This is a genomic window from Rhizobium sp. BK379 (genome assembly GCF_014193955.1).
GTDB lineage: Bacteria > Pseudomonadota > Alphaproteobacteria > Rhizobiales > Rhizobiaceae > Rhizobium.
On the sequence record NZ_JACIAD010000009.1, the window covers coordinates 113,308 to 339,552 of the forward strand.

The 226,245-nt window shown below is 60.4% G+C and carries 224 protein-coding genes, 2 tRNA genes and 3 pseudogenes (2 of these 229 cut by a window edge); 127 read left to right on the plus strand and 102 right to left on the minus strand.

Translation table 11 applies throughout. The features are described 5' to 3' along the window. On the minus strand, positions 1-466 hold the start of the coding sequence (locus FHT93_RS30605; protein WP_183850975.1) for a Wzz/FepE/Etk N-terminal domain-containing protein. Its footprint begins 1,715 nt before the window's first position; the window shows 466 of its 2,181 coding nt (coding positions 1-466); the start codon lies at positions 464-466; its stop codon lies beyond the left edge, outside the window. Positions 467-653: 187 nt separating this feature from the next. Between FHT93_RS30605 and FHT93_RS30610 the strand changes: the two genes are divergently transcribed. The 6 genes from FHT93_RS30610 (at position 654) to FHT93_RS30635 (ending at position 5,793) form a co-directional block, all read left to right on the plus strand. Beyond that, positions 654-1,229, plus strand: coding sequence for a polysaccharide biosynthesis/export family protein (locus tag FHT93_RS30610; protein ID WP_029869137.1), 576 nt, complete (start codon positions 654-656; stop codon positions 1,227-1,229). Positions 1,230-1,232: 3 nt separating this feature from the next. Then, positions 1,233-2,402 (plus strand): glycosyltransferase, encoded by a 1,170-nt coding sequence (locus tag FHT93_RS30615; protein WP_112544610.1) that lies wholly within the window; start codon positions 1,233-1,235, stop codon positions 2,400-2,402. A 55-nt stretch (positions 2,403-2,457) separates the two neighbouring features. Further along, entirely contained in the window at positions 2,458-4,020 is a 1,563-nt protein-coding gene (locus tag FHT93_RS30620; RefSeq protein WP_183850982.1) for an undecaprenyl-phosphate glucose phosphotransferase, read from the plus strand. After that, the gene (locus FHT93_RS30625) at positions 4,017-5,291 is read left to right on the plus strand and encodes an O-antigen ligase family protein (protein ID WP_183850984.1); all 1,275 of its coding nucleotides are present in this window, start codon (positions 4,017-4,019) and stop codon (positions 5,289-5,291) included. Before FHT93_RS30620 ends, FHT93_RS30625 begins: the two co-directional genes overlap by 4 nt. Next, complete coding sequence (locus FHT93_RS30630) at positions 5,288-5,581, plus strand: helix-turn-helix domain-containing protein (protein WP_029869180.1); 294 nt, start codon at positions 5,288-5,290, stop codon at positions 5,579-5,581. The genes FHT93_RS30625 and FHT93_RS30630 overlap by 4 nt, the downstream gene beginning before the upstream one ends. Before the next feature lie 62 nt (positions 5,582-5,643). After that, entirely contained in the window at positions 5,644-5,793 is a 150-nt protein-coding gene (locus FHT93_RS30635) for a hypothetical protein (protein WP_183850986.1), read from the plus strand. 46 nt (positions 5,794-5,839) lie between these two features. On the opposite strand, the gene FHT93_RS30640 is transcribed toward FHT93_RS30635, so the two are convergent. Beyond that, a complete protein-coding gene (locus tag FHT93_RS30640) occupies positions 5,840-6,052 on the minus strand; it encodes a hypothetical protein (RefSeq protein ID WP_029869178.1) in 213 nt (70 codons plus the stop codon). Between the two features lie 186 nt (positions 6,053-6,238). On the opposite strand from FHT93_RS30640, the gene FHT93_RS30645 reads away from it, so the two are divergent. Continuing rightward, positions 6,239-6,472, plus strand: coding sequence for a DUF982 domain-containing protein (locus tag FHT93_RS30645; protein ID WP_029869177.1), 234 nt, complete (start codon positions 6,239-6,241; stop codon positions 6,470-6,472). A gap of 22 nt (positions 6,473-6,494) precedes the next feature. Here the strand turns inward: FHT93_RS30645 and FHT93_RS30650 are convergent, their stop codons facing one another. Next, complete coding sequence (locus FHT93_RS30650; RefSeq protein WP_112544616.1) at positions 6,495-6,722, minus strand: hypothetical protein; 228 nt, start codon at positions 6,720-6,722, stop codon at positions 6,495-6,497. 523 nt (positions 6,723-7,245) lie between these two features. Between FHT93_RS30650 and FHT93_RS30655 the strand changes: the two genes are divergently transcribed. Next, positions 7,246-7,322: transfer RNA gene (locus FHT93_RS30655), tRNA-Pro, on the plus strand. A 197-nt stretch (positions 7,323-7,519) separates the two neighbouring features. Here the strand turns inward: FHT93_RS30655 and FHT93_RS30660 are convergent. Together FHT93_RS30660 and FHT93_RS30665 are read right to left on the minus strand one after the other, a co-directional pair. Beyond that, positions 7,520-7,837: a hypothetical protein gene (locus tag FHT93_RS30660; protein WP_112544618.1), complete on the minus strand. Its 318-nt coding sequence runs from the start codon at positions 7,835-7,837 to the stop codon at positions 7,520-7,522. A gap of 106 nt (positions 7,838-7,943) precedes the next feature. Then, the gene (locus FHT93_RS30665) at positions 7,944-8,186 is read right to left on the minus strand and encodes a hypothetical protein (protein ID WP_162729903.1); all 243 of its coding nucleotides are present in this window, start codon (positions 8,184-8,186) and stop codon (positions 7,944-7,946) included. 45 nt (positions 8,187-8,231) lie between these two features. Between FHT93_RS30665 and FHT93_RS30670 the strand changes: the two genes are divergently transcribed. Both FHT93_RS30670 and FHT93_RS30675 read left to right on the plus strand, forming a co-directional pair. Then, positions 8,232-8,543 carry a hypothetical protein gene (locus FHT93_RS30670; protein WP_112544622.1) on the plus strand — a complete coding sequence of 104 codons (312 nt, stop codon included), beginning with the start codon at positions 8,232-8,234 and terminating at the stop codon, positions 8,541-8,543. A gap of 187 nt (positions 8,544-8,730) precedes the next feature. Then, complete coding sequence (locus FHT93_RS30675; RefSeq protein WP_112544623.1) at positions 8,731-9,360, plus strand: outer membrane protein; 630 nt, start codon at positions 8,731-8,733, stop codon at positions 9,358-9,360. A gap of 32 nt (positions 9,361-9,392) precedes the next feature. Here FHT93_RS30675 and FHT93_RS30680 read toward each other — a convergent pair whose 3' ends face one another. The 6 genes from FHT93_RS30680 to bcsN all read right to left on the minus strand — a co-directional run bounded on the left by FHT93_RS30680 (position 9,393) and on the right by bcsN (position 19,516). After that, on the minus strand, positions 9,393-10,061 hold the full coding sequence (locus FHT93_RS30680) for an HAD family hydrolase (protein ID WP_113014006.1): 669 nt from the start codon (positions 10,059-10,061) through the stop codon (positions 9,393-9,395). Between the two features lie 155 nt (positions 10,062-10,216). Further along, a complete protein-coding gene (locus FHT93_RS30685) occupies positions 10,217-12,697 on the minus strand; it encodes a cellulose synthase (RefSeq protein WP_183850988.1) in 2,481 nt (826 codons plus the stop codon). Then, a complete protein-coding gene (locus tag FHT93_RS30690; protein WP_183850991.1) occupies positions 12,694-13,740 on the minus strand; it encodes a glycosyl hydrolase family 8 in 1,047 nt (348 codons plus the stop codon). The genes FHT93_RS30685 and FHT93_RS30690 overlap by 4 nt, the downstream gene beginning before the upstream one ends. Then, on the minus strand, positions 13,737-16,283 hold the full coding sequence (locus FHT93_RS30695) for a cellulose biosynthesis cyclic di-GMP-binding regulatory protein BcsB (protein ID WP_183850993.1): 2,547 nt from the start codon (positions 16,281-16,283) through the stop codon (positions 13,737-13,739). Before FHT93_RS30695 ends, FHT93_RS30690 begins: the two co-directional genes overlap by 4 nt. Then, on the minus strand, positions 16,280-18,478 hold the full coding sequence (bcsA, locus tag FHT93_RS30700) for a UDP-forming cellulose synthase catalytic subunit (protein ID WP_112544796.1): 2,199 nt from the start codon (positions 18,476-18,478) through the stop codon (positions 16,280-16,282). The genes FHT93_RS30695 and bcsA overlap by 4 nt, the downstream gene beginning before the upstream one ends. Before the next feature lie 54 nt (positions 18,479-18,532). Then, positions 18,533-19,516: a cellulose biosynthesis protein BcsN gene (gene bcsN, locus FHT93_RS30705; RefSeq protein WP_113014000.1), complete on the minus strand. Its 984-nt coding sequence runs from the start codon at positions 19,514-19,516 to the stop codon at positions 18,533-18,535. Positions 19,517-19,820: 304 nt separating this feature from the next. On the opposite strand from bcsN, the gene FHT93_RS30710 reads away from it, so the two are divergent. Then, positions 19,821-20,141, plus strand: a complete 321-nt coding sequence (locus FHT93_RS30710) for a DUF1236 domain-containing protein (RefSeq protein WP_183850995.1) — start codon at positions 19,821-19,823, stop codon at positions 20,139-20,141. Positions 20,142-20,173: 32 nt separating this feature from the next. Here FHT93_RS30710 and FHT93_RS30715 read toward each other — a convergent pair whose 3' ends face one another. Further along, positions 20,174-21,811 (minus strand): response regulator, encoded by a 1,638-nt coding sequence (locus FHT93_RS30715; protein ID WP_183850997.1) that lies wholly within the window; start codon positions 21,809-21,811, stop codon positions 20,174-20,176. Positions 21,812-21,996: 185 nt separating this feature from the next. On the opposite strand from FHT93_RS30715, the gene FHT93_RS30720 reads away from it, so the two are divergent. Continuing rightward, on the plus strand, positions 21,997-22,338 hold the full coding sequence (locus tag FHT93_RS30720) for a response regulator (protein WP_112968034.1): 342 nt from the start codon (positions 21,997-21,999) through the stop codon (positions 22,336-22,338). A 5-nt stretch (positions 22,339-22,343) separates the two neighbouring features. Here FHT93_RS30720 and FHT93_RS30725 read toward each other — a convergent pair whose 3' ends face one another. The 6 genes and pseudogenes from FHT93_RS30725 to FHT93_RS30750 all read right to left on the minus strand — a co-directional run bounded on the left by FHT93_RS30725 (position 22,344) and on the right by FHT93_RS30750 (position 26,778). After that, a complete protein-coding gene (locus tag FHT93_RS30725) occupies positions 22,344-22,886 on the minus strand; it encodes a MerR family transcriptional regulator (RefSeq protein ID WP_112544640.1) in 543 nt (180 codons plus the stop codon). 149 nt (positions 22,887-23,035) lie between these two features. Continuing rightward, positions 23,036-23,374, minus strand: a complete 339-nt coding sequence (locus FHT93_RS30730) for an integration host factor subunit alpha (RefSeq protein WP_007819963.1) — start codon at positions 23,372-23,374, stop codon at positions 23,036-23,038. Positions 23,375-23,480: 106 nt separating this feature from the next. Next, positions 23,481-24,452 carry a beta-ketoacyl-ACP synthase III gene (locus FHT93_RS30735; RefSeq protein ID WP_112544642.1) on the minus strand — a complete coding sequence of 324 codons (972 nt, stop codon included), beginning with the start codon at positions 24,450-24,452 and terminating at the stop codon, positions 23,481-23,483. 19 nt (positions 24,453-24,471) lie between these two features. After that, a complete protein-coding gene (plsX, locus tag FHT93_RS30740; RefSeq protein WP_112544644.1) occupies positions 24,472-25,518 on the minus strand; it encodes a phosphate acyltransferase PlsX in 1,047 nt (348 codons plus the stop codon). 102 nt (positions 25,519-25,620) lie between these two features. After that, a complete protein-coding gene (locus tag FHT93_RS30745; protein ID WP_112544646.1) occupies positions 25,621-26,175 on the minus strand; it encodes a DUF177 domain-containing protein in 555 nt (184 codons plus the stop codon). 11 nt (positions 26,176-26,186) lie between these two features. Continuing rightward, positions 26,187-26,778, minus strand: a pseudogene (locus FHT93_RS30750) (ubiquinol-cytochrome C chaperone family protein). A 189-nt stretch (positions 26,779-26,967) separates the two neighbouring features. Between FHT93_RS30750 and FHT93_RS30755 the strand changes: the two are divergent. Beyond that, entirely contained in the window at positions 26,968-27,501 is a 534-nt protein-coding gene (locus FHT93_RS30755; RefSeq protein WP_112544650.1) for an outer membrane protein assembly factor BamE, read from the plus strand. Positions 27,502-27,573: 72 nt separating this feature from the next. On the opposite strand, the gene FHT93_RS30760 is transcribed toward FHT93_RS30755, so the two are convergent. The 3 genes from FHT93_RS30760 to FHT93_RS30770 form a co-directional block, all read right to left on the minus strand. After that, positions 27,574-29,712, minus strand: a complete 2,139-nt coding sequence (locus FHT93_RS30760; RefSeq protein WP_112544652.1) for a sodium-translocating pyrophosphatase — start codon at positions 29,710-29,712, stop codon at positions 27,574-27,576. Positions 29,713-29,907: 195 nt separating this feature from the next. Next, complete coding sequence (gene nusB / locus FHT93_RS30765; protein WP_007819976.1) at positions 29,908-30,390, minus strand: transcription antitermination factor NusB; 483 nt, start codon at positions 30,388-30,390, stop codon at positions 29,908-29,910. A 3-nt stretch (positions 30,391-30,393) separates the two neighbouring features. After that, entirely contained in the window at positions 30,394-30,849 is a 456-nt protein-coding gene (locus tag FHT93_RS30770; RefSeq protein WP_112544653.1) for a 6,7-dimethyl-8-ribityllumazine synthase, read from the minus strand. Positions 30,850-31,191: 342 nt separating this feature from the next. Between FHT93_RS30770 and FHT93_RS30775 the strand changes: the two genes are divergently transcribed. The 3 genes from FHT93_RS30775 to FHT93_RS30785 all read left to right on the plus strand — a co-directional run bounded on the left by FHT93_RS30775 (position 31,192) and on the right by FHT93_RS30785 (position 32,727). After that, positions 31,192-31,551: a hypothetical protein gene (locus FHT93_RS30775; protein WP_112544657.1), complete on the plus strand. Its 360-nt coding sequence runs from the start codon at positions 31,192-31,194 to the stop codon at positions 31,549-31,551. A 122-nt stretch (positions 31,552-31,673) separates the two neighbouring features. Next, the gene (locus FHT93_RS30780; RefSeq protein WP_112544659.1) at positions 31,674-32,168 is read left to right on the plus strand and encodes a cupin domain-containing protein; all 495 of its coding nucleotides are present in this window, start codon (positions 31,674-31,676) and stop codon (positions 32,166-32,168) included. 43 nt (positions 32,169-32,211) lie between these two features. Then, positions 32,212-32,727 carry a GNAT family N-acetyltransferase gene (locus FHT93_RS30785; protein WP_183850999.1) on the plus strand — a complete coding sequence of 172 codons (516 nt, stop codon included), beginning with the start codon at positions 32,212-32,214 and terminating at the stop codon, positions 32,725-32,727. Here the strand turns inward: FHT93_RS30785 and FHT93_RS30790 are convergent. From FHT93_RS30790 to FHT93_RS30810, 5 genes are all read right to left on the minus strand, one after another. Next, the gene (locus FHT93_RS30790) at positions 32,708-33,328 is read right to left on the minus strand and encodes a riboflavin synthase (RefSeq protein ID WP_183851001.1); all 621 of its coding nucleotides are present in this window, start codon (positions 33,326-33,328) and stop codon (positions 32,708-32,710) included. The two genes, FHT93_RS30785 and FHT93_RS30790, sit on opposite strands and share 20 nt — an antisense overlap. Further along, a complete protein-coding gene (gene ribD, locus FHT93_RS30795) occupies positions 33,328-34,524 on the minus strand; it encodes a bifunctional diaminohydroxyphosphoribosylaminopyrimidine deaminase/5-amino-6-(5-phosphoribosylamino)uracil reductase RibD (protein ID WP_183851003.1) in 1,197 nt (398 codons plus the stop codon). Before ribD ends, FHT93_RS30790 begins: the two co-directional genes overlap by 1 nt. Positions 34,525-34,526: 2 nt before the next feature. Next, positions 34,527-35,003 (minus strand): transcriptional regulator NrdR, encoded by a 477-nt coding sequence (gene nrdR, locus FHT93_RS30800; protein ID WP_112544665.1) that lies wholly within the window; start codon positions 35,001-35,003, stop codon positions 34,527-34,529. Between the two features lie 111 nt (positions 35,004-35,114). Continuing rightward, positions 35,115-36,413, minus strand: a complete 1,299-nt coding sequence (gene glyA / locus FHT93_RS30805) for a serine hydroxymethyltransferase (RefSeq protein ID WP_112544667.1) — start codon at positions 36,411-36,413, stop codon at positions 35,115-35,117. A gap of 181 nt (positions 36,414-36,594) precedes the next feature. Further along, the gene (locus FHT93_RS30810) at positions 36,595-37,896 is read right to left on the minus strand and encodes a L,D-transpeptidase family protein (protein ID WP_112544668.1); all 1,302 of its coding nucleotides are present in this window, start codon (positions 37,894-37,896) and stop codon (positions 36,595-36,597) included. Between the two features lie 812 nt (positions 37,897-38,708). Between FHT93_RS30810 and FHT93_RS30815 the strand changes: the two genes are divergently transcribed. Genes FHT93_RS30815 through FHT93_RS30825 form a run of 3 tightly spaced genes read left to right on the plus strand, consistent with a single transcriptional unit; the run spans position 38,709 to position 40,099 of the window. Beyond that, complete coding sequence (locus FHT93_RS30815) at positions 38,709-39,050, plus strand: hypothetical protein (protein ID WP_183851005.1); 342 nt, start codon at positions 38,709-38,711, stop codon at positions 39,048-39,050. A 24-nt stretch (positions 39,051-39,074) separates the two neighbouring features. Continuing rightward, on the plus strand, positions 39,075-39,551 hold the full coding sequence (locus FHT93_RS30820) for a hypothetical protein (RefSeq protein WP_183851006.1): 477 nt from the start codon (positions 39,075-39,077) through the stop codon (positions 39,549-39,551). Between the two features lie 5 nt (positions 39,552-39,556). After that, on the plus strand, positions 39,557-40,099 hold the full coding sequence (locus FHT93_RS30825) for a hypothetical protein (RefSeq protein ID WP_183851008.1): 543 nt from the start codon (positions 39,557-39,559) through the stop codon (positions 40,097-40,099). Between the two features lie 246 nt (positions 40,100-40,345). Here FHT93_RS30825 and FHT93_RS30830 read toward each other — a convergent pair whose 3' ends face one another. The 5 genes from FHT93_RS30830 to FHT93_RS30850 form a co-directional block, all read right to left on the minus strand. Beyond that, complete coding sequence (locus FHT93_RS30830; protein ID WP_246781765.1) at positions 40,346-41,011, minus strand: DUF4145 domain-containing protein; 666 nt, start codon at positions 41,009-41,011, stop codon at positions 40,346-40,348. Positions 41,012-41,181: 170 nt separating this feature from the next. Continuing rightward, complete coding sequence (locus FHT93_RS30835; protein ID WP_183851010.1) at positions 41,182-41,370, minus strand: hypothetical protein; 189 nt, start codon at positions 41,368-41,370, stop codon at positions 41,182-41,184. Positions 41,371-41,597: 227 nt separating this feature from the next. Further along, entirely contained in the window at positions 41,598-42,056 is a 459-nt protein-coding gene (locus FHT93_RS30840; RefSeq protein ID WP_183851012.1) for a hypothetical protein, read from the minus strand. 213 nt (positions 42,057-42,269) lie between these two features. After that, positions 42,270-42,782, minus strand: a complete 513-nt coding sequence (locus FHT93_RS30845; RefSeq protein ID WP_112544669.1) for a MarR family winged helix-turn-helix transcriptional regulator — start codon at positions 42,780-42,782, stop codon at positions 42,270-42,272. A gap of 128 nt (positions 42,783-42,910) precedes the next feature. Then, complete coding sequence (locus FHT93_RS30850; protein WP_112544670.1) at positions 42,911-43,348, minus strand: DUF6163 family protein; 438 nt, start codon at positions 43,346-43,348, stop codon at positions 42,911-42,913. 135 nt (positions 43,349-43,483) lie between these two features. On the opposite strand from FHT93_RS30850, the gene hemB reads away from it, so the two are divergent. The 4 genes from hemB to FHT93_RS30870 all read left to right on the plus strand — a co-directional run bounded on the left by hemB (position 43,484) and on the right by FHT93_RS30870 (position 46,866). After that, a complete protein-coding gene (hemB, locus tag FHT93_RS30855; protein ID WP_112968025.1) occupies positions 43,484-44,497 on the plus strand; it encodes a porphobilinogen synthase in 1,014 nt (337 codons plus the stop codon). Between the two features lie 73 nt (positions 44,498-44,570). Beyond that, on the plus strand, positions 44,571-45,029 hold the full coding sequence (locus FHT93_RS30860; protein ID WP_112544671.1) for an RDD family protein: 459 nt from the start codon (positions 44,571-44,573) through the stop codon (positions 45,027-45,029). Positions 45,030-45,211: 182 nt separating this feature from the next. After that, positions 45,212-45,988 (plus strand): arginyltransferase, encoded by a 777-nt coding sequence (locus FHT93_RS30865; RefSeq protein ID WP_183851014.1) that lies wholly within the window; start codon positions 45,212-45,214, stop codon positions 45,986-45,988. Continuing rightward, positions 45,988-46,866, plus strand: a complete 879-nt coding sequence (locus FHT93_RS30870) for a DMT family transporter (RefSeq protein WP_183851015.1) — start codon at positions 45,988-45,990, stop codon at positions 46,864-46,866. Before FHT93_RS30865 ends, FHT93_RS30870 begins: the two co-directional genes overlap by 1 nt. A 72-nt stretch (positions 46,867-46,938) precedes the next feature. Here FHT93_RS30870 and FHT93_RS30875 read toward each other — a convergent pair whose 3' ends face one another. Together FHT93_RS30875 and parC are read right to left on the minus strand one after the other, a co-directional pair. Then, positions 46,939-47,442: an SRPBCC domain-containing protein gene (locus FHT93_RS30875; RefSeq protein ID WP_246781766.1), complete on the minus strand. Its 504-nt coding sequence runs from the start codon at positions 47,440-47,442 to the stop codon at positions 46,939-46,941. A 161-nt stretch (positions 47,443-47,603) separates the two neighbouring features. Beyond that, a complete protein-coding gene (parC, locus tag FHT93_RS30880; RefSeq protein ID WP_183851017.1) occupies positions 47,604-49,859 on the minus strand; it encodes a DNA topoisomerase IV subunit A in 2,256 nt (751 codons plus the stop codon). Positions 49,860-50,088: 229 nt separating this feature from the next. On the opposite strand from parC, the gene FHT93_RS30885 reads away from it, so the two are divergent. Further along, positions 50,089-51,276 carry a hypothetical protein gene (locus FHT93_RS30885; RefSeq protein ID WP_112544677.1) on the plus strand — a complete coding sequence of 396 codons (1,188 nt, stop codon included), beginning with the start codon at positions 50,089-50,091 and terminating at the stop codon, positions 51,274-51,276. Positions 51,277-51,345: 69 nt separating this feature from the next. On the opposite strand, the gene aspS is transcribed toward FHT93_RS30885, so the two are convergent. Continuing rightward, complete coding sequence (gene aspS, locus FHT93_RS30890) at positions 51,346-53,136, minus strand: aspartate--tRNA ligase (RefSeq protein WP_183851019.1); 1,791 nt, start codon at positions 53,134-53,136, stop codon at positions 51,346-51,348. A gap of 252 nt (positions 53,137-53,388) precedes the next feature. Between aspS and FHT93_RS30895 the strand changes: the two genes are divergently transcribed. From FHT93_RS30895 to FHT93_RS30910, 4 genes are all read left to right on the plus strand, one after another. After that, a complete protein-coding gene (locus FHT93_RS30895) occupies positions 53,389-54,780 on the plus strand; it encodes a multicopper oxidase family protein (protein WP_183851021.1) in 1,392 nt (463 codons plus the stop codon). Positions 54,781-54,945: 165 nt separating this feature from the next. After that, positions 54,946-56,097, plus strand: a complete 1,152-nt coding sequence (gene rnd / locus FHT93_RS30900; protein ID WP_183851023.1) for a ribonuclease D — start codon at positions 54,946-54,948, stop codon at positions 56,095-56,097. Between the two features lie 175 nt (positions 56,098-56,272). Then, the gene (locus FHT93_RS35455) at positions 56,273-57,334 is read left to right on the plus strand and encodes an adenylate/guanylate cyclase domain-containing protein (RefSeq protein WP_113204704.1); all 1,062 of its coding nucleotides are present in this window, start codon (positions 56,273-56,275) and stop codon (positions 57,332-57,334) included. 109 nt (positions 57,335-57,443) lie between these two features. Further along, the gene (locus FHT93_RS30910; protein ID WP_183851024.1) at positions 57,444-58,799 is read left to right on the plus strand and encodes an esterase-like activity of phytase family protein; all 1,356 of its coding nucleotides are present in this window, start codon (positions 57,444-57,446) and stop codon (positions 58,797-58,799) included. A 103-nt stretch (positions 58,800-58,902) separates the two neighbouring features. Here FHT93_RS30910 and ppx read toward each other — a convergent pair whose 3' ends face one another. The 4 genes from ppx to FHT93_RS30930 form a co-directional block, all read right to left on the minus strand. Further along, positions 58,903-60,423, minus strand: a complete 1,521-nt coding sequence (ppx, locus tag FHT93_RS30915; RefSeq protein WP_112968016.1) for an exopolyphosphatase — start codon at positions 60,421-60,423, stop codon at positions 58,903-58,905. Positions 60,424-60,433: 10 nt separating this feature from the next. Further along, the gene (locus FHT93_RS30920; protein ID WP_112544684.1) at positions 60,434-62,638 is read right to left on the minus strand and encodes an RNA degradosome polyphosphate kinase; all 2,205 of its coding nucleotides are present in this window, start codon (positions 62,636-62,638) and stop codon (positions 60,434-60,436) included. Between the two features lie 65 nt (positions 62,639-62,703). Then, complete coding sequence (gene hdaA / locus FHT93_RS30925) at positions 62,704-63,417, minus strand: DnaA regulatory inactivator HdaA (RefSeq protein ID WP_112968015.1); 714 nt, start codon at positions 63,415-63,417, stop codon at positions 62,704-62,706. Beyond that, positions 63,410-64,534: an AI-2E family transporter gene (locus tag FHT93_RS30930; RefSeq protein WP_112544686.1), complete on the minus strand. Its 1,125-nt coding sequence runs from the start codon at positions 64,532-64,534 to the stop codon at positions 63,410-63,412. Before FHT93_RS30930 ends, hdaA begins: the two co-directional genes overlap by 8 nt. 244 nt (positions 64,535-64,778) lie before the next feature. Between FHT93_RS30930 and purM the strand changes: the two genes are divergently transcribed. From purM to FHT93_RS30950, 4 genes are all read left to right on the plus strand, one after another. Further along, entirely contained in the window at positions 64,779-65,852 is a 1,074-nt protein-coding gene (gene purM, locus FHT93_RS30935; RefSeq protein ID WP_113013965.1) for a phosphoribosylformylglycinamidine cyclo-ligase, read from the plus strand. Further along, entirely contained in the window at positions 65,849-66,514 is a 666-nt protein-coding gene (purN, locus tag FHT93_RS30940) for a phosphoribosylglycinamide formyltransferase (protein WP_112968014.1), read from the plus strand. The genes purM and purN overlap by 4 nt, the downstream gene beginning before the upstream one ends. A gap of 391 nt (positions 66,515-66,905) precedes the next feature. Continuing rightward, positions 66,906-67,526: a PadR family transcriptional regulator gene (locus FHT93_RS30945; protein ID WP_183851131.1), complete on the plus strand. Its 621-nt coding sequence runs from the start codon at positions 66,906-66,908 to the stop codon at positions 67,524-67,526. Positions 67,527-67,530: 4 nt separating this feature from the next. Then, on the plus strand, positions 67,531-68,829 hold the full coding sequence (locus FHT93_RS30950; RefSeq protein WP_183851026.1) for an NAD(P)/FAD-dependent oxidoreductase: 1,299 nt from the start codon (positions 67,531-67,533) through the stop codon (positions 68,827-68,829). Between the two features lie 69 nt (positions 68,830-68,898). On the opposite strand, the gene FHT93_RS30955 is transcribed toward FHT93_RS30950, so the two are convergent. Next, positions 68,899-69,489, minus strand: coding sequence for an NUDIX domain-containing protein (locus FHT93_RS30955; RefSeq protein WP_113013960.1), 591 nt, complete (start codon positions 69,487-69,489; stop codon positions 68,899-68,901). Continuing rightward, positions 69,486-71,675 carry a molybdopterin oxidoreductase family protein gene (locus tag FHT93_RS30960; RefSeq protein WP_183851028.1) on the minus strand — a complete coding sequence of 730 codons (2,190 nt, stop codon included), beginning with the start codon at positions 71,673-71,675 and terminating at the stop codon, positions 69,486-69,488. Before FHT93_RS30960 ends, FHT93_RS30955 begins: the two co-directional genes overlap by 4 nt. Before the next feature lie 17 nt (positions 71,676-71,692). Between FHT93_RS30960 and FHT93_RS30965 the strand changes: the two genes are divergently transcribed. Both FHT93_RS30965 and FHT93_RS30970 read left to right on the plus strand, forming a co-directional pair. Further along, entirely contained in the window at positions 71,693-72,562 is an 870-nt protein-coding gene (locus FHT93_RS30965; protein ID WP_183851029.1) for a 23S rRNA (adenine(2030)-N(6))-methyltransferase RlmJ, read from the plus strand. A 57-nt stretch (positions 72,563-72,619) separates the two neighbouring features. Then, the gene (locus FHT93_RS30970; RefSeq protein ID WP_112968009.1) at positions 72,620-73,216 is read left to right on the plus strand and encodes a glutathione S-transferase; all 597 of its coding nucleotides are present in this window, start codon (positions 72,620-72,622) and stop codon (positions 73,214-73,216) included. A gap of 92 nt (positions 73,217-73,308) precedes the next feature. On the opposite strand, the gene FHT93_RS30975 is transcribed toward FHT93_RS30970, so the two are convergent. Next, positions 73,309-73,941 carry an outer membrane protein gene (locus FHT93_RS30975; RefSeq protein ID WP_018114166.1) on the minus strand — a complete coding sequence of 211 codons (633 nt, stop codon included), beginning with the start codon at positions 73,939-73,941 and terminating at the stop codon, positions 73,309-73,311. A gap of 363 nt (positions 73,942-74,304) precedes the next feature. Between FHT93_RS30975 and FHT93_RS30980 the strand changes: the two genes are divergently transcribed. From FHT93_RS30980 to FHT93_RS31000, 5 genes are all read left to right on the plus strand, one after another. Beyond that, positions 74,305-75,072 (plus strand): SDR family oxidoreductase, encoded by a 768-nt coding sequence (locus tag FHT93_RS30980; RefSeq protein WP_112544694.1) that lies wholly within the window; start codon positions 74,305-74,307, stop codon positions 75,070-75,072. After that, a complete protein-coding gene (gene uvrC / locus FHT93_RS30985) occupies positions 75,069-77,111 on the plus strand; it encodes an excinuclease ABC subunit UvrC (protein ID WP_112544695.1) in 2,043 nt (680 codons plus the stop codon). The genes FHT93_RS30980 and uvrC overlap by 4 nt, the downstream gene beginning before the upstream one ends. A 110-nt stretch (positions 77,112-77,221) precedes the next feature. Continuing rightward, positions 77,222-77,812 (plus strand): CDP-diacylglycerol--glycerol-3-phosphate 3-phosphatidyltransferase, encoded by a 591-nt coding sequence (gene pgsA, locus FHT93_RS30990; protein WP_112544696.1) that lies wholly within the window; start codon positions 77,222-77,224, stop codon positions 77,810-77,812. Next, the gene (moaD, locus tag FHT93_RS30995; RefSeq protein ID WP_112544697.1) at positions 77,809-78,063 is read left to right on the plus strand and encodes a molybdopterin converting factor subunit 1; all 255 of its coding nucleotides are present in this window, start codon (positions 77,809-77,811) and stop codon (positions 78,061-78,063) included. The genes pgsA and moaD overlap by 4 nt, the downstream gene beginning before the upstream one ends. 33 nt (positions 78,064-78,096) lie before the next feature. Next, positions 78,097-78,558: a molybdenum cofactor biosynthesis protein MoaE gene (locus FHT93_RS31000; protein ID WP_183851031.1), complete on the plus strand. Its 462-nt coding sequence runs from the start codon at positions 78,097-78,099 to the stop codon at positions 78,556-78,558. On the opposite strand, the gene FHT93_RS31005 is transcribed toward FHT93_RS31000, so the two are convergent. Then, a complete protein-coding gene (locus FHT93_RS31005; protein WP_113013955.1) occupies positions 78,559-79,455 on the minus strand; it encodes a branched-chain amino acid ABC transporter permease in 897 nt (298 codons plus the stop codon). Between the two features lie 66 nt (positions 79,456-79,521). On the opposite strand from FHT93_RS31005, the gene FHT93_RS31010 reads away from it, so the two are divergent. Then, complete coding sequence (locus tag FHT93_RS31010) at positions 79,522-80,070, plus strand: CGNR zinc finger domain-containing protein (RefSeq protein ID WP_112544700.1); 549 nt, start codon at positions 79,522-79,524, stop codon at positions 80,068-80,070. After that, a complete protein-coding gene (locus FHT93_RS31015) occupies positions 80,067-80,573 on the plus strand; it encodes a hypothetical protein (protein ID WP_183851033.1) in 507 nt (168 codons plus the stop codon). The genes FHT93_RS31010 and FHT93_RS31015 overlap by 4 nt, the downstream gene beginning before the upstream one ends. A 72-nt stretch (positions 80,574-80,645) precedes the next feature. Here FHT93_RS31015 and ndk read toward each other — a convergent pair whose 3' ends face one another. Both ndk and FHT93_RS31025 read right to left on the minus strand, forming a co-directional pair. Further along, positions 80,646-81,068: a nucleoside-diphosphate kinase gene (gene ndk / locus FHT93_RS31020; RefSeq protein WP_018115524.1), complete on the minus strand. Its 423-nt coding sequence runs from the start codon at positions 81,066-81,068 to the stop codon at positions 80,646-80,648. A gap of 82 nt (positions 81,069-81,150) precedes the next feature. Then, positions 81,151-81,840 (minus strand): glutathione S-transferase family protein, encoded by a 690-nt coding sequence (locus tag FHT93_RS31025; protein WP_183851035.1) that lies wholly within the window; start codon positions 81,838-81,840, stop codon positions 81,151-81,153. 264 nt (positions 81,841-82,104) lie between these two features. On the opposite strand from FHT93_RS31025, the gene FHT93_RS31030 reads away from it, so the two are divergent. From FHT93_RS31030 to FHT93_RS31045, 4 genes are all read left to right on the plus strand, one after another. Further along, a complete protein-coding gene (locus FHT93_RS31030) occupies positions 82,105-83,154 on the plus strand; it encodes a GGDEF domain-containing protein (RefSeq protein WP_113212530.1) in 1,050 nt (349 codons plus the stop codon). A gap of 93 nt (positions 83,155-83,247) precedes the next feature. Continuing rightward, the gene (locus FHT93_RS31035; RefSeq protein WP_113114988.1) at positions 83,248-85,134 is read left to right on the plus strand and encodes an ABC-F family ATP-binding cassette domain-containing protein; all 1,887 of its coding nucleotides are present in this window, start codon (positions 83,248-83,250) and stop codon (positions 85,132-85,134) included. A 324-nt stretch (positions 85,135-85,458) separates the two neighbouring features. Next, positions 85,459-86,385 carry a Gfo/Idh/MocA family oxidoreductase gene (locus FHT93_RS31040; protein WP_183851037.1) on the plus strand — a complete coding sequence of 309 codons (927 nt, stop codon included), beginning with the start codon at positions 85,459-85,461 and terminating at the stop codon, positions 86,383-86,385. A gap of 76 nt (positions 86,386-86,461) precedes the next feature. After that, entirely contained in the window at positions 86,462-87,013 is a 552-nt protein-coding gene (locus FHT93_RS31045; RefSeq protein ID WP_112968000.1) for a GrpB family protein, read from the plus strand. A 9-nt stretch (positions 87,014-87,022) separates the two neighbouring features. Here the strand turns inward: FHT93_RS31045 and FHT93_RS31050 are convergent, their stop codons facing one another. Both FHT93_RS31050 and FHT93_RS31055 read right to left on the minus strand, forming a co-directional pair. Continuing rightward, positions 87,023-87,472: a DNA polymerase III subunit chi gene (locus FHT93_RS31050; RefSeq protein ID WP_018115531.1), complete on the minus strand. Its 450-nt coding sequence runs from the start codon at positions 87,470-87,472 to the stop codon at positions 87,023-87,025. Then, positions 87,469-88,962: a leucyl aminopeptidase gene (locus FHT93_RS31055; RefSeq protein ID WP_183851039.1), complete on the minus strand. Its 1,494-nt coding sequence runs from the start codon at positions 88,960-88,962 to the stop codon at positions 87,469-87,471. Before FHT93_RS31055 ends, FHT93_RS31050 begins: the two co-directional genes overlap by 4 nt. Positions 88,963-89,102: 140 nt before the next feature. Between FHT93_RS31055 and FHT93_RS31060 the strand changes: the two genes are divergently transcribed. The 7 genes from FHT93_RS31060 (at position 89,103) to rsmA (ending at position 97,589) form a co-directional block, all read left to right on the plus strand. Next, the gene (locus FHT93_RS31060) at positions 89,103-89,876 is read left to right on the plus strand and encodes a phosphatase PAP2 family protein (RefSeq protein WP_183851041.1); all 774 of its coding nucleotides are present in this window, start codon (positions 89,103-89,105) and stop codon (positions 89,874-89,876) included. A 99-nt stretch (positions 89,877-89,975) separates the two neighbouring features. Next, a complete protein-coding gene (locus FHT93_RS31065) occupies positions 89,976-91,157 on the plus strand; it encodes an LptF/LptG family permease (RefSeq protein ID WP_029616522.1) in 1,182 nt (393 codons plus the stop codon). Beyond that, positions 91,154-92,242, plus strand: a complete 1,089-nt coding sequence (gene lptG / locus FHT93_RS31070) for an LPS export ABC transporter permease LptG (protein ID WP_029616523.1) — start codon at positions 91,154-91,156, stop codon at positions 92,240-92,242. The genes FHT93_RS31065 and lptG overlap by 4 nt, the downstream gene beginning before the upstream one ends. Next, the gene (locus FHT93_RS31075) at positions 92,242-94,596 is read left to right on the plus strand and encodes an LPS-assembly protein LptD (RefSeq protein ID WP_113013946.1); all 2,355 of its coding nucleotides are present in this window, start codon (positions 92,242-92,244) and stop codon (positions 94,594-94,596) included. Before lptG ends, FHT93_RS31075 begins: the two co-directional genes overlap by 1 nt. Before the next feature lie 189 nt (positions 94,597-94,785). Continuing rightward, complete coding sequence (locus tag FHT93_RS31080; RefSeq protein WP_113013945.1) at positions 94,786-95,727, plus strand: peptidylprolyl isomerase; 942 nt, start codon at positions 94,786-94,788, stop codon at positions 95,725-95,727. Between the two features lie 6 nt (positions 95,728-95,733). Beyond that, on the plus strand, positions 95,734-96,762 hold the full coding sequence (gene pdxA, locus FHT93_RS31085) for a 4-hydroxythreonine-4-phosphate dehydrogenase PdxA (protein WP_183851042.1): 1,029 nt from the start codon (positions 95,734-95,736) through the stop codon (positions 96,760-96,762). Then, positions 96,762-97,589: a 16S rRNA (adenine(1518)-N(6)/adenine(1519)-N(6))-dimethyltransferase RsmA gene (gene rsmA / locus FHT93_RS31090; protein ID WP_113146164.1), complete on the plus strand. Its 828-nt coding sequence runs from the start codon at positions 96,762-96,764 to the stop codon at positions 97,587-97,589. Before pdxA ends, rsmA begins: the two co-directional genes overlap by 1 nt. A gap of 58 nt (positions 97,590-97,647) precedes the next feature. On the opposite strand, the gene gmk is transcribed toward rsmA, so the two are convergent. The 7 genes from gmk to fabD form a co-directional block, all read right to left on the minus strand. Next, positions 97,648-98,310: a guanylate kinase gene (gene gmk / locus FHT93_RS31095; protein ID WP_112544714.1), complete on the minus strand. Its 663-nt coding sequence runs from the start codon at positions 98,308-98,310 to the stop codon at positions 97,648-97,650. Positions 98,311-98,313: 3 nt separating this feature from the next. Then, positions 98,314-99,201 carry a YicC/YloC family endoribonuclease gene (locus FHT93_RS31100; protein WP_183851044.1) on the minus strand — a complete coding sequence of 296 codons (888 nt, stop codon included), beginning with the start codon at positions 99,199-99,201 and terminating at the stop codon, positions 98,314-98,316. A 16-nt stretch (positions 99,202-99,217) separates the two neighbouring features. Further along, positions 99,218-100,438: an endolytic transglycosylase MltG gene (gene mltG, locus FHT93_RS31105; RefSeq protein ID WP_018115542.1), complete on the minus strand. Its 1,221-nt coding sequence runs from the start codon at positions 100,436-100,438 to the stop codon at positions 99,218-99,220. A 116-nt stretch (positions 100,439-100,554) separates the two neighbouring features. Next, positions 100,555-101,817: a beta-ketoacyl-ACP synthase II gene (fabF, locus tag FHT93_RS31110; protein ID WP_112544716.1), complete on the minus strand. Its 1,263-nt coding sequence runs from the start codon at positions 101,815-101,817 to the stop codon at positions 100,555-100,557. A gap of 93 nt (positions 101,818-101,910) precedes the next feature. Further along, the gene (locus tag FHT93_RS31115; RefSeq protein ID WP_003547058.1) at positions 101,911-102,147 is read right to left on the minus strand and encodes an acyl carrier protein; all 237 of its coding nucleotides are present in this window, start codon (positions 102,145-102,147) and stop codon (positions 101,911-101,913) included. Between the two features lie 285 nt (positions 102,148-102,432). Further along, a complete protein-coding gene (gene fabG, locus FHT93_RS31120; protein ID WP_018115544.1) occupies positions 102,433-103,170 on the minus strand; it encodes a 3-oxoacyl-[acyl-carrier-protein] reductase in 738 nt (245 codons plus the stop codon). A gap of 29 nt (positions 103,171-103,199) precedes the next feature. After that, on the minus strand, positions 103,200-104,144 hold the full coding sequence (gene fabD, locus FHT93_RS31125) for an ACP S-malonyltransferase (protein ID WP_112544717.1): 945 nt from the start codon (positions 104,142-104,144) through the stop codon (positions 103,200-103,202). 208 nt (positions 104,145-104,352) lie between these two features. On the opposite strand from fabD, the gene FHT93_RS31130 reads away from it, so the two are divergent. From FHT93_RS31130 to FHT93_RS31155, 6 genes are all read left to right on the plus strand, one after another. Further along, on the plus strand, positions 104,353-105,396 hold the full coding sequence (locus FHT93_RS31130; RefSeq protein ID WP_113146160.1) for an aldo/keto reductase: 1,044 nt from the start codon (positions 104,353-104,355) through the stop codon (positions 105,394-105,396). Positions 105,397-105,747: 351 nt separating this feature from the next. Then, the gene (gene rpsF / locus FHT93_RS31135; RefSeq protein ID WP_029616526.1) at positions 105,748-106,206 is read left to right on the plus strand and encodes a 30S ribosomal protein S6; all 459 of its coding nucleotides are present in this window, start codon (positions 105,748-105,750) and stop codon (positions 106,204-106,206) included. Between the two features lie 12 nt (positions 106,207-106,218). Continuing rightward, positions 106,219-106,467 carry a 30S ribosomal protein S18 gene (gene rpsR, locus FHT93_RS31140; protein WP_007531286.1) on the plus strand — a complete coding sequence of 83 codons (249 nt, stop codon included), beginning with the start codon at positions 106,219-106,221 and terminating at the stop codon, positions 106,465-106,467. Positions 106,468-106,613: 146 nt separating this feature from the next. Further along, on the plus strand, positions 106,614-107,594 hold the full coding sequence (locus FHT93_RS31145; RefSeq protein ID WP_029616527.1) for a DUF2232 domain-containing protein: 981 nt from the start codon (positions 106,614-106,616) through the stop codon (positions 107,592-107,594). Between the two features lie 20 nt (positions 107,595-107,614). Next, the gene (rplI, locus tag FHT93_RS31150) at positions 107,615-108,193 is read left to right on the plus strand and encodes a 50S ribosomal protein L9 (protein WP_018115549.1); all 579 of its coding nucleotides are present in this window, start codon (positions 107,615-107,617) and stop codon (positions 108,191-108,193) included. A 334-nt stretch (positions 108,194-108,527) separates the two neighbouring features. Continuing rightward, complete coding sequence (locus FHT93_RS31155; RefSeq protein ID WP_007820234.1) at positions 108,528-110,024, plus strand: replicative DNA helicase; 1,497 nt, start codon at positions 108,528-108,530, stop codon at positions 110,022-110,024. Positions 110,025-110,086: 62 nt separating this feature from the next. Here the strand turns inward: FHT93_RS31155 and FHT93_RS31160 are convergent, their stop codons facing one another. From FHT93_RS31160 to FHT93_RS31170, 3 genes are all read right to left on the minus strand, one after another. Then, positions 110,087-110,389 (minus strand): AzlD domain-containing protein, encoded by a 303-nt coding sequence (locus FHT93_RS31160; RefSeq protein WP_113114936.1) that lies wholly within the window; start codon positions 110,387-110,389, stop codon positions 110,087-110,089. Further along, positions 110,386-111,105 (minus strand): AzlC family ABC transporter permease, encoded by a 720-nt coding sequence (locus FHT93_RS31165; RefSeq protein ID WP_183851046.1) that lies wholly within the window; start codon positions 111,103-111,105, stop codon positions 110,386-110,388. The genes FHT93_RS31160 and FHT93_RS31165 overlap by 4 nt, the downstream gene beginning before the upstream one ends. A 69-nt stretch (positions 111,106-111,174) precedes the next feature. Then, on the minus strand, positions 111,175-111,996 hold the full coding sequence (locus FHT93_RS31170) for an AraC family transcriptional regulator (protein ID WP_113146316.1): 822 nt from the start codon (positions 111,994-111,996) through the stop codon (positions 111,175-111,177). 188 nt (positions 111,997-112,184) lie between these two features. Between FHT93_RS31170 and alr the strand changes: the two genes are divergently transcribed. Further along, positions 112,185-113,351 (plus strand): alanine racemase, encoded by a 1,167-nt coding sequence (gene alr, locus FHT93_RS31175; protein ID WP_183851048.1) that lies wholly within the window; start codon positions 112,185-112,187, stop codon positions 113,349-113,351. A gap of 3 nt (positions 113,352-113,354) precedes the next feature. Here alr and FHT93_RS31180 read toward each other — a convergent pair whose 3' ends face one another. Further along, positions 113,355-113,990 carry a LysE family translocator gene (locus FHT93_RS31180; RefSeq protein ID WP_183851050.1) on the minus strand — a complete coding sequence of 212 codons (636 nt, stop codon included), beginning with the start codon at positions 113,988-113,990 and terminating at the stop codon, positions 113,355-113,357. 141 nt (positions 113,991-114,131) lie between these two features. Here FHT93_RS31180 and radA point away from each other — a divergent pair, with 141 nt between their 5' ends. From radA to FHT93_RS31200, 4 genes are all read left to right on the plus strand, one after another. Then, complete coding sequence (radA, locus tag FHT93_RS31185) at positions 114,132-115,532, plus strand: DNA repair protein RadA (RefSeq protein ID WP_018115556.1); 1,401 nt, start codon at positions 114,132-114,134, stop codon at positions 115,530-115,532. A gap of 89 nt (positions 115,533-115,621) precedes the next feature. Beyond that, positions 115,622-116,242: a CvpA family protein gene (locus FHT93_RS31190; RefSeq protein ID WP_183851052.1), complete on the plus strand. Its 621-nt coding sequence runs from the start codon at positions 115,622-115,624 to the stop codon at positions 116,240-116,242. A gap of 230 nt (positions 116,243-116,472) precedes the next feature. After that, the gene (gene purF / locus FHT93_RS31195; RefSeq protein WP_029616529.1) at positions 116,473-117,963 is read left to right on the plus strand and encodes an amidophosphoribosyltransferase; all 1,491 of its coding nucleotides are present in this window, start codon (positions 116,473-116,475) and stop codon (positions 117,961-117,963) included. A gap of 79 nt (positions 117,964-118,042) precedes the next feature. Beyond that, a complete protein-coding gene (locus FHT93_RS31200) occupies positions 118,043-118,783 on the plus strand; it encodes an SDR family NAD(P)-dependent oxidoreductase (protein ID WP_113013932.1) in 741 nt (246 codons plus the stop codon). Positions 118,784-118,806: 23 nt separating this feature from the next. Here the strand turns inward: FHT93_RS31200 and FHT93_RS31205 are convergent, their stop codons facing one another. Next, complete coding sequence (locus FHT93_RS31205; protein WP_113202848.1) at positions 118,807-119,388, minus strand: hypothetical protein; 582 nt, start codon at positions 119,386-119,388, stop codon at positions 118,807-118,809. Between the two features lie 306 nt (positions 119,389-119,694). Between FHT93_RS31205 and cysS the strand changes: the two genes are divergently transcribed. From cysS to cimA, 6 genes are read left to right on the plus strand one after another with little or no spacing between them, the layout of a single operon-like run. Further along, positions 119,695-121,071 carry a cysteine--tRNA ligase gene (gene cysS, locus FHT93_RS31210; RefSeq protein ID WP_113202847.1) on the plus strand — a complete coding sequence of 459 codons (1,377 nt, stop codon included), beginning with the start codon at positions 119,695-119,697 and terminating at the stop codon, positions 121,069-121,071. Next, positions 121,068-121,544, plus strand: a complete 477-nt coding sequence (locus FHT93_RS31215; protein WP_113013927.1) for a GFA family protein — start codon at positions 121,068-121,070, stop codon at positions 121,542-121,544. The genes cysS and FHT93_RS31215 overlap by 4 nt, the downstream gene beginning before the upstream one ends. After that, positions 121,541-122,029 (plus strand): GFA family protein, encoded by a 489-nt coding sequence (locus FHT93_RS31220; protein WP_183851054.1) that lies wholly within the window; start codon positions 121,541-121,543, stop codon positions 122,027-122,029. Before FHT93_RS31215 ends, FHT93_RS31220 begins: the two co-directional genes overlap by 4 nt. Further along, on the plus strand, positions 122,026-122,502 hold the full coding sequence (locus tag FHT93_RS31225) for a GFA family protein (protein ID WP_018115565.1): 477 nt from the start codon (positions 122,026-122,028) through the stop codon (positions 122,500-122,502). The genes FHT93_RS31220 and FHT93_RS31225 overlap by 4 nt, the downstream gene beginning before the upstream one ends. Next, a complete protein-coding gene (gene pip / locus FHT93_RS31230) occupies positions 122,499-123,458 on the plus strand; it encodes a prolyl aminopeptidase (protein ID WP_183851056.1) in 960 nt (319 codons plus the stop codon). Before FHT93_RS31225 ends, pip begins: the two co-directional genes overlap by 4 nt. A gap of 29 nt (positions 123,459-123,487) precedes the next feature. Continuing rightward, entirely contained in the window at positions 123,488-125,104 is a 1,617-nt protein-coding gene (gene cimA, locus FHT93_RS31235; protein WP_018115567.1) for a citramalate synthase, read from the plus strand. Between the two features lie 101 nt (positions 125,105-125,205). On the opposite strand, the gene FHT93_RS31240 is transcribed toward cimA, so the two are convergent. Beyond that, the gene (locus FHT93_RS31240) at positions 125,206-126,066 is read right to left on the minus strand and encodes a methyltransferase domain-containing protein (protein WP_183851058.1); all 861 of its coding nucleotides are present in this window, start codon (positions 126,064-126,066) and stop codon (positions 125,206-125,208) included. Positions 126,067-126,180: 114 nt separating this feature from the next. Here FHT93_RS31240 and rarD point away from each other — a divergent pair, with 114 nt between their 5' ends. Next, positions 126,181-127,095 carry an EamA family transporter RarD gene (gene rarD, locus FHT93_RS31245; protein ID WP_112967978.1) on the plus strand — a complete coding sequence of 305 codons (915 nt, stop codon included), beginning with the start codon at positions 126,181-126,183 and terminating at the stop codon, positions 127,093-127,095. 72 nt (positions 127,096-127,167) lie between these two features. Here rarD and FHT93_RS31250 read toward each other — a convergent pair whose 3' ends face one another. Beyond that, the gene (locus FHT93_RS31250; protein WP_029616531.1) at positions 127,168-127,791 is read right to left on the minus strand and encodes a TIGR00730 family Rossman fold protein; all 624 of its coding nucleotides are present in this window, start codon (positions 127,789-127,791) and stop codon (positions 127,168-127,170) included. A 156-nt stretch (positions 127,792-127,947) separates the two neighbouring features. Here FHT93_RS31250 and FHT93_RS31255 point away from each other — a divergent pair, with 156 nt between their 5' ends. From FHT93_RS31255 to FHT93_RS35965, 5 genes and pseudogenes are all read left to right on the plus strand, one after another. Continuing rightward, a complete protein-coding gene (locus FHT93_RS31255) occupies positions 127,948-130,020 on the plus strand; it encodes a LysM peptidoglycan-binding domain-containing protein (RefSeq protein WP_183851060.1) in 2,073 nt (690 codons plus the stop codon). Positions 130,021-130,182: 162 nt separating this feature from the next. Beyond that, positions 130,183-132,060: an ABC transporter ATP-binding protein/permease gene (locus FHT93_RS31260; protein WP_018115571.1), complete on the plus strand. Its 1,878-nt coding sequence runs from the start codon at positions 130,183-130,185 to the stop codon at positions 132,058-132,060. Positions 132,061-132,191: 131 nt separating this feature from the next. After that, a pseudogene (locus FHT93_RS31265) lies at positions 132,192-132,893 on the plus strand (phosphatidylserine decarboxylase); the annotation flags it as partial. A gap of 18 nt (positions 132,894-132,911) precedes the next feature. Then, positions 132,912-133,757, plus strand: coding sequence for a CDP-diacylglycerol--serine O-phosphatidyltransferase (pssA, locus tag FHT93_RS31270; RefSeq protein ID WP_018115573.1), 846 nt, complete (start codon positions 132,912-132,914; stop codon positions 133,755-133,757). A 166-nt stretch (positions 133,758-133,923) separates the two neighbouring features. Further along, entirely contained in the window at positions 133,924-134,058 is a 135-nt protein-coding gene (locus tag FHT93_RS35965; RefSeq protein ID WP_018115574.1) for a hypothetical protein, read from the plus strand. Between the two features lie 183 nt (positions 134,059-134,241). Here the strand turns inward: FHT93_RS35965 and FHT93_RS31275 are convergent, their stop codons facing one another. Further along, entirely contained in the window at positions 134,242-135,006 is a 765-nt protein-coding gene (locus tag FHT93_RS31275) for an SOS response-associated peptidase (RefSeq protein WP_183851062.1), read from the minus strand. A 95-nt stretch (positions 135,007-135,101) separates the two neighbouring features. Further along, the gene (locus FHT93_RS31280) at positions 135,102-135,422 is read right to left on the minus strand and encodes a YnfA family protein (protein ID WP_183851064.1); all 321 of its coding nucleotides are present in this window, start codon (positions 135,420-135,422) and stop codon (positions 135,102-135,104) included. Positions 135,423-135,528: 106 nt separating this feature from the next. On the opposite strand from FHT93_RS31280, the gene FHT93_RS31285 reads away from it, so the two are divergent. The 8 genes from FHT93_RS31285 (at position 135,529) to FHT93_RS31320 (ending at position 140,722) form a co-directional block, all read left to right on the plus strand. Further along, the gene (locus tag FHT93_RS31285) at positions 135,529-135,945 is read left to right on the plus strand and encodes an NUDIX domain-containing protein (RefSeq protein WP_007820182.1); all 417 of its coding nucleotides are present in this window, start codon (positions 135,529-135,531) and stop codon (positions 135,943-135,945) included. Positions 135,946-136,022: 77 nt separating this feature from the next. Then, positions 136,023-136,481: a TIGR02301 family protein gene (locus FHT93_RS31290; RefSeq protein ID WP_113114945.1), complete on the plus strand. Its 459-nt coding sequence runs from the start codon at positions 136,023-136,025 to the stop codon at positions 136,479-136,481. Between the two features lie 103 nt (positions 136,482-136,584). Beyond that, the gene (locus tag FHT93_RS31295) at positions 136,585-136,842 is read left to right on the plus strand and encodes a hypothetical protein (protein WP_018115578.1); all 258 of its coding nucleotides are present in this window, start codon (positions 136,585-136,587) and stop codon (positions 136,840-136,842) included. Between the two features lie 19 nt (positions 136,843-136,861). Beyond that, the gene (locus FHT93_RS31300; protein ID WP_183851066.1) at positions 136,862-137,614 is read left to right on the plus strand and encodes a hypothetical protein; all 753 of its coding nucleotides are present in this window, start codon (positions 136,862-136,864) and stop codon (positions 137,612-137,614) included. Positions 137,615-137,775: 161 nt separating this feature from the next. Further along, complete coding sequence (locus tag FHT93_RS31305; protein WP_183851068.1) at positions 137,776-138,615, plus strand: folate-binding protein YgfZ; 840 nt, start codon at positions 137,776-137,778, stop codon at positions 138,613-138,615. Beyond that, positions 138,612-139,220 (plus strand): HD family hydrolase, encoded by a 609-nt coding sequence (locus tag FHT93_RS31310; RefSeq protein ID WP_018115581.1) that lies wholly within the window; start codon positions 138,612-138,614, stop codon positions 139,218-139,220. The genes FHT93_RS31305 and FHT93_RS31310 overlap by 4 nt, the downstream gene beginning before the upstream one ends. Next, complete coding sequence (locus tag FHT93_RS31315) at positions 139,217-139,747, plus strand: tyrosine phosphatase family protein (protein ID WP_183851070.1); 531 nt, start codon at positions 139,217-139,219, stop codon at positions 139,745-139,747. The genes FHT93_RS31310 and FHT93_RS31315 overlap by 4 nt, the downstream gene beginning before the upstream one ends. Before the next feature lie 54 nt (positions 139,748-139,801). Further along, positions 139,802-140,722: a mechanosensitive ion channel domain-containing protein gene (locus FHT93_RS31320; protein WP_183851072.1), complete on the plus strand. Its 921-nt coding sequence runs from the start codon at positions 139,802-139,804 to the stop codon at positions 140,720-140,722. 1 nt (position 140,723) lies between these two features. Here FHT93_RS31320 and FHT93_RS31325 read toward each other — a convergent pair whose 3' ends face one another. Further along, complete coding sequence (locus FHT93_RS31325) at positions 140,724-141,239, minus strand: superoxide dismutase family protein (RefSeq protein ID WP_113013909.1); 516 nt, start codon at positions 141,237-141,239, stop codon at positions 140,724-140,726. Between the two features lie 125 nt (positions 141,240-141,364). Next, positions 141,365-141,694: a hypothetical protein gene (locus FHT93_RS31330; protein WP_183851074.1), complete on the minus strand. Its 330-nt coding sequence runs from the start codon at positions 141,692-141,694 to the stop codon at positions 141,365-141,367. A gap of 470 nt (positions 141,695-142,164) precedes the next feature. On the opposite strand from FHT93_RS31330, the gene FHT93_RS31335 reads away from it, so the two are divergent. The 3 genes from FHT93_RS31335 to FHT93_RS31345 all read left to right on the plus strand — a co-directional run bounded on the left by FHT93_RS31335 (position 142,165) and on the right by FHT93_RS31345 (position 145,654). Further along, a complete protein-coding gene (locus tag FHT93_RS31335) occupies positions 142,165-144,069 on the plus strand; it encodes an EAL domain-containing protein (protein ID WP_113014100.1) in 1,905 nt (634 codons plus the stop codon). Between the two features lie 73 nt (positions 144,070-144,142). Beyond that, on the plus strand, positions 144,143-144,787 hold the full coding sequence (locus FHT93_RS31340; RefSeq protein ID WP_112544745.1) for an HD domain-containing protein: 645 nt from the start codon (positions 144,143-144,145) through the stop codon (positions 144,785-144,787). A 9-nt stretch (positions 144,788-144,796) separates the two neighbouring features. Next, complete coding sequence (locus FHT93_RS31345) at positions 144,797-145,654, plus strand: MOSC domain-containing protein (RefSeq protein WP_113014098.1); 858 nt, start codon at positions 144,797-144,799, stop codon at positions 145,652-145,654. A gap of 108 nt (positions 145,655-145,762) precedes the next feature. Here the strand turns inward: FHT93_RS31345 and FHT93_RS31350 are convergent, their stop codons facing one another. The 12 genes and pseudogenes from FHT93_RS31350 to rpoZ all read right to left on the minus strand — a co-directional run bounded on the left by FHT93_RS31350 (position 145,763) and on the right by rpoZ (position 156,325). Then, complete coding sequence (locus tag FHT93_RS31350; RefSeq protein ID WP_183851076.1) at positions 145,763-146,758, minus strand: aldo/keto reductase; 996 nt, start codon at positions 146,756-146,758, stop codon at positions 145,763-145,765. 112 nt (positions 146,759-146,870) lie between these two features. After that, the gene (gene recO / locus FHT93_RS31355; RefSeq protein ID WP_018115591.1) at positions 146,871-147,641 is read right to left on the minus strand and encodes a DNA repair protein RecO; all 771 of its coding nucleotides are present in this window, start codon (positions 147,639-147,641) and stop codon (positions 146,871-146,873) included. A 54-nt stretch (positions 147,642-147,695) separates the two neighbouring features. Beyond that, positions 147,696-148,187: pseudogene (locus FHT93_RS31360) on the minus strand (chemotaxis protein CheY). Between the two features lie 221 nt (positions 148,188-148,408). Beyond that, complete coding sequence (locus tag FHT93_RS31365) at positions 148,409-149,161, minus strand: Crp/Fnr family transcriptional regulator (protein ID WP_018115593.1); 753 nt, start codon at positions 149,159-149,161, stop codon at positions 148,409-148,411. Between the two features lie 327 nt (positions 149,162-149,488). Then, positions 149,489-150,427: a GTPase Era gene (era, locus tag FHT93_RS31370; protein WP_112544749.1), complete on the minus strand. Its 939-nt coding sequence runs from the start codon at positions 150,425-150,427 to the stop codon at positions 149,489-149,491. 8 nt (positions 150,428-150,435) lie between these two features. Continuing rightward, positions 150,436-151,152 carry a ribonuclease III gene (gene rnc, locus FHT93_RS31375; RefSeq protein ID WP_018115595.1) on the minus strand — a complete coding sequence of 239 codons (717 nt, stop codon included), beginning with the start codon at positions 151,150-151,152 and terminating at the stop codon, positions 150,436-150,438. Continuing rightward, positions 151,149-151,892, minus strand: coding sequence for a signal peptidase I (gene lepB / locus FHT93_RS31380; protein WP_018115596.1), 744 nt, complete (start codon positions 151,890-151,892; stop codon positions 151,149-151,151). The genes rnc and lepB overlap by 4 nt, the downstream gene beginning before the upstream one ends. A 114-nt stretch (positions 151,893-152,006) precedes the next feature. Next, positions 152,007-152,411 carry a holo-ACP synthase gene (gene acpS, locus FHT93_RS31385; RefSeq protein WP_113013905.1) on the minus strand — a complete coding sequence of 135 codons (405 nt, stop codon included), beginning with the start codon at positions 152,409-152,411 and terminating at the stop codon, positions 152,007-152,009. Positions 152,412-152,445: 34 nt separating this feature from the next. Then, positions 152,446-153,036, minus strand: coding sequence for a DUF2062 domain-containing protein (locus FHT93_RS31390; protein ID WP_029616537.1), 591 nt, complete (start codon positions 153,034-153,036; stop codon positions 152,446-152,448). A 145-nt stretch (positions 153,037-153,181) separates the two neighbouring features. Then, positions 153,182-153,331 (minus strand): DUF3563 family protein, encoded by a 150-nt coding sequence (locus FHT93_RS31395; RefSeq protein ID WP_018115599.1) that lies wholly within the window; start codon positions 153,329-153,331, stop codon positions 153,182-153,184. A 195-nt stretch (positions 153,332-153,526) separates the two neighbouring features. After that, positions 153,527-155,761, minus strand: a complete 2,235-nt coding sequence (locus FHT93_RS31400; protein ID WP_113208474.1) for a bifunctional (p)ppGpp synthetase/guanosine-3',5'-bis(diphosphate) 3'-pyrophosphohydrolase — start codon at positions 155,759-155,761, stop codon at positions 153,527-153,529. A 159-nt stretch (positions 155,762-155,920) separates the two neighbouring features. Then, the gene (gene rpoZ, locus FHT93_RS31405; RefSeq protein WP_018115601.1) at positions 155,921-156,325 is read right to left on the minus strand and encodes a DNA-directed RNA polymerase subunit omega; all 405 of its coding nucleotides are present in this window, start codon (positions 156,323-156,325) and stop codon (positions 155,921-155,923) included. 297 nt (positions 156,326-156,622) lie between these two features. Between rpoZ and FHT93_RS31410 the strand changes: the two genes are divergently transcribed. Further along, positions 156,623-157,204, plus strand: a complete 582-nt coding sequence (locus tag FHT93_RS31410) for an NYN domain-containing protein (protein WP_007820126.1) — start codon at positions 156,623-156,625, stop codon at positions 157,202-157,204. Positions 157,205-157,343: 139 nt separating this feature from the next. Here the strand turns inward: FHT93_RS31410 and smpB are convergent, their stop codons facing one another. Next, on the minus strand, positions 157,344-157,823 hold the full coding sequence (gene smpB, locus FHT93_RS31415) for an SsrA-binding protein SmpB (RefSeq protein ID WP_018115602.1): 480 nt from the start codon (positions 157,821-157,823) through the stop codon (positions 157,344-157,346). 101 nt (positions 157,824-157,924) lie between these two features. Further along, positions 157,925-158,809 carry a 4-hydroxy-tetrahydrodipicolinate synthase gene (dapA, locus tag FHT93_RS31420; protein ID WP_018115603.1) on the minus strand — a complete coding sequence of 295 codons (885 nt, stop codon included), beginning with the start codon at positions 158,807-158,809 and terminating at the stop codon, positions 157,925-157,927. A 216-nt stretch (positions 158,810-159,025) separates the two neighbouring features. Here dapA and FHT93_RS31425 point away from each other — a divergent pair, with 216 nt between their 5' ends. Beyond that, positions 159,026-161,104: a lytic transglycosylase domain-containing protein gene (locus tag FHT93_RS31425; protein ID WP_183851080.1), complete on the plus strand. Its 2,079-nt coding sequence runs from the start codon at positions 159,026-159,028 to the stop codon at positions 161,102-161,104. A 63-nt stretch (positions 161,105-161,167) separates the two neighbouring features. Further along, complete coding sequence (locus FHT93_RS31430; protein ID WP_183851082.1) at positions 161,168-162,061, plus strand: alpha/beta hydrolase; 894 nt, start codon at positions 161,168-161,170, stop codon at positions 162,059-162,061. A 129-nt stretch (positions 162,062-162,190) separates the two neighbouring features. Here the strand turns inward: FHT93_RS31430 and FHT93_RS31435 are convergent, their stop codons facing one another. Next, complete coding sequence (locus FHT93_RS31435; protein ID WP_112967967.1) at positions 162,191-163,234, minus strand: porin; 1,044 nt, start codon at positions 163,232-163,234, stop codon at positions 162,191-162,193. A gap of 718 nt (positions 163,235-163,952) precedes the next feature. Between FHT93_RS31435 and FHT93_RS35740 the strand changes: the two genes are divergently transcribed. Then, on the plus strand, positions 163,953-164,288 hold the full coding sequence (locus tag FHT93_RS35740; protein WP_112544754.1) for a hypothetical protein: 336 nt from the start codon (positions 163,953-163,955) through the stop codon (positions 164,286-164,288). Between the two features lie 145 nt (positions 164,289-164,433). Here the strand turns inward: FHT93_RS35740 and FHT93_RS31440 are convergent. From FHT93_RS31440 to FHT93_RS31450, 3 genes are all read right to left on the minus strand, one after another. After that, positions 164,434-164,523 (minus strand) — tRNA-Ser (locus FHT93_RS31440). Positions 164,524-164,664: 141 nt separating this feature from the next. Then, on the minus strand, positions 164,665-165,882 hold the full coding sequence (locus tag FHT93_RS31445; RefSeq protein ID WP_183851084.1) for an FAD-dependent oxidoreductase: 1,218 nt from the start codon (positions 165,880-165,882) through the stop codon (positions 164,665-164,667). Between the two features lie 85 nt (positions 165,883-165,967). Continuing rightward, positions 165,968-167,083, minus strand: coding sequence for a Gfo/Idh/MocA family oxidoreductase (locus FHT93_RS31450; protein ID WP_183851085.1), 1,116 nt, complete (start codon positions 167,081-167,083; stop codon positions 165,968-165,970). A gap of 208 nt (positions 167,084-167,291) precedes the next feature. Here FHT93_RS31450 and FHT93_RS31455 point away from each other — a divergent pair, with 208 nt between their 5' ends. The 8 genes from FHT93_RS31455 (at position 167,292) to FHT93_RS31490 (ending at position 175,491) form a co-directional block, all read left to right on the plus strand. Continuing rightward, positions 167,292-168,164 (plus strand): MurR/RpiR family transcriptional regulator, encoded by an 873-nt coding sequence (locus FHT93_RS31455; RefSeq protein WP_112967940.1) that lies wholly within the window; start codon positions 167,292-167,294, stop codon positions 168,162-168,164. Between the two features lie 93 nt (positions 168,165-168,257). Continuing rightward, positions 168,258-170,192 carry a 5-dehydro-2-deoxygluconokinase gene (gene iolC / locus FHT93_RS31460; protein ID WP_183851087.1) on the plus strand — a complete coding sequence of 645 codons (1,935 nt, stop codon included), beginning with the start codon at positions 168,258-168,260 and terminating at the stop codon, positions 170,190-170,192. 25 nt (positions 170,193-170,217) lie between these two features. Next, complete coding sequence (iolD, locus tag FHT93_RS31465) at positions 170,218-172,068, plus strand: 3D-(3,5/4)-trihydroxycyclohexane-1,2-dione acylhydrolase (decyclizing) (protein WP_112967938.1); 1,851 nt, start codon at positions 170,218-170,220, stop codon at positions 172,066-172,068. Between the two features lie 66 nt (positions 172,069-172,134). Next, positions 172,135-173,052, plus strand: a complete 918-nt coding sequence (gene iolE, locus FHT93_RS31470) for a myo-inosose-2 dehydratase (RefSeq protein WP_112967937.1) — start codon at positions 172,135-172,137, stop codon at positions 173,050-173,052. 170 nt (positions 173,053-173,222) lie between these two features. Continuing rightward, entirely contained in the window at positions 173,223-174,020 is a 798-nt protein-coding gene (gene iolB, locus FHT93_RS31475) for a 5-deoxy-glucuronate isomerase (RefSeq protein ID WP_183851089.1), read from the plus strand. Between the two features lie 91 nt (positions 174,021-174,111). After that, positions 174,112-174,357, plus strand: a complete 246-nt coding sequence (locus FHT93_RS31480) for a DUF1127 domain-containing protein (protein ID WP_113013890.1) — start codon at positions 174,112-174,114, stop codon at positions 174,355-174,357. A 50-nt stretch (positions 174,358-174,407) separates the two neighbouring features. Further along, positions 174,408-175,241 carry an AraC family transcriptional regulator gene (locus tag FHT93_RS31485; protein ID WP_112967933.1) on the plus strand — a complete coding sequence of 278 codons (834 nt, stop codon included), beginning with the start codon at positions 174,408-174,410 and terminating at the stop codon, positions 175,239-175,241. Positions 175,242-175,326: 85 nt separating this feature from the next. Continuing rightward, a complete protein-coding gene (locus FHT93_RS31490) occupies positions 175,327-175,491 on the plus strand; it encodes a hypothetical protein (protein ID WP_183851091.1) in 165 nt (54 codons plus the stop codon). 52 nt (positions 175,492-175,543) lie between these two features. Here FHT93_RS31490 and FHT93_RS31495 read toward each other — a convergent pair whose 3' ends face one another. Both FHT93_RS31495 and FHT93_RS31500 read right to left on the minus strand, forming a co-directional pair. Further along, complete coding sequence (locus tag FHT93_RS31495) at positions 175,544-176,911, minus strand: MATE family efflux transporter (RefSeq protein WP_183851093.1); 1,368 nt, start codon at positions 176,909-176,911, stop codon at positions 175,544-175,546. Positions 176,912-176,948: 37 nt separating this feature from the next. Further along, entirely contained in the window at positions 176,949-177,389 is a 441-nt protein-coding gene (locus FHT93_RS31500; RefSeq protein ID WP_113013887.1) for a glyoxalase superfamily protein, read from the minus strand. Positions 177,390-177,758: 369 nt separating this feature from the next. Between FHT93_RS31500 and FHT93_RS31505 the strand changes: the two genes are divergently transcribed. After that, positions 177,759-178,097: a hypothetical protein gene (locus FHT93_RS31505; RefSeq protein WP_113212526.1), complete on the plus strand. Its 339-nt coding sequence runs from the start codon at positions 177,759-177,761 to the stop codon at positions 178,095-178,097. Between the two features lie 69 nt (positions 178,098-178,166). On the opposite strand, the gene FHT93_RS31510 is transcribed toward FHT93_RS31505, so the two are convergent. After that, positions 178,167-178,613: a host attachment family protein gene (locus tag FHT93_RS31510; protein ID WP_112544766.1), complete on the minus strand. Its 447-nt coding sequence runs from the start codon at positions 178,611-178,613 to the stop codon at positions 178,167-178,169. A gap of 155 nt (positions 178,614-178,768) precedes the next feature. On the opposite strand from FHT93_RS31510, the gene FHT93_RS31515 reads away from it, so the two are divergent. The 3 genes from FHT93_RS31515 to FHT93_RS31525 all read left to right on the plus strand — a co-directional run bounded on the left by FHT93_RS31515 (position 178,769) and on the right by FHT93_RS31525 (position 180,958). Next, positions 178,769-179,170: a DUF2177 family protein gene (locus FHT93_RS31515; protein WP_113212425.1), complete on the plus strand. Its 402-nt coding sequence runs from the start codon at positions 178,769-178,771 to the stop codon at positions 179,168-179,170. 182 nt (positions 179,171-179,352) lie between these two features. Further along, the gene (locus FHT93_RS31520; RefSeq protein WP_112544768.1) at positions 179,353-179,751 is read left to right on the plus strand and encodes a PilZ domain-containing protein; all 399 of its coding nucleotides are present in this window, start codon (positions 179,353-179,355) and stop codon (positions 179,749-179,751) included. Positions 179,752-179,845: 94 nt separating this feature from the next. Further along, the gene (locus tag FHT93_RS31525) at positions 179,846-180,958 is read left to right on the plus strand and encodes a pyridoxal phosphate-dependent aminotransferase (RefSeq protein WP_183851095.1); all 1,113 of its coding nucleotides are present in this window, start codon (positions 179,846-179,848) and stop codon (positions 180,956-180,958) included. A gap of 180 nt (positions 180,959-181,138) precedes the next feature. On the opposite strand, the gene FHT93_RS31530 is transcribed toward FHT93_RS31525, so the two are convergent. Next, positions 181,139-181,408: a sel1 repeat family protein gene (locus FHT93_RS31530; protein ID WP_112544770.1), complete on the minus strand. Its 270-nt coding sequence runs from the start codon at positions 181,406-181,408 to the stop codon at positions 181,139-181,141. Positions 181,409-181,839: 431 nt separating this feature from the next. On the opposite strand from FHT93_RS31530, the gene FHT93_RS31535 reads away from it, so the two are divergent. The 3 genes from FHT93_RS31535 (at position 181,840) to amn (ending at position 184,063) form a co-directional block, all read left to right on the plus strand. After that, positions 181,840-182,178: a DUF2147 domain-containing protein gene (locus tag FHT93_RS31535; RefSeq protein ID WP_112544771.1), complete on the plus strand. Its 339-nt coding sequence runs from the start codon at positions 181,840-181,842 to the stop codon at positions 182,176-182,178. Positions 182,179-182,305: 127 nt separating this feature from the next. Beyond that, positions 182,306-182,488, plus strand: a complete 183-nt coding sequence (locus FHT93_RS31540; RefSeq protein WP_183851097.1) for a hypothetical protein — start codon at positions 182,306-182,308, stop codon at positions 182,486-182,488. A gap of 72 nt (positions 182,489-182,560) precedes the next feature. Continuing rightward, the gene (gene amn, locus FHT93_RS31545) at positions 182,561-184,063 is read left to right on the plus strand and encodes an AMP nucleosidase (RefSeq protein ID WP_112544773.1); all 1,503 of its coding nucleotides are present in this window, start codon (positions 182,561-182,563) and stop codon (positions 184,061-184,063) included. A gap of 45 nt (positions 184,064-184,108) precedes the next feature. Here the strand turns inward: amn and FHT93_RS31550 are convergent, their stop codons facing one another. Further along, a complete protein-coding gene (locus FHT93_RS31550) occupies positions 184,109-184,276 on the minus strand; it encodes a hypothetical protein (protein ID WP_183851099.1) in 168 nt (55 codons plus the stop codon). A 259-nt stretch (positions 184,277-184,535) separates the two neighbouring features. Between FHT93_RS31550 and FHT93_RS31555 the strand changes: the two genes are divergently transcribed. Genes FHT93_RS31555 through FHT93_RS31570 form a run of 4 tightly spaced genes read left to right on the plus strand, consistent with a single transcriptional unit; the run spans position 184,536 to position 186,875 of the window. Continuing rightward, positions 184,536-184,886 carry a YciI family protein gene (locus tag FHT93_RS31555; protein WP_112967925.1) on the plus strand — a complete coding sequence of 117 codons (351 nt, stop codon included), beginning with the start codon at positions 184,536-184,538 and terminating at the stop codon, positions 184,884-184,886. Positions 184,887-184,898: 12 nt separating this feature from the next. Further along, complete coding sequence (locus FHT93_RS31560) at positions 184,899-185,258, plus strand: YciI family protein (protein WP_112967924.1); 360 nt, start codon at positions 184,899-184,901, stop codon at positions 185,256-185,258. A gap of 2 nt (positions 185,259-185,260) precedes the next feature. Continuing rightward, positions 185,261-185,620: a YciI family protein gene (locus FHT93_RS31565; protein WP_112967923.1), complete on the plus strand. Its 360-nt coding sequence runs from the start codon at positions 185,261-185,263 to the stop codon at positions 185,618-185,620. A 19-nt stretch (positions 185,621-185,639) separates the two neighbouring features. Then, positions 185,640-186,875: an RNA polymerase sigma factor gene (locus tag FHT93_RS31570; protein WP_113014094.1), complete on the plus strand. Its 1,236-nt coding sequence runs from the start codon at positions 185,640-185,642 to the stop codon at positions 186,873-186,875. Here the strand turns inward: FHT93_RS31570 and FHT93_RS31575 are convergent. Further along, on the minus strand, positions 186,865-187,830 hold the full coding sequence (locus FHT93_RS31575; RefSeq protein WP_113013883.1) for a lysylphosphatidylglycerol synthase domain-containing protein: 966 nt from the start codon (positions 187,828-187,830) through the stop codon (positions 186,865-186,867). The two genes, FHT93_RS31570 and FHT93_RS31575, sit on opposite strands and share 11 nt — an antisense overlap. 81 nt (positions 187,831-187,911) lie before the next feature. Between FHT93_RS31575 and FHT93_RS31580 the strand changes: the two genes are divergently transcribed. Continuing rightward, the gene (locus tag FHT93_RS31580) at positions 187,912-188,922 is read left to right on the plus strand and encodes a glycosyltransferase family 2 protein (protein ID WP_112544778.1); all 1,011 of its coding nucleotides are present in this window, start codon (positions 187,912-187,914) and stop codon (positions 188,920-188,922) included. A 1-nt stretch (position 188,923) separates the two neighbouring features. After that, a complete protein-coding gene (locus FHT93_RS31585; protein ID WP_183851101.1) occupies positions 188,924-190,414 on the plus strand; it encodes a glycosyltransferase family 39 protein in 1,491 nt (496 codons plus the stop codon). A gap of 97 nt (positions 190,415-190,511) precedes the next feature. Here FHT93_RS31585 and FHT93_RS31590 read toward each other — a convergent pair whose 3' ends face one another. Continuing rightward, the gene (locus FHT93_RS31590; RefSeq protein ID WP_183851103.1) at positions 190,512-191,879 is read right to left on the minus strand and encodes an aspartate aminotransferase family protein; all 1,368 of its coding nucleotides are present in this window, start codon (positions 191,877-191,879) and stop codon (positions 190,512-190,514) included. Between the two features lie 75 nt (positions 191,880-191,954). Here FHT93_RS31590 and FHT93_RS31595 point away from each other — a divergent pair, with 75 nt between their 5' ends. Together FHT93_RS31595 and FHT93_RS31600 are read left to right on the plus strand one after the other, a co-directional pair. Further along, the gene (locus FHT93_RS31595) at positions 191,955-193,301 is read left to right on the plus strand and encodes a glutamine synthetase family protein (protein ID WP_183851105.1); all 1,347 of its coding nucleotides are present in this window, start codon (positions 191,955-191,957) and stop codon (positions 193,299-193,301) included. Positions 193,302-193,464: 163 nt separating this feature from the next. Further along, positions 193,465-195,243 carry a diguanylate cyclase gene (locus FHT93_RS31600; protein ID WP_183851106.1) on the plus strand — a complete coding sequence of 593 codons (1,779 nt, stop codon included), beginning with the start codon at positions 193,465-193,467 and terminating at the stop codon, positions 195,241-195,243. A 3-nt stretch (positions 195,244-195,246) separates the two neighbouring features. Here the strand turns inward: FHT93_RS31600 and FHT93_RS31605 are convergent, their stop codons facing one another. Next, positions 195,247-196,191 carry a diacylglycerol kinase family protein gene (locus FHT93_RS31605; protein ID WP_112967918.1) on the minus strand — a complete coding sequence of 315 codons (945 nt, stop codon included), beginning with the start codon at positions 196,189-196,191 and terminating at the stop codon, positions 195,247-195,249. A gap of 295 nt (positions 196,192-196,486) precedes the next feature. Here FHT93_RS31605 and FHT93_RS31610 point away from each other — a divergent pair, with 295 nt between their 5' ends. After that, on the plus strand, positions 196,487-197,734 hold the full coding sequence (locus FHT93_RS31610) for an MFS transporter (protein ID WP_113146122.1): 1,248 nt from the start codon (positions 196,487-196,489) through the stop codon (positions 197,732-197,734). Here the strand turns inward: FHT93_RS31610 and FHT93_RS31615 are convergent. Then, on the minus strand, positions 197,702-198,103 hold the full coding sequence (locus FHT93_RS31615; protein ID WP_112544784.1) for a helix-turn-helix domain-containing protein: 402 nt from the start codon (positions 198,101-198,103) through the stop codon (positions 197,702-197,704). The two genes, FHT93_RS31610 and FHT93_RS31615, sit on opposite strands and share 33 nt — an antisense overlap. 105 nt (positions 198,104-198,208) lie before the next feature. Between FHT93_RS31615 and FHT93_RS31620 the strand changes: the two genes are divergently transcribed. Continuing rightward, a complete protein-coding gene (locus tag FHT93_RS31620; protein WP_183851107.1) occupies positions 198,209-199,222 on the plus strand; it encodes a zinc-binding alcohol dehydrogenase family protein in 1,014 nt (337 codons plus the stop codon). A 316-nt stretch (positions 199,223-199,538) separates the two neighbouring features. Then, positions 199,539-200,912, plus strand: coding sequence for a magnesium transporter (gene mgtE, locus FHT93_RS31625; protein WP_112544786.1), 1,374 nt, complete (start codon positions 199,539-199,541; stop codon positions 200,910-200,912). Here mgtE and FHT93_RS31630 read toward each other — a convergent pair. From FHT93_RS31630 to FHT93_RS31650, 5 genes are all read right to left on the minus strand, one after another. Continuing rightward, the gene (locus FHT93_RS31630) at positions 200,909-201,721 is read right to left on the minus strand and encodes an ABC transporter ATP-binding protein (RefSeq protein ID WP_112544787.1); all 813 of its coding nucleotides are present in this window, start codon (positions 201,719-201,721) and stop codon (positions 200,909-200,911) included. The two genes, mgtE and FHT93_RS31630, sit on opposite strands and share 4 nt — an antisense overlap. After that, positions 201,714-202,721 carry an iron ABC transporter permease gene (locus FHT93_RS31635; RefSeq protein WP_113114968.1) on the minus strand — a complete coding sequence of 336 codons (1,008 nt, stop codon included), beginning with the start codon at positions 202,719-202,721 and terminating at the stop codon, positions 201,714-201,716. Before FHT93_RS31635 ends, FHT93_RS31630 begins: the two co-directional genes overlap by 8 nt. Beyond that, on the minus strand, positions 202,718-203,731 hold the full coding sequence (locus FHT93_RS31640; protein WP_183851108.1) for an iron ABC transporter permease: 1,014 nt from the start codon (positions 203,729-203,731) through the stop codon (positions 202,718-202,720). The genes FHT93_RS31635 and FHT93_RS31640 overlap by 4 nt, the downstream gene beginning before the upstream one ends. A 6-nt stretch (positions 203,732-203,737) precedes the next feature. Beyond that, the gene (locus FHT93_RS31645; RefSeq protein WP_183851109.1) at positions 203,738-204,670 is read right to left on the minus strand and encodes an ABC transporter substrate-binding protein; all 933 of its coding nucleotides are present in this window, start codon (positions 204,668-204,670) and stop codon (positions 203,738-203,740) included. Positions 204,671-204,794: 124 nt separating this feature from the next. Next, complete coding sequence (locus FHT93_RS31650; protein ID WP_113014089.1) at positions 204,795-205,268, minus strand: Lrp/AsnC family transcriptional regulator; 474 nt, start codon at positions 205,266-205,268, stop codon at positions 204,795-204,797. A gap of 143 nt (positions 205,269-205,411) precedes the next feature. Between FHT93_RS31650 and FHT93_RS31655 the strand changes: the two genes are divergently transcribed. Beyond that, positions 205,412-206,317, plus strand: a complete 906-nt coding sequence (locus FHT93_RS31655; RefSeq protein ID WP_183851110.1) for a DMT family transporter — start codon at positions 205,412-205,414, stop codon at positions 206,315-206,317. Between the two features lie 77 nt (positions 206,318-206,394). Here FHT93_RS31655 and FHT93_RS31660 read toward each other — a convergent pair whose 3' ends face one another. After that, positions 206,395-207,015 (minus strand): L,D-transpeptidase, encoded by a 621-nt coding sequence (locus FHT93_RS31660; protein WP_183851111.1) that lies wholly within the window; start codon positions 207,013-207,015, stop codon positions 206,395-206,397. Positions 207,016-207,241: 226 nt separating this feature from the next. Further along, entirely contained in the window at positions 207,242-208,906 is a 1,665-nt protein-coding gene (locus FHT93_RS31665) for an electron transfer flavoprotein-ubiquinone oxidoreductase (protein ID WP_112967911.1), read from the minus strand. 254 nt (positions 208,907-209,160) lie between these two features. Here FHT93_RS31665 and FHT93_RS31670 point away from each other — a divergent pair, with 254 nt between their 5' ends. Beyond that, positions 209,161-209,949: an SDR family oxidoreductase gene (locus tag FHT93_RS31670; protein WP_112547808.1), complete on the plus strand. Its 789-nt coding sequence runs from the start codon at positions 209,161-209,163 to the stop codon at positions 209,947-209,949. A gap of 6 nt (positions 209,950-209,955) precedes the next feature. Here the strand turns inward: FHT93_RS31670 and FHT93_RS31675 are convergent, their stop codons facing one another. Further along, a complete protein-coding gene (locus FHT93_RS31675) occupies positions 209,956-210,834 on the minus strand; it encodes an aminoglycoside phosphotransferase family protein (RefSeq protein WP_113013863.1) in 879 nt (292 codons plus the stop codon). A gap of 296 nt (positions 210,835-211,130) precedes the next feature. Here FHT93_RS31675 and FHT93_RS31680 point away from each other — a divergent pair, with 296 nt between their 5' ends. Together FHT93_RS31680 and FHT93_RS31685 are read left to right on the plus strand one after the other, a co-directional pair. Beyond that, positions 211,131-212,444 carry an efflux RND transporter periplasmic adaptor subunit gene (locus FHT93_RS31680; RefSeq protein ID WP_113202806.1) on the plus strand — a complete coding sequence of 438 codons (1,314 nt, stop codon included), beginning with the start codon at positions 211,131-211,133 and terminating at the stop codon, positions 212,442-212,444. Beyond that, on the plus strand, positions 212,441-215,557 hold the full coding sequence (locus FHT93_RS31685; protein ID WP_183851112.1) for an efflux RND transporter permease subunit: 3,117 nt from the start codon (positions 212,441-212,443) through the stop codon (positions 215,555-215,557). The genes FHT93_RS31680 and FHT93_RS31685 overlap by 4 nt, the downstream gene beginning before the upstream one ends. Before the next feature lie 37 nt (positions 215,558-215,594). Here the strand turns inward: FHT93_RS31685 and blaOXA are convergent, their stop codons facing one another. Continuing rightward, a complete protein-coding gene (blaOXA, locus tag FHT93_RS31690; protein ID WP_183851113.1) occupies positions 215,595-216,419 on the minus strand; it encodes a class D beta-lactamase in 825 nt (274 codons plus the stop codon). 104 nt (positions 216,420-216,523) lie between these two features. Here blaOXA and FHT93_RS31695 point away from each other — a divergent pair, with 104 nt between their 5' ends. The 5 genes from FHT93_RS31695 (at position 216,524) to FHT93_RS31715 (ending at position 220,353) form a co-directional block, all read left to right on the plus strand. Beyond that, the gene (locus FHT93_RS31695; protein ID WP_183851114.1) at positions 216,524-217,414 is read left to right on the plus strand and encodes a LysR family transcriptional regulator; all 891 of its coding nucleotides are present in this window, start codon (positions 216,524-216,526) and stop codon (positions 217,412-217,414) included. Positions 217,415-217,559: 145 nt separating this feature from the next. After that, on the plus strand, positions 217,560-218,855 hold the full coding sequence (locus FHT93_RS31700) for an Hsp70 family protein (RefSeq protein ID WP_018114301.1): 1,296 nt from the start codon (positions 217,560-217,562) through the stop codon (positions 218,853-218,855). 68 nt (positions 218,856-218,923) lie between these two features. Then, positions 218,924-219,814, plus strand: coding sequence for a uracil-DNA glycosylase (locus FHT93_RS31705; protein WP_113013857.1), 891 nt, complete (start codon positions 218,924-218,926; stop codon positions 219,812-219,814). Positions 219,815-219,948: 134 nt separating this feature from the next. After that, entirely contained in the window at positions 219,949-220,140 is a 192-nt protein-coding gene (locus tag FHT93_RS31710; RefSeq protein WP_183851115.1) for a hypothetical protein, read from the plus strand. A gap of 66 nt (positions 220,141-220,206) precedes the next feature. Continuing rightward, complete coding sequence (locus FHT93_RS31715) at positions 220,207-220,353, plus strand: hypothetical protein (RefSeq protein ID WP_183851116.1); 147 nt, start codon at positions 220,207-220,209, stop codon at positions 220,351-220,353. 23 nt (positions 220,354-220,376) lie between these two features. Here FHT93_RS31715 and FHT93_RS31720 read toward each other — a convergent pair whose 3' ends face one another. Together FHT93_RS31720 and FHT93_RS31725 are read right to left on the minus strand one after the other, a co-directional pair. Continuing rightward, positions 220,377-221,249: a hypothetical protein gene (locus tag FHT93_RS31720; protein ID WP_112967903.1), complete on the minus strand. Its 873-nt coding sequence runs from the start codon at positions 221,247-221,249 to the stop codon at positions 220,377-220,379. 247 nt (positions 221,250-221,496) lie between these two features. Then, positions 221,497-222,435, minus strand: coding sequence for a DMT family transporter (locus FHT93_RS31725; protein WP_029616336.1), 939 nt, complete (start codon positions 222,433-222,435; stop codon positions 221,497-221,499). A 438-nt stretch (positions 222,436-222,873) separates the two neighbouring features. Here FHT93_RS31725 and FHT93_RS35970 point away from each other — a divergent pair, with 438 nt between their 5' ends. After that, positions 222,874-223,980 (plus strand): methyl-accepting chemotaxis protein, encoded by a 1,107-nt coding sequence (locus FHT93_RS35970; protein ID WP_113013849.1) that lies wholly within the window; start codon positions 222,874-222,876, stop codon positions 223,978-223,980. Between the two features lie 184 nt (positions 223,981-224,164). Next, positions 224,165-226,245, plus strand: partial view of an aminopeptidase N gene (gene pepN / locus FHT93_RS31735; protein ID WP_113202799.1) — the 5' portion only. 568 nt of this gene lie beyond the right edge of the window; the window shows 2,081 of its 2,649 coding nt (coding positions 1-2,081); it begins with the start codon at positions 224,165-224,167; its stop codon lies beyond the right edge, outside the window.

Consider the following 226,245-nt stretch of genomic DNA (forward strand, 5'->3'; position numbering starts at 1 on the left):
CCTGATAGACCTGCAGGCGCTGCGTGAAGGCGTCGATGACGCGCTCTTCCGGCGGGTTTTCCAGCGGGTTTTTCTTCAGGTGCAGCGCCACGAGTATATCAGTGAGCGCGGACCCGTTCGCAGCCGCATCGAATTCCGGCAGATTATAGAGCTTCAGATTGTTGATGACCTGCTTGATGAGGTCCGCCGACTGCAGGATCTGAACCTGGCTCGAGATATTCAACTCGTCGAGCAGTGGTCCGGCACTGGCGTCGTTGGTCTGTGTATTGGCGAATGCGGGAGCGCGCGGCTCGATAAGGACGCGCGTCTCGCTGCGATATTGCGGCGAAACTATCTTGGCGCCGGCAAATGCTACACCCGCACCCAATGCGGTGATCGTCAATATCTTCAGGCGACGGGCCCAGACCGCGCGCACAAGCTGGCCGAGGTCGATGTCCACATCCTGATCACTCGCTACGCGGGACATACTCATTACTCCAATACAAACTGCCGCAAGCGTAAACGACCATGGTAACTCAACGGTTAATGGGAAATCCCTCGCAGATGAGACGGGTCTGATAAAGGATTTGCGGAAATCGGCGGATTTTTTACCGGGCATTAACCCTAATAGATCGATAACGGCTCGACCGATTTATCTTCCTGTGAGCAAGCGGATGCCCTTCGTCCAGCCCAAGACCTTGATGGCTATGAGCCTCGCCGCCATGACGGCTGCATTGGGCGGTTGCACCACCTATCGTCCGGCGCCGAAGGCCTTCAACCAGGCGACGATCCAGCCCTATTCGCTCGATAGTGGCGACCGCCTGCGCATCACCGTCTTCGATCAAGCGACGCTGACCAACACCTATACGGTGGATCAGGCCGGCTATATCGCCTTCCCGCTTATCGGCCAGGTCCCTGCCCGTGGCCGCACCCTGCAGCAGCTTTCCGGCCAGATCGCGCAGAAGCTGCAGCAGGGATATCTTCGCGACCCCGATGTCACCATCGATGTCGACCGCTATCGCTCCGTCTACATCATGGGCGAAGTCGGCCAGCCCGGCCAATATGCCTATGTTCCCGGCATGACCGTGCAGAACGCCATCGCCGTTGCCGGCGGCTTTTCCAGCCGTGCCAACCAGAGCATGGTCGACGTCACGCGCAAGATCAACGGACAGGTACTGACGGGCCGCGTCAATATTTCCGGCCCGATCATCGCCGGCGACACGATCTATGTTCGTGAACGGCTCTTCTAGCCGATGGCAGAACAGAGGCCCCTCCGCATTCTTCACTGCTTCCGGTCGCCGGTCGGCGGAATTTTCCGCCATGTCCGCGATCTGGTCGAAGAACACAGCCGGGCGGGGCACGAAATCGGCATCATCTGCGACAGTTCGACCGGCGGCGAATATGAGGATCGTCTCTTCGACGATATCCGCCCCTATCTCTCGCTCGGCCTGACACGTATTCCGATCAGGCGGTCCATCAGCCCGTCGGACATGATGGTTCTCTGGAACACGTTCAAGGAAATCAGGAGTTTGCGGCCGGATGTGCTGCATGGGCACGGCGCCAAGGGCGGTGTGCTTGCGCGGCTTGCCGGCTCAGCCTTGCGGGTCAACAGGTATCGCGTAGCCCGCCTCTATACTGCGCATGGCGGAAGCCTGCATTATTCCCGCGCCTCCATGCTCGGTCAGTTCGTGCTGCGCATGGAGCGGCTGCAGGAATATTTTACCGATGCACTGGTCTTCATCTGCGACTACGAACGCCAGACCTATGCGACCAAGGTGGGCCGCCCGCGGGTCACCAACCGTCTGATCTATAACGGTATCGGCGCGCGGGATTTTTCCGACATTCCGACCCGTTCGGATGCCGTGCACTTCATTTATGTCGGCATGCTGCGCGACCTCAAGGGACCGGATCTCTTCATCGATGCCTTCGCCAAGACCGAGCGCCTGCTCGGCCGGCCGCTTTCGGCACTGATGATCGGTGACGGACCGGAACGCGACCGCTATCGCGAGATGATGGTGGAGCGCGGTCTCGGCAAGCGCATCGGCATGCTGCCCGCCATGCGCGTGAAGGATGCCTTCTCCATGGCGCAGAACCTCGTCGTTCCCTCCCGCGCCGAAGCCATGCCCTATATCGTGCTGGAAGGGCTCGGCGCCGGCAAGACCGTCATCGCCTCGCGCGTTGGCGGCATTCCGGAGGTGCTCGGGGCGAATAGTCCCGCACTGGTGACACCGGGAGATTCCGACGATCTCGCGCGGGTGATGGCGGAAGCTCTGACGGTGCCTGGTTGGCACGACAAGGTCATGCCCTCTCCTGATGCGGTCAAATCGATCTTCTCCGCGCCGGTCATGGCCCGCGAGGTGCTGAAACTCTACGGCGAACTCGTCAATCCCGCTGCGGCACAGGCAAGTCCGGCCGCCTCGTAAATGTTTCTTAGGGGCTTTCTGTTATCCCGCTCACATCAACGAGCGATGAAGCCCCATGAACAAGCTGGAAAAGAGCGGACAGTTCGACGTCGAAGCCCTGCGCAAGCAGGTCTCGGACATGGAGACGCGCAGCGGCACCTCCGCGCACGCGGCCGGTGAGACACCTGGCATCAATCCCTACGCACGCCAGATTGCCGAGCAGTTCCGTGACGGAACCTATTCGCCGACAATCATTATCGGCCAGTTGCGACTGCTGGAATTCCTCACGCAATTCGTCATCGGCCTCGTCGCCTTCTATTTTGCCCCCGGCGACGGCAGCGACGGTATCCTGATGCGGGCCGGCATGGCGGCGATCGTTTCGGCATTGACCGTGGTAGCGCTTCAGCTTGCCGATACCTATTCCATTCCGGCTCTCAGAGCCCGCGTGCGATATCTGCCGCGTGCATTCGCGGCATTTGCCGTCGTCTTCGTGCTGACGGCAGGCGCTTTCTCGCTCATTCGCGGGCTTAGCGCCGCAACTGCGGAATCCTACGCCATCTGGCTCGCTGCAGGAGCGCTCTTCCTGGTTGTCGAGCGCTTCCTCGTGGCACAGGGTGTACGCAACTGGGCGCGCAACGGTATCATGGAGCGCCGTGCCGTCATCGTCGGCGGCGGCGAGCCGGCCAAGGAACTGATCCGCATGCTGGAGCAGCAGGCGGACAACGATATTCGTATCTGCGGCATCTTCGACGACCGCGGCGAGAAGCGCTCGCCGATCATGGTCGCCGGCTATCCGAAGCTCGGCACGGTCAGCGAACTCGTGGAGTTCGTGCGGATGACGCGTATCGACATGCTGATCATTGCACTGCCGCTCTCTGCCGAAGCGCGCATCTTCGAGCTCCTGAAGAAACTCTGGGTGCTGCCGGTCGATATCCGCCTTGCGGCTCACGCCAATCGCCTGCGTTTCCGTCCGCGCGCCTATTCGCATGTCGGTGACGTGCCGATGCTCGACATCTTCAAGAAGCCGATCCGCGACTGGGATTCCGTTGCAAAGCGCGCTTTCGATATCTTCTTCACCATCATCGCCCTCTGCCTGCTGTGGCCGATCATGGTGGCAACGGCGATTGCCGTGAAGATGACGTCGGAAGGACCTGTCTTCTTCATGCAGAAGCGCCATGGCTTCAACAATGAAGTCATCAACGTCTTCAAGTTTCGCTCCATGTACACCAGCATGAGCGACCCGAGCGCGAAGGCTGCCGTGACCAAGGGTGATCCACGCGTCACCCGCGTCGGGCGCTTCATTCGCAAAACCTCGATCGACGAATTGCCGCAGCTCTTCAACGTGCTGAAGGGCGAGCTTTCGCTGGTCGGCCCGCGCCCGCATGCCGTGCTCGCCCAGGCGCACGACCGTGCCTTTGCCGATATCGTCGACGGCTATTTTGCCCGTCACCGCGTCAAGCCAGGCGTCACCGGCTGGGCGCAGATCAATGGCTGGCGCGGCGAGGTGGACAATGACGACAAGATCAAGTTCCGCACGGCCTACGACCTCTATTACATCGAGAACTGGTCGCTCTGGTTCGACCTCAAGATCCTGTTCCTGACGCCTATCCGGCTGCTCAACACGGAAAATGCCTATTGAGCACGATCGACGCCTCCCTTGTGCGCGTAGCGCAGCCGCAACGGCTGACGCTGCGCCTCATCGGCTCGGCGGCGGTCGCTTTCGGCGTCTTCCTTTCGGGCTTCGTCATCGACGAGCCGGCACCTTATGAACTCTGGATGGCAGGATTGGTCGGTCTGTGGTTCATCCTCGGCCTGAAGATATCCCGCACCACCGCTCCGCTCCTGGCACTACTGCTCACTTTCAACATCGGCGGCATGCTGTCGCTCACCCAGATGCGGGACCTGGCGACCGGCCCGATGTATATTGCCGTCTCCACCTTCCTGGCGCTGACCTCGATCTTTTATGCCGCCATCATCGAGGATAGCCACAAGCGGCTGCCGCTGATCTTCAACGCCTGGAGCTTTGCGGCGGTGATCACCTCCATGCTCGGCATCCTCGGCTATTTCCACGCCTTTCCGGGCTCGGAAGTCTTCACGCTTTACGACCGCGCCAAGGGCGCTTTCCAGGATCCGAACGTTTTCGGTCCCTTTCTCGTGCCACCGGCGCTCTACCTCGTCCACGGCATTCTCGCCGGGAATCTCAGAACCTTGCCGATCAAGGCGGGAGCGCTGCTCATCCTGGCGCTCGGCATCTTCCTCTCCTTCTCGCGTGCGGCCTGGGGTCTTTTCGCCGTCACCGTGTTGATACTGATCTTCATCATGCTGCTGAAGGAGCGCAGCGGCGCTTTCCGGCTCAGGGTGCTGATCCTGTCACTTGGCGCCATCATCCTGATGGCCGCCTCGCTGGTGGTGGCGCTGCAGGTCCCCAAGATCAGCGAGCTCTTCTCCGCCCGCGCCCAGCTCGTACAGCAATATGACGGCGAGCATCTCGGCCGTTTCGACCGCCATCGCATCGGTTTCCAGATGATGATGGAGCGGCCGCTCGGTATCGGGCCGCTTGTCTTCGGCACGATGTTTCCGGAAGACGAGCACAATATCTGGCTGAAATCGCTGACCACTTACGGCTGGCTGGGCTTCGTCAGCTATGTCGGCATGCTGTGCTGGACGCTCACTCTCGGCTTCCGCAACATGCTGCTCGACCGGCCATGGCAGCCTTTCCTCATGGTCGCGTGGATCTCCGTCCTTGGCCACGCGACAATCGGCAACGTCATCGACATCGACCACTGGCGGCACGTCTACCTGCTGTTCGGAATCGTCTGGGGCTGTGCCGCGCTGGAAGTTCGCCACAGGCGTTCAGCCCGCTCGCAACCACTTGAGAAGTTCGGCAAAGGCGCTAAGTTTCGGGCATGATTACAGGAACACAGATACGCGGCGCTCGCGCCATGATCGGCATGAGCATCGAGGACCTCGCTGCACATGCAGGACTTTCCGTCGAAACGGTTACAGCGCTGGAAAACGGCGAATGGGCAGGAGAGACGCGCGCCATGATCGATGTGCGCAATGCGCTGGAGGCCCGCGGCATCATCTTCATCGCCAGCGGCAATCAGGACGAGGGAGGCCCTGGCATACGCCTGCGCGCCCGGACATCCAACGATGACGGCATCCGACCGGAAAACCTCAACGCAGCCAACGACGACTGACGGAACCAAGCGCTCTCTCGGGCGTTTCGGCTGTCCTGTCAACGTGTTGGGGGTAGCCTGTCTTGAATCGCAACAGCGGTCTTTATCTTGTCATCGGTGCGCTCGTCGTCGTGGTCGTCGGCCTCGGCGCCTACATCTATCACGAGGAGAGCAAGCCTCAGGGCATCGAGATGAACATCGGCAAGGACGGGGTCTCGATCGAGCAGAACTGAGCGTGGAGCCCTGCTGCTCAGCTTGAGGCATTCTGACCAGGACGCCTTAGAGATAGGTCTTGGCGAGGATGGTCAGCTTGCCGCTGTCCTTCACGCCTTGCTTGTAGAGCTGGATGAGGGCAGCGCCGATCCTGTCGGCTTCCGGTGTGCGGGGAGTAATGCCGCTGTCATCGCAAACCTGATTCAGAACCTGCGACAACAGGTCTATATCTTCCGAAAAGAGCGGTAAATCCTGGGGATGAACTGACGATTTCAACATCGCGCCGCATTTCCCTCAGAGGGCATGACGCATCATCCTGCGCAGCCGACGCCCTCCCTGCCAGCCTTATTTTTATTATGCGCGCGGCCCAAAACTTTAGCAACTATGCAAATTAAGATCGTCGGGAACAATCTCTTGTCTCGCGCGTTACCGGGCCGTTTGGAATTCAAATGGAATGAGAAAGCCGTGAGCGAAAAACGCTTCCCCTCGCCCGTCAGGGTCATATCTCCGAGCAACAGCTTGATCGTTTCAACCGCGTGGGAAGCCGTCGAATATCTCAAGCGCTGGCCGGCCAAGCGAGGTCGCGAATACCGCATAGCACTCCAGCACTGCCTTGATGCAATGGATGGGCTGCGAAGCCCTCGCGCAGCGCAGGCGTCTTTCATGTCGGCGGCCAGGATAGCCGGCCTGCTGCTGTGAGATTTCAAAGGCCGCTCAGGATTCAGCGCGGAATTTTAGCCGTCTGCTCGCGGCATAGAGCCTGCGACTGGTAAAAGCCTTCGACGATCACCTTGGCGCCGACCTCGGCCACGTGGGCTTCGGCAAGTTCGGCAAGCGCAAGAGCAACATCCTCTTCCGGCCAGCCCGCTTTCACGGCCTCGTCGGAGAGGGTTTTAAATGCAGCGGCAAGGGTCTGCCGGCAATCGTGTCTATTACTGTCGATCGTCATAAGCCCAGAACTATGCTTTTCCACGATTTCTCTTCTTTACACGCTCAGCAACAAAATTGCGAACAAATTTCATTTTCAAATAATCTAAAATTGGAAATATCACGCGCGCCAGCCTCAATCATAGGTAGATTCTGCTGCAAGTGAAATAAATCACCTCTGTTAAGTAGGGATATTGGGCAGAAATATTAAGGAAATATTTTACCGCCAATTTAGCGCCTTAAAAACTACAACCGAAAATCTATAATATTTCGGCAGAGTGCTGGCCCGGCTTGGTGCCGCATTGCTCACGAGCCGAAGGATTTCCATGCTGCGCCGGCGTATGCAAGGGTTATTGCCGCATTTGCGCAGACTTTTTTCGGCAGTCATCGGCGGATTGCGAGCATGCCGTCCAGCACCGAAGGGCAGGAAAGAAGCTCGACAGCAGACATTCTCTTGGACAAGTTCCGTTTTATGATCACGGCGGCATTTTTCCCTTGCGTCCAAAAACCGAAAAGTCTAACAGAAGCAAGCCGTTTCGGCAGGTCGGGGCGTAGCGCAGCCCGGTAGCGCACTTGACTGGGGGTCAAGGGGTCGCTGGTTCGAGTCCAGTCGCCCCGACCATTTAATCCCTTGAAATCTCAGTCAAAAAACCAACAGAACTTGAAAGCCGGACGGACGGCGCAAGCTGGCGGTTATTGCCGCTCGTGCACTAGCGGTGCCCCGCTCAAATCTTTTAGGGCAACAAACCGCTCCACCTCCTGCTTGCGCCCGACAACCAATACATCATCGTCCAAGCAGAATGTGTGAGCGCTAATCTCTCAGTGAATCGTACGGGGTAGCCCGTCCCAGGAGGACGTCAGGTCTTCGAGCAAGGCGAGAAGTTTTTCGAATTCGGAAAGAACGGAGTGAAATTCCTCGTTGCTCAATGAGGCGATCTGCGGGGCCTTGACCGAAAGCGATCCGATAAGTCGCTCGATCCACATGCACCGGTCTGCGGGCACATGCCCGAGAATATCGTCCCGGTATTCCTGCAGGTAGCTGTGGATGCGCGCCACAATCACACGGCGGTCGGTTGCTCCAAGCGTTGCAACATTGCTTCGCGCGGTCTGCAGTTCAGCGATGATCGATGTCTGCATCTCTTCTCCCTTGGTTCTCCAACCACTCCTGCTGCGGCGAATACCATAGTCGCTGAACTCCCGACACGGACCAAGGTCTGAAGTCGCTGACGGGTGCCTTGTGCCCTCAGCGCGATTCATCCGTCCATATGCGGCGCTCGCCGCGGTAGATGTATTGGCCGGAGCCCTGGCGGGTGTTGTCGCGGTAATAGTCGCGGCGATTGCGGTTGCGGTCGTCGCCGGCGCAGCGCTCGGGAAGGCGTCGGCAATCCTGGGAGTTCTGCCGGCTGACCCGCGGATTTGTCGGATCAACGGCCATTGCATTGCCGGCGAGCATTGCTAAAGCTAAGGCAAGAACAACCCTGATCATTTCACTCTCTTCCATTTCCTGTCGACCATGCCCGGAGTTTATCACATGCTGCCAAGCCGCTCACTTCTCATCGGCATGATCATAACATTGGCCTCTTCGCATGTTGCATTGGCAGAAAAAGCCCGGTTTCGAAACGCCAGGGAAAACGAAATCCGTCAGCTTCTGAAGGGTGCCAGCGACTTGCGGAAAGCCTCGAATGGCTATGAATACCGTCGGGGCAACAAGAACGGCTATAAAATTTCAGACGGTCAGATCTGCATACTTTTCCCCAACAAGCAGACCGACTGCGTCTCGATCAAGACGGATGGTCAGGTATTGCAGATGCTCGACAACAAGGGCAATCGCGTCAAGCTCTGAGCCCTGCCGGTTGCTGTCTGTCGTCACGCCCGGCGCCTCCCCGGAACCTTTCCCCAAAGATCGCGTTAGAAACGCATGATTTTGCAGGTCGCTCGCCTGCAGCCGAGATGCGCCATGCGCCGGTTTCATCCGGGCAACCGGATCTTGAACGAGCTTTCAGCCGGGCTCTTCCCGGCAGGGGGAAATCATGAAACTCCGCTTCGTATCCGCCACAGTTGCCGGCTTCCTTGTTACCGGCCTCGCCGGCTCGGCCATGGCGGCTGATGCCATCGACGCTATTCCGGCCGCACCGGCAGCCGAGATCACACCGGTTTTCACATGGTCAGGTTTCTATGCCGGTGTCGGCGGCGGGCCGACCTGGGCCAACGGCGATTTCGACGTCTTTTCCGAAGACATGAACGGTGGGCTGATCACCGGCTTCGTCGGCTATAACTGGCAGTTCGACAATAATTTCGTCGTCGGCATCGAAGGCGACATTTCGTACAACTGGAACAAGTCCGATGTCGGCCCGTTCGAAGTCGGCCTCGAAACTGCCGGCTCCGTCCGCGCCCGGCTCGGTTATGCGATCGATCGCGCGCTGATCTATGGTGCAGCAGGCTGGACGGGTGCGCAGGCCCATATCGATGGTCCTGCCGGCAGCGACAGGGATACGCTGTCCGGCTGGACGATCGGCGCCGGCGTCGACTATGCCTTCACCAACAACGTCTTCGGCCGGCTGGAATATCGCTACAATGACTACGGCAGCGCCGACCTGCTCGGGCTCGACGGCGACTTCGACCAGCATGTCGTGATGATCGGGGTCGGCTACAAATTTTGACGCCCTGCCCTCAGAGCATTCTGGCCGCCGGATTATATTGCCGAGAGCGTGAGCTTGCCGTCGTTCGTCACACGAGATTGCCAGCCGGTATAGTTGGCGATCGTGAAATGCGGCGTCTCGAAAGGCGTCGCATGAGTCTCAGTGATGACGGCGACGTCAGCTCCGGCTGCCTCGCCGGCGAGAATACCTGCAACCGCATCCTCGAATACCAGGCAACGGGCGGGATCGACCCCGAGACGGCTCGCGCCCAGCAGATAACATTCCGGGCTCGGCTTGCCTGACGAGACTTCTTCGCCGCTGACGATCATCTTCGGCATGGGAATACCCGCTGCCGCCATGCGGCGGAGGGCGAGTTCGATCGGCGCCGACGTGACAATCCCCCAGCGATCCGAGGGCAGTGCATTCAGGAAACGGATGGAGCCCGGGATCTCGATGATGCCCTCGAAATCCTCCATCTCCTCTTTCAAAAGCAGTTTTGCCTCGGCGATCGGATCGACGCCGGGAAGACCGAGTTGGCGGATGACGTCGGACGCGCGAACACCATGGATGGTCTTCAAAAGGACCTCAGGTTCGAAACCGTGGCGAAGCGCCCACTCGCCCCAGACGCGCTCGACGACGGCGATGGAGTTCAGCAACGTGCCGTCCATATCAAAAAGGAAGGCATCGTAAGTCTTTTCGAGAACGCGATGGGAAGCGGACAAAGGGAGGTTCCTTGCGAAGCGGAAAGCCGGCGGCCCTCCGCGACTAGCCGAGCGCATGAGCGACGTCAACCGAAAGCATGTCGCGCAAAACTCTGCAACGGTGCATCAGACAAGGACCTGAAGCGTCGCAAGCGATCTGAATGACCGCGTACGCTTTAGTCGTTGACCTCGGGATGGGTGATGCTCCTCACATCCGCGAGGCCGCGTGCAGCATCGCGATTGCCGGTGGCAGCCGCAGCCTCAAAAACTCGCGTGGCGTCACCGTACATTTTCAGATTCATGTAGCTGTAGCCACGCAGAACCATGAGATCGACCCGCTCCTGCTGCAGTTGGGCACGCTGGTCGAGAAAAATGAGTGCCTCGCGATAGCGGCCGCCCTGGAAGGCGGCAAGGGCACGATCGGCAAGGATCGCTACCTGCAGTTCGGACGCGCGGTCGCGATTCTGCGGCGCCTTGGTAGCCGCGACTGCGGCACTATTGGAAAGGCCGGCGCGCAGGTAGGCAAGGCTCTGGCCGTAGGCGGCATCCTCACGATCCTTGCGCACTGGACTTGCCAGCGCCGCCTCGAAAGCCTTCACCGCTTCCATCGGCCTGTTGATATCCATCAGGCACCAGCCGCGTGCCAATGCATCGCCGGGCCGGAGGCGGGCGGGATCAATGGTGGTGGAGCATCCGCGAAGCTGACGCGGACCGCGCTCGACTGCAACCGTCTGCATGGCCCGCGTGGGCCTCGCGGGCATAACGGGCTGGGGCTGCACTTGCGGCTGCTGGGATTGAAATTGCGCCGGCGGCTGAGGCTCCGGCTGGAAGGCGGCACTGCGTTCGGTCGGCGCAGACTGGATCTGAGGGGCGGCAGGCTGAACAGCCGGCTGCGACCCAGCCGCAGAACCGGGGGCCGGCAACGGAGCGTTGCTGCGGGAAACGGCGGCTGTATCGTTCAACGTGGCAATGCGGGCCGAACGATCCGCCCAGAGACGCTGGATCTCGGCAACTCCGGCCCGGTCGTTCAATTGCTGGCGGGTGACGGCAAGGCCATAGGCGGACGGTTCGTCATCCGGCTTCCAACGCAGTCCCGTCTCGAACCACCGGGCAGCCGTCTGGAACTGGTTTAACGATCGAGCGTACCAGCCGAACTGCTGGGCCGTCGGCACGTATTTCTGTTCGATGATAGCAGCGGCGATACGACCGAGCACGTCCTCGCTCAGATCGGCCGGCGGCTGCAAGGCCATCAGATTGGCGGTCGCGGCAAGATAGGTGGCGGTCGCATCCTTGGAATCGTCACGCCATTTGTACATGACGTCTTCGGCTTCCTGCGGCGACTTGCGGGCAATCAACGCCAATGCCAGCCCCTGGGAGGCTACAGCGGAATCCTGCTTGTCGTGGGCGATGCGGAACCACTTTTCGGCAGCCGCATCATTGTTGCGGCGAAGCTGATACCAGCCAAGCAGCAGCGCGTCCGAAGGCAGCCCCTGCTCTTCGGCAAGCTTCTCAACGCGGGAGATATAATTGGCAGCGACCTCGAGCTTGGGATCGTCATTGCCGTCGGCAACGAAGCGGCGGGCCAGATCGTCGCGCAGGCTGTCGAATTCTCTGACACCATTGGCATCGGCAGGTTTTTCAAGGGACAGCAGCGACTGCATCGCACCATAGGGCAGAAGAGCGGCTGCCTTCTGGATCGTCGCCACGCGCTCGGCCGGCTCGGTGCAGTTCTTCAGGATATAGGTATATGCATCCTGCCCTCGCTGCTGCCTGTTCGTATCGACGAATGCTTCGGCAACGCGCCAGAGCACATCTATTTCGGCGCAGGTCAGCAGACTCGGGGTTTCGGCTGCAATATCGACGACCGTCGCATATTGCTTGAGATCAGAAGCATTGACCAGCCGGGCACGGGATTCGGCGACATCGAGACGGTCGAGCAGGTCGGCTGGCGGCTGCCAACTTTCGGCGGCCTGACGATCGGCGATCGCCTTGCGCAATTCGGCATAGCGGCCCTCCGAATAAAGCCGCCACATATTTTCGAGCTGCCGGTCGCCGTTTTGTGGAATGGCGAGCGGATCAGCAGGTGGTACCCAGTTCGGATAAAGCGCCTGAAGGCGCGAGATTTCCGCCTGCAGGCGAAGCTTGTCGCCGCGGCTCGCAAAATAACGAAGGGCGCTTTCGTCGACAACCGGCTGCTGGCTTGCCGCCGTCCCTGAGGGCGGCGGATTGGCCGGCGCGGTGGCGGCACCCGAGGGAGCCGAGGGTGGTGCGGTCTGCGGGACGACCGGAACCGGAGCCGGCTGCTGGGCCTGATTTGTCTGTGGCTGATTTGCCGGGGCTTGGGTTGGCTGAGCTTGGCCCGGCTGCAATTGGCTTGTCTGCGCTTGGCTTATCTGGGGCAGGTCCGTCTGAGCCGCGCTTTGGGCCTGACCGACAGAGTTATCCTGCGTCGCGGCCTGGATCCGCTCCGTCACGGTCTGCACATCGATCGGCTCACCAGAGGGGGTATCCGGCCCCTTGATACGGCCCATCATCATGAGTTCGGGAGTCTTGCCTCCGAAGCCGAAACGTTCCTGCAATGCGTCGCGGTCCTTCAGCCCGGCGATGAGAGTCGCCACAAGGACCGCTGCCGTGACCGCCACGAAAGAAGATTTCACAGACACTCCGGATGCTTCTCCCCGACATAGGCCAGCCCCAGAAGCTGAAGCGTTGAAGGATAATAATACGCGGGCGCAAATTGCAGCGCTTCGGCAGGTAGTTTGGTTCCGTCCAATACACAGGCCACAACGTGGTTAACAATTTCATAACCAGGGTCGGAAAGCGGCGTCTTCGACCGCCCGGTGGTGAGGTCGATTATAGCCGGCACCCCGTTTTCGGTCATGCCTTCCTTGAGGCGCGTCAGCAACGCCCTGTCGGTCACGCCGCCTCGCGCCAGATAGAGCGGGATACGGATCGCGTTGTAGCCGAACTCTGCCTCGAAACCGTCGGCCGGCTGCGGCTGTCGCTTCAGGCTCACCCATTCGGCGGGAAGCTTGCGCGGGCCAAATTGCATGGCCTTGAGCAGCGACAGCCCGTCATCGGCCAGTTTCTGCCACTGATCGGACGGTGCAAGTGCGGCCATGACCGGAAGCGCTTCATAGACCCAGTAGGATGGGTTGATAACGGGGCCATCGTCGCGATCCGTGCCGGAGAAGCCTTCCGCGCCAGGCATCAGCAGGGTGCGGCCGGAAAAATCGGCCACGGTCTCCGATAATGTCGACTGCGCCATGCGGGTGGCCGCGGTAATATAATCGGTACGGTTCCAGGCAGAGCCCGCCAGCGCAAGCGCATAGGCAATCAGTATATCGCCGTCGGACGCGTTGTTGGTGTCGGTCACATGCGGGCTGGCAGACGGATCCCATTTCCACACGGCAAGACCGTCATTGCGCAGCAGCAATTCGGTGCGGGTGAAATACCAGATCTGCTCGAAATCGGAGGGGCTCGCGGCAAGATAGGCGAGCAGCAGGCCGTAGCCCTGGCCCTCGCTATGGCTGATGTTGCCATTGCCGTTATCGATGATGCGGCCGCTCGGGTCGAGGAATTTCGCCTTGTAAGCTGCCCATGCCTCGCCGCTGATTCGCGGCTGCTGCGCCAAGGCCGGCTCGCTGGCGAGAGCCAGCATCATCGTGCCTGCCAGCAACGTCGCGATCCAGCCCTTCATTTCGACCTGCCTAGCCTTGAGAGCATTCTGGACGTGACCAGACCGATCAGCAGCGAAAGCACGACCAAAAGGAAAGAATAAGAGAGAATATTCGTCGACAGCCAGTTGGCAGCGATCAGGCGATAGTTGGCGATCGACAGGCCTCCGGTAGGTACGAAATCGAAACGGGTGACCGGCACGCTCTCGATCTTGCCGGTGCGGCTGGAATAGGTGGTGACATGGCCAGCAATCTGCGGCCAGTTCATCTGGGCGGTCAGGGAACTCAGCCCTTCGCGCAGGTCCTTGGCCGAGGGCGCGGTCACGACAGTCCACGTACCACCACCATCCGGGCTCTTGCCCTGAGCGACCATCAGAGATGCCACATTCGACGGCGTGAACACCTGCTCTGCAGTGGGAACGAATTGCAGCGAGGCGCCGGTAATATCGAAGTTTCGGTGCAGCCATTCGCGGAACGCGGCAATGCGGCCCTGCAGCGCGCCACCGCTGATGCGCGAGCGCCACTCTTCCAGCGCCTTGCCATTGTCGATCTCGGTCGGCTGGGAATCCGACACCGGACGCCAGGAAGCCTGGCTGGCTGTTGAGACATTGACCTGCGTGAGCGCCGTTGCCGGCATCTGCGAAATCGAGCCGATGAAAATCGCGTTGCGGTCACCGATCACGCCCGGCGAGGCGACCGTTTCGATCGCGATCGGGTGGCCCGCCATGATCGCGAGCTGGCCAAGCAGGGTCGCAGTGGCAGACAGCGTGTCGGCATCGGTGCGATCGATGAACAGCGGCGTCGGATCTGGACTGCGCCCATAGGGGTAGGATGTGCCGGCCATGGCCGCGAGGTTCGGTCGCTGCCCGACGCGTGCGAAATCCGGCATATGGAATTCGGACGTATCGAAAAGCGCAAAACGCGGCGTCGACGAGGCTGTCGCCCCGGGCACGCAAGCTGCATCATCATCCGTCATCAGAACTGCTTCGATCGCAATCGAATTCAGCCCTGGCTTGAAATGCCGCATGGTCACGCGGATAGGAAGCTGGCGGAAAATCCCGCCATTGGTCGTTGCAATCGGCACAGTGGAGGCAATGTTGCCGTTCACGTAGACATCGATATGACTGCCGGGAAGCACTTTGCTGGAATAGGCAGCATCGAGCAGGATTTTCGCCTCGCCATAGGCATTGGCGTAAAAGTCAGCCGGCACGGCGATATTGAAGCCGGTGCGAAAGCGACGGCCGGAAAAGTCGATGGTCTTCAAGCCGAGCTGCGAGAGCGGAATACTCGTATCAGAAAAGAGAAGCGGCGCGTCAGGCGCGCTCCAGCGCTGCGTGGTCAGCACGTCGCGACGGACTTCAGGGGCGCGGTCGGTCGGAGACACGATGGTATCGATCGCCGTCGAAACCGCCTGCCAGGATGGACCGCTGATCAACAGGACGGGCGAACCACTGCGGGGGTCGATGACAAAGGCCGCAAGCGGCGCGCTTTCAGCGCCTTGGGGAAGATTGGGGAAGATCGGACGCAGCTCGGTGGCGGTACCGACGAAAACCGCCATCTTGCCGGGACCACCTGCTGGCAGAGTGTCGGCACTAAAGGCAAAGACCTGGTTCGGCATGCCGCTCAAAAGCGACAGGCCCTGCGCCAGACGCAGGAGTGGCTTGGTGGTGCCGGGCTGTTCCATCGCCGGAACGACCAGATCGAATTCCGTCTTGCCTGCGCCATCGACACCGATGGCGCGGATCGCATCCGTGCCGGAAAGCTGACTGGCGTCGCGGCCGGCAAAGCTCAGATAGGTGCCGGCCGGATCGATGTTCGACCAGAGCTCATAGGTGGAGTCGATGCTGCAATCGGTGCGGTGGCGCTGATTGGCCTCGAAAGTGATGAGATTGGCACCGGGTTGGAGCAGACCCGGAGGAACATCGAAGCTGACTGCCGAAGGACTGTCGGGCGAACCGACCTGCTGCTGACCGATAATACGGTTGTTGATGAACACGGTCAGCTGCGATGCTTCGGGAGCGACGACGATGGCGTTCTGATAGGTGAAGGTGAACCGCGCCTTCGCCGCCGCCTGCTCCGTCGTCAGATAGATCGACCATGACCTGCGGTCGTATTCACCACCAAGGCCGAGCTCGGAGAAAGGCACGATATAGCGCCTGAAATCGCCGGTCTGTGGAGCGGCCGCGGCAGGACGGATGACAGGGGTGGCCGGCTGCGGCTGGGCCTGAACAGGGGTGGAGGGCGTCGCCGGCGCAGATGGAGGTGCAGGCGCTGGTGCGGGGGTTGCGGGAATGACGCTAACCGGTGGCGCTGCGGGCGTGGATGCCTGGCTCTGCGCAGGCGCGGAAGGCTGTACCGGCTGCGGAGCAACAGCCTGTGGAACGACGGGAACAGGGGCCGGTGCGGGCTGGGAAGGCTGCGCGGGCTGGGCCGGAAGCGTCAGCCGCGGCTTGACCGGCGGCGCACCCGCCGGGCGCTCACCGGACATGTCGAAGGGAGCGGTCTGCGCATAAGCGAGAACCGATGTGCCGATCAGAAGAACGGAGGCGGCGAAGAATTTTTTCATCCGGCGTTCGCCTTTGCCGCCTGCTGCTGTCGATGCTCCTCACGTTCCGGGCGCATGCTGCGGAAGAAATAAACCAGGCCACGGCTCGTCTGATAGAGCGAGAGGCCGAGGAACCAGATGGTGCCTCTGATGAGGCCGGGATTACGCCGGCGCGAGGCCTGGAACTGCGTCCATTGATCCGAATTGGCGAAGATCAGATCGGCGATGAGGCGATGATCCAACGCGCTCTTCGGTTGATACTGGCAGCCGACATTGGTGATATCGCCAGACGGTTCGATGTTGCGGACGATGAGCGGCAAGGTTTCGAGATCGGCGCCGCTATAGGGGCGGAAGCGGATCTCGCCGAGCGCTCCAACCTGCACCGCATCAAAATGCTTGCTGAAGATGTGCAGGCGCGCGCCGTGGACGGAGACGTCCTCGATCGAGGCGGTGTACCACTGGTCGCCGACGCCGAATTCGCAGCGCCGGTTGACGCGCACGCGGCGGGAGGACGCCCTCTCCCCGCGCTCCGAGACCACGCCGAGCGCGCAGCCGGCAAGGATGAGATTGATGATGTTCCAGCCGCCGACGACGAGCGTGACATCCGCCTTATAGGGCTCCGCATAAATCTTGTAGATGGTGATCGCAACGGCGATGATCTGCACCGCGAAGATGACGAAAAAGGGCCTGCTGATTTCCGACAAGCGGCTGACGGCGATGGATTCGTCCTTGGCGGTGACCTTGAAGGTCGGCTTGCGCGGATTGAGCATGACCGAGACGACAGCCGGCAACAGGTGAACCGTCTGCACATATTCATAGAGTTCGGAAATCCACGGCCAACGGAACGACCCGTAGAGGTAGTTCTGCATCATCAGGTTCACGATCATGTAGGCGAGCGTATAGGCCAGGAACTCGCCGCCGGAGGCCGTGAAGATCTCGAGATCGAAAAAGAGATAGAAGAGCGGCGCGAACAGGAAGATCGTGCGCGGGAACGGGAACAGCCAGAACAGCGATGAGGACATGTAGCAGAAGCGCTGCGGCAGCGTGAGGCCGCGCTTGAGCAGCGGAAAGCGGAAGCGCAGGATCTGCATCATGCCTTGCGCCCAGCGGCTGCGCTGACCGATGAAACTTGCGAAGGTGGCGGGCTGCAGCCCGGCGATCAAAGGCTTGTCGAGATAGAGGCTGTTCCAGCCGGAGCCGTGCAGGGCAAGCGCGGTCTCGCAATCCTCGGTGATGCTGATGCCGCTGAAACCGTTGGTGGACTGCAGCGCGCGGCGGCTCAGCACCGCCGCCGAGCCGCAGAAGAAGGCGGCGTTCCACTTGTCGAGACCGCGCTGGATGATGCCGTAGAACATTTCGTTCTCGCTCGGCATCTTTTCAAAGGTGCGAAGGTTACGCTCCAGCGGATCCGGATTGATGAAGAAGTGTGGCGTCTGGACAAGGAAGAGCTTCGGGTCGTCGTCGAAATAGCCGACCGTTTCCAGAAGGAAGTCACGCGCCGGCGCATGGTCGGCGTCGAAAACGGCAATCAATTCGCCGCTTGAATGCTGCATGCCGTTGTTGAGGTTGCCGGCCTTGGCGTGTTCGTTACGGTCACGCGTGAGGTAATTGACGTCAAGATCGACGCAGAGCTGCTTGAGCTCGGCGTGGCGGGCCGCGGCTGTCTGCGCTTCGATCAGCTTGCCGGAATTGCGCTTCTGTAGCGTGCCGCCATCATCCAGCAGCCACACATGCAGCTTGTCGGCCGGATAATCCATCGCCTTTGCGGCGGCAAGCGTATTGGCTAGCAGGCCGGCATCTTCGTTGTAGGACGGCACGAAGACATCGACGTGGGGGAAACGCTCGAGCTTGCCGGCGCGCGAGGGACGCGGCGGCAGCGGGGTGGCGACAATGAAGAGCGACAGCGCCAGCATCATCACGCTATACATTTCAGCGAGATAGAGGAGCAGGCCGGGAATGAAGTTTGCGAGCTGGTTGACCGGCGGCAGCGTATTGGTCGTGCGCCAGTAGACATAGCGCAGCACGATGGCCGTACCGAAGGCGAGCGCCACGAGACGCCATGTGCCCTCTCCCTTCAGCACCTTGATGAGCGCCATGACCGTGACGACGGTAATGCTGGCGATGAGCTGGGTCTGCAGATTGACGGGCAGCGTGATCAGAGCAATCACGCAAAGCGACACCATAGCCCATATGAGAACACTGCCGGCCTTACGCATGAACGTTCCTTCGAAATGGCTCAACCGCTGCGCTCGGCGCATTGGGCGTATTTGCTATTTCCGGCAGGCGGCCGTCATGGCCGCATCGCCAATGCAATCAGGCGAAGGCACGGTCACACCGATCGGCCTTGCCGTTTGTTCGACTGCCGCCGGCGCCTCTGCCGGTGGCTCTATCGCATTCGTCTGCGTGTCGTCGTTCGGCAGCGGCACGCGAGGGCCGACAGGCGGCTGCAGGACCGGTGCAGCAGGTGCCGGTTGCGCCTGCACGCGGCGCACGGCCACGGCCCTTGTCTGGCGAACTGCGGCCGGAGCAGGTTCGTAACCGATCGGCATCGTGGTCGGGCGATAGCCGCCCTCGTCGGGATAGATCGGCGCGCCGGTCTGGCCGAGCGCCGGATCGGCCGGCGGCGGAGCGCCATAGGGATTCCAGATATCGCCGTCGAAAGTGCCCGTGACGGTGTAACCGTAGACGATGCCGAGGAGCTGGCGCTCGCTAGCCCGGGCATCGCAAAGGCGCAAGCGGATCTGGATCATGCCAAAGTTGCGCGCCTGTGTGTGCGCCGACTGGCTGGAGCGGACCTGCTGCCAGGCGTAAAGACAGGTATCGCCAGCGCGGCTGTGGCCAGAGGCATAACCGAAGGGACCGTAGCTGTTCTGCAGGAACGTGGCTGAGGTCGCCATCGGAACGCCGGGAACCGATCGTGCCATCTCGCGCGCGATATCCCCTTCCCGGATCATCCTGTAGGAAGCGTTGCCGGCGCCGGGATTGGCCCCGGACGCGCCAAGAAACTGAACTTTGAGGAAATTCTGGCCTTGAACAGATGAGGACGTGAAGAGCGATATTGTCTGCTCCACACCGTTTCCACGCTTTTGCTCGACGACGCTGACGATCGACGGACCACCGGGGGGCGGCAGGACCAGCGCTTTTTCCGGCTCTACACTGTCAGGCCCAACAGGCTGACGCACTCCCCCTGTCGACGTACAGCCGGCTATCATGGCCGCGAGAGCCGCCATCGATATCGTCTTCGGAAAATGCATGTCCTGGCCGTTGCTATCGTATTTTTAATCTTTGTCTGAAGGGACAAAGCGCGGCGAATTTCCGAATCAACAACCCCTATGTCGTTCTTTAGGAATAAACGATGCTCATGGTTAACAAATGGTCAACACTTTTCTACAGGTGTGCCGGGTAAAATCGGCAGGGGCTCCACTTTCACGGGCGCAGCAAAGCGAGAGGAAATCAAGGGCATCCGGCAAGAATGACCCGGAGTAGCAGAGCCACCGGCGGAACCATGAAGGACGGCTGACGTTTTCTCGATGGCTGGGTAGGAAAAGGAGAATATCCATGCGCAAGACCATGCTGGCCGCGGCCGCCCTCATGCTGACCGTAAGCTCCGCCGCCTTCGCGCAGAGCAGCGTCATCGTAACCGATCCGGCGCCGACCGCTTCGACCGTCGTGCTTCCAGGGGAAGTCCGCACCTATGTGATGGAGCAGAGCGTTCCCTCCGTCGTCTATGACGGCGACATTGCCGTCGGCACGACGCTTCCCGACACGGTAGAGATTCATACCGTTCCCAACGTGGACGGCTATGGCTACACCGTCGTCAACGAGCGCCGCGTAATCGTCGAGCCGCAGACACACCGCGTCATCCAGGTTCTGGAATAAGCTCCGGCACGGCGTGAGGCTTTACGCGGGCCTCACGCCTGTTCCGCGGACGGCTTGCCGTTCAGCACTTCACGGACCTTGTGGGCGAGCTGTTCCAGGCTGAAGGGCTTGGCAAGCAGCGAGACGCCGTGGTCCAGCACACCATTATGAACAATAGCATTGCGGGTGTAGCCGGTCGTGTAGAGGATGCGGATTTCCGGCCACTTCTCCGTGACGGCATCAGCAAGCTGGCGACCGTTCATCTGCGGCATGACGATATCGGTGAAGATGAGATCGACCCGCTCATTCCGCAGCACATCCAGCGCCTCCGGACCACTCGCGGCCTGCAGGACACTGTAGCCGAGTTCACGCAGGCTCTCCGCCGTCATCTCGCGTACACTCTGGTCATCCTCGACCACAAGGATAGTGTCGTCGACGCTCCCTTGCGGGATCGGCATCATCGACGGCGCCGAAAACCGCGTCTCACCGGAACCGACGCGGCGCGGGAGATAGATCTTCACCGTCGTGCCGCGATCGATCTCCGAATAGATCTTGATGTGTCCCCTGCTCTGCTTGACGTAACCGTAAACCTGACTGAGGCCGAGACCGGTGCCCTTGCCGGCACCTTTCGTAGTGTAGAAAGGATCGAAGGCGCGTTCCAGAACCTCGGGCGACATGCCGATGCCGGTATCGGTGATACTGATCATCACGTACTGGCCGGCCTCCACCTCCTGGTGCATGCGCGCATACCGGTCGTCGAGTTCGGTATTGGCCGTTTCGATGGTCAGATGCCCGCCATCGGGCATGGCGTCGCGGGCATTGACCGAGAGATTGAGGATGGCGTTTTCAAGCTGGCTCAAATCGGCAAAGGTCGGCCACAGGCCACCGGCCAGAACCGTTTCGATCCTGATCTGCTCGCCGAGCGTCCGGCGCAGCAGTTCCGACATGCCGCCGACAAGCTTGTTTAGGTCTATGGTTTCCGGCGCCAGCGGCTGCTGGCGTGAAAAGGCGAGCAGCCGCGCGGTCAATACCGCTGCACGCTGCGCCCCGTCCCTGGCGCTCTGGATCGAATTCAGAAGGCGTGGATCCTCCTTGCCGTTCAGCCGTCTCTGGGCGAGATCGAGGCTGCCGATAATGATGGCCAGCATATTGTTGAAGTCATGAGCGACGCCGCCGGTCAACTGGCCGATGGTTTCCATTTTCTGCAACTGGCGCACCTGGGCCTGGGCGCTCGCATGTTCCGCCATCTCGCGCTTGAGCTCGCCAGTGCGCTGGGCGACCGTCTCTTCCAGTTTCCTGTTGAAATCGTTCAGCTCTCCGCGCAGGCGCAGCTGCCGGCCGTGGGAGACGACAATCGCCTGCATCAGTCCGACAATGATGAGTGCATTGGCAATGAACGTCGAAAGGCCGAGCCACTGGATGAATGTGACGGGCCAGAAGATATCGTGCGGCTCGACGAAGAACTGCTGGACGAGGAAGCCCGACAGAATGGCGGCCACCACGCCCGGCCCGGCACCGCCGATAAAACTTGCGATCAGTACGGCGGGCAAGAAGCTCAGAAACGGAAAGCCGGAGAGATAGTCGCCAGCAGCAGTGCGCAACAGGAATGTAAATGCAACAGCGGCGACAGCGAGCGGATAGGTCAAACCCGGCCTATGACGCAGCCAGTCCGTGGCGCTCAACAAATCCATTTCCCAGCCTCGTCCTTCCGTTACGAAAACGGCCCTCCAGCTTTTGCATATCGAATCCGGTCGGGCAATATGCCGTTTTTCGCACTACCGCGATCCAACCTTGACGAGCAGCCTGCTCGGCGCAGATAAGCCATGTACCCGACAGGCCTGCCATAGGCCCGTGCGGGCAGAGAGTGGACGGAACCATGAAAGACATTTTCATCGTCGAAGACGATGCGCTGATCGCCATGCTGCTTGAAGAGATGCTTGAGGATCTCGGCTACCATATCAGTGCCAGCGCTCCGGATCTGGAGCAGGCCCTCGATGCGGCTCAGAACAAGGAATTCGACGCGGCTATCCTCGACGTATCCTTGGCCGGAAAGAGTTCACTGCCGGTCGCTAAGCTGCTCGAGGCGCGCGGCAAGCCTTATGTCTTTGCAACAGGGTATGGCAGCGCGCCGGAAGGCAGCAATTCAGGCCAGCCTATCCTCAGAAAACCGTTCCAGCTTTCCGATCTCGAGAGAGCGCTGAAAGGCATGGAGGCCTAAACGCGCTAACGCACCTGATCGAGCAGGCGCTTGCATTCCAGAAGATCGTAGAGCGCTTCCTGGAGAAGCGCACGATCCTCCTTGCCGACACTGGACTTGCCGACCGAGATTTCCGGCTGATCATCGTCGCCGCTGACGAAGTTGAAAAAGCGGCGCGTGATCGGCGGCTTGGCGCGGCCAACGATCTGATCCTCTTCCGCCATTGCGACGCGCGGTTCGCCTGCGACCGTATCGTGCACGTTCGCAGAGAGTGCTTCAACGCTTGCGAGATCGCCATGGCCGACCGCGACGACAAACTTGTTGCCGTTGGTTTTCAAGAGCTTCTGCACACCCTTGATCGTATAGCCGTGGTCATAGAGCAGATGGCGGATGCCTTTCAAAAGATCGACATCCTCAGGCCGGTAATAGCGCCGTCCACCGCCTCGCTTCATCGGCTTTATCTGCGGAAAGCGGGTTTCCCAGAAGCGCAGCACATGCTGCGGCAGGTCGAGATCATCAGCAACTTCGCTGATGGTGCGAAAGGCATCCGGGCTCTTGTCCAACGTCATACTGCTACGCGACCTCGCGGATCGATCCAAACGGCGACTCATCATATTTCAACGGTTTGGAGCCGCGAATTCAAGTCACGTCTTCGCGTTGCGCACAGCCGGAGGCACGACGCAGCAAAAAACCTTTGCGTTCGGCGGGAAAAAGATGATCAGGCAGCCGGATTTTGCGGCTTGGTCTTGCCCTTCCGGGCAACATGGGACTTCAGAATGCGCGTCTTGAGCACATTCGACGCCTTGAAGGTCATGACGCGGCGGGGGGAGATCGGAACTTCCTCGCCGGTCTTCGGATTGCGGCCGATACGCTCGTTCTTGTCGCGCACCTGGAAGGTTGCGAAAGAGGAAAGCTTGACGGTCTCGCCGCGCACGATCGCGTTGCAGATCTCGTCGATGACCGTTTCGACAAGCTCAGCAGATTCTGTCCGGGAGAGACCGACCTTCCGAAAAACGGATTCCGCCAGGTCTGCTCGCGTAACTGTCTTTCCGGTCATGGTTTCCCCGCCCAATAGAAAATATTTTGTGAAAGTGGACGAAGATTATTTGTCTTGTGCCTCACGGTCAAGCTCTTGTTCGCCGCCAGTTTTTTAGGATTTATGCCTACCAGCGCAGCAAAACCGCGCCCCAGGTGAAACCGCCGCCCATGGCCTCCAGCATCACAAGGTCGCCCTTCTTGATGCGTCCGTCGCCTGCAGCCGTCGCAAGTGCCAGCGGAATGGAGGCAGCAGACGTATTGCCATGCAGATCGACGGTAATGACGACCTTTTCCGGGGCAATGTTCAGCTTCTTGGCCGAGCCGTCGATGATGCGGCGATTGGCCTGGTGGGGGACCAGCCAGTCGAGATCCTCGGAGGTTGTTCCGGTTGAATCGAAAGCGGCCTGAATCACGTCAGTAATCATGCCCACGGCATATTTGAAGACCTCGCGGCCTTCCATGCGCAGCTTGCCGACCGTACCCGTCGAGGACGGACCGCCGTCGACGTAAAGCTTGTCCTTGTGCGAACCGTCCGAACGCAGATGCGCCGTCAAGACACCGCGGTCTGCCGTCGTCCCCTCGCCTTCGACTGCTTCCAGCACGATCGCGCCGGCGCCGTCGCCGAAAAGCACGCACGTGGTGCGGTCATTCCAGTCGAGGATGCGGGAGAAGGTCTCGGCACCGATGACAAGCACGCGCTTGGCAAGACCGCCACGAATATAGGCGTCAGCCGTCGTCACCGCATAGACGAAACCCGTGCAGACGGCCTGAACGTCGAAGGCGAAGCCATGCGTCATTCCGAGACGGTTCTGGATGTTGACGGATGTCGCCGGAAAAGTGTTGTCGGGCGTCGAGGTGGCACAGATGATCATATCGATATCATCAGGCGTCAGCCCGCCATTTGCGAGCGCGGCCCGCGCTGCAGCTTCACCGAGCGACGACGTCGTTTCGTCATCGCCGGCAATGTAACGCTGGCGGATGCCGGTACGCTGGACGATCCACTCGTCCGACGTGTCGACGACACCTTCCATTTCGCGGTTGGTCATCACGCGTTTCGGCAGTGCTGCCCCGAAACCACGAACCACTGATCGGATCATATTGCTTGAACCCCGTCGCTCACGCGGCCTCAGGCCCTATCGGGGGCAGCCGCTTGGCATGATATTTTTTGAGATCGTTTTCTATTTTCTGGGTCAGGCCATTCTTGGCCATGTCATAGCCGACTTCGATGGCCGCGGCTATGCCTTCGGCATTCGCCCCGCCATGGCTTTTGATCACGATGCCGTTCAGGCCGAGGAATACGCCGCCATTGACCTTGCTCGGATCGAGCTTCTCGCGCAGCATGTCGAAAGCGCTCTTGGCGAAGAGATAGCCGATGCGGGCAAGCAGCGTGCGCGACATGGCGGCACGCAGATAGGTGCCGATCTGCCGGGCGGTGCCCTCGGCCGCCTTCAGCGCGATATTGCCGGAAAAGCCTTCCACGACCACGACATCGACGGTACCCTTGCCGAGATCGTCGCCTTCGACGAAGCCGGAATATTCGAGCGAATCAAGATTGGCTTCGCGCAACAGGCGACCAGCCTCCTTGACCTCTTCCTGGCCCTTGATTTCCTCGACGCCGACATTCAGCAGGCCGACCGTCGGGCGCTCAAGCTCGAAAAGTGCGCGCGCCATGGCGCCGCCCATGAGAGCGAAATCCATAAGTTGCTGCGAATCGGCCCCGATCGTGGCGCCGACATCGAGCACGATGCTTTCGCCCTTCACCGTCGGCCAGATGGCGGCAATCGCCGGGCGTTCGATGTTGGCCATCGTGCGCAGGCAAAACTTTGCCATGGCCATGAGTGCGCCGGTGTTGCCGGCGGAAACGGCGACATCGGCCTCGCCCGACTTCACCGCTTCGATGGTGCGCCACATGGTGGAGACATAACGTCCGCGGCGAAGCGCCTGGCTCGGCTTTTCTTCCATGCTGACTGCGAGCTCGCAATCATGAAAGACAGACTTTTCCCTGACCTTGGGAAACTTCGCCAGAACCGGCTCGCACTGTTCCTTGATACCGTAGAAGACGAAGGAAATATCCGGATGCCTGTCCAGCGCCTTGGCAGCGCCGGGGATGACAACCTGGGGACCAAAGTCGCCACCCATGAGGTCGAGAGATATTTTGATCACGTGTCCCTGATCCTTTTTTTCGCCTGAGGGGGGCGAAATTTGGGCCAAAATACCGGTTTTGGCGTCGCTTACAACTGAATTATGTCAAATGCCGGAGTGGCTTCAGTCCTTTTTCCAGTCCTTGAGCGCTGCGAATGCAGAGGGCTTTCGGTCATTTTCGCCCGTGTCTTCGATGTGGCCTTCGAACTCCACACCTTGCTTGCGTGGATAGGGATCGATGGCGAGCGCTGCGAATTCCGCGACGATCTCACCGGCATCGATCGTATCACCGGTAAAGGTTTCCGGCAGGTCGGGACCGTCGGGGTCCAGCACCATCTCGCCGGCATCATTGGCGGGATGGCGGGCGAGCCTGGAATTTTCCGGCACGAAGATCTGTTCGAAGTTCTCGTCGATTGCAGATTCGACCGGCTCGAGGGTGACCACGCAGGCCTGTACGATCTTCGCCTGCACGCGTCCCTTGACACGTATGCCGTCACGCTTCCACCTGTTGATCTGCAGGTCGGCGCGGAGACTGTCCACCGACACGACGTTCCAGCTTTCGGCCAGCGCCTTCAACTCGTCCTTGTCGGCAGTCACGCGCACTTCGACGGGATTGGCGGAGATGTGGCCAACCTTGACCGGATAGGAAAATGGAACCTCGCTCAGATCTTTCTTCATGATTCTGCTCCTCAAGCGAACCCAGGAATCGTTGCCGAACCGGTGGCGATCGCCTCCTCGGGAATGGCAGACAGATGGGCTTCCGCCGCCATCATCCAGTGCGCCAGCCCACTCATGTCGGCAGGTTCGGCAGCTTCGGGATAGATATTGCGCTGAAGTGCTGCGGAAAGAGCGGCGGCATCGCCTGCATCCATAGTTTTCGAATAGGCTTCGAGCCGGCCATAGAACATGCCTGCGAGCTTCTTCATGCGCTTTGGAACGCTGTTGTCGCCGATGCCGAGTTCCCGGATCGAATAGTCGATATCCTGAAAGAAGGCATCGACGATTTCCTGGGCAATCTCCTGGCCGCTCGTGTTGGACGTGCGGGTGCGACGGAAAAACAGGATCATGGCAATCGACAGCATCTCGAAGCGGCCCATGACGGTATCGGGGACATTCAGCCGCTCATAGAGCTCCGGCATGCGGGCAGCAGCCGTAAGAGCCGCGTACTGCCGCTCGACGATAGCCTGGTTACTGTTTCTCTTACCGAAGAGCCCGAGGATCATTTGTTTTTTCCGGAAATGCCGCATTCTTGGCGCCCAGCGGCACCGGGCCTTGTTGCATGATTTCGAAAGCTGGTTTACCGAAGCAGGCGCGAATTGCAATGCTGTTCGTGACCGGTTTCGGGACAGGGGCGCTCCGGCGCACAAAGAGGCGGGATCGAATGAATTCCACCCCGGAATGGCCACAATGGTTTTGCAGGAGGAAGCACGCAGTGTCCGGAATGGCTGCTATCGATACTCAAGGGAGTAGATGTCGTTGAAGAAACGGTATTTCAAGTCAGACATGAAATTCTTCAGTAATGCAGCCATTGCCGTCATAATCGCCTCCACCACCGCCCTATCGGGTTGCCAGACGAGCACAGTGCTTAACGGTGGCTATATCGTCGACCAGCAGTCGCTGGCGCTGGTTCCGGAGGGTTCGAGCCGCGAACAGGTGCTTCTGTCACTTGGCACACCGTCGACGACAGCAACCTTCGACGGGGAAGTCTTCTATTACATCTCCCAGCGCCGCCAGCGCTCGATGGCGTACCAGAAGCTGCGCGTCACCGAGCAGAGTATTCTTGCCATCTATTTCGACAAGGACGGCGTCGTTTCCCGCCGCGCCAATTACACCCTGCAGGACGGCAAGGTGTTCGACACGATTTCGCGCGTTACGCCGACCGGCGGTCGCGAACTCACCTTCCTGCAGCAGATGCTGTCCGGCGGCAGCGCGGCGAATGCGGCCAAGAGCCTGTTCGGTGGCGGCGCCGGCGGTACGCCGCAGAACCCGTCCAGCCTGCGATAAGACAAGCTGTCTTCCATATGAAAAACCCGCCGGAGCGATCCGGCGGGTTTTTGTTTTGTTGGCTTACGCGTCTTAGTGCGCAAGAATCGCCAGCAGCAGCAACGCCACGATGTTGGTGATCTTGATCGCAGGGTTGACGGCGGGACCGGCCGTATCCTTGTAGGGGTCGCCGACGGTATCACCCGTCACCGATGCCTTGTGCGCATCCGAGCCCTTCATGTGACGGACACCATCCTTGTCGACAAAGCCGTCTTCGAAGCTCTTCTTGGCATTGTCCCATGCGCCGCCGCCCGAGGTCATCGAGATTGCGACGAAAAGGCCATTGATGATGACGCCGAGCAGCGATGCGCCAAGTGCTGCAAAGGCAGACGCCTTGGAACCGGAGATGATGAGCACGCCGAAATAGACGACGACGGGCGCCAGCACCGGCAGCAGCGACGGAATGATCATTTCGCGGATCGCGGCCTTGGTCAGAAGATCGACGGCGCGGCCGTAATCCGGCTTTTCCGTGCCTTGCATGATGCCCGGCTTTTCACGGAACTGCTTGCGCACTTCCTCGACGATCGCGCCGGCGGCACGGCCGACAGCGGTCATGGCGATGCCGCCGAAAAGATAGGGAATCAGGCCGCCGAACAGGAGACCGGCGACGACATAGGGGTTCGACAGATCGAAGGAGATCGGACCGATATTCTGGAAATACGGGTACTGATCCGGATGCGCGGCAAAATACTGCAGGTCGTTCGCATAGGCCGCGAAGAGCACCAGCGCACCGAGGCCGGCCGAGCCGATCGCATAACCCTTGGTGACGGCCTTCGTCGTGTTGCCGACGGCATCGAGCGCGTCGGTGGACTTGCGCACTTCCGGCGGCAGATGGGACATTTCGGCGATGCCGCCGGCATTGTCCGTAACCGGGCCGAAGGCATCGAGCGCCACGATCATGCCGGCGAGGCCGAGCATGGCGGTAACCGCGATGCCGGTGCCGAACAGGCCTCCGAGCTGATAGGTGGCAAGAATGCCGCCGACGATGACGATTGCCGGCAGCGCCGTCGATTCCAGGGATACTGCGAGGCCCTGAATGACGTTGGTACCGTGGCCGGTTACCGATGCCTGGGCGATTGAGACGACCGGGCGCTTGCCTGTGCCGGTATAAAATTCGGTGATCACGACGATCAGCGCGGTAACCACGAGACCGACGAGACCGCACACGAAGAGCCTTGTGCCCGTCACGTCAAAGCCGGCGACCTGGCCGAGCGAACCCCAGCCAACGGTCAGCGAAGTCGCGGCACCGAGACCGATGATCGACAGAAGCCCTGTCACGATCAGGCCCTTGTACAGCGCGCCCATGATCGAGCCGTTCGGGCCGAGCTTGACGAAGAAGGTGCCGATGATCGAGGTGATGATGCAAGCGCCGCAGATTGCCAGCGGATAAATCATCGCCGACGGCAGGATGGGCGCACCGGCAAAGAAGATTGCCGCCAGAACCATCGTTGCGACGACGGAGACTGCGTAGGTTTCAAAGAGGTCGGCTGCCATGCCGGCGCAATCGCCGACATTGTCGCCGACGTTGTCGGCAATGGTTGCCGGGTTGCGCGGATCGTCTTCCGGAATGCCGGCCTCTACCTTGCCGACGAGATCGCCGCCGACATCGGCGCCCTTCGTAAAGATGCCGCCGCCGAGACGGGCGAAGATCGAGATCAGCGACGCGCCGAAGCCGAGCGCCACGAGCGAGTCGATCACCTCACGCGAGCCGGGCTCGTGTCCGAGCACGATTGTCAGCACGTAATAATAAATGGAGACGCCGAGCAGCGCGAGGCCGGCGACCAGCATGCCGGTGATCGCACCCGACTTGAAGGCAATGTCCAGGCCTGCCTTGAGGCTTGCGGATGCTGCCTGGGCGGTGCGCACATTGGCGCGGACGGAGACGTGCATACCGATGAAGCCGGCAGCACCCGAGAGGACGGCGCCGATCAGGAACCCGATCGCGGCCGTGGCGGAAAGGAGCAGCCATGCTGCAATGAAAACAACAATGCCTACGATGGCAATGGTTCTATACTGACGCGTCAGATAGGCCTGGGCGCCCTCGCGGATATAGCCCGCGATCTCCTGCATGCGGCTGTTGCCCTGATCGGCAGCAAGCACCGACCGGGTTGCCCAGATGGCATAAACCACCGAGAGCAGGCCACATGCGATTACCAATAAAAGAATGGTCATTCGCTCTTTCCTCCCATAAGCCGGAGCTCACTCCTTCTCCGGCGACGAATGCTGCTGAATCGACTCCTCTCCATAGAAACGCTCAACAGGCGAGCGGAGATTGCGTGGTCGATAACGTCGCGTCAAGACTGCAAAACTTCAAAAGCCTTGCAGTACCGCAGAAAGGATGGGAGGGGTTGTTTGGCGGCTAAGTGCCTACTTCTTCTGGTCGCCGCGCACTTGCTTGGCGATGCGGTCCAGAACGGCATTGACGAGCTTCGGCTCATCGTCGTCGAAGAAGGCACGGGCGATCTCGACATACTCGGTGACGATGACGGCGACCGGCACGTCCTTGCGGTCGACGAGTTCGAAAACGCCGGCGCGCAGGATGGCGCGGACGGTGCTGTCGAGACGTGACAGCGCCCAATCGTCCTGCAGGGCAGACGCGATCAGCGGGTCGAGGCGAAGCTGGTCGCGCACGACGCCTGAGACGATCGAGCGAAACCAGCCGGCATCGGCCTTCAGATAGGTTTCGCCGTCAAGTTCCTGGCCGAGACGATGCGCCTCGTATTCCGCCACGATTTCCAGAACGCCGGTGCCGCCGATATCCATCTGATAAAGCGCCTGCACAGCCGCGAGGCGCGCGGCGCCCCGCTGGTTGGCTGCCTTGACCGGTCGTTCGGTATTTTCGTCAGTCATTCTTTATGCACCCAGCTTCTTCTTCAGCTCGATCATCGTGAGAGCTGCACGGGCGGCAAAACCGCCCTTGTCCTTATCTGAACGGCGCGCACGCGCCCATGCTTGTTCATCATTCTCGACGGTCAGGATGCCGTTGCCGATGGCCAGAGACTCGCTCACGGCGAGATCCATCAGGGCACGCGAGGACTCGTTCGAGACGATGTCGAAATGGTAGGTCTCGCCGCGGATGACCATGCCGAGTGCGACGAAACCATCGTACTGCGTGCCGTCATTATCCGCGCCATCGAGCGCCATGGCAATCGCCGCCGGAATTTCCAGCGCGCCGGGCACGGTGACAACGTTGTAAGTGGCGCCCGCCTCTTCCAACGCGAAGGTCGCGCCTTCCAGAAGAGCATCGGCCATGTCGTCATAGAAGCGTGCTTCGACGATCAAAATATGGGGAGCGGTCTCTTTCGGCATGGGTCACCTTCAGTTGGCGGGGCATTTTCCACTCAGGCAGGCCGCGGTCAAAACATGCCTTCGAGCGAATGGCAAGCAAATTCGGGCGGCGCTCTCGGAGGAAAGACAAAATATCTGCAATGGGATAGCCGGACCCGTCTTTATCAGACGCTACGGTGCCAAACCCATGCGTAGCCAGGCAGCTGAAAAGTGGCAAAACCAAGGCAGGTTTCGTGAACAATTTGTAATTGCTTTTCAGTGGCTTAAGTCATTGAAAGATCAATGCTGCAACGCCAAATCTTAGTCGTAACCAGACGATCCCTGTAGACAGCCGACCGTCGCGGTAGACGAAAGGATACCATCATGAACCGCGTTGCTAAAATCGCCATTGCCGCAGCTTTCTCGTCCCTTGCATTCGCCGGCGTTAGCCGGGCTGAAAGCCTAGGCATGAATACTGCAGCGGGTATCGAGCAGACGCTTCGCAGCTTCCACGGCAATGACTTCAACGTCGAGCCCGTCTATAACTGGCACCACCTCGACGACGAAATGACCGGCCCGCGATCTGCCCCTCAGCGCTCGCAAAGCGCTGTCCACGCCATTCAGGCTTCCATCGACGCCAACAAGTCGCTGGCACACCAGCTCAACAATGATGGTGTCAATATCCGCAATGTCGTGAACGCCGAACAGGCAGCCGACGGCAGCATTACGTTCTACGTTCGCTGAGGCTGCCGACTTGGCAGGCGAGTATGGGCGGTTATCTCCTCGCCGCCCATACCGTCATTGACGAAATCACTGTTGCATTTTCCGCCGGATAGGATTGTCTTCTCGCCAAAGCGGAGGACTCTATGGCGACGAATGCAAAACCGGTCATCAACACGGCCGATCTGTCCCTCGAACACTGGACGAGGGGAAGCCTCTTCGAAAGCCGCGATACGTCTTTCGGAAAGGATCTTGGGCTTGCCAATCTCGGCATAAGCTACAGTGAAGTACCATCAGGCAAATCCGGCTGCCCTTTCCACAACCACCATGTGGAAGACGAACTTTTCTACATCATCGAGGGCACAGGCGAATATCGCTTCGGCGACCAGCGCCACCCAATCAAAAAGGGCGATGTACTGGGCGCTCCCTCGGGCGGGCCGGAAACTGCCCATCAGATCATCAATACCGGATCAACGCCGCTTATCTATCTCGGCCTGTCGACCAAGGCGAAGACCGAGATCTGCGAATATCCCGATTCCGGCAAGTTCCTCGCCAAGACCAACCGCGACGGCAGCTCCTTCGACCATATCGGCAGGGGAGAGAACGCTCTGGACTACTGGGATGGAGAGCCCGGATTCTGATATCAGCTCCGTCATCACAACTTCATTTCAGAGCAGCAATTTCATGACTGATATTCCGACACTTGAAACCGGGCGGCTCATTCTGCGCCCGCATCGCCGCGACGATTTCGACGCGCATTTCGAACTCTGGCGCGACGAGGATGTGGTGCGGTTCATCAGCGGCGTGCCCTCCACTCGCGAGCAGAGCTGGGCACGGCTGCTGCGGATTGCCGGCATGTGGCACTACATGGGATTCGGTTTCTTCGCGATCGAGGAAAAGGAAAGCAGCCGCTTCATCGGCGAAGCGGGTTTTCTGGAGGCCAAGCGAGACATGCAGCCCTCGATCGAAGGGACGATGGAGGTGGGCTGGGCACTGATGCCCTCAGTCCACGGCAAGGGCTACGCCACCGAAGCTCTGAAGGCGATCATCAGCTGGGGCGAAGCACAATTTCCGGCACGGCCGATGACCTGCATCATCAGCCCGGACAATATATCATCGCTGAAGGTCGCCGAAAAACTCGGCTTCAAGGAAATGGCGCGGGCGGACTATAACGGCCCGATCATTCAGTTTTCGCGCTAGGAAACTCGGCAAGTCGGGCCGCATAACGCGCCATCGTATCGACCTCGAAATTGACGAAGTCACCAGCCCTGCGTTCGCCCCAGGTCGTAACTTCCAGCGTATGGCGGATCAGCAGCACATCAAAATCCGTGCCGTCGACGGCATTGACAGTCAGTGATGTGCCGTCGAGTGCAATCGAGCCCTTGGGCGCCACAAATTTCGCGAGATGGGCCGGCGCACGCAGGCGGAAGCGCGTCGCATCGCCCTCCTCCGTCACCGAAAGGATTTCAGCTTTGCCATCGACATGGCCTGACACGATATGGCCGCCAAGCTCGTCGCCGATCTTCAGCGAACGCTCGAGATTGATATGGCTGCCCGCCTGCCAGCTGGATACGGTGGTCAGGCGCAGTGCCTCTTCCCATGCCTCCACCTCGAACCAACGGCCGTTGCTGCCTTCCTGCGGCAGGCCCGTTACCGTGAGGCAGATGCCCGAATGCGAGATCGATGCGCCCATATCGATGGTCGTCGGATCGTAATTCGTCGCGACACGCAGCTTAATGCCTTCCTTCAACGGCGAAACAGATTCGATCGTGCCGACATCAGTGACAATTCCGGTGAACATCAATTCTCTCTTTCGTATTCGTCCAGGCGGTCCGCGCCGAATATATAAGTGCCCCTGTGGGCGAAACCGGATGGTATGTCGGTTGCCTGCAGCGGGGATTCAATACCGCCCTCGCCGATGACGACAGGCGCCTGATAGAGCTGGATGCGATCAACGAGACCGGTTTGGAGGAAAAGCTTCGCGGTCTTAGCGCCGCCTTCCACCAGAAGCGAGGAGATGCCGCGGGTGGCGAGGGCCGGCAAGAGGACTTCCGGATGGTAAGGATTGCAGTAGAGAATCTCGACACCGGCTGCCTCCAGCGCACTACGGCGAGCGTCCATGTCGGCGGCATCAGCGCTGTCGCCCTCTGGCTCGCCGGGCATGAGAAGAGCGGCGATCGCTTGGGGCGTAGGGGGAATTCCCTCCGCATCCGCCTGCAGCGGCGACATGACTTCATTCGCTACCACAATGACCGGCACGTCGCGCGCCGTCTCGACCAGCTTGCTATCCAGCGGCAGCGCCAGAGTGGGATCGAGCACGATGCGGATAGGCGAATGTGCCTCAAGGCCCGGTGTGCGCACAGTCAGCAAGGGATCGTCAGCGACCGCCGTGCCGATACCGACGAGGATGGCATCGGTCTCGGCGCGCAGCGCCTGTACCTGGGCGCGCGCCTCCGGCCCGGTGATCGCCACCTGCCCTACCCCCTCACGGCCGATCATGCCATCGGCGGAAACCGCAAGTTTGAGAGTCACATAGGGGCGGTTCTTCGTCTGGCGGGTGAGATATCCAGCGAGCGATTGCCTTCCTTCTGCCTGCAGCACGCCTGTCGTCACCTCGATACCGGCATCGCGCAGCATGGAAATGCCGCGGCCGGATACCCTGATATCGGGATCGGTCACGCTGATGACGACGCGCCCGACGCCATAGGCGATCAGCGCGTTGGCGCAAGGCGGCGTCTTGCCGTGATGCGAGCAGGGTTCGAGCGTGACATAGGCGGTTGCACCGCGGGCAAGTTCACCGGCTTCGGCGAGTGCCTGGGGCTCGGCATGCGGGCGACCGCCAAGTGCCGTCACGGCGCGGCCGACGATCGCGCCGTCGCGAACGATGACACAGCCGACGGATGGATTGGTGGACGTCTGGCCCGTGTGCCATCGCGACAGCCGGATTGCGGCTGCCATGAAGCGTTCGTCCTCAGGCCGCGCGATCCCCTCGCCCATGGTCATGCGTCCAGCGGATCGCGGGCGATCTTGGCGTTGAGCTCTGCGATCAGCTTTTCGAAATCCTCAGCATGCGAGAAATCACGATAGACCGAGGCGTAGCGCACGAAGCCGACATCATCGAGGCCCTTCAAGGCTTCCAGAACCTGCAGGCCGATCTGTTCGGAAGAGATTTCCGTCTCGCCTGAGCTTTCCAGCCGGCGCACGATACCGGAGACCGCACGCTCGATACGGTCGCGATCGACGGGCCGCTTGCGCAATGCCACATCGAAGGACCTAACCAGCTTATCACGGTCGAAGGGAACCTTTCGGCCGGTCTTCTTCGTGACCATCAGCTCGCGCAGCTGCACGCGCTCGAAGGTCGTGAAGCGGCCGCCGCAATCAGGACAGATACGGCGCCGGCGGATGGAGGTGTTATCCTCCGCCGGTCGTGAATCCTTGACCTGCGTATCTTCCGAACCGCAATAGGGGCAGCGCATGCCTTCTCCTTCAGCATCGGTCCGAAAATCGGAATCGATTTTCGGAAAGCCTGATGCGTAGATTCAAAGAGTTAGAGCGTCCTTTGTGCGCCCGAACGGGCGCACGGCGCTCTAGCCCATGTAATCATACATGGGGAAGCGATCGGTCAGATTCACCACCTTGCCGCGGACGGCAGCCTCGACGGCGGCATTGCCCTCGTCGGAATTGGCGACCTTCAGGCCATCGAGAACCTCGACGATGAGGTTGCCGATCTCGCGGAATTCCGCTTCCTTGAAGCCGCGCGTCGTGCCGGCCGGGGCGCCTAGGCGCACGCCAGAGGTGACGAAGGGCTTTTCAGGGTCGAACGGGATGCCGTTCTTGTTGCAGGTGATGTAGGCGCGTCCGAGTGCGGCTTCCGCACGCTTGCCGGTGGCATTCTTCTTGCGCAGGTCGACCAGCATCAGGTGGTTGTCGGTGCCGCCGGAGACGACGTCGAGGCCGCCGGCGACAAGCGTTTCGGCCAGCGCCTTGGCGTTCTTGACGATCTGCGCCGCATAGTCCTTGAATTCCGGCTGCAGGGCCTCGCCGAAGGCAACAGCCTTGGCGGCGATGATGTGCATCAGCGGACCACCCTGGAGACCCGGGAAGACGGCCGAATTGAACTTTTTCGCGAGATCCTCGTCATTCGTCAGGATGACGCCGCCGCGCGGACCGCGCAGAGACTTGTGGGTCGTGGTGGTCGCAACATGGCAGTGCGGGAACGGCGACGGATGCACGCCACCGGCAACGAGACCGGCGATGTGGGCCATGTCAACCATCAGATAGGCGCCAACGCTGTCCGCGATCTCGCGGAAACGCTTCCAATCCCAGATGCGGGAATAGGCCGTGCCGCCGGCAATGATCAGCTTCGGCTTGTGTTCTTTAGCCTTGCGCTCGACGTCATCCATGTCGAGCAGGTTGTCGCCTTCGCGCACGCCGTAGGACACGACGTTGAACCACTTGCCGGACATGTTGACCGGCGAACCATGCGTCAGGTGACCGCCCGAGTTCAGGTCGAGGCCCATGAACGTATCGCCCGGCTGCAGCAGCGCCAGGAATACGGCCTGGTTCATCTGCGAACCGGAATTCGGCTGAACGTTGGCGAAGTTCACGCCGAAAAGCTTCTTGGCGCGCTCAATCGCCAGTTCCTCGGCGATATCGACGAACTGGCAGCCACCGTAGTAGCGCTTGCCCGGATAACCCTCGGCATACTTGTTGGTCATGATGGAGCCCTGGGCTTCCAGAACGGCACGGGAAACGATGTTCTCGGATGCGATCAGTTCGATCTCATGCCGCTGACGACCGAGTTCCTTTCCGATCGCGCCGAAGATTTCCGGATCGACGTCTGCAAGCGAGCGATTGAAGAAGGATTCGGTGGAAGCATTGGTCATGAGCGGGCTCCTACGGTGGAATGCGGCAAGGTATTAGCGTTCCGCAGATGCGAGGGCAATACGAAGAACGACATTTGCTGGGCTAAGCGCGCGGGGCGAACATTTTGCGTCGAATGCCGCCTCGCTGGAATGAAAAAAGCCGCGCACATGGCACGGCTTTTTTGAATTCCACAAGCCGGACTTACTGTACCGGCTGCTCCATACCCGAAGTGGTGTCCAGCGCCAGTTCGGCATTGCCGTCCATCTCGTAGATGTCGTCGCGGAACTGGACGACGCCGTCGGGCATGCCCCAGGCCGAGATATAGACGAAGTAAACAGGTACTTCGGTCGCGAGCTTGATCGGCGTGTTGGTGCCGCTGGCGATGACCTGTTCCATCTGCTGGCGGTTCCAGCCGGGCGTTTCACGCAGCAGCCAGTTCGACAAGTCGCGGACGTTCTGGACGCGCACGCAGCCGGACGATTCAAAGCGCATGAGCTTGTTGAACAGGCCCTGCTGCGGCGTGTCGTGCATATACTCGCCGTTCTTGTTGTAGAAGTTGATCTTCGTGGACGCCATGGCGTTGATCTTGCCCGGGTCCTGACGGAACATCAGGTTCGGCGCTTCACCGTTCCAGTCGACGGTCTCGGGGGCGACTTCGTTGCCCTTGCCGTCGATCAGGCGGATGGCATTCTTTTCGAGATAGGTCGGATCCTTGCGCATCAGCGGCACGATGTCCTTCTCGACGATGGAGCGGGGTGCCGTCCAGTACGGATTGAGAATGACCTCGTAAACCTTCGAGTTGACGAGATGCGTGGGGCGGCTCAGGCGGCCGACAACCGCGGTATGGCGCGTCGCAACGCTGCCGTCTTCAACCGCTTCCACATAGGCGGCCGGAATGTTGACCATCAGGTGGCGACGGCCGAGATCTTCCGGGAAAGTCTGCAGGCGGATGAGGTTGGTGTTCAACTGCTGCAGGCGCACATCAGCCGGAATGTTCATCGCCTTCAGCGTGAATTCGCCGAGCACGCCATCGGCTGGCAGGCCGTGACGGGCCTGGAAGCGCTTGACGGCACCATCGACATAAGAATCGAAAGCATTGGAAAGACCAGCCTCACGCGGCAGGTCGCCGGTGATTGCCAGACGCTGGCGCAGGGCCTGGACGGTGGGGGAGCTGACGCCGAGCTGCAGGCGCTGATCGCCAGGATTGACTTCGGGCCATCCGCCGGCGGACGCGATCTGCTGATATTGCATGATCGCCTGCTGCGTGCTCGGCACCGACTGCGGGCTGAGGATCGGGGTATTGGAAAGGACGGCCGTCGCCGTGCGCGAGGCAGCCTTGGCGTCGAACTGGTCGTCCCAGTTGCCGCGCTTCGGGGCATTCAGGAGCCCATCGAGCGCCGATTGCGCGAATGCGGGTGCGGCCAGCGCGCCGGCGCCAACCGTTGCCGCCGAAGCCAGGAAGGCGCGGCGCGAGAGAGCTTCAATTCCGTTCTTTTTAGACATTCGTCCCAACCACTCAATGCCACGGTGGAGGAAGCCGCGGCCCTTTGCGATATCCTGCGCCTTAACGCAGATCCCTATCCGTTCGTTCTTCCGGCGCAGCAGGAAATTCCGCCAGTCCCATCACAAGATTGCGAGCAACCTGGATGGTGCCAATGGTCCGTCGAGGACGCCGGCTATCGAATATTCCGCTGTCACATCAATATGGCCAATTCGTGTTGCCGGGCCGGAAGACAGACTGCCGGTTGCCGGAAACCGACGCAACGCACCATATGACGGGTAAACCGTGAGGGTTAATAACGACTAAAAAACGGCTTGAATACCGGGCGTTTCGCTTGGCTGGCGTGCGTTGCAAAGATGCCACGCAGGGGTGAGCGGATGTCTTAGAGCACTATCAAGGCGATCGACCAGACGCGAACGCGGGCTTCCAGCAACTCTCGCTGGGAGCCATATTTTTTCGCCCAGGCCTTTTTGCCCATCAGGTGAATGGCATTGCGAGAATGCTGGTGGTGCGTCTCGCATAGCGGGACGACCTCTTCATCCTTTGATTTCTGTCCCCTACGCCGCCATTCAACTCCTATCGGACGATGACGAGCCGTCCGATAGGAGCATTCATGCCCCACTCCGCCGCAACCGCAGACCGGAGTTGAGCGATGCGAGCCAGGTGGATGAGGTTCTTCTTTGTCCGTAGATTCTGAGGGTAGCGCTCAATGTCATCAATCTATGCGAGCATAGCGGGAGCGCCATCTAGGGTTTTAGTCAACGCCATGTTATAAATCGAGCACGAGACCGTCTAAATTGAGGTGGGCACAACAATGGACAGTCATGATGTTGTGGAAGTCGGCGAAAAAATTGTTAGGGAGGCCTTTCGGGAAGAGCCAAAGGGCCTCAAACCAAAAAGCGTTACTCTCGCTTTCGTGCTTTTTGCTTTCTTCGGCTACACCCATATTTATTCGTTAAATACACTTCTCCTTGCTGCCTCTCTTTTTCTAGGGCTAATAGCAATTAGACTCACTTGGTGGAATCTAACCCACAATGAGCGGTTCAACGCTTACGGCTCTCTCGTGTTTGAAACCGCTCTGTACGCAGTTGAATATTATGCTTTAGGCTGGATTCTCCGGCTCGTATTCGATTACTTCGGGTGGAGCACGGCTTAGTTTTTTGGTCTGGGACGTACAGCTATGAATATCAAACGCGGGCTGTTCCGGCTTTGGCTCGTTCTCAGCGTGCTCTGGATTGTCGCAGTCGGCTTCATGAGCTGGGAATCGATTCAGCGTGACGAGTGGTGGTCTGGCGATCCCAACGTATTTGCGGACCTTCCCGTTCACTGCGAGAACGCATCGGGTAGCGCAGATGTCGATTATTATCGCAGGGAGGCGCCGGAGCCGTGGAATGCCTACCGCACACCAGGTTCCGCCTGCTGGTATTCCGAGCATCGCTTCAGGCAGCTTTTCCCGAGCTACAACAGCATCAGCCATGCCAAGCTGAGCGAGATGCTTTACCAGAACCTTGGTTGGGAGATGGCTAGAAGCAGCGACAAATACGATCGCACCAAATCAGCGGCGATGACGGCATTCATTCCACCAGCCTTTACGTTCGTCATCGGCGCCGCCTTGGTGTGGGCGTTTTCGGGGTTTGCCCGCCCAAAACAGAGCTAAGCAATATGGGGATTGCAGTGCTAAAGACTTGGTTTGCTGTCGCGACATTGTCCGCGCTTGTCTCCCTTCCTGCGTACGCTGGACCCAAGAAACTCGAATTCAAAGGCTTGGTAATTGGCGCAAAGACAACGCCAGCCCAGGTACTGAAGGCGACGGGCGTGAAATGCGGTAGCGGTGCGAACAGTATGCAAGTTTGCAACGGACTAGTTCACATCGGCCCAACGTCTCTTACCGCCAACATCGTGATCGACGGCAAAGGATTTCTACAGCGCGTCTACATGAGCATGGATTCCAGCGCCTTCGATAAAATTGCACCGGCACTTATCGAGAAGTATGGGATGCCGGACAGCGAAGCGACCCCCATGCTTCAAAACGGCTTCGGGGTTCAGTACCAGCAGACACGGTATATTTGGATGACGCCCGACGAGAGTACCCTTTATGCGCTTCGATATAACGGTGAGATTACGCGATCTGTCATAGCGTTTACCACTAAGGCCGATCGCGACATGGTTTCGCAATCAGGTCAGGCCAGCGCATCCGACCTATGACCTCTGCCCAGCGCTTTTGCTATCTTGCGCCATTCGTAGCCGGTCACACCAGGCAATCGCATTATCTCGACTGAGTCCGCGGTTGATAGGTCACTATCGGCTGCAAAACCGGGTTGATGCAGTCCGGCAAGCACGGCCGGCTTCAGCTTGAGGTCTTCGAGTTTCTTGTCCATGGAGGCAGTGCATCACTTCCCGCCGACCAGATCAACTCGCAGAATTGATGGTATTTTAGCCTAGTCAGGTGGCTCAAGTCACCGGCCTGCCTCTGCCCTCAATTAGCCGCTTGGCCTTCTCGCCCAGCTCTTCCCGACGACGCTCCAGAAGTTCGATCAGGGCATATTCGAGGAGCTCGAAGCAGTCCAAGAGATCTTCAAAGTCAACCACACCCTCATGGCTGCCGGTATTCCCTACAACCCGCAACGCGGTCAGCACATCTTCGTGACCAGGCCGAAGCCGATTGAGGTCGGTTATCCGGTCGGCGAGATCCCACCGCGCCTTCTTCCGGTTACCCTTCGGACCCTCGCGCGGTACGCCAAGCTGATCGAGTGCCATTTCAACAATGATACGAAGCCGGTTGGCGCAGGCGCCGTGGTCCGTCCAAAACAGCTCGAATGCCCGTCGCATATGGGGCTTGATATCTTCCGCCATACCCCTGGGAAAGGAAATGATCGCGGGGGACGGGGTCACACAGACGGGCCTGTAGTGGTGGAGGCTGAATTCAATCGCTTCGCCGGTATCGTAGTCCTGTTGGATCTCGTAATCGGTTCGATAATCACCGGCGACGGCCACCAGTTCACCACATGGCTTGTTATTGCATTTAAGAAGGCCGGAAAATCGTCCCTCAGACAATTCTCCTATCAGGCCATCGTTCTCTAACTGCCGAGCGGTGTGATTCGGCTCCTCTCTCAGCATCCACTCCTCTTTCTCACGCAGCTTGCCCCTACCGCATCGAGGGCAAATGAAGTGGCCGAAAGTGGTATAGGCCTTTTTCCATAAAGCTCGCTCCACGATATCTCCGAATCAATGGCTCCCTTGTACCCATTGAGTATTCCACCAGGGGCTTACGCAAGCGTCGCGGTAAATCAGGTCACCATCCCGAATTGGCGACGCCGTTGCTGGACCAGCAGGCGGTCACGCTCCTCATTGCGTGCCTTCGCTGCATCGATGCGCCGTTGGGCGGCTTCTAGATCTGCCGGTGACGCTGACGTTTGAGCGAGCATGACTTCCACGGAATGACCGACGCGCAAGTTCTTGTTATTGGCGAACAGCATTCCAATGCCTATGTCGAGAGCTTCAAAGCCGGTTAGGAAGCGATGCGCGAACGGGCGGTAGCATCACTTCAGAAGCGCGGTGATGATGCTATTGCACTTGCCTCGGTCTACTCAAAGCCAGGGGCCTCGAAAAGCCAAGAAATGGCGCGCCTGATGCGAGCGGAGGCGAACATACTTGATGATCGGATGTCGGAAATCCGTGCCCTCCCCATTGAGAATGCGAAATCCTAGGCCGGGTAGTAATGGGCCAAGATCCGCCTCGCCAGTTCCCGATGCTCTTCGTTTGAGGAGTAGAAATGAATTTCGGTTTGGAAGGCTGGCCATTGTCCACGCTGGCGGATGAGGTACACGACTTCAGCTTCAATCGTCTCGATATCGCGTTCGCTCCGGTTTAGGGCATCAGTATGCTCCCAGACATCAAGTGCTGCGGTGTCGCCGCTATGTCGCCAAGCATAGCCGTGGTAGCCGTGGGCTCCCGCCGCGCTCCACCCATAGCGAAGCCGAGCCTGCATCTTCTGCTTGGTAATTCCAACGTAGATCGGGTTGCCATCGACACTGACGATGTAAAGCTTCGGCTTCTCGGAAATTGCTAGTCCGGAGAATTTTGGAGTGCCCTCGTTGCACAGGACTGAAAAGCTTGCTGGCGTATACGTCAATGAATATCGCTCGGGGCCATTGAGCAGCATGATTCCCTCCATATCTCCGGACGCATGAATAGCAGAAAAGCGCATCGCGGAGGGAAAGCCGCGCGCGCTTCAGGTGCCGATTGGAGGTCGAAAATCGCCGGCGTTCAAGTGGCGAGCGATCCACGCCACCTGTGCCATCTCGTGCCCCGTTTATGCGGCCAACGCCGGCCAGGGCATTCTGGTGTTCATACCTGGGGACGGATCGTAATCTTCTTACAGACGATACAGGATCTGATCGTTCCAGAAGCGATCCAGACGCTGCAGGAGCTTGTTCATCTGTGTAAACTCATCCGTGCCGATGCCGCCGACCTTGTCGATCGAGGCGATGTGGCGTTCGTAGAGCCGGGCGACCGTCTCGGCTATGTCCTGGCCGGTTTCGGTCAGGCTGATACGGACCGAGCGGCGGTCGATGCGCGAGCGCTGGTGGTTGATGAAGCCGAGGTCGACCAGCTTCTTGACGTTGTAGGAAACGTTCGAGCCGAGATAGTAGCCGCGGGAGCGCAGCTCGCCGGCCGTCAGTTCGGAGTTGCCGATGTTGAAAAGGAGCAGCGCCTGGATGGCGTTGACGTCGCTGCGGCCCTGACGGTCGAACTCGTCCTTGATGACGTCGAGAAGACGGCGATGAAGACGTTCAACAAGATGAAGGGATTCCATGTAAAGATCACGGATGCCCTGCTCGTGTGCATGGAAAGTCGATGCCGCCTGCGGCTTGATTTTCGTGTTCATTTGACTGCCTCACTGTTTTGTTTGGCGGTGTCGTTTTCTTCCCGCCTTGAGTGAGACCCTATCGAATACATATAAAATTCGACTTAAACCGCAGGCTTAACAGAGGCTTACGAAGACCCCTTGATGTATCAGGGTAAATCAACGCTTACCTGACGACGCTGCCGGCGCCGCTCCAGCCACAGGGAAAGCCTGAAAATCCAGTAGATGACGGCCACGATCACATGGAGCAGGATGATCAGCCGGTTAGCCCCGAAGATCTGCGGCAGTAGGCCGTACATGAGGATCTGGCCGCCTGCGGCCAGCACCCAGATGACCGGCCCCCAGGAAACGGTGAGCCAGAGTCCGAGCGAGGCGACCGGGAAAAGAACGGCAAGGCTGGTGCTTGCGACCTTCCATGGCAGGCTTAACAGATCGAACCGGCCGGCGCCGACCAGCGAGTAACCGACGAGCATCGCCCAATACTGAAGACCGAACCAGAAGCAGGAAACGGCGACGAGCCGCAGGAAGAAGATGAAGAGGATATCCGTCAGCGTCCGTTTCGGCATCGTCGGAGAATCGGTTTCCATGGGCGAGACATCACACTCAATGTTACGGCTTCAGTTTCAGGCTTTCATCCGCCGCGGCCAATCGTCCGGTTTGGATTTTCCGGGGCGCATGATAATGAGCGCTCCAATAAATGGAATGGCCCAGGGACAGATATCATGCAGGACAAGACGCATCTCGTCGATGAAATCACCGGTCACCGCCGTATGCGGCGCAACCGCAAGGCCGACTGGACGCGGCGGCTGGTGCAGGAAAACCGCCTGACGGTCGACGATCTGATCTGGCCGATCTTCATCGTCCCGGGAACCGGCATTGTCGATCCGATCGCCGCCATGCCCGGTGTCAACCGCATGAGCGTCGACAAGGCGGTCGAGGCAGCAAAGGAAGCGGCCGAACTTGGTATCCCCGCTATCGCCACCTTCCCCGATATAGAGATGGAATTGCGCGATGAGACAGGGTCGAACAGTCTTGTCGCCAATAACCTCATCAATCAGACGACGGCTGCCATCAAAAAGGCAGTGCCCAATATCGGCATTATTACTGATGTGGCGCTCGACCCCTTCACCAGCCACGGGCATGACGGCATCCTGCGCGACGGCGAGATCGTCAATGACGAGACGGTCGACCAGGTCGTCAAGGCCGCGATCCTGCAGGCCGATGCCGGCGCCGACATCATTGCTCCCTCGGAAATGATGGACGGACGCATCGGCGCGATCCGCCGCGGGCTCGATGCCGCCGGGCATCAGAGCGTCGGCATCATGTCCTATGCAACGAAATTTTCCTCCGGCTTCTACGGGCCCTATCGCGAGGCGATCAATACCAAGGGCCTGCTGAAGGGTGACAAGAACAGCTACTATATCAATCCGGCGAACGGTACGGAAGCGCTGCGCGATGCCGCCCTCGATGTCGAGGAAGGCGCAGACATGCTGATGGTCAAGCCGGGGCTTGCCTATATCGACATATGCTGGCGCGTGAAGGAGGCGTTCGGCCTGCCGACTTTCGCCTATCAGGTGTCCGGCGAATATTCGCAGATCAAGGCTGCGGCCATGAACGGCTGGATAGACGGCGAGCGGATCATGATGGAGACGCTGCTTGCCTTCAAGCGCGCCGGTTGCGACGGCATCCTCACCTATTTTGCGCCGGAAGTGGCGAAAATCCTCGCAAAAAGGTGATTTTCGGGCGAATTATTGTATTTCCCCCTGACGATACCATATCAGCGACATCGTCTTTCGAAGGGAGATATGGATGAGCTACAACCCCAATCCGCTTTATGCCGCACCGGAGGACTGGCGCGCCTATAGTGGTGTGCTCAGCCGTCGCGTCTTCGCGTTCATCCTTGACTATGTCATCGTGGCCCTGCTCTGTATTCCGGCGGCGATCGTGGTGTTCTTCCTTGGGATCGTCACGCTGGGGCTCGGCTTCATCCTTTATCCGGCCCTGTTCGTCATCGTCGCAGGCCTGTACTTTGGCTTGACTGTCGGCGGTCCATCGCAGGCTTCGCTTGGCATGCGCGCGATGGGTATCGCGATCGTGCGTGTTGACGGAAGGCCGATGGACTTCATCCTGGCCGTTGCTCACCTGGCGCTGTTCTGGATCCTGAACTCGGTGTTGACGCCGCTGATTCTGCTGGTCGGCCTGTTCACGGAGCGCTCGCGCCTGCTGCACGATTTCCTCGTCGGCACGGCGACGATCCGTACCAACTGATTCCCTGCCGGCGGGGACGAAATAAAGTCTCCGCCCGCCCTTTGCCGGCCACAAAAAGGCGCCATATCCAAGAAATCGAATATTCGATTGCGCGGCACTGAATGCCGTGCTGTTGACGTTTTTTATTCTTGCGTCATGCTGTCTGGAATGACAGGCGCCCCGAAAGGAAATCTCCGCAAGAGATGAATACCCAGACTACGCCATCCCCGCAGTTTTATCTGACGGCTCCGGCTACGTGTCCGTATCTGCCGCATGAGATGGAGCGCAAGGTCTTCACTCACCTCGTCGGTCCGCGCGCTGCAGAGATGAACGACATTTTGACTCAGGGCGGCTTTCGCCGTTCCCAGAATATCGCCTACCGCCCCGCCTGCGAGGCCTGTCGGGCCTGCGTCTCGGTGCGGATCCTGGCACAGGAGTTTCAGCCTACCAAATCGATGAAGCGGGTTCTGGCGAACAATTCCGACATCATCGCAACGGAATTCCCTGCCCAGCCATCAAGCGAGCAATATTCCCTCTTCCGCCGCTATCTCGATTATCGCCACCAGCAGGGTGGCATGTCCGACATGACCGTGCTCGACTATGCGATCATGGTGGAAGATACGCATGTGAATACGAAGATCATCGAATATCGTCGCCGCGAGGAAGGCTCCGGCCTGGAGACGCGTCCCAAGGGCGAGTTGCTTGCCGCTGCGCTGACCGACACGATGAGCGACGGCCTTTCCATGGTCTATTCCTACTTTAACCCGGACCTCGACCGGCGTTCGCTCGGCACTTTCATGATCCTCGACCACGTGCACCGCACCAGGGCGCTCGGCCTGCCGCATGTCTATCTTGGCTACTGGGTTCAAGGATCGCGGAAGATGGATTACAAGACGCGCTTCCAGCCGCAGGAACATCTGACGCCGCGCGGCTGGGAACGTTTCGATCTCTCTTCTCTCGAGGACGATCCGCAGGACTGATGCCCCTTCCCCACCTTTCCGATCATCGGAAGGGCCTGCTGCTGACGGCGATCGGCGGGCTGGCACTTTCCGTGGACATTCTGCTCGTTCGCCTCGCCGATGGCGATATCTGGTCGATCCTCAGCGCGCGAAGCCTGGCGACGGTCCTTGCCACATTCGTCATCCTGGTTGCGATGCGCCTGTTCTCCGGCAGGTGGCCGCCGCTCGTGCCCGGTCGCCCCGGCCTGCTGGCCGGACTGCTCTACGGGCTTTCTTCCGTCACCTTCGTCTTGGCAGTCTTCAATACGTCCACGGCGAACGTCGTCTTCATCGTTGCCTTCAACCCGATGTTCGGAGCACTGCTGTCGTGGCTATTTCTCAAGGAGAAGCCGCAGCCGGTGACCTTGATCGCGATGCTGTTCATGATCTTCGGGGTCGGCCTGATCGTGCGCGAGGGACTTTCGAGCGGCCACGTCTTCGGTGACGCCATGGCGCTTTTAAGCGCGCTGGTGCTTGCCGCCGCCATCACAGTCGGTCGTGCCTCGCGCCGGGAGATGGGTTTCGTGCCGCTGCTTGCCGCAATCCTGCCGGCAGCACTTGGCCTGGTGCAGGTCCTGCCTACGGGACTGTCAATCGCTCAACCCGGATGGATTGTCTTCAACGGCGCCATCATGATGCCGGTCGCCTTCTGGTGCCTGGCGACGGGACCGCGATATCTTTCCGCGCCTGAAGTCGGGATGTTCTACCTGTTGGAAACGGTGCTTGCACCGATTTGGGTCTGGCTGATCTTCGCCGAAACGCCAGCCACGATGACGCTTGTCGGCGGTGCGATACTGGTCGCGGCGATCGCCGCCCATTCCGTCTGGATGGCGAAAGGCAAGAGCGTTCAACTCGCTTGACCGGGGCGGTTATAGCTTATCTTCTGTTATAACTTTGTTGTCACAGGACGCGATGATGATCACGCAGTTCGCTCAGGCCGCAGCCCCTGCAGACTGGCCGGCTTCGGGGTTCGATCGTTTCGAACCTGGCGAAAGCTCCAGTTCCCGATCCAGCCCTTCGACGATATGTGTCCAGCCCTGACGGGTCTTTTCCTCGTATTCCGCCCATTCCGCGCACATCTCGTGCGTGAGGGTCAGGCGGCTGCCGCTGCCGAGTGGTTCGATGTCGATTTCGACGCGATCGCAATTATGGTCGTGTTCCTCGACCGAGAAGCAGAACACGATGTGTCTGGGGCGCTTCAGCTCCAGGAATAAGCCGTGATGAAAGGCGTCGCCGGTCGGGCGGCGGTCGACGATGATGAAGCGGCCGCCGACGCGCGGATCGATATCGGCGCGCACGACATGGCCGTCATCGGTTGCGAATAAAAAGCGGCGGGCAATTTGGGGATTGAGCCAGGCATCATAGACCGTGGCAGGGGGCGCCCTGTAGCTGTGGGCGACGTGCAATTTGATGGTATTGGCGGCGGCCATCGGCATTCCTCCGTTGTGTTCGCACGCTCTTCAAAGCGCACGGCTTATGGCCATCCCGCCCGCCCGCGGAACGACGTTGCCCTTCTTGTTGGCCCTTCTTTTTGGTGACAGGACTGAGATAGAGGAATTGCTCCGCCCGCCAAGGGCGGAGCCTCAAAATTCCCGGATCAGCCGGCGAATTTGCCGCTGCGTGGGAAGCCCTTCGGCACAGTGCGGCCGGCGGTGGCGCGGTCGGCCAGCCACTCGGCAAGCTCGTCCTTGTTCTTGGTGAAGGTGCGGCCGGCACTGTCTTCCCAGCTCAGGCCATCGGTGATGGCAAAGCAGCGAACATCGGAAATGCCGCCATCCTTGTAGCGCTGCAGGCGCACGCCCTTGCCGCGCGTCATTTCCGGCACCTGGCTCAGCGGGAAGACCAGCATCTTGCGGTTCTCACCGACGACGGCGATGTGATCGCCGGTCACGGGCACGAGAAGCTTTGTCTCATCCGGCATGGAGACGTTCATGATCTGCTTGCCCTTGCGGGTATTGGCGACCATTTCCACTTCCGGGACCACGAAGCCGTTGCCGACAGTCGAGACGATCAGCATTTTGCGTGCCGCATCGTGGACGAAGGCCGTCAGCACGTCCTGATCGTTTTCCATGTCGATCATGATGCGCAGCGGCTCGCCATGGCCGCGGCCGCCGGGCAGCTTGTCGCCGCCGAGCGTGAAGACCTTGCCGCCGGTCGTGACGATCAGGATCTTGTCGGTCGTCTGCGCCGGGAAGGCCACCTTCAAGCCGTCGCCTTCCTTGAAGGCCAATGTCGACGTATCGGAAATGTGACCCTTCAAAGCGCGGATCCAGCCCTTTTCGGAGACGACGACGGTGATCGGTTCCTTCTCGATCATCGCGTGCTGGACGGCTTCTTCGTCGGCATCGGGCGCTTCGGCAAACTGCGTGCGGCGGCGGCCGATCTCGGTCGCCTTGGCGAATTTCTTCTTCACCTCGCCGATTTCCCAGGAGACCGTCTGCCACTGCTTCTCGTCGGAAGCGAGCAGCGCCTCGATATCGGCCTTTTCCTTGGTGAGCTCGTCGTGTTCCTTGCGGATCTCGAATTCTTCGAGCTTGCGCAGGGCGCGCAGCCGCATGTTGAGGATCGCCTCGACCTGAACGTCGGTCAGGTCCCAGCGTTTCATCATGACAGGCTTCGGCTCATCCTCTTCGCGGATGATACGGATCACCTCATCGATATTGAGGTAGGCAACGAGCAGGCCGCCGAGGATTTCGAGGCGTCTGTCGATAGCAGCAAGGCGGAAGCGCGAGCGGCGCTGGAGGACCTCGCGGCGGTGCGCCAGCCACTCCTTCAGCACTTCGTTCAGCGCCATCACGCGCGGGATGACGCCCATCGACAAGACGTTCATGTTCAGCGGAAAGCGGCTTTCCAGCTCCGTCAGCTTGAACATGGATTCCATGAGGATCGTCGGATCGACGGTGCGGCTCTTCGGCACCAGCACGACACGAATATCCTCGGCCGATTCGTCCCTGATATCTTCCAGGAGCGGCAGCTTGCGGGCGATCAGGAGTTCGGCGATCTTTTCGATCAGGCGCGACTTCTGCACCTGGAAGGGAATTTCGGTGATAACGATCTGATAGCCGCCGCGGCCGAGATCTTCCGTTTCCCATTTTGCGCGCACGCGAAAACCGCCACGACCGGTGCGGTAGCTCTCGATGATGCTTTCTCTGTTATCGATGATGATGCCCCCGGTCGGGAAATCGGGACCAGGGATGAATTCGACGAGCTTTTCGACCGTAGCATCGGGATGCTTGATCAGATGCAGCGCCGCATCGCAGACCTCATGCACGTTGTGCGAAGGAATGGACGTCGCCATGCCGACGGCGATACCCGACGAACCGTTCGCGAGAAGGTTCGGGAAAGCGCCGGGAAGAACAATCGGCTCCGAATTGGATTCGTCGTAAGTATCGCGGAAATCGACGGCATCCTGATCGATACCCTCGAGCAGCAGCTCGGAGACCGCGGTCATCTTCGATTCGGTGTATCGCATGGCGGCGGGACTGTCGCCGTCGATATTGCCGAAGTTGCCCTGGCCGTTCACCAACGTGTAGCGCTGCGAGAAATCCTGCGCGAGGCGCGCCAATGCGTCGTAGATCGACTGGTCGCCATGCGGGTGATAGTTACCCATCACTTCGCCGACGATCTTGGCGCATTTCCTGAAGGCCGCGTTGGGGCGCAGACCCATGTCGTTCATCGCATAGACGATGCGGCGATGGACTGGCTTCAGGCCGTCGCGCACATCAGGTAGGGCGCGATGCATGATGGTCGACAAGGCATAACGAAGGTAGCGCTCTTCGAGCGCCGCCTTCAGGTCGACCGGTTGAATATTATCGTCGTCTCCGCCGGAAGGCGGTAAAATCTCTTGTCCCATGGAACCCTGACTAGCTCAGAAACCCCTGTGGGGCAAGGAATCCGGGCATTCCGGCTGTGGATGACGTCTTCATGCTGACACGAAAGCTGTAAAAGGTGACAGCCGAATTTGGACTCTGTTTGCCGATCCTCTCAATAAAAATTTAGGGGTCTGCAAATATAAAGCCGGACCGTTCCGCAGTAGCTTCATTGTAATAGTCAACGGCACTTGCCACCCAGGGGACTTTCTCATGACCTTTTACCGCACAACGCGGCTGATGCTGTCGAGCGCAGCCATTCTTTCGTTCGCTGGTTCTGCGTTCGCGCTGGACGGCCAGGATCTCCTGAAAAAGATCAATGCCGCCTATAGCCAACAGGGCGGAACAGTGACCGCCGATTCCGTCGATATCGACGGCACGACTGTCACGCTGAAGAATACCAGCTTCAAGCCGAATGCCGGCGAACCGATCGCCATCGGCGACATCACCCTCTCGGGCGTCGAAGAGCAGGATGACGGCAGCTACTATATCGAAGAGGCAGCCTTCCCCGACATCAGTTCATCCAAGGAGGGCGTGACCGTGAGCGCCCAGGAAATGACGCTCGGCGACATCTCCGTTCCCGCCCAGCCGGGCGATACGATCGACTCCATGTTCTTTGCCGAGAGCGCCCATACCGGTCCGATCAAGGTCGTCAAGGATGGTGCCGAGGTCTTCTCGGTACTCGAAAGCGACATGAACGCAACGCTGCGCGAAGATGAATCCGGTTTCGATTTTGACGGCGCCTTCAAGAGCATGAAGGCCGATCTCAGCCAGGCCGGAGATAGCCCGGACAGCAAGGAAGCGATCGAGAAACTGGCGCTTCAGCACATCCAGGGCGACATCACCATGAAGGGCGCCTGGGATATCGAGCCCGGCACGATCGATCTCTCGGAGATATCTTTCGACATCACCAATGTCGGCAAGCTGAACTTCGGCTTCAAGATCTCCGGCTACACGATGGCCTTCATGAAATCGATGCAGGACGCGGTCAAGCAGTCGGAAGCCAACCCCAACAAGGAAGAAGCACAGCAGGCGCTCGGCCTCGCCATGCTCGGCCTTGCCCAGCAGCTGACATTCGATTCCGCGCAGATCCGCTTCGAGGATGCGTCGATCACGAAGCGCGCGCTGGACTATGCCGGTTCGAAGCAGAACGTCTCCGGCCAGCAGATGGCGGATTCGCTGAAGGCGATGACGCCGATCATGCTCGCGCAGCTCAACATTCCGGAACTGCAGAATGCGATTTCGGCTGCGGTCAGCACCTTCCTCGACAACCCGAAGAGCCTGACCGTCAAGGCCACGCCTGAGAAGCCGGTTGCCTTCCCGATGATTGTCGGCGCTGCCATGGGTGCACCGAACACGGTGCCGCAGATGCTTGGGGTAAAGGTTTCGGCCAACGACTGAGTTGGTCTCAACCCAACAAAAAAGCCCGGCGATATGTTCGCCGGGCTTTTTTGTTTTGTGACGCCTGCCTTAGTCTTTCTTCTGCGGCGGGATCGGGCGGATCGCCAGTTCGCGCAGCTGAGCGGTCGTTGCCGGTGTCGGCGCGCCCATCAGCAGATCCTGGGCCTGCTGGTTCATCGGGAAGAGCGAGATTTCGCGCAGGTTCTTCGCGCCGACGAGCAGCATGACGATACGGTCGATACCGAAGGCAGCACCGCCATGCGGAGGTGCGCCGTACTGGAAGGCGCGGTAGAGGCCGCCGAAACGATCCTCGACGTCCTGCTGGCTCAGCCCCACCTTTTCGAAGGCGGCGACCATGGTTTCCGGCGACTGGTTACGGATCGAGCCGGAGGCGATTTCGAAGCCGTTGCAGACCGCGTCGTACTGGAAGGCCTTGATCGTCAGCGGATCCTGATTGGTCAGCGCATCGAGGCCGCCCTGCGGCATCGAGAAGGGGTTGTGGGCGAAGTCGACCTTCTTCTCGTCTTCGTTCCATTCGAAGAACGGGAAATCGACGATCCAGCAGAGTTCGAAGCGGTCGCGGTCGATGAGGTTCAGCTCGTCGGCAGCACGGTTGCGGGCTTCGCCTGCGAACTTGTAGAACTTTTCCGGTTCGCCGGCGACGAAGAAGCAGGCGTCACCGTCACCGAGGCCGAGCTGGTTGCGGATGGCATCCGTACGCTCTTCGCCGATGTTCTTGGCAAGCGGGCCGGCGCCCTCGAGCTTTTCGCCCTCCTTGCGCCAGAAGATGTAGCCGAGGCCCGGCTGGCCCTGGCTCTGTGCCCAGGCGTTCATGCGGTCGCAGAAGGCGCGCGACCCGCCGGTCTTGGCCGGGATCGCCCAGACCTGAACCTTCGGGTTGGAGGCGATCATGTTGGCGAAGACCTTGAAGCCGGAGCCGGCAAAATGATCGGTCACGGCTTCCATGACGATCGGGTTGCGCAGATCAGGCTTGTCGGAGCCGTATTTGCGGATCGCTTCGTCATAAGGGATACGCGGCCATTCCTTGGTGACCGGCTTGCCTTCGGCGAACTCCTCGAAAATGCCGGTCATCAGCGGACCCATCGTGTTCCAGACGTCTTCCTGGGTCACGAAGCTCATTTCGAGGTCGAGCTGATAGAATTCGCCCGGCAGACGGTCGGCGCGCGGGTCTTCATCGCGGAAGCAGGGCGCGATCTGGAAGTAACGGTCGAAACCGGCAACCATCAGCAGCTGCTTGTACTGCTGCGGAGCCTGCGGCAAGGCGTAGAAAGTGCCGGGATGGATACGGCTCGGCACGAGGAAGTCGCGCGCGCCTTCCGGCGAGGAAGCCGTCAGGATCGGCGTCGTATATTCGGTGAAGCCGACATTGCCCATTTCGCGGCGCATGGCGGAGATCACCTGCGTGCGCTTGACGATGTTCCGGTGCAGCGTCTCGCGGCGCAGGTCGAGGAAGCGGTACTTGAGGCGAACGTCTTCCGGGTAGTCCGGCTCGCCGAAGACCGGCAGCGGCAGTTCCTTTGCGGCGGAGAGAACTTCGATCTCCTGCGCATAGAGCTCGATCTCGCCGGTCGGCATGTTCTTGTTGACGGTGTCTTCGGTACGCGCCTTGACGAGGCCGTCAATGCGGATCACCCATTCGCCGCGAACGGTTTCGGCCATCTTGAAGGCCGGGCTGTCCGGATCGGCAACCACCTGGGTGATGCCGTAGTGATCGCGAAGGTCGATGAACAGCACGCCGCCATGATCTCGGACACGGTGGACCCAGCCGGAAATACGGACATTCGAGCCGACGTCCGACTTGCGGAGAGCGGCGCATGTGTGGCTGCGGTAACGATGCATGATCTCAAATCCTGGCATTTGGCTTAAGACGGCGGCATGGCCCTCGGGACCTTCACGCCGACAAGAAAATCGGGCGGACAAGCGCATGGACGCTCTGATTTGTCAAGACTTGGCGCGGCCGGCGGGCCGTTTGCTCCCTCGTTTCCGAATGAGCAAGGACACTTGCGCTGCGGCAGTTTGGCTGAAGGCTGCGTATTGATGAAAAGGATAGTCAACTTTAAAAGGAGGCATCATTCAAGACGGAACCTGCCGATGCCCCTCCTCACCCGCCGCAATCTGCTCAAGGCTTCCGCCGTCGCCGGCGCTTATGGCGCGGGCATGGCGATTGCCGGGCGCTTCGGACTCGCGGAGGCAGCACCCGAGCCGCGCATCCTGACGGCACGCAGGACCGAGGCACAGATCATGGATGCCGCACCGACGCGGGATATCATGACATGGGGCGACGAGGGGCTGCCGCCGGTGCTGCGCATGCCGCGCGGCAAAGCCTATGCGGCGCGCCTGACGAACAGCCTGGACGAACCGACGACGATCCACTGGCACGGACTGCGCATCGACAACAAGATGGACGGCGTGCCCTTCATGACGCAGCCCTACGTCTATACGAACGACAGCTTCGATTATCTCTTCACGCCGCCGGATGCCGGGACCTTCTGGTATCACCCCCACTGCAACACGCTGACCCAGATGGGCCACGGCATGACCGGCGTGCTCGTCGTGGAAGATCCCTCTGATCCGGTCTTCGATGCCGAAATCGTGCTCAACCTGCGCGACTGGCGGCTTGGCGGCGATGGTCAGTTCATTGCGCCGTTCCGCCCGCGTGATGCAGCAAAGGCCGGCACCTATGGAACGGTGCGGACCGCCAACTGGCACCAGGAGCCGAAATATGATGCACCGGCGGGCGGGCTCGTGCGCCTGCGCATCGCCGTCACCGACGTGACCCGCATCTTCTCGCTCAAGATGGAAGGTGCAGATGCCACGGTTATCGCTATCGACGGCAACCCGGTACCGAAGCGCTTCCCGCTCGATCTCCTGCAGATCGGACCAGGACAGCGGCTCGACCTTGCCGTTCGCATGCCGGATAGCGAGGGGGCGGTGGCCACACTGGAAGATATTCGCGGTACGACGCCGAAGGTGATCACGCGCTTCAGCGCCACCGGGCAGTCACTGAAGCGCAATATCGGCGATCTCGGCGCTCTTGCAGAAAACCCGGTGGCGAAGGCCGATCTTTCTTCCGCGGAGACAATTCCACTTGTCTTGTCCGCGACCGCAGAGAATGCCGCCGTCGAAAGCATCTGCGGCACGCTCGGCTACAGCTTCTGGGCCATCAACAAGGTGCCGTGGCCGGGCGACACGCCCGATCCGACCGCACCGCTCGCTGAGCTGAAGCTCGGCAAGAGCTACGTCTTCAACCTGGAAAACGTCACGCCGCATACGCATCCGATCCATCTGCACGGCATGAGCTTCACCGTCATCTCGTCCTCGACGCGGGAGGTGATGCCACTCGTCTCCGACACCTATCTCATTCAGCCGGACGAAAAGGTGCAGCTCGCCTTCGTCGCCGACAATCCGGGTGACTGGCTGTTGCATTGCCACATCATCGAGCATCAGAAGACAGGCATGACGAGCTATCTTCGCGTGGCCTGATATTGTGCCGTGGTTATCGCCTTGGCGACACAGCAGCCACAGAAAACATCACATGCATCATGGCGAATAAGACTTCATAAAGGTGAAGCCCGCTGACCATATTGACATATCTCTTCGAAAGGGGAAGGAAGGTTTAACTGACCTCTTCCTTGCGAATGAATTGATATGATCGAAACCACCGCCGATCTGGCGGCCGCCTGCAAAGAGCTGGCCAAGTCCGATTTCATTACCATCGATACTGAATTCCTGCGTGAGACGACCTTCTGGCCGGAACTGTGTCTGATCCAGATGGCGAGCCCAACGGTGGAGGTGCTGGTCGATCCTCTGGCGAAAGACATCGATCTTTCGCCCTTCTTCGAGCTGATGGCCAATCCTGATGTGCTGAAGGTATTTCACGCGGCGCGGCAGGATATTGAAATCATTTTCAATCGTGGCAACCTGATCCCTCACCCGATCTTCGATACGCAGGTCGCCGCCATGGTCTGCGGTTTCGGCGACAGTGTTTCCTACGACCAGCTCATCAGCCGCACGAAGAACGTCCATATCGACAAGTCCTCGCGCTTTACGGACTGGAGCCGTCGGCCGCTCTCCGACAAGCAGCTCGAATATGCGCTGGCCGATGTCACCCATCTGCGCGACGCCTATCTCTACCTCAAGGCCGAACTGGAGCGCGAGGGCCGTGCCTCCTGGCTGCGCGAGGAAATGGACATTCTGGAATCGCGCGAGACCTACGATATCCACCCTGACGATGCGTGGCAGCGGCTGAAGCTTCGCCTGCGCAAGCCGCAGGAGCTGGCGATCCTGAAATATGTCGCCGCTCGGCGGGAGCGCGAGGCGCGGTCGCGCAACGTGCCGCGTTCGCGGGTACTGAAGGACGATGCGATCTACGAGATCGCCCAGCAGCAGCCGAAGGACGCCGAGGCCCTCGGGCGCCTGCGCACAATTCCGAAGGGCTGGGAGCGCTCGGCCACGGGTGCTGCGGTGCTCGAAGCGGTCAATACAGCGCTTGCGCTGCCACGTTCCGAAATGCCGCATGTGCCGCGCCAGGCGCAGCCGCCGGAAGGTGCGGCGGCGGCCGTCGAGCTTCTCAAGGTGCTGCTCAAGCTGATTTCCGAAAAGCACGGCGTGGCGCCGAAGGTAATCGCCAACAGCGACGACCTCGACAGGATCGCGGCTGAGGGCGAAACGGCAGATGTCGCGGCCATGCATGGATGGCGGCGCGATCTGTTCGGCGAGCCGGCGCTGCAGCTCATCCGTGGCGAAATTGCTCTGCGCTTCGTTGGCCGCAAGGTCGAAACCGTCGCGCTCCCAGCGTAGATCGTGGCAGGGGCCTTCGGCCCGGCTGTCGCGTTTCAACTCGTTGTTTGACGCGTGTCGTCAGCGCAAAAATCGCTTCGTACCTTTGTGCGCGCTGCCTTAAATTCGAAATATCTTGACCATAGCACTGCGCCGGAAACAATAGCCGAATGAAGTGCTTCGGCGAAAGGGCGGCATGAGAGAGATATCCCCGACGCAGAACTGGATTCTGATTGCGCTCGTCCTTGGACTCAGCGGCGTGGTCTACGATCTGTACTTCTTTGCCGGTCAGACGCCCATCATCGGAGCGATCTTTGCGCTTTTCATCGGAATGCCGATCCTTGCCTTCGAACGCAAGGCGCTGTTGCGCGGCCTTTATCGGCGCATACAAAGACTGCCGACCCTGCTCTTCATCATCTCCGAGCTCGTCATCTATGAAATCCTGATGAGCATCGGCTTTGCCGCTGCCGGTTTCCTCCTTACTGTGCTTGGCGTTCTGAATCCGCCGAAGATGATCGACGTGCTGATCATGCCGTTCGACATCTTTCTCTATGCGCTTGCCGTCTGCGCAACATTGATCTTCCTGCTCCGGGTGCGGGAACTGCTCGGGCGCGAGGTCTTCATCAGCATGCTGATCAGCCGCTATCGCAGACCGATGAAGGAAGAGCGGGTCTTCCTGTTCATCGATCTCGCCGAATCCACAGCCTTTGCCGAAAAGCACGGGGACCTGCGCGCACAACAGCTTCTGAGCTCGCTGTTTGCCGCCTTCGCCGAGCCTGTGCGGCGCAACAAGGGCCTGATCAACGACTATGTCGGCGATGCGGCGATCATCACCTGGCCACTGGCGCGCGGCGTCAAGGATGCGCGTTGCGTGCGCTGCCTTTTCGATATCCTTGCCGATATCGAAGCCAATGCCGCAAGCTGGAAGAAGAGCTACGGCCATGTGCCGAAGCTCAGGGCCGCCCTTCACGGCGGCAGCGTCATTACGGCTGAGGTCGGCGTCGACCATCATAAGATCAGCTTCTTCGGTGATACGGTGAATACCACTTCGCGGCTGGAATCGCTCTGCCGAACATTGAACCGGCCGGTGCTGATTTCCGCCGAGCTCGCCAAGCGCATGACGTTGCCCGAGGAGATTGTCGGCGAGAACCTCGGCAATCACGCTGTGCGCGGCCGTGGCCAGGGGCTGGATGTCATCGCCCTTTCCTCGCGCGCCGTGACCGTCCTCAATCAGCCTGCGACCCTGCGGCGCGGTTGAGCCGTAGCTTTCCGCACACGTCACCAAAGCTTCACCCAACCGTCAATGTGCCGACATGAATGCCCTGCTAAGCGGATGGCGCTTTTGCACTCCGTTCTATGGGGACATCATGAAGAACGCTCTTTTCGCTTCCGTATCACTTTTCATGCTCGTCGCAGGCTCCGCCTCCGCCGACCAGCAACTCTTCCCGGCAAAGCTGACCAGCCAGGCGATCCTGCCTGCCAACACGGTCGTTCCGGCTCCCGCCGATGCGCCGGCTTTTCTCAAGACCTCGGGCAAGTTCACGACCCCTGACCGCAAGCGCACCGAGAAGCTCGGCACGATCGACGGCAAGGACGGCGCCCGCGTCACCGACGTCAAGCTCCCGCTCGACGGCCAGCCGATCCAGGGTTTTTCCGGCATCAAGACCATGGCCGACGGCACCTTCTGGACGCTCTCCGACAACGGCTTCGGCTCGAAGTTCACCTCGTCCGACTCCATGCTGTTCCTGCATCAGCTGAAGTTCGACTGGAACGCCAACAAGGTTGACGTCGTCAAGAACCTCTTCCTGTCCGACCCGAACAAGATCGCTCCGTTCCCGATCGTTACGGAAGCCTCGGACACGCGTTACCTGACCGGTGCCGATTTCGACATCGAATCCGTACAGCCGGTTGCCGACGGCTTCTGGCTCGGCGACGAATTCGGCCCCTACCTCCTGAAATTCGACACCGAAGGCCGCCTGACGGACGTCATCCCGACGACGCTCGATGGCAAGCCGGTCCTGTCCCCCGACAACCCGCTGATCCAGCTGCCGGCCAACCCGGCCGCCAAGATGCCGGCCTTCGACCTGAAGCGCTCCGGCGGTTTCGAGGGCCTCGCCATGTCGAAGGACGGCTCCAAGCTGTACGGCCTGCTGGAAGGCGCCATCTATGTCGACGGCCAGATGGAAACCGCTGACGGCCACACCGCCATCCGCGTCATCGAGTTCGACGTCGCTTCCAAGAAGTGGACCGGCCGCAGCTGGCTCTACCCGTTCGAAGACAAGGGTGCTTCGATCGGCGACTTCAACATGCTCGACGAGACTACCGCTCTCGTGATCGAGCGCGACAATGGCGCCGGCACGAAGGACAAGGCTTGCGCGGATCCCAAGCAGCCGAAGCCGGATTGCTTCGAAGCTCCGGCCGAGCTGAAGCGCGTCTACAAGATCGAATTCAACGATGCCAACGTCGGCAAGTCTGTTCGCAAGATCGGCTATATCGATCTCCTGAACATCCAGGATCCGGACAACAAGAAGAAGGCCGGCGATATCCCCGGCGTCTACAACATGCCCTTCGTGACGATCGAAAACGTCGACCGCGTCGATGCCACGCACATCATCATCGGCAACGACAACAACCTGCCCTTCTCGGCCGGCCGCGCTGTCGACAAGGCTGACAATAACGAGTTCAGCATCCTCGAAGTCGGCGAGTTCCTGAACGCGAAGTAATCCGCAATTTAGTGTGAGATTGAGAGGGGCGGCGCGAAAGTGCCGCCCTTTTGCTTGGCCATGGGGACTAGAGGTGAACGGCCAGGCAGCCTGCCCGACCTGTCTACTCGAAGCGGAAGGCCAGCCGCTTGTTCGTCAGCCGCGACAATTGCTGCAGGCGGCCGTCCAGTCGTTCTCCGGCGAAATCGCGGTATTCGTGCGGAACCACGAACTCCAGATCGAGATCGGGGGTGGAAGCTTTGCGGAATCTCAGATTGCGCACAATGCCCGGCATGGAAGCCGAGAAGAGGTAGACGACGCGCAACATGCCGCCGAGCAGCTTTGCGCGGTCGATGAAGGCAGGACCGGCGATCGTCGCAAGTGGTGCCGTGGAGCCGTCGTCATGCAGACCTTCGAAGCGGTAGTAGTTGGTCAGCGCGATGAAGGCGCGGCCGGGATGGCTGATGCCGACGAATGAGGAGTGAGCAATGACGTTCAGCGCCTGCGCGCCGCGATAATCAGGATGCGCGCGCCAGCTGATATCGGCCAGCAGGCAGGCGGCCTGACGATACCGGCTTTCCTCGTCGGTTTCCTGAACGCCGAAATACGGCATCATGCGGCCTGTCCAATCGGCCAGCTCGCGGGCATGTTCCGGCGAGCGGGCACGCAGGATCGCAAGCTCGCCGGCGGCAGCCAGCAGCGGATCGGCGCGGCGTTCGGATTCGGACAGCAGCGAAAAGAGATAACCTTCACGCACGCCCTGCGCGGAGAAGGAGATCACCGAAGGCTTCATGGCGTTCAGCACTTCCTTCATGGCGATGGCGCCGAAGGGCAGCAGTGAACGGCGGTGCTTGGAAACCGCCTGCAGAGCCGGCTCCTTGGAATCCTTGGCGGTGACGACCTGATCCAGGAACTGCGTCATGCCTTCGAGAGACACCTCGTAGCCCTGCATCATGTGCAGTGGATAACGAGTGATCTCCATGTGCAGCTTGGCAATGTTTCGCCAGGTGCCGCCAACGGCATAGAAGGTGCGCCCTTCCCCCTTGGAGAGAAGCTTGGCAGTCTTGACCTGCTTGCGGGCAAAGGCGCGCGCCTTGGCGAGCGACCCGCCGGCATATTCGGAGAGGCGCAGACCGCCGAGCGGCAGGGTAATACCGCCGCTGACATCCTTGCCCCTGATATCGATCAGTTCCAGAGAACCGCCGCCGAGGTCGCCGGCGATGCCATCGGGATTGTAGAAGCCGCTGATGATGCCGAGCGAGGCAAAACGTGCCTCTTCCTCACCCGACAATATACGGACGTGCCGCTGCAAGATCGTCTCGGCCTGATGGATGAAATCGGGGCCGTTGCTTGCCTCGCGCGCAGCGGCCGTGGCCAGCACATACATGGTGGCCGCGCGTGCCTGATCGGAGAGAGCCTTGAAACGATGAAGAGCCTGAAGCGCGCGTGCGACGCTTTCCTCGTCCATCTTGCCGGTCAGGGCTATGCCCTTGCCGAGGCCGCAGAGAACCTTTTCGTTGAACAGGATGGTGGGCGAACGCGACAAGCCTTCGTAGACGACCAGACGGATAGAATTCGATCCGATATCGACAACGGAGACCGGGGCGATACCCGGAAGTCGCCCCTGGGCTTCAGATTCAACCATTAGGTCCAGTTTACTTGTTGTTCCGGCCGGCAAGCAGACCGGCGATCAGCTTCGGCGCACTCGATTTCAGAGCTTCACCGCGGCCCGACAGGCTGGGATTGGTCATGAAATACTGCTGCGCATTGAACGGTTCCTCGCCCTTGCGCACTTCCATGCGCCGTGACGTACCGTCGGGCAATATCTCGTAGCTTTGTTGATTGTCAATCACGTTGCCGAGCATAATCTGTGACAAAACCTGCTCGTGAACGGTCGGATTTGTCAGCGGAACCATCGTTTCGACGCGGCGATCGAGGTTTCTCGGCATCATGTCGGCCGAACCGATATAGACGAGCGCCTTGTCGGATGGCAGGCCGTAACCATTGCCGAAGCAGAAGATGCGGCTGTGTTCCAGGAAACGTCCGACGATCGATTTGACCCGGATATTGTCGGAAAGGCCTGGCACCTGCGGACGCAGGCAGCAGATGCCGCGCACGACGAGATCGATCTCGACGCCAGCGCGGCTCGCCGTATAGAGCGCGTCGATGATATCGGGGTCGACCAGCGAATTCATCTTCATCCAGATCGCTGCCGGGCGGCCTGCGCGGGCATGCTCGATCTCTTCGTTGATGTGGCGAATGATGCGCGGGCGCAGCGTATAAGGCGAAACGGCGAGCTGCATCCCCTCTTCCGGCTCACCGTATCCGGTGATGAAGTTGAAGATATTCGCCATGTCGTGGGCGATCACGGGGTTGCAGGTGAAGAAGGAGAGGTCCGTATAGATCTTCGCCGTGATCGGATGGTAGTTGCCGGTGCCGAGATGGCAGTAGGTGCGCAGCTTGCCTTCCTCGCGGCGAACGACGAGCGACATCTTGGCGTGGGTCTTGAGTTCGATGAAACCGAAGACGACCTGCACGCCGGCGCGCTCCAGGTCGCGTGCCCAGCGGATATTGGCCTCTTCGTCGAAGCGAGCCTTGAGTTCGACCAGCGCCGTCACCGACTTGCCGGCTTCGGCGGCATCCACCAGAGCGCGAACGATCGGGCTGTCATTGGATGTACGGTAGAGCGTCTGCTTTATCGCCAGAACGTCAGGATCATGCGCAGCCTGGATAAGGAATTGGACCACCACGTCGAAAGATTCATATGGGTGGTGAACCACCATGTCCTTTTCTCTGATGGCGGCGAAGCAATCACCGGCGTGTTCACGGACACGTTCGGGAAATCGCGCATTGTAGGGCGGAAAGCGCAGGTCGTCGCGCGGCGCCTTGGTGATTTCGGAGAGCGTGTTGAGCGCCAGCAGGCCCGGCAGAACGGCAACGCGATTCTCGGGAATACTGAGTGCCTGGACGACGAATTGGCGCAGCGAGGCCGGCATCTCGGAATCCGTTTCGATGCGGATGACCTTGCCGCGGCGGCGGCGCTTCAGCGCGGTTTCGAAGAAGCGCACGAGATCTTCAGCTTCTTCCTCGACTTCGATATCACTGTCTCGGATGACGCGGAATGTACCCGAGCCCTGCACCTCATAACCCGGATAAAGCCGGTGAATGAAGATGTTGGCGACGTCTTCCAGGGTGATGTAGCGGATCGTATTGCGATCGTCGGGCAGGCGGACGAAACGGTCGAGCGCCGGCGGGAGGCGCAGCAAAGCCGTCATCGGCTCGCGGCCGCTGCGGCTGACGAGCTGCAGGCCGATCGAGAACCCGAGGTTCGGAATGAACGGGAACGGATGAGCCGGATCGATCGACAGCGGCGTCAGAACCGGAAAGATCGCCTGCTCGAACTCGTTTGCCAGCCACTGGCGATCGGCGTCGCTTAGCGCACCCGGACGCACGATCAGGATGTCTTCCTTGGCGAGGTACTGCTGCAGGACGGCGAGCGAGGCCTGCTGCTCCATCTGCAGATGATCGATCTCGCTCAGGATCGAATCGAGCTGTTCGGCGGGTGTGCGGCCATCGGGGCTCTTGACGACGATGCTCTGCCGTACCTGGCCTTCGAGGCCGGCGACGCGCACCATGAAGAATTCGTCGAGGTTGGCGGCCGAGATCGACAGGAAGCGCACGCGTTCCAGCAACGGATGCTCGGTGTTCAGCGTCTCCTCGAGGACACGACGGTTGAACTGCAGCCAGGAGAATTCGCGGTTGATGAAGCGCTCGGGGCTCGACAGCAGCTGCTCCAGCGGCGGCAGGTCTGTGCTGTTGTTCGGGGTGGATTCCTGATGTTCCTGATATGCACTATCCATGGTCCACTCACCCTGCTCTTATCCGCTTCGGCGAATATATCAGTTTCACGACGGAACTGTGACAGTCAATCGCCCGAGCCGGAATTGCCCAATTCATTCAATACTTCAGCGGCAAGCGAACGGGTAATGCCCGTGCCTCTGGAAAGCGCCAGCCGATCGAGCCTTTCGACAATCGTCTGGGCGGCGTTGAGCGACCGCTCCATGCGATTGACGATATAAAGGACGAGTTTGTCATCTATATAAAGCTGCCGGTCGGCAAAGAGCTTGACGATGACCTGGGACAGCAGTTCCTCGTCCGGCTCGCCGATCTCCACGACCGTCGCGGCCTTCAGGCGGGAACGCAGATCAGGCAGCGTGACCGGCCAGGACATGGGCCAGAGGCGGCTGGTCATCAAAAGGCTGGTGCCGTTTTCCCGCACGCTGTTGATGACGTGAAAGAGCTTGACGTCATCAAAGCCCACGCGGTCGGCATCCTCAAAAAGCACCGGACCATTGGCGGCCGTGATCGCGGCATCGGAATCAACGTTGGGATGGATCGCCTTCGCTCCGCTCAGCTCCTTCCAGATGCCGGCGAGATGCGATTTGCCGGAACCGACCGGACCGGCAAGGATGACGACCGGTGACGGCCAGTTCGGCCAGGCATCGACGATCGAAACGGCGGCCGCGAGACGCTCCGAGACAAGGAGGTCGTCGCGCCCGGCGGCGGCGTCATGCGAAAAGGCCAAGGGAAGCTGCTCTCCGGCCTTGCGCTTCGGATCAGCGTTCTTCACGTCATTCATCGGAAACAGATTTCGTCTTCCGGGCCCGGCCGCCCGGCGACCCGCCATAGTAGAGATCGCTTTGAAGGTAGCGCGAAAGCGCAAAGCGGACAAGGACGCCGACGGCGGCAGCGGCCGGTACCGCGACCAGCAGGCCGACGAAGCCGAATAGCGCGCCGAAGGCAAAGAGCGCGAACATCAGCCAGACGGGATGCAGGCCGACACTGGAGCCGACGAGCTTCGGCTGCAGGATATTGCCTTCCAGGAACTGGCCGGAGAAGAAGACCGCCAGAACGGCGATAATCCAGATATAATCGGGCCAGAACTGGACGATCGCCACGCCAATGGCAATGACGAGGCCAACCAGCGACCCGACATAGGGAATGAAGCTGATCATGCCGGCGAAAAGCCCGATGAGCAGGCCGAAGTTCAGGCCGACAATCGAGAGGCCCAGGGCGTAGTAGATGCCCAGGATGAGGCAGAGCGAGCCCTGCCCGCGGATGAAGCCGGCAATCGCCTGATCCACTTCCGTGGCGATCTGGCGCACGTCGCTCACATAGTCGCGCGGCACCCACTGATCGACCTTGGCGACCATGCGATCCCAATCGAGCAGAATGTAGAAGGCGACGACCGGCGTGACGACGAGAAGCGAGATGACATCGACGATCGCCTTGCCGGAATTCCAGATCTGCGCGAAGAGACCCGTCAGAAAGCCCATGCCTTCCGAAAGGATACCGGATAGATTGTCCTTGATGGTCCCGAGCTGGCTTCTGATCCAGCCAGGCAGCACGGAATCCTGATAGTTGGCGATGAATTGCTGCAGCTGGCTGATATAGCCCGGCACGCGCTGGGCAAAATCGTTGAACTGGTTGATGAGGACGGGGATCAGGATCACCAGTGCCAGCGCGAAGACGATGACGAAGGCCACTAGAATGACAATGGTCGCCATCAGGCGGCTCAAGCCCAGCCGCTCCAGCCTGTCTGCGACAGGATCGAGGAAATAGGCGATCGACATGCCGGCAATGAAGGGCAACAGGATCGAACTGAAGATATAGAGGAAGGCGATGAAGATGAGCAGAACCGCCACCCAGAAGATGATCTGGCGCTTCAGTATCGTTCCGCTGACTTGTTGTGGCATCGCTTCCCCGCTGATTGCACGCCCCGCCCGCACCGCTTTCCAACGGCCCCAGCCGTTTGAGCACATAGGATGGAGGCGCAAAGATGGTCAACCCTGTTGCACCAAATCCGGAAAGCGCACAGGGATTAGCTGGAAAATGGGGGCTTTTCCCTTGCAACGCTTGCATAAAGCGCACTCTCATGCAATTGCGACCGGCATGTGACGCGGTCCCCTGTCCGCAGCTTTAAATCCTCCGGAGATCACCATGAGCCAGTCTGGAAAAAACGGTCTGACCTATAGCGATGCAGGCGTCGACATCGATGCCGGTAACCTGATGGTGGAGAAGATCAAGCCGGCCGTGCGCTCCACACGCCGTCCGGGCGCCGACGGCGAGATCGGCGGCTTCGGCGGCCTGTTCGACCTCAAGGCCGCAGGTTTCACCGATCCGGTCCTGGTTGCCGCCAATGACGGCGTCGGCACCAAGCTGAAGATCGCGATCGACGCGGACTATCACGAAACCGTCGGCATCGACCTCGTCGCCATGTGCGTCAACGATCTCGTCGTCCAGGGTGCCGAGCCCCTCTTCTTTCTCGACTATTTCGCGACCGGCAAGCTCGACCCCGACCAGGGTGCGGCGATCGTCGGTGGTATCGCCGCCGGCTGCCGCGAGGCGGGCTGCGCGCTGATCGGCGGCGAAACGGCCGAAATGCCCGGCATGTATTCCTCGGGCGATTATGATCTTGCCGGTTTTGCCGTCGGCGCCGCCGAACGCGGCAAGCTGCTGCCGGCTGGCGATATTGCCGAAGGCGACGTCATTCTTGGCCTCTCCTCATCGGGCGTCCATTCCAACGGCTTCTCGCTGGTGCGCAAGATCGTTTCGCTTTCCGGCCTCGACTGGGATGCGCCTGCACCCTTTGCCGAGGGCAAGAAGCTCGGCGAAGCGCTGCTGACGCCAACACGTATTTATGTGAAACCGCTCCTGAAGGCGATCCGCGAGACGGGCGCGCTGAAGGCGCTCGCGCATATTACCGGCGGCGGCTTCCCCGAAAATATTCCGCGCGTGCTGCCGAAGCATCTCGCCGCCGAGATCGACCTCGCCGCCGTCAAGGTGCCGCCGGTCTTCTCGTGGCTTGCCCGGACGGGTGGCGTCGAAGCCAAGGAAATGCTGCGCACCTTCAATTGCGGCATCGGCATGATCGTCGTCGTTGCGCAGGAGAATGTTGCCGCCGTTTCCAAGGCGCTCGAAGCCGAAGGCGAGAAAGTGATCACGCTCGGCCGTATGGTCGCCAGAGCGGAAGGCGAAGCCGGCACGATCTACAAGGGTACGCTCGCCCTATGAGCTCACCGCGCAAACGCATCGTCGTCTTCATTTCCGGCGGCGGCTCCAACATGATGGCCTTGGTCCAGGCGGCAAAATCGACGGACTATCCGGCAGAGATCGTCGGCGTGATCTCCGACAAGGCCGATGCCGGCGGGCTTGCCAAGGCGGCCGCCGAGGGCATTGCGACCTTTGCCTTCGTGCGCAAGGACTATGCGAGCAAGGACGCGCACGAGGCGGCGATCCTTGCCGCACTTGACGAGCTTTCGCCTGACATCATCTGCCTTGCCGGCTATATGCGGCTGCTTTCGGGGGCGTTCATCCAGCGCCATGAGGGCCGGATCATCAATATTCATCCTTCTCTTCTGCCGCTCTTTCCGGGACTGCATACGCATCAGCGGGCGATTGATGCCGGCATGCGCATTGCCGGCTGCACGGTGCATTTCGTTACCGAAGGCATGGATGAGGGACCGGTCATCGGCCAGGCCGCCGTGCCGGTGCTTGCGGGCGATACGGCCGAAGCGTTGGCGGGACGCGTCCTGACCATCGAACATCAGCTTTATCCGCAGGCTCTCCGTCTCTTTGCGGAGGGCAAGGTGAAGATGGAAGGCGGGAAAGCGGTTGGGGCAACAGCTTCCGCCACCGCTCCGAAATCCCAGCTTATTTCGTTGATCGGCGACTGAAGCAATTCCCGCAAAAGTGCCGAGAGGTCTTGCGTCCTCGGGCATTCCGAGGTCCGGCGAAAAATGGGAATACCTGCCTTCAGGCGGCAAGAGCCTGAGGCGGGTGCAAGGCGGCTAGCAATCCTGCCGCTATCCATAAAGCCAGCAGGACTGGCGGCGTTCGACGTGGCCATCGCCACGGACGCGAAGACGACCTTCCACCATTTTTGACAGCGTGATCGTTCTCGACCCGCCGACCTTGCCCACCACTTCGTTGGACAAGACGTTGGAAATGGTCGCATGCCTCGCTCGCTCATCCATGGTCACCAATGCGGCCCGGCATTTGCCGAGGTATCAGCAGGCCCGAATCGTCACGTTGACTAGTCATAATCTTACTAGTAATACTATGACTATGACATCGATCAAACGCTCGCCAATCGCCCTCGCCGTCCTTGCAATGCTCATGGAAGAGCCGCTGCATCCTTATCGAATGCAGCAACTCATCAAGGAGCGCGGCAAGGACGAGGTGATCAATGTCACGCAGAGGGCGAGCCTTTATCAGACGATCCAGCGGCTTGAGCGCGAAGCCTTGATCACCCCACGCAAAACAATCCGGGATGACAAGCGTCCCGAGCGGACGGTGTACGAGATAACCAGGAAAGGCCGCGACGTCGCGGTGGACTGGATGCGGGCGATCTTGTCGACCCCGACGCGGGAATATCCGGAATTCCCTGCAGCCATATCATTTCTTCCGCTGCTTTCGCCTGACGATGTGGCAAGCCAGCTTGAGCTCAGAGCAAAAGCCATTGAGGCGGAGCTTCGTCGGATCGACGAAACTCTGCACGAAGCGCAGGCCGTTCCAAGGCTCTTCCTGCTCGAGATGGAATATCTCCGAGCGCTTCACGCAACCGAATTGTCCTGGGTCACCAGCGCTGTCGCGGACCTGCGCGCCCAGCGCATCACCTGGACGGAAGAGTGGCTGAGGCAGATCGCCACCCAATTCACCATCGACCCTAAACGCGACCAGGACTAGGACCATGAAGATTTTGATTATCGGCGCCGGGACTGGCGGTCTGGCGCTCGCTCATCTGCTCAAGGGGGCCGGCATCAGCGTTGCGGTGTACGAGCGAGACCGCGCACCGAACGCCGACACCGGCGGGTATCGCGTAGGCATCAGCCCGGCTGGAAGCCGTGCGCTGAAAGCCTGTGTCCCCGACGAACTCTACGACCTCTATGTCGCTACCTGCGCTAGGTCGCCGCGCTATTTCAACATGCTGACCGAACAGTTCGGCGAAGTGCTGAGCTTTGATATCGAAGATGCGGGCCCGAATGCTCTGGATGGCGAACGGAACGTCATTCGAAAGACGCTGCGACGGGTTCTGCTCAGGGGGCTTGAAGCAGAGGTATTCTTCGGGAAGACGTTTGAAGCTTACACAAATAATGCCGACGGATCGATTACCGCTCGTTTTCAGGATGGAAGCCTCGCGACAGGTGAAGTCCTTGTGGGCGCGGACGGCACGAGTTCGACTCTGCGCAAGCAACGTCTGCCGGAAGCGCGCCTCGAAGACACGGGGATCGTCTCGCTCGGGGGTAAAATTCCCATGACAGCCGAAACGAAGGCTCTGCTGTCGGACAAAATGTTCAAGGGCATGTCGCTGATTATGGCGCCGATGGGCTTTGGCGCCATCATTCATTCGCTCGAGTTCGCCCACAGCAGAAGCGACCCTGATTTTGCTGCCCGTTGGCCGGATTTCATCGAGGCGCTCGATGAGGATAGTATCGGCTGGGGCTTATGGGGCGCTCGGCAGAATTTTCCGCAGGATCCGGCCGGCCTGAGCGGCGAACAATTGCGCGAGCTCGGCCTTGAGATCACCCGGGACTGGCATCCGCACCTGCAGGCGCTTATCCGCATGACGGAACCAGCGACGATCCACGATGTCATGATGAGGACTTCCGTACCACCGACGCCCTGGACGAGCTCGAATGTCACTCTGCTCGGCGACGCCGTGCATACGATGACACCGGGACGTGGCGCAGGTGCCAATACGGCGCTTCGCGATGCCGCTCTGCTCGGACGCATGCTGGTCGAAGCGGACCAGGGCCGACAGCCCCTCCTCGAAGCCATACGAGCCTACGAAATCGAGATGCTTCGCTACAGTAAGGAAGCAGTCCAGGAATCGAAAAAGCAGATGGATGCCCGTGATCTGGCCCATCGGCCGATTGTCGGCAGGCTTCAGCTCGGCGTCACACGCGGCGTCATGCGCACCATAAACGCGATACCTGCGCTAAGGCGGCGCGCCTTTCGGCAAATGATGCGCGTACGCGGGGAAAACTGACCTCGTCGCGGATTATCTCGATCCCGCCCCGGGCAAAATCGACGGATCGGATATCGATCAGCTTGCCCGCTACCGAACTTCGCCCTTGTTCAACAATACCCATTGCAGCAGCGTGATCGTCTTGAGATCGATGATCTCTCCCCTTTCGACCATCGCAAGAGCTTCCGGCAGCGGAACTTCCAGTACCTCGATGTCCTCGTGCTCTTCCTCGAGACCACCACCATCGGATGTGCGATCGTCGATATCGATCGTCGCGGCAAAGAAATGGACGACTTCGGTAATGGAGCCTGGCGCCGGATAGGATTTGAAGAGGAAGCGGACGTCGCGGACCGTATATCCCGTTTCCTCCATCGCTTCGCGGCGGATCGCGGCCTCGGGTTCATCGCCGTCCAGCAGGCCGGCCGGCACTTCGATCATCCAGGCGGGATCGCCGTTTACATAGGCCGGCAGGCGGAACTGCTTCACCAGCACGACGACATCGCGCTTCGGATCATAAAGCAGGATACAGGCGGCAGGCGTGCGGTGATAGACCTCGCGCGGCAGGCGATGGGTCACGCCATTTCGATCGGTATAATCGATCCGGTAACCGGTCAGCTTCGTCCAGCCGTCGGACAGGATTTCCTTGCCGACGATTTCCACTTTTGCCTTAGACTGCGTCATATGACGTCCTTGCGAAGCCAGACCTTGTTGTCATGGACGGCAGCGCCGCCATAGGGCGCCACGGGATCGGCGCCGGTGAGAACGTTGATGCCTTCGCCATCGACATGCGCCTTGTTGGGCCAGAGGCCCTCGGCGATCAAAACGCCCGGCTTGACCTCCGTCGTTACGCGGGCGTGGATGCGCAGGTCACCGCGCATATTGCCAATGCGGACGAGGTCACCATTGCCGACATCGTTCGCCTCGGCATCGACAGGGTTGATCATCACTTCCGGGCGGCCTTCCTTCTGGCGCGAGGTCTTGGTTTCCGAGAAGCTCGAATTCAGGAAATTGCGCGCCGGCGATGTCGCCAGGCGGAAGGGATGCTCGGCGTCAGCAAGCTCGATGACGTCGACCTGATCCGGGAACGGCGGCAGTTCGGCATAGGGGCCGAGCGCACCGACGGAAGCGGGCGGCTTGTTCGGTGAGGCGCCGTTCACCCAGTCCGGGCGGAAGTGGAACTTGCCGTCGGCATGGGCGAAACCATTGAGATAGTGTGCGTCCTCGAAAGCCGGCTGGCGGTCGAACCATTTGTGCTCGAGGAAATGGTCATAGTCCGGCAGGTTGCTAGCGGCCAGAACGCGATCGACCATTTCGCGGGCGGTGAAGCCGAAGCCGGGGCGATCGGCGACGCCAAGGCGTTTTGCCAGTTCCTCGATGACGAAGAGATTGGTGCGCACGGTCGATGGCGGCTCGACGAGCTTGGGCCCAAGCAGAATGTGGTTCTGGCCGCCGGCGCGATAGATATCGTCGTGCTCGACGAACATGGTGGCGGGAATGACGATATCGGCCATTTCGGCCGTCTCGGTCATGAACTGCTCGTGCACGGCAACGAAGAGATCGTCGCGCGCAAAGCCTTGTTTCACCAGCCGCTGTTCCGGGGCGATATTCACCGGATTGGTGTTCTGGATCAGCATGGCCGTAACAGGGCCGCGATCGCGCAACGCCACGGCATCGCCGGTCAGCGCCCGGCCGATCTGTGACTGGTCGATCATGCGGATGTCGGCATCCTTCATCGACTTGCCGGTCAGTTCCGCATTGTTCATGCGAAAGATATCGCTATTGGAATGGAAGGCGCCGCCGCCCTCATATTGCCAGGAGCCGAGCACGGTGGCGACCGAGGCTGCCGCGTGCATGGCGACCGCACCATTGCGCTGGCGCGTGAAACCATAGCCGAGGCGGAAGAAGGTCTTCCTCGTGGTGCCGACGAGCTTGGCGAAGGCTTCGATCTCTTCGACCGAAAGACCGGTTATTGCGGCCGCCCATCCCGGCGTCTTTGTCTTCAGATGCGCTTCGAGACCCGAGGGATCGTCGGCATATCCAGCCATGTAGTCGCGGTCGGCATAACCGTCGCGGAAGGCGATGTGCATGACGGCGCAGGCAAGGGCCGCATCGGTACCCGGCTTGACGATGAGCGCCATGTCAGCCTGCTTCATCGTCGGATTGTCGTAGATGTCGATGACGACGATCTTCGCGCCGCGCTCCTTGCGCGACTTGATCGCGTGGGTCATCACATTGACCTGGGTGGCAACAGCATTGGTGCCCCAGATGACGACGCAATCGGTGCGGGCCATCTCGCGCGGATCGGGGCCGCGCAGCATGCCGGTCGCCATGGTAAAGCCGGTCCAGGCGGGATTGGTGCAGATCGAGGAGAAGAAGCCGGAATAACGCTTGGCATGGCGCAGGCGCTCGATCGAGTCGCGCTGCACCCAACCCATGGTGCCGGCGTAGAAATAAGGCCAGATGGCCTCACTGCCATTCTTGACCTCGGCCTTCACGAAGGCTTCAGCAATTTCGTCCAGCGCATCGTCCCAGGAAATCTGCTGCCACTGCCCTGCCCCCTTGGCGCCGGTGCGGCGCAGCGGGTGCATGAGACGGTCCGGATGATAGAGCCGCTCGGCATAACGGGCGACCTTGGCGCAGATGACGCCCGACGTGTAGGAATGATCGTTCGCGCCCCGGACACGACCGATACGGCCGTCTTCCGTCAGATCCACTTCCAGTGCGCAGGTGGAGGGACAGTCATGTGGACAGGCCGTATGGCCGATCCGGGATTTGGCATGGATGGGGGTCGCAATGTTCATGCGATTTCTATATGCCAAGGCTCGACCGCCCAAAAGGCACAAAAACTCCCAATGATCCGAATTCATAACAGGCATCAGCGAAAATGAACTATCGCCACATCTATCATGCAGGCAATTTCGCCGATGTCCTGAAGCATGCGGTGCTGGCTCGGCTGGTCCGCTACATGCAGAAGAAGGATGCGGGTTTCCGCGTGCTCGACACGCATGCCGGCATCGGCCTCTACGACCTCTCCTCCGAGGAAGCGCAGAAGACCGGGGAATGGCAAGATGGTATCGGCAAACTGCTCGAGACCGATCTCGGACCACAGGTCTCCGAATTGCTGGAGCCCTATCTCACCGCCATCCGCGAGCTGAACCCGCAGGGCGGCCTGCGCTTCTATCCCGGCTCGCCCAAACTGGCCCGCATGCTGTTCCGCCCGCAGGACCGGCTTTCGGCAATGGAACTGCACCCTGAGGATTTTGTTCGCCTGCATCGCGTCTTCGAAGGCGACCATCATGCGCGCATCACCGAGCTCGACGGCTGGCTGGCGCTCGGCGCGCATCTGCCGCCCAAGGAAAAGCGTGGCATCGTGCTCGTCGATCCGCCCTTCGAGGAAGACGGCGAATATGAGCGCCTGGTGGATGGTCTTGCCAAGGCCTACCGGCGTTTTCCTGGTGGCACCTATTGCCTCTGGTATCCGCTGAAGAAGGGCGCACCGATCAAGGAATTTCACGAGGCGCTGCAGGCGACCGAAATCCCGAAAATGCTCTGCGCCGAGCTTGCAGTGCGCAGCGACCGCGAGACGACGGGGCTGACGGGCTCCGGCCTCGTCATCGTCAATCCGCCCTTCACACTGAAGGACGAGCTGCACCAATTGCTGCCGGCGCTAAAGGACCATCTGGCGCAGGACCGTTTCGCCTCGCAAAGAGCTTTCTGGCTGCGCGGCGAGACCAAGCCCGCCAAGGCCGATTGACCGACTCTCGTCGCTCGGGAATAGTCCGGCGCCATCAGCATATCCAAAAGGTGCCTCATGAAGCTTCTCTGCTCCCCGACCTCCCCTTTCTCCAGCAAGGTGCGCATGGCTTCGCGCCATCTCGGCCTGGAGACTACGGAAATCCGGGTCGATACGAATGCGGGACCGGCGATCCTCGTGGACAACAACCCGCTCGGCAAGATCCCGACGCTGCTGACGGATGACGGTGTTTCCATCTTCGACAGCATCGCCATCATGCATTATTTCGACCGGCTCAAGAAGGGCGCGCTCTATCCCTCCAAGAAGGGCAAGCGCACGGATGCCGAAGTGCTGGAAGCGCTGTGCGACGGCGTCTGCGACTGCCTGCTGGCGATCGTCTACGAACGCCGCTTCCGCGACGAAGAAAAGATGCATCAGCCCTGGATCGACCGGCAGTGGAAGAAGGTCGAGACCGCGCTGAACTATCTGGCCGCCAATACGCCGAAGCTCGGCAAGAAGATGCATGGCGGGCATTTCGCGCTCGCCGCCACGATCGGCTACCTCGACCTGCGCTTCAAGGGCCAGTGGGAGGAAGACCATGCCGAACTGATCGGCTGGCTGCGGGAATTCGAAAAGAAATTCGACGGCTACGAGCAATTGAAGCCGCAGACCTAGAGATTTGCTAAAGCACTAGAATCCGAGGTTGACGCAGACAACAAAAAAGCCGGGCACGAAGCCCGGCTTTTTCATATTCGATGCAATCGGGATCAGAACTTGACGCCGATACCGACCTTGACGCTGTTTTCGTCGAAGCCGCGCGAAACGCTGCCGGAGTCGAGATTGTAGTCCTTGTCCTGGTAGTCAGTGTAGCGGTATTCGAGACGCGTCGTGATGTTGTTGGTCACGAAGGCTTCGACACCGGCACCGACCGTATAGCCGTAGGCGGTCTTGCTATCGGAAGACGTACCGTCTGAAACCTTGGTGTTGGCGAGCGCCAGACCTGCCGTACCATAAAGCAGGAAGGGGTTCAGGTCGTAACCGACGCGGCCGCGGACGGAGCCATTCCAGCCGGTCTTGTTCTTGATGCCGTCGGTGGTGACGTCCGCATCGCCGTAACCGAGATCGGCTTCAGCACCGTAAACGATCTGGCCCTGCTGGAAGTTGTAACCGGTGAAGAGCTGGCCGCCCCAATCGTAGGTGTCACGGTCGTGACCGAAGCTGCCCATGTTGTAGGTCGCTGCGCCACCGAGGTAGAAGCCCTGCCAGTTGTTGACCGGAGCCGGGGTCTCCTCAGCAACCGGGGCCTGCGGAACCTGATCCACGGCATCAGCTGCGTGGGCTACCGAGAAACCGCCAACGGCGAGAGCGGAAGCCATGAGGCCAGCAAAGAGTATACGCATACTTGTCTCCTTTCAGTCCCGCGCGCCCGTCAACTCAAATTCGGCGAAGCATTCACGGGGGATTACTAAATGTCCCTTCCGGTTCGAGAGTGAAATTGGAGTGCAAATGCGGATTTGAAAGAGCCAAATTGTGATATCATTGTGGCCCCGCGGCGGCAGAAATTCGATGTTGCTTGCCTGCAACATACCGTTTATTAAGGATAATAATGAGTTAAACTTACAATACTCATTTTAATAAATCGATCCCGCAAATAATACATAGAATATCCGGCCAGCAGAGGCAATGCTTTCGGCCTATTTATATAATCTAGGCCTGCCCTTATATAGTCAGCAAACGGACTCGCAGGATCAGAAGGCAGCATCTTGACCCAGAAAAGACTTCGCGCGGCGCTTGTGACGGGTGCCGCCAAAAGAATAGGCCGGGCGATTGCCGAAGACCTTGTTGCTGATGGATTTTCGGTCGCAATCCATGCCAACGGCTCGCTCGCCGAAGCCGAGAGCTTTGCGGCGGAATTGCGGCAGAAGGGCCATCAGGCGGTTGCGATCAAGGCAGATCTTGCCAATATTGACGAGACTGGGGAGCTTGTCGGAAAGGCGTGCGAGGCGCTCGGGCCGCTCGATCTTCTCGTCAACAATGCATCGATTTTCCTCGAGGATTCGCTCCGCAAATTCGACGCACGAGTATGGGACGAGCATTTTGCCGTCCATGTTCGCGCGCCTTCGATACTCGCCGCTAAATTCGCCGAACAGCTGCCGGAAACGGCCGAGGGGCTGATCGTCAACATTATCGACCAGCGCGTCTGGGCACTGCGGCCGAGCTTCTACTCCTATACTCTGTCGAAATCGGCGCTGTGGACGGCGACCCAGACGATGGCGCAGGCGTTGGCGCCACGCATCCGCGTCAACGCAATCGGTCCCGGTCCATCGATGCCGAGCGAGCGGCAATTGCAGGAAGACTTCCAAGCACAGGTTTCAGCCCTTATCTTGAAGCGGGGACCTGAGCTCAAGGAATTCGGCCGAACGATTCGTTTTCTGTTCGAGACCCCTTCGATCACGGGTCAGATGATTGCACTCGACGGCGGCCAGCATCTCGCTTGGCAAACGCCTGATGTGCTGGAGATCAAGGAATGAATGCCAAGAAGCTGCCGGATGGCGGTGTTCTTTACGACGAGACCGATGATAACGACGACGATATCATCGAGGTAGAAGGCGATGCCTCTGCCTCGCCGATTTCGGCGTCGGTCGACTGGAATGCCGGCAGCATCAACGAAACCGGCCTGCTCGGCGCCGATTTGATCGCCGAATTCGTCAAGCGCCTGCCAAACAGCCCCGGCGTCTACCGCATGTTCAACGAGGCGGGCGATGTGCTCTATGTGGGCAAGGCCCGCAGCCTGAAGAAGCGCGTCGGCAACTATGCGATGGGTCGCGTGCACTCCAACCGCATCGCCCAGATGGTGCGCCAGACCGCCAACATGGAATTCGTCACGACGCGGACGGAGACCGAGGCGCTGCTGCTCGAAGCGAATCTGATCAAGCGCTTGCGGCCGCGCTTTAACGTGCTGCTGCGCGACGACAAGTCGTTTCCCTATATCCTGATAACAGGCGATCACCGCGCGCCCGCCATCTTCAAGCATCGCGGTGCGCGTGCCCGGAAGGGGGACTATTTCGGTCCCTTCGCCTCAGCCGGTGCCGTTGGCCGCACGATCAATTCGCTGCAACGCGCCTTCCTGATCCGCACCTGTACCGACAGCGTCTTCGAGACACGCACCCGGCCTTGCCTGCTCTACCAGATCAAGCGCTGTTCCGGGCCGTGTACGCATGAGGTGAGCGACGAGGGCTATGCGGAGCTGGTGCAGGAGGCCAAGGACTTCCTCTCCGGCAAGAGCCAGAAGGTGAAGGAGCACATGGCGGAGGCTATGAACGCCGCCGCCGAAGATCTGGATTTCGAGCGCGCTGCGATCTACCGCGACCGCCTCGCGGCGCTCTCGCATGTCCAGAGCCACCAGGGCATCAATCCGGCCGGCGTCGAAGAGGCTGATGTTTTCGCCATCCATCACGAAGGCGGGATTTCCTGCATCCAGGTGTTCTTCTTCCGCACGGGACAGAACTGGGGCAACCGCGCCTATTTCCCGAAGGCCGATCCGCAACTGTCAGGCGCCGAGGTGCTGAACGCCTTCCTCGCGCAGTTCTACGACGACAAGCCGGTGCCGCGGCAAATCATGCTGTCGGAGACGGTGGAAGAACTGGAACTGCTGGCGGCCGCACTCGGTGAAAAAGCCGGACATAAGGTTTCGATCCTCGTCCCGCAGCGCGGCGAGAAGCGCGATCTCGTCGAGCATGTTATCGCCAATGCCCGCGAAGCGCATGGGCGCAAGCTCGCAGAAACCGCCTCGCAGTCACGGCTGCTGGAAGGTTTCAAGGACACGTTCGGCCTGCCCTATGTACCGCAGCGCGTCGAGATCTACGACAACTCGCATATCATGGGCACGAATGCGGTCGGCGGCATGGTGGTCGCCGGGCCGGAAGGTTTCGTGAAGAACCAGTATCGCAAGTTCAACATCAAATCGACCGAGATCACCCCCGGCGACGACTTCGGCATGATGCGCGAAGTGATGACGCGGCGCTTCTCGCGCCTGCTGAAGGAAGAGGGCATTCCGGACAGGAGCGCGCAGGTCTCCGTCGCAGATGCGGCCGACATGCCCTTCCCCGCCTGGCCGGACGTGATCCTCATCGACGGCGGCCAGGGGCAGATGACAGCGGTACGTGCCATCCTCGAAGAACTCGGCATAACCGATAGCGTGATTGCCATCGGCGTCGCCAAGGGCGTGGACCGCGAGGCCGGCCGTGAGCGTTTCTTTGCACCCGGCAAGGGAAGTTTCACGCTGCCGCCGCGCGATCCTGTTCTCTATTTCATCCAGCGCATGCGCGACGAGGCGCACCGTTTCGCGATCGGCTCGCATCGGGCCCGGCGCAAGAAGGAGATGGTCAAGAACCCGCTCGACGAGATCGGCGGCATCGGGCCTTCGCGCAAGCGAGCCCTGTTGCAGCACTTCGGCACGGCGAAAGCCGTGTCGCGAGCTGCGCTCTCCGATCTCATGGCGGTGGAAGGGATTTCGGAGACCGTCGCAAAGCAGGTCTATAATCATTTTCACGACGACGCCGCGAAATAAGCGGCGCCGGTCGCAAATTCCACGCAAAGGCAGCGAAAAAACAGAAAGAATGTTGACGGTCGAAGGGCAAAGCCGTCATCTACCGCCGCAATATCAAAGAGAACCGCTTCATGGCATCGCGTGCGTATAATATCCCCAATCTCCTGACCTACGGCCGCATCCTGGCGGTGCCGCTGATCGTCGTCTGCTTCTTCATCGAGGGACGGCTCAGCAGCAGCGATACCGCGCGCTGGGTGGCGCTCTGGATTTTCGTCATCGCCTCGATCACCGATTTCCTCGACGGCTATCTCGCGCGAATCTGGAACCAGACCTCGAATATCGGCCGCATGCTGGACCCGATTGCCGACAAACTGCTGGTTTCCGCGATCCTGCTTCTGGTTGCCGCCGACGGCACGATCGCCGGCTGGTCGCTTTGGGCCGCGATCATCATTCTCTGCCGCGAGATCCTGGTTTCGGGCCTGCGCGAATATCTGGCCGCGCTGAAGGTCAGCGTCCCTGTGACGCGCATTGCCAAGTGGAAGACGACGCTGCAGCTCGTCGCCATCGCCTTCCTGCTCGCGGGCCCGGCGGGCGATACCATTTTCCCCTACACGACCTGGACGGGGATCGCGCTCCTCTGGATCGCAGCACTTCTGACGATCTATACCGGCTACGATTATTTCCGTGCCGGCCTGAAACATGTGGTGGATGACGAAGAATGACACGGCTTGTCTATTTCGCCTGGGTGCGCGAACGCATCGGCAAGGGTGAGGAGGAGATCGACCTCCCCTCCTCCGTCGTCAGCGTTGCCGATCTTCTGAATCATTTGAAGGGCCTGGGCGAGGAATATGAGATGGCCCTTCAATATCCTGATGTCATCCGGGTCGCGATCGACCAGGAACATGTGGAGCATGACGAGCCGATAACGGGGGCAAAAGAAATCGGCATTTTCCCACCGATGACGGGCGGCTGAGGAACGACGGTTCTTCGGGCTGAGGAGTCTCCTGTGAGCATCACGCCAACCATTCGCGTCCAGCGCGAGGATTTTGATCTGCAGGCGGAAGTCGACCGGCTTTCCAAAGGCAAGCCCGGCATCGGCGCGGTCGTAACCTTCTCCGGTCTTTGCCGCGATGAAGGCGGCACGCTCTCGGCGCTGGAACTCGAACATTATCCCGGCATGGCCGAAGCGGAGATGAGCCGTATCGGCGAGCTCGCCATCGAGCGTTTCGGGCTCAACGGCCTGACCGCCATCCATCGCTTCGGAAAGATTGCGGCCGGCGAGAATATCGTGCTGGTCGTCGCAGCGGCGCCGCATCGGCAGGCGGCCTTCGACGGCGCGAACTTCGTCATGGATTTCCTGAAGACCTCCGCCCCTTTCTGGAAGAAAGAACACGGCAAGGACGGCGGCACCGGCGACTGGATCGCGGCGAAAGATGCCGACAACACCGCGCGCGATCGCTGGAAATAGTCAGAGCACGACGCGCTCGCGGCGGCTCAACACCAGCAGGAATACCAAGAGCGAGAATATGGCGAGATCGCGCCAGATGAAGGAACCGTAGGCGCCCCAGAGCGTCTCGACGAGTGCGAGGCCGGCCGCGCCGCCCGCCGAGCGCAACGGATCGGAATAGCCACCGACGGCAGCGATCAGCAACACCTTGAGGCCGAACATCAGCCCGGCGCCGAAATCCATCGATCCGTAATAGAAGGTCGCAAGGATGCCGCAGCAGGTGGCGACGAGCGCCGCGGCCCCATAGGACACAAGGAAGACACGGCTGGCGCTGGTACCGCAGAGTTCGGCGGCAAGCGGATCATCTATGACGGCGCGCCACAGGCGGCCCCAGGCGGTGCGCTTCAGGATTACCGCCCCGATCGCAATGATTGCGCACATCAAGGCCGTATCAAGAAGCTGGATATAGGTGAGCGTGACCTTGAAGGTGCCGTCGCTCCAGAAGGTCACGTTGTCGTTCAGGAGCGGCGGAAGCCAGATGGCGCGGGTATTGGCGGCAAGGCGCGCCGTCTCCATCAGCACGATCATCATTCCGAGCGCTGCGACGATGACCGTGTTCGGCGATTTGCTGACGAGCGGCTGCATGACGAAACGGCCGATCCACACCCCAGCCCCCACTGAGTAGACCAGCGAGGCACAGACGCCGACCGCGATCGCCGCCGGCAGCACCAGCCAGAGGCGATTATAGGCCATGTCCGTGAAGAGCAGCAGCATCTGACCGGCAAAGGCGATTATCGCACCATAGGTGATGTCGGCGCGCTTGGTGACCCCAAAGGCGATCGAATAGCCGAAGGCAAGCGTGGCGTAGAGCGCTGCGAGCGGCACCGCATTCGCCAGTTGCTGCAGAAGATAGGCCATTCCGACACTCCAGATCGCCTTAAAATAATAACTGGCAAAATGTGTTTTACCAGTTATATTTTTCTCATGAGCTTCTCCTGGACCCCTCACCGTTTTTCCGGCGGCGCATTGGCGCTCGATGTCGCCAACAGCGTCATCTTGCGTCACGATACGGCGCGCAGCATCGACCGCTTCGAGGCCGAAGGGCAGATGGAGCGCTTCCCAGCGGCAGCGCGAGCGTTCTGCGCCGAACGGGTACTTTTCGGCGACATAGCGCCCGTTCGAGCGCAGAATAGAGCGAACTTCATCGAGCTGCGCGAAGCGACGGACCGCTACTTCCGACAGCGCGTGCTCGAGGGGAACGACGACCGGCTGCTCGCCGAATTGCTGGAAACTTTGGCGCGCACGCTGCGCGGGGCATCGGAAAAGGGGCTTGATACGGCAATGGCCCATTCGGTCTTGCGGCTGATCGCCATGCCAGATCCGGAGCGGATGAAGATCTGCGGCAATTGCGGCTGGCTGTTCATCGACCGCAGCAAGAATAAAAGCCGGGCCTGGTGCGATATGGCCGTCTGCGGCAACCGCGCCAAGGCGATCAGGCATTACCGGAGGAAAAAGAAGGAGGAGACGCCATGAAGCGGCGTTTAGTCATCACGACACTTGCAGCAGCGGGGATCATGCTTGCCGCCTGCCAGCGTCAGGCCGAGACCATGCTGGAAGTGACGGGTCATCTGTTCGTGTTCAACTATCGAAACGCCAGCGCCACCTATCTGCTGACAATGAAGAAGACGGCGCCCATTCCCGACGGCTCGACCATCGTTGCCGAATTCGAGAACCCTCAAGGGGGCACGCCGCTTGTGTTGAACCAGAAGGTCTTCCCAATGGACGACAAGATTTCGGTCCAGAGCGAAAACCTGCACTGCGTGGTCAAGGACCGGCCCTATTCGGTGACCGTCAAGCTGGTCGACAAGGATGGCAAGCTTCTGCAGGAGTTGAAGGCGCAGTTCAAATCCGATCTCGACCAGACGGTGCTGCCGAGCAAGCCGCTGGTGGTCGGGGCCGGCTACGAGAGGAACCCGGAGGTCTTCAAACCGGACGGAACGACGGATTTTTCGAATACGGACAAGTGTCCGGCTTAACAAAAAAGCCGGGACGAACCCGGCTTTTCTTAGTCAATTCAATGCATTCCCGAGGAATGCTCCGTAGCTGAATCAGCCGACGATCTCGGTGTCGGAAAACCAGTACTTGATTTCCTGGGCTGCGGTTTCCGGAGCGTCCGAACCGTGGACCGAGTTTTCGCCGATCGAGAGAGCGTGAACCTTGCGGATCGTGCCTTCGGCAGCGTTTGCCGGGTTGGTTGCGCCCATGATTTCGCGGTTCTTCAGGATGGCGCCTTCGCCTTCCAGAACCTGAACGATGGTCGGGCCGGAGGTCATGCCGTCGACGAGTTCGCCGAAGAACGGACGTTCCTTGTGAACAGCGTAGAAGCCTTCAGCTTCGCGCTTGCTCATCCAGACGCGCTTGGAGGCGACGACGCGCAGGCCGGCATCTTCGAGCATCTTGGTGATAGCGCCCGTCAGGTTGCGCTTCGTTGCGTCCGGCTTGATCATCGAGAAGGTGCGTTCAATCGCCATTATCAGGTCCTCATACTCGTAAGGGAAAAGTGGGCGGTCTTTACCCGCCTCACCGCCTGAAAACAAGGGGTCTATGGCAATTTCACGCCGCTGTCACAGTCCGGCCCCGGCTTTCGTGAAGATCGAGGCAGCGCTCGAACCATGCCATAACGGGGTCATCCGGGGCCAGCATGGCAAGGCCGGCGGCGATGCGCAGCCATTGCAGCGCGCCGAAGACGATATAGTCGGCAAAGAGCGGACTCTCGCCGCCGATGAACGGCTGGAAGCGCAGCACATGTCGCATCGGCTCCAGCTTGGCGGCAAAGGCCTCCCTCTCGGCGTCACGACCGGCTGCGAAATCCTCCAGCGGCTTGCCGAGACGGCTTTCGCGGCTGGCGCGGAAATAGGCCTTGTCGCCCTCATCGAGAATGGAATGAATATCGAGGAGCGCGATCCGCATGATCGCCGGATGGATGATCATCTGCGAATAACCCTCGACCAAACGCGACAGGGCCTTGCCGCCCTCGCCACCAAATAGCGACGGACGGTCCGGATAGGCCTCTTCCAGGTAAAGGGCGATATCGAAACTGTCTGATATCAGCCGGCCGTTATCGTCCAGAACCGGCACGGTCTTGGAAAAGCCGCCGCCGATACCAGCAATGCGGCTGTAGGTCGTCGGCACTTCCTCGAAATCGAGGCCCTTGTGGGCAAGCGCCATCACCGCCTTCCAGCAATGCGGCGAGAAGAAATGACGCTCGTCGGCGCCGCACAGGGAATAAAGAACTCTGGTCATATCAGTCCTTTCAATATCGCAGCGGGTTCATTCCACGCCAGAAAGCCGGCGCGATCAAATCAGGAATTTTCATGGCGCCATCACGGCCGCTGCTGATACGGACAGGGCCATTCCCGATCGGGACGCAGCAAGGGTGCATTAACCGGTTTTTCTGCTTCCCTCCCGACGAACCTTGAAAATTCAATGTCTCTTAAAAGCTTGCCCTCATAGCGGAAGCAGATGAGCCGGTGGCCCAAGCGAACCGATGGCAATGAGGGGATCGTCATGCCGACTGCCGCAAATGCATTGAATGCGCGTGAGGCTGCCCGGCCGACGCCGGCTGCCGATATACAGAAGGTCGCTCAGCACATGATGCGGCTCAACGTGGCGGGGCTGCCGCGCAATTACGAATTGTTCCACGAAGCGCTTGTCGGCCTGAATGCCGGGCTGGCGCAGGATATCGCAGCCCTCGGTTCACACCCGCAGCAGGAGGCACTGGACGAACTCGGCCTGCGCTACCGGCTCGTCGGCCATTACGGGCTGGCGGGCGACCGCTCGCGCAACGAGGCGAGCCGCATGCTGAAGGAAACGGCCGAGCGGCTGGCCGAGGGGCGCCTGCATCACCAGGCCTTCGCACGCGCCTGCGAGACCATCCTCAAATCCGTCTCGGGCCAGCAGGAGCACCAGAGCCTTGCCGACTTCATGGCCGAGGTCGAGTATCTCGCCGCCTCGCTTTCAGCCGTGCTTGCCGCGGAGCGCGCGATCGGCACGAAGCTGGAAGAGGACATTGAACGGCTGACGGCGCTCGAGCGCGGCATTTCGGCCGTGCAGGCGGCAACTGTCACCGACAAGATCACCGGCCTTCCGAACCGTATCGGCCTCAATCGCGCACTCGACGACCTCTATGGTCAGGAAGAGGGTGCGGCCGGCAGCGCGCTGATCATGATCGACATCGACGATTTCAAGGAGCTTACCGCCCGTTACGGCATGCAGACCGGCAACAAGCTTCTGAAAAAGCTTGCCGGCCTCTTCCGCAAAACGGTGAAAAAGAACGATTTCATTGCGCGCCTGGAGGCTGACGAATTCGCCTTCCTCTTTGCCAATGTCGGCATGCAGGATGCGCTGGCTATCGCCGAACGGCTGCGCAGTTCGGTCGAAGACAATCTTGTCTTCGCGGCGTCGGACACTTCAGATGCGAGCGGTTTGACGATTTCGGTCGGCGTGGCGCTGAGCGGCGATGCCGCAACGCCCGGCCAGCTTCAAGCCAACGCCCGCGTGGCGCTGCTCGCCGCCCAGTCCAATCCGCGTCAGCCGGTGCAGGCCTTCGGCCGGTAAGGCGTTCGACCAGGCGCCATTGATGGCAAACAGTGGCAAACACGCCGCTGATCCATCTTGCCTTGGCGCCGGCTTTCGGCCAAAACCGCGCGCATGATCACGATTTCAGACATTTCCGCCCGCATCGCCGGCCGTTTGCTCCTCGACCATGCCAGCGTCTCGCTGCCATCAGGCACGAAGGCCGGGCTCGTGGGGCGTAACGGCGCCGGCAAATCCACCCTCTTCCGCGTCATAACCGGTGATCTGGGAGCCGAGAGCGGGACAATATCGATCCCCAAGAATGCGCGCATGGGTCAGGTGAAGCAGGAAGCGCCGGGCACCGAGGATTCGCTGATCACGATCGTGCTTTCCGCAGACAAAGAGCGCGCTGCGCTGCTGGCCGAGGCGGAAACCGCAACCGATCCGCATCGCATCGCCGAAATCCAGATGCGCCTCGTCGATATCGACGCCCATTCGGCGGAAGCGCGCGCCGCCAGCATCCTCTCGGGCCTCGGCTTCGATCAGGAAGCGCAGGCCCGGCCCGCATCCTCCTTCTCGGGCGGTTGGCGCATGCGCGTGGCGCTCGCCTCCGTGCTCTTTACCGAGCCGGACCTGCTGCTACTCGACGAGCCGACCAACTACCTAGACCTCGAAGGCACGATGTGGCTGGAGGATTATATCCGCCGCTATCCGCACACGGTCATCATCATCAGCCACGATCGCGATCTGCTCAACAACGCGGTCAATTCGATCGTTCATCTCGATCAGAAGAAGCTCACCTTCTATCGCGGCAATTACGACCAGTTCGAGCGGCAGAAAGCGGAAGCCGACGAACTGCAGATGAAGGCCAAGGCGAAGAACGATGCGGCGCGCAAGCATCTGCAGAGCTTCATCGACCGCTTCAAGGCCAAAGCCTCCAAAGCCAAGCAGGCCCAATCGCGCGTCAAGGCGCTGGAGCGCATGGGCACGGTTGCGTCGGTGATCGAGGATCACGTTCAGCCGATCAGCTTCCCGGAGCCGGAAAAACAGCCAGCCTCGCCGATCGTCGCAATCAGCGGCGGCGCCGTCGGCTACGAGCCAGGCAAGCCGATCCTCAAGGGGCTCAATCTACGCATCGACAATGACGACCGCATCGCGCTGCTCGGCTCGAACGGCAACGGCAAATCGACCTTCGCGAAATTCATTTCGGGGCGGCTGGCTCCCGAAAGCGGCGATCTGCGCCTGGCACCTAGCCTAAAGATCGGTTTCTTCGCGCAGCATCAGCTCGACGATCTCGTACCGAATGAGACGCCCGTCGAGCATGTGCGCCGGCTGATGCCGACCGAGCCGGAGGCCAAGGTGCGTTCCCGCGTGGCACAGATGGGGCTTGCAACCGAAAAGATGGCGACCGCCGCCAAAGACCTCTCGGGTGGCGAAAAGGCACGCCTGTTGATGGGGCTTGCCGCCTTTCATGCACCGAACCTCTTGATCCTTGACGAGCCAACGAACCATCTCGACATCGACAGCCGCCGCGCGCTGATCGAGGCGCTGAACGATTATGACGGTGCCGTCATCCTGATTTCGCACGACCGGCACCTGATCGAAGCGACGGTCGATCGCCTGTGGCTGGTCAACAATGGTACGGTAACAAGCTTCGAAGGCGATATGGATGAATATCGCGACCTGATCGTCGCTTCCGGCAAAAAAAAAGACGACGAAAAGCAGAAGCAGTCTGAAGACCAGGCATCGAAGGCCGATCAGCGCAAGCTGAATGCCGACAAGCGCGCCTCGCTCGCCCCTCTCAAGAAAAAGATCAATGAAATCGAATCCTTGACGGGCAAGCTGGAGAAACTGATTCAGGCACTTGATGCGGAACTTGCGGATCCAGCGCTCTATGAAAAGGCGCCCGCCAAGGCAGCCGACAAGGCCAAGCAGCGGGGCGAAGCAGCCGCCAAGCTTGCTGCTGCCGAAGAGCAATGGCTGGAGCTCTCCGCTGAATATGAAGGAGCCATGGCGAGCTGAGGCACTGCCGGGGATTTCACTGGCCGCCAGCGCTCTTTCCTGGCTGCCTTCCAGAGTGGGCCTAGCTGCGGAGTCTGCGTCACGGCCGTCCTTTTAAGGGAAGGACCAGGCGCGCTCGGATGAGGTTTTGAACCTCGAAAGTCCATAAATGTCTCGAGATACCCGGCTGCGACACAAGAACCGTCGCTCCCGTCAAGGGCTGGACAATTCCCCAAAAATCGCGTCGTCTGTTGTTAAAGACCAGGCTTGCCCGCGAACCGCTTTCTGATAAAACGGCGCGCAATAAGTCATACTTTTAGCGAAACACCGAACGCGAGCTTTACAATGTCAGCCATCAACCTCGCCATCGTCGGCGTCGGCAAGATCGTCCGCGACCAGCACCTCCCCTCCATCGCCGCCAATGCCGACTTCAAGCTGGTGGCGACGGCGAGCCGCCATGGCACGGTCGACGGCGTCACCGCCTATACCTCGATCGACGATATGCTGGCGGCTGAACCGTCGATCGATGCCGTTTCACTCTGCATGCCGCCGCAGTATCGCTATGAAGCCGCTTACAAGGCGCTCGCCGCCGGTAAACACGTTTTTCTGGAAAAGCCGCCGGGCGCGACACTGAGCGAAGTGGAAGACCTGGAAGACCTCGCGAACAAGCAGGGTGCGACACTGTTTGCGAGCTGGCATTCGCGCTATGCAGCCGCCGTCGAAGCCGCCAAATCGTTCCTCGCCTCGACCGAGATGAAGAGCATGCACGTCATCTGGAAGGAAGACGTGCGCCATTGGCACCCGAACCAGGAATGGATCTGGCAGGCCGGCGGCCTCGGCGTTTTCGATCCCGGCATCAATGCACTGTCGATCGTCACGCATATCCTGCCGAAGGCGATGTTCCTCAGCGGAGGCACGCTGGAATTCCCTGAGAATCGCGACTCGCCGATCGCGGCCGATCTGCATTTCCGCAATGTCGACTACGTTCCGGTCCACGTCGAATTCGACTGGCGCCAGACCGGCAAGCAGAGCTGGGACATCATCGCCGAAACGGCGGCAGGCCAGATGGTTCTTTCGGAAGGCGGCTCGAAGCTCTCAGTTGGCGGCGAGCTGAAGTTCTCGGCCCCGGAGGCCGAATATCCGTCGCTTTATCGCCGCTTTGCCGAACTCATCAAGGCCGGCAAGTCGGATGTCGATCTGGCGCCCCTGCGCCATGTCGCCGACGCCTTCATGCTCGGCAAGCGCAAATTCGTCGAGGCGTTCCACGACTGATCGTCCCTCTACGGGCAGATGCTATTGCGCCGGCAGAATGGTACAATAGCAGCAGCGAGGCGTGAGGGGCCGTTCCATGCAGCAGGAGCAGGATGAATCGTTTGGTTTGGGCGTCCGGCATCTGACGGTCAGGCTTGCCGACGCCAATGCGAGGTGGCGGGAAGCCTATCTGCTGGAAGAACTCAGAATCCGCGAGGCGCTGGGTCCCCTGGCACTCGACATCCAGCATTTCGGCAGCACCGCCATCCCCGGCATCAAGGCAAAGCCGATCATCGACATACTGATCGGCGTCCGCCGTCTCGATGATGGACTTGACTGCGTCAAGCCGATGGAAGCGATCGGCTATGACTATGCCGGTGCAGACATCGTGGCCGACGACCATCTCTTCGGCCGCGGCATTACGGGCGAGACGCGCACGCATCTCGCCCATGTCGTGGAATATCAGGGCTTCAACTGGCGGCGGGACATCTTCTTCCGCGACAGGCTGCGAAACGATCCCGCTCTCGCGCTTGCCTATGAAGAACTGAAGATCGGCTTGGCGCAGAAATTCGCCGAAAGCCGCGCTGCCTACACCGGTGCCAAGAAGGATTTCATCGACAAGATCCTGGCGGAAGCGGGACTCGCCTGACGACCGGCGTCAGGCCTTCTTCTCCCACCGTCCCTCTGGCGTCTGCTGCCAATAGGTCAGGTTGTGCCCCTCGCCTTTCAGCTTCTTCCACTGGGCGCGCGCGCCCTCGAGCTGCTCCTGATCGTAACCGTCGAACATGAAGACGATCCGCTCATAATCCGCAGCGGGCGGCGGTTCTGCACCGTCGACGATGAAGCGGACGGTGGCGGCATTCGGATTGTCAGCCGAGACGGTCAGGAGAACGGGCTGATCCGCGGCGAAATCTCCTCCGTCGGTGCCATGCGGCAGGAAACTGTCCTCCCGATAGGTCCACAGATGCTGATCCAGCGCATCACGCCGCGCAGTCTCCTTCATCTGGACGGCGACCCGCCAGCCGCGCTCGACACTCTTGTCGAGCAGCGGTGGAAGCGCGTCTTCCAGCTTCGATTCGGTGAGGTGATAGAAGAGGATTTCCGTCATCGTGTTTCGTAGTTCGAGCGGACCAGTTCATCAAGCAGGCGTACGCCGAAACCCGAACCCCAGGACTGGTTGATCTCGTCCTGTACCGATCCCATCGCCGTGCCGGCGATATCAAGATGCGCCCAGGGCGTATCCTGTACGAAGCGCTTGAGGAAATGCGCGGCGGTGATGGAGCCGGCAAGGCGGCCGCCGGTATTCTTCATGTCGGCGAACTTGCTGTCGATCATCTTGTCATATTCCTTGCCGAGCGGCATGCGCCACAGCTTCTCGTTCGTCACGAGGCCGGCGGTCGTCAGTTGCGCCGACAGGGGATCGTCATTCGAGAAGAGACCGGCATGGCTATTGCCGAGCGCGACCATGATCGCGCCTGTCAGCGTTGCAAGATTGATCATGAACTGCGGCTTGAAGCGGTCGTTGCAGTACCAGAGCGCATCGCAGAGCACGAGGCGGCCTTCCGCATCGGTGTTGATGATCTCGATCGTCTGGCCCGACATGGAAGTGACGATATCGCCCGGACGCTGGGCGTTGCCATCGGGCATGTTTTCCACAAGACCGATAATGCCGACGGCATTGACCGGCGCCTTGCGGGCGGCGAGCGTGTGCATGAGGCCGGTGACCGCGGCCGCACCACCCATATCGCCCTTCATGTCTTCCATGTTGGCGGCCGGCTTGATCGAGATGCCGCCGGTATCGAAGACGACGCCCTTGCCGATGAAGGCGATCGGCCGATCCTTGCCCTTACTGCCCTTCCACTGCATGACCGCGAGGCGCGGCGGACGGACGGAACCCTGGGCAACGCCCAGCAGCGCCCCCATGCCGAGACGACGCATTTCGCGCTCGGTGAGAATTTCCACCTCAACGCCCAGCTTCTCCAGCTCCTTGGCCTTGGCGGCAAACTCCACCGGACCGAGCACATTCGGCGGTTCGTTGACCAGGTCGCGGGCGAGGTTCACGCCATCCGCGACCGATTCGGCATCGGCGAAGGCTTTCTTGGCGGCAGCCGCATCGGTCGTGACGATCGTCACTTTGACCGACTTCGCCTGCTTCTCTTCGTCGTCATTCTTCTTCGTCTTGTAGATATCGAAACTGTAGGCGCGCAACAGCATGCCGAGAGCGAAATCGGCCGCGGCCTTGGCGCTGACCTCTGCACCCGGCGCATCGATGAAGATCGTCACCTTCTCGGTATTCTTGATCCGCGATGCAGCGCTGCCACCGGCTTTCAGCCAGTCGTGGACGGTGAGGTCTGCAGGCTTGCCGAGGCCCAGTACGACGATACGGTCGACAGGCGCGCCTTCCGGCGCCACAACGTCGAGGGCAGTCAGCGACTTTGCCGAGAAGCGTGCAATCTTCGACGCCTTGGCGATCACTCCCGCCGGATCGGCAATATCGGCCCCAGCCGCCGTATCTGCCTCTGATGTCTTCAGAAGAATCGCGAGGCCGCCGCCGAGTTTTGCCGATTTTGAGAATGAAATTTCGAATTTTGCAGACATGTCTTCTCCGATGGGATTCATGAAATCCGTGCCAGGGGATAATTTCGCGTTTGACGGGTCTGTCAATGGCCGGCGACAGTTGTTATGTTCCGCGCGGCCGCCAGGCCAAAAGGTTTTCGTCATTTTCGTAGATGTTTGCGTTGACAGTTTTTTCGAAAAATCGATGGCGGGGTCCGGCAATCCGCCTGCCGAAAACGGCATTCGGGGTCTTTATCCTGCTTTTCTGGGTCTGGTGGCTGCTATTGGCCCTGTTCCGCGCCTTTCCCGGGATCGATATTTATTTTTCCCAGCTTTTTTTCGTGCAGGTGGCGTGTAGCGCGTCCGCCCCGGCCACCGAGATCTGCGGTTCCTTCCCCTATCGGAGCGAAGCGATCCTCGGCCTGCTGCGCACGCTGTTCTTCTATGTTCCCTATGTCGTGACCGCGGTGATGCTGTGGAAACTGGCGGAGTGTTATCAACAGCATGGCGCGACGTTCAATGCGCCGCGCGCCCGCGATCTGAAGGTGGCTCTCGGCACGCTGCTGATCGGTCCCGTTCTTCTCGTTAATGTGATCCTCAAGGAACATTGGGGTCGGCCGCGGCCGGTGCAGACCGATTTTTTCGGCGGTACGCTGCATTTCGCCGAAGCCGGTTCATTGGCCGGCAAATGCGTTTCGAACTGCTCGTTCATATCCGGAGAGGCCGCGAGCGCGGGCTGGCTGTTCTGTCTGCTGATCTTCGTTCCGAAGTCGGTGCGCTATGCGCTTGTGGCCCCTGTTGCTGCGGTTTCCATCCTGACCCCCGCGATGCGGCTCTCCTTCGGCGCACATTATCTATCCGACGTCGTGCTGGGATGGCTGTCTTCGGTCGTCATATTCGCGGCGCTGATGGCAATTGCTGAGTCGCCACGGCAACAAAAAAATTCTGAAATTTGAATGAATTTTTGACACTGACTTGTCGCAAAACCGAGACAAACAGCGTAGAGGGAATCTCCTGCTGATCATATCGACCTGCAGGCGCGTTCAAGGGCGAGCATGAAACTACTCGAGACATATATATTACGGCGTGTCGGCCAGATGTTTCTCGTGGCTCTTCTCCCGGTGCTCGCGATCATCTGGACCACCCAGGTCCTGCAGCGCATAAACCTCGTGACCGACAGCGGCCAGTCGATCGGTTCCTTCGCCACGCTTGCGACACTGATCCTGCCGTCCATCATTCCCGTCGTGCTGCCCTTCGCGCTCGTCATCGGCATTACCCAGACGCTGACGACGATGAACAACGATTCCGAACTGACCGTGATCGATGCCGCCGGCGCCCGGCGCAGCATCCTGGCGCGGCCGATCCTGCTGCTCGCGCTCCTCATCAGCGTTTTCTCGTTCTTCGTCGACAATGTCGTCGAGCCGCGTGCGAAGACGGTCGTGCGGCAGATGATCGCCGCCACCTATGCCGATCTTCTGTCATCGGTGATTGAGGAAAAGACCTTCCGCAAGATCGACGAAGGCCTCTACGTGCAGATCTCGCAGCGGCTTGCCGGCCGTACGCTCAAGGGCCTCTTCGTCGCAGACGAGCGCGACCCGAATTATGAGCTCATCTACTATGCACGCGAAGGCGCCGTGGATGATGTCGGCACGTCGCTGATCATGCATGATGGCGAAGTCCATCGCAAAACGGCCGATGGAAACGTCTCCGTCATCAAGTTCGATTCCTATTCCTTCGATCTTTCGGACATGACGGAAAATAACGGACAGGCGACGCTTCGCGCGAGCGACCGCGATCTCGGCTTCCTGCTCAATCCCGATCCGAAGGACCCCGATTATATCGCCAAGCCCGGCAGCTATGCCGCCGAACTGCATCGGCGCCTGACCGACTGGATGCTTCCCTTTGTTTTCGCGCTTTTCTCGCTTGTCATAGCCGGGGATGCGCGATCACATCGCGAAGCGCGAATGCATCCGATGATCGGCGCACTGGGACTCGCATTCGCGTTGCGTTGGGCGGCATTTTACGTTGCCAACCAGATCGACAAGAGCGCGATCTATATCCCGATCCTCTATGCGATCCCGATCGTGACGAGCCTGGTTTCGATTATTTTCCTGAACATGCACAAGCGGCTCGCCATGCCGCTTGCCGTCAGAAATCGTACCTCGACACTCTGGAAGCGCGCGCAGAAGCAGATGCTTACCGCGACAAGCCGGACCGGCGGAGGCGCTTCGCAATGATATTCGGGACATTGTCGCGGTATTTCTTCCGCCGGTACGTGGTGACCACGATGTGGTTCCTGATCGGCATGAGCGCCATCACCTTTCTGCTCGACTTCAGCGAGACGGCAAGCCGCATCTCCAATTTCCCCGGCTACACGCTGGGTGGTGCTGTGCTGCTCACCGCCGTCCGCCTGCCATTAATCCTGCAACAGACCATTCCCTTCGTGGCGCTGTTCGTCGGCATCACCGTGCTGATCGGCCTAAACCGGAAATATGAACTCGTCGTCACACGTGCGGCCGGCATTTCGGTCTGGCAATTCATGCTGCCCTTTATCGCCGGATCCCTGATTCTGGGCGTGCTGACGGTGGTGGCGCTCAATCCGCTCGCCGCCTGGGGCCAGAGGCAGGCAACACAATTCGAAACGGCATGGCGCGGCCAGGACAATGCCATGATCCGGGCGCTCCAGGTTCCCTGGCTGCGCCAGATCAGCGGCCGGGACGATGTCATCATCGGCGCCAAGACCGTGCTGGAGAACGGCACGCTGCTCATGGACGCCGTGCTTGTCCACTTCGATTCCACGGGTCAGGTCATTCTGAGGCAGGACGCCGCATCCGCCAAATTGGAAGATGGTTACTGGCAGCTTAACAACGTTGTCGAACGCAAGCCTGGGGAAATCCCGGTGCGTAAGGCTTCGGAACAGCTTCGTACCAATCTGAAGCAAGACTTCATCAAGGAGCGGCTGACAGCGCCGGAAACAATTGGTTTTTTTGACCTTTCCAACCGTATCGCTGCTGCAAAATCCTTCGGAATCTCTACGAAGGCGCTCGAGACTCAATTCAACTCGTTGCTGTCGCAGCCACTGCTCTTGGTGGCCATGACTCTCATTGCTGCAACAGTGTCCCTGAAATTTAGCCGGTTCAACCAGTCACGCTCTGTGATTCTGGGTGGAATCCTTTCAGGCTTCATGCTTTATGTCGTCACCGTGCTTGTAAAAGCATTTGGAAGCAGCGGTGTCGTGCCGCCGTTTGTGGCGACTTGGATACCAGTGATCGTAGCGCTCGCTTTAGGCGCAACGATTCTGCTTCATCAGGAGGATGGCTAGTGGCGGTAGGCGACCGCAAGAATTTTAGTAAACAGTTGGTTGCCCTGCTCTTAGGTGCGACTCTGTGTTCCTATTTCGAAAATGCTCCACTGGCCTACGGCCAGGAGAACAATACCGGCATGCCTGCGATCGGCCAGAATATCTCGCCGGACGCGAAGCTGATGCTGTCTGCGAACGAGCTGGTCTATAATAAGGACCAGGAACTCGTCTCCGTGATCGGCGGCGTGCAGATCAACTACGGCGGCTACAAGCTGGTCGCCCAGAAGGTCGACTATAACCAGAAGACCGGCCGCATGATGGCCACCGGCAACATCGAGATGGTGACGCCGGACGGCAACCGAATCTATGCCGACCACCTCGATGTGACCGACAATTTCGCAGACGGCTTCATGAATGCGCTGCGAATCGAGACAAGCGACAATACCCGCCTCGTTGCCGAAACCGGCCAGCGCGTCGGCGGTACGCAGATGATTCTCAACAAAGGCGTCTATACGGCGTGCTTGCCCTGCGCCGAAAAGCCCGAGCGTGCCCCTTTCTGGCAGGTCAAGGCCGAACGCGTTATCCAGAACAGTGAGAAACACACGATCCGGCTTGAGCACGCGCGCTTCCAGCTGCTTGGTCGTTCGCTCGCCTATCTGCCGTGGATCGAAGTCCCCGATAATACGGTGAAGCGCAAATCGGGTTTCCTGTTCCCGTCGATGAGCGTTTCGCAGAATCTCGGCTACGGTCTTTCTGTTCCCTATTACTACGTCATCTCGCCGAGTTCGGATTTCACCGTCACGGGCACCGGGTACACCTCCCAGGGCTTGATGCTCGAGGGCGAATATCGCCGCCGCTTTGAAAATGGCACGGTGACGATGCACGTTGCCGGCATCGATCAGATGAACCCAAGCAATTTCAGCGAAGGTACAAGCGATGCCGAAGCCAAACAGCGCGGCATGGTCGCGTCGAAAGGCGATTTCAGGATCAATCCCCGCTGGAGCTTCGGCTGGGATGTTATGGTGCAGAGCGACAACAATTTCTCGCGCACCTACAAGATTGACGGGTATGATTACACGCCGCATGCCAACACCGTCTATCTGACGGGACTCGGCAAGCGGAATTACTTCGACCTGCGCGCCTTCTATTTCGACGTGCAGGATGCCGACCGCAACAACACCGCGGAAAAACAGCAGGCGATCGTCTATCCGACGCTTGATTATCACTATGTCGCGCCGAAGCCGGTTGCTGGCGGTGAACTTTCCGCCGATGTCAATCTGACCAATATTTCGCGCACTCACGACGACTTCTACAATGTCGCCGGTTTCGACCGCTTCCGTGGCCTCGAAGGTCAGACGACCCGCTTGAGCACGGAACTGCAGTGGAAGCGCACCTACGTAACACCTACCGGGCTGGTTATTACGCCATTGCTCGCTGCACGTGGCGATGCTTTCGCACTCAACATGGACAGCCCAGTCGATGCCAACGGCGTTCCCTATGCTGGCAATTATCTCAACGATAATGCAGCAACCCGCGGAATGGTGACGGCTGGGCTGGAAATGCGCTACCCGATCCTGTTCACGTCCAGTAACAGCACACATGTTCTGGAGCCGATTGCCCAGATCTACGCACGACCGGATGAACCTCTCGCCGGCCGGTTGCCGAATGAAGACGCGCAGAGCTTCGTCTTCGATGCGACCAATCTTTTTGATCGCGACAGGTTCTCCGGCTACGACCGTATCGAGGGCGGCACGCGCGCAAATGTCGGCTTCCAGTACACCGGAACTTTCGACAGCGGCTACAAGCTGCACGGCATTTTCGGACAGTCTTATCAACTCGCTGGTCAGAATTCGTTTGCGACCGACGACCTCGTGAATGTCGGCGCCGAATCCGGCCTGGAGACCGATCGTTCCGATTACGTCGGACTGGGCGGCATCGAGATGCCCTTCGGCCTCTCCGTGGCAGCATCCTACCGGCTGGACGAGAAGGATTTTTCTTTCAACCGTGGCGACCTGACAACGGTCTATCAGAACGATACCTTCTCGGGCCAAGTGACCTATACGCACGTGACAGCGCAGCCGGCGTACGGCTTTGCTCAAGACCAAGATGAGATCCAGGCGAACAGCAGGATCAAGTTCAAGGATTACTGGTCGATCTTCGGCGGCATCGCCTGGGATCTGAATAACGACGTCGTTGTAAGGCGTACGCTCGGCATCTCCTATCAGGACGAGTGCACCATCTTCACCATCGCCTATGTCGATAGGCGAGATACGACGGATCAGACAGCAAGCGACTGGACGATCGCCGCACGCCTGACGTTCCGCACGCTCGGCGATATCCGCCTGGGCACGGGTGACGCTGCGAATAACCTCTGACGACACGTGGACGGCCGGAAATCTCCGGCCGGGCCATTCTTTCGCCGTAAGCCTGTGCAGGACATTGCGACCAATCGTTATGTGAGGCATAGGGTGTCGCGGAGCAAGAGAAGCGATTTCCGGTCGTCTCAGTGTATATGGTAAGAACGCCGCGCGCTGGATCGTGCGGCGCTATCGGGAGGTCAACAGATGATTGACGCAAAGAAAACCGTAACCATGCTTATTGCAGGCGCAGCCTTCATGCTTGCTGCCTTCAGCGGCCCTGTCTTCGCCGCCAGCGAAGTCAAGGCGGTGGTAAACGGTACCGCCATTACCAGCGGCGATGTCGCAAAGCGACAGGCCTTCATGCGCCTGCAGCGCTTGAAACCCGATGCCAAGGCTGCGGAAGAACAGCTTGTCGACGAGGCGCTGAAGCGGCAGGAAATCTCTCGCGTGCGCATGTCCGTCTCGCAGGACGACGTCAACGCCTCCTTCGCTCGTTTCGCTGCCAGCAACAAGCTTTCCGTCGAGCAGATGGGGCAGATCCTCGACCGTGCCGGCGTCGGGGTCGATCACTTCAAGAACTTCATTGCCGTACAGATGAGCTGGCCGCGTATCGTCAATGCCCGCTACGGCTCCAGCGCACGTATCTCGAATTACGATCTCGTCAACCGCCTGATGCAGAACAACAAGCAGAAGCCGGTGACGACGGAATACATGCTGCAGCAGGTCATCTTCGTGGTCCCGCCAGCCAAGCGAAATGCGATTACGGCCAAGCGCAAGGGCGAGGCTGAGGCATCGCGTTCCAAATATCCGGGCTGCGATCAGGCCAAGACTTTCGCTGCGACCATGCGGGACGTTTCGGTCCGCGATCTCGGCCGCATGCTGGCTCCGGAAATTCCGGCGGAGTGGAAGGACCTCGTCGCACAGACCAAGGGCAACACGACGGCAACGCGCGTGACCGAAAAGGGCGTGGAATATCTGGCAATCTGCAGCCAGCGCCAGGTTTCGGACGACCAGGCCGCAGAAATGGTGTTCCGTCAGGAAGACCTCGACAAGGCCAAGTCGGACAAGTCTGCCGCGCCGGAAAATGAAAACAGCACCAAATATCTGGATGAACTGCGCAAGCACGCGCAGATCATCTATCGCTGATTTTCCATGGCGACACCATTTTCGCGACCGCTTGCGTTGACGCAGGGCGACCCCGCCGGCGTGGGGCCTGATGTCACCCTCATGGCCTGGCTTCGCAGACGCGAGCTCGGGTTGCCGCCATTCTTTCTGATCGGTGATTCCGATGTCCTTGCCGTGCGGGCACGACAACTCGGCCTTGATATTCCCCTGCGCAGCATCGGCAACGCCGCGGAAAGTCTTGCTCTGTTTGCGGAAGCGCTGCCGGTCCTGCCTATGCCGGCAGGCGTCGATGTTGCGGCAGGAGAGCCGCATGTCGCGACGGCGAAAGGGACGATCGCCTCGATCGAGACGGCAGTGGCACTCGTCATGCAGGGCGAGGCGCTTGCGGTCATCACCAATCCGATCGCCAAGTCGGTGCTCTACGAAGCAGGATTCAAATTTCCGGGCCATACGGAATTCCTTGCCGACCTTGCCATGCGTGCAACCGGTCAGTCGATCACGCCTGTCATGATGCTTGCGGGGCCGAAACTGCGCGCCATTCCTGTTACCATCCACATTCCGCTCAAGGATGTGCCGCAGGCGTTGACTCTCGGCCTGATCGTCGAAAGCTGCCGGATCGCAGATAAGGATCTGAAGCAGCGGTTCGGGATCACTTCTCCGCGCCTCGCCATCGCTGGACTCAATCCGCATGCGGGCGAAGGCGGCGCCATCGGCAAGGAGGATGAGACCATCATTCATCCGGCAGTGCAGATCCTGCGCGATGAGGGCATCGATGCTATCGGCCCTCTCCCCGCCGATACGATGTTCCATGACGAAGCGCGCGCACGTTATGACGTTGCCGTCTGCATGTACCACGATCAGGCGCTAATTCCCGCCAAGGCGCTCGGCTTCGACGATTCCGTCAATGTGACACTCGGCCTTCCTTTCGTACGCACCTCCCCCGACCACGGCACCGCCTTCGGGATTGCTGGCAAGGGGCTGGCGCGCGAGGCGAGCCTTGTTGCCGCGCTCAAGCTCGGCGCGCAGCTCGGCCGTACCGCGGAAAGCCATCGTTAATGGCTGCACTCGACGGTCTGCCGCCGCTTCGCGAGGTTATCCAGCGCCACGGCCTCGACGCGCGCAAGGCGCTCGGGCAGAACTTCCTGCTCGATCTCAACCTGACGCAGAAGGTCGCCCGAACGGCCGGCATGCTTGAAGATGCGACCGTCTTTGAAGTCGGGCCTGGACCTGGCGGGTTGACGCGGGCGATCCTCGCGCTTGGCGCGAAGAAGGTCATCGCGGTCGAGCGCGATGCGCGCTGCCTGCCGGCGCTGGCCGAAATCGCCGATCATTATCCCGGGCGGCTGGAGGTCATCGAAGGCGATGCGCTGAAGACCGATTTCGAGGCACTGGCGCCGGAAGGTCCCGTCAAGATCATAGCCAACCTGCCCTATAATGTCGGCACCCAGCTTCTGGTGAACTGGCTGCTGCCGAAGGCATGGCCACCCTTCTGGCAATCGCTGACACTGATGTTCCAGAAAGAAGTCGGCGAGCGGATCGTCGCCTCCGAGGACGACGATCACTATGGCCGCCTCGGCGTGCTCGCGGGATGGCGAACAAACTCCCGCATGGCATTCGATATTCCGCCACAGGCTTTCACGCCGCCGCCGAAGGTCACCTCGACAGTCGTGCACCTGACACCCAACGAGAACCCGATCCCCTGTTCCGTTACCAATCTGGAAAAGGTAACGCAGGCAGCCTTCGGCCAGCGCCGCAAGATGCTGCGCCAGAGCCTGAAGCCCATCGGCGGCGAAAGCCTGCTTGTCAAAGCCGGTATCGATCCGGCCAGGCGGGCGGAGACGCTATCAGTGGAAGAATTCTGCCGGCTGGCGAACAGCCTTTAGAGCTTGTTTTCACGCAATTCCCGACGCGAAACCGCTGCGCAGTTTTACTGGAATGGCCTTAGAGAACCGGCGTTTCCTCTAGCAACTCGCGGACGAAGTCGAACATGCCATGACGGCGGTCGCGGCGCAGGCGCTCGGCCTTGACGATTGACTGCACGGCATCGAATGCAGCGTTCAGGTCATCATTGATGATGACGTAATCGTATTCACGCCAGTGGGCGATCTCGGCACGGGAATTTGCCAGGCGCGTCTGGATGACCTCCTCGGAATCCTCGGCGCGGCGATGCAGGCGCGACTGCAGCTCGGTCATGGTCGGCGGCAGCACGAAGATCGAGACCACGTCGGCCTGCATCTTCTGCTGCAGCTGCTGAGCGCCCTGCCAGTCGATATCGAACAGCATGTCGCGGCCTTCGGACATGGCCTGTTCCACCGGCTCGCGAGGCGTGCCGTAGAAATTGCCGTGAACCTCGGCCCATTCGAGCAGAGAATCGGAATCGCGCAGTCGCTCGAATTCCCGAACGGTCTTGAAATGATAGTGGATGCCTTCCACTTCGCTGGGCCGGCGCTGACGTGTCGTGACGCTGACGGAAAGGCCGATCTGCTTGTCCGTTTCCAAAAGCGTCCGCGCGATGGTGGATTTACCGGCACCCGAGGGCGACGAGATCACCAGCATCAGACCTCGACGGGCGATCTGGATGGACGAGATTTTCGCCGGGCTCATGTCCTACTCCAAATTCTGGACCTGCTCGCGGAACTGATCGATCACCACCTTCAGCTCGATCCCGGCTGCGGTGACGGCCGATGCGTTCGACTTCGAGCATATCGTATTCGATTCTCGGTTAAATTCCTGTGCAAGGAAATCGAGCTTTCGGCCAACCGGGCCGCCTTTTGTCACGAGATCGCGGGTGGCGGCGACATGGGCCTTCAGTCGGTCGATCTCTTCGCGCAGATCCGCCTTCGTCGCGAGCAGTGCCGCTTCGGCGTGCAGGCGGTCACGGTCGAGAGCGCCGGTTCCTTCCATGAGGAGTGCCACCTGCGCGGAGAGCCTTGCCGCGATCTCCTGCGGCGAGCGCGAGGGATCGGCCTCGATCGTGCTTGTCAGCGCCTCGACCGTCGCGACGTGGCCAAGAAGCACGCGCGCCAGTGCCGCTCCCTCCTGCTCACGCATGCTCCTGAGATCGGAAAGCGCAGCCTTCAGTCCCGACATGATATCGGCATCGCGGACAGCGACCGTCTCTTCGCTGTCCTGCGTCTCACGGAAATCGACGAGGCCTCGGATGGAAAGCAGCGTATCAAGCCTCAATGGCGCCGGATCGATAAGACCTTCGAGCTTGTCGCGCATCGCGAGAACGGCAGCGAAGGCATCCTGATTGAGCACGGCTTCAAGCTGGCTTTCACCCGAGGTCAGCGCCAGCGTAGCCTGCAGATTGCCGCGGCTGAAATTCTCGCCGGCAATGCGGCGAACATCGGTTTCCAGGCGCTCCAGACCTGGCGGAAGCCGCAGTCTGACGTCGAGGCCCTTGCCGTTGACCGAGCGCAATTCCCATGCCCAGCGCCAGCGGCCAGTCGTTCCCTCGCGCCGCGCGAAACCGGTCATGGACTGCAATGCCATCAAAGGCCTCCCGATATCAGTTGATCTTCTTTTTCTTCGGCGGAACTGCGGATGTATTGTCCGCCGGCTGGTCTTCCGGTTGTCCGTCGACAGCAATTTCAGGATCGGCGCCCTTGTCTGCTTCGAGCTTGCGCCAGCGCTTGACGTTGGCATTGTGCTCTTCGAGCGTTGCCGCGAAGACGTGGCCGCCGGAGCCATCGGCGACGAAATAGAGGTCCTGTGTCTTCCAGGGATTGGCGACAGCTTCCAGCGCGTCCTTGCCTGGATTGGCAATCGGCGTCGGCGGCAGGCCCTTGATGACGTAGGTGTTGAAGGGGGTCTCTTTCTTCAGGTCCGACTGATAGATCGGCCGGTCGGAGGGTTTGCCCCCGCCACCGAAGAGACCATAGATGATGGTCGGATCGGACTGCAGCCGCATCCCCTTGCCAAGACGGTTGAGGAAGACGGAGGCCACATGCGCACGCTCATCCGGCACTCCCGTCTCCTTCTCGACGATGGAGGCGAGCGTGACGAACTCTTCCTTGCTCTTCAGGAGCAACGAAGGATCGCGCCGTTCCCAGATCTGATCGACAAGCTTCTGCTGGGCTGCAGCCATCTGGTCGATAATTTCGGAGCGCTTGGTGCCGCGCGAGAACTTGTAAGTGTCGGGCCGCAGGCTGCCTTCCGCCGGCAGGGCAGCCGGCAGGTCGCCTTCGAGGACCGCATCATCAAGCATGCGGTCGAACATCTGTCGCACCGTCAGGCCTTCCGGGAAGGAGACGGAATAGAGGATGGACTTACCGGATTTCAGGAGCTCCATGATCTCGTTCATGGACGCATGCGCCTTGATCTCGTATTCGCCGGCCTTGAGGCTCTCGCCATCAGTAAGATGCGTGGCCGTCAGATAGCGGAAGACCCGGGCATCCGAAATGATCAGGTTGCGCTCGAGGTTTGTGGCGATTTCCGCGAGGCCTGCCCCATTGCGGACGATGAAGTTGGTGTTCGTCTGCAGCGGGCCGGGGTTCTGATACGCGGTGATGGCGTAGTAGAAGCCGATGAGACCGGCAATACAGACGACCACGGCCATGGTCATTACGAAATTCAGGAAGAGGATGACCTGACTGCGAGCATTCCTGGAGCGCTTCGGGGGCTCGGGGACACGTTCCGGGCGCAGGGCTTCGCTCGGCGATTTCGGGATGATCGGTCCCTTCTGCGCCGGCTGGCCGTTGTCGCTGCTCTGGTTGGTCGTATCGCTCACCGGCAATCCTCTAAAACTTGGCCCCGCTTCGCTATTTCGCGAAGTAATGCGGCAAAAACAGGTTCTGCCGCGCTTCCTGACGCCGTTTGACGTTCGCCCGTGTCGTGAACCGTCTGTTACGCGACGTAGCGGCGCAGCACGAGCGATGCATTCGTGCCGCCGAATCCGAACGAGTTGGATAGCGCCACGTTAATTTCTCGCTCACGAGCCTTGTGCGGAACGAGGTCGATTGCGGTTTCCCGCTCAGGATTGTCGAGGTTGAGCGTCGGAGGGGCGACATTATCCCGAATTGCGAGGGTCGTGAAGATCGCCTCGATGGCGCCGGCGGCACCGAGCAGGTGGCCGGTCGCGGATTTGGTCGACGACATCGAGATCTTCGAGGCCGCATTGCCGACGAGGCGCTCAACGGCGCCTAGCTCGATCGTATCGGCCATGGTCGAAGTGCCGTGGGCGTTGATGTAGTCGACATCGGCAGGCGTCAGGCCGGCGCGCTTCAGCGCCATGGTCATGCAGCGGAACGCGCCATCGCCGTCTTCAGACGGAGCGGTGATGTGGAAGGCATCGCCGGAAAGGCCGTAACCAACCACTTCTGCATAGATCTTGGCGCCGCGTGCCAACGCATGGTCCAGCTCTTCGAGAACGACAATGCCGGCGCCCTCGCCCATGACGAAACCGTCACGATCCCTGTCATAGGGGCGCGACGCTTTCTGCGGGTCGTCATTGTGCTGCGTCGACAGCGCCTTGCAGGCAGCAAAGCCGGCAAGCGAAATGCGGCTGACCGGGGATTCCGTGCCACCGGCGACCATGACATCGGCATCGCCGAGCGCAATGAGACGGGCAGCATCGCCAATGGCGTGCGCACCGGTGGAGCAGGCGGTAACAACCGAATGGTTCGGGCCGCGCAGCTTATGGCGAATGGAGACCTGGCCCGAAACAAGGTTGATCAGCCGACCGGGAATGAAGAAAGGAGAGATGCGGCGCGGGCCTTTGTCGCGCAGCGTATAGCCGGCTTCGACAATACCCTCGATGCCGCCGATGCCGGAGCCGATCAGCACGCCGGTGGCGATCTGGTCCTCATCGGTTTCCGGATGCCAGTCGGCATCCTTGAGCGCCATGTCGGCAGCAGCCATGCCGTAGATGATGAAAGGGTCTACCTTGCGCTGTTCCTTCGGCTCCATCCAATCGTCGGCATTGAACGTACCGTCAGAACCATCGCCGACGGGAATGCGGCAAGCAATCTTGGCAGGGAGATCCTCGACTTCGAATTCGGACACGAGACGGGCGCCGTTTGCTCCCGCAAGCAGGCGGGACCAGGTAACTTCCGTTCCGCATCCCAAGGGCGATACCATGCCGGTACCAGTAATGACGACCCTTCTCATCGACTGCTTTCCCCCGTCTGTTATGTTTTATGGAGAAACATGCTCAAAAGAAAAGGGCGGACTCTTGGCCCGCCCTTTCTCGAATGCACAGTATCAGGCCTGAGCCTTTTCAATAAACTTCACGGCATCGCCAACGGTCAGGATCGAGTCAGCGGCATCATCGGGGATTTCAACGCCGAATTCTTCTTCGAAAGCCATGACCAGTTCGACCGTGTCGAGCGAGTCGGCGCCCAGATCGTCGATAAAGCTGGCGCTCTCGACGACCTTGTCGGCATCGACGCCAAGATGATCAATAACAATTTTCTTTACGCGTTCTGCGATATCGCTCATGTCGGTTTCCTCGACCTTATGTCCTGATCGGAATGTCCTTCTGACACCCCTACCCTGTTTCAGCCTGCGATGCGTTCAGACATCCTCGGCAAACTCGTTTACCCGGCTTTAGAGAAGTCCCAGGCTTGCGAAAAGCCCGCCGGTCCGTCTGCTTTTTCGGGACGACTGTTGACAGTCATGGCCCGCTTAACATGCTTTAAGTCTGCCGCAAAGCCAGAAAATCAACCGTTCGTGATTGCTCAACACGCTATTGGCTTAAATCGGCGACTGCGGCAGCTAATCGTTTCAGATCATGGCCATGCCGCCGTTCACATGCAGCGTCTGACCCGTCATATAGGCGGCCTCAGCGGACGCGAGATAGGCGACGGCCGAGGCCACTTCGGCGCCGGTTCCCATGCGCTTCATGGGGATCGCACCCATGATCGCTTCCTTCTGCTTGTCGTTCAGCTTGCCGGTCATGGCGCTTTCGATGAAGCCCGGGGCAACACAGTTGACCGTCACGTTGCGCGTGGCGATCTCCTGCGCCAGAGATTTCGTGAAGCCGATCATACCGGCCTTGGAGGCGCAGTAGTTCGCCTGTCCCGGATTGCCGGTGACGCCGACGACGGAGGTGATGTTGATGATGCGGCCATAACGGCGGCGCATCATCGGATGGGTGAGCTCGCGCGTCAGGCGGAAGGTCGCCGTCAGGTTCACTTCGAGAACAGCATCCCAGTCCTCATCGCTCATGCGAACGAAGAGACCGTCCTTGGTGATGCCGGCATTGTTGACGAGGATATCGACGCCTTCGAGATCGGCTTCCGCCTTCTGGCCGAGAGCCTTGACTTCGTCGCGATCCGAAAGGTTCGCCGGGAAGATCTTCACGCGATCGCCGAGTTCGTTTGCGAGAGCCTCGAGCTTTTCGACGCGAGTTCCGTGCAGGCCGACAATGGCGCCCTGCTTGTGAAGAAGGCGGGCGATTTCTTCGCCAATGCCGCCCGATGCGCCGGTGACGAGAGCCTTGCGGCCGGAAAGATCGAACATGGGAACGTTCCTTATATAAAGTGGGGCAATCAGGCCGTGAGTGCGGCAATGGCAGCGTCGATATCGGCTGGGCCGTTGACCGAGACGCCATTGATAGTCTTGTCTATGCGGCGCGCAAGACCAGTCAGGACCTTGCCGGCACCGAGTTCATAGAGCGTGGTGACGCCATTTGCGGCAAACCATTCCACCGTTTCGCGCCAGCGAACCTGTCCGGTGACTTGCTCGACGAGAAGGGCTGCGATCTCCTCGGCATCCGTGACAGGTGCTGCGCGAACATTTGCGATAAGGGGCACGACCGGATTGGCCTTCTTCACGCCGGCGAGCGCCTCGCGCATGGCATCTGCGGCAGGTGCCATCAGCTTCGAATGGAAGGGAGCGGAGACCGGCAACAGAATGGCTCGCTTGGCGCCCTTGTCGGTCGCCAAGCCAGCGGCCTTTTCGACGGCCGACTTCTCGCCCGATATGACGAGCTGGCCGCCGCCGTTGTCGTTGGCAATCTGACAGGAGCCGATCGCTGCAGCCTCCTCACAGACGGCCTGCACGTCGGCATGTTCGAGGCCGATGATGGCGGCCATGGCGCCGACGCCGACAGGCACGGCAGCCTGCATGGCATTGCCGCGAATGCGCAGAAGGCGGGCTGTGTCGGCTATCGAGAAGGTGCCGGCGGCACAGAGGGCGGAATATTCGCCAAGAGAATGGCCAGCGACATAGGCGACCTTGGCCTTCAGATCGAGACCCCTGGCTTCAAGAACGCGGATAACGGCCAGGGAGACGGCCATCAGCGCCGGCTGGGCGTTTGCCGTCAGTGTCAGCTTGTCCTCGGGACCGTTGAACATGGTGTCGGAAAGCTTTTCACCGAGCGCTTCATCGACCTCTTCGAAAACGGCGCGGGCTTCTGCAAAATTCTCGGCGAGATCCTTGCCCATGCCAACGGCCTGGCTGCCCTGGCCGGGAAAAGTGAAAGCAATGGTCATTTTTCAATCCCTCGATAGTGCCCGTCGGGCCATTTCGCCTCCAATTGACATTCTTTCTTTGAGAGTCAAGTGGCGGCAGATTCTCTCCAAAGCCTTTCGCCCCAGCGGAAACGCTCGGTTTTTTCTCTTGCGCTTCGGCAAATCCGTCCTAGATTTGCGCGGCTCTTCCCACGCCTTTCCCTTTTTCAGACCATGCCCAGGGTTTCCGATGAAATATAATAAATTAGGCCGCACCGATATTTCCGTTTCCGAGATTTGCCTTGGCACCATGACCTGGGGCACGCAGAACAGCGAGGCGGAAGCCCACGAGCAGATGGACTATGCTGTCCAGGAAGGCATCAATTTCTTCGATACTGCCGAGCTTTATCCGACCACGCCTGTTTCGGCCGAAACACAGGGCCGCACGGAGGAGTATATCGGCAGCTGGTTCGAAAGGACCGGCAAGCGCAAGGATATCGTTCTTGCCACCAAGGTTGCCGGTACCGGCCGCTCCTACCTGCGCAACGGCGAAGGTGCCGACGGCAAGAATATCCGCCTCGCGCTCGAGGCCAGCCTGAAGCGGCTGAAGACGGACTATGTCGATCTCTATCAGATCCACTGGCCGAACCGCGGCCATTTCCATTTCCGCCAGAGCTGGCACTACGATCCGTTCGGGCAGGATCGCGCCAAGGCCGTCGCCAACATGACCGATATTTTGCAGACGGTGGGCGAACTGGTGAAGGAGGGCAAGATCCGCGCCTTCGGCCTATCCAACGAGACGACCTGGGGCATCCAGAAATATGTGAGCCTCTCCGAGCAGATGAACCTGCCGCGCGTCGCCAGCACCCAGAATGAATACAATCTTCTCTACCGCCATTTCGATCTCGACCTTGCGGAACTCTCCCATCACGAAGATGTCGGCCTCCTTGCCTATTCGCCGCTTGCCGCCGGCATCCTGAGTGGCAAATACATCAACGGCGAGAAGCCGGCGGGCACGCGCGCCGCGATCAACGGCGACCTCGGCGGCCGCCTGCAGCCGCTGCAGGAAGCGCCGACGAAGGCCTATCTCGATATCGCGGCTCGGCATGGGCTCGATCCGTCGCAGATGGCACTCGCCTTCTGCCTGACCCGCCGCTTCATGACATCGGTCATCATCGGCGCTACCACGATGGCACAGCTGAAGACGGATATTGGATCCGTCGGCGTGAAGCTTAGCGGTGACGTGTTGGCGGAGATCGAGAAGGTTCACCGGCAGTATCCGATGCCGCTCTGAGGGGGTCGGTATCCCCGACGTTTTGAGGGCGCGAGCAATCGCGCTCTTTTCTCATTCCGGCAGGCGGTGGCCGCTTTTCATAGTTTGTTGCCCGCTTCCCTTGCCTTTCGCGCAAAAATCCGTATAAGCGCCCCTGTTCGTTAACCCGGTCTTCTGGCTGGTGGCTGAACGGAGGGCCGGTTTGCTTCTTGCGAGCCGTTCGGAACGGAAGCGTTCCAGCCTCCCGTGTCTCCGCTCTCGACCGTCTCGGAAACGCTTTTCTTGCTTGGCGCTATCGCCTCTCAGGAGCAGTCGTTGAGGCTTAGCCGCCGAATGCCGGGTTCTGATCAACGCAAGAAAGGCAAAGCTGTCATGGCTCTTTATGAACATGTATTCCTTGCCCGACAGGATATTTCCACGCAGCAGGTTGATGCCCTCGTAGAACAGTACAAGGGTGTTATCGAAGCTAACGGTGGTAAGGTCGGGCGTATCGAAAACTGGGGCCTCAAGTCCCTCACCTACCGCATCAAGAAGAACCGCAAGGCTCACTACGCCCTGATGGACATTGATGCACCGGCAGCTGCGATCCAGGAAATGGAACGCCAGATGCGCATCAGTGAAGACGTTCTTCGCTACATGACCATCGCTGTTGAAAAGCACGAAGACGGCCCGTCTGCCATGATGCAGAAGCGCGACCGCGACGACCGTGGCCCGCGTGAAGGCGGCGACCGTGGCCCGCGCCGCGAATTCGGCGATCGTCCGCCGCGCCGTGACGGCGACTTCCAGCGTGGCCCGCGTCCTGATCGCGCTCCCCGCGAAGACCGTGCATAAGGAGAAATAAGAATGTCTGAATCTTCCTCCGCTCCGGTCCGTCGTCCGTTCCATCGTCGTCGCAAGACCTGCCCGTTCTCCGGCGCAAACGCTCCGCGCATCGACTACAAGGACGTCCGTCTCCTGCAGCGCTACATTTCCGAGCGCGGCAAGATCGTTCCGTCCCGCATCACGGCCGTTTCCCAGAAGAAGCAGCGCGAACTCGCCCAGGCGATCAAGCGTGCACGCTTCCTCGGCCTGCTGCCGTACGTCGTCGCCTAATTGACTTTCGAAGCCCCGGATCTTCGGATCCGGGGCTTCCTCCCTTCCGCGATGGGCGCGGATCGGAACCTTAAAACCCATGTTGAGGTATCTCCCGGATCGATTCAGGGAAATCCTCTAACTGCTTGATGAAGCAGGACAGCGAAGTGAAAAAACTGGACCCGAAAACGCTTGCGATCGGCGCACTCGCCGGATTGACCGCCGCCTTGCTGGTGCTTGGCGCGAGCATGCAGCCGTCGTTCAGTGCTGTGCTCTATGCTGCTTCCGCACTTCCCATCCTGCTCGTCGGCCTCGGCTGGGGCAACCTCGCCGCCATTTCCGCCGTCGTCACGGCTGCCGTGCTGGGTGCGATCGCCATTTCGCCGTCCTTCGCGCTCGTCATGACGATGGTGACGCTGCTGCCGGCCGGCTGGCTGAGCCATCTTGCAAACCTTGCGCGCCCAGCGTCCGAACTCGGCGGCCCCGACCATCTGCTTGCCTGGTATCCGCTCTCCGATATCCTTCTGCATCTCTGTGGCCTGGTCACGATCGCCGTCATCGTTACCGGCATCATGATCGGTTACGGGCCTGAGATTACCGACCAGATGGTCGACATGCTGATGGCCTCGCTGCAGGAGCAGCAGCCGACTTTCGTTCCGGACCCGGTCGCGACCGCCCAGACCAAGTCGCTCGTCGTGCTCATGCTGCCCGCGCTGCAGGGCGCCATCTGGGTGGTGATGCTGTTTGCCGCCTATTACATCGCGACGCGCATCGTCACCGCCTCCGGCAAGGGCCTGCGCCCGCGCGAGGATATCCCCTCGTCGCTGCGCATGAACCGGAATTCGATCTTCATCTTCCTCGCCGGTCTTGCCGCCACCTTCATGGGCGGAATTCCGGCGATGATCGGCGCCACGGTCGTCGGAGCCTTCGGCGCCGGCTTCCTGATGTCCGGCTTCGCCGCGCTGCACTTCCGCACGCGCGGCAAGGACTGGCGCTTGCCGGCCCTCATTCTCTGCTACCTGGCATCCACCATGATGTTGCCAGCTCTTTTCATCCTCGTGCTCGGTCTTGCCGATACCCGCAAGGCGATCGCCCTGACCCCGACCAAGGATGCCGATGCCCCCAAACAAACCGATACCGAAATCTGAGAACAAGAAAGGAAAACACCATGGACGTCATTCTTCTCGAACGCATCTCCAAGCTCGGCCAGATGGGCGAAACCGTAAAGGTTCGCGACGGCTTCGCACGCAACTACCTCCTGCCGCTCGGCAAGGCACTGCGCGCCAACGCTGCCAACAAGGCCCGCTTCGAATCCGAGCGTGCAACGCTCGAAGCCCGTAACCTCGAGCGCAAGTCCGAAGCCCAGAAGGTTGCCGACGTTCTCGACGGCAAGTCCTTCATCGTCGTACGCTCTGCCGGCGAAACCGGCCAGCTCTATGGCTCCGTCGCTGCCCGCGACGTCGTCGACATTCTGGCTGCCGAAGGCTTCAACATCGCCCGCAACCAGGTTCACCTCAACACGCCGATCAAGGCGATCGGCCTGCACAAGGTCGAGCTGCAGCTCCATGCTGAAGTTGAGATCAACGTCGAGCTGAACGTTGCCCGTTCTGCTGAAGAAGCCGAGCGCCAGTCCAAGGGTGAAGAACTCACCTCTGTCGACGCCATCTACGGCGTTGACGAAGACGCACTGCGTCCGGAAGACTTCTTCGATCCGGAAGCCGATGGCCTCGACGAAGACGAAGCATAATTTCTGTCTCCAGGCAGAACGAAAAGCCCGGCTCGCGCCGGGCTTTTTTGTTGTTGGAGCTTTTCCAGCCGGCGGCTTTTTTGCTGCGTCCTCCAATCCAGGGCGCTAAAATAACAGAATGCTGGAATGACGAAGTGAGTCGCTGCGGGCACCGTGTCCCGCAAGTGACAGTCAGGATATTTCTCCTCAAGCGTTCCGCCGACTGTGGAGAAATCGAACAACGTGCACAGCGCCGCCGATTTGACGGCGAGCTGAAAGTAGTTGCCGCGCGGCACTTGATTTTATTCAGTCCGCCCTGCAAATCCGGGTTTTGGAAAAGACAGTACGGATGACGATGAACGAAGCTGCACGAAAGATTGCCGCCGTTGCTCCCGCAGAGCAGCACTATCGCGAAGCGCCGAACAACATCGAGGCCGAACAGGCGCTGCTCGGCGCCATCCTGATGAACAACGACGCCTATTACCGGGTGTCCGACTTCCTGAAGCCCACGCACCTCTATGAGCCGCTGCACCGGAAGATCTTCGAGGTCGCCGGCGACATCATCCGCATGGGCAAGATCGCCAACCCGGTGACGGTCAAGACCTTCCTGCCGGCCGACGAAAAGGTCGGCGACATCACCGTCTCGCAATATCTCGCCAGCCTCGTCACGGGTGCTGTGACGATCATCAATGCCGAAGACTATGGCCGTGCGATCTACGATCTGGCGATCCGCCGTGCGCTGATCACCATCGGCGAGGACGTCGTCAACATCGCCTATGACGCGCCGCTCGACATGCCGCCGCAGGCGCAGATCGAAGATACCGAGCGCCGCCTGTTCGAGCTTGCCGAAAATGGTCGTTATGACGGCGGCTTCCAGGCCTTCAACGATGCCGTGGCGCTCGCGATTGACATGGCGGCTGTCGCCAAGGAACGTGACGGCGGCCTTTCCGGCATTTCCACCGGCATCCACTCGCTCGATTCCAAGATGGGCGGGTTGCAGCGGTCGGACTTGATCGTGCTCGCCGGTCGTCCGGGTATGGGCAAGACCTCGCTTGCGACCAACATCGCCTATAATATCGCGGCCGCCTACGAAGGCGAAGTGCAGTCCGACGGCAGCATGAAGGCGAAGAATGGCGGCGTCGTCGGCTTCTACTCGCTCGAAATGTCGTCCGAACAGCTCGCCACCCGTATCATCTCCGAGCAGACGGAAGTCTCCTCCTCGAAGATCCGCCGCGGCGACATCAACGATGCCGATTTCGAAAAACTTGTCGCCTGCTCGATGATGATGCAGAAAGTGCCGCTGTTCATCGACCAGACCGGTGGTATCTCGATCGCCCAGCTTTCGGCGCGTGCCCGCCGTCTCAAGCGCCAGCGCGGTCTCGACGTGCTCGTCGTCGACTACGTGCAGCTGATGACCGGCTCCGGCAAGTCGAACGAGAACCGCGTTCAGGAAATCACGCAGATCACGACTGGTCTCAAGGCGCTCGGCAAGGAACTGAACGTTCCGATCATCGCGCTGTCGCAGCTCTCGCGTGCCGTCGAAAGCCGCGAAGACAAGCGCCCGCAGCTTTCCGACCTTCGTGAATCCGGCTCCATCGAGCAGGACGCCGACGTCGTGCTCTTCGTGTTCCGCGAGGAATATTACGTGAAGAACATGGAACCGCGCGATATCCACGACCCGAAATATCCGGAATGGGAAGCGCTGTTCGACAAGGTGAAGGGCACGGCCGATGTCATCATCGCCAAGCAACGTCACGGACCGACCGGCACGGTGAAGCTCGCCTTCCAGTCGGAATTCACGCGCTTCGCCGATCTCGCCGATCCGTCCTTTACCCAATACGAGGAACATTGACGCGGGTTTCGCGCGTCAATTCCTCAGGGCGCAAAACCGCCGCGCAATTTTGCTGATTTGCTTCAGAGCCCTGCAGCACGAAGAAGCGCTGCCGTTGCCACACCGACAACGACGCTTGCCAGCATTGGCAGGCGGCTCGCGGCGACTGCGGTCGCCACACAGGCCAGCGTCTCCGCCCAACCGGTCGCAAATGCGGTTGGGGCAATGACGGCCATCAGCACTGCCGGCGGAATGGCTTCGATTGCCGCTCTCCTGTTCTCGTTGATCTCGACGTAGCGGATCAATACGAGACCACTGATGCGGGTGAAGATCGTGGCGGCAGCCATGGCAAGGATGGCAAGCAGAGTGTTGGGATCGAGCGTCATGCCGCCTGCTCCCGCGCCCTGCCTCTCCAGAGGGCCATCGCCAGCCCCGCCAGCGCGCCGGCTGCGATGTACCAGACGCCTGGCACGAAATGATGGACGGCGACGGCCGCAATCCCGCTTGCCGCGAGAACGGCACCGGTTTCCCGCCCCTTCCAGAAGCCCATGACCAGCACGATGAAGACGGCCGGAAAGGCGAAGTCGAGACCGATGACGGCGGGATCGCCGAGAAAGGCGCCGAGCAGTGCACCTGCAAGCGACGAGCCGACCCAGGTCAGGTAGAAGGGCGTAACGATGCCGGCATACCAGGCGGGTGTGAGCCGTGTCGTCCCGGCGCGGAATTCCGCCATGGCCCAGAGCTCATCGGCGAGGAACAGCATGGCGATATAGCGTTTGATACCGGAGAAGCACTGCATCTTCGTGCCGATCGAGGCGCCCATCAGCACGTGGCGGATATTGACGAGCAGGGCCGCAAAGCCGACGCCGATCCAGCTCGCCGGATGCGCCCAGATATCCATCGCCACGAACTGCGAGCCGCCGGCAAAGACAAGCGCGCTCATCAGCGTCGTTTCCAGGGCCGAAAGCCCCTTGGTAGCCGAGACCGCGCCGAAGACGAGGCCGATCGGCAGTACAGCGACGATCAACGGGAAAATGGCACGCATTCCGCCCAGGAATTCGCGGACAGGATTTTTGCCGGCTGGCCCGGTCTGTTGCAACATTGGCAACCTCCACATCAAGATGGCGGAGAGCTAGCCGAGACAGTCGCGTGCTGTATTGAACGAAAGTGATCAACCGACTCGAAACTGGCCGGGGGTCACCCCGGTGCGGGATTTGAAATGGCGCGTGAAATGCGCCTGATCGGCAAAGCCGCATTGGACCGCGACATCGGCCGGCATGCGGCCTTCCCTCAGCAGGCGCCGGGCGACAAGGACACGCCGGTCGGTCAGGAAGGCGTGCGGGGTAATGTGATATTCCCTTCGGAAGGCGCGGATCAGATGGGCGCGGCTGAGGCCCGCCACCGTCGCCAGCTCCTCGAGGCCGACATCGCTGTCGAAATTCTCGATCAGGTAATCGCGAGCGCGGGCGACAGCGCTCCGCTCCTTGGTATCGACCGGCAAGACGATCGTGCTGCCATAACGCGCGAAGATCGCCGCCAGCACCGAGAACATGCTTTCATCGGATTCCAGCGCACCGGCGCCGCTTTCAAGCGTGCGGTGCGCGGTGTGGAAGGCTCTGGCAAACTGCGGATCGCGCGGCAGTGCCCTGGCAAAGGACGGCGTCGCGTTGAACGCCTTGCCGGAGACATCCTCCAGAATATCGATGAACAGTTTCGTATCCGGGTAGATCATACGGTAGCGATATCCCTCACCGCCCGGAGCGCCGTCGTGCACGACACCGGGATCGATCAGATAGAGGTCTCCTGGTCCGGTTTCTTCCCGCCTTCCGCTCAGTGTCGCGATCTGGCTGCCGCTTTCAATCGCGCCGATGCTGAATGTATCGTGGGCGTGCGGCGCGTATTCATGCGTGAGAAAACTGGCGCTCAGGCACTCCATGTCGCGAAAACGGCTATCCCGCCAGAAGCGGGCCGATTCCACCTTGGCAAGCGGCATGGCATCTGCCGCCTCTTTTTGCGATACGTTCTGCATCCGGCCAGACTAGCGCGCGCCGGACCGTCCGTCTTGAACAAAAGTGATCGCATGTGGGAAAGGCTGCTATGTGACTGCGCGTGCTTTCTCTTTGCCACAATGGTCTCTAGAGTATTGGCAGCATTTTCCTTTTCCTTTCAGTGCGGCGATTCATGACAGATTTTTCCATCCCCTTCGAAGACGAGGACCTTTTCGCCTCCGCCGGCCTGCGGCTGACCGTCGATCTGACGGCGCTGGCCGACAATTGGCGGGATATGGCGCGCCGCTCCGGAAAGGCGCGCACGGCCGCCGTCGTCAAGGCGGATGCCTATGGAATGGGGATCGAGGATGCCGGCGAAGCGCTCTATCTTGCCGGCGCGCGGGATTTCTTCGTGGCGACCGTCGATGAAGGTGTGACGCTGCGCATGTTTGCGCCTGAGGCACGCATCTTCGTGCTGGCAGGCATATGGCCAGGCACCGAGCGGCGCTTCTTCGAAAACGATCTGGTGCCGATCATCTCCTCGGAAGAGCAGCTTGCATTCTGGATGGCAGTGCTTGCAGACTACGGCGACTATCCTTGCGCCCTGCATGTCGATACCGGGTTCAACCGTCTCGGACTGACGCTGGATGAAGCGCTCGCTCTTGCCGACGATGTATCGCGGCCGGCGAGTTTTGCGCCCGTTCTCGTCATGAGCCATCTTGCCTGCGGCGACGATCATTCCTCGGCAATGAACAGGCAGCAGCTTGAATCATTCCGCAAGGTTAGCGCCGCCTATGAAGGTATCGATTCAAGTCTTGCGGCGTCCGGCGGCATCCTGCTCGGCAGCGACTATCACTTCGATCTCACCCGGCCGGGCATTGCGCTCTATGGCGGGCAGGCCGTCAACGGCATGGCGAACACGATGCGTCCGGTGGCGACCGCCGAGGCGCGCATCATCCAGGTCCGTACCGTCAAGGCCGGTGAATCCGTCAGCTACGGGCAGACGCTGCAGCTGACGCGCGACAGCCGGCTCGCCGTTGCTGCGGCGGGTTATGCCGACGGCTACATGCGCAGCCAGTCGAGCGGCGGCGTGCCGTTGCGCCAGGCAGTGCCGCAGGGCGGACAGGGCTTCATTGCCGGTCACAAGGTACCTGTCGCCGGCCGCATCACCATGGATCAGACGATCTTCGACGTGACCGACTTACCGGAAAATGCGGTTCGCGCCGGCGACTATATCGAGCTCTTCGGCAAGAACATGCTCGTGGACGACGCGGCCAAGGCTGCCGGTACGATCGGTTACGAGATGCTGACCAGCATCGGCCTGCGCCACGAGCGCAAGTACGAGATGGACGAGGAATAGTCCCTAGCGTGTTGTGAGCGCGAGGCGCACGCCGAGCGCCACGAACAGCGCACCAAGGCCGCGATCCAGCCACAGGCCGATCCTGGCATTGCGCTTGAAGAGATCGGCGAGCCGCCCACCCGCAAGGATCAGCGGCGGCTCGATGAAAAAGGCGACCACAATGATCAGGCCGCCGTGGACGGCAAGTTGCAGCCATGCCGGGCCGGCGCCCTCCACGACGAATTGGGGCAGGAAGGCGAGGAAGAAGATCGCCACTTTCGGATTGAGCAGCGAGACCAGCACGCCCTGGCGATAGATGCGCCGCCAGCCGACCGTCTCGCCCGCTGCAAGCACAAAGCCGCCCTCACCTTTCGAGCGCAGCGCCTGGATACCGAGCCAGACGAGATAGACCGCGCCCACCCATTTGACGGTGGAGAAGGCGATTGCCGAGGCGGCAAGGATCGCCGACAGGCCGAAAGCGGCAAGAAGCACGTGGATGCAGGCGCCCGTCCAGATGCCGAAGACGGCAGAGAAGCCGGCGCGCGTGCCGCTCTTCATCGTATGGCCGAGGATGAAGGCCATGTCCGGACCGGGCGAGATGTTCAGGAGGACCGCCGCAGTCAAAAAACCGATCCAGTGAGCGAGCGAATAATCGAGCATGGCCTATCCCTTGAGAGCCTGCCGATGCTGCCAGCCCGGCCGCTGATAGGAAAATCATTAGTTTTGATCGGTGCAGGAAGCCATTATCTAGGGCGAAACCGATTCGGCCGCCCAGGCGGCTCTACGTGAAAGCAGTCATTGATGGCCAAGGCCAGAACACAATTCATATGCCAGAGCTGCGGTGCGGTGCATAACCGCTGGGCCGGCAAATGCGACAATTGCGGCGAGTGGAACACCATCGTCGAGGAAGACCCGATGGGCGGCATCGGCGGCGGACCGGCCAAGACGCCGAAGAAGGGCCGGCCGGTCGCACTGACCGCCCTGTCCGGCGAGATCGAGGAAGCGCCGCGCATCCATACCGGCATTTCCGAACTCGACCGCGTCACGGGCGGCGGCTTCGTGCGCGGTTCGGCCGTACTCGTCGGCGGCGATCCCGGCATCGGCAAATCGACGCTGCTGATGCAAGGGGCGGCCGCGCTTTCCAGGCGCGGGCACAAGATCATCTACGTTTCGGGCGAAGAGGCTGTGGCGCAGGTGCGACTGCGCGCCCAGCGACTGAATGCGGCCGACACGGATGTGATGCTGGCGGCAGAGACCAATGTCGAGGATATTCTGGCAACACTTGCCGAGGGCAAACGCGCCGATCTCGTCATCATCGACTCCATCCAGACGCTCTGGAGCGAACTCGCCGAATCCGCGCCGGGTACGGTGACGCAGGTGCGCACCGGCGTGCAGTCGATGATCCGTTTTGCCAAGCAGACGGGCGCGGCCATGGTGCTCGTCGGCCATGTGACCAAGGACGGCCAGATCGCCGGCCCGCGCGTCGTCGAGCACATGGTCGATGCCGTGCTCTATTTCGAGGGCGACCGCGGCCATCACTATCGCATCCTGCGCACGGTCAAGAACCGCTTCGGACCGACGGACGAGATCGGTGTCTTCGAAATGTCGGACAAGGGTCTGCGCGAAGTCGCCAACCCCTCCGAACTCTTCCTCGGCGAGCGCAACGAGAAATCGCCGGGTGCTGCCGTCTTTGCCGGCATGGAAGGCACGCGACCTGTTCTCGTCGAAGTGCAGGCACTGGTGGCGCCGACATCGCTCGGCACGCCGCGGCGCGCGGTCGTCGGCTGGGACTCGGCTCGCCTGTCGATGATCCTTGCGGTTCTGGAGGCCCATTGCGGCGTGCGGCTCGGCCAGCATGACGTCTATCTCAACATTGCCGGCGGCTTCCGCATCTCCGAGCCTGCCGCCGATCTTGCCGTCGCATCGGCTCTTGTTTCCTCGCTGGCCGGTATTGCCCTTCCGGCCGATTGCGTCTATTTCGGCGAAGTCAGTCTGTCGGGCGCCGTCCGGCCGGTTGCGCAAACAGCCCAGCGCCTTAAAGAAGCCGAAAAGCTGGGTTTTTCGGCTGCTCTGCTGCCATCCGGCTCCGCCGAACTGCCCAAGAGCGGCGGCCGCTGGAGCGAGATCGAGAGCCTGCCGGATCTGGTCGCGCGCATAGCCGGCTCGAAAGGGGCGTTGCAGCGTGTGGAAGAAGACGTTTGATCCTTCATCACTGATAGCGGGGATGCTATAGGATCAGCCAAACAAGGCGCGACGCGGCCCGCAAGGCGGCAGTCTGGAGTGGAATTTACATGCCCATTACGATTTTCGACGGTATTGTCATCGGCGTCGTGCTTTTCTCCGCCGTGTTGGCAATGGTCCGCGGCTTCTCGCGCGAGATCCTCTCGATCGCGAGCTGGGGCGGCTCTGCAGCCGCCGCCTACTATCTCTATCCGCATCTCGTGCCTTATGCGAAGAGATATACCGACGATGACCGTATCGCCATCGTCGGCTCGGCCGCCGTCGTCTTCCTGATCGCGCTGATCATCATCTCCTTCATCACCATGAAGATCGCCGATTTCATCATCGACAGCCGCATCGGTGCACTCGACCGCACTTTGGGCTTCCTCTTCGGTGCTGCGCGCGGCATACTTCTGCTCGTCGTCGCCGTTGCCTTCTGGAACTGGCTGGTCGATGCCGATCACCGCCCCGCCTGGGTCAACAATGCCAAATCGAAGCCATTCCTGGATTCTCTCGTCGTTCGCCTGCAGGCGGTCCTGCCGGATGAATTCGCCCAGATGATCCAGAAGAGCATTACCGAGAAGCTTGGTGGCGCGCGCACGACGGAAGAAAATGCGCCGGCCAACGATCAGGCTCCGGCGGAAGACGCAGCACCCGCCCCTAACAATGGCGCACAGCAGCCATCTAATTGACGCAGTGTTCACTCGCTTGACCCGCGGCCTGGCAATTGCCATTTGAGCGGGACGTAAGACCAAAGGTCCGGCCGGGCATTTCGCTCCGCCGGGCCTCAACCGTTTCAGAGCCGGCGAGCGGGCTTTGAGGAAGTGTCGTTCAGCATGAATTTATCGGAAAGCTGCAAGATTTCCGGTATCATGCTACTGGACAAGCCGATCCATTCTTGTGAGAGCAGAGGCCCGCAGAAATGAACCAGTCCCATTCCTTCCCGATTGACGATCCGCTCGACGGAGACACGCTGCATGAGGAATGCGGCGTTTTCGGAATTCTGGGACATCCCGATGCGGCGGCGCTGACCGCGCTCGGCCTGCATGCGCTTCAGCATCGCGGGCAGGAGGCGGCCGGTATCGTCTCCTTCGACGGCAAGCGCTTCCATCAGGAACGCCATATGGGCCTCGTCGGCGACCATTATACCAATCCGATGACACTCGCCCGCCTGCCCGGCAGCATGTCGATCGGCCATACGCGCTACTCCACGACAGGCGAAGTGGCGATGCGCAACGTGCAGCCGCTCTTTGCCGAACTGGAAGAAGGCGGTATCGCCATTGCCCATAACGGCAATTTCACGAACGGCCTGACGCTGCGCCGGCAGATCATCGCGACCGGCGCCATCTGTCAGTCGACATCGGATACCGAGGTCGTTCTCCACCTCATCGCCCGCTCCCGCCACACGTCCACGGCCGATCGCTTCATCGATGCTATCCGTCAGATGGAAGGCGGCTATTCGATGCTCGCAATGACGCGCACGAAGCTGATCGCCGCGCGCGACCCCACCGGCATCCGCCCGCTCGTCATGGGCGAACTCGATGGCAAGCCGATCTTCTGCTCGGAAACCTGCGCACTCGACATTATCGGTGCCAAGTTCATCCGCGACGTGGAGAATGGCGAAGTCGTCATCTGCGAAATCCAGCCCGACGGCTCAATCAGCATCGATGCCCGCAAGCCGAGCAAGCAGCAGCCGGAACGCCTCTGCCTGTTCGAATATGTCTATTTCGCACGTCCGGATTCAGTCGTTGGCGGGCGCAACGTCTATACGACGCGCAAGAACATGGGCATGAACCTTGCCAAGGAAGCCCATGTCGATGCCGACGTCATCGTGCCGGTTCCCGATGGCGGGACGCCTGCTGCTCTCGGCTACGCACAGGCCAGCGGCATTCCCTTCGAATACGGTATCATCCGCAACCACTATGTGGGCCGCACCTTCATCGAGCCGACGCAGCAGATCCGAGCCTTCGGCGTGAAGCTGAAGCACTCCGCCAACCGGGCGATGATCGAAGGCAAGCGCGTGGTGCTGGTCGACGATTCCATCGTACGCGGCACGACTTCGCTGAAGATCGTGCAGATGATCCGCGAGGCGGGCGCCAAGGAAGTGCACATCCGCGTCGCCAGCCCGATGATCTTCTTCCCGGATTTTTACGGCATCGACACGCCCGACGCCGACAAGTTGCTCGCAAACCAGTATGCCGATGTCGAAGCCATGGCGAAATATATCGGTGCGGATTCGCTCGCCTTCCTGTCGATCAACGGCCTCTATCGCGCCGTCGGCGGCGAGGATCGCAACCCGGCCCGCCCGCAGTTCACCGACCATTATTTCACCGGTGACTATCCGACCCGGCTGCTCGACAAGAATGGCGAGTCCATGGGCAACAAGATTTCCGTGCTTGCCAGCAACGGCTGAGCCGCTTCCGCTTTGACTTTCCTATCAGGGGCGCTTATTGCGCCCCTTACCTTTTCAAGCACATCCGGGACCGAGGCAGATGAACATCAATCTCGAAGGCAAGATCGCGCTGGTCACAGGCGCATCGCGCGGCATCGGCTATTTCACCGCCCTCGAACTCGCCAAGGCCGGCGCGCATGTGATTGCCTGCGCCCGCACCGTCGGCGGCCTGGAAGAGCTTGATGATGCCATCAAGGCGGTGGGCGGCTCAGCGACCCTCGTTCCCTTCGATCTCGCCGATATGGAAGCAATCGATCGTCTCGGCGGCTCGATCTTCGAGCGCTGGGGCAAGCTCGACATTCTAGTTGCCAATGCCGGCGTGCTCGGCGTCATCTCGCCGATCGGCCATATCGAGGCGAAGGTCTTCGAGAGGGTCATGAACATCAATGTGAATGCCACCTGGCGGCTGATCCGCTCGGTCGATCCGCTGCTGACGCGCTCGGATGCCGGCCGCGCCGTCATCATGTCGTCGGGCGCCGCTCACAAGTGCCGCCCCTTCTGGAGCGCCTATTCCGCCTCCAAGGCAGCCGTCGAGGCGCTTGCCCGCACCTGGGCCGGCGAGACGCAATCGACGCCGCTGCGCATCACCAGCGTCGATCCGGGCGCCACGCGCACCGCCATGCGCGCGCAGGCAGTACCGGGCGAAGACCCGATGAGCCTGCCGCATCCGTCCGAAGTGGCGAAGGCAATACTTCCGCTGGTTGGTCCGGGTGTAACGGAGACCGGCAAGCTGTTCATCGTGCGCGAGAACAAGCTGGTCGATTACCAGCTGCCGGGATGACCTTGCCGCAAGGACCGATCGTTTCAGGCGATCCTCTCGATCCGGCAGCGTTCTAGCAGTGGGTAGCTTTCGATAAAGGGCTTAAGGTGCGATAACATCGTCTCGAAATCCCTGCCGTAAATGTAGAGCGCTGTATCCCGTGGTCCCTGCCAATTGCTGGCAACGACTCCGGCGCCGTCCAGAAGCCGTGAGAACTCGGCCACCACGTGATTGATATCGCATTCTTCATAGACAGAAGCCGGCAATTCCGCGCCGTTCACGTAAACCGCGAGGCCATGTTGCCGTCCAAAATTGATGCTCCGTCGCTGATCTGGAATCTGTAGGATCGATCCAGCCGGAGCCAACATCGATTCCAAAACTTCGGTCAAAAGCGTCAGTCTGGCATCCGTGGGATTATCGACCTCGATCTCGATGTCGCATTTCGCAATCTCACCACTTGCCGCCTGCAGCGTGCCACCTCCAACAACCCGCATACCGTGCTTTTTCTCTGCCATAAAGGCATCAAAAGCATCCTCCAGCTCGCCCCTATCCATTGGTTGAAGGCGGGCATTGAGCGTGGCGACAACAATCGCGCTCTTGGAACCCTTCCTAAACAAGCCGAACATTCATAGCCTCTGAACAAGATCTTCGGTCCGAGGCACAACTGCCTGGACGTGCCCTATGCACTCCCTCTTCTCTCAGTATTTTCGGGTCCCTGGCAATGGCATCTCAGGAAGTTCTGACCCTTGACCTTTTTCATCGCCCAAGCCATAACCTTCCGCATGAAAACGGTTACCTGCATTATTTGCCGGAAGATTATTCGCTAGCCCAAAGCTGGCCTGGCCGTTTTCGTCTCCCAAATTTCCAAGATGCGAAACGCCCCGGTCTGCCGGTGGTGGTGTTTTTCTGCATATGCATTTTAGGAGAGTGGAATGGGCGGCACGCCGGAACTGAAGCTGTACAATACGCTGACGCGGGAAAAATCGGTCTTTGCCCCGATCGATGCCGAAAACGTCCGCATGTATGTGTGCGGCCCGACGGTCTATGATTTCGCCCATATCGGCAATGCCCGGCCGGTCATCGTCTTCGACGTGCTGTTCCGCCTGCTGCGCCATGTCTATGGCGAAAGCCATGTCACCTATGCGCGCAACATCACCGATGTCGATGACAAGATCAACGCGAGGGCGCTGCGCGATTATCCGGGCCTGCCGCTCAATGCGGCGATCCGGGCGGTGACGGAGAAGACCGAGAAGCAGTTTCTCGACGATGCCTTGGCACTCGGCTCGCTCGAGCCGACTGTACAGCCGCGCGCGACCGACAATATCACCCAGATGATCGAGATCATCGAGCGGCTGATTGGGCGGGGTCATGCCTACCAGGCCTCAGGCGAAGTGCTGTTCGATACGAAGTCCATGGCCGACTACGGCCAGCTTTCGAAACGCAATCTCGACGAACAGCAGGCGGGCGCGCGCGTCGCCGTCGATGCGCACAAGAAAAACCCGGGCGACTTCGTGCTCTGGAAACTGTCTGACGAAAACGAGCCCGGCTGGGAGAGCCCCTGGGGCCGCGGCCGACCGGGCTGGCACATCGAGTGCTCGGCCATGAGCGGACGCTATCTCGGCGATGTCTTCGATATCCATGGCGGCGGGCTCGACCTGATCTTCCCGCACCATGAGAACGAGATCGCCCAGTCGCGTTGCGCCCATGGCACTAACGTGATGGCGAATGTCTGGATGCATAACGGCTTCCTGCAGGTCGAAGGCCGCAAGATGTCGAAATCCGAAGGCAATTTCGTCACCATCTACGAACTTCTGCACACAGAGACATTCGCCGGCCGGCAATGGCCGGGCGAAGTGCTGCGTCTTGCGATGCTGATGACGCATTATCGCGAGCCGATCGATTTCTCCGTCAAGCGCCTGGAGGAAGCCGAGCGGCTGCTCGCCAAATGGCCGGCCGCAGAACCCGGCAATGCCAAGCCGGACGAAACGGTGCTGAATGCGCTCGCCGACGACCTCAACACGGTCGCCGCCGTCCAGGCGCTGCATGCGCTTGCCCAATCCGGCGATCCCGCCGTCTTTGCAGCCAGTGCCGCCCTGCTCGGCGTGCTGCCGAAGAAGACGGAGATCGACGAGGCCGTGGCGGCGGAAATCGATACGCGCGTCAAGGCGCGGCTCGAGCTCTTGAAAGCGAAGAATTTCGCCGAGGCCGACAAGATCCGCGACACGCTTGTCGCCGAAGGCATCCAGCTCAAGGACGGCAAGGATCCGGCAACGGGCGAGCGGGTGACGACGTGGGAGGTGAAGAAATGAACACCTATACCGGCGGATGCCAATGTGGCGCGATCCGTTTCCGGGCGCGGGGCACGCCGCCGGATTCGTCGATCTGTCACTGCCGCATGTGCCAGAAGGCGTTCGGCGCCTACTACGCACCGCTGGTCTCCGTACGCGGAATGGAATTCGAATGGACCAGAGGCCAGCGCAAGACCTTCCGGTCCTCGAATTTCGTCAACCGCGGCTTCTGCGGCGATTGCGGCACGCCGCTGACCTATGAGGCGCCTGACGGTATGGCCGTTGCGGCCGGCGCGTTCGATGATCCGTCGTTGCTGCCGCCGACCATTCAGTGGGGGGTGGAAGGCAAGATCGGTTTCGTCGATCACCTGCACGAACTGCCGGCAGAACGAACCGAGGCAGATCTCGCTGCCGGTTCCTTCCTCCATCAGATCGTGTCCTATCAGCACCCCGACCGTGATACGCCGGTCTGGCCGCCGGAGGATCACGCGTGACGGCAAAGGCTGAACAGAGCGGTGGATGCCAATGCGGCGCGGTTCGTTACAGGGCAAATGGCCAGCTCGGCTATCCACATGTCTGCCATTGCCGCATGTGCCAGAAGGCGGCCGGCAATTATTTCCTGCCGCTTGCAGGGGTGATGCGGGTCGATTTCGAGCTGACACGTGGCGAGCCGAAATGGTTCCACTCCTCCGGCCTCGTGCGGCGCGGCTTCTGCGGCGATTGCGGTACGCCGCTTTTCTACGACATTCCCGATGCCGACTCCATCAACATCACGCTCGGCTCGCTCGATGATCCGCAAGCTGTAAAGCCGGTCATGCAATCCAATCTCGACAGCAAAATGGTCTGGTTTCATGCGCTCGATGGCTTGCCCGTCGAACCGGAACCGGAAACAACCGATCGCGAGGACGGGATTGCGGCTAGCAATCATCAGCATCCCGACCACGATACATCCCAATGGCCTTCAGGAGCTCATCCATGACCGAGACGACGAGAACAGGCGGCTGCCAGTGCGGCGCCGTACGCTTCCGCATAACAGGCAAGCTCGGACGTCCGTCCATCTGCCATTGCCGCATGTGCCAGAAGCAGTTCGGCGGCTTCTTTTCCGCTCTGGTGACAGCGCCGGAAGAGGGCATGGAGTGGTCGCGCGGCGAACCGACCTATTTCCAGTCCTCGGTCAATATCGAGCGCGGCTTCTGCAGCGATTGCGGCACGCCGATGACCTATCGTCATCCGGGCGGGCTGGAGCTTGCGATCGGCACTTTCGACGATCGCAGCGATCTCGCCCCGCAGATCCAGGTCAATTACGATGCCCGCCTGCCCTGGGTCGAGACGATCTTCGACGCGCCCGTGCACAAGGATCCGGATTTTTACGCCCGGCAGGAGGCGATCATCTCCTTCCAGCATCCCGACCACGATACCGCTGTCTGGCCCGCAAAAGGCGTGAAGATATGACTGGAGCGATGCGCACACTCTATCCGGAAATCGAACCCTATGCTTCCGGCCATCTCGATGTCGGCGACGGCCATGTGATCTATTGGGAGCGCTGCGGCAAGCCGGGCGCCAAGCCGGCGGTCTTCCTGCATGGCGGTCCGGGCGGAGGCATTTCACCCGCCCATCGCCGTCTGTTCGATCCTGATCTTTATGACGTGCTGTTGTTCGACCAGCGCGGCTGCGGCAAGTCGACCCCACATGCAAGCCTCGAGGCCAACACGACCTGGCATCTCGTTGCCGATATCGAGCGGCTGCGCGAGATGGCGGGCATCGACAAATGGCAGGTCTTCGGCGGCTCCTGGGGCTCGACACTGGCGCTCGCCTATGCCGAGAAACATCCGGATCGCGTTTCCGAACTCGTCGTGCGCGGCATCTACACGCTGACGCGGGCCGAACTCGACTGGTACTATCAGTTCGGTGTCTCCGAGATGTTCCCGGACAAGTGGGAGCGCTTTGTCGCTCCTATCCCGCATGAAGAACGCCATGAGATGATGCTCGCCTATAACCGGCGCCTCACCGGTGCGGACCGGGCGGTGGCTCTGAAGGCGGCCCAGGCCTGGAGCATCTGGGAGGGCGAGACGATCACGCTGCTGCCGGAGAAATCGACCAGCGGCAAGTTCGAGGAAGCCGAGTTCGCCTATGCCTTTGCGCGCATCGAAAACCATTTCTTCGTCCATGCCGGCTGGATGGATGAGGGCCAGCTGCTGCGCGATGCCTACAAGCTGAAGGATATCCCCGGCGTCATCGTCCACGGGCGTTACGACATGCCCTGCCCGGCCAAATATGCCTGGCTGCTGCACAAGGCATGGCCAAACGCCGAGTTCCACCTGATCGAAGGCGCCGGGCATGCCTTTTCGGAACCTGGCATTCTCGACCAGCTGATCCGGGCAACGGACCGGTTCGCAGGCAAACAATAAGGCCGCAAGCGGCGACAGGAAACACCACTATGGCACGCGAAAGAATCTACCTCTTCGACACGACGCTTCGGGACGGGCAGCAGACGCCCGGCATCGACTTTTCGGTCGAGGACAAGATTGCGATTGCAAGCATGCTGGACGATTTCGGGCTCGACTATGTCGAGGGCGGTTATCCCGGAGCAAACCCGACCGATACCGCCTTCTTCGCGGAAAAGCGTACGAGCCAGGCCTCCTTCGTCGCCTTCGGCATGACGAAGCGGCCAGGTGTTTCCGTCTCCAACGATCCGGGTATCGCCGGGCTCCTGCAGGCGCGCAGCGACGCGGTCTGTTTTGTCGCCAAGAGCTGGGATTATCACGTGCAGGTGGCGCTTGGCTGCACCAACGAGGAGAATCTCGAATCCATTGCCGAGAGCGTCAAGGCCGTCGTTGCCGCCGGCAAGGAGGCGATGGTCGACTGCGAGCATTTCTTCGACGGCTACAAGGCCAATCCGGAATATGCGCTTGCCTGCGCGAAGACCGCCTATGAGAACGGCGCGCGTTGGGTGGTGCTCTGCGACACCAATGGCGGCACGCAGCCGCCGGAAGTGCGCGCAATCGTCGAGGCGGTGATCGCCTTCGGCGTGCCGGGGCACTGTCTCGGTATCCATGCGCATAACGATACCGGCCAGGCCGTTGCCAATTCGCTTGCTGCCGTCGAGGCCGGTGTCCGCCAGATCCAGGGCACGCTGAACGGCATCGGCGAACGCTGCGGCAATGCCAATCTGGTAACGCTGATCCCGACGCTGGCGCTGAAGAGCGCTTACAATACGCGTTTCGAAACCGCGATCGACGCCGAGCGGCTGACCAACCTCACCCGCCTGTCGCATGCCTTCGACGAGCTGCTCAACCGCTCGCCGGATCATCAGATGCCCTATGTCGGCGCGTCCGCCTTCGCGACGAAGGCCGGCATCCATGCCTCGGCGCTGCTGAAGGACCCGCGCACATACGAACACGTGCCGCCGGAAAGTGTCGGCAATTTCCGCAAGGTCATGGTCTCTGATCAGGGCGGCAAGGCAAACTTCATCAATGCGCTGAGGCGGCGCGGCATCGACGTCGCCAAGGATGATCCGAAGCTCGATCTCCTGATTTCGATCGTCAAGGAGCGCGAGGCCTCCGGCTATGCCTACGAGGGCGCCGATGCGAGCTTCGAGCTTCTGGCGCGGCGCACCATGGGCACAATCCCGGATTTCTTCACGATCGAAGGCTTCCGGGTGATGATCGAACGACGCTTCGATTCCCACGGGCGCATAAAGATCGTCTCCGAAGCCGTCGTGAAAATCGCCATCGATGGCCAGACGCTGATGTCGGTGGCGGAAGCGGAAGGCCCGGTCAATGCGCTCGACCTCGCGCTGCGCAAGGATTTCGGCAAATATCAGCATGAGATCGACGATCTGGTGCTCGCCGATTTCAAGGTGCGTATCCTCAATGGCGGCACCGAGGCCATTACCCGCGTTCTGATTGAATCGACCGATTCCAGCGGTGTGCGCTGGTGGACGGTCGGCGTTTCCGAAAACATCATCGACGCCTCGTTCCAGGCATTGATGGACTCGGTCATCTACAAGCTGATGAAAAACCGGCAACTTGCCGGCAAGATAGCTGCCGAGTGAGCTGGAGCATTCCGGCAAAACTGTGCTGCGGTTTGCGCACGGAATTGCTTGAAAACAAGGAGATAGAGCGTTTCCGTCTCTCGAACGAAAACGGAAATGCTCTACAGGAGGCCCCAGTCCTCCTCCGAATACCATTCGTCCTCCTGCTTCGGCATTTTCCAGCGCAGCCGTGTGACCTTCTCCATACCGCCATGCCGGAAGGTGGATTCCAGTGCCTTATAGGTCTCGATCGTCCCTGAAGCGGCATGGCCCCAGACGAAGACGGTAGGACTGAGGTAGCGGGCGCTGTATTCCGTGGCCGTGCGCCTGATCAGGAAGAAGCCGCCGCGGGCACTGCGCGGCCGCAGATTGTCGTTGCCGTCGCGGGAGGGAGCAGAGAGCGGAAAGATCAGCCGGCCGCCGACTGAGAGATTGCCGATCCAGGGATCGGCAGGCCGGTGGGTCGCGAAATTGACGTAGATCGCATCGGCAGACGATTTCGGCCATTCCAGGCCGTTGCCGCAGACAAGCTCGACATTGCCATAGGGCGCCAGATTGACGCTCGCGCGAGCGGCGAGCTCCCTGTCGTACTCGATCGCCGTGACATGGCCGTCGCCGCCGACCAGATGCGACAGCATGGCGGTGTAGTAACCGCCGCCGGCACCGATATGGCAGGCCGTTTCCCCCGGCTGCGGCGCAAGCCAGTGGAGACCGAGCGCATGAAGCGAGGGGCTGCCATTGTTGACCTGCCGTTCTTCCTGCAGCGCGACGAGGACATCCTGATAGAGGATGACGGGATCGGTTGACGGCATGTCCTGATAGCCAATTCCATTCGCCATGCGCCACGGCGGCGGGTCCAGGAAATCTTCTCTCGGCACTGTGGCAAAGACCTGCCTCAGCCGCTCGTCGTCCGCGACCCCCATCTTTGCCAGCATCTGGGCGGCATAGGCTTGCCGACAGACCGCCAGGTCAGTTTCGTCCATGCTTGCCTCTCTTCGCGTCCACGCAGGTGCTGTTCCATTCAATGAAATGAATTGGCCTATTCACGCCGCTTAAGCTAATGCGGATCAGAAACAGAACAAAGATGGAAACACCCGATGTCTGCCGATGCAAGCGCCCCCTTGATCAAGAACGAAGACAGTCCACGCGGCTTTGCCTTCGCGCTGACGGCCTATCTTCTTTGGGGCTTTCTGCCGATCTACATGAAGGCGGTCGCGCATATTTCGCCTGCCGAAGTCATTGCCCATCGTATCGTGTGGTCGCTGCCGCTTGCCGGTATCGTGCTTCTGGTGCTCGGACGCACGCAGGATATCAAGGTCGCGCTGCGCTCTCCACGCATGCTCGCCATGGCCATGATGACTGCGGCACTGATCACCGTGAACTGGGGCACCTATGTCTGGGCGATCGGCGCCGGCCATTCGCTCGATGCGGCGATGGGCTATTTTATCAATCCGCTCTTCAGCATCTTCCTCGGCGCCGTGCTCCTGAAAGAAAAACTGCAGCCGTTGCAGATTGCTGCGATCTGCCTTGCCGGCCTTGCGGTCGTCGTGCTCGCCTTCGACAGCGGCGGCATTCCCTGGGTGGCGCTGACGCTGGCGTTCAGCTGGGGCTTCTATGCCCTGTTTCGCAAGACGCTGCCGCTTGGGCCGAACCAGGGCTTCTTCCTGGAAGTGCTGATCCTCAGCCTGCCCGCCCTGCTCTACATCCTCTACCTGGAATTCGTCAGCGGCGAAGGGCACTTCTACCGCACCGGCTTTAGCGATACCGCCTTGCTGCTCGGCTGCGGACTGATCACCGCCGTACCCCTGATGATCTACGCAAATGGCGCCAAGCTGCTCCGGCTCTCGACCATCGGCATCATGCAGTATATCGCGCCGACGATGATCTTCCTCATCGCCGTCTTCGTCTTCCACGAAGAGATGGATACGGCGCGGATGATTGCCTTCCCGCTGATCTGGGCCGGCCTGTTCTTGTACAGCTGGTCGATGTTGACGACGACGCGCGGACGTTAGAGCCGCGCCCGTTTTCACGCAATTCCGGCCACCGAAGCCTTGCCCAACGTGCGGCTAGAATTGCTTGAGAGACTACATTTTCGAGATCACGTCGTCCTCGCCGTCACGGTCGGCGGCAAGCTCTGCCGCCTGCGCCATGATGGCCGGGATGATGCCCGAGATCTCGTCGATGACCAGCGGCTGCACGCGATGGGCGGTGTGCAGGAAGCCCTCGCCCGTCATGTGGCGCAGAAGCTCCATCATCGGATCCCAGAAGCCGTTGATGTTGGCAAAGACCATCGGCTTTTCGTGACGGCCGAGCTGCGCCCAGGTCATGATCTCGACGATCTCTTCCAGAGTGCCGATACCTCCCGGCAGCGCCACGAAAGCATCGGAGCGCTCGAACATCGTGTGTTTGCGCGCATGCATGTCAGGGGTTACAATAAGTTCGTTGAGCTGGCCCAGGGAATGGCGAGTCGCCTCCATGTCGATCAGGAACTCGGGAATGATGCCCGTCACCTGACCACCGTTGGATAGGGTCCCGCTGGCCACAGCACCCATGATGCCCTTTGTGCCGCCGCCGTAGATCAGGCGAAGGCCATATTCCGCGATCTCTTTTCCGAGCGCGCGGCCGGCAGCCATATGGGAAGGATCGCGTCCCGGCCGAGAGCCGCAGTAAACGCAAATGGATCGAATCGATACAGATTGTTCGGTCATAAGGGAAAAACAACTATTCCATTTCAATGCAGTCAAGAAAATTGACTGAAAAGCGACGTCCGGAGCTTGCGTATTTGCTTTGAATGCTTGTGCAAAGCAACGGGAATCGCTAGCAATTTCTGAATACTACGGCAATTTGCCGCCTTTGGAGACGCAATGATGAAAAACCGTGCCGGCTTGCTGGCCCTCGCAGTGCTCGTAATCGCAATCATACTGATGGTGTTTTTCGTCATGCCCCGGCTCGGCTCTGATGTGGCGAAGGTCGGCGACGCGATCAACCAGGCCGGCACCGAGGTCAACAACACGGTTAACGAAGCGTCTAAGACTTCCCGCTCCACCGCCGCTGACGCCGCAGAGGCCGCCCAGAAGATCGGCAGTCTCACCGCCGATGCCGTGCGGTCTCTTTCCGGCCTGAAGGCACTGTTTGCCGATGGCAAGGTGCCCGCCGCCGATGCGCTTGCAGGCGCCAAGACTGCGACTGTGAGCGCGCTGACCGCGATCGCAGATTTCGTGGCACCGGATGGCCTCGACACCACCACTGCGGGCCTCGTTTCCAGGGCGAAGGACGGTGCCGGCAAGGCGCGCGACATCATCCGGAATCTGCCCGAAAACGCCGCCGATGTGCTGGCTGCCCTGGCGCGGGCCGAAGCGGCGCTTACCGGTGCGCCGGAGCCAGCCGGCCAGCCGGCCGCAGCCAATAGCCAGAGTGCTCCGGCAGCGGATGCTGCTTCCAATACCGGCCCGAAAATCCCGGCTTTTGACGTGCTGCGGGTGGAGCCGGACGGTTCGACCGTCATTGCAGGCTCGGCCGAGCCGAATGGTAAGCTGGAGGTGCTCGATGGCGACAAGGTGGTCGTGACGACCGATGTCGACGGCACCGGTGATTTTGCTGCCGTTCTCGACAACCCGCTTCCGGCAGGCGACCACCAGCTGGTGCTGAAGGTAACCGGCAAGGACGGCAAGATCACGCTGTCCGAGGAAGTTGCGACCGTTTCCGTGCCGAAGGACGGCAGCGGCAGCGAGCTTCTCGCCATGGTTTCCAAGCCCGGCACGGCAAGCCGCATCATCACCGCGCCGAAGGCTGAGGTCGCCAGCGCCGCTCCGCCGGCTGTCAGCGACGCATCTGCGGGCAATCCGCCGACGGCCGACAACGCGCAGCCTGCGCCTAATGGCGCTCCGAGCAACCAGGTTGCGATGCAGACGCCGAATATGCCCGCAACATCAGGTGATGCGGCCAATACGGCACTTCCTGTTCCCGGTACTCAGCAGGGTACCGCTGCTGCCGATGTGATGATCACTGCCGTCGAGATCGAAGGCAACAAGATCTTCGTGGCCGGCACGGCGCGCGCCAATGCCAAGGTTATCGGTTACGCCGATGACGCGCTGATCGGCCAGGATACGGCGGAGCCGGATGGTCACTTCGTTATCAGCGGCGCGATGGATCTCCCGGTCGGCGATCACAAGATCCGTGTCGATGTCGTCGATGGCACGGGCAAGGTCCTCATCCGAGCGACCGTCAATTTCAACCGTCCGGCAGGCGATCAGGTCACGGTTGCCGCGCAGTCCGGCAACAATGCCAATGTCAATCAGGCGGCGGTGCCGCTCGACGAGGGCCAGCTCGGCAAGCTCAAGGGCGATGCGACGAAAGCCTTCGGCCTGCTGAAGGGCCTGTTCGCAGACGGCAAGGTGCCGGGAGTTGAGCAGCTTGCGGCAGCCCGCTCGGCCACCGAGTTCGCACTGCGCTCTCTCGTCGACTTCCATCCGGGCATCGATGCGACCGACGCCATCAAGCAGGCATCTTCCTCCGCCTCACATGTTGCGGCGAATGCGCTGACAATGCTGCAGAGCTTGCCAAAGGATGCCAAGTCGGTCGGCGCGGCACTCGACAAGCTCGGCGCGATCATCGCCGAACTGACGGCTCCCGGTGCCAATGTCGCGCCGATGCCCTCAAACGAGGTATCGGACGCCAGCCAGCCGAAGACGATCGAGCAGGCACCGCTGACGGCAAACAACAACGCGGTCATCATCCGCCGTGGCGATACGCTCTGGCAGATCTCCCGGCGCACCTACGGCCTTGGCGTGCGCTATACGACGATCTACATCGCCAATGAGGACAAGATCCTCAATCCGGACCGCATCCGTCCTGGCCAGGTCTTCGGCCTCCCGAAGGATGCGCTTCCGAATGCCGAGGAGCTGCATCGCAAACGGCTCTCGGGCGGACATCTCTAAATCAAAAAACGGCGGCCCATCGGCCGCCGTTTTCGTTAGGACCGACGCGCAACACCTCGCCTATAAAATCCCTATCAATGTTGTAATCCGCCATCCGGTGGCATATCTCGCGGAGGCGGCGACAGGCCGCGGCGACAGCGGCCCGCCGGGCTGGAGACACGCATGGCAAACGGCAAGACAGTTTCAGACTCCAACCTGTTGGGAACGCTCTACAATCTTTGGCCCTACATGTGGCCGAAAGACAGGCCGGATCTGAGGATGCGGGTCGTCTGGGCTTCGGTCTATCTGCTCATCTCGAAATTCGTACTGCTGCTGGTGCCCTATTTCTTCAAGTGGTCGACCGACGCGCTGAACGGCAGGATGGACCTTCAGGGCACGTTGCCGCCGCTGCTGATCGGCGCGACAGCCCTCGTCATCGCCTATAACCTGACGCGTCTCATCCAGCTCGGCCTCAACCAGCTCAGGGATTCGCTCTTTGCCAGCGTCGGTCAATATGCGGTGCGCCAGCTTGCCTACCGCACCTTCGTGCACATGCACGAGCTTTCCCTGCGCTTCCATCTGGAGCGCAAGACGGGCGGGCTTTCGCGCATCATCGAGCGCGGCACCAAGGGCATCGAAACGATCGTGCGTTTCACGATCCTGAATTCGATCCCGACAGTCATCGAATTCGTGCTGACGGCGGCAATCTTCTGGTGGGGCTACGGTTTCTCCTATCTCGCCGTTACCGCCTTTACCGTCTGGGCCTATATCTGGTTCACGATCCGCGCCTCCGACTGGCGTATCTCCATCCGCCGAACGATGAATGAGAGCGATACGGACGCCAATACCAAGGCGATCGACTCCCTCCTCAACTTCGAGACCGTCAAATATTTCGGCAACGAGGAGATGGAGGCCAAGCGCTTCGACAAGTCGATGGAGCGCTACGAGAAGGCTGCGACCGACGTGTGGACCTCGCTCGGCTGGCTGAACTTCGGCCAGGGCGTGATCTTCGGCATCGGCACGACGATCATGCTCGTGCTCTCGGCCTGGTCGGTCCAGCGCGGCGAGCACACGGTCGGCGATTTCGTCTTCATCAATTCCATGCTGCTGCAGCTTTCGGTGCCGCTGAACTTCATCGGCTTCGTCTACCGTGAAATCCGCCAGGGCTTGATCGATATCGAGCAGATGTTCGATCTTCTGGAAGTGAAGGCCGAGGTTCTGGACGCGCCCGGTGCGAAGGCGCTGGCCATCGGCCAGGGCGCCATCTCCTTCAAGGATGTGCATTTCTCCTATGATCCGGCCCGGCCGATCCTGAAAGGCATTTCCTTCGACGTGCCCGCCGGCAAGACGGTCGCCGTCGTCGGCCCTTCGGGCGCCGGTAAATCGACGCTGTCGCGCCTGCTCTATCGTTTCTACGATATCCAGAGCGGTTCCATCACCGTCGACGGGCAGGACATCCGCACCATCACGCAGAAGAGCCTGCGCTCGGTGATCGGCATGGTGCCGCAGGATACGGTTCTGTTCAACGACACCGTTGCCTATAACATCCGCTATGGCCGCCCTTCGGCTGATGAAGCCGAGGTGAAGCAGGCGGCCGAAATCGCACAGATCGGTCATTTCATCGAGATGCTGCCCGAAGGGTTCGAAACCAAGGTCGGTGAGCGCGGACTGAAACTTTCCGGGGGCGAGAAACAGCGCGTGGCAATTGCCCGCACCATCCTGAAGGCTCCGCCGATCCTCATCCTCGACGAGGCGACCTCGGCGCTCGACACGACGACGGAGCGGGAAATCCAGACGGCACTCGATGTCGTTTCCAAGAACCGCACGACGCTGGTCATCGCCCACCGCCTCTCCACCGTGATCGGCGCGGACGAGATCATCGTGCTGAAGAGCGGCGAGATCGCCGAGCGCGGCACGCATGCCGCCCTTCTCGAACAGAACGGCCTCTACGCGTCGATGTGGAACCGCCAGCGCGAGGCGACACAGGCCGAGGAGCATCTCAAGCAGGTTCGCGAGAGCGACGAGCTCGGCATCGTCAACCGGCTGGCGCCGGCAAGCTAGCTGCAGACAGGCGGAACTGTCTGTTTTATTGTTTAGAACCGATGCATCGAAGGCGGCCTGAGATCCGCGCCATTGCTCATCAGGTCGTTTTTCTGTAACCAGCGGATACGAAAAACGACAGGAGACCGGCATTCATGAGCTTGTTCGATACGGTTCGCAACACGATCGTACCGGTGCACAAGGAAGGGTATCCCTTCGTTGCCGCCTTTTTCGTCGCGTCGCTCGTATTGGGCTGGATCTTCAAGCCGCTCTTCTGGATCGGTCTGATCCTGACGCTCTGGTGCGCCTATTTCTTCCGTGACCCGGAGCGCGTCACGCCACAGGACGATGATCTCGTCATTTCGCCTGCCGACGGCAAGGTCTCTTCGATCCAGATGGTCACACCGCCCGCCGAGCTCAATCTCGGCAGTGAGCCGATGCTGCGGATCTCTGTCTTCATGAATGTTTTCAACTGCCATGTGAACCGCGCACCGATGCGCGGCCGCATCGTCAGCATCAATTATCGCCCCGGCACCTTCGTGAATGCCGAACTCGACAAGGCGAGCGAGGAGAACGAACGCAACGGCCTCGTCGTCGAGACCCGCCACGGCCAGATCGGTGTGGTGCAGATCGCCGGTCTCGTTGCGCGGCGCATCCTCTGCTTCTCGCATGTCAACGAACCGGTCGATGCCGGCGAACGTATCGGCCTCATTCGCTTCGGCTCGCGTCTCGACGTATTCCTGCCGGCGGGTGCCGCGCCGCGAGTCTCGCTCGGCCAAACGGCGGTTGCCGGTGAGACGGTCATTGCCGAATTCGCCTCGGCAAAAGGTCCGGTCATCAGCCGCCGCAGCTAATTTTCAGGAGAGCGCGATATGGAGCCACCCTTTCCGCCCTTCGAACCGAATGGCCCGAACGACGATTCGGCCCGCGGGCCGCGTCTACGCGAGATTCCGATCCGGCTTGTCGTTCCGAACCTCATCACCATCCTTGCCATCTGCGCCGGCCTGACGGGCATCCGGCTTGCCTTTGAAGCTCGCTATGAGCTCGCTGTCGCCATGGTGCTCCTCGCAGCCTTCCTCGACGGCATAGACGGTCGTGTGGCGCGGCTGATGAAGGCCACGTCGAAATTCGGCGCGCAGATGGATTCGCTTGCCGACATCGTCAATTTCGGCGTCGCCCCTGCCCTCGTGGTCTATGTCTATGCGCTCGACCAGGCGCGCTCGCTCGGCTGGATCGCCGCGCTCATCTACACGATCGCCGCCGGCCTCAGGCTGGCGCGCTTCAACGTGATGTCGGAACGCGAGAATCGCGCGGCCTGGCAATCGGAATATTTCGTCGGCGTGCCGGCTCCTGCCGGCGCGATGCTGGTGCTTCTGCCCGTCTATCTCGGTTTTCTCGGCCTCACCGCCGACCGGACCTTCGCGTTCCTCTCCTCGGGCTACACGGTCCTCATCGCCTTCCTGCTCATCAGCCGCCTGCCGGTCTGGTCCGGCAAATCCGAGAGCCGGATGCGGCGCGATCTCGTGCTGCCAGCCATGCTCGGTGTCGTGATCTACGTCGCGATGCTGATGAGCTTCACCTGGGAAGTCATGGTCGTCACCGTCTGTGCCTACCTTGTTTCGCTGCCCTTCGGCGCGCGAAAATGGAAGCGCAAATATGGCACGCTGACCATCGAAGAGCCCGGTATCGGCGAAGACGACATCGGTCGTCATATCTGAGCATTCACTTTATTAAGTAAGTATTAACGAACGTAGGTTTCAGTTAAGCCTCGCGAATTATGGTCCGTGGTTACATTTCCTGATAAGCCGCGCCTCTCTTTTGTCGCTATTTCAGACAAAAGAGCATGATACATAAAATTCTAGGGAAACACGTAAGGAGAGTATCGTGACCTCGAAGAAGTCGGAACAGCAGCAGGCAGCCAAGCCGGATCTCGCCACCAACTACCGCCCGCTCGGCCTCAAGGCCGTGGCCGCGGCCTCGATGATGGCAAAGCCGGCACCGGTCAAGAAGCTCGCCTAAGCGGACGCGAAGAAACGCACGGGCAGGCGGATACCAGCCGGCCCATAGCGATGCGGAGATGACGTCCGGAGCCCGCCATGCGGCGGGTTTGGCAATAGTGGGTAGCAAGAGACGCGCCACTCGCCGGAACCGGACCAACAGAGATCACCGGATTTTCCACTCAGCGGATAGCGGGTTCAGGTTTCAGAAGAAACTGAGCTGGCCGCTGTCGGGTGCCTTCTTCTGCGGAGGCTTCGGCGCCTTTTCGAGCGGTACCGGATCTTGAAGATCCGGCCCCATATTGGCGACCTTGTTGACCCTGTCGGAAACCGGGATCGCCTCGAAGAAATCTTCCTGAACCGGCCGCATCAGGTCAACGACCGCGCGCGGTTCCTGCGTCTTGCAATCCAGCCAGCGGGCAAAATCCTCCGGTTGGATGACGACGGGCATGCGGTCATGGATCGAGGAGATTGCGCCGTTGGCCCTGGTCGTCAAAATGGCGCCGGTATCGACCTCCGAACCGTCGGCCGAGGACCAGGTTTCCATGAGACCGGCAAAGGCGATGACACCACCTCTGCGTGGCCGGATCCAATAGGCCTGCGCCTTCTCGCCACTCTCCTTCGAAGGGCGATGCCATTCGTAGAAGCCGGAAGTCGGGATCAGGATGCGGCGATGGCGCATGGCGGCACGGAAGGAGGCTTTTCCGATTGCCGTTTCCGAGCGCGCGTTGATCAGCAGCGGAAATTCCTTGGGATTCTTGACCCAGCCCGGCATGAAGCCCCAGCGCACCAGAAGCGCACGGCGGTCCGGCAGGTTGCTGCCCGGCTCCTGCCCCTCACCCGAGATGACGACGAGAATCGGCTGCGTCGGCGCGATATTGTAGCGCGCCGGAAAGCCTTCCAGCTCGGCAAGGCTGAAAGCTTCGGCGATATCCTTGACCACTTCTGTCAGGGCAAAACGTCCACACATACGGGTTTCTTTCATCGTGCCCGACATCGGTCAAGGCGGTTTGCCCTCAAGCAATTGCGAATGGGACGGCGCTGCACATCTTTCGTGGAAAAGCTTCAGCTGCGCGGTGCAAAAAGGATGATCGCCGTGCCGGCAAGGCAGACCAGCGCGCCGCCGATATCCCAGCGGTTGGGAATGCGGCTTTCGACCAGCCAGAGCCACAGAAGCGAGGCGACGATATAAATGCCGCCGTAGGCAGCAAAAGTGCGCCCGGCCGCCTCGCTCGGCACGAGCGTCAGCAGCCAGGCGAACAAGGCCAGCGACACCATGCCCGGCGCCAGCCACCAGACAGGCTTTGCCAGGCGCAGCCAGGCCCAGAAAGCGAAGCAGCCGGCAATTTCAAAGAGGGCGGCAAGGGCATAGATGAGGTAGGTCAACGGCGTCTCGCAGGAATCGTGACGCCATATTCCACGCAATGTCGACGGTTGCGCAAGGTGCGCCGGCCGTGGGATAAGGCGACATCACAGCAAAGCGTGCAAAGCAATGACCTCCCAGGCCAAACCCGCCTCCTCCGCCATCCTAGAACGTGATGGCCGGTTCCTTCTTGTGCTCAGGCGAAACCCGCCTTCGGCCGATATGTATGCCTTTCCCGGTGGACGAGGCGAACCTGGCGAGACGCCCGAGGAGACGGCATTGCGCGAATTTCTCGAAGAGACGGGAATTCAGGCACGAAATCCGCGCCTGTTTTCCACTTATGACCTGAAGACGCATGCGCCCGATGGCAGCATCAACAGCCATTTCTTCCTTTCCGTCTTCCGCGTCGAGGCGGACCGCCACCTGGTGGCCGAAGCCGCTGACGATGCGGCAGCGATCGGCTGGTACAGCGTGGAGGAGATCCGGCGCATGCCGGTGCCGCAGAGCGTGCTCGAATGCGCCGAACGGCTGGCGGCCGGTGAATGAGGCACACTCGCTAGAATAGAAGTGGAAACTGCCGTATCTGCCTTGTTCCTGTCACGCTCCCTGTATCAACTATGAGCATGATTCCCGTTCGACGCGTTGTCTTGTCATCCCTTGTCTTCGGTGGCCTCGTCTGGGCCGGTTCCACAATGGCGCAAGGCGGGGCACAAGGAGGGGCGCAGGGCGGCAAAAACGCGGCTCCGCCACCAGAGGAGGTCGTGCCGCAGGTTGCGGTCGTACCCTATGACGACAAGCTGGCGCGGCTGGCCGAGGTCCTGGGGTCGGTGCATTATCTGCGCACGCTCTGCAAGGCGCCGGGTGCGGACGAGTGGCGGGCCAACATGCAGCAACTGCTTGATTCTGAAACGAATGGAGAGCCGCAGCGCAAGGAAAAACTGACCGCAGCCTTCAATCGCGGATACCGAGCATTCGCCTCGGTTTACACGGATTGCACGCAAGCGGCCATCGTGGCAGAGGAACGCTACCGTAACGAAGGTGCAACACTCGCCACAGAAATTACTTCGCGCTTTGGAAATTAACGTTTAATTAACCTGTTTTCGCATGCGCACGTGTCGTTTTGGGAAAAGGCTGTTAGTGTTGTTAACGTAGCGGTAAGACATGAGAAGTTCTGAGGAAAAGACAATGGAACCAAGCCTCAACGACATCGACGACATGATCGTCCACGAAAAGATGCAGGCGGCTCTGGAATACCAGAACGAGGCTTGGGCCGACGGCATGGCCGACGGCATCGAGCCTGAAATCATTGCCGATGCTGCAATTGCACATGCACTGCGCGAGACGATCAGATTGCATGGAGAAGGTAGCGCCGAGGCCTTGCTGGACTCGCTGCGTGACCGCATGCTGGCAGGTGAGTTTTCCACCAACAGGACCCTGCAATAAGGGCAATACAGAGAGTTTCATGCGTACCGGTAAAGATATTTCCTCGCGAATTCCGCTCGCGCCGGTCCTGCTTGCCGTCGGCATTGCCGCAGGCAGCATGCTGTCCGCCTCTTCCGCCTACGCACTTTCCGAACTTCAGAAGATCCCGGGCCAACCCGATGCGCCCGCTACGGCGCAGCAGAGCCCACAGCAGCCGGCTGCACCACAGACCGGTTCGCCCGGCATTCCCCAGCCCGATCCGCTCGTCAACACAGACAGCGGCCAGAGCGTCGACAAGACGCCGGGCGCGTCCGACGCTTCCAAGCCCGTCGAAGTGATCTACGACATCAACAAGGCACCGGAACCGGTGCGCAAGATGCGCGAGCAGATCGTCGAGGCAGCCGCATCAGGCGATCTGGAACGCCTGCGTCCGCTGATGGGGACCGGTGCCGACCAGACACAGGTAACGGTCGGCGAACCCACTGACGATCCGATCGGCACACTGAAGGATCTCTCCGGCGACCCGGATGGCGACGAAATTCTGGCCATCATGCTCGACGTCATCTCGACCGGCTTCGTACATGTCGGCCAGGGCACGCCTGAGGAGATGTATGTCTGGCCCTATTTTGCCGAGAAAGACCTGAAAACGCTGACGCCGCCGGAACGCGTAGAATTGCTGCGCATCGTCACCGCAGGCGATCTCTCTGACATGCAGGAATTCGGCGGCTATAACTTCTATCGCGTCGGCATCGCGCCGGACGGCAAATGGAAGTTCTTCACGGCCGGCGACTGAGGCCAGAGATCTGGGCGTCGATTCCGACGCACTAAGCCCATGAATCTACGCATCAGGCCTGTCGAAAATCAGTTCCGATTTTCAGGCCGATGCGTCGAGCGCTTGCACCCTCCGCTTCAAAGACTTACCTCTGGTCGATCACCAACGCGACAGGTTCCGCCATGCCAGCCGTATTCTTGAAAGACCGCTCGCTCATCGCCATCGGCGGGGCGGAAGCAGAGTCCTTCCTGCAGAATCTGATCACCACCGACATCGTTTCGCTCGGCGCGGACGAGGCGCGGCCCGGCGCATTGCTGACGCCGCAGGGCAAGATCCTGTTCGACTTCATGATCTGGCGCGACGGCGACGGCTTCATCATCGAAACGGATGCGACCCAGCGAGAAGCCCTGCTGAAGCGGCTGACCATGTATCGTCTTCGTGCGCCGGTGACACTGACGCCAGTTGCCGAAGACGGCGTGACCGTTTCCTGGGGCGAGGATGCCAACGATGGCGTTGGGGATAGCCGCTTTGCCAAGGCCAACGTCATCGTTCTGCGTCGTGCCGGTCATCATGGCAACGATGACGCGGCGCTCTACGACGCGCTGCGAATAGAGAACGGCATCGTCACGTCAGGTCCGGATTACGCTCTGCAGGACGCCTTCCCGCATGACGTACTGATGGATTTCAACGGCGGCCTCTCCTTCAAGAAGGGCTGCTATGTCGGGCAGGAAGTGGTGTCGCGCATGCACCATCGCGGTACGGCGCGGCGCCGTGTCGTGACCGTTTCGGCAGGTGCCGCACTGCCTGCCAGCGGCACCGAAATCACCGCGAATGGCAAGCCGGTCGGCACGCTCGGTTCCGTCGAGGGAGCGAGCGGACTGGCGATCGTGCGAATCGACCGCGCCGGCGAAGCCATGGCATCCGGCACGCCGCTGCTTGCCGGCGATGTCTCCGTGACACTCAGCCTGCCTTCCTGGTCCGGGCTCAGCTTTCCGACCTCCTCCGACGAGGCCAGCGCGTGACGACTGCGAAGGCTCCGCGTGCCTGGCAACGCATGCTCTCCGGCCGGCGGCTCGATCTGCTCGATCCCTCGCCGCTCGATGTCGAATTGAGCGATATCGCCCATGGACTTGCCCGTGTCGCCCGCTGGAACGGCCAGACGTCGGGCGACCATGCCTTTTCTGTTGCCCAGCACTGCCTGGTCGTCGAGTTCATCTTCCGGCATTTCAACGAGGCAACACCCGGCGATTGCCTGATGGCGCTGCTGCATGATGCACCCGAATATGTGATCGGCGATATGATCTCCCCCTTCAAGGCTGTCGTCGGCGGCGGATACAAGACCGTCGAGAAACGGCTCGAGGCGGCTGTACACCTGCGCTTCGGTCTGCCGCCGCACGCCTCCCGTGAGCTCAAGGACAAGATCAAGAAGGCCGATACGATTGCCGCCTATTTCGAGGCGACTGTTCTTGCCGGCTTCACGCCGGCCGAAGCGCAGAAATTCTTCGGCCAGCCGCGCGGCATCACGCGAGACATGCTCTTGATCGATCCCGTCCCGGCGCTCGAAGCGCAGCGGCTCTTCTGCGAGCGTTTCGCCGAGATCGAGGCGAAGCGGAGTGTCGGCGCGTGACGATGATCGTGGTTTCTCCCCTGGCGCGTATCGGCGAAATGGCCGTGCGGCACAAGGCACGCGAGATGATCAGCCTGATGGCGAAGGAACAGGCCTTTCACCGGCCGGGCGTCATCCAGGCCGACCGGCATCTGCTGCTCAACATGAACGATATTGCCTTCAAGGGCACGGGTGATCTCGTCGCGCCCGACGAAAAGCACGTGCGGGCGATCATCGATTTTGCTGCCGGCTGGCAGCAGGAAGCACCGTTGCTTGTTCATTGCTGGATGGGTGTATCGCGCTCACCAGCCGCAGCACTGATAGCGGCTCTCTCGCTCGCACCGGAGCAGGAGGATATGGCGCTTGCGCGGCGGCTGCGAACCGTCTCGCCCCAAGCGACGCCGAATGCTCGAATCGTCGAAATCGGCGATGCGCTGCTTGACCGGCGCGGCCGGCTCGTCGATGCCGTGAAGGCCATTGGCCGTGGTGCCGAGGCCGACGGCAACGCACCCTTCGTATTGCCCGTCAGGGACAATTCGAACGGTTGACGCACATCGCCCCTGCTCCATCTAGCCCTCGACGAGGCATTCGAGGAGCACCTGATGGAACAACAGGCCACCGACCTTATCATCGCAACCCGCTCGGCACTCGACCAGGCGAGCGCGCTTGCCGTACAATATTCCTTCTCCATCCTTGGGGCGATCATCCTGCTCATCGTCGGGTGGGTGGCGGCGAGCCTCATCAGCCGCTGGGCCTACGAGGGCATCTCGCGCGTGCGCGGCATCGACGAGACGCTCGCCCGTTTCTTCACCAATGTCGTGCGCTACGCGTTGCTGGTGCTGGTCTTTGTCACCGTCCTCGCGCAGTTCGGCGTGCAAACGGCATCGATTATCGCGACTCTCGGCGCTGCCGGCCTTGCCGTTGGCCTGGCACTGCAGGGCACGCTGCAGAATATCGCGGCCGGCATCATGCTGCTGGTACTTCGTCCGCTGCGCGTCGGGGAATATATTGAGACAAGCAGTGTCTCGGGAACGGTTCTTGAGATCGGTCTGTTTGCCACGGAACTCAGAACCGGAGACGGTCTCTACCGGCTTGCGCCGAATTCAACGCTCTGGAACACGCCGATCACCAATTACAGCCGCCAGCCGACGCGGCAGAACGAGGTGAAGATCAACGTTACCCATCAGGAGGATCTCGATCTCGTCATGGAGACGCTGATGACGCTTGCAACCGCCGACAAGCGCGTCCTCAAGGCGCCGGCGCCGAGCGTCTTCATCGATAGTCTCAGCGACAGCGCGGTCAGCGTGACGCTACGCTACTGGGCATCGACCGGGGACTGGTGGGACCTCAGTCGCGACATGATCAAGCGCGTCAAGCTTGCCTTTGACAAGAAGGGCGAGGTTGGCGACGCTCCGGCAGAGGTTTCGAGCGCGCCCCTTCCCGAACCGGCACCAGAGGAAACACAGGTCAGGGTTTCGGCCCGCAAGAGGACGCCGAAGGCATCCCCCCAGACGCAGCCATAACCTATTTGATCACCCCGCAGGCGATCCTGTCGCCGGCGCCGCCCGTCGGCTGGGTTCGATAATCATCGGAATCGGCATGCACCATCAGCGCGCGGCCACGCACCCCATCTTCCTTGCCGTCGAGCGTGATCATCGTGTCGAAGACCTGTGCGCGCAGTATGCCGTCCTGACCGACATACTGGTTCGGCATATCTCCGGCATGCGGCCCCTTGGCGGCCAGGAAACCGTGCTCTGCCTTGGTCGGATTGAAATGGCCCCCGGCCGATTGATGATGCGTTGCGGCATCGCAGCGGCCTGTCTCATGGATGTGGAAACCGACCCACTTGTTGGCCGGCAAGCCGGAGATTTCCGCCTCGATGAAAACGCCGCCATTGGCCGCAGCAGTCAGCGTGGCGCGGCCGGACTCCTTGCCATCAGGGCCGATAAAATTTGCCGTCGCCGTCTGTTTGTCCTGGGCAAGGCCCTGGGACGCCGCTGCAAGTAGACCGAGGCCAGCGATGATGCCTATGATTTTCATCGGGTTTCCTTCCGTTTTGGGCACAATACCCCAACGCTCACAAAGGGAAGGTGTTCCTGCCCGCCTAAAAGGCAAGAAAAAGCCGGCGCGCGGCCGGCTCAACTGCGAGCGCCATTGATCAAGGCTCAGGCGGCGATACCGAAATCGAACTCGCCATAGGTATTGCGATAGATCTGCGTCGCCTGGTCGTCGGCATCGGGGACAACCTGCTGCAGCGCATAGGGGACGCCCGAGCCGTTGTCACCATAGTCCATCATGAGCGCGACGAGGCTGCTCGGATATTTCGGCTGCGTATTGCCGGAATCATCCTCTTCGAGGAATTCCCTGATGATGCCAGGCTTCTGATCTGCCGCGCGTTCAGTGCGGCTCAAGACGCCGTCGCCATTGGCATCAAGCCGCGAGAGCGTTGCCAAATATGCATAAGAGACGTCTGAAACTGATGAAAGAGCAGTCATACAAACCTCCGTTCACCGCTTCTTCCGGTGAGAGTCTGTACGCAGTACACGGGTGGAAAATATCAAAGACTGACCTGGTGACTAAACTGATTTGCGGCTTCGGTCAATAAGCTGTTAACTCCCGATTAACCATAGTTGACAAAGTGTAACCACCCATTCCCACGGCCCTTCCCAATTACCCTTGGAAACCAGGTTTCCTCAGTATTTCAGTAGTTTGCGAGATACAAACAAATTGCCGGCTAGCGATAAAGCGTCGCCTGGTTGCAACCGATTATTAATCGGAGCGGTAGAAGATGCCGCGTGCGAGTTGCTGGAAGCGGCTACTTGCTACTTAAAAAAAGTGATTCTTGCATTCATTTTAGGAAGGTCTTTTTTATGCTCGGCGCGATCTGGCACCTTTTGCCAATCGAAGACGCCTTCGCCTTTTGCCATGCTTCCATCGCAACCGTCCCGCAAGGGGGTTTATGCGCATGAAAGCCGAGACGCTTTTCTGGCAACAGTGCACGCAGGCCGTCGATGAGGACGGATCGATCGATGCAGAGCATCTGATGGATCTCGTCATCGCGACCTATCGTGGCCATGAGAGCGACTATAGCGAAATCGAGCGCAGCGCCGAGACGCTGCTCGCCGAAAACCGCGAATTGCGGACCACGGTCGGTTTCACCAGGCAGGCACTTGCAGAACAGCGCGAGCTCTTCGAAATCGTCCTGAACAACCTGCCGCTCGGCCTCAGTGTGTTCGGTGCGGACCAGCGGCTGACCCTTTCCAACCTGCGTTTTCGCCAGCTCTTCGGCTTTGCCGATGACGATGTCATGCCCGGTACGGCGATTGCCGACCTGATGCGCAAGACACGCGGTACGGAGCAGGCCCATGCCAGGACCCGCGGCAGGAGGGAAGGTCAGGAGGCCTCTTCGAAGGCGGGGCGCATCCGCAGGCGCGAATGGCGGATGGATGACGGCCGCATCATCCAGAGCGTCGTCACCATCCTTGCCGATGGCAGTAATATCGCCATTCATGCCGACATTACCGAAGACCGCAAGGCGGCAGAACGCATCACCTACCTCGCCCATCACGATCCGCTGACCGGCCTGCCGAACCGCATTCGCTTCCGCGAGCAGATCGATGCAGCCCTTTCCGATCGCAGGCCGGACGAGCAGATCGCGCTCGTGCATCTCAATCTCGACCGGTTCAAGTCGATCAACAACACGCTTGGTGTTTCCGCCGGCGACAAGATCCTGCAACAGGTGGCAGAGCGCATCCGCGCCTCGGCAGGCTCGGAGAATATCCTTGCCCGTCTCGGCTCGGACGAATTCGCGATCCTGCAGACTGGCCGCCAACAGCCGTGGAACGTCACCGCGCTTGCCGACCAGATCCGTCGCGAGCTCAGCGAACCCTTCTTCCGCGGCGAGAAGCAGGTGGAACTCAGCGTTTCCATGGGCATTTCGATAGCCCCTGACGATGCTGTCGAGACCGACAAGCTGCTGCGCAACGCGGCGGTCGCTCTTTCCCACGCCAAGGCCGACGGACGCAGGCGCGAACGTTTCTTCACCGGCGAGATGGACGAGAAGATACAGGCCCGCCATGCGCTGGAGGCCGATTTGCGTGCCGCCGTGCAGAACGAGCAATTCGAGCTTCACTACCAGCCTCTCTACGACCTGGCGCAGCATCGCATTAGCGGCTTCGAGGCGCTGATCCGCTGGAATCATCCGGTGCGCGGCCGCGTCTCGCCGATGGAGTTCATTCCGCTTGCCGAAGAGGTCGGCCTCGTCGTCGATATCGGCCGCTGGGTTTTGCGCCAGGCCTGCAACGATGCAGCGCAATGGCCCGAGGATATCAAGATTGCCGTCAATGTCTCGGCCATCCAGTTCAGCAGCAGCGATCTGCCGAAAGATGTCGGCGAGGCGCTGGCGACGGCAGGACTTTCGCCTTCGCGCCTTGAACTGGAGATCACCGAGAGCGTGCTGATGGAAAATCGCGATGAGGTGTTGCCGGTCCTGCATGCGCTCAAGGAGCGCGGCATCCGCATTTCCATGGACGATTTTGGAACCGGCTATTCGTCGCTGAGCTACCTCTCAAGCTTCCCCTTCGACAAGATCAAGATCGACAAGTCCTTCGTGAACGACATTGTGGATCATAGGGAAGCGCATGCGATCATGCGCGCGATCATCCTGCTCGGCGATGCGCTCGGCATGCGCGTCACCGTAGAGGGCGTGGAAACGGCAGAGCAGATGGCGCTGCTCGAACGCGAGGCATGCGACGAGATCCAGGGCTATTACATAAGCCCCCCAAAACCCTTCAGCGACGTCGCCTTCATGCTTTGCATGCCGCCGAAAAAGACGGACAGCGTTACGCCGCTCGTCAAACTCCGGCGTTGATTTCGGCACGTTGCGACTCGCCGGCCAAGCCGTTATCGATGGGATACAAATCCTTTGAAAACCGGTGACGACGATGTTCAAGGCTGAAGCCTTTTCTTCCCATGAGTCCCTGGCTGCGGAGCTCATCCCGCATGCGACCGAGGGTGACGACGGATCCCACGACCTCGCTCATATCCTGCGTGTCTTCCGCAATGCCATGCGCATCCATGCCGCGGAAGGCGGCAAGGGCCACGTGCTGGCCGCTGCCGTGCTGCTGCATGATTGCGTCGCCGTCGAGAAGAATTCGCCTCTGCGCGCCCAGGCATCAGCGCTTGCTGCGGACAAAGCGTCGCGGATCTTGAGAGAGCTTGGCTGGAGCGACGACGATATCGCCGATGTCGCTCATGCGGTCACCGCGCACAGTTTCTCGGCGAACGTTCCGCCGGAAACACTGGAGGCAAAAATCCTGCAGGACGCGGACAGGCTCGATGCGATCGGCATGGTGGGCGCGGCGCGCTGCTTTTATATAGCTGGGCGGCTTGGATCTGGCCTCTACGATCCCTTCGACCCCGCGGCCGGCGACCGCCCGCTTGATGACAAGCGTTATGCGATTGACCATTTCCAGACGAAGCTGTTCAAACTGGCGGATGGTTTCCAGACCCGGACCGGCCGCGAACTGGCAGCCGCCCGCGACAGGAGCCTGCGCGACTTTCTCGCGGCATTTATGGATGAAATCTAGGAGCCTATGATGCGTGTCAGCGATCTCTTCATCTACCCGCTCAAGAGCGCCCGGGGCATTGCCCTGCCCTCCACGGAGATCGATGCTTATGGCCTGCCCGGCGATCGGCGCGCCATGGTGACGGACGCGGACGGGCAATTCATCACGCAGCGCGAGCTTCCGGCCCTCGCCCGGATCGACGTACGACCGGAGACCGGCGCCTTTCGGCTGCTGATGCAGGGCAAAGCTGATATCGCAGTACCGCCGCCGCATCCGGAGCGGCGGCTCGATGTCACGGTCTGGAAATCGGCCGTCAGCGCTGCCGTTGCCGACGACGACAGCAACGGCAAGCTTTCGGAATGGCTCGGCCGTGAGGTGAAACTCGTCTTCTTCGACAGTGCCGCCAGACGAACGGCAAATGCCGAGTGGGCAGGCGAAGGCACGCCGGTGACCTTTTCGGACGGCTACCAGATCCTGGTGACGACAACGGGATCGCTGAAGGCGCTCAACGCGGATCTCGCGGCCCACGCCGAAGGCGACGTCGGCATGGAGCGTTTCCGGCCGAATATCGTCATCGACACGGATGAGGCCTGGGCGGAGGACCGCTGGGCTGCGATAGAGATCGCCGGCATCCGCTTCGACCTCGTCAAGCCCTGCGCCCGCTGCATCATGACCACGCAGGACCAGTTGACAGGTTCGCGCGAGGTGGCGAACCCCATGCCTGCCATGGGCCGGATCCGCATGTCGGGTGACCGGCGGGTCCCCGGCCCGCTTTTCGGCTGGAACGTGACGCCACGCGGCACCGGCAGGGTTGCGATCGGCGATGAGGTGAAGATCATCGAGGCACGGCCGGAAGGCTGGACCTTCAAGGTGCGCGCCCGAGCCTAAAGCGCGCCGCGATCCCCGGGATTCGCGTGTCACGCTTCAGGTCTCTGTTTTTACGCATGTCGTCCTCGCAAAACCGCTCCACACTTTTGCGCGACATGCTTTGCAGCCTCAGACGCGGGCCAGCGCCGCGTCGATCTCCGCCATCACATCGGCCGGCAGCGGGCCCTTTTCCAGTGCGCCGGCATTTTCCTCGACCTGGGCTACGGTCCGGAAACCGGGAATGGGCAAGGTGCGCGGCGAGCGCGCCCAGAGCCAGGCGAGCGCGCCCTGCGTCAGCGTGCGTCCACCGGATGTGAGCAGGCTGCGTACGGCATCGAGCCTTGCGGCAAATTCCGGCGCGATGCGGCCGTCCTTGAAATAGACCATCCATTCGAGTGCTGCACCGCGCACGTCCTTGGCGCCGACAGCCTTGTCCGGCGTGAATTTGCCTGTCAGCAGGCCCATGGCAAGCGGCCCGCGATTGATGGAGATGAGATCGTTCTTTTCGATCACATCGATCATCCGAGGCACCGGCTCGAAGACGTTCATCGTATGCTGGATCGAAACGAAGCCGGGGCGGTGAACATGACGGGCGGCGCGATCGGGAAAATCCGTGCTCCAGCCGAAGGCATCGATCTTGCCCTCTTCCCGCAGGGCCTGCAGCGTATCGAAGACCGCGTCGGACTGATCCAGTGCAAAATCGTTGAGATGGAACTGCAGGAGATCGAGACGCTCCCGCTTCAGCCGGCGGAGCGACGTCTCGACGGACTGGCGGATGAAGGCAGGATCGGCAAAAGCGCCGGTCGCCTGCTTCGTTTCCGGATTGGTGGCAAAACCGAACTTGGTGGCGATGACGATATCGGCGCGATTGCCGATCGCCTGTCCCAGAACCTCTTCCGAATGGCCGGCGCCGTAATTCGAGGCTGTATCGAAGAAGCGAATGCCAAGGTCGATCGCGCGGTTGATCGCAGCGATGGATTCATTGTCATCCACCTCGCCCCAGCCGAGCGGCGTATCGCCCGCGAAGAACGGACCGCCGATCGCCCAGCAGCCCATGCCGAGGCGAGGAATCTCCTGCCCGTTCGAGAGCGTTATGGTGGTCGATGTATCGGGCTTGGTCAGCATGGCTTCCTCCTTGAGCGCTTAGAAGCTTTCCCTATCGAACGAGAGATAGGGGTGCGGCATACGGGGGTAAACCGCCAAAACTGAAGACTGTTTTGCAGGTATGAAAAACCGTTCAGGCAGAAAGCTCATCCGGCCGCGAAAGCGTCCGGGAAGCCGGATTCAGCGCCTTGAGTGCCGCCTGAACGAAGCCTTCACGGGCTGCCGAAGCCTCCAGACCACGCGGTTCATAGACGTGGCGATGCAGAAAGAATCCAGTCAGACGGAATGCCGCTACAAGGCTGTCGAAATCGGCCGCGTGGTTTTCCTGCACACTCAGGAAAGCCGGTAAAAGCAGCATCTTGTCGGCCCATGGCTCGCCGGCATCGCGGCTGACGGCACGGCCGGATTTCGGCGAGACATAGGCAAGATCAGTGCGATTGCCAGTTGCGGCGCATTCCGTCAGGTCGAGCCCGAAGCCGAGATCGTTCAGCACTGCAAGCTCGAAGCGCACGAAAAGCTCCCCCGCATCGGCGGGATTGTGGAGATGGTCGAGGATGACTTCGAGCGCCTCGAAGAGATGCGGATGCGGGTCGCGTTCGGGGAGCAGGCGCAGCAAAGCGCCCATGGCCTGCACGCCATAGACGGCGGTCGCCGTCTCCATCAGCCGCGCGGCGCGCAGCTTCACCGGCTCAAGGCGGAATTCACCGAGATGTTCATCCAGCCTCGCACGCCAGGTGACTTCCACCTCATTGCCGGGCTGCAGCACCGGCTGCATGGTGCGCGAACGTCCGGAGCGGACGAGACCGAGATGGCGGCCACGCTCGCGCGTCATCACCTCGGCGATGACGCTCGTCTCGCCGTGGCGCTTGACGCCAAGAATGATCGCCTGGTCCTGCCATTGCATCGGAAAACTGTCCTTCAGCCTGCCGATTCATTCTAGAGCAAGGCTAGGGCTGTGTCATTCGGCCGGTGTCGGGAAAAGCTTCTGGAGGAAATCGCGCATCGCGTTCTCGTCGAAAGGCTTGACGAGAAGGGGCACGTCCTGAAGATCGGTCGGGAAATCCTGCGTATCGGAATAGCCGCTGACAAAACCGAACGGAATATTGGCGAGCGACAGATCACGCGCGAAATCGAAACTCATCGCCTCTCCGAGATTCACGTCGAGAAGTGCGAAATCGTAATCTGCGACCTGGATCGCGTCCCTGGCCTGATCGAGGCTATTGGCAATATCGATCGTATCCGCACCAACGAGACGCAGGATATCTTCCGCCTCCATGGCGATGATCAGACTGTCTTCCAGGACCAGAACGCGGGTTCTTTCGCTCATGATCTCCATGCCTCTCGTGAAGCACAAACATCGCAGCGCTTCTGCCTTTTTGCAAACATCATTCCGTCGGTTTCTCGCCTGGACCGTTGACGATGGTTGCCCACCTCAACTGAATAGCCACATTTTTGCCTCCGGTCGATAAAAACGAAAATCGGAGGAAAGATGACACAACTCTATTTTTCCCGGCACGAATTTGCATTTAAAAAAGACATTAAGGCTGACCAATCCGGCCCGGAAAGATTCTAGCACGCGTCTTAATCTTTCAGATCCGATTGCGACGCTTCAAATCCTTGCTGACGCGTATCGTCATCGAAAAACGGCCGGACAGTTTTGCGCGACATGCCTCAGATAAAGGGACGCTTTCCTTCACGCAGACCCTCCCATCCGGCAACCCGCATCAATCCCTCTCCGTCCAGCACGTCGCAGCCGCGCTCCTGCCAGCGGATCAGGTTGCGCCCTGCAAGTTTCTTCAGCGTCTTGTTGGTGTGAACGATCGAAAGACCAAGTGTATCGGCAATATGCTGCTGCGTGATCGGGATGACGTTGCGGCCATTGAAAAGGCTGAGCTTCCTTGCGCGCTCAAACAGGAAGGCGATGAGATAGGCAGCTCTTTCAAGCGCGGTACGACGACCGATGCTGAGCAGATGCTCATCGAGAATGCGCTCCTCCTGCGCCGCGATCCAGGTAATATCGAAGGCAAGCGAAGCGTGCTTGTTATAAAGCGTCATCAGCTTGTCGCGCTCGAAGACACAGAGCGTTACCGGCGACAGGGCCTCCACGGAATGCTGCATCTCGCCCATGATCGTCCCCTGCAGGCCGATCAGATCACCCGGCACGATGTAGTTCAGGATCTGCCGGCGGCCGTCTTCCAGCATCTTGTAGCGGAAGCCCCAGCCCGAGAGCACCGTAAAGAGATGGGCACTATGGGCACCTTCGACGAGAATGGTCGCACCGGCATCGACGGCCAGTTCGCCCCTTTTGAATCTCGACACGAAGTCGAGCTCGTCCCGGCTGAATTCCCGGAAATGCGGCAGTGGCCGCAGCGGACACTGCTCGCAGGGCGTCTTGAAGGAATGGGTAGGTTTTGCCGTCGCCATCGTGCCCCTGCTGTCGAGAAAACCGGCGCTGCAGGGTGCAGCGCCGTTCGCACATCAATGCGCAGACAGGCCGATTTGTTCCCGGGAACAGGCAGAGATTTTCATGCGGAAACAAGAGGCTGGAGCGCAGCAGCCAGTTTTCTTGTCACCCTTCAGCTTTTGGTTTTTCAAATTCCTTTGTCGCAAAACCGCGACACACGTTTGCGCGACATGCGTTTGCCTCGCGCATGTCGTTGCCGCAAAACCGCGACACACGTTTGCGCGACATGCGTTTGCCTCGCGCATGTCGTTGCCGCAAAACCGCGACACACTTTTGCGCGACATGCGTTAGCGCGGGAATTCGAGACCCATCTCGCGGAAGCGTTCGGGATCGTCACCCCAGTTTTCGCGCACCTTGACGAACAGGAAGAGATGAACAGGCTGCTCAAGGATTTCAGATAGCTCGCGGCGCGAGGCTGATGAGATCGCCTTGATTGTCTCGCCGCCCTTGCCGAGCGCGATCTTCTTCTGGCTGTCACGCTCGACATAGATGACCTGCTCGATGCGCACGGAGCCATCCTTGCGCTCCTCCCATTTCTCCGTCTCGACATGCGAGGAATAGGGAAGCTCCTGATGCAGGCGCAGGAACAGCTTCTCGCGGGTGATTTCGGCGGCCAGCTGGCGCATGGGCAGATCGGAAATCTGATCTTCCGGATAGTACCACGGACCTTCCGGCAGGGTTTTCGCCAGATAATCCATCACGTCGTCGCAACCGGAACCGTTCTCTGCCGAGATCATGAAGGTCTGCTCGAACTCGACCGTCTGGTTTGCTGTGGCGGCAAGTGCGAGAAGCAACTCGCGATTGACGCGGTCAATCTTGTTGAGGACCAGGATCTTCTTCTGCGGAACATCCTTCAGGCCTTCGAGGATGGCTTCGGCATCGCCGCGCAGACCGCGCTCGCTGTCGATCAGCAGCATGATGAGATCCGCATCCTTGGCGCCGCCCCAGGCGGATGTCACCATCGCGCGATCGAGGCGACGGCGCGGCTTGAAGATGCCGGGCGTGTCCATGAAGACGATCTGTGCATTGTCATGAATGGCAATGCCGCGCACGATGGCACGCGTCGTCTGCACCTTGTGGCTGACGATTGACACTTTGGCACCGACGAGGCGGTTGACCAGCGTCGACTTGCCGGCATTGGTCGGGCCGATCAAGGCGACGAAGCCGGAATGCGTCGGATTGCTTTCAGCAGCGACTTCGGCTGCCATTTCGTTTTCTTCTGTCATTGATCCCGTCAATTTCCGGCAGAGGTCGACTGCCAAATGCCTTCACGCTCGAGCATTTTCGTAGCGGCGACCTGTTCTGCGGCGCGCTTGGAGCGCTCTACCCCGGTCTCCGGTGCAACACCAGTGACTTCAACAGTCACCTTGAAACGCGGATCATGATCCGGTCCGCTGCGTTCTTCAACCCGGTAGACGGGTGTAACGCCATATTTGGCGTGCGACCATTCCTGTAATTCGGTCTTCGCATCGCGGCGGGCGCCATCGGCGCGCACCGCCCTGCCCTCCCAATAGCGCAGGATGAAGCGTCGGGCGACCTCCAGGCCACCATCCAGATAGAGGGCTGCGATCAGGCTTTCGACGACATCGGCGCGCACGTTCATCATGCGCTTGCCGGTGAGTTTCTTCACGTCGGCGCCGGTGCGGATATAGAGGTGGAGATTGAGCTCGTCTGCAACGGCAGCGCAGGTTTCGGCGCTGACAAGCTGGTTCAGGCGCACAGAAAGCTCGCCTTCGGCCGCAGTCCCGAAGGTCCGGAACAGCAACTCGGCGATACAGAGCCCGAGAACCCTGTCGCCGAGAAATTCAAGCCGCTCGTAATTGCCCTTGTCGGTGCGCGCGCTGGCATGGGTCAGCGCGCGGTCCAGACGTTCCTTCTCGACAAATTCATGTCCGATCAGGGTTTCAAGCTTTGCGCGGTCCGCCGCTGAGAGCGTCTGCGCCTTGCTCATTCAACAACCTTGAAGAGGCGGTCCCAGCGCATGTTGGTCGGCCATTTCCAGATTTCGCGGAAGGACGTGTCGTTGCCGAGCGAGAAGAAGATGACGCTGGCACGACCGACAAGGTTTTCCGCCGGCACGTAACCGACATCGAAGCGGCTGTCGAGCGAGTTGTCACGGTTGTCGCCCATCATGAAATAATGGCCTTCCGGAACAATGAACTCGCGGGTGTTGTCGGCGCGCGAAACCGGCGACTGGTCGAGCGTGTCGTAGGTCTTGCCATCGTCAAGCGTCTCGCGGAACACCGGCACGTCCTGGCCCGGATCAAGCTTGTAGTCGGAATTGAAAGTCCCATCAGGCACCTTCGGAACAGGCTTGCCGTTGATGTAGAGAACACCGTCGGTGACCTGGATATGATCGCCCGGCAGGCCGACGACACGCTTGATGTAATCGACGTCAGGATTCGGCGGGAAACGGAAAACGACGATATCGCCGCGCTTGGGATCGGAACCGAAGATACGGCCGCTGAAAATGTCAGGCGAGAAAGGCAGCGAATATTTCGAATAGCCGTAAGCAAATTTGTTGACGAAGATATAGTCGCCGACCAGCAAGGTCGGCATCATCGAGCCAGAGGGAATGGTGAAGGGCTGAAACAGGACAGTCCTGATAACCATCGCCAGGACGAGAGCCTGGATGATGACCTTGATATTTTCCCAGAGGGCGTTCGGCTTGGCTTCGACTTTTTCGGACACGCAGTCTTATTCCTTCAAGACGCCGGCAAGGCGCATTTCTTTCTGATGTTCTCTCTAGCGGCTTCGGCCGGTGGCGGCAATAACGACGGCGCTAAAAGCGACGAGAGGTCGCTATCATACGGCATCCGGCAGCGCTTCGATGATCACAAAAGCCTGAGCCAAGGGATAATCATCGGTTATTGTCAAATGAATGGCGGCCTTGTGGCCTGCCGGCATCATGGCCTTGAGAACGTCGGCGGCGCCGCCCGTCAACTGCATCGTCGGCTTTCCGCTTGGCAGGTTGACAACACCCATGTCCTTCCAGAAGACGCCCTGCGAGAGGCCGGTGCCAAGCGCCTTGGAGCAGGCTTCCTTGGCGGCGAACCGCTTCGCATAGGATTCCGCGCGGTTGGCGCGGCGATCCGAGCGGGCGCGCTCGATCTCGGTGAAACAGCGATGCGTGAAGCGATCACCGAAGCGTTCGATCGATTTCTCCACGCGTCTGATATCAATGAGGTCGCTGCCAATTCCGATGATCATGCGAATAGGCCCTTCAGGATGACACTGCCTCGGCTCAGACTGTCGGCATCTCGACGGCGGGATTGGCGAGCCTGTGACGCGCACGCTCCATCAGCCGGACGCGGCGACGCGCCTGAAAGCCTCTCACGGTGTAGAATGTCAGGACATAAAGAGCAACCGAGGTGATTGCAGCCGGCGGAATCGCACCGATCAGCATCGGTTCCAGCACCGGCTTCCACAGTTCCGTGAAATGCAGCTTGTGGAAGAGCTCGGCCAGATTGATCGTCTGCCCGGCCAGCTGATCCTGCCGGCTGAGCAGCAGGTGACCAACTTCCCAGGTGATGCCCCAGATGAAGGGGTAGGTCAGCGGATTGCCGAAGGCCGCGCAGCCAAGCGCTGCCGCCACCATATTGCCTGACAGCAGATAGGTGATGACGAAGGCCATGACGAAATGCACGCCGATGAAGGGTGTCCACGACACGAAGACACCCGCAGCGACGCCCACTGCAACCGCATGCGGCGAGGCAGTCAGGCGCAGGACGCGCATAATGAGATATTTCGGCGGGCGCAGAAAACCCTTGCGAGGCCATACGAGCTCTCGCAGCTTTTCCTTAAATCCCGCGGGTTTGCGACGGCGAAACAACATGGCGCGTATTTAGTGCAGCGCACAGGGCCATGACAAGAGCGGCAAATGGAACCGCTTGAGAAACAGGCCGTCTATTCTTCTTTTCTTCCAAGGGGCGTGGGTCATGCATAACGCCCCCTTCCTTACTTCAAGTATATTTCAGGGATTAACGATTGCGGAAGATACCGCGATCGACCTGACGCTGACGATATTCAAGATCAATACGGTCATGCGAGCCATTGAGATATGCCATTTCACGTTCCTGAGCGGTCGGAGCGCGAAGGGCGCGGGCGAATTTCCTGATCGGTTCAAACATTGCTTTGCCTCATCTTCGTTTCATTTTCTGATGACCTGAAGATAGTCGCGGCAACGGTTAATTACCACCGCTGTAACCTGAGCACAGCCATGCTCCAATTGCATGGCTTGCCTTTTCAATATGCCAATTCGACCATTAAATGATCACAAAATATGCAAAGCGCAATTTTGCGATCGGCAAGACTTTAAGAAAATCCTACTCGTAGAGACGCCTGACCGTCGCGATGCATTCCAGGTCCTTGAGCTGAGCGAGAAGCTGGTTGAGCTGACGCAGATCCCAGACCTCCACTTCCAGCACCATTTCGGTGAAGTCGGCGGCCACACGCACCGTGTTCAGCATGCGAATATTGACATCCAGGCTTGCCACCGTCTGCGCCACCTTGGCGAGCGTGCCGGGCTCATTCAGCGCGTTGACCATGATGCGGGCCATGAAGCGGGATTTATTGGCCTCGTCGAGATCCCAGCGCACGTCAATCCAGCGGTCCGGCTGATCATCGAAACGCTGCAGCGACGGCGACTGGATGGGATAGATGGTGATGCCCTTGTTCTTTTCCATGATGCCGACAATGCGATCGCCGGGCACGGCACCCGTCGGCGAGAACTTGACGTCGACATTGCCGGAGAGACCGCGGATCGGCACGATATCGGGATCGCTCTCGGTGGAGGCGCGCTCGCCGTCGAGATCCGCCTTGCTCTTGCCGGGGATTTTGAAAATCATGCCCGAGGCGCTTCTGACGTTGAACCAGCCTTCGTCACCGGCGGGCTTGACCGTGACGCGCTCGTCCTGATGATCGGGATAGACGGCACGCAGGACGTCGAGCGAGGACATTTCGCCGCGACCGACAGCTGCGATCGCATCCTCCACATCCTTCTGGCCGAGGCGGTGCAGTGCAGGCTTCATGGCTTCGCGCGAGAAGATCTTGCCGGCACGGTCGAAGGTACGCTCCAGGATGCGGTGACCGAGACCGGCATATTGCTTGCGGATCGCCATGCGTGTCGCGCGGCGGATGGCGGCGCGCGCCTTGCCAGTGACGACGATCTCTTCCCAGGCGGCCGGCGGCACCTGCACGCCGGAACGGATGATCTCCACTTCGTCGCCATTGTTGAGGCGGGTTACAAGCGGCATGATACGGCCGTTGATCTTGGCACCGACGGTCGTATCGCCGATATTGGTATGGACGGCATAGGCGAAGTCGATCGGCGTCGCGCCGCGCGGCAGGGCAATCAGCTTGCCCTTCGGCGTGAAACAGAAGACCTGATCCTGAAACAGCTCGAGCTTGGTGTGCTCGAGGAACTCCTCCGGGCTGTCGCCTTCGGCCAGCGCCTCGATCGTGTGCCGCAACCAGGAGTAGGCATTGCTTTCGCGCGACAGGATGTCGCCATCGGCATTGGTGGCGCCGTCCTTATAGAGCGTATGGGCGGCAATGCCGAATTCGGCGATCTCATGCATGCGCTTGGTGCGGATCTGCAGCTCGATGCGCTGCATCGACGGGCCGACGATGGTGGTGTGCAGCGAGCGGTAGTCGTTCTGCTTCGGTGTCGAGATATAATCCTTGAAGCGGCCGGGCACGACGCGCCAGCGCGTATGCACGATGCCGAGCGCGCGATAGCAGGACGGGATATCCTCGACGATGATGCGAAAACCATAGACATCGGAAAGCTGCTCGAAGGAAAGCGACTTCGACTGCATCTTGCGGAAGACGGAGTAAGGCTTCTTCTGCCGGCCCTTGACATAGGCACTCGTCAAGCCGCTCGCGATCAGCAGATCGCGCAGTTCGGCCTCGATCTTCTTGACCAGACCTTCGTTGCGCTTCGACAGTTCTTCGAGGCGCTTGGTGACGGTCTCGTAGGCTTCCGGGTTCATGTGCCGGAAGGAGAGTTCCTCCAGCTCCTCGCGCATGTCCTGCATGCCCATGCGGCCGGCAAGCGGCGCATAGATTTCCATCGTCTCTTCGGAAATGCGCGCGCGCTTTTCCTGCGACATGTGGTCGAGGGTGCGCATATTGTGGAGACGATCGGCGAGCTTGACCAGCAGCACGCGCACATCATCGGAAATGGCAAGCAACAGCTTACGCAGATTCTCCGCCTGCTTGGCCTTCTTGGTGACGAGATCAAGCTTCTTGATCTTCGTCAGGCCCTCGACCAGGCGACCAATATCCTCGCCGAAGAGTTCATCGATCTCGGCGCGCGTCGCCGTCGTATCCTCGATCGTGTCATGCAGGAGGGCGACTGCAATCGTCGATTCGTCGAGATGCATGTCGGTCAGGATGGCGGCCACTTCGAGCGGGTGCGAGATGTAAGGGTCGCCGCTCGCCCGCTTCTGCTGCCCATGCTTCTGCATGGCGTAGACATAGGCTTTGTTCAGCAGAGCTTCGTTGGCATCGGGCTTGTATTTCTGAACCCGCTCCACGAGCTCGTACTGCCGCATCATTCCAAGGCCACTCCAATAAAATAAAAGGGCGCCAATCGCAGACTGGCGCACACAAGGGCAATATTATGCCTAAGCCTTACAGGCGCAAGATTGATGATTGGTAATCGTCGATCTTTTGCCGCGCGGGAAGCCCCGGCCCTTCAAAAGCCGGAGATGCGCTTAGTAGTCGTCGCTCTTTTCCGGCGGGACGAGGCCTTCGATACCGGCCAGAAGCTCTTCTTCCGACATCTGGTCGAAGGTGATCGTTTCCGGCAGATCGTCCTGCTCTTCGCTGTCGGCAGTAGCAGTAGCGCCGGCCGCGATCAGGCTTGCCGGATCGGGCTCGGGCTCGTCCACTTCCACATGCTTCTGCAGCGAGTGGATCAGGTCTTCCTTCAGATCGTCCGGCGACAGGGTCTCGTCAGCGATTTCGCGCAGAGCCACAACCGGGTTCTTGTCGTTGTCACGATCAATGGTGATCGACGCACCCTGGGAAATCAGCCGGGCGCGGTGGCTGGCGAGCAGAACCAGCTCGAAGCGGTTCTCCACCTTGTCAATGCAATCTTCTACTGTGACACGGGCCATTGCCTGTCCTTTGCGGTCGTCTTTTCAGGATTAAAACGCCCGATACAATTAAAACCGGACAAATTCAAGTTTTTCGTTAGGGTCCCCTCGCCTTTATCCGCGGCGGGTCTAAATTTCCATGCACAATGTGACATTTCCACCGAGGGTTGCTTGGAATATCGCGAATCGTGCCCTAAATCTTTCATATATGAATAATTCATAAAGTACGGAACAGCTCGACGCCACATCCACAAGCCACTGTTTTTATTGGGCTAAGTGGCTTATGGATTTCGATTACTCTCTTTGGATCGGTAAGCGATGTTTGACCCACGCGAAAAAATTGCACTATTCATTGACGGCGCCAACCTCTACGCTGCATCCAAGAGTCTCGGCTTTGACATCGACTACCGCAAGCTCTTGAAAGCATTTCAGAAACGCGGATACCTGCTGCGCGCTTACTACTATACCGCGCTTATCGAAGACCAGGAATATTCCTCGATCCGTCCACTCATCGACTGGCTTGATTATAATGGCTACAAGGTCGTAACGAAGCCCGCCAAGGAGTTTACCGACTCCATGGGGCGTCGCAAGATCAAGGGCAATATGGATATCGAGCTCGCAATCGATGCCATGGAACAGTCCGAAACGGTCGACCATCTCGTCATCTTCTCTGGCGACGGCGATTTCACCAATCTGGTCGAAGCGCTGCAACGCAAGGGACGCAAGGTTTCGGTGATTTCGACCATGTCCACTCAACCGCCGATGATCGCCGACGACCTGCGCCGCCAGGCCGATCACTTCATCGATCTTCTGTCGCTGAAAGCGGAGATCGGCCGGGATCCTTCCGAACGTCCTCCGCGTCCTGCCGAAGTGGCGCCGGCCAGCGATTTCGAAGACTAAGGCGCGTCGCGACTCCAGGATTCACTTGCCCCGCTTTAGTCTTGCGTTCTTGCGTATCGCCAACTCAAAACCGCTGCACGCTATGCGCGACATGCTTCAAGCCTTCATTCGCGAATAGCCTGACGCTGCAGGCAAATGGTCAGCCGTTGCCTTTCAACAGACGGCTCTTCTGCCTGTTCCAATCGCGCTCCTTCTCGGATTCGCGCTTGTCATGCAACTTCTTGCCCTTCGCGAGCGCCAGCTCGAGCTTGGCGCGGCCCTGATCGTTGAAATAGATCTTCATCGGGATCAGCGTCATGCCTTCGCGGTTGATGCCAGCGCGCAAACGGTTGATCTCACGCCCGGACAAGAGCAGCTTGCGGCGGCGACGCGGCTCATGGTTGAAGCGGTTCGCCTGCAGATATTCCGGCAGATAGGAATTGATCAGCCAGATCTCGCCATCCTCATCCGAAGCGTAGGATTCGGCGATATTGGCCTTGCCTTCGCGCAATGACTTGACCTCGGTGCCCATCAGCACCAAGCCCGCCTCATAGGTATCGATGATTTCGTAGTTGAAGCGGGCCTTGCGGTTTTCCGCGACGACCTTCTTCACGATACGCTGGCTGCCTTTGGGGGCCATGACGATAATTCCATCCGAGGAGCGCGAATGCCGCGCCCTCATTTCCTGTCATCTATGTAAGGGGACGGCCCGGCTTTGTGAAGACGCAGGGCCGTGCAGCCTCAGTTGAGTAAGCCAGCGTGACGCATCGCGGCGTCGATTGCCGCTTCGGTCGAAGGCTCCAGCGAGGACATCAGCGGCGAGCGGACCGTGCGGCTCATACGACCGAGCTTCGACAGGCCGTATTTCGCGCCACAGACGCCGGGCTCCATGAAGACCGCCTTGTGTAGCGGCATCAGCCGGTCCTGCAGTTCCAGAGCCTTGGCGTAATTGCCTTCGGCCGTGGCGGCCTGGAATTCCGCACAGAGGCGCGGCGCAATATTGGCCGTGACCGAGATGCAGCCCACGCCGCCATGGGCGTTGAAGCCGAGCGCCGTCGCATCTTCACCCGAAAGCTGCTGAAACTCCTTGCCGCAGGTGATGCGCTGTTCGGAGACCCGCTCGATCTTGCCGGTCGCATCCTTGACGCCGACGATATTCTTGTGGGCCTTCGCAAGCGCACCCATCGTCTCCGGCGTCATGTCGATGACCGAACGGCCGGGGATGTTGTAGATATAGATCGGCAGATCGACGGCTTCGGCGATCGCGGAATAATGGGCGATCAGGCCCTTCTGCGTCGGCTTGTTGTAATAGGGCGTGACGACCAGCACGGCATCTGCGCCGACCTTTTGCGCATGCTGCGCAAGTTCGATCGCTTCCCGCGTATTGTTCGAGCCAGCGCCGGCCATGACAGGCACGCGCTTGGCCGCAACTTCGATGCAGAGCTCCACCACCCGTTTGTGCTCGGCATGCGACAGCGTCGGCGACTCGCCGGTCGTACCGACCGGAACGAGACCTTTGCTGCCTTCCCCGATCTGCCAGGCAACGTGAGCGGCGAAGCTGTCTTCGTCGATCAGGCCGGCATCGGTGAAGGGGGTTACGAGCGCGGGGATGGACCCATTGAACATGCAAAGCTCCTCACGGCCGATATCCTTGCTTCAGCCGCATTCCATGAATAAGAGTTGCGCACCATAGAGCGGCAAAAAGGCCGCGACAAGCGCGCATAGGTCGGTTTAGGGCAAATTCCGATAGCAAATGTGAATGAATTTTACCCGATACGGTAAGGTTTCGTTAAGATGCCTCCAGCCAAATTGAGGGGCATGTTTTCGTTGCGAGTCATCCGGATGAAGAGAGCCGTTCTGATCCTGTCCGCCTTCGGCCTGATCGCTGCGGCCTGGGGCAGCGCTGCATCGCAGCTCCCCGGCGAAAGCGCCCCCGTGCCTGCCGTCAAGCCGCTTGGATTCGTGCCGGAGACGGCGTCTTTCCCCGAGGCAATCACCACCGGCTCCATTCCGCGCACTGGAGCCATCGCGCCGGTCAACAGCAATTTGAAGGCAGGCCTGGATGCGCTCTCCAACAAGGATCCGCAACAGGCACTCGCCATCCGCAACACCATGGCGGCAGGAACGCTCGATCGCCACATCCTGACCTGGGCAATCGCCACATCCGGCCTGAAGGGCGTCCCCTCCTATGAGATCGCCAGCGCTTCGGACGAGCTGAAGGGTTGGCCAGGCCTCGAGCGTCTGCGCGGCAATTCCGAGCGCGCGCTTTATGACGAAAACCCGGCTCCTGCAGCCGTTCTGAACGCCTTCGGCGATACGACGCCGGAGACGCCGCAGGGCGCAATGATCATGTCGCGTGCACTGGTGGCGACCGGCAAATCTGCGCAGGCGACGAAATATATCGGCAAGATCTGGCGCGGTCAGGTGCTCGACAAGGCAACCGAAGACAAGATCCTGGCGGAATTCGCCGGCCTGCTGACCGCAGCCGATCACAAGACGCGCATGGACTACCTTATGTATCGCGGCCGCGTGGCACAGGCCAAGCGCTTCGGCGACATGGGCCAGGCGCAGTCGCTCTACAAGGCCTGGGCTGCCGTCGGCGCCAGTGCGGGCAACGCCGGCGCGCTGCTGAACGCGGTCGATGCTAAGTGGCGCAGCGATCCGGGCTATCTCTTCGCGCGCATCGAATATCTGCGCAAGCAGGACAAGTATCTCGACGCTGCCAAGCTCCTGCAGCAGATACCGCGCGACCGCAGCGAACTGATGAACTCCGGTGAATGGTGGAACGAGCAGCGGATCATCAGCCGTGGCCTCGTCGACCAGGGACAGTTCAAGGCCGCCTATCAGATCGTTTCCGCCTCCGTCGCGACGGTGCCGACAGATATAGTCGAAGCTCAATTCCATGCCGGCTGGTATGCGCTGCGCGGACTGCAAGACCCGACGACGGCCGAGACGCATTTCCGCCAGATCCTGCAGGTTTCGAACGGCCCGCTTTCCGTTTCCCGCGCCTGGTATTGGCTCGGACGCTCCGCGGAAGCCGGCGGGCCGGGCAAGGCCAGCGAATTTTTCGCAAAGGCCGCGAATTTTCCGGGCACTTTCTACGGACAGCTGGCGGCCGAGCGGCTCGGGCGCAAAACCCTCAACGTCACCTATCCCTCGCCGACAACGGCAGACCGGCAGAACCTGCAGCAGCGCGAGGCGGTGCAGGCGATCGGGCGGCTTGAATCGGCCGGTCACGGCTGGCGTGCGGCAGCCCTCTACCTGGCACTTGCCGACCAGATTCAAAGCCCTGGTGAACTGGCAATCCTGACAGCCAAGGCCGAGCAGGCAGGCGACCATCATCTCTCACTGCAGATCGGCAAGATCGCCTATGGGCGCGGCATCGATGTCGCAGCGCTTGCCTTCCCGGTCGGCGTCATTCCGGCGAACGCGAATATATCCGGTTCGGGAAAGGCGCTTGCCTATGCAATCGCCCGCCAGGAAAGCGCCTTCAATCCGGCCGCCGTCTCCGCGGCCAATGCGCGCGGCCTGCTGCAGCTCTTGCCGGGCACGGCCCAGGCGGTCGCCAAGCGGCACAATATCACCTATTCCAAGGACAAGCTGACGGCTGATGCAGGCTATAATGCAACGCTTGGCGCGCATTACCTCGGCGAGCAGATCGATGCCTTCGGCGGCTCCTACATCCTGACATTCATCGCCTATAATGCCGGACCCAAGCGCGTGCCGGAATGGATCAGCCGCTATGGCGATCCGCGCGGCAAGCCGGTCGACGAGATCGTCGACTGGATCGAGCGCATCCCCTTCCCCGAGACGCGCAACTACGTGCAGCGGGTGATGGAGAATTATGAAGTCTACAAGGCACGCCTTGGGCAGACTCCTGATATCGAGCGCGATCTCATCGGGGGCCGCAGCGCGACTTGAGGCGCATTGGCAGACCTGCCGAAAGCAGGCTACATCTCCTTCCGACAAATGGATGGAGATGTCATGGGCGACGCCGTCACAAGCGGGTTTACGGAAAAATTCTATAGATCGACCGATGGGCTGAGGCTCTACGCTCGTAGCTACCAACTGGCTGACAAAGAGCCTGATCGGCTGCCGATCGTCTGCCTGCCGGGTCTTTCCCGCAACAGCCGGGATTTCCATGAACTCGCACTGATCCTATCGCGGGATACGGTTTCACCGCGACGTGTCGTTGCCCTGGACTATCGCGGACGCGGGCTGTCCGATCGGGATGGTAACAAGGCGAACTACAATCTCGCCGTCGAATGTGGCGATGTGATTGCCGGCTGCGCTGAACTCGGCATCGAGCGCGCCATCTTCATCGGCACGTCGCGCGGCGGACTGATTCTGCATCTGCTGGCGGAAATGAAGCCGGAACTGCTCGCCGGCGTCATTTTCAACGATATCGGCCCCGTCATCCAGCCGCCCGGACTGATGGCGATCCGGGATTATCTCAACCGTGATCGCAAAGCTCAAAGCTGGAGCGAGGCGGCAGATGTCCTCAGGGAGGATCACGCAGGTGCTTTTCCGGCACTCGGTCTCACCGACTGGGAGAGCATGGCGCATGCCATCTATCGGGAGCAGAATGGCGTACCCGTCGCCGACTACGACCCGGCCATTGCCGAGCAGCTGAAAACAATCGATTTCGACAATCCCCTGCCCGATCTCTGGCCGCAATTCGAGAACCTGGGCGCCATACCGCTGCTGCTCATCAGGGGAGAGAATTCGAGCCTGCTATCGCGGGGGACGGTGGATGAAATGGCGAAGCGGCATCCTGATATGCTGCAGATCACCGCAAAGGGCCAAGGTCATGCGCCGCTTCTGCATCTTGGCGATATTCCGCACACGATCAGGATGTTTGTCAGCAAATTCGGCTGATCCGGCTTACCTCGTTTCCCTCGGGGTTCATCTATTTCCAGGCTGCACCACAGATCGGTCTTCCGGCATGAAATGCAAAAAGCCCGGCTCAAGAGCCGGGCTTCCCTGAATGACCGAAGTCAGATCAGATTAGAATGCACGCTGCAGGCGGAAGTAGCCCGAGGTTACGTCGTCAGCACCATCCGGATCGAGGTACTGAACCGAAACCTTAGCGGAGAAGTTGTCTACGATCTGGTAGTCAACCGTCAGACCAACCTTCCAGGCATCGTTGTCGTCGTTGAATTCGTCACCGACGATGCCGTAGTGGCCGTAGTACTGTACGCCCGGGGTCAGCTTCAGCTTGTCGGTAGCCTTGAGGGCGTACTCGGCAGCAACTGCCCATTCGGACTTGTTGTAGTAGGCGTTCGGGTTGGTCGAGTAGACTGCTGCGAGGCCGAGCGTGCCCGGGCCGATTGCAACGGTACCCATAGCGCGAACAGCGCCTTCTTCGTTGTCGGTGTCGTAACCAGCAGTGACCTGGTAGGTGAAGGCACCAGCCTTGCCACCGAGGCCAACTGCTACACCCCAGTTGTTCGGGGTTTCACCGTCGTAGAACGGGCTGTCTTCCAGTTCGTCAACGCTGATACCAGCGTAGAAGTCGCCGGTTTCATACTGATAACGGATGGAGTTGTGCAGGGTGACCGGGGAGCCGATATCGTCCGTTTCGCCGGAGAGACCATCGTCCCACCAGGAGTAGAACAGACCAGCGCGGAAGCCGGCGATGTCGAGGTAAGCAGAGTCAAGCTGCGTCTTCTGAGCCGAAGCGTTGTCAGCATTGGCCTGGATAACGATTACGCCGGTGAGCGGGCCGTATTCGGTATCGCTCTTAGCCGTGAACTGAACCTGACCACGCGTACGAGCATCCCAATCCGAGTCGTTCGGAACAGAACCGCCGCCGCCAGCGCCGATCGAGCTTGCGTTCGGAGCGACGTCAACCTGGAAACGGATGTAACCGTTGATCTTCAGGCAGGTTTCCGTGCCCGGGATGTAGAAGTAGCCGGTGCCGTAAGCGTCGCAGACGCGAACGTATTCAACCGGTTCCGGCTCGGCTGCAACGATAGCGTCAGCAGCCTGAGCGCCGGAAACTACTGCCATAGCGGCAGCAGAGCCAAGAAGAAGGCTCTTGATGTTCATAATGACCTCCAATTCAAGTTTCGTTCGGAGGTAAGATCACGCCTTACAGCGTTTCCCTGCCCTACCCCCGGGTGTTTGAAGAAGTCGGGCGGTCAGGCCCTTGCTTCCGAGGGTGAAAATACAAGACGGCGGCTGTCACGCAATCACCAACTTGTGTTCAAGAGGGGTTTACGAAAGCCTTACCGGAACCCTGTTGCTGAAAGGCCACAAGTTGGGCAACGGGCCGGCCGTTTGTTTAGGCTTTATTAAGAAATCGCTTATTTTCCCGACGTTTATTGGAGTTTCATAAGGTGCGGCAGCGCCCAATCGTGCCAAAATGACACCATTTTCCCGCCAGATTCAGCTTTTTGCGATGATTGCCTGACAACCGGCGCAAAGCTCGCCAACACAAGAATCGAAACCGATTTCAGTTTTAGCCGACGAGAGGCGATCGATTCTCATGCGCGATTCGGCCGGCCGACCGTCGCGATTCTGGAACGAGGCAGACGACAGGGAGAATTCAGAACAGAGAAAATTGACACAGACACGGGGAGACGCTCGCGAAAGACCGCGACGTTCGCAACGGAGGAAACGGCGGAAGGGACGAAGGTGGACTGGATCGCCACTCGATCCAACACGGGGCTGACCGGGCGGTGAATCCGGGCCATTCGATCGATGAAGCTGTTCATCGGAGGTTCACGCCCGGAGGCCCAAGCTGAAAACTTGGAAGGATACGTCGATGAGGAAGCTATCATCAGCACTCGCAGCCGTCGTCCTGGCTGCATCTTTCGCCCCACCGCTAAACGCGGCTCCGATGTTCGTGCCGAGAGCAGAGCAAGTGCAGATCGGCAATGTCGAGCAAGTCAGATATCGAGGCCATCGGCATTGGCGCGCGGATCGCTACTGGAACCACCGGTACGCCTACCGTTCCTGCGGATATTATGACAGATGCTACAGATATCCCCGCTACGGCTACAGGTACCCGCGGTACTACGATCGGGGTTATTACGGCGGCTACCGCGACTATTACGGCTACCGTCCGCGGTCAGGCGTGAGTTTGTATTTTCATTTCTAGCCGGCGACACCTGTCGGCCATATCGCCGGGCGCGGCCTTCAACGTTGCCCTGCCCGATGAGCCAACAACAATCGTGTCTTGGTGAATGTTATGGCTGGTCTGATACCGGCTGCCATCCATCTGACTTCATCGATAGGAAGATAGATGGCGGAGAAGATGGGATTCGAACCCACGATACCATTCCTGGTATACTCCCTTAGCAGGGGAGCGCCTTCGACCACTCGGCCACCTCTCCGGTGGGAGCCCTGATATGGGTATTCCCCGGTACGATCAAGCTTTTTTTGAAGTTTTTCACACGCCCTTTGCGCAGATCGCAACCGCGACGACGACAGTTCAAAACTGAATCGACCGCAGAGGCGATCAAACCCCTATCCGCTCATGCCAGGAGTTGCTTCAGGTCGGCCGCAGGATCGGCCAGGATTGCGCGGTCAGGATTGATGCCGGATTCAAGCATCTTCTTGCCCGTCACATAGGCCTTGGCATCATTGATCGCATCAACGGCGATCAGCTTGCCCTCGCGGAAATACCAGACCGAGCTTGCTCCTTCACGGGAACCTGGACGCAGCAGCGTGTCGTCGTAGCCCATATTGAAGCCGGCGATCTGCAGCTTCACGTCATACTGGTCCGACCAGAACCAGGGCTTGGGGTCGTAGGGTTCGTTGCCGCCAGCGATGACGGCGGCCGCGGCATCGGCCTGGTCTACGGCGTTCTGCACGGATTCAAGCCGAATACGGCCGCCCTGCCAGGGCAGGCTGGCGCAATCGCCCGCCGCATAGATCGACGGGTCGGATGTGCGGGCAAATTCGTCGACAATGATTCCATTGCCGACTTCGATCCCGGCCTCCTTCGCCAGAAGGTCGTTCGGCACGACGCCGATGCCGACGATCACGAAGTCCACTTCGATGATGGCGCCGTCGGAAAGCTCGGCGCCCGTCACGCGGCCATCCCGGCCGATCAGGTGCTTCAAGCCGGTCTTTTCGCGAATCGTCACATCATGGCTCTTATGGATCGCACGCATGATATCGGCGGTTTCACTGGCAGCGACACGCTGCAGGATCCGGTCGGCCATTTCGATGACGGTCACTTCCAGGCCGAGATGGCGGGCGACGGCCGCCGCCTCGAGACCGATATAGCCGCCGCCAATGATGAGCACACGGCGGCCGGGCCGCATTTCGCCGGCAAGCAGGTCGGCGTCGCGCTTGTCGCGAGCGACGTAGACCCCTTCCAGATCGCCGCCGATCGCGGCAGGCAGGCGGCGGGGTGTGGAGCCGGTCACAAGCGCCAGGGTGCCATAATCGAGAATGGAGCCGTCCTGCAGAAGGACTTGTTTGGTCTCGCGCTTGATCTGCTCGGCCCAGGTCGAAAGGCGGATTTCGACATTATTGTCGGGATACCAATGCTCGGGACGGAACAGCAAGCGGTCGAAGGCCATCTCGCCGAGCAGATACTTCTTCGACAGAGGCGGGCGCTGGTAAGGAAGGACGTCTTCGGCGCCAATCAGCGTAATCGGACGCTCGTCCTTCAGCGCACGCAGCTTGGCTGCCAATGCGAAGCCTGCCTGCCCCGCGCCGATGATCACCAGTCTGTCCGTCACGATACCACTCCCGAATATCAGCCATTCAACCGGGACAAGGCCTATCCCCTGCCCCAAACGCCGTCAACGGAAGCGAAGGCTTGCTTCAGCCGATCTCGATCCAGCGGCGCTCATGGAAAGACTGTGCCATGGCATGAACCGACTTCTCTATCCTGAGACCGTCTTCGAATGTCACGATAGACGCCGGCTCCCCGGAAATCGCCCGGATCAGTTCCCGGCATTCGATGATCTTCAGATCGTTGAAGCCGAGACCGTGACCGGGGGCCGGGATGAAGCGATCATACGGCTGATGGGCGGGTGCCGCCAGTATCTTGCGGAAGCCCTGCTCCGAGCCGCGTCCTTCGGCCTGATAGAGCTCGAATTCGTTCATGCGCTCCTGATCATAGAGAATAGAACCCTTCGAGCCGTAGATCTGCAGCGCTATACGGCCCTTGCGCCCCCAGGCGGCACGATTTGCCATCAGCACTGCCGAGATGCCGCCGCCGAGACGCATCAGCACATTGGCCGCATCATGATTCTCGACCGCGCGGCGACCGCCGCCCGATACCGGGCGATCGGCATAGGGTTTGACCATATCCGTGGTGACAGCTTCGACATGGCCGAAGAGATACCAGAGCAGCGACAACGGATGGACGGCGAAATCGTCGAGTGCGCCGTAACCGGCAGAAAGCTCGCTCTTCCAATAGAACAGGACATCAGGATCGGCCATGAAATCCTCGTCCATTTCGACGCGGATGTGATTGACGGAGCCGATCGCGCCCTCACCTATCAGCGCCTTGATATGCCGCATGATCGGGTTCTGGATATAATTGTAGCCGAGCACTGCGACCTTGCCGGATTGTCTGGACACCTGAAGCATGCGCTCGGCATCGGCATAGGCGGGCGCCATGGGCTTTTCGCACCAGACGTGCTTGCCGGCCTCGAGGGCGGCGATCGCCATTTCGGCATGGAACTGATTGGGTGTGGTGACGGAGACGACGTCCACATCGGGATCCGCAATCAGCGCCCGCCAGTCGGCCGTCGCCTTCTCGAAGCCGAACTCCCCGGCGCGGGTGCTTGCCAGCTCGGCATTGGCTTCGGCAAGATGCACGAGACGCGGGCGCTCGACATCGCCGAAGACCGTTTTCACCGCATTCCATGCGAGTGCGTGGCACTTGCCCATATAACCGGTGCCGATCAAACCTATGCCGAGTGGCTTCATGTCAGGGTCTCCTCCTCAACTCCGCGGGAATTTTTGGAATATTTGGATCATTTTGACAAGCAGGTGCTGATCCATCTTTTCATGTCGGTCTTCTCAAAATTGTCTAAAACCCTTGATTTTCAGACTATTAAAAACAATTAGGCGCCTTCGTCGAAATCGTTTATGCTCCGAAATATGGAATATTTGTTTCATCTTCTGAGCCGTCAGCATGGATAGTGACCCCCAAAGAGCGCGCGTGCCGCGCGATTTCGAAAGCCTGCGCAGTACGATCATCGAGCGGAAGGCGAACATGCCGAAGCGGCTGGCGCAGGTGGCCGCCTTTGCGCTCGGCAATCCTGATGAAATCGCCTTCGGCACGACTGCCAGCATTGCCGCAGCATCGGAGGTCCAGCCCTCCACGCTGGTACGCCTCGCCCATCACCTCGGCTATGAGGGCTTTTCCGATCTCCAGAGCATTTTTCGCGAGCGGCTGCGTGACCGGACGCTGAGCTATGAGGAACGCCTCGTCACGCTGGAACAGTCCGGCGGGGATGACGAGGATGCGACGCTGCTGACCGGCTTCATTTCGGCCGCCAGCCAGTCGGTGAACCGGCTTGCGGCGACCGTGCAGACGGACACGTTTGCGAAGGCCGTCGATATCCTGGCGGCGGCGGAGACCATCTATCTCATCGCCAAGCGGCGCTCCTATCCGCTGACGGCACACATGACCTACGCCTTTTCCAAACTGAACATCCGCCATCAGATCGTCGCCTCGCCAAACGGCGTCGATCCGGAGATGGTGCAATTCGCTACGCCGCGCGATGCGGCGATTGCGGCGAGCTTTTCGCCCTATGCGGCCGACAGCCTCATCCAGAGCCAGGAGCTTGCCGATCGCGGCGTGCCGGTGATTGCGATCACCGATTCGGCCTTCTCGCCGCTGGCCGCCTGCGCGACGCACTGGTTCGAAATAGCCGAGGCCGATTTCGCCGGCTTCCGTTCATTGTCGGCCTCTATGGCGCTCACCATGGCGCTGCCGGTTGCCATTGCCGAGCGGCGACGCAAATTACAGCACGCAAAACCCGTGAAGACAAAAATGGAATAAACATTCCGAATTGACAAACAGACGGAACCGATGTTTCATTATTCAAAATTCGCGGACGGTCCAGGCCGCGTAAAAATCTAGCGGGAGGACATCATGGCACAATCGAATCCGGGCTCACAGCCGGAGCCGACACTCGACGTGATCACTATCGGCCGCTCGTCCGTCGACCTTTACGGTCAGCAAATCGGTTCGCGGCTGGAAGATATCGGTTCCTTTGCGAAATCTGTCGGCGGCTGCCCGGCCAATATCGCGATCGGCACGGCGCGGCTCGGGTTGAAATCGGCATTGATCACCCGCGTCGGCGACGAGCAGATGGGGCGCTTCATCATTGAGCAGTCGGCGCGCGAGGGCGTCGAGACGAAAGGCATCAAGACCGACAAGGATCGGCTGACGGCACTTGTGCTGCTAGCGGTAGAGGCCGAGGGCGTCTCGCCGATGATTTTCTATCGTTCCGATTGCGCCGATATGGCACTCGACGAAGGCGATATTGACGAGGATTTCATCAAATCCTCGCGCGCAGTGCTCGTCTCGGGCACGCATTTCTCCCGGCCGAATACGGAGGCCGCGCAACGCAAGGCGATCCGGCTTGCCAAGGCGAATGGCCGAAAGGTGATTTTCGATATCGATTACCGGCCGAACCTCTGGGGCCTTGCCGGCCATGCCGAGGGCTTCGAGCGTTATGTGAAGTCGGACCGCGTCTCCTCGAAGATGAAGGAGACACTGCCGGATTGCGACTTGATCGTCGGAACGGAAGAAGAGATCCTGATTGCATCGGGTGCGGATGACGTTCTCGGTGCATTGAAAGAAATTCGCCGCCTTTCGCCTGCGACCATCTTTCTGAAGCGCGGCGCCATGGGCTGCATCGTCTATGACGGCCCGATCAGCGATAATCTGGAAGACGGCGTTGTCGGCGATGGCTTCCCGATCGAGGTGTTCAACGTGCTTGGCGCGGGCGATGCGTTCATGTCCGGCCTGCTGCGCGGCTGGCTGAAGGATGAACCGCTGAAGACCTGCGCCACCTGGGCGAATGCCTGCGGCGCCTTTGCCGTTTCCCGCCTGCTCTGCTCGCCGGAATATCCGACCTGGGCGGAGCTCGACTTCTTCCTGAAGAACGGCAGCAAACACCGCGCGCTTCGCAAGGACGAAGCGATCAACCACATCCATTGGGCCTCGACCCGCAAGGGCGACATCCCGCTTCTGATGGCGCTCGCCATCGACCATCGTTCGCAGCTAACCGCTGTCTGCGACGAGCTCAGCATCGATTATAAGCAGATCGTCGCCTTCAAGCGCCTGGCGGTAGAAGCTGCTTCCCGCGTTGCTGACGGCCGGACCGGCTACGGCATGCTGATCGACGAGCGCTTCGGCCGTGACGCCTTCTTCGACGCGGCCAAGAAGGATTTCACCTGGATCGGCCGGCCGGTCGAGCTTCCGGGCTCCAAGCCCCTGCGTTTCGAATTCAGCCAGGATATCGGATCGCAGCTGGTAGAATGGCCGCTCGACCATTGCATCAAGTGCCTGTGTTTCTATCATCCCGACGATCCGGCGGAATTGAAGAAGGAACAGCAGGAAAAACTGCGCACGCTCTTTGAAGCCGCACGCAAGGTCGGCCGCGAGCTGCTGGTGGAGATCATCTGCAGCAAGAACGGGCCGCTGACCGACGATACGGTGTCGACGGCGCTGGAAGAACTCTACGCGCTCGGCATCAAGCCGGACTGGTGGAAGCTTGAGCCGCAGGCCTCAACCGGCGCCTGGAAAAAGATCGATGCCGTCATTGCCAAAAATGATCCATGGTGCCGCGGTATCGTGCTTTTGGGGCTAGAAGCTCCCGCCGACGAACTGGTGAAGGGTTTCGAGGCGACGCTGGCTGCACCCTCGGTCAAGGGCTTTGCGGTTGGCCGCACGATCTTTGCCGATGCGGCGCGCGGCTGGCTTTCGGGCAAGATCAACGACGAGGAAGCGATTGCCGATATGGCCGGTCGCTTTAAGCAATTGACAGAGGCCTGGCTGAAAACGCGCGGTCTCAACTAAGTAGAGTGAATTTGGGAGGCGCCCGATGGGCAAGACGGTAAGATTGACGATGGCGCAGGCCGTCGCGCATTTCCTTAAAGTGCAGATGACCATCGTCGACGGCAAAAAGGTGCCGATCTTCGGTGGCGTCTGGGCGATCTTCGGCCACGGCAATGTCGCCGGCATGGGCGAGGCACTCTATCAGGTGCGCCAGGAACTGCCGACCTATCGTGCGCATAACGAACAGGGCATGGCCCACGCGGCTATCGCCTATGCCAAGGCGAGCTTCCGCCAGCGTTTCATGGCCTGCACGACCTCGATCGGCCCCGGTGCTCTGAACATGGTGACGGCTGCCGGCGTGGCGCATGTCAACCGCATCCCGGTGCTCTTCCTGCCCGGCGATATCTTCGCCAATCGCGCGCCCGATCCGGTGCTGCAGCAGATCGAGGATTTCGGCGACGGCACGGTATCGGCCAATGATGCCTTCCGCCCGGTCTCGCGCTATTTCGACCGTATCACCCGGCCGGAACAGATCATCACGGCGCTGAAGCGCGCCATGCAGGTGCTGACCGATCCGCTCGATTGCGGCCCTGTGACGCTGTCGCTCTGCCAGGACGTTCAGGCGGAAGCCTTCGATTATCCGGAAAGCCTGTTCGAAGAGAAGGTCTGGACGGTGCGCCGTCCGCAGCCGGATGCCGATGAGCTTGCCAATGCCATTTCTCTGATCAAGGCTTCGCAGAAGCCGGTCATTGTTGCCGGCGGCGGCGTACTCTATTCGCAGGCGACCAAGGAGCTTGCGGCTTTCGCGGAGGTGCATGGCGTTCCCGTCGTCGTCACCCAGGCCGGCAAGTCGGCGATCGACGAGCGTCATGCGCTGGCGCTTGGCTCCGTCGGCGTGACCGGCACATCGGCTGCCAACGCTATTGCCGAGGAAACCGACCTGGTGATTGCCGTCGGCACGCGCTGCCAGGATTTCACGACCGGTTCCTGGGCGCTCTTCAAGAACGAAGGCCTGAAGCTGCTCAACCTTAATATCGCAGCCTATGACGCGCTGAAGCATGACAGCCATCCGCTTGTCGCCGACGCGCGCGAGGGACTGAAGGCACTTTCGTCAGGCCTTTCCGGCTGGAAAGCGCCAGCAGCGCTTGCCGAGAAGGCAACGAAGGAAAAGAACGTCTGGATGGAGGCTGCCGCCAAGGCCATGGCCACCACCAATGCCGCCTTGCCCTCCGACGCGCAGGTCATCGGTGCCGTGGTTCGTTCCATCGGCGGCGAGAAGACGACGCTGCTATGTGCGGCGGGCGGCCTGCCGGGCGAACTGCACAAGCTGTGGCCGGCCACCGTCCCCGGCAGCTACCACATGGAATACGGCTTCTCCTGCATGGGCTATGAGATTGCCGGCGGCCTCGGCGCCAAGATGGCTCATCCGGAAAAGGACGTCGTCGTCATGGTCGGCGACGGCTCCTACATGATGTTGAATTCCGAGCTTGCGACCTCGGTCATGCTCGGCCTCAAGCTGAATATCGTACTGCTCGACAATAGAGGCTATGGCTGCATCAACCGCCTGCAGATGGCAACCGGTGGCGCCAACTTCAACAACCTGTTGAAGGACTCCTATCATGAGGTCATGCCCGAGATCGATTTCCGCGCGCATGCGGAAGCGATGGGCGCGATTGCAGTGAAGGTTTCCTCCATCGCCGAACTGGAACAGGCGATCGCCGATTCGAAGAAGAACGATCGCACCTCGGTCTTCGTCATCGATACCGACCCGTTGATCACGACGGATGCCGGTGGTCACTGGTGGGATGTGGCGGTGCCGGAAGTCAGCCCGCGCGGCGAGGTCAACAAGGCCCATGAGGCCTATGTCAAGGCACGCGCCGCCCAGCGCGTCGGCTGATCCAATTGCTATCATTTTCCGGAGGAGCGGCAGCGCTCCTCCGCACTCTATTTAAGGAGACTATCGATGAAGGCCAAACTCGGCATGTCGCCCATCGCATGGTGGAACGACGACCTTCCTGAACTCAGCGACGACGTGTCCCTTGAAGAATGCCTGCGCCAGTCCCGCACTGCCGGCTTTACCGGTATGGAGCAGGGCCGCCGTTTCCCGAGCAATCCTCAGGAGATGCTGCCCATTCTGCGCGCCGCCGACGTGACGCTCTGCGGCGGTTGGTTCTCCGGCACGCTTGTCAATGAGGAGCTTGCGGCCAACAAGGACCGCATCGCGCCGATGATCGAACTTTTCAAGGCGGTCAATGCGCCTTGCATCGTCTATGGCGAAGTCGGCCGCTCGATCCAGGGCGACCGCTCCAAGCCACTCGCCACCAAGCCGCGGCTTGGCGATGACGAGATGAAGGCCTATGCGCGCCGTGTCACCGAATTCGGCGAATGGTGCGCCGAGCAGGGCATGCCGCTTTCCTATCACCACCACATGGCGGCTGTCGTCGAGACCGAGCCGGAGCTCGATGCCTTCATGAAGAATTCGGGCGCCGGCATTCCGCTGCTGCTCGATGCCGGGCATCTGGCCTTTGCCGGCGGCGACGTGCTGCGCGCGATCGACAATCACCACGCTCGCATCAACCATGTGCATGTGAAGGACATCCGCAAGGCCGTTGTCGACGGGCTGGATCGCAGCAAGCAGTCCTTCCTCGATGCAGTGGCACTTGGCGCCTTCACCGTGCCGGGTGACGGCTCGCTCGACTTCGGCGCCATCGTCAAGCGGTTCGCCGATTATGGTTATGAAGGCTGGTTCGTGGTCGAGGCCGAGCAGGATCCGCGCAAGGCGCCGCCGCAGAAGATGGCAGAGATCGGTCATGCCGAATTGATGCGTGTCATGACGGCGGCTGGTTATACGGTGGAGACCGAAGGTTTCCCGAAAGGGTAACTACAAAACTGCTGGAGCCCGGAGCCCCCTCATCCGCCCTTCGGGCACCTTCTCCCCTGGGGGAGAAGGGAAAAGAGGCGGGCGCGGCGTATCCCTTCTCCCCCTCGGGGAGAAGGTGGCGGCAGCCGCATGAGGGGGCCGCACCCACCAATTCAGGAGGAGAAACACCAATGCCAAACCTCAAGGTAAAACCGTCAGGCAAGACCGGCCGCGTCACGCATGTGACGCCCGAAAGCGCCGGCTGGACCTATGTCGGCTTCGACATGTATCTCTTAAAGCCGGGCGAGACGGCATCGGGAGAGACAGGCGAACGCGAAGTTTGCCTCGTCTGGGTGAGCGGCAAAGGCAAGGCTTCGGCCGGCACCAGGGATTTCGGTACGCTCGGCGAGCGCATGAGCCCTTTCGACGGCGCGCCGCATGCTCTCTATATTCCAATGGAATCGACATGGTCGGTGACGGCCGAGACGGATCTGGAGCTTGCCGTCTGCTCCGCCCCCGGCGGCGGCACCTATGAGGCCAAAGCCATTCCGCCCGGCACGCACCCGCCGCTGACCCGCGGCAAGGGCACGAATGTGCGCCATGTCAACAACATCATGCCGGAAGACGATAGCTCGGCGCATTCGCTGCTCGTCGTCGAGGTCATCACGCCCGGCGGTCATACCTCCTCCTATCCGCCGCACAAACATGATCAGGACAATCTTCCGCATGAGAGCATGCTGGAAGAGACCTATTACCACCGCCTCAATCCGCCCCAGGGTTTCGGCTTCCAGCGCGTCTATACGGACGACCGCTCGCTCGATGAGGCGATGGCCATCGAAGACGGCGACGTGACGCTGGTGCCGAAGGGCTATCATCCGTGCGCGGCAACGCATGGCTACGATCTCTATTATCTCAATGTCATGGCGGGGCCGAAGCGTGTCTGGAAGTTCTACAATGCGCCGGAACACGAATGGCTGCTGAAAGCCTGATCCGGCCGCAGATCGCTAAATAATCTGACAGCGGGCGAGCCGCGCAGATGGTTCAATCCTCCCATTCAAACGCAATGGATGGAGGAACACCATGCGCGGCTCTAGCCTTACAGTTTATGCCGAGACTACCCGCCGGACGGAAAGCAGACAGTCCCGGCTTCTTGCAAGTCTCGTTACGGGCTTTCGGTTGATAGGACGCAAGCTCGCCGAACGGCGCAGTCGCAGCGCCGTCATGGAGTTGTCCGACGATCAGCTCAAGGATATCGGTCTTTCTCGCGGCCAGATCGAAAGCGACGTGCATATCTCAAGCCACTACTGGCGCAACAAGGGATTGTGATAGGGTGCAGCGGCGGGCAGCACTCGCCGCGCAAAAATCCGGAAAGACCGATGTCGCAATTTTCGACCGCATTGCTCTTGAAGACGAAGACTGTCGCGATCCGCGACATTGTCTGCAATGGCGAATGCCGTCACAAGAGCGACGAGGAATGCGCCCACAAGACGAGCCTCGTCTATCCCTATCGCGGCGTCTTCATGCGTCATGTCGGGCGCACCGACACGGTGGCGGAAGCCAACCAGATGCTGTTCTTCAACGCCGGCCAAGGCTATCGCATCAGCCATCCCGTCGAGGGCGGCGATGCCTGCATCGATCTTTCAATCGACGAATCCCTTTTGGCCGAACTCGCGCCCAGGGATCAGGTGCAGGCCGGCGAGCTGTTCGGTTTCAAGCGCCAGCGCCGGCGCATCGATCCGCGGGCGCAGGCGCTTGTCGCGCTTCTTCGCCATGGGCTGCGCCGGGGTGTTGCCGAGACGCTGGAAGCGGAAACGCTGGCGCTCACTCTCGTGCGCCGTTCGCTCGGCGAACGCACCTCGCATGCAGCGGGTGCGAGTGCCGGTCGACAGAAGCTTGTCGACCGGGCAAAGCTCGTTCTCTCCTCCGATCTCGCGCGGCGCTGGACGCTTGCCGAAATCGCAACGGAAGTAGGCGTTTCGCCTGTCTATCTCACACAGGTCTTCCAGCAGGTGGAGGCAACCCCGCTCTATCGCTACCAGCTTCGGCTTCGCCTTGCCCGCGCACTCGATCTTCTCGGCGAGTATGAGGACCTGACAGCGCTCGGCCTCGATCTCGGCTTTTCCAGCCACAGCCATTTCACCGCATCCTTCCGCCAGGCCTATGGCCAGACGCCGGCGGAGTTCCAGCGTGCCACGCGACTGCGGGCCTGAAATCGCTAAAGAATTCGACAGCGATGAAGGGCCACCAGTGGTCTTATGATCCCGCCCCTGACGGGGACCCAACGGAGGATGACAGATGAAGAAGACCACATGCGCTGCCTGCGACTGCGAACTCGGAGCCGATACCATCAGCGTCAAGCTTGGCGGAAAGACCGTCGAGGTCTGCTGCGAGGAATGCGCCCAGGCGCTCGGGGAAGCGGAGGCTGCCACCGCATCCGCACCTGCAGCAGCGAAGGATTGAAACAAGGCCGCGCCCAAAAAGGCGCGGCCTTCTTCGTTTTTCCACTCTGCCCTCAAGCAGGCAGCAACCCGTACCGCCAGCCGAGCCGCCTTGCATTGCGCGAAAGGACGGCAAAGGCGAGGAGGAACATGCAAGCTTCCGCAAAGACCGGCACCATCCAGATACCCATCTCCCCAAAGGCATGCGGCAGCAGGAAAGTCAGCGGCAGGGTGAAGAGATAGGCGCGCGACAGGCCGAAGATCGCCGCACGCTTGGCATCGCCTATCGCCTGGAAATAGCCTGACAGGACGATCATCTGGCCGAACAGGAAATAGGCGCCGACCGTCCAGGGCAGGATGCGTGAGACCTCGGCGATGACGACTGGGTCGGCCACGAAGACATGGCCAAGGCGGCTTGCCAATAGTTCGACCGTTATCTCGACGCCGGCGCAGTAGACGAGAGCTGCGACCAGCGCGATCTGCAGGCTGCGGCCGACGCGCTCGGACAGGCCTGCCCCATAATTATTGCCGCAAATCGTCTGGAAGGCGATGTTGAGGCCGAGTAGCGGCAGGTAAGCCACCGTCATGACACGGGTAATGATGCCGTAGGCGCCGACAGTCGCGACATAATCGCCCTCGCCCCAGATCGACAGGTTGAAGATGACGGCTGCAGAGCAGAGCGAGATGCCGATGAAGCCGAGGCTCATCGGCGCGCCAAGTGCCAGGATCGGCCGCCAGTCCGCAAGCGGAAAGCGGGATGCCGGACGAAGTGCGCGCGCATTGCGCCAGCGATAGATCAGCACGGCAACAAGGCAGATCGCCTGCGCCAGCACCGAGCCCAGCGCCGAGCCGGCCACCCCCCATTGCAGGATCGCCATGAAGAACCAGTTGGCGACGATGTTGAGTGCCGTGGCGGCAAGCATCACCATGGTCATGAAGCCGATCCGGCCTTCGCTGCGCAGGGCATCGATATTCAGCGACAGGAAGAAGGCGACGGGTGCGGCACCGACCATGATGCCGATGAAGGCGCGGGCATTTTCGGCAACGGCGAGATCGCCTGCGGCGGCATTGTCGACGATGCGCCAGCCGACGGTCCAGTAGATCGCGTTGATGACAAGCACGACGGCGATTGCCAGCACATGGGCGACCGCAAAGGTGCGGCGGGCGGCATCGCGATTGCCGGCGCCGAGTTCACGGGCAAGGATGCTCGCCATCCCGTTCGAGACGAGCGACTGCAGGGCCACCAGCATCATCAGGCCGGGAAAGATAAGGGTGACGGCGGAAAGCGCACCGGCCCCGACGTAGGCGCCAAGGAAATAGGCGTCCACCACGGCAAAGAGGCCGTTGATGGTGGTGATCAGGATGATTGGCAGCGCCGTGCGGGCAAAGACCGAAGGCAGCGAGCCGGTCAGGAATGCATTCGTTTGCGAATTTGAAGTCATGGACGGAATCCGGGTGTTGCGGGCAACGATCAGGCTGTCAGATATCGAGAACGAGATGCGGCAGACCGTTCGAGGTCTTGCGCGGCGAGACGCCATTCTCGTCGATCTGAGCATGAACGCGCTGGCGGAAGGCCGAGAAGCTCTCGAAGGTCACGACATCGACAGGCTCATCGAAATGGATGGTGATCCTGTAGAACTCGCTGCCCGGGACAGCCGACAATGCGAGAACCTTGCCGGTGAAAGGCTGGTTCAGGTAACGCCCGCGAATATGCGCGCCGACGAAGATCGGCGACGCAGGCTTGTCATTGGGCTTGGCAGCAAGGGCGGAGAGCGTGTTCCAGTCGCGGACGCCATGTTGGCGGGCGATCAGTTCCAGGGCGGCGGCGTGGGTGATCTCGCTGCCGCGTTCGGTCATGGCCTGACGCAGGCGCTTTGCCTGGGCCTTCAGTTCATCAACCGGCGGATAGGCCATAGTCATGGTGGTACGAGTCATGGAGTCAGCCTTTCAAAAGCATGCCATTCGACTGTCAGGGGGGCTCGCATTGCCGTCAGTCAGCATGCACAGTGGCTGTGACCATGATCGCGAGGGCTTCACCATGGATCTTCATCCGCGAGCGGCCGGTGCCTCGAACCGGCTTCTCTATGCGCGACGACGGATGCCAAGTCAAGATCGGCACAGGCTTGGCGAAAAAATGGGCAGATTCTGAACAATATTGCCGACGATAAAAGCGTTATGCCGTTAGATTTTGCACAAGCTTTCAATTTTAAAGATATTGTTCAGCAGATGTGAGCAATCCTGCGTTAAAGTCAGATCGTACAACAAGCGGAGGCTGACATGGCCTTTCAGATGCACCTCGACACAGAACATCCCAAGCCCGAACAGGCTTACAGAGAATTCAACCTCGATCGGCCCGGCAATATCATCTTCGTCGGCCATCACCTCAGCACCGGCACGCAAGTGCGCTGCCTGATCCGCACCATCACGCTTGCCGGCGCGCTGCTGGAAGTCAGCCCCAACCTGGAAGTGCCGCAGAATTTCTTCCTTGAAATCCTCGGCATCCACGACGAGATCGGCGCGACCGTGGTCAAGCGCGAAGACGAGTTCGTGACCATCAGCTTCAACATGCTGCTGAACCCCGAATTCCTGCATCACGTGCTGCGGTTGAGCTTCGAAACCAGCCTCTGATTCCCAATCCGGCCGCATAAAAACGCGGGCCGTGTGACCCGCGTTTCAAAGAGCGATGGCTTGTGACGATCAGGCGGCGAGATGCCGCTCGATCTGGTCGACGGGGAGATTGGTGTAATCCTTCGCCACTTCGGCCGAGATTGCCGCCTGCGCATCGGCACTGAGATTGGGACGCAACGTGCCGAGCGCACGCGGAGGCGCTACCAGCACGATACGGCTTGCCTCCTTTTCGTGTACGAGCTCGTCGAGCTTCACGGCAACTTCCTTCAGAAAGTCGGCTTCGGCCTGGTCCTGCCAGTTGGTCTCTTCCATGGCGCTGCCGCTGAGCCCATCCGGGGCGTAGGCGCGACCCGGCTTGTCGGTGCCGAGCTCGCGCGTCGGCTGATTGGGCTGCGTAAGAGTTTCACGGACCTGGAGGTTCATCAGTTCGGCATCGCCGGCATTCTGCATTATCAGGGCTTTTGCCCCATCGCACACGACGACCCAGGATTCCCAGGGAACTTTGACATCAGTCATTTCAGTTTCCTCACTTCATTATTGAAAGCAGCACATCGCAAAGAGAAAACGCCCGGCAAATGAAAGAGTTCGGGAAAAATCCGTGCAAAAAGAATCAACGGCGATCCGCAAGGCGGGCCATGGCGTAGAACGGGCAAAGCGGGAGATGAAAGACGATGAAAACTGCGTTTATTGCCTATGCCGGCTGCCTTCTCACCCTTGCCGTTGTTGACGCCATATGGCTCGGCATCGTCGCCCGCACCTTCTATCGCGACCAGTTGGGCGAGCTGATGCTTCCCGCGCCGAACCTCGGTATCGCGGCGCTTTTCTATCTGTTCTTCACGGCCGCGATCGTCGTACTTGCGGTTTTGCCGGGGCTTTCCGGCGGCTCGATCGGCACAACGCTTCTCTATGGTGCCATCTTGGGACTGGCGGCTTACGGCACCTATGACATCACGAATTTGTCGACATTGAAGAACTGGCCGCTCGCGATGAGCCTTGTGGATATGGCCTGGGGAACCTTTCTGACGGCATTTAGCGCTGCCGGGGGCTATTGCGCGGCAAGATTGCTGGCCTGAGCGACGACAAGTTTATTCCCAAGAGGGCACAATAGATGTGCCGCTAACGCACAAATTTGAAACTCGTTAAAATTGTAGTTTCATATTTGACGAATGTGAAAAACATTCGTGTGAGCCTCTCTGTCGAACAGCCTGAAATTCGAACTGCTCCACATTTTGAACTGCCTGACGGAGAATGCGAAATGGAAATGCTCCGCGCAACGCACCTCGCCACGGTGAAGTCGGCTGTCTACGATATTCGCTGGGAGGAGTTCAACGTCAAACGACCGGCCCGTATCGTGGCCGTTCGCCCCTGCCTTACCGGGATTTCGATGCGCAGCGCCGAAATTCTCGACATTTCCCAGGGTGGCGCGACCTTTGTCGTGTCGACTACGGCCGGTCTGCCCAAACATTATTATCTGAATATTCTTGGGCTCGCGTACCGCATCGGCTGTGCCGAGGTCTACCGCCATCACGAGCGCATCGGCGTTCGCTTCATCAACCTCATGGAGCCGGAGGTTCTACGCAAGGTAGTGCGCGCAGACTTCATGATCGGCAATATGGAAGCGATCAACGCACGCCGCAACAGCCCCCGCGTCTAGGCCGCAGCGGGCGTGAAATAATCTTGCTTGCCATGGCAAAGCGAGAGCCTATTCTTGCGCGGCTTTTTCAATAATCCCGGGAAATTGCCCTCGCATGTCTGCCTTCTCGCGCTTCACGCCGCTCGCCAGCGCCCTGCCCTCCACCGTCCCTTTCGTCGGCCCAGAGGCCATCGAGCGTCAGCGCGGTCTGAAGGTCGAAGCGCGCATCGGCGCCAATGAAAACGGCTTCGGCCCGGCTCCCTCGGTTATTGCCGCCATGCGCGAGCAGGCCGGCGACATCTGGAAGTACAACGATCCGGAAAATTACGCGCTGCGCGAGGCGCTTGCCACCCATCTCGGCGTGACACCCTCCAATATCGCAATCGGCGGCGGCATCGACGAACTGCTCGGGCAGATCGTGCGGCTGGTGATCGACCCCGGCGGCACCGTCGTGACCTCCTTCGGAGCCTATCCGACCTTCAATTTCCATGTGAACGGCTTCGGCGGCCGGCTGGTCACCGTTCCTTATGCCGGCGACCGGGAAGATCTCGACGCGTTGCTCGATGCCGTCAAGCGCGAGAACGCACCGCTTGTCTATTTCGCCAACCCTGACAATCCGATGGGAAGCTGGTGGGATGCCCAAGAGATCGTCGCCTTCGCGCGCGCGCTGCCGGAAACCTGTCTGATGATCCTCGACGAAGCCTATAGCGAGACCGGCCCGGCTTCTGCCCTGCCGTCGATCGGGTCGCTCATCGATCTGCCGAACATCGTGCGCACCCGCACCTTCTCCAAGGCCTACGGTCTTGCCGGCGCCCGCGTCGGCTACGCGATCTCGACGCCCGGCACGGCGCTGGCCTTCGACAAGATCCGCAATCATTTCGGCATGAACCGGCTTGCGACGGTCGCTGCGCTCGCAGCCCTCAAGGATCAGGCCTACCTTTCGGAGGTGATCGGGAAGATCCATGCCGCGCGCGACAGGATCGCCGGTATTGCCAGGGCAAACGGCCTGCAGCCGCTGGCGTCGGCAACGAATTTCGTGGCAATCGATGCCGGCCGCGATGGCACTCATGCTCGGGCGATCGTCGACGGGCTGATGGAACATGGCGTCTTCATCCGCATGCCGGGTGTGGCACCGCTGAACCGCTGCATCCGTGTGAGTGTCGGGCCGGAAGCCGAAATGGCGCGGTTCGGAGAGGCTCTGCCGCAGGTCCTGAAGAAACTCGCCTGAGAACGGGAAACCAAAAACGGGTAAACCGCGGCCGGCGGGAGGGCGCCGGTCGCGGTTTCCTTCTCCCGGCGTCGGCCCCGTCCAAAGCGCCCCGCCAGCTCCCCTCTTTTGAGGTTGTTATTTCGAATTGTCTTGTTGGAGACGGTCCTTGGAACGCGTCGCGCCAAGCGACGACAGTCTTTAGTGGATCGTCATCCATTCGCGTGCGGCGCGGAGCGCTTCGGCAAGCTGCATCTTGCTCATCGCAGCGGCCACATCGGCACGCAGCTCGGCGGCGCGGTCGTTGCCCTTGATTGCGGCGATGTTCAGCCACTTGTGAGCGGAGACGAGATCGATCTCGCAACCACGGCCGGTCGCATACATCAGACCCATTTCGCAGAAGACATCGGCGCTGTTGCTTTCGCCACCCATGGTGGCCATTTCAGCATTGTGCATTTCAAAGCGTGCCATCGGTTTTATCCCTGTTTAGCCTGTTAAGACGTACCCTGTTTTACCTTTGGGCCTTGCCATCTTCTGCGGCTTCCGGCCTCTCCGGTCCGGCGGGTTTGCCCCGCTCGTTTGATGGGTTCACTATGCCAAACGGCTTTCAAAAAACGCCTAAAATGCATGATTAATTTGACGCAAACAAAGTGCAAATGCTTGGTAAACTTGGTTTTTTGTTAAACATCGGAATCCCTGCGAATTAAGGATTTTCCAGCGCCTTTTACGAAAAATTCAGATTTGGAAATTGAGGATTTGTTCACTATGAAATCAGCATCGACCTGGCCATCAGCAGAAAAAACCTGGTGCGGAGGCCGGATTTTTGGCCCGTCCCGCATCATATTTACCTTTACGTTCGCGTCAGTTATTTTCGCGCCATTTCATATCTCAAGGAGGAAGAGATGATCCGTACCCTCGTTCTTGCCGGCGCACTGGCACTCGCGGCAGGCCTTGCCCAGGCAGATGAACCGATCGTCGGCAACTGGAAGACCCGCGCCGGCGATACGGCAGTGATTGCGCGCTGCGGCGGGGCATACTGCATCACGCTGAAGACGGGCAAATATGCCGGCAAGAAGATCGGCAGACTGTCCGGTGCCGGCGGCAGCTATAGTGGTGAGATCACCGATCCTGCCGACGACAAGACCTATAGCGGCTCGGGCACGATCTCCGGCGGCTCGCTCAAGATGCAGGGCTGCATGATGCAGGTCTTCTGCAAAACGCAGACCTGGACCCGTCTCTGAAACTCTCGGCCTCTGAGAACCTTAGCCGGCCTCAGAAACTGAACGCAAAATGAACCACCGTCTCAGCACCCGTTCAGCCACATCATGGCAAAACAGCACCATGAAGGGCGCATATCGGGGTAAGGACGTGGACGTGTTCATTCTAGCGAGACGCTTTACAATCATAACGCTGTTTGCGGCGATCTTCGCGATCTCGTTTTCGGCAGTCGTCGTGCGCAACGGCGGTGGCGGAGGCGCACAGCAATCGCATTTCGGCGCGAACTATACGTGCCTGGCAAGCAGCGGCGGTTACTGCACCGTCATCCGTTGAGACCCGGGAAAAATCTGGGTCTCAGCCTTTGAGCGTCGTTTGCTTGTTAAAAACGACTCTCTATAATGCCTCATGAGCAAACGAATCTATCCCCTGTCCGCGTTCGACATTTCGTCGCCTCCCCCTTTCGAGCCGCAAACCTTCGATGATCCGGCAAAAGCCGTCGAGGCGCTGACGGCACTTTACGAGCGCAACACTTCCTTCCTGATCGACAGCTTCACGAGGCTTGCGCAGGGTGCACCGGTCACCTCCCGCTACCGTGCCTTCTACCCGCAGGTCAGCATCGAGACGACGAGCTTCGGCCATGTCGACTCCCGTCTCTCCTACGGCCACGTCACGGCACCCGGCGTCTATACGACGACGGTCACCCGGCCAAAGCTCTTCAAGCACTATCTGAAGGAGCAGCTTTCGCTGCTGGTGAAGAGCCATAACGTGCCTGTCGTCGTTTCCGAATCCTCGACGCCGATCCCGCTGCACTTCGCTTTCGGCGAAGGCGCGCATGTGGAAGCGTCGGCAGCGGCTTTTGTCGATATTCCGCTGCGCGATCTCTTCGATACGCCCGACCTCAACACGACGGACGACGAAATTGCCAACGGCGAGTATCTGCCGCCTCCGGGCGAGCCCTCGCCGCTGGCCCCCTTTACCGCACAGCGCATCGACTATTCGCTGGCCCGCCTGTCGCACTATACGGCAACGGGTGCCGAGCACTTCCAGAACTTCGTGCTGTTTACGAACTACCAGTTCTATATCGACGAATTCTGCTCGTGGGCACGCAAGCTGATGGCAGAAGGCGGCGATGGCTATACGGCCTTCGTGGAGCCCGGCAATATCGTCACGCTGGCAGGATCGAGCGTTCCGGAAACGGATGCCGTGCTTACCCGCCTGCCGCAGATGCCGGCCTATCACCTCAAGAAGAAGGGCCATGCCGGGATCACCATGATCAATATCGGCGTCGGTCCGTCCAACGCCAAGACGATCACCGACCACGTGGCCGTGCTGCGCCCGCACGCCTGGCTGATGCTCGGCCACTGCGCCGGCCTGCGCAACAGCCAGCGCCTCGGCGACTACGTTCTGGCGCATGCCTATATGCGCGAAGATCATGTGCTCGACGACGACCTGCCGGTCTGGGTGCCGATCCCGGCACTTGCCGAAGTGCAGGTGGCGCTCGAGGCTGCCGTTGCCGAGATCACCGGTTACGAGGGCTTCGAGCTGAAACGCATCATGCGCACCGGCACAGTCGGCACGATCGATAACAGAAACTGGGAACTGCGCGACCAGGCAGGCCCTGTGAAACGACTGTCCCAGGCTCGTGCGATCGCGCTCGACATGGAATCGGCTACGATTGCCGCCAATGGCTTCCGATTCCGCGTTCCCTATGGGACGCTGCTCTGCGTTTCCGACAAGCCGCTGCATGGCGAGCTCAAGCTGCCGGGCATGGCGACCGCTTTCTACCGTACGCAGGTGAACCAGCATCTGCAGATCGGCATACGAGCAATCCAGAAGCTTGCCGCCATGCCGCCGGAAGCCCTGCATTCGCGCAAGCTGCGCAGCTTCTTCGAAACGGCGTTTCAGTAAGTATCAGCTGCAGCCCGGCCTTGTCGGTCGGGCCGCGCACTGTTCTCAGGCGCTTGCGGCAAGCTGCAGCGCTTCGATCAGGCCGGCAAATGCCGCCAGCGCAATCCCGGTCCTGACCAGCATCTTCATCACCTCGGCATTCTCAAGCGGCGGCATCTTGCGCACGCCGCGTGTGACGATCAGATGTGCTATTCCGAATTCAAGCATGCTCATTGCTCCATCTCCTCGATGTTGTCAGATGAAGCTTTGTCGAGCGCTGCCTTGGCCTTTCGACATTCAGCCCGCTTAAAAGATATTTTTCTTCCCTGTCGAAAAGTACCTAGGCTGTTCGTCTCTAAGCATCGGCCCAAAAATCGAGATAGATTTTCGGAAAGCCCGATGCATAGATTCAAAGATTTAGAGCGTCCTTTGTGCGTCCGAATGGACGCACGGCGCTCCAAGGCCGGTGAAAGTACAGCGTGGAGGATAAGCAATGAAATATCTTTGCCAGGTCTGGTTCGACGGCACGGTGCTGTCGGCCATGTCGCCGGAAGAGAAGAACAAGCTCGGCCGGGATTCGCTCGCCTATGACCGCGACCTAGCCGACAGCGGCCACATGATCGTCGCGCAGGCGCTGCAGTCGCCGCAGTCGGCCGTCACCGTCAGGGTGCGCGGCGGTGAGATGTCGGTCACCGACGGCCCCTTCATCGAGACGAAGGAAGCACTCGGGGGCTTCATCCTGATCGAAGCCAAGGACCTCAACGACGCGATCCGTGTTGCAGCCGGCATTCCGCTGGCAAAACTCGGCGCGATCGAGGTTCGCCCCATCCACGAATTCGGCTGAGGAGGTCATGCCATGAAATATCTGGGTCAAGTCTGGTTCGATACTGAAAAGAGCAGCCAGGTCAGTCAGGAGGAATGGGCAGCAGTCACGCAGGAATGCATCATCAGCGATGATCACTGGCGCGAGAGCGGCCATATGCTGAGCGCGCTGGCGCTCTATGAGCCCGAGCAGGCCGTAACGCTCAGGGTTCGCAACGGCACCGTCGCCGCAACGGATGGTCCATTCGCCGAAATCAAGGAACATCTCGGCGGCTTCGTAGTGATCGAGGCTGGGGATATGGAGGAAGCGAAGGCGATCATTGCCACCTTCCCGATCCTCAAATATGCGTCGATCGAGATCAGGCCCGCCTATTCGATCAAGGATGGGAGATAGCGATGCGCTTCGTCTGCCTCATCTACAATCCTGCCGATATGGATGGCACGCTCAGCAAGGCCGAGGGCGACGAGCTCGTGAGGGCGCATTTCCGGTATGACGAGGAGCTTGAGCGCAAGGGCATCATGATCCATTCCGATGCATTGGAAGGTCCCGAGAGCGCCTCGGTCCTGAGAGTGCGCCACGGCGTTCTGTCTTCGACCGACGGTCCTTATGTCGAGACCAAGGAACATCTGGCCGGCATCTACATCATCGAGGCGGGCGATCTCGAAGAGGCGCGCAAGGTCGTTGCGGGCATTCCTAGCGCCCGGGTCGGGTCGATCGAATTACGTCCGGTGAGGCTTCTCACCCTGCCGCAGTGAGGGCCGGCCCTTGAAACAGGTGATTGGGGAACAGGTGATCGAAGATATCTACCGGCAGCATTCGCGCCGGGTTCTGGCGACGCTGATCCGCCTGCTCGGTGATTTCGACCGGGCGGAAGAGGCGCTGCACGACGCCTTTGCAGCAGCCGCGCGGACGTGGCCGATCGACGGCATGCCCAATAATCCGGTCGCCTGGCTGGTCTCGACCGGTCGCTTCAAGGCGATCGATCACCTCCGGCGGCGGGCCCGCTTCAACGCCTCGCTGCAGCACATCGAGGATGGCCTCTATCCTGATGGCACAGAAACGGAGATTGGCGACATGGAACCAATCGAGGACGACATGCTGCGGCTGATCTTCATCTGCTGCCATCCGGCGCTTGCCGCAGATGCACAGACCGCGATGGCGCTGCGCGAGGTCTGCGGATTGACGACGGAAGAAATTGCACACGCCTTCCTCGTGCCGGCGCCGACCGTCGCGCAGCGGATCGTGCGCGCCAAGAACCGGATCAGGACGGAAAAAATTCCCTATGAAGTGCCCGTGGGGGCCGAGCTGCCGGAAAGGCTCGACCGGGTGCTGCACGTCATCTACCTCGTTTTCAACGAGGGCTATTCGGCATCCTCGGGCAACACGATCGTCCGCGCGGATCTGACGGCCGAGGCGATCCGGCTGGCACGGTTGCTGGCGACACTGCTGCCGCATCCGGATGTCTCCGGCCTGCTGTCGCTGCTGCTCCTGCAAGAATCGCGCCGTGCTGCCCGGCAGGATGGCGACGGCGCGCTGGTGCTGCTTGCCGATCAGGATCGGTCACGATGGGACCGGACAAAGATTGCCGAGGGGCTTTCGTTGCTTTCGACCGCCATGCGCACGCCCGAAGTTGGGATCTACACGGTTCAGGCGGCGATCGCGGCGGAACATGCCAAGACCGGCAACATCGAACAGACGGACTGGCGGCGCATCGCCTCCTACTACGACCTGCTGCTTGCCGCCCATCCGTCGGCTGTTGCCGAACTCAACCGCGCGGTGGCGATCGCCATGGCTGACGGACCCGAGACAGGCCTCGCACTTGTCGATGTCATTCTCGGCAAGGGGGAGCTTTCGACCTATCACCTCGCTCACTCGGCGCGCGCGGATTTCCTGCGCCGGCTTGGACGCCGGGCCGAGGCGATCGAAGCTTACGAGACGGCGCTGACATTCTGCCGGCAGGAACCGGAACAGGTCTTTCTGCGCAAGCGCATTGCGGAGCTTAGGATCTAGCCTTGCGGCGGCCGAGCGGGAGCGAGATGGCGGTGCCGGTCAGGGCCGAAACGATGATGAGCAGATGCGCGCTGACGCTCGCCTGCGCCAGGGCATCCAGTGCTGAGCGTTCGCTCGATGCACCGAAGGCGACCGCACCGGCAGTGATGCCGGCCGGATAAGTGCCGACACCGCCCGGGGCATGTACCGGCAATACCGAGGAAAGCTCGCCACCCAGCGCGCCGCCGAAGCTTGCGGCCATCGGCAGCACACCCATCAGGCCGAGCGCCCAGGCGAGCACCAGCACCTTCACCAGCCAGTTGACGATGGTCATCGCCCAGGCGCGGCCGAAGGCCACGGCATCGAAAGGCAGTCCATTCTCTATTTCATGGAGCAGTGCCTGCGCCTTGCGCGGCAGGAGCTTTGCACCGAGACGCAGCAGCGGCCTGCGGGCAGCAAAGGCAAAGACCGGCAGGAACAGAAATATGACCCAGATGAGCCAGGCAAGCGCGGCATTGGAGGCGGCCACAGCAAAACCGAGGCCGGCGGCGGCGAGCAGCGCATGCAGGTCCAGAAGCCGCATGACCAGCAAGGCGGAGGTGCCGCGGGTCAGCGGAATACCGAATTCCGTGCGCATCAGCACCGGAAAACTCGTCTCGCCGGCGCGGAAGGGCAGCATGATGTTCAGGAGGTTGTGGATCTGCGTGACGCGGAAGAGTGCCACGAAACGGCCTGCCGTCTCCCGTGGAAAATAATCGTAGATGCGCCATGTACGCAGGAAATAGGTGCTGGTCAGGAGTATCAGTGCGCCGATAACCGGACGTGCTCCGACGGCGGCCCATTGTTCCAATATGACCGACCAGCCCCAGAACCATTCGATGAAAAGTGCATAGGCTGCGACGATTGCAACCGTCAGCAGGCTCATGCGATTGCGCAGAAACCAGGATTGCCCGCTTTCAACACTCGGGGTCTTCATGTATCAGGCTTCCTAAGTTTGGCTGCGGCGGCTGGTATTCCATTGGTCCTTCATTGCCGCGCCTTTTAGGAGAAATGAAACTTGCAGACAACGGTAGAGTCCATTCGCGGTGCGAATGATCAGATGCAACCGCTCGAATTGTCGCTGGTCGTCCCTGTTTTCAACGAGGAAGAAAGCATCGGCCCGCTCATCGAGCGCATCGTCGCGGCCATGGCCGACTATCCGCATCGCTGGGAACTGATCCTCGTCGACGACGGCAGCACGGACGCAACACTCGTCAACGCCCGTAAATTCGTCAACCGCGACGGGCTGACGCTGCGCATCGTCGAACTGCAGCGCAATTTCGGCCAGACCGCCGCCATGCAGGCTGGTATCGACACGGCCCAGGGCCGGCTGATCGCCACCATGGACGGCGACCTGCAAAACGACCCGAAGGATATCCCTTCGATGGTCTCGGAGCTGGAACGGCGCGAACTAGACCTGCTCGTCGGCTGGCGCAAGAACCGCCAGGACGGACTGCTGCTGCGGAAGATCCCCTCCTGGTGCGCGAATTACCTGATCGGCCGCATCACCGGCGTGAAGCTGCATGACTATGGCTGCAGCCTGAAGATCTACCGCGCCTCGATCATCAAGCAGGTGAAGCTGATGGGCGAGATGCACCGCTTCATCCCAGCCTGGGTTGCCGGCGTCGTGCCAAGCTCGCGCATCGGCGAAATGGCTGTCACCCATCATGCACGCCAGCACGGCACCTCGAAATACGGCATCTCGCGCACCTTCCGCGTGATTCTCGACCTGCTGTCCGTCATGTTCTTCATGCGCTACAAGGCGCGCCCGGGACATTTCTTCGGCTCGCTCGGCCTCGGCCTCGGCGGCCTTGCCGCGCTGATCCTCCTCTATCTCGGCGTCGACAAGTTCATCATGGGCAATGATATCGGCACAAGACCGATGCTGATGGTCGGCGTCGTGCTGCTGCTGTCGTCGGTGCAGATGATCACCACCGGCATCCTGGCGGAGATGATCGCCCGAACCTATTACCGCGACGACGCCTCGCCGAATTATATCGTGCGCCAGATCTTCTCTCGAGAAAGCTGACGTGCAGAGCCTGTTCAGCCGCCGGCCACATCTGATCCTGGCGGTGCTCGGAACCTATTTTCTGCTCCACCTGATCGTGCGGCTCAGCATCCCCAATGCGCTGGAGCTGGACGAGGCGGAGCAGATGCTGCTCTCGCAGTGGTTCGCCTTCGGCTATAATTCGCAGCCGCCCTTCTACAACTGGGTGCAGTATGGCGTGACATCGCTCATCGGCGTGTCGCTGTTTTCGCTGTCACTCCTCAAATGCACCATGCTGTTCCTGTCCTACGTCTTCTATTGGCTGGCGGCGCGTCTGACGTTGAGGAACAGCAGCCTGGTGGTGATGGCAACGCTCGGCTTGCTCACCGTGCCGCAGATCGTCTTCGAGGCACAGCGGGACCTGACGCATTCGGTCGCAACGATCTTTGCCGGATCGCTGTTCCTCTACGGTTTTTTCCGCACGCTGAAGGCGCCTTCGGCGATCTCCTACACCATTGTCGGCATTGCGACCGGCATCGGCATGATATCGAAGTATAATTTCGCGCTCCTCCCGGCCGCCGCTCTGATCGCGGCCCTCATCGACACCGATTTTCGCAAGCGGATTTTAGACTGGAGGCTGGCGCTGACGATCGTCGTGTCGATCGCTATCGTTTTGCCACACGCACTCTGGTTCCTGCAGCACTTCGACGTTGCCGTCGACCGCACGCTGCACAAGATGACCGGTGACGGGGAAAGCTTTCTGGCGCAGGTATCGACCGGCGTTTTCCGCTTCATCTCCGCGATGGTCGGCATAGCCGGCGTGTCGGTCGCCATATTCCTGGCGCTCTTTGCCAAATCGTTGCCGGCCATGTGGCGCGCCTCCAGCCGCTGGACAAGAATTGCCGGTCGCATCCTGCTGATCGAAATCAGCGCCATTGCACTGATGATCCTGCTTGCCGGGGTCGACAACGTCGCCGACCGGTGGCTGACGCCACTCTTTCTTATCCTGCCGCTTTATATCTGCATGAAGGCCGACAGTGCCGAAGTCGATGCAGGCGTGCCCTTGCGGGCATCGCTTGCTGTCGGCGGTGTCATCATGGTTGCGGTGCTGGCCGTGCTTGCCATGCGAGCCTATTGGGGTCCGCTTTTCGGCAAATATCAGCGGCTGAACATTCCCTATTCCGGCTTTGCCGAGATTATCCGCAAGGATATCGGCGGCGAACCGGGGCTGATCGTCGGCTACGATCCGCATCTCGACGGCAACATGCGGCTGCTGATGCCCGACACACCGGTGCAGACCTATTTCTATCCCGACTTCAAGCCGAGGTTTCGACTGGATGCAAAACATCCCGTCGTTTTCGTCTGGCGCGATGACAAGGGCGGACCGCCGCCCGCCTGGCCGAACGACTATTTCGGGGATGTGCTGGCGCAGAACGGTTTGAAGCAACCGGAGACGCATGTCGTCACCTTGCCCTACATCTACGGCCGGCCTGGCGATACCTATCAATTCGCTTACGCGGTCGCCTATCCCTAGAGTATTTCCGTCTTTCTTCGATCGCGGAAACACTCTGTCTCCTTGTTTTCACGCAATTCCAGACGCAAAACCGCTATGCACTTTTGCCGGAATCGCTCTAAGCGCGCAGTTCCTTCCAGGCCGCATCGAGCGCCAGTTTGGCGATCCGCGCCATCTCGTCGACCTCCTCATGGCTGATGACGAGCGGTGGCGAGGCCAGCATGCGGTCGCCGGTGGCGCGCAGTACGAGGCCGTTTGCCAGCGCGTGATTGCGCACCAGCGCGCCGATCGGATCGGGCTTTTCGAAACGGCTGCGGGTCTTCTTGTCGGCGGCAAGCTGCAAGCCGCCCATCAGGCCGACACTTTGCGCCTCACCAACGAAATCATGCTCGGCAAGGGCGCCCCACTTCTTTGCGAAATAGGGACCGATGTCGTCGCGCACGCGCTCGACGAGCTTCTCCTCCTCGATGATGCGCAGGTTTTCGAGCGCTGCGGCGGCGCAGACCGGGTGGCCGGAATAGGTAAAGCCGTGATTGAAATCGCCGACGTCGTTGATCAGCACTTCGGCGATGCGATCGCTGACGAGCACACCGCCGATCGGCAGGTAACCCGAGGAAAGCCCCTTGGCAATCGGCGCGAAATCCGGCTCGACGCCGAAATATTGATGGCCGAACCATTCGCCCAGCCGCCCGAAACCACAGATGACCTCGTCGCTCACAAGCAGGATATTGCGTGCCTTGCAGATGCGGTCGATCTCCGGCCAGTAGGTCTCCGGCGGGACGATGACGCCGGCCGCGCCCTGGATCGGCTCGGCGACGAAGGCGGCGACGTTCTCCTCGCCGAGCTCATCGATCTTGGCTTCGAGCTCGCGGGCGACCTTCAGCCCGAATTCGGCGGGCGAGAGATCTTCGCCCTCCCCGTACCAGTAGGGCTGGCCAATATGGACAATGCCCGGAATGGGCAGATCGCCCTGCTCGTGCATGTATTTCATGCCGCCGAGGCTGGCGCCCGCAACCGTCGAGCCGTGATAGCCGTTGCGGCGCGCAATGACTGTCTTCTTCGAGGGCTTGCCGACGGCTGCCCAATAGACACGGGCCATGCGAAACCAGGTGTCGTTCGCCTCCGAGCCTGAACCGGTGAAGAAGATACGGTTGAAGCGCGGGCCGGCCTTGGACGTCACCTTCTCCGCGAGCAGGGTCGCCGGCGGCGAGGTCGTGCCGAAGAAGGTGTTGTAATAGGGAAGTTCGTTCATCTGACGCGCGACGGCATCGGCGATTTCCTTGCGGCCGTAGCCGATATTGACGCACCAGAGGCCGGCGAAACCATCGAGGTACTTTTTGCCGTGACTGTCGAAAATATGCACACCCTCGCCGCGCTGGATGATGCGCGTCCCATCGGCGTTCAGCTTCTTCATGTCGGAGAAGGGATGCAGATGGTGTGCGGCGTCGATCGCGGCGAGGTTTGACAGCGGGTAAGTGTCGGACATGATTAGACCTTCGGATTGAAAGGCTTTCTGTGATGGTTTACGACCTTGGCCTTCTGCGAGAGGATTTTCAAGGTCATGGCGAGCAAGGGCAAAGAGGCTGAAGCGGGTGATCCGCGTTTCGAGATCCTGATCGTCGGCATGAATGGCGATCTGCGCGGCAAGCAGCTGCCGCTATCGGCCGAAAAGAAGGTCTGGGCCGGCGACATCCGCCTGCCGACCTCCACGCAATCGCTCGATATCTGGGGCGACGACAATGACGATATTACGGGCCTGTCGCTGACGATCGGCGACCCCGACGGCAATGTCATTCCCGATAGGCGCAGCCTGACGCCAATGCCTTGGGCGCCCGAGGGATCGATGCAGGTGCTTGCCACGATGCACGAATTCGACGGCAGCCGGAGCTTCATGGATCCGCGCGGTACTCTCGCCTCCGTGCTTGAACGTTATGCCGAGCGCGGGCTGACCCCTGTGGTGGCGACCGAGCTGGAATTCTATGTTGTCGAGGAGAACTGGCGCGAGACGGGCATTCCCTCCCCGCCCGAAAGCCTTACCTATCGCGGCGATCCGAACGGCTTCCAGCTCTATGATATGAGTGCGGTCGATGCGCTCGACGGCTATCTCCAGACCCTGCGCGCCTACGCCAAGGCGATGAACCTGCCGGCGGAGGCGACGACGGCGGAGTTCGGGCCTGGCCAGTTCGAAGTGAACCTGCTGCACCGGCCCGATGCGCTGGCTGCGGCCGACGACTGCCTCTATCTGAAGCGCGTTGCCGAACAGGCCGCACGCAGGCACGGGCTGAAATCCACCTGCATGGCCAAGCCCTATTCCGAGCATGCAGGCTCGGGACTGCATGTGCATGCGAGCATCATCGACAGGGATGGCAACAATATCCTCGATGCCAAGGGCGGAGAACCAAGGCTTTTGAAATCGGTGACGGCAGGCCTGCTGCAGACCATGCAGGAGGCACAGCTGGTCTTCGCGCCCTTTGCCAATTCCTATCGCCGCTTCCAGCCGGGTTCCTTCGCGCCGACCGATCTGACCTGGGGCAGCGGGCATCGCGGCACGGCAATCCGGATTCCCGATACCGATGGACCGGCGGCGCGCATCGAGCACCGGGTGGCGGGTGCGGATGCCAATCCCTATCTTCTGCTGGCGGCAATCCTCGGCGGCATGTTGATCGGCCTCGACGGAGATCTTGATCCGGGCGAGGAAACGACGCCCGCTTACACACCACCGGACGCAAAACGGCTCACGCATGATTTTCTGACGGCGGTCAAAGCCTTCCGGCAGTCAGCCTTTATCGCCAATATCTTCGGCGATAGGTATCGAAAGTTGTATGGCGATACAAAGTACAAGGAAGCAATAGCCTACCTTCGCACCGTATCGGATTTCGATTATCGCACATATCTTGCGCGCCTCTAGTTAATAGAGCGGTCACATAACTTTCACCTGCACGCTTTTCTTAACCCTGTTGGGCATTATCGATTATCTATACTCGAAATCGGTAATATATGCCTGATATCAGCATATTCAGCAAACCGGCAACGGAGCCGGATCGGATGACAGGTTGAAAGGGTTCGGTTTGATGAACCGCATCACTCTTGAGGGAAAGCTGCTCTTTGCAACTGTCATCGTGGCATTTCTCACCCTCGTTCTGACAGCCAGTGCTCTCATTCCGACCTACGAAAGCTATCATTCGACCAATGACAATCTGCGGGCCGTGGAGCGTTTCCGCCAGGTCCTGGAAGCGGCGAGCCGCATGTCGGCGGAACGCGGACCAGCCAATGACATCATGGCGATCGAGCCGAACAGCAGCGCGCCTGCAACAGAGCGTTTGAAGGTCTTCCGGCGCATCAGCGATATCTCGCTCGAGGCGCTCGATGAGCCGCCTGAAGTCGACGTATCCTCCTCCCTTCCCGATCTCGGGGCCGCGCTTGCCGAGACACGAACGCAGCTTAGCAGGGCTCGCGAAGCCGTCGACCGCGTTGCCGCAACACCGCTTGCCGACCGCCAGCCGGACGATGTGCAGAACGCGATCGGCGAGATGATCGAGGTGATCGAAACCTTCCAGCATGTTGTCGACTGGCACATAGCCGCCTTCACCGCCCGCCGGTCGGAACTGACCGCACCATTCCTGACGGGGCGGATGATCAGTGACATGCGCGAGTATGGCGGCCGGGCTGCCTCACAGATCATGGGTCCGATTGCCACGCGCCAGCCGCTGCGCGACAGCCATATCACCGACGCAAGCCGCACCATTGGCCGGCTCCTGGAGTTGCGCAAGCTGATGCAGGGCCAGAAAATCGTCAGCGATCGCGATGCGCTGTCCCAGCAGCTCATGAAGGATATCGATACGATCTTTTTCGGATCCGGCGTCGAGCTCGTCAAGATATTGATCGAGCAGGGCAAGATCTCCGGCGATTATTCGGTTTCCGCAGTCGATCTGACGCGCGACTACGTTCCGACGCTGCAGCCGCTCGAAAGGCTGCGCACGGTATTTCTCGACGACGTGGTGAAGCGCTACCGAACCCAACACTATGCCGCGTCCTATCGCCTGGCGGTCATCGCTGTGATCACCGCCTCCGCTCTCGCGGTGCTGTTCATGCTATTCCGCTCCATCCGCCTTCACATGCTCGATCCGTTACTGACGGCCCGCCGACAGATCATCGCGCTTGCCGAGGGCGGCGCCATGACGAACCTTGGGACGGGATCAAAGGCGCCGGAAATGCGCAGCCTGTTCGACGCGCTGGAACTGCTGCGCGGCAAGCTCGACGAGCGGGCCGAGTACGAGGCTCGGCTGAAGATGCAGGCCGAAAAGGACGGGCTGACCGGCGTATGGAACCGCCGGGCGCTGGAAGGCTTCGGCAACGCGCCTTCGGAGCGCGAGGAAGATGTCTGCCTGATGCTGATCGATATCGATCACTTCAAGACGGTCAACGACACCTATGGCCACCTCACCGGCGATGCCGTGCTGATCGAAATGGCCACCCTATTGCAGGGTGCCATGCGTCCGACTGACGTCGTCGCACGTTATGGCGGCGAGGAATTCGCCGTTCTCGTTTCGACACCGGATCTTGCGAATACCATCGATTTTGCAGAGGAACTTCGCAGCCGCATTCAGGCACATGTGATCCGTGACGGGGAAACGGGCATCGATCTTTCCATTACCGTCAGCATCGGCGTCGCCTCCGGTCTATGCGGTGCAAGCGGCTGGCGCCAGCTCATCGCATCGGCCGACGAGGCGCTTTACTGCGCCAAGAGGAAGGGACGCAATCGCACCTGTGTGTTCGGCGACGAGGCGAACCGGGATATCGTCGAAAGCGCCCTCATTCCTTTCAGGGCCAGGCGCGCCGCTTCTTTCTGAGCATCAGGCCGCCGGCTCGCGCCGGTCACCCTCTCCTTCCTGGGCAGCCAATCCCTGCCTGACCAGTACCTTCAGTTCGCCCGGATGAAGCTTCACCGTGATATCGCGCGCCAGCGGCAGAAGTTCGCCGTCCATGACGCAATTCGCCTTGGCGCGCAGCTTCGGGAAATGCAGATACACCTCGGCCGGATGCATGACCATGACAGCGTCGTTTTCGCGGAACTTGCCCCGCAGCATGTCGATCGCCAATCGTGCGACGCCGAGCGGTCTCAGCGGCTTTGCCGTATAGAAGCCGAGTTCGCCGCTGCGCAGATTGTCTGCATAGAGCAGCGCGTTTTCACCGAAGGGATTGTTGGAGACCGATATCGCCGAGACGCGCCGGGTCTCCTTCATGCCCGCCGCCTCGAACGCGACCTCGAATTCCGGCGGGTTGAAGACGACGCCGAAGGCAGCACGGGTGCTGGCGCGCATCTTTCCGAGGCGGGAGCGGTAGCTGTAGGAATTGCGGTATCGCACCATGCGTGCGTGCAGTCCGGCGGAGAACTGGTGAATGAAGGGTCTGCCGTTGGCGCTGGCGATATCGACATTGTCGAGCTCGCCGAAAGCCAGCACATCGAGCGCCTGCCAGATATCGAGCGGCACTTTCAGCGAGCGGGCAAAGAGATTCATGGTACCGGCCGGCACGACGCCAAGCGCCACCCCGTTCTTCCAGGCGATGGAAGCGGCTGCCGAGATCGTGCCGTCGCCACCACCGGCGACGATGCCGTCTATATCGTCGCGCCGTGCGGCGCGCTCCATGGCGGGAACGATCTCGCCGCCGGAAAAGACGATCGCTTCGAAATCATGCCCGGCATCGCGGAAGACCTCCTCCGCGCGCTTCTCATAAGCCTGCATGTCTGTCGTTCTGAAGGTACCGCCGTCGCGATTGAAAAAACCGACGAGCTTCATGAGGTGCCTATTCCCTGTCCTCGCTGTGATGCCTGCCCTCAAGAAATGGTCGATACACCTGTGATTTCAAGCCGGACGATTTTTCCGGACACTTTGCTGAAGCGCAAATATTGCAATGGACGTATGCAGATAGCAGGACGCTGCACTGCAAAAAAAGCACTCGACGCCTTCGGCTTGCCATTTGATAGATAGAAGGCTGGAGATCCCATCTCCGCCTCCCGCCATTTCTGAATGACCGGCCCTGCGTGTCCCGCCAGCGGCCGTTATCCAAGCACAGATCCTCCGAGGACCGCCCGTGAGCCAGGTTGCCGTCAACGATTCCATCAATGATTCCATCGATGACGATTCTACCGATTCCGGGCCAGAGGCAGCTCTTCCCTCGGCCATGACCGTCGCGCTCGTGCAACTGGCGCTCGCCGCCGGCGGCTTCGGCATCGGTACGGGTGAGTTCGCCATCATGGGTCTGCTGCCCAATGTGGCGGACACGTTTTCGGTCACGACCCCACAGGCTGGTTATGTCATCAGCGCCTATGCGCTCGGCGTCGTCATCGGCGCACCCGTCATCGCCGTGCTTGCCGCCAAGATGGCGCGGCGCACGCTGCTGCTCTGCCTGATGCTGCTCTTTGCCGTCGGCAATATCCTGAGCGCCATCGCGCCAACCTTCGAAAGCTTTGCGGTGCTGCGCTTCATTACCGGCCTGCCGCATGGCGCCTATTTCGGCGTGGCAGCCCTCGTTGCCGCCTCCATGGTGCCGGCGCATCGCCGCGCGCGAGCCGTCGGCCGCGTCATGCTCGGCCTCACGGTCGCGACCCTGCTCGGCACGCCGCTCACGACTTTTTTCGGCCAGGCGCTCGACTGGCAGGTGGCCTTCCTCACCGTCGGCATCATCGGTCTCGTGACTGTTGCGCTCATCTGGTTCTACGTGCCGCATGACAAGGTTGCTGAAGGGGCAAGCGCATTGCGTGAACTCGGCGCCTTCCGCCGTCCGCAGATCCTGCTGACGCTCGGCATTGCCGCAGTCGGCTACGGTGGCATGTTCGCGATGTTCAGCTACATCGCCTCGACGACGACGCAGGTGGCAATGCTGCCGGAAACGGCCGTTGCGCTGATGCTCGTGCTCTTCGGCGTCGGCATGAATGCCGGCAATGTCATCGGTTCATGGCTTGCAGACAAATCGCTGCTCGGCACGATCGGCGGCTCGCTGGTCTACAATATCGTCGTCCTGACGATGTTCTCGCTGACCGCCTCCAACCCCTACATGCTCGGGCTCTGCGTCTTCCTCGTCGGCTGCGGCTTTGCAGCAGGCCCGGCGCTGCAGACGCGCCTGATGGATGTCGCAGCCGATGCGCAGACGCTGGCCGCCGCCTCCAATCACTCGGCCTTCAACATCGCCAACGCGCTCGGCGCATGGCTCGGCGGCCTCGTCATTGCCTGGGGCTACGGTTTTGAGGCGACCGGCTATGTCGGCGCCGTCCTGTCCTTCCTCGGCCTCTTCGTCTTTGCCGCGTCGCTACGCCTGGAGCTCCGCAGCCGAACTGCCTAAGGCCTTTGCGATACGCAGCTCTCGTCCCTCGGGGCTGCAGAAGACGAATTCATCGCCCCAGGCGGCAAGCGCCCGGATAACCGGCTTCAGCGTGGAGCCGAGCGGTGTCAGCGCATATTCGACACGCGGCGGCACGACCGGGTAAACAGTTCGTGAGATCACGCCGGATTCCTCCAGCTCGCGCAGCTGCTTCGTCAGCATGCGCTGGGTGATGGCAGGCAGATGGCGTCTCAGCTCGTTGAAGCGCAAAGTCCTGTCCATCAGGTGGAAAAGGATCACTCCCTTCCACTTTCCGTCGAGATAACTCAGCGTCGCCTCGACCGGGCAACCGGGGAAATTCGTGACCAATTTGGCGCGCGGCAGCGACATTTACAGTATCCTTTTTGGTACTACGTACAGAATTTGTGCATTCTTGCGTTGTCGGAACATAGGTCGCATCTAGCTCTCGTGCAATGAACACAGGAGTTTCCCAAGATGCGCGCCGTCGCCTACAAGACCCCACAACCAATCGCCGCCGAAACCTCGCTGATCGACGTCGAGCTGCCGACCCCGGAAGCCAGGGGCCACGACCTGCTCGTCGAGATCAGGGCCGTTTCCGTCAACCCTGTCGATGTGAAAGTCCGTGCCAGCATGGCGCCGCCTGCCGATGAACTGAAGGTGCTCGGCTATGATGCGGCCGGCATCGTCAAGGCTGTCGGTTCGGATGTCACGCTATTCAAGCCGGGCGACGAGGTCTTCTATTCGGGCGTCATCAATCGCCCCGGTTCCAATGCCGAATTCCAGCTCGTTGACGAGCGCATTGTCGGGCGCAAACCCAAGAGCCTCGATTTTGCCGCTGCGGCCGCCCTGCCGCTCACCTCGATCACCGCCTATGAAGCACTGTTCGACCGTCTGCGTGTCACCGATCCGGTGCCGGGCGCCGCTCCTGCCGTGCTCATTATCGGTGGCGCCGGCGGCGTCGGCTCGATTGCCGTGCAGATCGCCCGCATGTTGACCGGCCTCACAGTGATCGCCACCGCCTCCCGACCGGAAACCCAGGAATGGGTCAAGGCACATGGGGCACATCATGTGATCGACCATTCCAAGCCGATCGCACTGCAAGTCGCAGCACTCGGTATCGGCGCGCCGGGCTTCATCTTCTCGACGACGAATACCGACAAGCATGTTGCCGATATTGTCGAGGCGCTCGCACCGCAGGGCCGCTTCGCGTTGATCGACGATCCCAAGACCTTCGATATCGTTCCCTTCAAGCGCAAGGCCGCGTCGGTTCACTGGGAACTGATGTTCACCCGTCCGCTCTTCGGCACGCCTGACATGATCGAGCAGCACAAGATCCTCAACAAGGTTTCCGAGCTCGTCGATGCCGGCAAAATCCGCACGACGCTGTCGGAAACCGTGGGTGCGATCAATGCCGCGAACCTGAAAAAGGCGCATGCCATGGTCGAGAGCGGCAAGATGAAGGGCAAGGTCGTTCTCGCCGGATTCTGAGGTTTTCAGGACCGAAAATCCGCCTTTTTCGACGCCCGAAATATTGCGTAAAGGATGCTGACCTATAATGCCGCGCCGAGGGTGCGGCATTCTGGCGTTAAGCATCTAGGCAGCTTGACTTTTTCCGCATTCGAGACCACCTAGTGTGACACGTGGATGACGCATGTCTTGCACGGATATCAACGGAGCCATCATCACGATGCCAAGCGACAGTAGCAGTCGATTGCCTTTGCCGTACGCGGCCGTCGTGCGCTGACCTGGACGCTCCAGGCTCGCCCGTTCGGACGCTACGGCGGATCGACGGAAAGGCGAGCCAATGAATATCAATCGCTTCCCCCTGCGGGCCGGCTATGCTGCCCGTGCCTTCATGAATAACAGCCGTGTCGCGACCATTGCCGAGCGCGTGGAGTCGTTGAACGGACTTGCCCCGGCTGAAGCCGGCCGCATCCTCTCTCGGATGCCGCAGGACTATGCCGTCAACATTCTCGACCGTCCGGAACTGCGCAACGCACCGGCCATTCTGGCGCTGATGGACAGCGCAGATTCGGCCCGGCTGCTGCATGGCATGTCGAACGACCGCGTCGCCGACGTTCTGTTGGAACTCGATGTCGATGATCGCGTACGCCTATTCTCCAGCCTGGAAGAACCCGTCCGCATCGCCATCCAGCATCTGATGGGCTATCCGCCGCGCACGGCCGGCAGCATCATGACGACGGAATTTGTCAGCGTGCCCGACGACTGGACCATCGCCCAGACACTGGACCATGTGCGGCAGGTCGAACGCTCCCGCGAAACCGTCTATGCCATCTATGTGCTGGATCACAATTCCGGCGCGCTCATGCATGTCGTCACACTGCGCCGCCTCATCACCGGCGAGCCTGACGCCTCGATCCTGTCCGTCGCGCAGAAAGGTACGCCGGTTTCGGCCAATGCGCTGATGAAGCAGGAAGACGTCGCACGGCTGATCCGCAAGCACGACCTCCTGGCCATGCCCATCGTCGACGACCACGGCATGGTGCTCGGCATCGTCACGGTCGATGACGTCATCGACACGATGATATCAGACACGACCGAGGCCGCCCAGAAATTCGGCGGTATGGAAGCGCTCGGCAAGCCCTACATGAAGATCAGCTTCGGCGGCATGATCCGCAAGCGTGCGGGCTGGCTCTGTGCCCTCTTTCTCGGCGAAATGCTGACGGCAAGCGCCATGCAGCATTTCGAAGGCGAGCTGGAAAAGGCCGTCGTTCTGACGCTCTTCATTCCGCTGATCATGAGCTCCGGCGGTAACTCCGGTTCGCAGGCAACCTCGCTCATCATCCGGGCGCTGGCTGTCGGCGAGTTGAAGCTGACCGACTGGTGGCGGGTGCTGCTGCGTGAACTGCCGACGGGCGTCGTGCTCGGCGCCATTCTCGGGCTGGTCGGCATGCTGCGCGTGATCTTCTGGCAGACGGCCGGGCTCTATGATTACGGCCCGCACTGGCAGCTGGTCGGCCTGACGGTCTTTGCCGCATTGGTCGGTATCGTCACCTTCGGCTCCATGTCGGGTTCGATGCTGCCCTTCCTGCTGCAGAAACTGCGGCTCGATCCGGCAACGGCATCGGCTCCCTTCGTTGCCACGCTGGTCGATGTGACCGGGCTCGTCATCTACTTCTCGGTGGCGCTGCTGATCCTCAGCGGAACGCTGCTTTAGCGCCCAACGAACGGCAGGCAGAGTGGTGTCCCATCAACCGGATGGGATATCACCACGGCATCGATGCCGAAGACGCTGCGGATCAGCTCCGGCTTCAGCAAGTCGACGGGGCTGCCTGCAGCATGGATGCCGCCATCGGCGACCGCGATGATGTGGTCGGCATATTGAGCGGCGTGATTGAGATCGTGGACGACCATGACGATGGTGCGTCCACTCTTCTCGTTCAATTCCTTCAACAGTTCCAGAACTTCCAGCTGATGGGCAATGTCGAGATAGGTCGTCGGCTCGTCGAGCAGCAGGATCGGCGTTTCCTGCGCCAGCGCCATGGCAATCCAGGCACGCTGGCGCTGGCCGCCGGATAAGCGGTCGAGCGGGCGTTCGGCAAGATCCGCCAGCCCGGTGGCAGCGAGCGACGCCTCGACGATCTGCTCGTCGTGACGGCTCGTGCGCGACAGCATGCCTTTGTGCGGATGACGGCCGAAGCGGCAGAGCTGGCGCACCGTCAGGCCATCGGGCGAGACGGGGCTTTGCGGCAGGAGCGCCAGGGTCTGGGCGATCGCCTTGCCAGGCATGGAAGCAATCGCCTTGCCGTCCAGCGTCACGGTGCCGCCGAGCGGCTGGATGATACGGCCGAGAGCACGCAGCAGCGTCGATTTGCCGGAGCCGTTGGCGCCGATCAGGGCAGTGATCCTGCCGTCGGGGATCGTGACATCGACATGATCGAGCACTTTGATTGCAGCATAGCCGAGCGTCAGATCCTCGGCGGAGAGGCGTGAATGGCCGGCGTCAGTCTTGCCTGCATCAGTCATGGCGACCCGCCTCCTTGATCAGCAGGAAAATGAGATAGGGGCCGCCGATCACGGCGGCGACGATGCCGGCCGGGATCTCATTCGGCAGGGCCACGAGCCGGCCGATCAGATCGGCAGCGGAAAGCGTCAGGGCACCGATCAGGGCGCTTGCCGGAACCATATGCCGGGCACGTGGACCGACGAGCAGGCGCGCGGCATGAGGCGACAGCAGGCCGAGGAAGCCCATGCTGCCGACGGCGGCGACGCTGCCGGCGCAGAGCAGCACCGAGACGACGATGAGGCCGCCGCGCAAGAGGCCAGGCGAAATGCCGAGGCTGGTCAACGTATCGTCGCCAAAACCGCCGGCATCGAGCCTGATAGTGGCGATCAGCACGAAAGGCAGGCAGGCGATGAGCCAGAGTGAGAGAGCGACCACATCGGTCATCGTCGAGCCATAGACGCTGCCGGCAAGCCAGACCATCGACTGGTCGGCGCGCGTCGGGAAGAGCACCATGACATATTGCATCAGCGCCTGGGCCAACATGCCGAGGGCGACGCCCACAAGCGCCAAGGCCGCGATGCCGCCGCCGAAGCTGCGGCCGATGGCAAGCAGCACCAGCGCGCCCGCAACCGCACCGGCGACGACACCAGCGGGAATGGCCCAGACGGCCCAAGCCGGCGGCGCGAAGAGACCGGCAAGGAAGGCGCCGAGGCCGGCCCATTTGGTAATGCCGACGACATCGGGCGAGGCCAGCGGGTTTCGCAGCGCGCCTTGCAGAAAGGCGCCGGCAATGCCGAGCGAGGCGCCGGCGAGGATGGACACGATGACGCGCGGGGCGCGGTACTGCATGACGATGAAGGCGCTCTTGCCGCCGGCAATGCCGTCCAGCACTTGGCCGACCGAGAGCGTGACGGCGCCGATCGTCATGCCGAGCACGGCAATGACGAGGATGAGGACCGCGATGGCAAGGCAGACGCTTGCGGCACGCAGGCTCTTCGATGGCAGGGCCGCACTCGTCATTTTGCCCTCTGCCGCCAGAGGATGGCGACGAAAGCCGGTGCTCCGATCAGAGCCGTCACGATGCCGACAGGGGTTTCGGCCGGAAAGGCGGCGACGCGGCCCAAGAGATCGGCGGCAGTCAGCAGCAAGGGGCCGGTGATAGCGCTCAGCACGATCACTGTCAGCTGGTCGTTGCCGGCGAGACGCCGCACGATATGCGGCACCAGCAAGCCGATGAAGCCGATCGGTCCGCTGACGGCGACGGCCGACCCGGCAAGGACGACGATGAGCGTGGCTGCAAGGCCACCGACACGCCGGGCATTCTGGCCAAGCGAAATACCGGTGGTCTCATCAAGCGCCAGCACGCCGAAATGACGACCGGCGATCAAAGCGATTCCGCCGCCGAGAAGCGTGAAAGGCAATATGATCCAGACCTTGCTCCATTGCGCGCCATTGATGGAACCGGCGAGCCAGTAGACGATATCCTGGCCGGCATTGTTGGCAATCAGGATCGCCTGCACGAGGGCGGCAAGCACGAGCTGGATGGAGATGCCGGCAAGCGCCAGCTTCATCTCGTTCATCGCGCCCGATCCCGACAGCGCCCACATGGCGAGACCTACGGCAGCCGCACCGATGAAAGCCGGCCAGACGGTGCCTGCGGCGCCCAGGCCCGGCATGGCGATCAGTGAAATCACGATGACCAGCGAGGCCCCGGCATTGATGCCGAAGGTCTGCGGCGAAGCGAGCGAATTGCGGGTCAGCGTCTGGATCAGCACGCCGGCAACGGCGAGGTTGGCGCCGACCAGCGTGGCGAGCATTGCCCGCGGCAGCCGCACGTCCCAGACCAGGGCGCTGTCAGGCGAGCCATCGGGCACAAAAAGCAGATGAAGCGCGCGGGCGACCGGTAGCGCGGAAACGCCGAAGGAAATGCCGGCCAGGACAGTCGCAGCGAGCGCCGGCAACAGGCAGAATGCCAGCAGTGCGGCGCTGCCGGTTTCATGCCGCGTGGCTGCGCCGCCTCTTGTCGTCATCGACGCTTATCCCGCCTGATAGACCTTGGCGAGGATTTCGCGGGCGATCATCTCTGCCGTCGTCAATCCGCGGAAACGGGAAAACTGGTTGCGGTCGACCTGAAAGACCATGCCGGCCTTCACCGCCGCAATATTGTTGAAGGCGGCATTGCTTTTCCACTGGTCGAACACGGTGGCGCCGGTATCGGTCGCAACCAGGAATACGTCCGGATTGACGGCGACCAGGCGCTCGATCCCTGCCCCGCTTTCCACGGCATCGCTGGAATCGATCGCCGGCGTCAGGCCCATGGCCTTGAAGACGGAACCGGTGAAGGAGGAGGAGCTATGCAGGCTCATCGAATCCGGATTGGCGACGGCGAGCAGGAAGCGGCGCTTTTCGCCGGCCGGGATCTTTGCGACCAGTCCGGCGATGACGGCTTCATGGGCGGCGAGCGCTTGTTCACCCTTCGCCTTTTCGCCCAAGGCATCGGCGATAGTGACGACCGAAGATTTGATGGTCTCGTAGTTGCCCTCCCAGCTGTTCAGCACGATGGTCGGCGCAATGGCACTCGATTGCTCGTAGATGGCCGAATGGCGGAGTTCATCGGCAATGATGAGATCGGGCGTCAGCGCAGCGACGAGCTCGAGATTGGGCTCCAGCCGCGTACCGACCGAGCTGTAGTCGATCTTCTTGCCGAGCAGCTGTTCGATACGCTTCGGCTGGTTGTCGTCGGTAATGCCAACCGGCACGACGTCGACGGCATTCAGCGCCTGCACGAAGGAGAATTCAAGGGCGACGACACGCTGCGGCTTGCCGGAAATTTCGGTGGTGCCGAGCTCGTGCTTGATGGTTCGCTTGTCGTTGTCGGCAAGGACAGTGCCCGGTACGGCAGCTGCCACGCCAGCCGAGAGCAACAGGCCGAACTGGCGGCGCGACAGCGGAATATCAAAAACGCTCACGGCAAAATCCTTCATGCTGAAATGATGGGCCCGCCCTCTCGCCGGCCGAGACACCGGCTACAGAAGTGAAGCGCTTTTATCAAGTAAAGTTTACAATTGCAGTCATATTAATGGAGATGGTGCGTCAGTTGCGCTCCGGCAGCTTCAGCGGTCCATGTGTCTTGATGCTGCGGATCGCGAAATTCGACCTGATATCGGTGACGTTCGGCAGGGTCAGCAGCGTCTCCGTCAGCAACCGCTCATAGGCCGAAAGGTCTTCGACGACGACCTCCGCCAGGAAATCGGCCGTCCCCGAAATCAGGAAGCAGGAGACGATCTCGGGAATGGCGAGCAAGGCCGCCTGCTGCGCTTCGGAATTCTCCCGGCTGTGATGGGCAACCTTGAATTCCACGAAGACGGTGAGACCAAGGCCAACCTCCTTGCGGTCGATATCGGCGGTATAGCGGCGGATGACGCCGAGCTTTTCGAGATTGCGGATGCGGCGCAAACAGGGTGACGGCGAAAGATTCACCTTCTCGGCGATCTCGACATTGGTGGCGCGAGCATCCTCCTGCAGGCATTTCAGGATGGCAATATCGAATTTATCGAGATTTGGCATAATTGCGAAACCCATCAGTATAAATTGGCAGATCATTGCGCATATCACGTTTTCTGAGCCATAGATAGCAAGGACATGCCTCGGCCCTTCGCGCTAATGTTCTTTCAACCGGACGAGATCCGGATGCAGGAAAGGACGAGACGATGAGCACGATCGCATTTTCAAACGAGAAGTCGCCTTCGCAAGGACTGGGTTATGCCGCCGGCACCGTGACGGTGCTGATCTGGTCGACATGGTTTCTGGCGACGCGCCACAGCGCCGCAACGCCGCTCGGTTCGATCGATATCGGCCTCATCCGCTTCGGCATTCCGGCCCTCGTTCTCTCACCGATCTGGCTGCGCATCGGGCTCATGCCAAAAGGCCTGCCGCTGCATCTGCTGGCGATCATGGTCGCCGGCTGCGGTGCGATCTTCTTCCTGGTGACAACGCTTGCCATTCATTCCACACCGGCGGCCTCGTCGGGCATCCTGCTCGGCGGTTCCATGCCGCTTGCCACCGCACTGATCGGGATCCTGCTTTTTCGCGAACGACCGGATGCGACGCGCATTGCCGGGCTGGCGGCGATCGTCGCTGGAGTGCTGATCCTGCTCGTGCGCAGCCATGCCGATGCCTCCCTGCCCTGGACGAGTTTCGTGCTGCTGCCGGCTGGCGCCGTTCTCTGGGCAAGCTATACGCATGCCTTCCGCCGCTCGGGTCTTTCAGCCATCCAGGCGAGCGCGCTGATTGCCATCTGGTCCTTCCTGATCATGGCCGTCCTCGCGCTGGTGTTCGGTATTTCGCTGCCGCGGGCCCCTCTTCCGGAAATCGGCCTGCAGGTGCTGAGCCAGGGCATTCTGTCGGGCCTCGTCGCCATGGTCGCCTATGGCACGGCAGTGCGCACCCTCGGCGGAACGCAGGCTGCCGCCTTTACGGCACTGACGCCGGTGCTGGCCACGCTCGGCGGCGGCTTCCTGCTCGGCGAGCAGATGGGCCTTGCCGAAATCAGCGCCGCCGTGATCACCGGCATCGGGGTGGCGCTCTCGACCGGCATTGCCGCCAAGCGCCGCTGAACATTCGCCCAAAACAAAAGCCGCCGACAGCGATCCGCTGCGGCGGCTTTCTGCATATCTATAGTTCGGGCCAAGCCTCAGGCCATGGCCTGGATGACAACGACCCTGGCGCCGACTTCGACGCGATTGTAAAGATCGATGACGTCGTGGTTCATCATGCGGATGCAGCCGCTCGACATGGCAAGACCGATCGATTGCGGCTGGTTGGTGCCGTGGATGCGGAAATGCGTGTCACCACCGCCGCGATAGAGATACATGGCGCGCGCACCGAGCGGATTGTTCGGGCCGCCCGGCATGCCGCCGGCGAGCTTGCGGTAACGCTCCTCACGGCGCTGCATGTTCTGCGTCGGCGTCCAGCTCGGCCATTCCGCCTTGCGGCCGACATAGGCGTTGCCGGCAAGGGCCAGACCCTCTCGACCGACACCGACGCCATAACGCATCGCCCTGCCGTCGCCGAGGATATAATAGGCGCGCCGCGCCGGTGTATCGACGACGACGGTTCCCGGCGCATAGCTGCCCTCATAGGCGACTTCGGTGCGGCGAAGCTCCGGTTTGATCTGATCGATCGGCACCTGCCTCAGCGGAAATTTCTCATCGGGAAGTGCGGCATAATTCGTCTGGCTGTTCAGAGTGGTCGAAGAGCAACCGGCGACAAAGAGGGGAAGAGCGATCAGGAAGCCCCGGCGCGAGATCGTCATGAACATGTCCTTAGTGCGTCAAGAAGATGTCGCAAGCTAAGGATATTATGGTTAATGAAATGCTAAATAGGCCCGGCGCAAAGTGATAACGAATGTGTTATCAGGTATAGGGCGCGCGTTACTCGGCTGAGGCGTCAATACTATTCACCAGCGATATTGATCAGCGGCACGCTTTTTCCAGGAGCACTTCGGCGCCGCATTTACGGCGCCGAACAACCGACCGGCATCACATGTTTGGATAGACCGGCCCCTCGCCCCCCTGCGGCGGCACCCAGTTGATGTTCTGGTTGGGATCCTTGATATCGCAGGTCTTGCAGTGCACGCAGTTCTGGGCGTTGATGACGAAAGTCTCTTCGCCGTCCTTCTCCACCCATTCGTAGACGCCGGCCGGACAGTAGCGTGTCGACGGACCGCCGTAGATGCCGAATTCGGACGATTTCTGCAGCGCCATGTCCTTGACCTGAAGATGGACCGGCTGATCTTCCTCGTGATTGGTGTTCGACAGGAAGACGGAGGAGAGACGGTCGAAGGTGAGCACACCGTCGGGCTTCGGATAGTCGATCTTCTTGTGCTGTGAGGCCGGTTCCAGCGACGCTGCATCGGTCTTGCCGTGACCGAGCGTGCCGAAGAAGGAAAAGCCGAAGAGCTGGTTGGTCCACATGTCGAGACCACCGAGTGCGACGCCGAGGGCCGTGCCGAACTTCGACCAGAGCGGCTTGACGTTGCGCACGCGCTTCAGGTCCTTGCCGATATCGCTCTTGCGCCAGTCGTTTTCGATCTCGACCACTTCGTCATTGGCGCGGCCGGCGGCAATCGCCGCGGCGATGCGGTCGGCGGCCATCATGCCCGAGAGCACGGCATTGTGGCTGCCCTTGATGCGCGGCACGTTGACGAAGCCTGCCGAACAGCCGATCAGAGCACCGCCCGGGAAGGAGAGCTTCGGCACCGATTGGTATCCGCCTTCGGTGATGGCGCGCGCGCCATAGGAGAGGCGCTTGCCGCCCTCGAAAGTGCCGCGGATCGCCGGATGGGTCTTGAAGCGCTGGAATTCCTCGAAGGGGTAGAGCCAGGGGTTCTTGTAGTTGAGATGGATGACGAAGCCGACGGCGACGAGATTGTCTTCGAGGTGATAGAGGAAGGAGCCGCCACCGGTCGACATGCCGAGCGGCCAGCCGAAGGAATGCTGCACGAGGCCGCGGCGATGGTTCTCCGGCTTGACCTCCCAGAGTTCCTTGATGCCGATGCCGAATTTCTGGGGCTCGCGATCCTTCTGCAGGTCGAACTTGGCGATCAGCTGCTTGGCGAGCGAACCGCGCACACCTTCGCCGATCAGCACATATTTGCCCATGAGCGCCATGCCGCGCGCGTAGCTCGGGCCGGGCTCGCCATTCTTCTCGATGCCCATGTCGCCGGTCGCGACGCCGATGACGGCGCCCTCGTCATTGTAGAGCACCTCGGTGGCGGCAAAGCCCGGATAGATCTCGACGCCGAGTTCTTCCGCCTTCGTCGCCAGCCACCGACAGACAAGCCCAAGCGATACGATGTAATTGCCGTGATTGCTCATCAGCGGCGGCATCATGATGTTCGGCAGGCGGATGGAGCCGGCCGGGCCGAGCAGCAGGAAGTGGTCGTCCTTGACTTCGGTCTTGAAAGGATGGTCGCTTTCGCTGCGCCAGCCGGGCAACAGGCGGTCGATGCCGACAGGGTCGACGACGGCGCCGGAGAGGATATGGGCGCCGACTTCAGCGCCCTTCTCCAGCACGACGACCGAGAGTTCCGGATCGATCTGCTTCAAGCGAATGGCGGCCGAAAGGCCGGCCGGACCGGCGCCGACGATCACCACGTCGAATTCCATGCTTTCGCGTTCCGGCAGCTCGGTCATTTCGGTCATCCATTCGTCTCCACTCGGCCGTCTCGCGACCGTTCATCCCCATTGTGGGGTATTCTCTTGTCAAAACCGGAAAACATTGTCGAGCCGGGAAGCGACAGCCAATCCTCCAATTCGCACAATGACGTTCATCCGCACAGAAGATTATATAACGCTTACGTTAACGTCAATTATTGGAGTACCCGTAAAGCGCTCTTCGTCCTTTTCTTTCACGGGACTTGCGCCCTATAGATGGGCCACCGGAAATGGAGGAAATCATGGATCTCGGCATCAAGGGCAAACGCGCACTCGTACTCGCCTCCTCACGCGGTCTCGGGCTCGGCATCGCCAAGGCGCTGGCGCAGGAAGGGGCAAATGTTCTTCTCTGCGGGCGCAGCGGCGAGCAGCTGGAAGCCAATTGCAAGGCGATCAACGGGCAGCGCAATGGCAAGGCCGACTGGATCTGGGCCGACCTTGCGGATGACAATTTCGTCCAGACCGTTACGGGTGCCGTGCAGGAGAAATTCGGCGGGCTCGATATCCTCGTCAACAATACCGGCGGCCCGACGCCCGGCACGACCGAGGACATGACGCCGGAGAAGCTCGAAACCTATTTCCTCTCCATGGTCGCGCGCGTCATCACGCTCACCAATGCGCTGCTGCCCGGCATGAAGGCGCAGGGCTGGGGCCGCATCCTGACGGTTGCCTCGTCAGGAGTGATCGAGCCGATCGCCAACCTCGCCCTGTCGAACACGCTGCGCCCGGCCCTTGCCGGCTGGAGCAAGACGCTGGCATCGGAAGTCGCCGGCCATGGCATCACCACGAACATGCTTCTGCCCGGCAGCATCCTCACAGCAAGGCTCGACGATCTCGACGGAGCTGCGGCCAAACGGACCGGCAAGAGCGTCGAGCAGATTCGCGTGGAGAAGGAGGCGCGTATTCCGGTCGGGCGCTACGGCAAGGTCGAAGAATTTGCCGCAACGGCGGCCTTCCTGTGCAGCCAGCCGGCGAGCTACATCACCGGTTCGCTGATCCGCTGTGACGGAGGTGCTGCGCGCTCCCTCTGACCCCCCTCATCCGGCACGGTCCGCAGCGGCCCATGCCGCTACGCTGTCGATCTTCGCGCCGACATAGGTGGGATCGCCTGCAAGTTCGGCCAGCTCGGACAGGCGGTGGAAACCGGTGAGAATGGCGATGCGCCGGCGGTCCAGCCGGCGGCCCGTCAGCGTCTCGTAGCCCGAGACGATGCGTGATGTCAGATCGGGCGAGATGAAGTTCGAATAGATGAATTCCTGATGCAGCGGGCCTAACCCTGAATCGGCGAAATCATAGAGGCCGTTCAACCTGCCCTCGGCATGGTCGAAGGCCATATTCCAGCCATGACCATCGAAGAAGCCGTAAGTGACCCCGCAAGGATCCGGCGGCAAAGCCTGGAAATCCCAGATGACTTTCTCCGCGTAGCTGGCCAGTTCGGTCGACAACAACGGCAGCGCCATTTCCCGCACCTTATCAGGCGACTGCCAGGGCAGGATCGGGCCGGCGCCGAGCGCGCGCATGCGGTCGTCATCGAGATCATGCAGTTCGGCATAGAAGCGGGCGAGATCGTCGCCGAGGCGCTGGCGGGCCGCATCCGGCAGAAGCTCGTAATCGTCGGTGATGAGGTGTTCGCCCTGGATCTTGGCATGGCTGGAGAAAATCGGAGGGCCGTCATGAATGCGCATATCGGGAACCGCCATCGACAGCGACGGCCTGATGATGCCGAGAAGAGCGGCTTCCCTGATCAGCGCCCTCTCGGCGGCCGGATTGCGCGGAAACTTGAAGATCAGACGGTCATCGACATCGATGGCAGTCGAATCCCAGCCCTTCGTCGCGAGCTTGAAAACGGAGCCCGTCAGCTCCGGAAAGATGTTGGTGATAAGCTCGCGAAAATCACCGGCGTTCAACTCGGCCATGACAGTCTGCCTCCGCATTTCCCAGGTTCCATCCCGCGCAAAAACCTGCAATGCGGACCAAATAGTGTTTCGCCGGTACAGCCTGCGCTGGCAGCTCGCCAAGGCGGAGAACGCTGCCTAAACGACTATATATTAGTATAGTTTGAATATTACGGAATGTTCATTACGAAAATTTAAGCCGTTATAACTGCTTAGTGATCATTGCCGGGGTGATTATGTCTTTTTTGCGCCGCAATATAGGCGGCTCAATCACCGTAGAAAATCACGCAATCTGCCCAACAAAACCGGTTTCGCTTATGAAGAAATTTTGGATCACCGTCAGCATTGTAGCCGTGGCCGCTGTTGGCTTCTGGCAGTTCGGGAACAAGATCCCCTACGCTTCTGATATTCCTTATCTGTCACAGTTCATCAAGAAGCCCGACGGGAGCCAGAACGGCAATCATCAGCAGGCTCAGGCCGACCAGGCTCAGAGCGGCGGCGGACAGCAGGGTGGTCAACAACAGGGTGGCGGACGCCGGCGCGGCGCAAACGGTCCCACAATGGTCAAGACCGTAGCAGCCGTGAAGGCCGCTTTGCCCACCGACGTCACGGCAACCGGCTGGGCAGATGCCGACGACAATACGACGATTGCCGCCCAGGAACAGGGCCTCATCGTCAGCATCGAGGCCAATGACGGCGCCACGGTCAAGGAGGGCGACCTGATCGCCAAACTGGACGACCGGACGGCCAAGGCTGCTGTCGACAAGGACAATGCGATGATCGTGCGTGATGCAGCAACGCTCGCAGAATCCGAGACGGCGCTGACAAGGGCGCAGGACCTCTTCAACCAGAAGGCCGGCACGCAACAGAGCCTCGACCAGGCGAGAGCCGCTCGCGATACCGCTGCCGCAACCGTCGAAGCCGACAAGGCCACGCTCGCTTCGGACCAGGTTATCCTCGAGCATACCGATATTCGCGCGCCTTTCGATGGCAGGCTCGGCGATATCGCTCCCAGCAAGGGTGCCTTCGTCAATGCCGGTGCGGCCATCGTCACCATCGCCAAATACGATCCAATCTATGTGAAGTTCCACCTGCAGGAACGTTACCTGCGTGAACTGAAGAAAGCGCTGGCCGTCGGTCCGGTCGAAGTCAGCACGGCGCCCAATTCCACCAAGGGAAGGGTGCGCAAGGGTGAGATCAGCTTCTACGACAACACGGTAGACACGGCATCGGGCACGATCCTTGCCAAGGCGAAGTTCGAAAACGCCTCGGGTGCGCTATGGCCCGGCCAGTCGATCAATATCATCGTGCATTTCAACAATGACGAGCAGCAGGTGGTCGTGCCGACGGTTGCCGTCAGCCCCGGCCCCGACGGCTTCTTTGCCTTCGTGGCCAAGGACGGCAAATCGCATCTGACGCCAGTGACCGTCGCCCGTGCCAATGGCGGCTTCACGGCCATCGCATCCGGCCTTTCGGAGGGCGACCACGTGGTCGTCGAAGGCCAGGGCCAGCTCAACGACCAGCAGGCGGTCAGCGAGCAATTCGACGACAAGACCCTGAACGTCGCTTCCGCCGACGCGCCTCGGCAACAGCAGCAGGCCGAAACGATCGCGGTGGGGGCTGAGCAATGATCCCGAATTTCTGTATTCAGCGGCCGGTCGCAACGACCCTGCTTGCGATTGGCGTCATTCTGGCGGGTCTTGCGGGCTACCAGCGCGTGCCGGTCGCGGCTCTGCCGCAGGTCGACTTTCCGACCATCAACGTCTCGGCGCAGCTGAGCGGCGCCTCGCCGCAGACGATGGCGACTTCGGTCGCGACCCCTCTGATCAAGCAGTTCGAGACGATCCCCGGCATCAGCGAGATCAGCGCGTCGAGTTCGCTCGGCAGCACCAGTATCGTGCTGCAATTCGACCTGAACCGCGATATCGATGCGGCCGCCGCCGACGTGCAGGCGGCCATTTCGCATGCAACGCGGCAGCTGCCCGACAACATGACGACGCCGCCGAGCTACCGCAAGACGAACCCGGCCGATGCGCCGATCATGCTGCTTTCGGTGCAAAGCAATACCATGCCGCGCAGCAAGCTCGACGAGATCGCCGAAGACATCATCTCGCCATCGCTGTCGACGCTTCCGGGCGTCGCCCAGGTCAGCGTCTTCGGCGCGCAGACCTATGCCGTGCGCGTCGAGGTCGACCCCAACAAGCTGCTCACCCGTGGGATCGGCATCGACACCGTCAACAAGGCGCTTGCGGCTGCCAACAGCCAACAGCCCGTGGGCACGCTGCAGAACAATTCGCAGGCCATGACGATCACGGCCAATACGCAGCGTACCAATGCCGAGCAGTTCCGCTCGCTCGTCATCGCCAATCCGAACGGCGCACCGATCCATCTCGGCGATATCGCCGATGTCCAGGACAGCGTCGAGAACCAGTATACGGGCAGCTGGTATGACGGCCAGCGCGGCATTATCCTGGCCATCCAGCGCCAGCCGGATGCCAACACCGTCGACGTCGTCGATGCGATCAACGCCAAGCTGCCGCAGCTTCACGCCGAAATCCCGCCCTCGGTCAACACGGTCATCATGAACGATGCCGCAAAGCCGATCCGCGATGCCATTGTCGACGTGAAGTTCACGCTACTTCTGACGATCGGCCTCGTCGTTCTCGTCATCTATCTCTTCACGGGCCATGCGACGGCAACGATCATTCCGGGCCTTGCCGTTCCGCTGTCGCTGATCTCGACCTTCGGCATGATGTATGTGCTCGGCTACAGTATCGACAACATCTCGCTGCTCGGGCTGACGCTCGCGGTGGGTCTCGTCGTCGACGACGCGATCGTCATGCTGGAAAACATCCTGCGCCATGTCGAGGAAGGCATGCCGGTGCGCGAGGCGGCGATCAAGGGTGCCGGCGAAGTCAGCTACACCATCATCTCCATGTCGGTGTCGCTGATCGCGGTCTTCATCCCGATCCTGTTGATGGGCGGTGTTGTGGGCCGCGTGTTCAACGAATTCGGCATGGTTGTTGCGATCGCCATCATCGCTTCGGCGATCGTCTCGCTGACGGTCACGCCGATGCTCGGTTCGCGCCTTTCCAACAACCACAGCCGTCCGCCACTGCTCATCCGCATCTTCGATGCCGGTTTCGAGCGGACGCTGCGCGGTTACGACAATGCGGTCGGCTGGTGCCTTCGCCACCGCCCCTTCATCCTCGGGGTCTTCCTCGCTTCCGTCGCGCTGACCGTCTATTTCTTCATGACGCTGCCGACGAGCTTCTTCCCGCAGGAAGATATCGGGCGACTGACGATCAGCACGCAAGCCCGGCAGGATATTTCCTATTCGGCGATGGAGGCCCTGCAGCAACAGGCCGCGGCCGTCGTCAAGGCGAACCCGGCGGTCAATCACGTCATGTCGACCGTCGGCGGCAACCCCAACAAGCCGCAGAACAACGGCTCGATGTTCGTCGAACTGAAGGACAAGGATCAGCGTGAACCGCTTGAGCAGACGCTGCGCGAACTGCGAACGGCGATCAACAAGATCCCCGGCCTGCAGGCCTTCGTGACGCCCAACCAGAGCCTGCGCTTCGGCGGGCGCCAGACCGCCAGCCAATATCAGCTGGTCATCCAGGCGCTTAACGCCGACCAGACCAATCTGTGGGCCGGCAAGATCCAGCAGGCCATGCGCGGCGACCGCCTGTTCACGGACGTGACCTCGGATGCGCAGAACAATGCCCTGCAGGCCAATATCGTCATCGACACCGAGCGGGCCGCCGCCTACGGGATCGACAATGACACGCTGCGCACGACGCTGCAGGAATCCTTCAGCGGATTTGCGGCGGCGGAAATCCAGTCGACCGGCGACAGCTACGACGTCATCGTCGAATACGACACGAGCAAGCCATGGGACGACCAGAAGCTTTCTGAAATCCGCGTCGCCTCCTCCAATGGCAGCCTGGTGCCGCTGTCGAATTTCGCGCATGTCGAGCGCACACTCGGGCCGGTCACCATCAACCAGACCGGCCAGCTCGTCTCGACCACCGTTTCCTTCAACCTGCCGGAGGGCGTATCGCTCAGCGACGCGACGGCCCGGATCGACCAGATCAAGAAGGATCTCAACATGCCGGCCGACGTCTTCACGTCCTATGGCGGCACGGCAGAGATCTTCCAGCAATCGCAGGGCAATACGCCTTATCTGATCCTGGCAGCGGTGCTGACCATCTATGTCGTGCTCGGCGTGCTCTATGAAAGCTTCATCCACCCGCTGACCATCCTGTCGGGCCTGCCGGCGGCGGCCTTCGGCGCGCTGCTGGCGCTGAAGATCATGGGCTTCGATCTTTCGATCATTGCCCTGATCGGCCTGCTTATGCTGATCGGCATCGTCAAGAAGAACGCGATCATGATGATCGACGTGGCTGTCGAAACCATGCGCACGACGGGCGAGAAGGCGACGGCGGCGATCCACGAGGCCTGCGTGCGACGCTTCCGCCCGATCATGATGACGACCTTCTGCGCCCTGCTCGGCGCCCTGCCGATCGCGCTCGGCACCGGTGCGAGCTCGGAATTGCGCCAGCCGCTCGGTATCGCCGTCGTCGGCGGTCTCATCGTTTCGCAGATGCTGACGCTGTTCATCACCCCGGTCATCTTCGTCGAGATGGATCGCTTCGGGAATTTCCTCAACCGCTTGCTCAGCCGAGGGAAGACGGAAGAGCACGTCGCAGAGGAACCACAGGCGATGGCCGCCGAATAGAGAGACAGAAAGGGCGCCTTCCGGCGCCCTCTTCCTTTCAGCGGTCTTCGACCAATCCGGCGAAATCCGCAACCAGCGTATCGCGCGTCTCGAAGCTGATCGGATTGTCGGCGTAGCGATGATTGGCGATGTAGAGCCTCGCGAAAATCAGCCGCCTGTCGCCCTTTGTCGCCCAGCCGACGAACCAGCCGAGCGGCCGTTCATGATTGGTCTTGCCGGCCGCGTTGCGCAACCAGCCGGCGCCGGTCTTGCCCTGGATATCCCAACCGTCAGCCGCTTCAAAATGCGGGACGATCGCCTCCGTCATCTGCCGCGCGCGCTGCGATATCGGCAGGCGGCCGGTTCGAAACCGGCGGAGGAACTGCACCTGGTCCTCGGCGGAGATCCTGAGCGATGACATCAGCCAGGATTCGGTCAGCCCATCCGTATTGCCAGGACCGCCCGAGACATCCTCATTGCCGTAGCCGAAGCGCCTGACGTAATCGGCAAAGGCACGTTTGCCGAGCTTGCGGGTCAGCGCCTGTGAGTACCAGACGATGGAATCCCGCTCCCAGATGGTCGGGTCGGTATCCTTCTGCTCGCGCTGCGGTCGCTTGAGCTTCGGATCATATGTCCAGAGCGGATTGTGCTCATCGACCAGAATGCCGGAATCATAGCCCATCATGGCCAAAGGCAATTTGAAGGTCGACTGCGGATAGAAGCCCTGATCACAATTGCCCTGACGGTAAATCGTCTCGCCGGTCTTCTCATCGATGATGACGGTGCAGCGGATGGGATCGGCGGCATATGCCGGCGCCGGCTTCATGGAAATCACTGCAATACTTATGGAAAATGCCAGAAGAACAAGTCTTTCGAAAGCCACTTTCTCTCTCCATATGGTTCGACCTGGGCTTTCTAGGCTGGCTTGCGAGGCCCAATCAAACGACGATATTTCCGGTCAGGTATAAATCAGATTAGGCCATTGCCATGGTTCGACCATATTTGCCGCTGAATTCGCTGCGCGCCTTCGAGGCAGCGGCGCGCCATCTTTCCTTCACCCGGGCGGCGATCGAACTCTGCGTTACGCAGGCGGCCGTCAGTCATCAGGTGAAACTCCTGGAGCAACGGCTCGGCGTCAGCCTGTTTCGCCGCCTACCGCGCGGGCTGATGATCACGGAGGAAGGGCTTGCGCTGCTTCCTGCCCTGCAGGATTCCTTCGACCGCATGGCCGACATGCTGGAGCGTTTCGAAGGCGGTCATATGCGTGAAGTGCTGAAGCTCGGCGCGGTCGGCACGCTTGCCGTCGGCTGGCTCCTGCCGCGGCTTGCCGATTTCCGCGAGCAATATCCCTTTATCGATCTCAGGCTTTCGACCAACAACAACCGCGTCGATATTGCTGCCGAAGGGCTCGACTATACGATCAAGTTCGGCAACGGCGCCTGGCACGACATAGAGGCCGAAGCCCTGTTCGAAGCGCCACTCTCGGTGCTCTGCATTCCCTCGATCGCCCGCCAGCTCTCCTCCCCCGAAGACGTCGCCCATCAGACGCTGCTGCGCTCCTACCGCGCCGACGAATGGCCGAGCTGGTTCGAGACGGCAGGCGTCACCTCCCCGCCGATCCGCGGCATGGTCTTCGATTCCTCCGTCCTCATGATCGAGGCGGCGCTGCAGGGTGCGGGCGTGGCGCTCGCACCGCCCTTGATGTTCTCCCGCCAGCTAGCTGCCGGCGAGCTGGAACAGCCCTTTCCGGTCTGGATCTCCAAGGGCAGCTACTGGCTGACGCGGCTCAAATCCCGCTCTGTTACGCCCGCCATGGAGATGTTTCGCAAGTGGATCGGCAAGATGGCAGAAGGGACACGCGTGCAACTCGGAAACTAAGCGGCATGGGTTGCTTTCCGCCTGCTCCTATGCGATCACGCGCCTCTCACAAGATATCAGGGGCGCACGACAAGGCGCCCTTTCGCATTTCGGGGCATCCGCCCCGGCTCACAGATTTTCGACATATTTGACAGGGAGCACGGCCATGGCACGGGCGCTCGGGCTTGACTTCGGCACGACCAATACTGTTCTGGCGCTGGCAGACGGCGGCGCAGACACGCATTCCATATCACTGACCAGCAGCGCCGGCACGGCCGACAGCATGCGCACTGCGCTGTCCTTCATGAAGGACGCGCAGCTTGGCGCTTCGGCTCTGAAGGTGGAGGCCGGACATGCGGCAATCCAGCAGTTCATCGACAATCCCGGCGATTGCCGTTTCCTGCAGTCGATCAAGACCTTTGCGGCAAGCGCGCTTTTCCAGGGCACGATCATTTTCGGCAAGCGGCAGAGCTTCGAAGACCTGATGGAAATCTTCATCCGGCGTCTGCGTCACTATGCCGGCGAGAACTGGCCGGGCGACGTGAACCGCATCATAGCCGGCCGCCCCGTGCATTTTGCCGGCGCCAATCCGGACCCGGTGCTGGCGGTGCAGCGATACAACGAGGCGCTGACGCGCTTCGGCTTTCCGGAAATCCATTATGTCTACGAACCGGTCGCGGCCGCTTTCTACTTCGCGCAGAACCTGAAAGCCGATGCGACCGTGCTCGTCGCCGACTTTGGCGGCGGTACGACGGACTATTCGCTGATCCGCTTCGAGACCAGAGCCGGCAAACTGACGGCAACGCCGATCGGGCATTCCGGTGTCGGTGTCGCCGGCGACCATTTCGATGCGCGCATGATCGACAACATCGTTGCGCCGCAGATCGGCAAAGGCAGCCATTTCAAGAGTTTCGACAAGATCCTCGAGGTACCGTCAAACTACTATGCGAGCTTCAGCCGGTGGAACCAGCTGTCGATCTTCAAGAGTTCGAGGGAATTCGAAGACCTCAAGAAGCTGGTGCGCACAGCGCTGGAGCCCGAGAAGCTGGAAATCTTCGTCGACCTTATCGATCACGACGAGGGCTATCCGCTCTATCAGGCCGTCTCGGCAACGAAAATGGCGCTTTCCGCCGCCGAAGAGGCGCCCTTCGATTTTGCCCCGCTCGGCCGCGGCGGTCACCGCACGATCAAGCGCAGCGATTTCGAAAGCTGGATCGTCGATGATCTCGCCCGCATCGAGGGGGCGCTGGACGAGGTGCTGGAAAAGACCAACACCGATGCATCCGGCATCGACAAGGTGTTCCTGACGGGCGGCACATCCTTCGTACCGGCCGTGCGGCGCATCTTCACCGAGCGCTTCGACAGCGACAAGATCGAAACCGGCGGCGAGTTGCTTTCGATCGCACACGGTCTGGCGCTGATCGGCGAACGCGACGATATCAACCAGTGGACTGTGCAATAGTGGCCGAAAGGGCGCGGGCAAGGATGCCCGCCCTTTCATTGCCGTTTTCGCTCCGCTAAAGTCTGCTCATGATCTCCGCAAACGACCTGAGTCCGGCCGAACTTGCAGCACTTCTGCATTTCCATGCGGAGGCGGGCGTGGACTGGCTGCTGGAAGAAGAGCCGGTCGACCGTTTCGCCGAGTTCGAGGCGATGAAGGCCGCGCGCCGTTCGGCGGCACCGGCCGCGCAACCGCAGCCGGACAGACAGGCGCCACCGGAGAGACAGGCGTCCCCCCGCCCTGCGCCGCAGCAGACGGCAGCGTCAATTCCGTCCTCGCGGCCACAGCCGGCAATTCCTGACGGTGAAGCCGTGCAGCAGGCGCGGTTTGCAGCCGAGAGCGCCCGCTCGCTTGCCGAACTGAAAACAGCGCTCGAAGCCTTCAATGGCTGCAATCTGAAAAACAGCGCCCGCTCGACCATTTTTGCGAGCGGCGATCCGGCCAGCGGCATCATGGTGATCGGTCCGGCGCCGGGCGCCGATGACGAGCGCGAGGGAGCGGCCTTTGCCGGCAGGCAAGGCCAATTGCTGGACCGCATGCTGGCTTCGATCGGGCTCGAGCGGTCAGCCATTCTCCTGACGCAGATCATTCCCTGGCGTCCGCCGGGCAACCGCATGCCGTCTGCGGCCGAGACGGAGATCTGCCGTCCCTTCATCGAGCGGCAGATCGCGCTTGCCGAACCGCGTGCCATTCTGCTGCTCGGCAACTACACGGCGCGCTTCTTCTTCGGCGAAAATGACACGATCCACGGGCTTCGCGGCCGCTGGAAGGAGATCGCCGTCGCAGATCAGGTCATTCCGGCCATAGCCAGCCTGCATCCCCAGGACCTGCTGACCGCGCCCGTCAACAAGCGGCTTGCCTGGAGCGACCTGCTGGCCTTCCGGGCTCGACTTAAAGAACTGTCTCTGCTTACAAATTAGCCAAGTTTGAAAATATTGTGAACATTCCCATGCAATATACGCATGGCTGCATCCTGCAAGGGTGCATTGAAGAATCGATGCTGCACTGCAATATAGAGGGCGTGTCTTGGGAGGAATGAACAGGAACCAAGGCCATGAGCAAAAATTTTCGTCCTATACATTGCGGGTTTGAAACCCTGCGCCAAGCAAGCGATCAGGTTCGCAGCACCCAGGGCTACAGCCGTTTCGGCTTTGCCACGAACGAACAGATGATCGCCCGCGGTACCGGAATCAGCAGCCGCACCTCGCGTCCGGCAATGATCTTCGCGGATTTCCAGGAATATTGAAAATTCCGGAATGATGATCCGGCAGGCGGTTCGCCTGCCTTTTCGTATTTCCGAAAGTAGCGACCAATGTCCACAATTCTGATTTCACTGCTGCGCAATATCGCCTCTTTCGAGCATATCCGTGCTGCCGTCTGCGCTGCGCACGAATATCGCCGCGAGCTTTGCGACACGCCGTCAGAGGCCAGGACCCCGGCTTCCGCCATCGCGCTCTGAGAGCACGGTTTGCTGGAATTGCTTCAGCAGTTTTCGGCTTCGAACCTCGCCTTTGCCCATTCGAAGGCTTCGTCCACATAGGCGAACTTGATCGCCTGCCAGCCGACATATTCCCTCAGAAAATCGCGCGACAGCCACAGTTGCGACTTCTTCGGCTCGTCGTACCAGCCGAGACAACCGCGCTGGGCGCCCTTGGCGAGCAACCGCTGGAGATGCGTGCGCGACATCATGAAATCACCGGCGAGCGGGCGGGTTTCCACCCTGCCGATCGCGAGCCGTTCCGGATCGCCTCCCTCGAGATCGAGCCGGGACATGAAATGATCGATGACCATACCGCCGGCTTCCGTCCAGAGGAACAGCGCCACCTGTTCAGGCGGTTCGCGCCATCTGCTATCCTCGAGGCAGTTATAGGCGATACGCGGCTGGATCTGGCGGAAAAGCACGGGATTTTCATGCAGAAACGCCGCCCGGTTTCCACCATCGATGAGATCAAGCGCGCCGAGGTTGGAGTGCAACCAGCCGAACATCGCCTGATGGCTGACTTCGGCGGGCTCGAAATGGCGCGGACGGCGGCGTTCGTCACCCGGCGTATGGGCGATGAAGCGGTAGGTGAAGAGTTCTTCGATGAAGGCAAGCACGGTATTGCGGCTGGCGATCTTGTGCGCGGTGATCTTGCCGGTCAGCCGGACGGCGGTGAAACCCGAGGTCACATCCCGCGGGTCATATTCCAAATGCAGTGCATAGGCCGTCTGCGTCAGGAGCCAGCGTTGATGCGAGGCCAGCAGGCGCGCCAGCCGCGGCCCCGCATCAAACATGCCGCGCATTTGCCCGGCCAGAAAGCGAATGCTCACTACGAAAGAGGGGTTCTGCGCCAGTTCTTCCGCTGTGAACGCCATAATGCTTTTCCTCAACCCTCGCTCGCAAGCCAGCGTTCGGAGCAGCGATACCGAAACTCCCCCGGCATCTATGGCCTATCGATTATGCACGGCTTTGAATAAATGAAAGTAATTCACTTTCATAACCATATTTCTGACAAAAGCGATATCCCAAGATTTCACCACCCCCTTCTCTTTTGAGGGAGTGGCGGAATAGATTTTCAATTATTGCGATAGAAAATTCCACCTGTGATACAGGCGCAGCCACTCAGGATTGCGGTGCGCCAGCTTTTCGCGCTTCGCGACTCTCGAGGCCAAGCTGGTGCTCGCGGTAGATGATGAAGACGCCGGCGGCGATAACGATGAGGGTGCCGAAGAGCATCGTACTGCTCGGAACGTCACCGAAGACATAATAAGCGACAATGCCGCCGAGCAGGATCGAGCTGTATTCGAACGGAGCGATGGTGGAGACATCGGCGTGCCGGTAGCTCTCGGTCAGGAGGATCTGTGCCACACCGCCGCAGAAACCGGCAGCGATCAGGAAGAGCGCCGAGGTCCAGTCGAGCAAAAGCCAGCCGAAGGGGACAGTAACCAGGGAAAAGACCGAAGCGGTGATCGAGAAGTAGAGCACGATCGTCGCCGTCTTCTCTTCCTCGACAAGGCGACGTACCTGGATCATAGCCATGCCGCCGAGAACCGCCGACAGCAGCACGCAGAGTGCGCCGACGGCCTGTTCAGCCGCCATGCCGCCTTCCCTGAACAGCGTGAGCTTCGGCCAGGAGATGATGGCGACACCGACGATGCCGAAACAGACCGCGCTCCAGCGGTATACGCGCACCGTCTCGCCCAGGAAAACCGCTGCGAAGATGACGGCGATTAGCGGCATGGCATAACCAAGCGCGATCGCCTCCGGCAGCGGCAGGTGCAGCAGCCCGTAAAAGCCGAAGCCCATCGAGATGATGCCGAGCGTCCCGCGCTTCAGATGACCGATCGGATTGGCAGTATAGAAGGCAGAGCGCAACTGATGCCGGTAGCCGAGATACGCCATGATCGGAAACAGCGCGAAGAAGGAACGACAGAAAGTCACCTGGCCTGGCGGGATATCCGAGCCTGCCAGCTTGATGAATGTCTGCATGGCCAGGAAGACCACGACCGACGAGACTTTCAGCGCAATGCCTCTCATCGGGTTTCTGAGAACCGATTCCATGATCCTGGCTCTTATGCGGGCATGCCGAGCGGGGAGACGCGTTCGACTCGAACGCAGCGGATGATTTTTTCATCGTAACCGAAGAAATGCGCCGGCGGGGAAAAATCTGCGCGTACCAAACGCCGTGCGTGCATTCGCACGCTCTAACTTTTGGAATTTACGCATCGGGCTTTTCGAAAATCGATTCTGATTTTCGGGCAGATGCTGCAGCGAGCAAGTATTTACCTGCTTTTGATCTGCCGCTTTTCTGTGCAAATTCGTCTTTTGATGAAAAAACTTCTCGTTTTACGCTTATTCGCCCGAAAATGTTCGCATCGGGACCCTTTGCGTTAACCTGTTGCAAACCATGCCCCCGCATCGTTCGCAGTTAATTAATCATACAAAAGAATCGCATTCGTACGCAGCCAGTCGCGTCAGCTTATTTTCAGGATCTTTTTGATGAAGCCGCTCAGCGCAGAGATCATATCCCAGTCACAGAATGCAACGCCCCGCTCGATGCGTGTCGTCACCGACGGCATCAGCACGGATCTGGAGCGTTTCAGCACCGACAACACCAGCATCGTCAAACAGATCAAGCTGCTTGCCATCAACGCACTGATCGAGGCGGCGCGCGCCGGTGAAACCGGCAAGGGCTTTGCGGTGGTTGCCAATGAAGTGCAGCGGCTGGCACAGATCGCCACCGAGATCACCAGCAAGTTCGAAAGCAATGTGCTGGGACGCATCGGTCTCAGCCGCGCGATGGCGGATTCGCTCGTGACCGAAATGGAAGGCGTGCGGCTGACCGATCTCGCGCAGACGCTGGTCCAGCTCATCGTGCGCAATCTCTTCGAGCGCACTGCCGACGTGCGCTGGTGGGCGACGGATACGGCGCTGTGGCAGGCGTTGCAGGAGCCGGACAAGGACCGTATCGCCTTCGCGGGCGAACGGCTCGGCGTCATCAACCGCTTCTATACCGTCTATCTCGACCTCGTCATGACCGATCTCTCCGGCCGGGTGATCGCGTCAGCCAATCCGACCTTCCAGCGCAAGATATCAGGCTCATCGCTTGCCGGTGATCCTTGGTTCCGGGCAGCGGCCAGCTGCGCGTCCGGCGACAGCTATATCGTCGATGAAGTCAAGCCGAGCGTTCTGCACGACCAGCGGCATGCGCTGGTCTACGCGACCGGCATCCGCGAAGGCGGCAAGCTCGACGGCAAGCTGATCGGCACGCTCGGCGTTTATTTCGACTGGCAGAACCAGGGCCAGGCGATCGTCGAGAAGGAGGCGAACCTGCCGCCGCAGCTTGCGGAAAAGACCACCGTCATGCTGCTCGACGGCGCAAGCCGGGTGATCGCCTGCACCAATCAGGCTCTGCTCTTCACCCATTTCGCTCTCGCCAACCCCACCGGCCAGGCAAAGGGCAGCTATTACGACAACAATGGCTCGATCGTCGCTTTCGCGCGCACGCTCGGCTACGAGGATTATGACGGGCTTGGCTGGTACGGCGTCGTCGTGCAGCAGACGGAAAGCGATGTTGCGATCAAGAACGCCCTCAATCTCAAATAGCAGCTTTCTCCTTTCTGCTGCATGCACGATAATTCGACCATAATAAATTGGCTGTGAACTTGGCGCTCACGGCCAATTTGCTTTAACTTTAGTTCAGACTTTAATGTAATCATGGCGGCCAAATTTCAGCAGAGTGCGCCCGCCTCTGTATTCGGCCATTGTCTAATAAAGGTCTTCAGGCAACATGCGAACAGATACCGGCCAGGTCATCAATCTGGCAGATTACCGCCCAACAGATTTCGTGCTGGAACGCGTCGACCTGACCTTTGAACTGGATCCGACGGAAACAAAGGTAGAAGCCCGGCTGATCTTCCATCGCCGCGAAGGTGCCGATCTCTCCGCTCCCCTTGTCCTCGACGGCGACGAACTCAATCTTTCCAGCCTTCTCTTCGATCAGAACGAGCTGGCGCCGGAACGCTACACGGTAACGCCCGAAAGCCTCACGATCCGCGACCTGCCGGAAACGGCGCCGTTCGAAGTCACCGTTACCACGCTCATCAACCCCGAAGCCAATACGCAGCTGATGGGCCTTTACCGCACCAGCGGCATCTATTGCACGCAATGCGAGGCCGAGGGCTTCCGCCGCATCACCTATTTCCCCGACAGGCCGGATGTGCTGGCGCCCTATACGGTCAACATCATCGCCGACAAGGACGCCAATCCGCTGCTGCTGTCGAACGGCAATTTCCTCGGCGGCGCAGGCTACGGTCCGGGCAAGCATTTCGCCGCCTGGTTCGATCCTCATCCGAAGCCGAGCTATCTCTTCGCGCTGGTCGCCGGTGATCTCGGCGTCGTCGAAGACACGTTCACCACAATGTCCGGTCGCGAGGTCGTGCTGAAGATCTATGTCGAACATGGCAAAGAGCCGCGCGCAGCCTATGCCATGGACGCGCTGAAGCGCTCGATGAAATGGGACGAGGAAGTCTTCGGGCGCGAATACGATCTCGACATCTTCATGATCGTTGCCGTCTCCGACTTCAACATGGGGGCCATGGAGAACAAGGGCCTCAACATCTTCAACGACAAATACGTGCTCGCCGACCCTGAAACGGCGACGGATGCCGACTACGCCAATATCGAGGCGATCATCGCGCATGAATATTTTCACAACTGGACGGGCAACCGCATCACCTGCCGCGACTGGTTCCAGCTCTGCCTCAAGGAAGGCCTGACCGTCTATCGCGACCACGAATTCTCGTCGGACCAGCGTTCGCGTCCGGTCAAGCGCATCGCCGAGGTGCGCCACCTGAAATCCGAGCAGTTTCCGGAAGATGGCGGCCCGCTCGCCCATCCGGTGCGCCCGACCAAATATCGCGAGATCAACAACTTTTATACGACGACGGTCTACGAGAAGGGCAGCGAAGTCACGCGCATGATCGCGACCCTGCTCGGCCGTGAGACCTTCAAGAAGGGCATGGACCTCTATTTCGATCGCCATGACGGCCAGGCCGTCACGATCGAGGATTTCGTCAAATGCTTCGAGGATGCCAGCGGCCGCGACCTCGCGCAGTTCTCGCTCTGGTACCATCAGGCCGGGACCCCGCTGGTGACCGCATCCGGCACCTATGATGCAGGCGCCAAGACGTTCAGCCTGTCGCTGGAGCAGATGATCCCCGCGACACCCGCCCAGCCGACCAAGGAGCCGATGCATATTCCGCTGAGCCTCGCGCTGTTTGCCGAGGACGGCTCCAAGATTGAGCCATCCTCCGTCGAGGGCGCCGAATATGCCGGCGAGGTACTGCACTTGACGGCGCGGACGCAAACCGCCGTCTTCCACGGTATCGGTTCGCGGCCGGTGGTTTCGATCAACCGCAGTTTCTCTGCGCCGATCAATCTGCATTTCGACCAGAGCCCGGCCGATCTGGCGCTGCTCGCCCGCTATGAAACGGATCATTTTGCACGCTGGCAGGCGCTGACGGATCTGGCGCTGCCGAACCTCCTGAAGGCGGCCCGCGATGCCCGCGAGGGTTCTGCCATCGTTTGCGAACAGACCTTCATCGATACGCTGGTCGCAGCAGCCGCCGATGAAAGCCTCGAGCCCGCCTTCCGCGCCCAGGCGCTCGCCTTGCCGAGCGAATCCGATATTGCCCGCGAACTCGGCAGCAATATCGATCCCGACGCCGTGCATGCAGGTCGCCAGGCGATCATGAAACAGATCGCCGAAGCCGGCAAAGCCACCTTCGCGGCCCTCTACGACGCAATGACCACGCCCGGCGAATTCAGCCCGGATGCCAAGAGTGCCGGCCGCCGTGCGTTGCGCAACGC

Bases quoted from the DNA above. Each gene is read 5' to 3' on its own strand.
- FHT93_RS30850 (WP_112544670.1), bottom strand. From the start codon at position 43,348: ATGGAAACCGATTCTCCGACGATGCCGAAACGGACGCTGACGGATATC.
- FHT93_RS30830 (WP_246781765.1), bottom strand. From the start codon at position 41,011: ATGCTGAGAGAGGAGCCGAATCACACCGCTCGGCAGTTAGAGAACGAT.
- FHT93_RS30955 (WP_113013960.1), bottom strand. From the start codon at position 69,489: ATGACGCAGTCTAAGGCAAAAGTGGAAATCGTCGGCAAGGAAATCCTG.
- FHT93_RS31275 (WP_183851062.1), bottom strand. From the start codon at position 135,006: ATGTGTGGACGTTTTGCCCTGACAGAAGTGGTCAAGGATATCGCCGAA.
- FHT93_RS31045 (WP_112968000.1), top strand. From the start codon at position 86,462: ATGCAGCAGGAGCAGGATGAATCGTTTGGTTTGGGCGTCCGGCATCTG.
- rpsR (WP_007531286.1), top strand. From the start codon at position 106,219: ATGTCTGAATCTTCCTCCGCTCCGGTCCGTCGTCCGTTCCATCGTCGT.
- uvrC (WP_112544695.1), top strand. From the start codon at position 75,069: ATGAATGCCAAGAAGCTGCCGGATGGCGGTGTTCTTTACGACGAGACC.
- FHT93_RS31595 (WP_183851105.1), top strand. From the start codon at position 191,955: ATGGCGAGCAAGGGCAAAGAGGCTGAAGCGGGTGATCCGCGTTTCGAG.
- FHT93_RS31180 (WP_183851050.1), bottom strand. From the start codon at position 113,990: ATGCTCGATTATTCGCTCGCTCACTGGATCGGTTTTTTGACTGCGGCG.
- FHT93_RS30670 (WP_112544622.1), top strand. From the start codon at position 8,232: ATGCTGCCAAGCCGCTCACTTCTCATCGGCATGATCATAACATTGGCC.
- purF (WP_029616529.1), top strand. From the start codon at position 116,473: ATGAACCAGTCCCATTCCTTCCCGATTGACGATCCGCTCGACGGAGAC.
- FHT93_RS31325 (WP_113013909.1), bottom strand. From the start codon at position 141,239: ATGAAAATCATAGGCATCATCGCTGGCCTCGGTCTACTTGCAGCGGCG.
- FHT93_RS30945 (WP_183851131.1), top strand. From the start codon at position 66,906: ATGACATCGATCAAACGCTCGCCAATCGCCCTCGCCGTCCTTGCAATG.
- FHT93_RS31550 (WP_183851099.1), bottom strand. From the start codon at position 184,276: ATGAGCATGCTTGAATTCGGAATAGCACATCTGATCGTCACACGCGGC.
- FHT93_RS31635 (WP_113114968.1), bottom strand. From the start codon at position 202,721: ATGACGAGTGCGGCCCTGCCATCGAAGAGCCTGCGTGCCGCAAGCGTC.
- dapA (WP_018115603.1), bottom strand. From the start codon at position 158,809: ATGTTCAATGGGTCCATCCCCGCGCTCGTAACCCCCTTCACCGATGCC.
- FHT93_RS31505 (WP_113212526.1), top strand. From the start codon at position 177,759: ATGCACCTCGACACAGAACATCCCAAGCCCGAACAGGCTTACAGAGAA.
- FHT93_RS31680 (WP_113202806.1), top strand. From the start codon at position 211,131: ATGAAGAAATTTTGGATCACCGTCAGCATTGTAGCCGTGGCCGCTGTT.
- FHT93_RS30920 (WP_112544684.1), bottom strand. From the start codon at position 62,638: ATGGATAGTGCATATCAGGAACATCAGGAATCCACCCCGAACAACAGC.
- FHT93_RS30630 (WP_029869180.1), top strand. From the start codon at position 5,288: ATGATTACAGGAACACAGATACGCGGCGCTCGCGCCATGATCGGCATG.
- FHT93_RS30970 (WP_112968009.1), top strand. From the start codon at position 72,620: ATGAAGCTTCTCTGCTCCCCGACCTCCCCTTTCTCCAGCAAGGTGCGC.
- fabG (WP_018115544.1), bottom strand. From the start codon at position 103,170: ATGTTCGATCTTTCCGGCCGCAAGGCTCTCGTCACCGGCGCATCGGGC.
- FHT93_RS31300 (WP_183851066.1), top strand. From the start codon at position 136,862: ATGCGTACCGGTAAAGATATTTCCTCGCGAATTCCGCTCGCGCCGGTC.
- FHT93_RS31080 (WP_113013945.1), top strand. From the start codon at position 94,786: ATGATTGACGCAAAGAAAACCGTAACCATGCTTATTGCAGGCGCAGCC.
- FHT93_RS31685 (WP_183851112.1), top strand. From the start codon at position 212,441: ATGATCCCGAATTTCTGTATTCAGCGGCCGGTCGCAACGACCCTGCTT.
- amn (WP_112544773.1), top strand. From the start codon at position 182,561: ATGAGCAAACGAATCTATCCCCTGTCCGCGTTCGACATTTCGTCGCCT.
- FHT93_RS30650 (WP_112544616.1), bottom strand. From the start codon at position 6,722: ATGACGATCGACAGTAATAGACACGATTGCCGGCAGACCCTTGCCGCT.
- FHT93_RS31330 (WP_183851074.1), bottom strand. From the start codon at position 141,694: ATGACTGCTCTTTCATCAGTTTCAGACGTCTCTTATGCATATTTGGCA.
- FHT93_RS30770 (WP_112544653.1), bottom strand. From the start codon at position 30,849: ATGCCGAAAGAGACCGCTCCCCATATTTTGATCGTCGAAGCACGCTTC.
- FHT93_RS31605 (WP_112967918.1), bottom strand. From the start codon at position 196,191: ATGAAGCTCGTCGGTTTTTTCAATCGCGACGGCGGTACCTTCAGAACG.
- FHT93_RS30690 (WP_183850991.1), bottom strand. From the start codon at position 13,740: ATGAAGGGCTGGATCGCGACGTTGCTGGCAGGCACGATGATGCTGGCT.
- FHT93_RS30810 (WP_112544668.1), bottom strand. From the start codon at position 37,896: ATGTCTAAAAAGAACGGAATTGAAGCTCTCTCGCGCCGCGCCTTCCTG.
- FHT93_RS31430 (WP_183851082.1), top strand. From the start codon at position 161,168: ATGGGCGACGCCGTCACAAGCGGGTTTACGGAAAAATTCTATAGATCG.
- nrdR (WP_112544665.1), bottom strand. From the start codon at position 35,003: ATGCGCTGCCCCTATTGCGGTTCGGAAGATACGCAGGTCAAGGATTCA.
- ribD (WP_183851003.1), bottom strand. From the start codon at position 34,524: ATGGGCGAGGGGATCGCGCGGCCTGAGGACGAACGCTTCATGGCAGCC.
- smpB (WP_018115602.1), bottom strand. From the start codon at position 157,823: ATGGCCCCCAAAGGCAGCCAGCGTATCGTGAAGAAGGTCGTCGCGGAA.
- pip (WP_183851056.1), top strand. From the start codon at position 122,499: ATGACTGGAGCGATGCGCACACTCTATCCGGAAATCGAACCCTATGCT.
- acpS (WP_113013905.1), bottom strand. From the start codon at position 152,411: ATGATCATCGGAATTGGCAGCGACCTCATTGATATCAGACGCGTGGAG.
- FHT93_RS31005 (WP_113013955.1), bottom strand. From the start codon at position 79,455: ATGGCCTATCTTCTGCAGCAACTGGCGAATGCGGTGCCGCTCGCAGCG.
- FHT93_RS31225 (WP_018115565.1), top strand. From the start codon at position 122,026: ATGACCGAGACGACGAGAACAGGCGGCTGCCAGTGCGGCGCCGTACGC.
- FHT93_RS31705 (WP_113013857.1), top strand. From the start codon at position 218,924: ATGATCTCCGCAAACGACCTGAGTCCGGCCGAACTTGCAGCACTTCTG.
- rnc (WP_018115595.1), bottom strand. From the start codon at position 151,152: ATGAGCAAGGCGCAGACGCTCTCAGCGGCGGACCGCGCAAAGCTTGAA.
- FHT93_RS31590 (WP_183851103.1), bottom strand. From the start codon at position 191,879: ATGTCCGACACTTACCCGCTGTCAAACCTCGCCGCGATCGACGCCGCA.
- FHT93_RS31160 (WP_113114936.1), bottom strand. From the start codon at position 110,389: ATGACGCTCGATCCCAACACTCTGCTTGCCATCCTTGCCATGGCTGCC.
- FHT93_RS31670 (WP_112547808.1), top strand. From the start codon at position 209,161: ATGGATCTCGGCATCAAGGGCAAACGCGCACTCGTACTCGCCTCCTCA.
- FHT93_RS30950 (WP_183851026.1), top strand. From the start codon at position 67,531: ATGAAGATTTTGATTATCGGCGCCGGGACTGGCGGTCTGGCGCTCGCT.
- FHT93_RS30710 (WP_183850995.1), top strand. From the start codon at position 19,821: ATGCGCAAGACCATGCTGGCCGCGGCCGCCCTCATGCTGACCGTAAGC.
- FHT93_RS35970 (WP_113013849.1), top strand. From the start codon at position 222,874: ATGAAGCCGCTCAGCGCAGAGATCATATCCCAGTCACAGAATGCAACG.
- FHT93_RS31660 (WP_183851111.1), bottom strand. From the start codon at position 207,015: ATGACGATCTCGCGCCGGGGCTTCCTGATCGCTCTTCCCCTCTTTGTC.
- FHT93_RS30930 (WP_112544686.1), bottom strand. From the start codon at position 64,534: ATGCCACAACAAGTCAGCGGAACGATACTGAAGCGCCAGATCATCTTC.
- FHT93_RS30815 (WP_183851005.1), top strand. From the start codon at position 38,709: ATGGACAGTCATGATGTTGTGGAAGTCGGCGAAAAAATTGTTAGGGAG.
- FHT93_RS30610 (WP_029869137.1), top strand. From the start codon at position 654: ATGCCCTTCGTCCAGCCCAAGACCTTGATGGCTATGAGCCTCGCCGCC.
- FHT93_RS30730 (WP_007819963.1), bottom strand. From the start codon at position 23,374: ATGACCGGAAAGACAGTTACGCGAGCAGACCTGGCGGAATCCGTTTTT.
- fabF (WP_112544716.1), bottom strand. From the start codon at position 101,817: ATGAGAAGGGTCGTCATTACTGGTACCGGCATGGTATCGCCCTTGGGA.
- hdaA (WP_112968015.1), bottom strand. From the start codon at position 63,417: ATGAATGACGTGAAGAACGCTGATCCGAAGCGCAAGGCCGGAGAGCAG.
- FHT93_RS31530 (WP_112544770.1), bottom strand. From the start codon at position 181,408: ATGGCACGCTTTGAAATGCACAATGCTGAAATGGCCACCATGGGTGGC.
- bcsN (WP_113014000.1), bottom strand. From the start codon at position 19,516: ATGCATTTTCCGAAGACGATATCGATGGCGGCTCTCGCGGCCATGATA.
- FHT93_RS35455 (WP_113204704.1), top strand. From the start codon at position 56,273: ATGAGAGAGATATCCCCGACGCAGAACTGGATTCTGATTGCGCTCGTC.
- FHT93_RS31320 (WP_183851072.1), top strand. From the start codon at position 139,802: ATGGAACAACAGGCCACCGACCTTATCATCGCAACCCGCTCGGCACTC.
- purM (WP_113013965.1), top strand. From the start codon at position 64,779: ATGAGCCAGTCTGGAAAAAACGGTCTGACCTATAGCGATGCAGGCGTC.
- alr (WP_183851048.1), top strand. From the start codon at position 112,185: ATGACAGATTTTTCCATCCCCTTCGAAGACGAGGACCTTTTCGCCTCC.
- FHT93_RS31710 (WP_183851115.1), top strand. From the start codon at position 219,949: ATGAGCAAAAATTTTCGTCCTATACATTGCGGGTTTGAAACCCTGCGC.
- FHT93_RS30785 (WP_183850999.1), top strand. From the start codon at position 32,212: ATGACTGATATTCCGACACTTGAAACCGGGCGGCTCATTCTGCGCCCG.
- FHT93_RS30860 (WP_112544671.1), top strand. From the start codon at position 44,571: ATGAGCTACAACCCCAATCCGCTTTATGCCGCACCGGAGGACTGGCGC.
- FHT93_RS31215 (WP_113013927.1), top strand. From the start codon at position 121,068: ATGAACACCTATACCGGCGGATGCCAATGTGGCGCGATCCGTTTCCGG.
- FHT93_RS31480 (WP_113013890.1), top strand. From the start codon at position 174,112: ATGCGCGGCTCTAGCCTTACAGTTTATGCCGAGACTACCCGCCGGACG.
- FHT93_RS30725 (WP_112544640.1), bottom strand. From the start codon at position 22,886: ATGACGTTGGACAAGAGCCCGGATGCCTTTCGCACCATCAGCGAAGTT.
- FHT93_RS30615 (WP_112544610.1), top strand. From the start codon at position 1,233: ATGGCAGAACAGAGGCCCCTCCGCATTCTTCACTGCTTCCGGTCGCCG.
- era (WP_112544749.1), bottom strand. From the start codon at position 150,427: ATGACAGAAGAAAACGAAATGGCAGCCGAAGTCGCTGCTGAAAGCAAT.
- rplI (WP_018115549.1), top strand. From the start codon at position 107,615: ATGGACGTCATTCTTCTCGAACGCATCTCCAAGCTCGGCCAGATGGGC.
- FHT93_RS31555 (WP_112967925.1), top strand. From the start codon at position 184,536: ATGAAATATCTTTGCCAGGTCTGGTTCGACGGCACGGTGCTGTCGGCC.
- recO (WP_018115591.1), bottom strand. From the start codon at position 147,641: ATGCAATGGCAGGACCAGGCGATCATTCTTGGCGTCAAGCGCCACGGC.
- FHT93_RS31055 (WP_183851039.1), bottom strand. From the start codon at position 88,962: ATGTCTGCAAAATTCGAAATTTCATTCTCAAAATCGGCAAAACTCGGC.
- FHT93_RS31395 (WP_018115599.1), bottom strand. From the start codon at position 153,331: ATGTTTGAACCGATCAGGAAATTCGCCCGCGCCCTTCGCGCTCCGACC.
- FHT93_RS31575 (WP_113013883.1), bottom strand. From the start codon at position 187,830: ATGAAGACCCCGAGTGTTGAAAGCGGGCAATCCTGGTTTCTGCGCAAT.
- FHT93_RS31650 (WP_113014089.1), bottom strand. From the start codon at position 205,268: ATGCCAAATCTCGATAAATTCGATATTGCCATCCTGAAATGCCTGCAG.
- FHT93_RS31560 (WP_112967924.1), top strand. From the start codon at position 184,899: ATGAAATATCTGGGTCAAGTCTGGTTCGATACTGAAAAGAGCAGCCAG.
- FHT93_RS30790 (WP_183851001.1), bottom strand. From the start codon at position 33,328: ATGTTCACCGGAATTGTCACTGATGTCGGCACGATCGAATCTGTTTCG.
- hemB (WP_112968025.1), top strand. From the start codon at position 43,484: ATGCAGGACAAGACGCATCTCGTCGATGAAATCACCGGTCACCGCCGT.
- FHT93_RS30960 (WP_183851028.1), bottom strand. From the start codon at position 71,675: ATGAATTCGGATCATTGGGAGTTTTTGTGCCTTTTGGGCGGTCGAGCC.
- FHT93_RS30840 (WP_183851012.1), bottom strand. From the start codon at position 42,056: ATGCTGCTCAATGGCCCCGAGCGATATTCATTGACGTATACGCCAGCA.
- FHT93_RS31115 (WP_003547058.1), bottom strand. From the start codon at position 102,147: ATGAGCGATATCGCAGAACGCGTAAAGAAAATTGTTATTGATCATCTT.
- rpoZ (WP_018115601.1), bottom strand. From the start codon at position 156,325: ATGGCCCGTGTCACAGTAGAAGATTGCATTGACAAGGTGGAGAACCGC.
- purN (WP_112968014.1), top strand. From the start codon at position 65,849: ATGAGCTCACCGCGCAAACGCATCGTCGTCTTCATTTCCGGCGGCGGC.
- FHT93_RS30720 (WP_112968034.1), top strand. From the start codon at position 21,997: ATGAAAGACATTTTCATCGTCGAAGACGATGCGCTGATCGCCATGCTG.
- FHT93_RS30775 (WP_112544657.1), top strand. From the start codon at position 31,192: ATGAACCGCGTTGCTAAAATCGCCATTGCCGCAGCTTTCTCGTCCCTT.
- FHT93_RS30825 (WP_183851008.1), top strand. From the start codon at position 39,557: ATGGGGATTGCAGTGCTAAAGACTTGGTTTGCTGTCGCGACATTGTCC.
- FHT93_RS31290 (WP_113114945.1), top strand. From the start codon at position 136,023: ATGATTCCCGTTCGACGCGTTGTCTTGTCATCCCTTGTCTTCGGTGGC.
- rsmA (WP_113146164.1), top strand. From the start codon at position 96,762: ATGGCTGCACTCGACGGTCTGCCGCCGCTTCGCGAGGTTATCCAGCGC.
- FHT93_RS31455 (WP_112967940.1), top strand. From the start codon at position 167,292: ATGGATAGTGACCCCCAAAGAGCGCGCGTGCCGCGCGATTTCGAAAGC.
- FHT93_RS30735 (WP_112544642.1), bottom strand. From the start codon at position 24,452: ATGATCCGATCAGTGGTTCGTGGTTTCGGGGCAGCACTGCCGAAACGC.
- FHT93_RS31725 (WP_029616336.1), bottom strand. From the start codon at position 222,435: ATGGAATCGGTTCTCAGAAACCCGATGAGAGGCATTGCGCTGAAAGTC.
- FHT93_RS30675 (WP_112544623.1), top strand. From the start codon at position 8,731: ATGAAACTCCGCTTCGTATCCGCCACAGTTGCCGGCTTCCTTGTTACC.
- FHT93_RS31390 (WP_029616537.1), bottom strand. From the start codon at position 153,036: ATGTTGTTTCGCCGTCGCAAACCCGCGGGATTTAAGGAAAAGCTGCGA.
- FHT93_RS31165 (WP_183851046.1), bottom strand. From the start codon at position 111,105: ATGTTGCAACAGACCGGGCCAGCCGGCAAAAATCCTGTCCGCGAATTC.
- FHT93_RS31345 (WP_113014098.1), top strand. From the start codon at position 144,797: ATGCGTGTCAGCGATCTCTTCATCTACCCGCTCAAGAGCGCCCGGGGC.
- FHT93_RS30755 (WP_112544650.1), top strand. From the start codon at position 26,968: ATGTCGTTGAAGAAACGGTATTTCAAGTCAGACATGAAATTCTTCAGT.
- iolD (WP_112967938.1), top strand. From the start codon at position 170,218: ATGGGCAAGACGGTAAGATTGACGATGGCGCAGGCCGTCGCGCATTTC.
- FHT93_RS31410 (WP_007820126.1), top strand. From the start codon at position 156,623: ATGTTTGACCCACGCGAAAAAATTGCACTATTCATTGACGGCGCCAAC.
- FHT93_RS31205 (WP_113202848.1), bottom strand. From the start codon at position 119,388: ATGTTCGGCTTGTTTAGGAAGGGTTCCAAGAGCGCGATTGTTGTCGCC.
- FHT93_RS31200 (WP_113013932.1), top strand. From the start codon at position 118,043: ATGAACATCAATCTCGAAGGCAAGATCGCGCTGGTCACAGGCGCATCG.
- FHT93_RS30820 (WP_183851006.1), top strand. From the start codon at position 39,075: ATGAATATCAAACGCGGGCTGTTCCGGCTTTGGCTCGTTCTCAGCGTG.
- FHT93_RS31035 (WP_113114988.1), top strand. From the start codon at position 83,248: ATGATCACGATTTCAGACATTTCCGCCCGCATCGCCGGCCGTTTGCTC.
- FHT93_RS31015 (WP_183851033.1), top strand. From the start codon at position 80,067: ATGAAGCGGCGTTTAGTCATCACGACACTTGCAGCAGCGGGGATCATG.
- FHT93_RS31695 (WP_183851114.1), top strand. From the start codon at position 216,524: ATGGTTCGACCATATTTGCCGCTGAATTCGCTGCGCGCCTTCGAGGCA.
- moaD (WP_112544697.1), top strand. From the start codon at position 77,809: ATGACACGGCTTGTCTATTTCGCCTGGGTGCGCGAACGCATCGGCAAG.
- pgsA (WP_112544696.1), top strand. From the start codon at position 77,222: ATGGCATCGCGTGCGTATAATATCCCCAATCTCCTGACCTACGGCCGC.
- rnd (WP_183851023.1), top strand. From the start codon at position 54,946: ATGATCGAAACCACCGCCGATCTGGCGGCCGCCTGCAAAGAGCTGGCC.
- FHT93_RS31010 (WP_112544700.1), top strand. From the start codon at position 79,522: ATGAGCTTCTCCTGGACCCCTCACCGTTTTTCCGGCGGCGCATTGGCG.
- FHT93_RS31040 (WP_183851037.1), top strand. From the start codon at position 85,459: ATGTCAGCCATCAACCTCGCCATCGTCGGCGTCGGCAAGATCGTCCGC.
- FHT93_RS30975 (WP_018114166.1), bottom strand. From the start codon at position 73,941: ATGCGTATACTCTTTGCTGGCCTCATGGCTTCCGCTCTCGCCGTTGGC.
- FHT93_RS31495 (WP_183851093.1), bottom strand. From the start codon at position 176,911: ATGACTTCAAATTCGCAAACGAATGCATTCCTGACCGGCTCGCTGCCT.
- FHT93_RS31450 (WP_183851085.1), bottom strand. From the start codon at position 167,083: ATGAAGCCACTCGGCATAGGTTTGATCGGCACCGGTTATATGGGCAAG.
- FHT93_RS35740 (WP_112544754.1), top strand. From the start codon at position 163,953: ATGAGGAAGCTATCATCAGCACTCGCAGCCGTCGTCCTGGCTGCATCT.
- FHT93_RS30845 (WP_112544669.1), bottom strand. From the start codon at position 42,782: ATGAACACGAAAATCAAGCCGCAGGCGGCATCGACTTTCCATGCACAC.
- FHT93_RS31255 (WP_183851060.1), top strand. From the start codon at position 127,948: ATGATGAAAAACCGTGCCGGCTTGCTGGCCCTCGCAGTGCTCGTAATC.
- FHT93_RS31335 (WP_113014100.1), top strand. From the start codon at position 142,165: ATGAAAGCCGAGACGCTTTTCTGGCAACAGTGCACGCAGGCCGTCGAT.
- FHT93_RS31025 (WP_183851035.1), bottom strand. From the start codon at position 81,840: ATGACCAGAGTTCTTTATTCCCTGTGCGGCGCCGACGAGCGTCATTTC.
- FHT93_RS31170 (WP_113146316.1), bottom strand. From the start codon at position 111,996: ATGCCGCTTGCCAAGGTGGAATCGGCCCGCTTCTGGCGGGATAGCCGT.
- FHT93_RS30640 (WP_029869178.1), bottom strand. From the start codon at position 6,052: ATGTTGAAATCGTCAGTTCATCCCCAGGATTTACCGCTCTTTTCGGAA.
- FHT93_RS31715 (WP_183851116.1), top strand. From the start codon at position 220,207: ATGTCCACAATTCTGATTTCACTGCTGCGCAATATCGCCTCTTTCGAG.
- FHT93_RS31665 (WP_112967911.1), bottom strand. From the start codon at position 208,906: ATGACCGAAATGACCGAGCTGCCGGAACGCGAAAGCATGGAATTCGAC.
- FHT93_RS31340 (WP_112544745.1), top strand. From the start codon at position 144,143: ATGTTCAAGGCTGAAGCCTTTTCTTCCCATGAGTCCCTGGCTGCGGAG.
- FHT93_RS30695 (WP_183850993.1), bottom strand. From the start codon at position 16,283: ATGAAAAAATTCTTCGCCGCCTCCGTTCTTCTGATCGGCACATCGGTT.
- FHT93_RS31720 (WP_112967903.1), bottom strand. From the start codon at position 221,249: ATGGCGTTCACAGCGGAAGAACTGGCGCAGAACCCCTCTTTCGTAGTG.
- FHT93_RS30835 (WP_183851010.1), bottom strand. From the start codon at position 41,370: ATGCTGTTCGCCAATAACAAGAACTTGCGCGTCGGTCATTCCGTGGAA.
- FHT93_RS30910 (WP_183851024.1), top strand. From the start codon at position 57,444: ATGAAGAACGCTCTTTTCGCTTCCGTATCACTTTTCATGCTCGTCGCA.
- FHT93_RS31490 (WP_183851091.1), top strand. From the start codon at position 175,327: ATGAAGAAGACCACATGCGCTGCCTGCGACTGCGAACTCGGAGCCGAT.
- FHT93_RS31100 (WP_183851044.1), bottom strand. From the start codon at position 99,201: ATGGCATTGCAGTCCATGACCGGTTTCGCGCGGCGCGAGGGAACGACT.
- FHT93_RS31700 (WP_018114301.1), top strand. From the start codon at position 217,560: ATGGCACGGGCGCTCGGGCTTGACTTCGGCACGACCAATACTGTTCTG.
- FHT93_RS30780 (WP_112544659.1), top strand. From the start codon at position 31,674: ATGGCGACGAATGCAAAACCGGTCATCAACACGGCCGATCTGTCCCTC.
- FHT93_RS31065 (WP_029616522.1), top strand. From the start codon at position 89,976: ATGAAACTACTCGAGACATATATATTACGGCGTGTCGGCCAGATGTTT.
- nusB (WP_007819976.1), bottom strand. From the start codon at position 30,390: ATGACTGACGAAAATACCGAACGACCGGTCAAGGCAGCCAACCAGCGG.
- FHT93_RS31525 (WP_183851095.1), top strand. From the start codon at position 179,846: ATGTCTGCCTTCTCGCGCTTCACGCCGCTCGCCAGCGCCCTGCCCTCC.
- FHT93_RS31155 (WP_007820234.1), top strand. From the start codon at position 108,528: ATGAACGAAGCTGCACGAAAGATTGCCGCCGTTGCTCCCGCAGAGCAG.
- FHT93_RS30965 (WP_183851029.1), top strand. From the start codon at position 71,693: ATGAACTATCGCCACATCTATCATGCAGGCAATTTCGCCGATGTCCTG.
- ppx (WP_112968016.1), bottom strand. From the start codon at position 60,423: ATGGTTGAATCTGAAGCCCAGGGGCGACTTCCGGGTATCGCCCCGGTC.
- fabD (WP_112544717.1), bottom strand. From the start codon at position 104,144: ATGACCATTGCTTTCACTTTTCCCGGCCAGGGCAGCCAGGCCGTTGGC.
- radA (WP_018115556.1), top strand. From the start codon at position 114,132: ATGGCCAAGGCCAGAACACAATTCATATGCCAGAGCTGCGGTGCGGTG.
- FHT93_RS31520 (WP_112544768.1), top strand. From the start codon at position 179,353: ATGGAAATGCTCCGCGCAACGCACCTCGCCACGGTGAAGTCGGCTGTC.
- FHT93_RS30865 (WP_183851014.1), top strand. From the start codon at position 45,212: ATGAATACCCAGACTACGCCATCCCCGCAGTTTTATCTGACGGCTCCG.
- lptG (WP_029616523.1), top strand. From the start codon at position 91,154: ATGATATTCGGGACATTGTCGCGGTATTTCTTCCGCCGGTACGTGGTG.
- cimA (WP_018115567.1), top strand. From the start codon at position 123,488: ATGGCACGCGAAAGAATCTACCTCTTCGACACGACGCTTCGGGACGGG.
- FHT93_RS31030 (WP_113212530.1), top strand. From the start codon at position 82,105: ATGCCGACTGCCGCAAATGCATTGAATGCGCGTGAGGCTGCCCGGCCG.
- FHT93_RS30870 (WP_183851015.1), top strand. From the start codon at position 45,988: ATGCCCCTTCCCCACCTTTCCGATCATCGGAAGGGCCTGCTGCTGACG.
- rpsF (WP_029616526.1), top strand. From the start codon at position 105,748: ATGGCTCTTTATGAACATGTATTCCTTGCCCGACAGGATATTTCCACG.
- FHT93_RS31365 (WP_018115593.1), bottom strand. From the start codon at position 149,161: ATGGCGACGGCAAAACCTACCCATTCCTTCAAGACGCCCTGCGAGCAG.
- cysS (WP_113202847.1), top strand. From the start codon at position 119,695: ATGGGCGGCACGCCGGAACTGAAGCTGTACAATACGCTGACGCGGGAA.
- FHT93_RS31350 (WP_183851076.1), bottom strand. From the start codon at position 146,758: ATGCTGACCAAGCCCGATACATCGACCACCATAACGCTCTCGAACGGG.
- iolC (WP_183851087.1), top strand. From the start codon at position 168,258: ATGGCACAATCGAATCCGGGCTCACAGCCGGAGCCGACACTCGACGTG.
- FHT93_RS31130 (WP_113146160.1), top strand. From the start codon at position 104,353: ATGAAATATAATAAATTAGGCCGCACCGATATTTCCGTTTCCGAGATT.
- iolB (WP_183851089.1), top strand. From the start codon at position 173,223: ATGCCAAACCTCAAGGTAAAACCGTCAGGCAAGACCGGCCGCGTCACG.
- FHT93_RS30660 (WP_112544618.1), bottom strand. From the start codon at position 7,837: ATGCAGACATCGATCATCGCTGAACTGCAGACCGCGCGAAGCAATGTT.
- gmk (WP_112544714.1), bottom strand. From the start codon at position 98,310: ATGAGCCCGGCGAAAATCTCGTCCATCCAGATCGCCCGTCGAGGTCTG.
- aspS (WP_183851019.1), bottom strand. From the start codon at position 53,136: ATGCATCGTTACCGCAGCCACACATGCGCCGCTCTCCGCAAGTCGGAC.
- FHT93_RS31400 (WP_113208474.1), bottom strand. From the start codon at position 155,761: ATGATGCGGCAGTACGAGCTCGTGGAGCGGGTTCAGAAATACAAGCCC.
- FHT93_RS31565 (WP_112967923.1), top strand. From the start codon at position 185,261: ATGCGCTTCGTCTGCCTCATCTACAATCCTGCCGATATGGATGGCACG.
- FHT93_RS31620 (WP_183851107.1), top strand. From the start codon at position 198,209: ATGCGCGCCGTCGCCTACAAGACCCCACAACCAATCGCCGCCGAAACC.
- FHT93_RS31510 (WP_112544766.1), bottom strand. From the start codon at position 178,613: ATGACTGATGTCAAAGTTCCCTGGGAATCCTGGGTCGTCGTGTGCGAT.
- FHT93_RS31425 (WP_183851080.1), top strand. From the start codon at position 159,026: ATGAAGAGAGCCGTTCTGATCCTGTCCGCCTTCGGCCTGATCGCTGCG.
- FHT93_RS31435 (WP_112967967.1), bottom strand. From the start codon at position 163,234: ATGAACATCAAGAGCCTTCTTCTTGGCTCTGCTGCCGCTATGGCAGTA.
- FHT93_RS31485 (WP_112967933.1), top strand. From the start codon at position 174,408: ATGTCGCAATTTTCGACCGCATTGCTCTTGAAGACGAAGACTGTCGCG.
- FHT93_RS30715 (WP_183850997.1), bottom strand. From the start codon at position 21,811: ATGGATTTGTTGAGCGCCACGGACTGGCTGCGTCATAGGCCGGGTTTG.
- FHT93_RS31535 (WP_112544771.1), top strand. From the start codon at position 181,840: ATGATCCGTACCCTCGTTCTTGCCGGCGCACTGGCACTCGCGGCAGGC.
- FHT93_RS30665 (WP_162729903.1), bottom strand. From the start codon at position 8,186: ATGATCAGGGTTGTTCTTGCCTTAGCTTTAGCAATGCTCGCCGGCAAT.
- iolE (WP_112967937.1), top strand. From the start codon at position 172,135: ATGAAGGCCAAACTCGGCATGTCGCCCATCGCATGGTGGAACGACGAC.
- FHT93_RS31295 (WP_018115578.1), top strand. From the start codon at position 136,585: ATGGAACCAAGCCTCAACGACATCGACGACATGATCGTCCACGAAAAG.
- FHT93_RS31630 (WP_112544787.1), bottom strand. From the start codon at position 201,721: ATGACTGATGCAGGCAAGACTGACGCCGGCCATTCACGCCTCTCCGCC.
- FHT93_RS31615 (WP_112544784.1), bottom strand. From the start codon at position 198,103: ATGTCGCTGCCGCGCGCCAAATTGGTCACGAATTTCCCCGGTTGCCCG.
- FHT93_RS31285 (WP_007820182.1), top strand. From the start codon at position 135,529: ATGACCTCCCAGGCCAAACCCGCCTCCTCCGCCATCCTAGAACGTGAT.
- pdxA (WP_183851042.1), top strand. From the start codon at position 95,734: ATGGCGACACCATTTTCGCGACCGCTTGCGTTGACGCAGGGCGACCCC.
- FHT93_RS31500 (WP_113013887.1), bottom strand. From the start codon at position 177,389: ATGACTATGGCCTATCCGCCGGTTGATGAACTGAAGGCCCAGGCAAAG.
- FHT93_RS30875 (WP_246781766.1), bottom strand. From the start codon at position 47,442: ATGCCGATGGCCGCCGCCAATACCATCAAATTGCACGTCGCCCACAGC.
- FHT93_RS30760 (WP_112544652.1), bottom strand. From the start codon at position 29,712: ATGACCATTCTTTTATTGGTAATCGCATGTGGCCTGCTCTCGGTGGTT.
- FHT93_RS31640 (WP_183851108.1), bottom strand. From the start codon at position 203,731: ATGACGACAAGAGGCGGCGCAGCCACGCGGCATGAAACCGGCAGCGCC.
- FHT93_RS31515 (WP_113212425.1), top strand. From the start codon at position 178,769: ATGAAAACTGCGTTTATTGCCTATGCCGGCTGCCTTCTCACCCTTGCC.
- glyA (WP_112544667.1), bottom strand. From the start codon at position 36,413: ATGACCAATGCTTCCACCGAATCCTTCTTCAATCGCTCGCTTGCAGAC.
- FHT93_RS31675 (WP_113013863.1), bottom strand. From the start codon at position 210,834: ATGGCCGAGTTGAACGCCGGTGATTTTCGCGAGCTTATCACCAACATC.
- FHT93_RS31190 (WP_183851052.1), top strand. From the start codon at position 115,622: ATGCCCATTACGATTTTCGACGGTATTGTCATCGGCGTCGTGCTTTTC.
- FHT93_RS31050 (WP_018115531.1), bottom strand. From the start codon at position 87,472: ATGACGGAAATCCTCTTCTATCACCTCACCGAATCGAAGCTGGAAGAC.
- FHT93_RS31250 (WP_029616531.1), bottom strand. From the start codon at position 127,791: ATGACCGAACAATCTGTATCGATTCGATCCATTTGCGTTTACTGCGGC.
- parC (WP_183851017.1), bottom strand. From the start codon at position 49,859: ATGGGACAAGAGATTTTACCGCCTTCCGGCGGAGACGACGATAATATT.
- FHT93_RS31600 (WP_183851106.1), top strand. From the start codon at position 193,465: ATGAACCGCATCACTCTTGAGGGAAAGCTGCTCTTTGCAACTGTCATC.
- FHT93_RS31655 (WP_183851110.1), top strand. From the start codon at position 205,412: ATGAGCACGATCGCATTTTCAAACGAGAAGTCGCCTTCGCAAGGACTG.
- FHT93_RS31240 (WP_183851058.1), bottom strand. From the start codon at position 126,066: ATGGACGAAACTGACCTGGCGGTCTGTCGGCAAGCCTATGCCGCCCAG.
- FHT93_RS31260 (WP_018115571.1), top strand. From the start codon at position 130,183: ATGGCAAACGGCAAGACAGTTTCAGACTCCAACCTGTTGGGAACGCTC.
- pssA (WP_018115573.1), top strand. From the start codon at position 132,912: ATGGAGCCACCCTTTCCGCCCTTCGAACCGAATGGCCCGAACGACGAT.
- FHT93_RS30745 (WP_112544646.1), bottom strand. From the start codon at position 26,175: ATGAAGAAAGATCTGAGCGAGGTTCCATTTTCCTATCCGGTCAAGGTT.
- FHT93_RS30885 (WP_112544677.1), top strand. From the start codon at position 50,089: ATGACCTTTTACCGCACAACGCGGCTGATGCTGTCGAGCGCAGCCATT.
- bcsA (WP_112544796.1), bottom strand. From the start codon at position 18,478: ATGCGTAAGGCCGGCAGTGTTCTCATATGGGCTATGGTGTCGCTTTGC.
- rarD (WP_112967978.1), top strand. From the start codon at position 126,181: ATGTCTGCCGATGCAAGCGCCCCCTTGATCAAGAACGAAGACAGTCCA.
- ndk (WP_018115524.1), bottom strand. From the start codon at position 81,068: ATGGCGATTGAACGCACCTTCTCGATGATCAAGCCGGACGCAACGAAG.
- FHT93_RS30620 (WP_183850982.1), top strand. From the start codon at position 2,458: ATGAACAAGCTGGAAAAGAGCGGACAGTTCGACGTCGAAGCCCTGCGC.
- FHT93_RS30895 (WP_183851021.1), top strand. From the start codon at position 53,389: ATGCCCCTCCTCACCCGCCGCAATCTGCTCAAGGCTTCCGCCGTCGCC.
- mgtE (WP_112544786.1), top strand. From the start codon at position 199,539: ATGAATATCAATCGCTTCCCCCTGCGGGCCGGCTATGCTGCCCGTGCC.
- FHT93_RS31305 (WP_183851068.1), top strand. From the start codon at position 137,776: ATGCCAGCCGTATTCTTGAAAGACCGCTCGCTCATCGCCATCGGCGGG.